At 66.3% G+C, this 220,341-nt stretch carries 207 protein-coding genes, 4 tRNA genes, 1 other RNA gene and 3 pseudogenes (2 of these 215 cut by a window edge); 105 read left to right on the top strand and 110 right to left on the bottom strand.

Annotation, left to right across the window (positions count from 1 at the left end; all coding sequences use genetic code 11):
* Positions 1 to 569, bottom strand: the 5' portion of a protein-coding gene (locus CHINAEXTREME_RS02830; protein ID WP_007140954.1) for a glycosyltransferase. It extends 400 nt beyond the left edge of the window; the window shows 569 of its 969 coding nt (coding positions 1-569); its start codon is at positions 567 to 569; its stop codon lies off the left edge, out of view.
* Positions 570 to 877: 308 nt separating this feature from the next.
* Between CHINAEXTREME_RS02830 and CHINAEXTREME_RS02825 the strand changes: the two genes are divergently transcribed.
* Both CHINAEXTREME_RS02825 and CHINAEXTREME_RS02820 read left to right on the top strand, forming a co-directional pair.
* Positions 878 to 2,053 carry an SDR family NAD(P)-dependent oxidoreductase gene (locus tag CHINAEXTREME_RS02825; RefSeq protein WP_007140953.1) on the top strand — a complete coding sequence of 392 codons (1,176 nt, stop codon included), beginning with the start codon at positions 878 to 880 and terminating at the stop codon, positions 2,051 to 2,053.
* A complete protein-coding gene (locus CHINAEXTREME_RS02820; RefSeq protein WP_238593386.1) occupies positions 2,046 to 3,077 on the top strand; it encodes an NAD-dependent epimerase/dehydratase family protein in 1,032 nt (343 codons plus the stop codon). The genes CHINAEXTREME_RS02825 and CHINAEXTREME_RS02820 overlap by 8 nt, the downstream gene beginning before the upstream one ends.
* Here the strand turns inward: CHINAEXTREME_RS02820 and CHINAEXTREME_RS02815 are convergent.
* Positions 3,039 to 3,111, bottom strand: a tRNA-Asn gene (locus CHINAEXTREME_RS02815). The two genes, CHINAEXTREME_RS02820 and CHINAEXTREME_RS02815, sit on opposite strands and share 39 nt — an antisense overlap.
* 150 nt (positions 3,112 to 3,261) lie before the next feature.
* On the opposite strand from CHINAEXTREME_RS02815, the gene cca reads away from it, so the two are divergent.
* A complete protein-coding gene (gene cca, locus CHINAEXTREME_RS02810) occupies positions 3,262 to 4,698 on the top strand; it encodes a CCA tRNA nucleotidyltransferase (protein ID WP_007140951.1) in 1,437 nt (478 codons plus the stop codon).
* A gap of 1 nt (position 4,699) precedes the next feature.
* Here cca and CHINAEXTREME_RS02805 read toward each other — a convergent pair whose 3' ends face one another.
* From CHINAEXTREME_RS02805 to CHINAEXTREME_RS02795, 3 genes are all read right to left on the bottom strand, one after another.
* On the bottom strand, positions 4,700 to 5,746 hold the full coding sequence (locus CHINAEXTREME_RS02805; RefSeq protein WP_007140950.1) for a histone deacetylase family protein: 1,047 nt from the start codon (positions 5,744 to 5,746) through the stop codon (positions 4,700 to 4,702).
* A gap of 1 nt (position 5,747) precedes the next feature.
* Complete coding sequence (locus CHINAEXTREME_RS02800) at positions 5,748 to 6,179, bottom strand: histone (RefSeq protein ID WP_007140949.1); 432 nt, start codon at positions 6,177 to 6,179, stop codon at positions 5,748 to 5,750.
* A 64-nt stretch (positions 6,180 to 6,243) separates the two neighbouring features.
* Positions 6,244 to 7,707, bottom strand: a complete 1,464-nt coding sequence (locus CHINAEXTREME_RS02795; protein ID WP_007140948.1) for a single-stranded DNA binding protein — start codon at positions 7,705 to 7,707, stop codon at positions 6,244 to 6,246.
* Positions 7,708 to 8,045: 338 nt separating this feature from the next.
* On the opposite strand from CHINAEXTREME_RS02795, the gene CHINAEXTREME_RS02790 reads away from it, so the two are divergent.
* Both CHINAEXTREME_RS02790 and CHINAEXTREME_RS02780 read left to right on the top strand, forming a co-directional pair.
* A tRNA-Arg gene (locus CHINAEXTREME_RS02790) sits at positions 8,046 to 8,118 on the top strand.
* Between the two features lie 411 nt (positions 8,119 to 8,529).
* Positions 8,530 to 9,516 (top strand): lipase family protein, encoded by a 987-nt coding sequence (locus tag CHINAEXTREME_RS02780; protein ID WP_007140946.1) that lies wholly within the window; start codon positions 8,530 to 8,532, stop codon positions 9,514 to 9,516.
* Between the two features lie 88 nt (positions 9,517 to 9,604).
* Here the strand turns inward: CHINAEXTREME_RS02780 and rnpB are convergent.
* Positions 9,605 to 10,071, bottom strand: an RNA gene (gene rnpB / locus CHINAEXTREME_RS02775) — RNase P RNA component.
* A 207-nt stretch (positions 10,072 to 10,278) separates the two neighbouring features.
* Between rnpB and CHINAEXTREME_RS02770 the strand changes: the two genes are divergently transcribed.
* On the top strand, positions 10,279 to 10,878 hold the full coding sequence (locus tag CHINAEXTREME_RS02770) for a TIGR00296 family protein (protein WP_007140945.1): 600 nt from the start codon (positions 10,279 to 10,281) through the stop codon (positions 10,876 to 10,878).
* A gap of 247 nt (positions 10,879 to 11,125) precedes the next feature.
* Here CHINAEXTREME_RS02770 and CHINAEXTREME_RS02765 read toward each other — a convergent pair whose 3' ends face one another.
* Both CHINAEXTREME_RS02765 and CHINAEXTREME_RS02760 read right to left on the bottom strand, forming a co-directional pair.
* Positions 11,126 to 12,283: a nicotinate phosphoribosyltransferase gene (locus CHINAEXTREME_RS02765; RefSeq protein WP_007140944.1), complete on the bottom strand. Its 1,158-nt coding sequence runs from the start codon at positions 12,281 to 12,283 to the stop codon at positions 11,126 to 11,128.
* A 59-nt stretch (positions 12,284 to 12,342) separates the two neighbouring features.
* A complete protein-coding gene (locus tag CHINAEXTREME_RS02760) occupies positions 12,343 to 14,223 on the bottom strand; it encodes an Hvo_1808 family surface protein (RefSeq protein ID WP_007140943.1) in 1,881 nt (626 codons plus the stop codon).
* A 108-nt stretch (positions 14,224 to 14,331) separates the two neighbouring features.
* Between CHINAEXTREME_RS02760 and CHINAEXTREME_RS02755 the strand changes: the two genes are divergently transcribed.
* Complete coding sequence (locus CHINAEXTREME_RS02755; protein WP_007140942.1) at positions 14,332 to 14,910, top strand: cysteine hydrolase family protein; 579 nt, start codon at positions 14,332 to 14,334, stop codon at positions 14,908 to 14,910.
* A 92-nt stretch (positions 14,911 to 15,002) separates the two neighbouring features.
* On the opposite strand, the gene CHINAEXTREME_RS02750 is transcribed toward CHINAEXTREME_RS02755, so the two are convergent.
* From CHINAEXTREME_RS02750 to CHINAEXTREME_RS02740, 3 genes are read right to left on the bottom strand one after another with little or no spacing between them, the layout of a single operon-like run.
* Positions 15,003 to 16,085 carry an ABC transporter ATP-binding protein gene (locus CHINAEXTREME_RS02750; protein ID WP_007140941.1) on the bottom strand — a complete coding sequence of 361 codons (1,083 nt, stop codon included), beginning with the start codon at positions 16,083 to 16,085 and terminating at the stop codon, positions 15,003 to 15,005.
* Positions 16,082 to 16,900, bottom strand: coding sequence for an ABC transporter permease (locus CHINAEXTREME_RS02745; RefSeq protein WP_007140940.1), 819 nt, complete (start codon positions 16,898 to 16,900; stop codon positions 16,082 to 16,084). The genes CHINAEXTREME_RS02750 and CHINAEXTREME_RS02745 overlap by 4 nt, the downstream gene beginning before the upstream one ends.
* Positions 16,897 to 17,850 carry an extracellular solute-binding protein gene (locus CHINAEXTREME_RS02740; protein WP_007140939.1) on the bottom strand — a complete coding sequence of 318 codons (954 nt, stop codon included), beginning with the start codon at positions 17,848 to 17,850 and terminating at the stop codon, positions 16,897 to 16,899. The genes CHINAEXTREME_RS02745 and CHINAEXTREME_RS02740 overlap by 4 nt, the downstream gene beginning before the upstream one ends.
* A gap of 396 nt (positions 17,851 to 18,246) precedes the next feature.
* On the opposite strand from CHINAEXTREME_RS02740, the gene CHINAEXTREME_RS02735 reads away from it, so the two are divergent.
* Complete coding sequence (locus CHINAEXTREME_RS02735; RefSeq protein ID WP_076738695.1) at positions 18,247 to 19,239, top strand: transposase; 993 nt, start codon at positions 18,247 to 18,249, stop codon at positions 19,237 to 19,239.
* A gap of 426 nt (positions 19,240 to 19,665) precedes the next feature.
* Here CHINAEXTREME_RS02735 and CHINAEXTREME_RS22000 read toward each other — a convergent pair whose 3' ends face one another.
* Positions 19,666 to 20,175, bottom strand: coding sequence for a hypothetical protein (locus tag CHINAEXTREME_RS22000; protein ID WP_193790377.1), 510 nt, complete (start codon positions 20,173 to 20,175; stop codon positions 19,666 to 19,668).
* An 86-nt stretch (positions 20,176 to 20,261) separates the two neighbouring features.
* A pseudogene (locus CHINAEXTREME_RS02725) lies at positions 20,262 to 20,865 on the bottom strand (IS5/IS1182 family transposase); the annotation flags it as partial.
* Positions 20,866 to 21,012: 147 nt separating this feature from the next.
* Between CHINAEXTREME_RS02725 and CHINAEXTREME_RS21355 the strand changes: the two are divergent.
* The 4 genes and pseudogenes from CHINAEXTREME_RS21355 (at position 21,013) to CHINAEXTREME_RS02710 (ending at position 24,213) form a co-directional block, all read left to right on the top strand.
* Entirely contained in the window at positions 21,013 to 22,344 is a 1,332-nt protein-coding gene (locus CHINAEXTREME_RS21355; protein ID WP_143095786.1) for a chymotrypsin family serine protease, read from the top strand.
* A 679-nt stretch (positions 22,345 to 23,023) separates the two neighbouring features.
* Positions 23,024 to 23,438 (top strand): annotated as a pseudogene (locus CHINAEXTREME_RS22120) (ISH3 family transposase); the annotation flags it as partial.
* A 340-nt stretch (positions 23,439 to 23,778) separates the two neighbouring features.
* Entirely contained in the window at positions 23,779 to 23,946 is a 168-nt protein-coding gene (locus tag CHINAEXTREME_RS21350) for a hypothetical protein (RefSeq protein WP_156875533.1), read from the top strand.
* A 69-nt stretch (positions 23,947 to 24,015) separates the two neighbouring features.
* Complete coding sequence (locus CHINAEXTREME_RS02710; protein WP_007142038.1) at positions 24,016 to 24,213, top strand: hypothetical protein; 198 nt, start codon at positions 24,016 to 24,018, stop codon at positions 24,211 to 24,213.
* 48 nt (positions 24,214 to 24,261) lie between these two features.
* Here the strand turns inward: CHINAEXTREME_RS02710 and CHINAEXTREME_RS02705 are convergent, their stop codons facing one another.
* From CHINAEXTREME_RS02705 to CHINAEXTREME_RS02675, 7 genes are all read right to left on the bottom strand, one after another.
* The gene (locus tag CHINAEXTREME_RS02705) at positions 24,262 to 24,846 is read right to left on the bottom strand and encodes a nitrous oxide reductase accessory protein NosL (protein WP_007142039.1); all 585 of its coding nucleotides are present in this window, start codon (positions 24,844 to 24,846) and stop codon (positions 24,262 to 24,264) included.
* Positions 24,843 to 25,790 carry an ABC transporter permease gene (locus tag CHINAEXTREME_RS02700; protein ID WP_007142040.1) on the bottom strand — a complete coding sequence of 316 codons (948 nt, stop codon included), beginning with the start codon at positions 25,788 to 25,790 and terminating at the stop codon, positions 24,843 to 24,845. Before CHINAEXTREME_RS02700 ends, CHINAEXTREME_RS02705 begins: the two co-directional genes overlap by 4 nt.
* Entirely contained in the window at positions 25,787 to 26,773 is a 987-nt protein-coding gene (locus CHINAEXTREME_RS02695; protein WP_007142041.1) for an ABC transporter ATP-binding protein, read from the bottom strand. Before CHINAEXTREME_RS02695 ends, CHINAEXTREME_RS02700 begins: the two co-directional genes overlap by 4 nt.
* Positions 26,754 to 28,133 carry a nitrous oxide reductase family maturation protein NosD gene (gene nosD, locus CHINAEXTREME_RS02690; RefSeq protein ID WP_007142042.1) on the bottom strand — a complete coding sequence of 460 codons (1,380 nt, stop codon included), beginning with the start codon at positions 28,131 to 28,133 and terminating at the stop codon, positions 26,754 to 26,756. Before nosD ends, CHINAEXTREME_RS02695 begins: the two co-directional genes overlap by 20 nt.
* Complete coding sequence (locus CHINAEXTREME_RS02685; protein ID WP_007142043.1) at positions 28,130 to 29,044, bottom strand: hypothetical protein; 915 nt, start codon at positions 29,042 to 29,044, stop codon at positions 28,130 to 28,132. The genes nosD and CHINAEXTREME_RS02685 overlap by 4 nt, the downstream gene beginning before the upstream one ends.
* A gap of 7 nt (positions 29,045 to 29,051) precedes the next feature.
* A complete protein-coding gene (gene nosZ / locus CHINAEXTREME_RS02680) occupies positions 29,052 to 30,977 on the bottom strand; it encodes a TAT-dependent nitrous-oxide reductase (protein ID WP_007142044.1) in 1,926 nt (641 codons plus the stop codon).
* Between the two features lie 224 nt (positions 30,978 to 31,201).
* On the bottom strand, positions 31,202 to 31,699 hold the full coding sequence (locus CHINAEXTREME_RS02675; RefSeq protein WP_007142045.1) for a PaaI family thioesterase: 498 nt from the start codon (positions 31,697 to 31,699) through the stop codon (positions 31,202 to 31,204).
* Between the two features lie 169 nt (positions 31,700 to 31,868).
* On the opposite strand from CHINAEXTREME_RS02675, the gene CHINAEXTREME_RS02670 reads away from it, so the two are divergent.
* On the top strand, positions 31,869 to 33,260 hold the full coding sequence (locus CHINAEXTREME_RS02670; RefSeq protein ID WP_007142046.1) for a cytochrome P450: 1,392 nt from the start codon (positions 31,869 to 31,871) through the stop codon (positions 33,258 to 33,260).
* A 158-nt stretch (positions 33,261 to 33,418) separates the two neighbouring features.
* Positions 33,419 to 34,870: a serpin family protein gene (locus CHINAEXTREME_RS02665; RefSeq protein WP_007142047.1), complete on the top strand. Its 1,452-nt coding sequence runs from the start codon at positions 33,419 to 33,421 to the stop codon at positions 34,868 to 34,870.
* A 9-nt stretch (positions 34,871 to 34,879) separates the two neighbouring features.
* On the opposite strand, the gene CHINAEXTREME_RS02660 is transcribed toward CHINAEXTREME_RS02665, so the two are convergent.
* Positions 34,880 to 35,788, bottom strand: coding sequence for a hypothetical protein (locus CHINAEXTREME_RS02660; protein WP_007142048.1), 909 nt, complete (start codon positions 35,786 to 35,788; stop codon positions 34,880 to 34,882).
* Between the two features lie 61 nt (positions 35,789 to 35,849).
* On the opposite strand from CHINAEXTREME_RS02660, the gene CHINAEXTREME_RS02655 reads away from it, so the two are divergent.
* Entirely contained in the window at positions 35,850 to 36,572 is a 723-nt protein-coding gene (locus tag CHINAEXTREME_RS02655) for a lipoate--protein ligase family protein (RefSeq protein WP_076738694.1), read from the top strand.
* Positions 36,573 to 36,679: 107 nt separating this feature from the next.
* Entirely contained in the window at positions 36,680 to 37,303 is a 624-nt protein-coding gene (locus CHINAEXTREME_RS02650; protein ID WP_007142050.1) for a DUF7529 family protein, read from the top strand.
* 63 nt (positions 37,304 to 37,366) lie between these two features.
* On the opposite strand, the gene CHINAEXTREME_RS02645 is transcribed toward CHINAEXTREME_RS02650, so the two are convergent.
* Positions 37,367 to 38,050: a DUF5806 family protein gene (locus CHINAEXTREME_RS02645; RefSeq protein ID WP_007142051.1), complete on the bottom strand. Its 684-nt coding sequence runs from the start codon at positions 38,048 to 38,050 to the stop codon at positions 37,367 to 37,369.
* A 75-nt stretch (positions 38,051 to 38,125) separates the two neighbouring features.
* Between CHINAEXTREME_RS02645 and CHINAEXTREME_RS21995 the strand changes: the two genes are divergently transcribed.
* Entirely contained in the window at positions 38,126 to 38,983 is an 858-nt protein-coding gene (locus tag CHINAEXTREME_RS21995; protein WP_193790375.1) for a hypothetical protein, read from the top strand.
* Positions 38,984 to 39,651: 668 nt separating this feature from the next.
* On the opposite strand, the pseudogene CHINAEXTREME_RS22115 reads toward CHINAEXTREME_RS21995, so the two are convergent.
* Together CHINAEXTREME_RS22115 and CHINAEXTREME_RS02635 are read right to left on the bottom strand one after the other, a co-directional pair.
* A pseudogene (locus CHINAEXTREME_RS22115) lies at positions 39,652 to 39,771 on the bottom strand (IS5/IS1182 family transposase); the annotation flags it as partial.
* 188 nt (positions 39,772 to 39,959) lie between these two features.
* Positions 39,960 to 41,909 carry a beta-propeller domain-containing protein gene (locus tag CHINAEXTREME_RS02635; RefSeq protein ID WP_007142053.1) on the bottom strand — a complete coding sequence of 650 codons (1,950 nt, stop codon included), beginning with the start codon at positions 41,907 to 41,909 and terminating at the stop codon, positions 39,960 to 39,962.
* Positions 41,910 to 42,059: 150 nt separating this feature from the next.
* Here CHINAEXTREME_RS02635 and CHINAEXTREME_RS02630 point away from each other — a divergent pair, with 150 nt between their 5' ends.
* From CHINAEXTREME_RS02630 to CHINAEXTREME_RS02620, 3 genes are all read left to right on the top strand, one after another.
* The gene (locus CHINAEXTREME_RS02630; RefSeq protein ID WP_007142054.1) at positions 42,060 to 43,196 is read left to right on the top strand and encodes a thiolase family protein; all 1,137 of its coding nucleotides are present in this window, start codon (positions 42,060 to 42,062) and stop codon (positions 43,194 to 43,196) included.
* Between the two features lie 230 nt (positions 43,197 to 43,426).
* The gene (locus CHINAEXTREME_RS02625; protein ID WP_007142055.1) at positions 43,427 to 43,822 is read left to right on the top strand and encodes a hypothetical protein; all 396 of its coding nucleotides are present in this window, start codon (positions 43,427 to 43,429) and stop codon (positions 43,820 to 43,822) included.
* A 487-nt stretch (positions 43,823 to 44,309) separates the two neighbouring features.
* Positions 44,310 to 45,197 (top strand): amidohydrolase family protein, encoded by an 888-nt coding sequence (locus tag CHINAEXTREME_RS02620; protein WP_029601450.1) that lies wholly within the window; start codon positions 44,310 to 44,312, stop codon positions 45,195 to 45,197.
* A gap of 63 nt (positions 45,198 to 45,260) precedes the next feature.
* On the opposite strand, the gene CHINAEXTREME_RS02615 is transcribed toward CHINAEXTREME_RS02620, so the two are convergent.
* Positions 45,261 to 46,028 carry an IclR family transcriptional regulator gene (locus tag CHINAEXTREME_RS02615; RefSeq protein ID WP_007142057.1) on the bottom strand — a complete coding sequence of 256 codons (768 nt, stop codon included), beginning with the start codon at positions 46,026 to 46,028 and terminating at the stop codon, positions 45,261 to 45,263.
* Positions 46,029 to 46,117: 89 nt separating this feature from the next.
* Positions 46,118 to 46,834, bottom strand: a complete 717-nt coding sequence (locus tag CHINAEXTREME_RS02610; RefSeq protein ID WP_007142058.1) for an EthD domain-containing protein — start codon at positions 46,832 to 46,834, stop codon at positions 46,118 to 46,120.
* Between the two features lie 80 nt (positions 46,835 to 46,914).
* On the opposite strand from CHINAEXTREME_RS02610, the gene CHINAEXTREME_RS02605 reads away from it, so the two are divergent.
* Positions 46,915 to 48,189 carry a M24 family metallopeptidase gene (locus CHINAEXTREME_RS02605; protein ID WP_007142059.1) on the top strand — a complete coding sequence of 425 codons (1,275 nt, stop codon included), beginning with the start codon at positions 46,915 to 46,917 and terminating at the stop codon, positions 48,187 to 48,189.
* A 43-nt stretch (positions 48,190 to 48,232) separates the two neighbouring features.
* Positions 48,233 to 49,237, top strand: coding sequence for an LLM class flavin-dependent oxidoreductase (locus CHINAEXTREME_RS02600; protein ID WP_007142060.1), 1,005 nt, complete (start codon positions 48,233 to 48,235; stop codon positions 49,235 to 49,237).
* Here the strand turns inward: CHINAEXTREME_RS02600 and CHINAEXTREME_RS02595 are convergent, their stop codons facing one another.
* From CHINAEXTREME_RS02595 to CHINAEXTREME_RS02585, 3 genes are read right to left on the bottom strand one after another with little or no spacing between them, the layout of a single operon-like run.
* The gene (locus CHINAEXTREME_RS02595) at positions 49,238 to 49,660 is read right to left on the bottom strand and encodes a PaaI family thioesterase (protein WP_007142061.1); all 423 of its coding nucleotides are present in this window, start codon (positions 49,658 to 49,660) and stop codon (positions 49,238 to 49,240) included. It lies immediately after the preceding gene.
* Between the two features lie 44 nt (positions 49,661 to 49,704).
* A complete protein-coding gene (locus tag CHINAEXTREME_RS02590; protein WP_007142062.1) occupies positions 49,705 to 50,541 on the bottom strand; it encodes an enoyl-CoA hydratase/isomerase family protein in 837 nt (278 codons plus the stop codon).
* Positions 50,534 to 51,430 carry a 3-hydroxyacyl-CoA dehydrogenase family protein gene (locus CHINAEXTREME_RS02585; RefSeq protein ID WP_029601451.1) on the bottom strand — a complete coding sequence of 299 codons (897 nt, stop codon included), beginning with the start codon at positions 51,428 to 51,430 and terminating at the stop codon, positions 50,534 to 50,536. The genes CHINAEXTREME_RS02590 and CHINAEXTREME_RS02585 overlap by 8 nt, the downstream gene beginning before the upstream one ends.
* A 104-nt stretch (positions 51,431 to 51,534) precedes the next feature.
* Here CHINAEXTREME_RS02585 and CHINAEXTREME_RS02580 point away from each other — a divergent pair, with 104 nt between their 5' ends.
* Positions 51,535 to 52,722: a thiolase domain-containing protein gene (locus CHINAEXTREME_RS02580; protein WP_007142064.1), complete on the top strand. Its 1,188-nt coding sequence runs from the start codon at positions 51,535 to 51,537 to the stop codon at positions 52,720 to 52,722.
* Positions 52,719 to 54,161 (top strand): zinc ribbon domain-containing protein, encoded by a 1,443-nt coding sequence (locus tag CHINAEXTREME_RS02575; protein ID WP_007142065.1) that lies wholly within the window; start codon positions 52,719 to 52,721, stop codon positions 54,159 to 54,161. The genes CHINAEXTREME_RS02580 and CHINAEXTREME_RS02575 overlap by 4 nt, the downstream gene beginning before the upstream one ends.
* Positions 54,162 to 54,518: 357 nt before the next feature.
* Here CHINAEXTREME_RS02575 and CHINAEXTREME_RS02570 read toward each other — a convergent pair whose 3' ends face one another.
* Positions 54,519 to 55,133: an HD domain-containing protein gene (locus CHINAEXTREME_RS02570; protein WP_007142066.1), complete on the bottom strand. Its 615-nt coding sequence runs from the start codon at positions 55,131 to 55,133 to the stop codon at positions 54,519 to 54,521.
* A 110-nt stretch (positions 55,134 to 55,243) separates the two neighbouring features.
* The gene (locus tag CHINAEXTREME_RS02565; protein WP_007142067.1) at positions 55,244 to 55,720 is read right to left on the bottom strand and encodes a VOC family protein; all 477 of its coding nucleotides are present in this window, start codon (positions 55,718 to 55,720) and stop codon (positions 55,244 to 55,246) included.
* Positions 55,721 to 55,837: 117 nt separating this feature from the next.
* On the opposite strand from CHINAEXTREME_RS02565, the gene CHINAEXTREME_RS02560 reads away from it, so the two are divergent.
* From CHINAEXTREME_RS02560 to CHINAEXTREME_RS02550, 3 genes are all read left to right on the top strand, one after another.
* Complete coding sequence (locus tag CHINAEXTREME_RS02560; RefSeq protein ID WP_007142068.1) at positions 55,838 to 56,176, top strand: EthD family reductase; 339 nt, start codon at positions 55,838 to 55,840, stop codon at positions 56,174 to 56,176.
* Positions 56,173 to 57,867, top strand: a complete 1,695-nt coding sequence (locus CHINAEXTREME_RS02555; protein ID WP_007142069.1) for a thiamine pyrophosphate-binding protein — start codon at positions 56,173 to 56,175, stop codon at positions 57,865 to 57,867. Before CHINAEXTREME_RS02560 ends, CHINAEXTREME_RS02555 begins: the two co-directional genes overlap by 4 nt.
* A gap of 67 nt (positions 57,868 to 57,934) precedes the next feature.
* On the top strand, positions 57,935 to 58,909 hold the full coding sequence (locus CHINAEXTREME_RS02550; RefSeq protein WP_007142070.1) for an NAD-dependent epimerase/dehydratase family protein: 975 nt from the start codon (positions 57,935 to 57,937) through the stop codon (positions 58,907 to 58,909).
* A 48-nt stretch (positions 58,910 to 58,957) separates the two neighbouring features.
* Here CHINAEXTREME_RS02550 and CHINAEXTREME_RS02545 read toward each other — a convergent pair whose 3' ends face one another.
* The 7 genes from CHINAEXTREME_RS02545 to paaA all read right to left on the bottom strand — a co-directional run bounded on the left by CHINAEXTREME_RS02545 (position 58,958) and on the right by paaA (position 63,360).
* Positions 58,958 to 59,161 carry a hypothetical protein gene (locus CHINAEXTREME_RS02545; RefSeq protein WP_007142071.1) on the bottom strand — a complete coding sequence of 68 codons (204 nt, stop codon included), beginning with the start codon at positions 59,159 to 59,161 and terminating at the stop codon, positions 58,958 to 58,960.
* Positions 59,162 to 59,225: 64 nt separating this feature from the next.
* Positions 59,226 to 60,509: a phenylacetate--CoA ligase PaaK gene (gene paaK / locus CHINAEXTREME_RS02540; RefSeq protein WP_007142072.1), complete on the bottom strand. Its 1,284-nt coding sequence runs from the start codon at positions 60,507 to 60,509 to the stop codon at positions 59,226 to 59,228.
* Positions 60,510 to 60,590: 81 nt separating this feature from the next.
* Positions 60,591 to 60,761 (bottom strand): 1,2-phenylacetyl-CoA epoxidase subunit PaaE, encoded by a 171-nt coding sequence (gene paaE / locus CHINAEXTREME_RS21745; RefSeq protein WP_007142073.1) that lies wholly within the window; start codon positions 60,759 to 60,761, stop codon positions 60,591 to 60,593.
* Positions 60,758 to 61,195 (bottom strand): 1,2-phenylacetyl-CoA epoxidase subunit PaaD, encoded by a 438-nt coding sequence (paaD, locus tag CHINAEXTREME_RS02535; RefSeq protein WP_007142074.1) that lies wholly within the window; start codon positions 61,193 to 61,195, stop codon positions 60,758 to 60,760. Before paaD ends, paaE begins: the two co-directional genes overlap by 4 nt.
* Positions 61,195 to 62,094, bottom strand: coding sequence for a 1,2-phenylacetyl-CoA epoxidase subunit PaaC (gene paaC / locus CHINAEXTREME_RS02530; protein WP_007142075.1), 900 nt, complete (start codon positions 62,092 to 62,094; stop codon positions 61,195 to 61,197). The genes paaD and paaC overlap by 1 nt, the downstream gene beginning before the upstream one ends.
* On the bottom strand, positions 62,094 to 62,411 hold the full coding sequence (gene paaB / locus CHINAEXTREME_RS02525) for a 1,2-phenylacetyl-CoA epoxidase subunit PaaB (protein WP_007142076.1): 318 nt from the start codon (positions 62,409 to 62,411) through the stop codon (positions 62,094 to 62,096). Before paaB ends, paaC begins: the two co-directional genes overlap by 1 nt.
* A gap of 7 nt (positions 62,412 to 62,418) precedes the next feature.
* On the bottom strand, positions 62,419 to 63,360 hold the full coding sequence (paaA, locus tag CHINAEXTREME_RS02520) for a 1,2-phenylacetyl-CoA epoxidase subunit PaaA (RefSeq protein ID WP_007142077.1): 942 nt from the start codon (positions 63,358 to 63,360) through the stop codon (positions 62,419 to 62,421).
* Between the two features lie 99 nt (positions 63,361 to 63,459).
* Here paaA and CHINAEXTREME_RS02515 point away from each other — a divergent pair, with 99 nt between their 5' ends.
* The gene (locus tag CHINAEXTREME_RS02515; protein ID WP_007142078.1) at positions 63,460 to 64,098 is read left to right on the top strand and encodes a helix-turn-helix domain-containing protein; all 639 of its coding nucleotides are present in this window, start codon (positions 63,460 to 63,462) and stop codon (positions 64,096 to 64,098) included.
* Positions 64,099 to 64,139: 41 nt separating this feature from the next.
* Positions 64,140 to 64,532, top strand: coding sequence for a hydroxyphenylacetyl-CoA thioesterase PaaI (paaI, locus tag CHINAEXTREME_RS02510; RefSeq protein ID WP_007142079.1), 393 nt, complete (start codon positions 64,140 to 64,142; stop codon positions 64,530 to 64,532).
* 4 nt (positions 64,533 to 64,536) lie between these two features.
* Here the strand turns inward: paaI and CHINAEXTREME_RS02505 are convergent, their stop codons facing one another.
* Genes CHINAEXTREME_RS02505 through CHINAEXTREME_RS02490 form a run of 4 tightly spaced genes read right to left on the bottom strand, consistent with a single transcriptional unit; the run spans position 64,537 to position 69,322 of the window.
* Positions 64,537 to 65,265: an ABC transporter ATP-binding protein gene (locus CHINAEXTREME_RS02505; protein WP_007142080.1), complete on the bottom strand. Its 729-nt coding sequence runs from the start codon at positions 65,263 to 65,265 to the stop codon at positions 64,537 to 64,539.
* Positions 65,262 to 66,068: an ABC transporter ATP-binding protein gene (locus tag CHINAEXTREME_RS02500; protein WP_007142081.1), complete on the bottom strand. Its 807-nt coding sequence runs from the start codon at positions 66,066 to 66,068 to the stop codon at positions 65,262 to 65,264. Before CHINAEXTREME_RS02500 ends, CHINAEXTREME_RS02505 begins: the two co-directional genes overlap by 4 nt.
* A complete protein-coding gene (locus tag CHINAEXTREME_RS02495; protein WP_007142082.1) occupies positions 66,068 to 68,047 on the bottom strand; it encodes an ABC transporter permease in 1,980 nt (659 codons plus the stop codon). Before CHINAEXTREME_RS02495 ends, CHINAEXTREME_RS02500 begins: the two co-directional genes overlap by 1 nt.
* 9 nt (positions 68,048 to 68,056) lie before the next feature.
* Positions 68,057 to 69,322 (bottom strand): ABC transporter substrate-binding protein, encoded by a 1,266-nt coding sequence (locus tag CHINAEXTREME_RS02490; RefSeq protein ID WP_029601453.1) that lies wholly within the window; start codon positions 69,320 to 69,322, stop codon positions 68,057 to 68,059.
* A 241-nt stretch (positions 69,323 to 69,563) separates the two neighbouring features.
* Here CHINAEXTREME_RS02490 and CHINAEXTREME_RS02485 point away from each other — a divergent pair, with 241 nt between their 5' ends.
* From CHINAEXTREME_RS02485 to CHINAEXTREME_RS02460, 6 genes are all read left to right on the top strand, one after another.
* Positions 69,564 to 69,959 carry a universal stress protein gene (locus CHINAEXTREME_RS02485; protein ID WP_029601454.1) on the top strand — a complete coding sequence of 132 codons (396 nt, stop codon included), beginning with the start codon at positions 69,564 to 69,566 and terminating at the stop codon, positions 69,957 to 69,959.
* A 99-nt stretch (positions 69,960 to 70,058) separates the two neighbouring features.
* Positions 70,059 to 70,655 (top strand): GNAT family N-acetyltransferase, encoded by a 597-nt coding sequence (locus CHINAEXTREME_RS02480; RefSeq protein ID WP_007142085.1) that lies wholly within the window; start codon positions 70,059 to 70,061, stop codon positions 70,653 to 70,655.
* A 48-nt stretch (positions 70,656 to 70,703) separates the two neighbouring features.
* Positions 70,704 to 71,849: a thiolase family protein gene (locus tag CHINAEXTREME_RS02475; protein ID WP_076738693.1), complete on the top strand. Its 1,146-nt coding sequence runs from the start codon at positions 70,704 to 70,706 to the stop codon at positions 71,847 to 71,849.
* Positions 71,850 to 71,931: 82 nt separating this feature from the next.
* The gene (gene paaK, locus CHINAEXTREME_RS02470; RefSeq protein ID WP_007142087.1) at positions 71,932 to 73,218 is read left to right on the top strand and encodes a phenylacetate--CoA ligase PaaK; all 1,287 of its coding nucleotides are present in this window, start codon (positions 71,932 to 71,934) and stop codon (positions 73,216 to 73,218) included.
* Between the two features lie 132 nt (positions 73,219 to 73,350).
* Positions 73,351 to 73,809, top strand: coding sequence for a MaoC family dehydratase (locus tag CHINAEXTREME_RS02465; RefSeq protein WP_007142088.1), 459 nt, complete (start codon positions 73,351 to 73,353; stop codon positions 73,807 to 73,809).
* Positions 73,810 to 73,818: 9 nt separating this feature from the next.
* On the top strand, positions 73,819 to 74,583 hold the full coding sequence (locus CHINAEXTREME_RS02460) for an enoyl-CoA hydratase/isomerase family protein (protein ID WP_007142089.1): 765 nt from the start codon (positions 73,819 to 73,821) through the stop codon (positions 74,581 to 74,583).
* 375 nt (positions 74,584 to 74,958) lie between these two features.
* On the opposite strand, the gene CHINAEXTREME_RS02455 is transcribed toward CHINAEXTREME_RS02460, so the two are convergent.
* The gene (locus CHINAEXTREME_RS02455; protein WP_007142090.1) at positions 74,959 to 76,149 is read right to left on the bottom strand and encodes a potassium channel family protein; all 1,191 of its coding nucleotides are present in this window, start codon (positions 76,147 to 76,149) and stop codon (positions 74,959 to 74,961) included.
* 115 nt (positions 76,150 to 76,264) lie between these two features.
* Between CHINAEXTREME_RS02455 and CHINAEXTREME_RS02450 the strand changes: the two genes are divergently transcribed.
* The 3 genes from CHINAEXTREME_RS02450 to CHINAEXTREME_RS02440 all read left to right on the top strand — a co-directional run bounded on the left by CHINAEXTREME_RS02450 (position 76,265) and on the right by CHINAEXTREME_RS02440 (position 78,176).
* A complete protein-coding gene (locus CHINAEXTREME_RS02450) occupies positions 76,265 to 76,837 on the top strand; it encodes a magnesium transporter (RefSeq protein ID WP_007142091.1) in 573 nt (190 codons plus the stop codon).
* Positions 76,834 to 77,436: a magnesium transporter gene (locus CHINAEXTREME_RS02445; protein WP_007142092.1), complete on the top strand. Its 603-nt coding sequence runs from the start codon at positions 76,834 to 76,836 to the stop codon at positions 77,434 to 77,436. The genes CHINAEXTREME_RS02450 and CHINAEXTREME_RS02445 overlap by 4 nt, the downstream gene beginning before the upstream one ends.
* 227 nt (positions 77,437 to 77,663) lie before the next feature.
* A complete protein-coding gene (locus tag CHINAEXTREME_RS02440; protein ID WP_238593336.1) occupies positions 77,664 to 78,176 on the top strand; it encodes a quercetin 2,3-dioxygenase in 513 nt (170 codons plus the stop codon).
* An 81-nt stretch (positions 78,177 to 78,257) separates the two neighbouring features.
* Here the strand turns inward: CHINAEXTREME_RS02440 and CHINAEXTREME_RS02435 are convergent, their stop codons facing one another.
* The 5 genes from CHINAEXTREME_RS02435 to CHINAEXTREME_RS02415 form a co-directional block, all read right to left on the bottom strand.
* Positions 78,258 to 79,058, bottom strand: a complete 801-nt coding sequence (locus CHINAEXTREME_RS02435) for an N-acyl homoserine lactonase family protein (RefSeq protein WP_029601455.1) — start codon at positions 79,056 to 79,058, stop codon at positions 78,258 to 78,260.
* A gap of 144 nt (positions 79,059 to 79,202) precedes the next feature.
* Positions 79,203 to 81,218 carry an AMP-dependent synthetase/ligase gene (locus tag CHINAEXTREME_RS02430; protein WP_007142095.1) on the bottom strand — a complete coding sequence of 672 codons (2,016 nt, stop codon included), beginning with the start codon at positions 81,216 to 81,218 and terminating at the stop codon, positions 79,203 to 79,205.
* A gap of 115 nt (positions 81,219 to 81,333) precedes the next feature.
* Entirely contained in the window at positions 81,334 to 83,277 is a 1,944-nt protein-coding gene (locus CHINAEXTREME_RS02425; protein ID WP_007142096.1) for an AMP-dependent synthetase/ligase, read from the bottom strand.
* 109 nt (positions 83,278 to 83,386) lie between these two features.
* A complete protein-coding gene (locus tag CHINAEXTREME_RS02420; RefSeq protein WP_007142097.1) occupies positions 83,387 to 84,310 on the bottom strand; it encodes an MBL fold metallo-hydrolase in 924 nt (307 codons plus the stop codon).
* Positions 84,311 to 84,360: 50 nt separating this feature from the next.
* A complete protein-coding gene (locus CHINAEXTREME_RS02415) occupies positions 84,361 to 85,326 on the bottom strand; it encodes a cation diffusion facilitator family transporter (RefSeq protein ID WP_007142098.1) in 966 nt (321 codons plus the stop codon).
* Positions 85,327 to 85,492: 166 nt separating this feature from the next.
* Between CHINAEXTREME_RS02415 and CHINAEXTREME_RS02410 the strand changes: the two genes are divergently transcribed.
* The 4 genes from CHINAEXTREME_RS02410 to CHINAEXTREME_RS02395 all read left to right on the top strand — a co-directional run bounded on the left by CHINAEXTREME_RS02410 (position 85,493) and on the right by CHINAEXTREME_RS02395 (position 87,637).
* Positions 85,493 to 85,909: a fluoride efflux transporter FluC gene (locus CHINAEXTREME_RS02410; protein WP_029601456.1), complete on the top strand. Its 417-nt coding sequence runs from the start codon at positions 85,493 to 85,495 to the stop codon at positions 85,907 to 85,909.
* Positions 85,906 to 86,331 carry a fluoride efflux transporter CrcB gene (crcB, locus tag CHINAEXTREME_RS02405; protein WP_007142100.1) on the top strand — a complete coding sequence of 142 codons (426 nt, stop codon included), beginning with the start codon at positions 85,906 to 85,908 and terminating at the stop codon, positions 86,329 to 86,331. Before CHINAEXTREME_RS02410 ends, crcB begins: the two co-directional genes overlap by 4 nt.
* A gap of 146 nt (positions 86,332 to 86,477) precedes the next feature.
* Positions 86,478 to 87,047: a magnesium transporter gene (locus CHINAEXTREME_RS02400; RefSeq protein WP_007142101.1), complete on the top strand. Its 570-nt coding sequence runs from the start codon at positions 86,478 to 86,480 to the stop codon at positions 87,045 to 87,047.
* The gene (locus tag CHINAEXTREME_RS02395) at positions 87,047 to 87,637 is read left to right on the top strand and encodes a magnesium transporter (RefSeq protein WP_007142102.1); all 591 of its coding nucleotides are present in this window, start codon (positions 87,047 to 87,049) and stop codon (positions 87,635 to 87,637) included. The genes CHINAEXTREME_RS02400 and CHINAEXTREME_RS02395 overlap by 1 nt, the downstream gene beginning before the upstream one ends.
* Before the next feature lie 99 nt (positions 87,638 to 87,736).
* On the opposite strand, the gene CHINAEXTREME_RS02390 is transcribed toward CHINAEXTREME_RS02395, so the two are convergent.
* Positions 87,737 to 88,135, bottom strand: coding sequence for a carboxymuconolactone decarboxylase family protein (locus CHINAEXTREME_RS02390; RefSeq protein WP_007142103.1), 399 nt, complete (start codon positions 88,133 to 88,135; stop codon positions 87,737 to 87,739).
* 473 nt (positions 88,136 to 88,608) lie between these two features.
* On the opposite strand from CHINAEXTREME_RS02390, the gene CHINAEXTREME_RS02385 reads away from it, so the two are divergent.
* Positions 88,609 to 88,839: a hypothetical protein gene (locus tag CHINAEXTREME_RS02385; protein WP_007142104.1), complete on the top strand. Its 231-nt coding sequence runs from the start codon at positions 88,609 to 88,611 to the stop codon at positions 88,837 to 88,839.
* Positions 88,840 to 88,880: 41 nt separating this feature from the next.
* Here the strand turns inward: CHINAEXTREME_RS02385 and CHINAEXTREME_RS02380 are convergent, their stop codons facing one another.
* Positions 88,881 to 90,089 carry a potassium channel family protein gene (locus tag CHINAEXTREME_RS02380; RefSeq protein WP_007142105.1) on the bottom strand — a complete coding sequence of 403 codons (1,209 nt, stop codon included), beginning with the start codon at positions 90,087 to 90,089 and terminating at the stop codon, positions 88,881 to 88,883.
* Positions 90,090 to 90,242: 153 nt separating this feature from the next.
* On the opposite strand from CHINAEXTREME_RS02380, the gene serS reads away from it, so the two are divergent.
* Positions 90,243 to 91,622: a serine--tRNA ligase gene (gene serS / locus CHINAEXTREME_RS02375; protein WP_007142106.1), complete on the top strand. Its 1,380-nt coding sequence runs from the start codon at positions 90,243 to 90,245 to the stop codon at positions 91,620 to 91,622.
* A 137-nt stretch (positions 91,623 to 91,759) separates the two neighbouring features.
* Positions 91,760 to 91,906 carry a hypothetical protein gene (locus CHINAEXTREME_RS21740; RefSeq protein ID WP_007142107.1) on the top strand — a complete coding sequence of 49 codons (147 nt, stop codon included), beginning with the start codon at positions 91,760 to 91,762 and terminating at the stop codon, positions 91,904 to 91,906.
* Between the two features lie 157 nt (positions 91,907 to 92,063).
* Here CHINAEXTREME_RS21740 and CHINAEXTREME_RS02370 read toward each other — a convergent pair whose 3' ends face one another.
* A complete protein-coding gene (locus CHINAEXTREME_RS02370; protein WP_007142108.1) occupies positions 92,064 to 94,250 on the bottom strand; it encodes an elongation factor EF-2 in 2,187 nt (728 codons plus the stop codon).
* A 295-nt stretch (positions 94,251 to 94,545) separates the two neighbouring features.
* Between CHINAEXTREME_RS02370 and CHINAEXTREME_RS02365 the strand changes: the two genes are divergently transcribed.
* The gene (locus CHINAEXTREME_RS02365) at positions 94,546 to 95,298 is read left to right on the top strand and encodes a DUF5781 family protein (protein WP_007142109.1); all 753 of its coding nucleotides are present in this window, start codon (positions 94,546 to 94,548) and stop codon (positions 95,296 to 95,298) included.
* A 107-nt stretch (positions 95,299 to 95,405) separates the two neighbouring features.
* Here the strand turns inward: CHINAEXTREME_RS02365 and CHINAEXTREME_RS02360 are convergent, their stop codons facing one another.
* From CHINAEXTREME_RS02360 to CHINAEXTREME_RS02350, 3 genes are all read right to left on the bottom strand, one after another.
* Positions 95,406 to 98,291, bottom strand: a complete 2,886-nt coding sequence (locus CHINAEXTREME_RS02360) for an FIST N-terminal domain-containing protein (RefSeq protein WP_007142110.1) — start codon at positions 98,289 to 98,291, stop codon at positions 95,406 to 95,408.
* 275 nt (positions 98,292 to 98,566) lie between these two features.
* Positions 98,567 to 99,175 (bottom strand): 30S ribosomal protein S7, encoded by a 609-nt coding sequence (locus CHINAEXTREME_RS02355; RefSeq protein WP_007142111.1) that lies wholly within the window; start codon positions 99,173 to 99,175, stop codon positions 98,567 to 98,569.
* 2 nt (positions 99,176 to 99,177) lie between these two features.
* Positions 99,178 to 99,606, bottom strand: a complete 429-nt coding sequence (locus CHINAEXTREME_RS02350) for a 30S ribosomal protein S12 (protein ID WP_006671958.1) — start codon at positions 99,604 to 99,606, stop codon at positions 99,178 to 99,180.
* 248 nt (positions 99,607 to 99,854) lie between these two features.
* Here CHINAEXTREME_RS02350 and CHINAEXTREME_RS02345 point away from each other — a divergent pair, with 248 nt between their 5' ends.
* The 4 genes from CHINAEXTREME_RS02345 to CHINAEXTREME_RS02330 all read left to right on the top strand — a co-directional run bounded on the left by CHINAEXTREME_RS02345 (position 99,855) and on the right by CHINAEXTREME_RS02330 (position 107,011).
* A complete protein-coding gene (locus tag CHINAEXTREME_RS02345; RefSeq protein ID WP_007142112.1) occupies positions 99,855 to 101,060 on the top strand; it encodes a P-loop NTPase in 1,206 nt (401 codons plus the stop codon).
* Between the two features lie 243 nt (positions 101,061 to 101,303).
* Positions 101,304 to 104,846, top strand: a complete 3,543-nt coding sequence (locus tag CHINAEXTREME_RS02340) for a molybdopterin-dependent oxidoreductase (protein ID WP_007142113.1) — start codon at positions 101,304 to 101,306, stop codon at positions 104,844 to 104,846.
* A 6-nt stretch (positions 104,847 to 104,852) separates the two neighbouring features.
* On the top strand, positions 104,853 to 106,058 hold the full coding sequence (locus CHINAEXTREME_RS02335; RefSeq protein WP_007142114.1) for a 4Fe-4S dicluster domain-containing protein: 1,206 nt from the start codon (positions 104,853 to 104,855) through the stop codon (positions 106,056 to 106,058).
* A 2-nt stretch (positions 106,059 to 106,060) separates the two neighbouring features.
* Positions 106,061 to 107,011: a TorD/DmsD family molecular chaperone gene (locus CHINAEXTREME_RS02330; RefSeq protein WP_007142115.1), complete on the top strand. Its 951-nt coding sequence runs from the start codon at positions 106,061 to 106,063 to the stop codon at positions 107,009 to 107,011.
* 69 nt (positions 107,012 to 107,080) lie between these two features.
* Here the strand turns inward: CHINAEXTREME_RS02330 and CHINAEXTREME_RS02325 are convergent, their stop codons facing one another.
* Positions 107,081 to 108,286: an alpha-hydroxy-acid oxidizing protein gene (locus CHINAEXTREME_RS02325; protein ID WP_007142116.1), complete on the bottom strand. Its 1,206-nt coding sequence runs from the start codon at positions 108,284 to 108,286 to the stop codon at positions 107,081 to 107,083.
* Positions 108,287 to 108,395: 109 nt separating this feature from the next.
* Between CHINAEXTREME_RS02325 and CHINAEXTREME_RS02320 the strand changes: the two genes are divergently transcribed.
* Positions 108,396 to 109,646: an MgtC/SapB family protein gene (locus CHINAEXTREME_RS02320; RefSeq protein WP_007142117.1), complete on the top strand. Its 1,251-nt coding sequence runs from the start codon at positions 108,396 to 108,398 to the stop codon at positions 109,644 to 109,646.
* A gap of 68 nt (positions 109,647 to 109,714) precedes the next feature.
* Here the strand turns inward: CHINAEXTREME_RS02320 and CHINAEXTREME_RS02315 are convergent, their stop codons facing one another.
* The 10 genes from CHINAEXTREME_RS02315 to CHINAEXTREME_RS21345 all read right to left on the bottom strand — a co-directional run bounded on the left by CHINAEXTREME_RS02315 (position 109,715) and on the right by CHINAEXTREME_RS21345 (position 122,419).
* Complete coding sequence (locus tag CHINAEXTREME_RS02315) at positions 109,715 to 110,221, bottom strand: NusA-like transcription termination signal-binding factor (protein ID WP_007142118.1); 507 nt, start codon at positions 110,219 to 110,221, stop codon at positions 109,715 to 109,717.
* Positions 110,222 to 110,224: 3 nt separating this feature from the next.
* On the bottom strand, positions 110,225 to 111,439 hold the full coding sequence (rpoA2, locus tag CHINAEXTREME_RS02310; RefSeq protein WP_007142119.1) for a DNA-directed RNA polymerase subunit A'': 1,215 nt from the start codon (positions 111,437 to 111,439) through the stop codon (positions 110,225 to 110,227).
* Positions 111,432 to 114,356 carry a DNA-directed RNA polymerase subunit A' gene (locus CHINAEXTREME_RS02305; protein WP_007142120.1) on the bottom strand — a complete coding sequence of 975 codons (2,925 nt, stop codon included), beginning with the start codon at positions 114,354 to 114,356 and terminating at the stop codon, positions 111,432 to 111,434. Before CHINAEXTREME_RS02305 ends, rpoA2 begins: the two co-directional genes overlap by 8 nt.
* 9 nt (positions 114,357 to 114,365) lie before the next feature.
* The gene (gene rpoB / locus CHINAEXTREME_RS02300) at positions 114,366 to 116,195 is read right to left on the bottom strand and encodes a DNA-directed RNA polymerase subunit B (RefSeq protein ID WP_007142121.1); all 1,830 of its coding nucleotides are present in this window, start codon (positions 116,193 to 116,195) and stop codon (positions 114,366 to 114,368) included.
* A gap of 3 nt (positions 116,196 to 116,198) precedes the next feature.
* Positions 116,199 to 117,776 carry a DNA-directed RNA polymerase subunit B'' gene (locus tag CHINAEXTREME_RS02295; protein ID WP_029601457.1) on the bottom strand — a complete coding sequence of 526 codons (1,578 nt, stop codon included), beginning with the start codon at positions 117,774 to 117,776 and terminating at the stop codon, positions 116,199 to 116,201.
* Positions 117,777 to 118,004, bottom strand: a complete 228-nt coding sequence (locus CHINAEXTREME_RS02290; RefSeq protein ID WP_007142123.1) for a DNA-directed RNA polymerase subunit H — start codon at positions 118,002 to 118,004, stop codon at positions 117,777 to 117,779.
* 250 nt (positions 118,005 to 118,254) lie between these two features.
* Complete coding sequence (locus tag CHINAEXTREME_RS02285) at positions 118,255 to 119,697, bottom strand: SAM domain-containing protein (protein WP_007142124.1); 1,443 nt, start codon at positions 119,695 to 119,697, stop codon at positions 118,255 to 118,257.
* 273 nt (positions 119,698 to 119,970) lie between these two features.
* Positions 119,971 to 120,405 carry a universal stress protein gene (locus CHINAEXTREME_RS02280; protein ID WP_007142125.1) on the bottom strand — a complete coding sequence of 145 codons (435 nt, stop codon included), beginning with the start codon at positions 120,403 to 120,405 and terminating at the stop codon, positions 119,971 to 119,973.
* A 201-nt stretch (positions 120,406 to 120,606) separates the two neighbouring features.
* Positions 120,607 to 120,870 (bottom strand): amphi-Trp domain-containing protein, encoded by a 264-nt coding sequence (locus tag CHINAEXTREME_RS02275; protein WP_007142126.1) that lies wholly within the window; start codon positions 120,868 to 120,870, stop codon positions 120,607 to 120,609.
* A 130-nt stretch (positions 120,871 to 121,000) separates the two neighbouring features.
* Positions 121,001 to 122,419, bottom strand: a complete 1,419-nt coding sequence (locus CHINAEXTREME_RS21345) for a KaiC domain-containing protein (protein ID WP_007142127.1) — start codon at positions 122,417 to 122,419, stop codon at positions 121,001 to 121,003.
* A gap of 309 nt (positions 122,420 to 122,728) precedes the next feature.
* On the opposite strand from CHINAEXTREME_RS21345, the gene CHINAEXTREME_RS02265 reads away from it, so the two are divergent.
* Entirely contained in the window at positions 122,729 to 123,580 is an 852-nt protein-coding gene (locus CHINAEXTREME_RS02265; protein WP_007142128.1) for an NAD(+)/NADH kinase, read from the top strand.
* Here CHINAEXTREME_RS02265 and CHINAEXTREME_RS02260 read toward each other — a convergent pair.
* Together CHINAEXTREME_RS02260 and CHINAEXTREME_RS02255 are read right to left on the bottom strand one after the other, a co-directional pair.
* A complete protein-coding gene (locus CHINAEXTREME_RS02260; RefSeq protein WP_007142129.1) occupies positions 123,577 to 124,212 on the bottom strand; it encodes a DsbA family oxidoreductase in 636 nt (211 codons plus the stop codon). The two genes, CHINAEXTREME_RS02265 and CHINAEXTREME_RS02260, sit on opposite strands and share 4 nt — an antisense overlap.
* A gap of 64 nt (positions 124,213 to 124,276) precedes the next feature.
* Positions 124,277 to 125,128, bottom strand: a complete 852-nt coding sequence (locus tag CHINAEXTREME_RS02255; protein WP_007142130.1) for a hypothetical protein — start codon at positions 125,126 to 125,128, stop codon at positions 124,277 to 124,279.
* Between the two features lie 391 nt (positions 125,129 to 125,519).
* On the opposite strand from CHINAEXTREME_RS02255, the gene CHINAEXTREME_RS02250 reads away from it, so the two are divergent.
* On the top strand, positions 125,520 to 126,566 hold the full coding sequence (locus CHINAEXTREME_RS02250; protein WP_007142131.1) for a DUF1611 domain-containing protein: 1,047 nt from the start codon (positions 125,520 to 125,522) through the stop codon (positions 126,564 to 126,566).
* Between the two features lie 3 nt (positions 126,567 to 126,569).
* Here the strand turns inward: CHINAEXTREME_RS02250 and CHINAEXTREME_RS02245 are convergent, their stop codons facing one another.
* Positions 126,570 to 127,565, bottom strand: a complete 996-nt coding sequence (locus CHINAEXTREME_RS02245; protein ID WP_394295310.1) for a nucleotidyltransferase domain-containing protein — start codon at positions 127,563 to 127,565, stop codon at positions 126,570 to 126,572.
* Between the two features lie 935 nt (positions 127,566 to 128,500).
* Here CHINAEXTREME_RS02245 and mptA point away from each other — a divergent pair.
* Positions 128,501 to 129,439: a GTP cyclohydrolase MptA gene (mptA, locus tag CHINAEXTREME_RS02240; protein WP_007142133.1), complete on the top strand. Its 939-nt coding sequence runs from the start codon at positions 128,501 to 128,503 to the stop codon at positions 129,437 to 129,439.
* Positions 129,440 to 129,465: 26 nt separating this feature from the next.
* Here mptA and CHINAEXTREME_RS02235 read toward each other — a convergent pair whose 3' ends face one another.
* Together CHINAEXTREME_RS02235 and CHINAEXTREME_RS02230 are read right to left on the bottom strand one after the other, a co-directional pair.
* Positions 129,466 to 130,269, bottom strand: coding sequence for a TrmB family transcriptional regulator (locus tag CHINAEXTREME_RS02235; protein WP_007142134.1), 804 nt, complete (start codon positions 130,267 to 130,269; stop codon positions 129,466 to 129,468).
* An 81-nt stretch (positions 130,270 to 130,350) separates the two neighbouring features.
* Positions 130,351 to 132,009, bottom strand: a complete 1,659-nt coding sequence (locus CHINAEXTREME_RS02230) for a DUF255 domain-containing protein (protein ID WP_007142135.1) — start codon at positions 132,007 to 132,009, stop codon at positions 130,351 to 130,353.
* A gap of 123 nt (positions 132,010 to 132,132) precedes the next feature.
* Here CHINAEXTREME_RS02230 and CHINAEXTREME_RS02225 point away from each other — a divergent pair, with 123 nt between their 5' ends.
* Complete coding sequence (locus tag CHINAEXTREME_RS02225; RefSeq protein ID WP_007142136.1) at positions 132,133 to 132,789, top strand: FxsA family protein; 657 nt, start codon at positions 132,133 to 132,135, stop codon at positions 132,787 to 132,789.
* A 75-nt stretch (positions 132,790 to 132,864) separates the two neighbouring features.
* Positions 132,865 to 132,938 (top strand) — tRNA-Ile (locus tag CHINAEXTREME_RS02220).
* A gap of 135 nt (positions 132,939 to 133,073) precedes the next feature.
* Here CHINAEXTREME_RS02220 and CHINAEXTREME_RS02215 read toward each other — a convergent pair.
* Positions 133,074 to 134,000 carry a Rossmann-like domain-containing protein gene (locus CHINAEXTREME_RS02215; protein ID WP_007142137.1) on the bottom strand — a complete coding sequence of 309 codons (927 nt, stop codon included), beginning with the start codon at positions 133,998 to 134,000 and terminating at the stop codon, positions 133,074 to 133,076.
* 165 nt (positions 134,001 to 134,165) lie between these two features.
* Here CHINAEXTREME_RS02215 and ahbB point away from each other — a divergent pair, with 165 nt between their 5' ends.
* The 3 genes from ahbB (at position 134,166) to rdfA (ending at position 137,986) form a co-directional block, all read left to right on the top strand.
* Positions 134,166 to 135,260, top strand: a complete 1,095-nt coding sequence (gene ahbB, locus CHINAEXTREME_RS02210; RefSeq protein ID WP_007142138.1) for a siroheme decarboxylase subunit beta — start codon at positions 134,166 to 134,168, stop codon at positions 135,258 to 135,260.
* A 615-nt stretch (positions 135,261 to 135,875) separates the two neighbouring features.
* Positions 135,876 to 137,039 (top strand): acyl-CoA dehydrogenase family protein, encoded by a 1,164-nt coding sequence (locus CHINAEXTREME_RS02205; protein ID WP_007142139.1) that lies wholly within the window; start codon positions 135,876 to 135,878, stop codon positions 137,037 to 137,039.
* 302 nt (positions 137,040 to 137,341) lie between these two features.
* Positions 137,342 to 137,986, top strand: coding sequence for a rod-determining factor RdfA (gene rdfA / locus CHINAEXTREME_RS02200; protein WP_007142140.1), 645 nt, complete (start codon positions 137,342 to 137,344; stop codon positions 137,984 to 137,986).
* Positions 137,987 to 138,034: 48 nt separating this feature from the next.
* On the opposite strand, the gene CHINAEXTREME_RS02195 is transcribed toward rdfA, so the two are convergent.
* Positions 138,035 to 140,041 carry an archaea-specific SMC-related protein gene (locus CHINAEXTREME_RS02195; protein WP_007142141.1) on the bottom strand — a complete coding sequence of 669 codons (2,007 nt, stop codon included), beginning with the start codon at positions 140,039 to 140,041 and terminating at the stop codon, positions 138,035 to 138,037.
* Between the two features lie 379 nt (positions 140,042 to 140,420).
* Here CHINAEXTREME_RS02195 and CHINAEXTREME_RS02190 point away from each other — a divergent pair, with 379 nt between their 5' ends.
* Entirely contained in the window at positions 140,421 to 140,771 is a 351-nt protein-coding gene (locus CHINAEXTREME_RS02190; protein WP_007142142.1) for a hypothetical protein, read from the top strand.
* Positions 140,772 to 140,925: 154 nt separating this feature from the next.
* Positions 140,926 to 141,687 carry an SDR family NAD(P)-dependent oxidoreductase gene (locus CHINAEXTREME_RS02185; RefSeq protein WP_007142143.1) on the top strand — a complete coding sequence of 254 codons (762 nt, stop codon included), beginning with the start codon at positions 140,926 to 140,928 and terminating at the stop codon, positions 141,685 to 141,687.
* A gap of 9 nt (positions 141,688 to 141,696) precedes the next feature.
* Here CHINAEXTREME_RS02185 and CHINAEXTREME_RS02180 read toward each other — a convergent pair whose 3' ends face one another.
* Positions 141,697 to 142,665: a succinylglutamate desuccinylase/aspartoacylase family protein gene (locus CHINAEXTREME_RS02180; protein ID WP_007142144.1), complete on the bottom strand. Its 969-nt coding sequence runs from the start codon at positions 142,663 to 142,665 to the stop codon at positions 141,697 to 141,699.
* A gap of 147 nt (positions 142,666 to 142,812) precedes the next feature.
* Here CHINAEXTREME_RS02180 and CHINAEXTREME_RS02175 point away from each other — a divergent pair, with 147 nt between their 5' ends.
* From CHINAEXTREME_RS02175 to CHINAEXTREME_RS02150, 6 genes are all read left to right on the top strand, one after another.
* Positions 142,813 to 143,331: a peptidylprolyl isomerase gene (locus CHINAEXTREME_RS02175; RefSeq protein WP_029601458.1), complete on the top strand. Its 519-nt coding sequence runs from the start codon at positions 142,813 to 142,815 to the stop codon at positions 143,329 to 143,331.
* A 264-nt stretch (positions 143,332 to 143,595) separates the two neighbouring features.
* On the top strand, positions 143,596 to 145,608 hold the full coding sequence (locus CHINAEXTREME_RS02170; RefSeq protein ID WP_007142146.1) for a bifunctional metallophosphatase/5'-nucleotidase: 2,013 nt from the start codon (positions 143,596 to 143,598) through the stop codon (positions 145,606 to 145,608).
* 119 nt (positions 145,609 to 145,727) lie between these two features.
* A complete protein-coding gene (locus CHINAEXTREME_RS02165; RefSeq protein WP_007142147.1) occupies positions 145,728 to 146,720 on the top strand; it encodes an oxidoreductase in 993 nt (330 codons plus the stop codon).
* A gap of 94 nt (positions 146,721 to 146,814) precedes the next feature.
* Positions 146,815 to 146,898: transfer RNA gene (locus CHINAEXTREME_RS02160), tRNA-Leu, on the top strand.
* Between the two features lie 195 nt (positions 146,899 to 147,093).
* A complete protein-coding gene (locus CHINAEXTREME_RS02155) occupies positions 147,094 to 147,765 on the top strand; it encodes a potassium channel family protein (RefSeq protein ID WP_007142148.1) in 672 nt (223 codons plus the stop codon).
* Positions 147,762 to 149,309: a TrkH family potassium uptake protein gene (locus CHINAEXTREME_RS02150; RefSeq protein WP_029601459.1), complete on the top strand. Its 1,548-nt coding sequence runs from the start codon at positions 147,762 to 147,764 to the stop codon at positions 149,307 to 149,309. The genes CHINAEXTREME_RS02155 and CHINAEXTREME_RS02150 overlap by 4 nt, the downstream gene beginning before the upstream one ends.
* 65 nt (positions 149,310 to 149,374) lie before the next feature.
* On the opposite strand, the gene CHINAEXTREME_RS02145 is transcribed toward CHINAEXTREME_RS02150, so the two are convergent.
* The 8 genes from CHINAEXTREME_RS02145 to CHINAEXTREME_RS02110 form a co-directional block, all read right to left on the bottom strand.
* A complete protein-coding gene (locus CHINAEXTREME_RS02145) occupies positions 149,375 to 149,809 on the bottom strand; it encodes a hypothetical protein (RefSeq protein WP_007142150.1) in 435 nt (144 codons plus the stop codon).
* Between the two features lie 64 nt (positions 149,810 to 149,873).
* A complete protein-coding gene (locus CHINAEXTREME_RS02140) occupies positions 149,874 to 150,575 on the bottom strand; it encodes an RNA 2'-phosphotransferase (protein ID WP_007142151.1) in 702 nt (233 codons plus the stop codon).
* Positions 150,576 to 150,616: 41 nt separating this feature from the next.
* Positions 150,617 to 152,029, bottom strand: a complete 1,413-nt coding sequence (locus tag CHINAEXTREME_RS02135) for an MFS transporter (RefSeq protein WP_007142152.1) — start codon at positions 152,027 to 152,029, stop codon at positions 150,617 to 150,619.
* Positions 152,030 to 152,106: 77 nt separating this feature from the next.
* The gene (locus CHINAEXTREME_RS02130; protein ID WP_007142153.1) at positions 152,107 to 153,036 is read right to left on the bottom strand and encodes a DUF7351 domain-containing protein; all 930 of its coding nucleotides are present in this window, start codon (positions 153,034 to 153,036) and stop codon (positions 152,107 to 152,109) included.
* A 47-nt stretch (positions 153,037 to 153,083) separates the two neighbouring features.
* The gene (gene nadC, locus CHINAEXTREME_RS02125; protein WP_007142154.1) at positions 153,084 to 153,902 is read right to left on the bottom strand and encodes a carboxylating nicotinate-nucleotide diphosphorylase; all 819 of its coding nucleotides are present in this window, start codon (positions 153,900 to 153,902) and stop codon (positions 153,084 to 153,086) included.
* The gene (locus tag CHINAEXTREME_RS02120) at positions 153,899 to 155,476 is read right to left on the bottom strand and encodes an L-aspartate oxidase (RefSeq protein ID WP_007142155.1); all 1,578 of its coding nucleotides are present in this window, start codon (positions 155,474 to 155,476) and stop codon (positions 153,899 to 153,901) included. The genes nadC and CHINAEXTREME_RS02120 overlap by 4 nt, the downstream gene beginning before the upstream one ends.
* Before the next feature lie 9 nt (positions 155,477 to 155,485).
* Positions 155,486 to 156,616 (bottom strand): quinolinate synthase NadA, encoded by a 1,131-nt coding sequence (nadA, locus tag CHINAEXTREME_RS02115; protein ID WP_007142156.1) that lies wholly within the window; start codon positions 156,614 to 156,616, stop codon positions 155,486 to 155,488.
* A 432-nt stretch (positions 156,617 to 157,048) separates the two neighbouring features.
* Positions 157,049 to 158,071 (bottom strand): AI-2E family transporter, encoded by a 1,023-nt coding sequence (locus CHINAEXTREME_RS02110; protein ID WP_007142157.1) that lies wholly within the window; start codon positions 158,069 to 158,071, stop codon positions 157,049 to 157,051.
* Between the two features lie 115 nt (positions 158,072 to 158,186).
* On the opposite strand from CHINAEXTREME_RS02110, the gene CHINAEXTREME_RS02105 reads away from it, so the two are divergent.
* Positions 158,187 to 159,008 (top strand): DUF547 domain-containing protein, encoded by an 822-nt coding sequence (locus tag CHINAEXTREME_RS02105; protein ID WP_007142158.1) that lies wholly within the window; start codon positions 158,187 to 158,189, stop codon positions 159,006 to 159,008.
* A 60-nt stretch (positions 159,009 to 159,068) separates the two neighbouring features.
* On the opposite strand, the gene CHINAEXTREME_RS02100 is transcribed toward CHINAEXTREME_RS02105, so the two are convergent.
* The gene (locus CHINAEXTREME_RS02100; protein ID WP_076738692.1) at positions 159,069 to 159,794 is read right to left on the bottom strand and encodes a DUF1508 domain-containing protein; all 726 of its coding nucleotides are present in this window, start codon (positions 159,792 to 159,794) and stop codon (positions 159,069 to 159,071) included.
* 105 nt (positions 159,795 to 159,899) lie between these two features.
* Between CHINAEXTREME_RS02100 and CHINAEXTREME_RS02095 the strand changes: the two genes are divergently transcribed.
* The 3 genes from CHINAEXTREME_RS02095 (at position 159,900) to CHINAEXTREME_RS02085 (ending at position 162,420) form a co-directional block, all read left to right on the top strand.
* On the top strand, positions 159,900 to 160,763 hold the full coding sequence (locus tag CHINAEXTREME_RS02095; protein ID WP_029601460.1) for an HNH endonuclease: 864 nt from the start codon (positions 159,900 to 159,902) through the stop codon (positions 160,761 to 160,763).
* 128 nt (positions 160,764 to 160,891) lie between these two features.
* Positions 160,892 to 162,079 (top strand): hypothetical protein, encoded by a 1,188-nt coding sequence (locus CHINAEXTREME_RS02090; protein WP_007142161.1) that lies wholly within the window; start codon positions 160,892 to 160,894, stop codon positions 162,077 to 162,079.
* Between the two features lie 86 nt (positions 162,080 to 162,165).
* Positions 162,166 to 162,420, top strand: a complete 255-nt coding sequence (locus CHINAEXTREME_RS02085) for a hypothetical protein (protein WP_007142162.1) — start codon at positions 162,166 to 162,168, stop codon at positions 162,418 to 162,420.
* A gap of 46 nt (positions 162,421 to 162,466) precedes the next feature.
* On the opposite strand, the gene CHINAEXTREME_RS02080 is transcribed toward CHINAEXTREME_RS02085, so the two are convergent.
* The 5 genes from CHINAEXTREME_RS02080 to CHINAEXTREME_RS02060 form a co-directional block, all read right to left on the bottom strand.
* Positions 162,467 to 163,195, bottom strand: a complete 729-nt coding sequence (locus CHINAEXTREME_RS02080; protein WP_007142163.1) for a nucleoside phosphorylase — start codon at positions 163,193 to 163,195, stop codon at positions 162,467 to 162,469.
* Between the two features lie 123 nt (positions 163,196 to 163,318).
* Positions 163,319 to 163,624, bottom strand: a complete 306-nt coding sequence (locus CHINAEXTREME_RS02075; protein ID WP_007142164.1) for a HalOD1 output domain-containing protein — start codon at positions 163,622 to 163,624, stop codon at positions 163,319 to 163,321.
* 112 nt (positions 163,625 to 163,736) lie between these two features.
* On the bottom strand, positions 163,737 to 164,639 hold the full coding sequence (locus tag CHINAEXTREME_RS02070; protein ID WP_007142165.1) for a carbohydrate kinase family protein: 903 nt from the start codon (positions 164,637 to 164,639) through the stop codon (positions 163,737 to 163,739).
* Positions 164,640 to 164,676: 37 nt separating this feature from the next.
* Positions 164,677 to 165,498, bottom strand: a complete 822-nt coding sequence (locus tag CHINAEXTREME_RS02065) for a DUF63 family protein (protein ID WP_007142166.1) — start codon at positions 165,496 to 165,498, stop codon at positions 164,677 to 164,679.
* 126 nt (positions 165,499 to 165,624) lie between these two features.
* On the bottom strand, positions 165,625 to 166,620 hold the full coding sequence (locus CHINAEXTREME_RS02060; protein WP_007142167.1) for a ribose 1,5-bisphosphate isomerase: 996 nt from the start codon (positions 166,618 to 166,620) through the stop codon (positions 165,625 to 165,627).
* A 71-nt stretch (positions 166,621 to 166,691) separates the two neighbouring features.
* Between CHINAEXTREME_RS02060 and deoC the strand changes: the two genes are divergently transcribed.
* On the top strand, positions 166,692 to 167,339 hold the full coding sequence (gene deoC / locus CHINAEXTREME_RS02055; protein WP_007142168.1) for a deoxyribose-phosphate aldolase: 648 nt from the start codon (positions 166,692 to 166,694) through the stop codon (positions 167,337 to 167,339).
* 179 nt (positions 167,340 to 167,518) lie between these two features.
* Positions 167,519 to 168,775, top strand: coding sequence for an RNA-guided endonuclease InsQ/TnpB family protein (locus CHINAEXTREME_RS02050; RefSeq protein WP_010546467.1), 1,257 nt, complete (start codon positions 167,519 to 167,521; stop codon positions 168,773 to 168,775).
* 605 nt (positions 168,776 to 169,380) lie between these two features.
* Here the strand turns inward: CHINAEXTREME_RS02050 and CHINAEXTREME_RS02040 are convergent.
* Positions 169,381 to 170,577, bottom strand: a complete 1,197-nt coding sequence (locus CHINAEXTREME_RS02040) for an NAD-binding protein (protein ID WP_029601461.1) — start codon at positions 170,575 to 170,577, stop codon at positions 169,381 to 169,383.
* Positions 170,578 to 170,682: 105 nt separating this feature from the next.
* Here CHINAEXTREME_RS02040 and CHINAEXTREME_RS02035 point away from each other — a divergent pair, with 105 nt between their 5' ends.
* Genes CHINAEXTREME_RS02035 through CHINAEXTREME_RS02025 form a run of 3 tightly spaced genes read left to right on the top strand, consistent with a single transcriptional unit; the run spans position 170,683 to position 173,481 of the window.
* The gene (locus CHINAEXTREME_RS02035) at positions 170,683 to 171,966 is read left to right on the top strand and encodes a TrkA C-terminal domain-containing protein (protein WP_007142171.1); all 1,284 of its coding nucleotides are present in this window, start codon (positions 170,683 to 170,685) and stop codon (positions 171,964 to 171,966) included.
* Positions 171,963 to 173,165 carry a TrkA C-terminal domain-containing protein gene (locus CHINAEXTREME_RS02030; RefSeq protein ID WP_007142172.1) on the top strand — a complete coding sequence of 401 codons (1,203 nt, stop codon included), beginning with the start codon at positions 171,963 to 171,965 and terminating at the stop codon, positions 173,163 to 173,165. The genes CHINAEXTREME_RS02035 and CHINAEXTREME_RS02030 overlap by 4 nt, the downstream gene beginning before the upstream one ends.
* Before the next feature lie 31 nt (positions 173,166 to 173,196).
* The gene (locus tag CHINAEXTREME_RS02025) at positions 173,197 to 173,481 is read left to right on the top strand and encodes a ubiquitin-like small modifier protein 1 (RefSeq protein ID WP_007142173.1); all 285 of its coding nucleotides are present in this window, start codon (positions 173,197 to 173,199) and stop codon (positions 173,479 to 173,481) included.
* An 11-nt stretch (positions 173,482 to 173,492) separates the two neighbouring features.
* Here CHINAEXTREME_RS02025 and CHINAEXTREME_RS02020 read toward each other — a convergent pair whose 3' ends face one another.
* The 4 genes from CHINAEXTREME_RS02020 to CHINAEXTREME_RS02005 form a co-directional block, all read right to left on the bottom strand.
* Positions 173,493 to 174,743: a sulfite oxidase gene (locus CHINAEXTREME_RS02020; protein ID WP_007142174.1), complete on the bottom strand. Its 1,251-nt coding sequence runs from the start codon at positions 174,741 to 174,743 to the stop codon at positions 173,493 to 173,495.
* A 125-nt stretch (positions 174,744 to 174,868) separates the two neighbouring features.
* The gene (locus tag CHINAEXTREME_RS02015; protein WP_007142175.1) at positions 174,869 to 175,843 is read right to left on the bottom strand and encodes a GNAT family N-acetyltransferase; all 975 of its coding nucleotides are present in this window, start codon (positions 175,841 to 175,843) and stop codon (positions 174,869 to 174,871) included.
* 7 nt (positions 175,844 to 175,850) lie between these two features.
* On the bottom strand, positions 175,851 to 177,095 hold the full coding sequence (gene gatD, locus CHINAEXTREME_RS02010) for a Glu-tRNA(Gln) amidotransferase subunit GatD (protein ID WP_007142176.1): 1,245 nt from the start codon (positions 177,093 to 177,095) through the stop codon (positions 175,851 to 175,853).
* A 60-nt stretch (positions 177,096 to 177,155) separates the two neighbouring features.
* The gene (locus CHINAEXTREME_RS02005; protein ID WP_007142177.1) at positions 177,156 to 177,353 is read right to left on the bottom strand and encodes a hypothetical protein; all 198 of its coding nucleotides are present in this window, start codon (positions 177,351 to 177,353) and stop codon (positions 177,156 to 177,158) included.
* Positions 177,354 to 177,493: 140 nt separating this feature from the next.
* Between CHINAEXTREME_RS02005 and CHINAEXTREME_RS02000 the strand changes: the two genes are divergently transcribed.
* Entirely contained in the window at positions 177,494 to 178,150 is a 657-nt protein-coding gene (locus CHINAEXTREME_RS02000; RefSeq protein WP_029601463.1) for a hypothetical protein, read from the top strand.
* 115 nt (positions 178,151 to 178,265) lie between these two features.
* On the opposite strand, the gene CHINAEXTREME_RS01995 is transcribed toward CHINAEXTREME_RS02000, so the two are convergent.
* Both CHINAEXTREME_RS01995 and CHINAEXTREME_RS01990 read right to left on the bottom strand, forming a co-directional pair.
* Positions 178,266 to 178,943, bottom strand: coding sequence for an ArsR/SmtB family transcription factor (locus CHINAEXTREME_RS01995; protein WP_007142179.1), 678 nt, complete (start codon positions 178,941 to 178,943; stop codon positions 178,266 to 178,268).
* A gap of 222 nt (positions 178,944 to 179,165) precedes the next feature.
* Positions 179,166 to 180,116 carry a DUF4200 domain-containing protein gene (locus CHINAEXTREME_RS01990; protein WP_076738689.1) on the bottom strand — a complete coding sequence of 317 codons (951 nt, stop codon included), beginning with the start codon at positions 180,114 to 180,116 and terminating at the stop codon, positions 179,166 to 179,168.
* A gap of 275 nt (positions 180,117 to 180,391) precedes the next feature.
* On the opposite strand from CHINAEXTREME_RS01990, the gene CHINAEXTREME_RS01985 reads away from it, so the two are divergent.
* From CHINAEXTREME_RS01985 to ric, 7 genes are all read left to right on the top strand, one after another.
* Positions 180,392 to 180,799 (top strand): DUF5802 family protein, encoded by a 408-nt coding sequence (locus CHINAEXTREME_RS01985; protein ID WP_007142181.1) that lies wholly within the window; start codon positions 180,392 to 180,394, stop codon positions 180,797 to 180,799.
* Between the two features lie 29 nt (positions 180,800 to 180,828).
* Entirely contained in the window at positions 180,829 to 181,791 is a 963-nt protein-coding gene (locus CHINAEXTREME_RS01980) for a Vms1/Ankzf1 family peptidyl-tRNA hydrolase (RefSeq protein ID WP_007142182.1), read from the top strand.
* A gap of 145 nt (positions 181,792 to 181,936) precedes the next feature.
* Positions 181,937 to 182,956 (top strand): DUF1611 domain-containing protein, encoded by a 1,020-nt coding sequence (locus tag CHINAEXTREME_RS01975; protein ID WP_007142183.1) that lies wholly within the window; start codon positions 181,937 to 181,939, stop codon positions 182,954 to 182,956.
* A complete protein-coding gene (locus CHINAEXTREME_RS01970) occupies positions 182,953 to 183,999 on the top strand; it encodes a dipeptide epimerase (protein WP_007142184.1) in 1,047 nt (348 codons plus the stop codon). Before CHINAEXTREME_RS01975 ends, CHINAEXTREME_RS01970 begins: the two co-directional genes overlap by 4 nt.
* A 120-nt stretch (positions 184,000 to 184,119) precedes the next feature.
* Positions 184,120 to 185,088, top strand: coding sequence for a hypothetical protein (locus CHINAEXTREME_RS01965; protein WP_007142185.1), 969 nt, complete (start codon positions 184,120 to 184,122; stop codon positions 185,086 to 185,088).
* A 38-nt stretch (positions 185,089 to 185,126) separates the two neighbouring features.
* Positions 185,127 to 185,480, top strand: a complete 354-nt coding sequence (locus tag CHINAEXTREME_RS01960; RefSeq protein ID WP_007142186.1) for a cupin domain-containing protein — start codon at positions 185,127 to 185,129, stop codon at positions 185,478 to 185,480.
* A gap of 341 nt (positions 185,481 to 185,821) precedes the next feature.
* Complete coding sequence (ric, locus tag CHINAEXTREME_RS01955) at positions 185,822 to 186,565, top strand: iron-sulfur cluster repair di-iron protein (RefSeq protein ID WP_007142187.1); 744 nt, start codon at positions 185,822 to 185,824, stop codon at positions 186,563 to 186,565.
* Positions 186,566 to 186,599: 34 nt separating this feature from the next.
* Here ric and CHINAEXTREME_RS01950 read toward each other — a convergent pair whose 3' ends face one another.
* Positions 186,600 to 187,637, bottom strand: a complete 1,038-nt coding sequence (locus CHINAEXTREME_RS01950) for a hypothetical protein (RefSeq protein ID WP_007142188.1) — start codon at positions 187,635 to 187,637, stop codon at positions 186,600 to 186,602.
* A gap of 88 nt (positions 187,638 to 187,725) precedes the next feature.
* Entirely contained in the window at positions 187,726 to 188,775 is a 1,050-nt protein-coding gene (locus CHINAEXTREME_RS01945; RefSeq protein WP_007142189.1) for a hypothetical protein, read from the bottom strand.
* A 159-nt stretch (positions 188,776 to 188,934) separates the two neighbouring features.
* Between CHINAEXTREME_RS01945 and CHINAEXTREME_RS01940 the strand changes: the two genes are divergently transcribed.
* On the top strand, positions 188,935 to 189,513 hold the full coding sequence (locus tag CHINAEXTREME_RS01940; protein WP_007142190.1) for a hypothetical protein: 579 nt from the start codon (positions 188,935 to 188,937) through the stop codon (positions 189,511 to 189,513).
* Between the two features lie 95 nt (positions 189,514 to 189,608).
* Here CHINAEXTREME_RS01940 and CHINAEXTREME_RS01935 read toward each other — a convergent pair whose 3' ends face one another.
* Complete coding sequence (locus tag CHINAEXTREME_RS01935) at positions 189,609 to 190,682, bottom strand: hypothetical protein (protein ID WP_007142191.1); 1,074 nt, start codon at positions 190,680 to 190,682, stop codon at positions 189,609 to 189,611.
* 217 nt (positions 190,683 to 190,899) lie between these two features.
* Between CHINAEXTREME_RS01935 and CHINAEXTREME_RS01930 the strand changes: the two genes are divergently transcribed.
* Positions 190,900 to 191,409 carry an FxLYD domain-containing protein gene (locus tag CHINAEXTREME_RS01930; protein ID WP_007142192.1) on the top strand — a complete coding sequence of 170 codons (510 nt, stop codon included), beginning with the start codon at positions 190,900 to 190,902 and terminating at the stop codon, positions 191,407 to 191,409.
* Positions 191,410 to 191,429: 20 nt separating this feature from the next.
* Here the strand turns inward: CHINAEXTREME_RS01930 and CHINAEXTREME_RS01925 are convergent, their stop codons facing one another.
* Both CHINAEXTREME_RS01925 and CHINAEXTREME_RS01920 read right to left on the bottom strand, forming a co-directional pair.
* Complete coding sequence (locus CHINAEXTREME_RS01925; protein ID WP_007142193.1) at positions 191,430 to 191,771, bottom strand: Cdc6/Cdc18 family protein; 342 nt, start codon at positions 191,769 to 191,771, stop codon at positions 191,430 to 191,432.
* 187 nt (positions 191,772 to 191,958) lie between these two features.
* The gene (locus CHINAEXTREME_RS01920) at positions 191,959 to 192,831 is read right to left on the bottom strand and encodes a PspA/IM30 family protein (RefSeq protein ID WP_007142194.1); all 873 of its coding nucleotides are present in this window, start codon (positions 192,829 to 192,831) and stop codon (positions 191,959 to 191,961) included.
* A gap of 190 nt (positions 192,832 to 193,021) precedes the next feature.
* On the opposite strand from CHINAEXTREME_RS01920, the gene CHINAEXTREME_RS01915 reads away from it, so the two are divergent.
* Entirely contained in the window at positions 193,022 to 193,663 is a 642-nt protein-coding gene (locus CHINAEXTREME_RS01915; RefSeq protein ID WP_007142195.1) for an alpha/beta hydrolase, read from the top strand.
* Between the two features lie 54 nt (positions 193,664 to 193,717).
* Positions 193,718 to 194,440 (top strand): class I SAM-dependent methyltransferase, encoded by a 723-nt coding sequence (locus CHINAEXTREME_RS01910; RefSeq protein ID WP_007142196.1) that lies wholly within the window; start codon positions 193,718 to 193,720, stop codon positions 194,438 to 194,440.
* A 9-nt stretch (positions 194,441 to 194,449) separates the two neighbouring features.
* Here the strand turns inward: CHINAEXTREME_RS01910 and CHINAEXTREME_RS01905 are convergent, their stop codons facing one another.
* From CHINAEXTREME_RS01905 to CHINAEXTREME_RS01890, 4 genes are all read right to left on the bottom strand, one after another.
* The gene (locus CHINAEXTREME_RS01905; protein ID WP_007142197.1) at positions 194,450 to 194,863 is read right to left on the bottom strand and encodes an ArsR/SmtB family transcription factor; all 414 of its coding nucleotides are present in this window, start codon (positions 194,861 to 194,863) and stop codon (positions 194,450 to 194,452) included.
* 100 nt (positions 194,864 to 194,963) lie between these two features.
* Complete coding sequence (locus tag CHINAEXTREME_RS01900) at positions 194,964 to 195,638, bottom strand: hypothetical protein (protein ID WP_007142198.1); 675 nt, start codon at positions 195,636 to 195,638, stop codon at positions 194,964 to 194,966.
* 68 nt (positions 195,639 to 195,706) lie between these two features.
* Complete coding sequence (locus CHINAEXTREME_RS01895; protein WP_007142199.1) at positions 195,707 to 197,659, bottom strand: ATP-binding protein; 1,953 nt, start codon at positions 197,657 to 197,659, stop codon at positions 195,707 to 195,709.
* Positions 197,660 to 197,889: 230 nt separating this feature from the next.
* Positions 197,890 to 198,537: a DUF7344 domain-containing protein gene (locus tag CHINAEXTREME_RS01890; RefSeq protein ID WP_007142200.1), complete on the bottom strand. Its 648-nt coding sequence runs from the start codon at positions 198,535 to 198,537 to the stop codon at positions 197,890 to 197,892.
* Between the two features lie 267 nt (positions 198,538 to 198,804).
* Here CHINAEXTREME_RS01890 and CHINAEXTREME_RS01885 point away from each other — a divergent pair, with 267 nt between their 5' ends.
* Positions 198,805 to 199,149, top strand: a complete 345-nt coding sequence (locus tag CHINAEXTREME_RS01885; protein ID WP_007142201.1) for a DUF7113 family protein — start codon at positions 198,805 to 198,807, stop codon at positions 199,147 to 199,149.
* 10 nt (positions 199,150 to 199,159) lie between these two features.
* Here CHINAEXTREME_RS01885 and CHINAEXTREME_RS01880 read toward each other — a convergent pair whose 3' ends face one another.
* Both CHINAEXTREME_RS01880 and CHINAEXTREME_RS01875 read right to left on the bottom strand, forming a co-directional pair.
* Positions 199,160 to 200,443, bottom strand: coding sequence for a DNA double-strand break repair nuclease NurA (locus CHINAEXTREME_RS01880; RefSeq protein ID WP_007142202.1), 1,284 nt, complete (start codon positions 200,441 to 200,443; stop codon positions 199,160 to 199,162).
* A 218-nt stretch (positions 200,444 to 200,661) separates the two neighbouring features.
* Entirely contained in the window at positions 200,662 to 201,114 is a 453-nt protein-coding gene (locus CHINAEXTREME_RS01875) for a thiol-disulfide oxidoreductase DCC family protein (RefSeq protein ID WP_007142203.1), read from the bottom strand.
* Positions 201,115 to 201,128: 14 nt separating this feature from the next.
* Here CHINAEXTREME_RS01875 and CHINAEXTREME_RS21340 point away from each other — a divergent pair, with 14 nt between their 5' ends.
* From CHINAEXTREME_RS21340 to CHINAEXTREME_RS01840, 8 genes are all read left to right on the top strand, one after another.
* Positions 201,129 to 201,311 (top strand): hypothetical protein, encoded by a 183-nt coding sequence (locus tag CHINAEXTREME_RS21340; RefSeq protein ID WP_010546473.1) that lies wholly within the window; start codon positions 201,129 to 201,131, stop codon positions 201,309 to 201,311.
* Between the two features lie 191 nt (positions 201,312 to 201,502).
* Entirely contained in the window at positions 201,503 to 203,026 is a 1,524-nt protein-coding gene (gene gpmI / locus CHINAEXTREME_RS01870; RefSeq protein ID WP_007142204.1) for a 2,3-bisphosphoglycerate-independent phosphoglycerate mutase, read from the top strand.
* A 406-nt stretch (positions 203,027 to 203,432) separates the two neighbouring features.
* The gene (locus tag CHINAEXTREME_RS01865; RefSeq protein ID WP_007142205.1) at positions 203,433 to 203,900 is read left to right on the top strand and encodes a hypothetical protein; all 468 of its coding nucleotides are present in this window, start codon (positions 203,433 to 203,435) and stop codon (positions 203,898 to 203,900) included.
* A 294-nt stretch (positions 203,901 to 204,194) separates the two neighbouring features.
* Entirely contained in the window at positions 204,195 to 206,831 is a 2,637-nt protein-coding gene (locus tag CHINAEXTREME_RS01860) for an alkaline phosphatase PhoX (RefSeq protein ID WP_029601464.1), read from the top strand.
* A gap of 38 nt (positions 206,832 to 206,869) precedes the next feature.
* Complete coding sequence (locus CHINAEXTREME_RS01855) at positions 206,870 to 207,589, top strand: hypothetical protein (RefSeq protein WP_007142207.1); 720 nt, start codon at positions 206,870 to 206,872, stop codon at positions 207,587 to 207,589.
* A 76-nt stretch (positions 207,590 to 207,665) separates the two neighbouring features.
* Complete coding sequence (locus tag CHINAEXTREME_RS01850; protein WP_029601465.1) at positions 207,666 to 207,845, top strand: hypothetical protein; 180 nt, start codon at positions 207,666 to 207,668, stop codon at positions 207,843 to 207,845.
* Between the two features lie 117 nt (positions 207,846 to 207,962).
* Positions 207,963 to 209,249 carry an O-acetylhomoserine aminocarboxypropyltransferase/cysteine synthase family protein gene (locus CHINAEXTREME_RS01845; RefSeq protein ID WP_007142209.1) on the top strand — a complete coding sequence of 429 codons (1,287 nt, stop codon included), beginning with the start codon at positions 207,963 to 207,965 and terminating at the stop codon, positions 209,247 to 209,249.
* A gap of 83 nt (positions 209,250 to 209,332) precedes the next feature.
* Positions 209,333 to 209,722: a DUF7522 family protein gene (locus CHINAEXTREME_RS01840; RefSeq protein WP_010546474.1), complete on the top strand. Its 390-nt coding sequence runs from the start codon at positions 209,333 to 209,335 to the stop codon at positions 209,720 to 209,722.
* A 120-nt stretch (positions 209,723 to 209,842) separates the two neighbouring features.
* On the opposite strand, the gene CHINAEXTREME_RS01835 is transcribed toward CHINAEXTREME_RS01840, so the two are convergent.
* Positions 209,843 to 210,079, bottom strand: a complete 237-nt coding sequence (locus CHINAEXTREME_RS01835) for a hypothetical protein (protein ID WP_007142211.1) — start codon at positions 210,077 to 210,079, stop codon at positions 209,843 to 209,845.
* 174 nt (positions 210,080 to 210,253) lie between these two features.
* Here CHINAEXTREME_RS01835 and CHINAEXTREME_RS01830 point away from each other — a divergent pair, with 174 nt between their 5' ends.
* Positions 210,254 to 210,793, top strand: a complete 540-nt coding sequence (locus CHINAEXTREME_RS01830; protein ID WP_007142212.1) for a DUF5813 family protein — start codon at positions 210,254 to 210,256, stop codon at positions 210,791 to 210,793.
* Positions 210,794 to 210,984: 191 nt separating this feature from the next.
* Here the strand turns inward: CHINAEXTREME_RS01830 and CHINAEXTREME_RS01825 are convergent, their stop codons facing one another.
* Positions 210,985 to 211,215 (bottom strand): Lrp/AsnC family transcriptional regulator, encoded by a 231-nt coding sequence (locus CHINAEXTREME_RS01825; protein ID WP_029601466.1) that lies wholly within the window; start codon positions 211,213 to 211,215, stop codon positions 210,985 to 210,987.
* Between the two features lie 103 nt (positions 211,216 to 211,318).
* On the opposite strand from CHINAEXTREME_RS01825, the gene CHINAEXTREME_RS01820 reads away from it, so the two are divergent.
* Complete coding sequence (locus CHINAEXTREME_RS01820; protein WP_007142214.1) at positions 211,319 to 212,026, top strand: potassium channel family protein; 708 nt, start codon at positions 211,319 to 211,321, stop codon at positions 212,024 to 212,026.
* Entirely contained in the window at positions 212,026 to 212,256 is a 231-nt protein-coding gene (locus tag CHINAEXTREME_RS01815; protein ID WP_007142215.1) for an Lrp/AsnC family transcriptional regulator, read from the top strand. Before CHINAEXTREME_RS01820 ends, CHINAEXTREME_RS01815 begins: the two co-directional genes overlap by 1 nt.
* Positions 212,257 to 212,258: 2 nt before the next feature.
* On the opposite strand, the gene tmk is transcribed toward CHINAEXTREME_RS01815, so the two are convergent.
* Entirely contained in the window at positions 212,259 to 212,864 is a 606-nt protein-coding gene (gene tmk / locus CHINAEXTREME_RS01810; protein WP_007142216.1) for a dTMP kinase, read from the bottom strand.
* 108 nt (positions 212,865 to 212,972) lie between these two features.
* Here tmk and CHINAEXTREME_RS01805 point away from each other — a divergent pair, with 108 nt between their 5' ends.
* From CHINAEXTREME_RS01805 to cofC, 3 genes are all read left to right on the top strand, one after another.
* Entirely contained in the window at positions 212,973 to 213,893 is a 921-nt protein-coding gene (locus CHINAEXTREME_RS01805) for a complex I NDUFA9 subunit family protein (RefSeq protein ID WP_007142217.1), read from the top strand.
* 328 nt (positions 213,894 to 214,221) lie between these two features.
* Entirely contained in the window at positions 214,222 to 215,397 is a 1,176-nt protein-coding gene (locus CHINAEXTREME_RS01800) for a tubulin/FtsZ family protein (protein WP_007142218.1), read from the top strand.
* Between the two features lie 326 nt (positions 215,398 to 215,723).
* On the top strand, positions 215,724 to 216,443 hold the full coding sequence (cofC, locus tag CHINAEXTREME_RS01795) for a 2-phospho-L-lactate guanylyltransferase (RefSeq protein WP_007142219.1): 720 nt from the start codon (positions 215,724 to 215,726) through the stop codon (positions 216,441 to 216,443).
* Positions 216,444 to 216,474: 31 nt separating this feature from the next.
* Here the strand turns inward: cofC and CHINAEXTREME_RS01790 are convergent, their stop codons facing one another.
* Both CHINAEXTREME_RS01790 and CHINAEXTREME_RS01785 read right to left on the bottom strand, forming a co-directional pair.
* On the bottom strand, positions 216,475 to 217,065 hold the full coding sequence (locus tag CHINAEXTREME_RS01790) for a hypothetical protein (RefSeq protein ID WP_007142220.1): 591 nt from the start codon (positions 217,063 to 217,065) through the stop codon (positions 216,475 to 216,477).
* Positions 217,066 to 217,182: 117 nt separating this feature from the next.
* Positions 217,183 to 217,992: a bacteriorhodopsin gene (locus CHINAEXTREME_RS01785; protein ID WP_007142221.1), complete on the bottom strand. Its 810-nt coding sequence runs from the start codon at positions 217,990 to 217,992 to the stop codon at positions 217,183 to 217,185.
* 251 nt (positions 217,993 to 218,243) lie between these two features.
* On the opposite strand from CHINAEXTREME_RS01785, the gene cofG reads away from it, so the two are divergent.
* Positions 218,244 to 219,401: a 7,8-didemethyl-8-hydroxy-5-deazariboflavin synthase subunit CofG gene (gene cofG / locus CHINAEXTREME_RS01780; RefSeq protein ID WP_007142222.1), complete on the top strand. Its 1,158-nt coding sequence runs from the start codon at positions 218,244 to 218,246 to the stop codon at positions 219,399 to 219,401.
* Between the two features lie 86 nt (positions 219,402 to 219,487).
* Positions 219,488 to 220,341: the 5' portion of a tRNA (N(6)-L-threonylcarbamoyladenosine(37)-C(2))-methylthiotransferase gene (locus CHINAEXTREME_RS01775; protein WP_007142223.1), read on the top strand. It continues 400 nt past the right edge of the window; 854 of the gene's 1,254 nt are visible here — the first part of the coding sequence; it begins with the start codon at positions 219,488 to 219,490; its stop codon lies off the right edge, out of view.

Raw genomic sequence — 220,341 nt, 5'->3', positions numbered from 1 at the left:
CGGTCGTCGACGGCTGCGGCGATCCGCTTCGCCCGCGGGTGGTTCTTGACGGTCCGCTCGGGCGAGTACGGGAAGAGAACGTGGTGCTCGTCCGGCGCCCAGCCGACCCGTTCCCGTGCCGCACTCGTCGATTCCGGGCTGAAGAGCTCGAGGTCGATACCGAACGGGAGCACCGTGCAGTCGGCGCCAAGCGCCCGGCGCATGTCCTCGGTCATGACGATCACCTCCTCGCAGTGGGGTGCACAGAGCTTGCTGATCGGGCGGCCGGGCCCCTCGAGGTCGGTTCCCCAGAGCGTGAGCACGACCGGGAGTTCCCGCTGGGCCAGTGCCATCGGCGCGGTCAGCCCGTAGTGGGCGTGAACGAGGTTGTAGTCGCCGCGTCGAACCTCGCGGCGAACTTCGGGGAAGTATCGGAGGTAGTCCGTCGCGCTTCGGGACTCGCCCGGGGAGACGTGGCCCGAGACCGGGAGGGTCCGAACGGAGACGCCGCGCTCCTCGAGCGCGTCTATCTGCTCGTTCATGAACGGCGACTCGTCGTAGGTCGTCAGCACGAGGACGTTCGCTGTCATCGGTCGAGTTGCTGGACCTGGACCGCTGACACACATTGTTAATTCGTTCGCTTCACGTGACGGTCACCGCGAGACACTCGTTAAGCGGGGTAAACAGCGTCGATCTGCGGCCCCGTGGCGAGCGACGCTTGAGGGCGAACCGCCCCGATCGCGTTCGAGGGGGTTCCCCTCGAGTTTCGCCGGAAGCGACGCGGTCGCGACCGAGCTGCGGGGCACTGCGACGCGAGAATCGCCGTAATGAGAGCTAACGAGGCTGGGGTTCGTGTAGCGTTCGAATTACAAAGGCCGCCCGGACGGAGGAGGGCTCCATGTCGAGTCCGATCGCGGGGAAGAACGTACTCGTTACCGGGGGCTGCGGCTCGATCGGCGCCGAAATCGTTTCGGAACTGCTGACCCGCGGTCCGAACCTCGTCCGGATCGTGGACAACAGCGAGCAGCGCCTCGCCTCTTTGGGGGGATCGTTCGGCGACGCGGCGTCGGCGATCGACTGTGTCCTCGCAAACATCCGCGACGAGGGCCAGCTTGCGGTGGCGATGCATGACGTGGACATCGTCTTCCACGCCGCGGCGATGAAACACGTCTCGGTGGCCGAGGACAACCCCTACGGCGCCGTCCGGACGAACGTCACCGGAACGCGGAACGTCGTCGAGGCGGCCGCGGACGCCGAGGTCGATCGCCTGCTCGGCGTCAGCACGGACAAGGCGGCGAACCCCACGTCGACGATGGGTTCGACGAAGCTCATCGCCGAGCGGTTCATCTCCTCGTTCGACGAGCATCGTCCCCCCGACGAACTCACGCTCGGGTCGGTCCGCTTCGGCAACGTCGTCGGGACGAAGGGATCGGTCGTGCCGCTCTTTTACGACCAGATCCGGTCCGGCGGACCGCTGACCGTCACGGACCCGAGCATGACCCGGTTCGTCATGCGTCCCGAGGAGGCCGCCCGGTTCGCCATCGACGCGTGTCTCGAGATGGACGGCGGCGAGGTGGTCGTCAAGAAGATGCCCGCCATGAGAGTCGGCGACCTCGCCGAGGCGATGCGCGACCACTACGCGCCCCGGTTGGGTCACGATCCCGGCGAGGTCGGGATCGACCACATCGGCCCGAAGCCGGGCGAACGGTACCACGAAAAGCTGGTCGCCGAGAACGAGGTCCGTTACGCCGACGAGCGCGAGGACAGGTACGTCCTCTATCCACAGGCCGAGACCCCCGACGTCTCGAACGACCTCGAGGGAGAGTACACCTCCGCGAACACGCGACACATGTCCAGAGACGAGATCATCGAAATGGTCCGCGGGACGGTCGGCGACGCCGACCGGGATCCGTCCCCGGACGCGGACGTCGATCCGGCGACCGCTACGGCCGCGAGCGAGGCTGGCGACGGGAGCGAAACGGAAACCGAGGCGGAACCGACTGATCTCGAGACGACCGCGGCCGAACCCGCGTCGTCGGGGACGGGCGCGGGCCCGCGTGGCGGCGATGAGTGAAACCGAACGCGAGACCGTCGGCGTTCTCGGCGCGACGGGGTACGTCGGACGCGCGGCGGTCGCGGCGCTGCGGGAACGTGGCTACGAGGTGATGCCGGCCGCCGGCTCCGACCACGAGGAGTTCCCCGCAGTCGACGTCCGAGATCGCGGGGCGGTCCGGACGTTCGTCGACGACGTCGACGCCCTGGTCAACGCCGCCGGTCTGGTCGGGATCGACGCCTGCGAGGCGAACCCGGCCGCAGCCCTCGAGATCAACGGGCTCGGCGCGGCGACCGTCGCGTGGGCGTGTGCCCGGGCCGAGGTCCCGATCGTCCACCTCTCGAGCGTCGCGACGGTGGGCGTTCCCGATCCCGACGAGGGGCCGATCACCGCCGCGACCGAGCGGCGGCCAGGGACCGCCTACGGCCGGACCAAGCTGCTCGGCGAGCGTGCGGTCCGGACCGTCACGAACGGGCGCGTCCCGTCGATCACCTACAGCGCGACGAACGTTTACGGCCGCCGCGAGCCGGGCGCTCCCGCCGGTAACTCCGTACTCGATTTCTACCTCGAGCGGGCGGTCGCCGACGAGACCCTGACCGTCCACCGGCCGGGAACGCAGGAACTGGATTTCGTCCACGTCCGGGACGTGGCCGCCGCGGTCGCGCGGGCCGTCGACGTGTTCTCGGGCGATCAGTACGAACCGGAGACCCGCTCGTACGTCCTCGGACGCGGACGGTCCTACAGCGTGCTCGAGGTGGCCGGCCTGGTCGCCGACGGCTACCGGCGGCGAACGGGTTCGCCGCTGGGTATCGAACTGCGGGCGCCGCCCTCGACCGACGAGCCGACCGTCGAGCGGTTCGACGTCGACCCCGAACCGCTTCGCTCGGAGCTAGGCGTCGACCCGGAACGGACCGTCAGCGAGTGGATCGGGACGGAACTGGAGCGGCGGCTCGGGGGGACAGGGACAGGGACAGGGACAGCGACCGCGAAAGAAGGGAACGGGGAGCGCCGAAGCCAGGACTCGAACCTGGGACAACCTCGTTAACAGCGAGGTGCTCTACCATCTGAGCTACTTCGGCTCACTCTCGAGTAGTCGACTGCATTTGATAGGGCTTTCGTTTTCGCTTCCGGCGGTTCGCCACTCCGTCACGCACTTACAGGCCGAATCCCCGTCGCTCGCCCGCAGCGGTTCGATACCCTTTCACTCGCCGCCCGCGTACCGTCGACCGATGAGCGAGGAGACTGCCGAGGGAGAGACCGACGATCGGCGCGACGGGAACGGGGACGGAACCGAGGGCGGGCCGGCCGACGACGAACGCGAGTATCGGCAGGTCCTCGAGGCCGTTCGCGACCGCGTCGATCCCGATCCCGACGAGCGCGAGCGACTCCGCGAGGTCGCCGACCGCCTCGCCGAGCGCGCCGAGTCGGCTGCGACCGACCGCTGTCCCGACGCCGACGTCGTCCAGGTCGGCTCGACTGCGCGAGATACCTGGATCAGCGGCGACCGCGACATCGACCTCTTCGTTCGCTTCCCGCCGGAACTCGACCGCGACACCCTCGAGGAGTACGGCCTCGCGGTCGGCCACGCCACTCTCCCGGAGGGCCACGAGGAGTACGCCGAACACCCCTACGTCAAGGGGACCGTCGAGGGGTTCGACGTCGACGTCGTCCCCTGTTTCCGCCTCGAGTCGGCGACTGACATCCGGTCGGCCGTCGACCGGACGCCGTTTCACAACAGCTACCTCGAGGCCCGCCTCGACGAGGACCTCGCCGCGGACGTCCGCGTCACCAAGCAGTTCCTCAAGGGGATCGGCGCATACGGCAGCGACCTGCGGACCCGCGGGTTCAGCGGCTTCCTCACCGAACTGCTGGTCTGTGAGTACGGCGGCTTCCGCCCGCTGCTCGAGGCTGCCCGCGACTGGCACCCGCAGGTCGAACTCGACCCCGAATCCCACGGGCAGGCATCGTTCGACGACCCGCTGGTTGCCATCGACCCGACGGACCCCGAGCGCAACGTCGCCGCGGTCTGCTCGGCCGCGAACGTCGCGCGCTTCCAGCACTACGCCCGCGAGTTCCTGGCCGAACCCGCCGTCGAGTACTTCGAGCCTGCGGCACCGGAACCGCTGTCGCCCGAGGCGTTCCGCGCCCACCTCGAGCGGCGGGGAACGACCCCCGTCGCGGTCCGGTTCGACGCGCCCGATCTGGTCGAGGACCAGCTCTACCCCCAGCTCCGAAAGTCGCTCGACGGGGTCACCACGGGGTTAGACGCCCGCGGGTTCGACGTCTTCCGGGCGACGGCGATGGCCGACGACGCGGGCGTGTTGCTCGTCGAACTCGCCGTCGACGAACGGCCCGCCGTCGAACGCCACGAGGGGCCGCCGGTCCACGTTCAGGGTCACGCGGCGGGGTTCTACGAGGCCTACGACGCCGACCCGGACGTCTACGGCCCGTTCATCGAGGGGGACCGCTACGTCACGGAGCGCGAACGCGAGTTCACCACGGCCCGGGAGTTCCTCGAGAGCGAGCGACTCTTCGACGTCGGCCTCGGCGCTCACGTCGAGACGGCACTCGAGGAGAGGTACGAGGTCCTCGTCGGTGCGGAACTGACGGGGCTGCTCGAGGAATTCGGAACCGAGTTGAGGGAGTACTTCGAGCCGACTCCGTAGTCTACTCGTCGCTTTCGTCGTCGCGATCGTACTCGAGGCCGTGCTCCTCGATCACGTCCTCGATCACCGTTCGCGCGCCGTCGCTGACCTCCTCGTCGTCGTCCGGTTCGATCGGCTCACGGCCGTCGAAGGTCTCGTGGACGATCGAGACGCTGTCGGCCAGCACGTCCAGGCTGTACCCGCCCTCGAGAACGAACGCGAACGCTGCCCCGACCCGGTCGGTCAGCCCGCGAAGCCTGTCCGTCAGCAACGCGTAGGCCTCCGTCGAGAGGCGGATCCGCGAGATCGGATCGTGGCGGTGGGCGTCGAAGCCGGCGCTGACGATCACCAGGTCGGGCCCGTACTCCTCGAGCGCGGTCCCGATCGGGCCGTCGAAAGCCGCGAGGTAGTCGACGTCGTCGGTCCCCGCCGGCATCGGCAGGTTCATCGTCGTCCCGTCGCCGTCGCCCTCGCCGCGCTCGTCGATCTCGCCCGTGCCGGGGTAGAGCCCCTTCTCGTGGATCGAGACGAAGAACACGTCCTCCCGGTCGTAGAAGATGTCCTGCGTTCCGTTGCCGTGGTGGACGTCCCAGTCGACGATCGCCACGCGGTCGACGTCGTAGTCCTCGCTCTCGAGGGCCCACTGTGCGGCCACGGCGACGTTGTTCACGAAGCAAAACCCCATCGCGTCGTCGACGACCGCGTGGTGTCCGGGTGGCCGACCGATCGAGAACGGCGTCTTTCGGCCGTCGTCCCCCTCGAGCGCGCGCTCGACGGCCCAGCGAGCCTGTCCGGCACTACACCGGATCGCGTCCCAGGTCTCCTCGACGGCGGTCGTATCCGGGTCCCAGTTGCCGCCGCCCTGGGCACAGAACTCCTCGATTTCTTCGACGTACGACCGGTCGTGAACCGACGCGATCTCGTCGACGTCGACGGGGTCGGCCTCGACGTACTCGACCCCGTGTTTCCGCTTCAGTCGCTCCCTGATCGCCCGCAGACGGTCCGGCGTTTCCGGGTGACGCGGCCCGGGATCGTGCGCGAGACAGACCTCGCTGTAGCCGAACTGCATCTCACTCGAACAGCGAGAAGTACGTCTCGATGTCGTCGTTCGTGATGGTCCGGCGGTCGGCGTGGCGGGCGAGGATCGCCGCGGCCCCGGCAACGTTGTCGGCGTAATCCTCGAGGATGTCCGCGAGCGCGACCCTGGCGTCCATCGAGACGCGGTATCGGTTGTCGATCTCCAGTCGGGCGATGCGATCGACCGGCGCGACCGGCAACTCGAGGTCGTCCTTGTCGACGACGGTTTCGACGCCGAAGTCCTCGGCCATCAGCGTCTTGCGCCCGTCTTCCGTCGCGCGTTCGGCGGCGTCGATCGCCAACTCGCTCCCGTGTTCCTGGATCCGCTTTGCAAGTTCCTTCGACGCGTCGGCGCTCACCCGAAGATCGCCCGCGTTCCGCCGGATGATCGTATCAACCGGGGCGAACGGGAGTTCGACGTTCATATCATGATACGCGGAACTAACCCCCTTAACGCTTTTCCTCGCCGCACGAGCGGGTTTCCTCCGCTCAGAACACGTCGTTCGCCTCGAGACGGCCGTCGCGGACGACCCCGCGTGCGGTGACCTCCTCGCCGAGACCGACGTCGACGTCGGTGGCGACGCTCATCGTCGTCTCGCCGTCGTCCAGGACGACGGGGTCGCCGGCCTGGACGACCACGCCGGTAAACTCGAGTTCCTCGCCGTCGCTGGGATCGCCCTCGCCGGACGCGTCGGAACCGTCATCATCAGCTTCCGTCCCTGCAGTGTCCGCAGACGGCTCGTCGCTCTCGTCGCTCTCGTCGCCGTCGTCCGCAAAGGCCGACAGACCGGCGTTGTTCTCGGTCCCCGCGTCGTCGGCCCCGCCGCTCGAGCCCGTTTCAGGGGCGGAGTCCGAGTCCAGAACCGTAATCGTCGACTGCCAGCCCGCGGAGGCCTCGAGGTCGTCCTGCCAGCCGTCCTGAATCTCGACGTCGCCCAGGGCGATCTCGTCGCCGGGTCCCACGTCGAGGTCGGCCTTCTCGCCCCACAGGGCGACGCGAATGTCGCCGGTCGCGTCCTGGATGCGGACGTTCCGGACCTGTCCCTCCGAGCCGTCGTCCCGATCGAAGGTCCGTTTCGGATCCGCGGAGCGGACGACCCCCGCGAGGTCGACCGTCTGTCCCATCTCCACGTCCTCGATCGGCGTGCTGTCGGGGACGTACTCGACCTCCTCGTCGACCTCCTCGATCGCGCCGCGGTTGCCGACGTGGAGTTCGAGATTGCCGTCGCGTTCGCGGACGTAGCCGTCGACGACCTCGACCGTCGTTCCGGCCTCGAGTTCCTCGGCCGTCTCGGCCTGTTCGTCCCACAGGGTCACGCGGATTCGTCCGGTCGAATCGCCCAGCGTGACGTTCGAGACCTTCCCCTCGGAGCCGTCGTCGCGGTCGAACGTCCGGACGCTGTCTGTGTCCAGCACGAGTCCGACGAGGTTGACGTTCGACAGCCCGAGCGAGAGGTCCTCGACGTCGTACGTGTCCGAGACCTGGACGTCGACCTCGGTGTCCTCGTCCGGTTCGGCCTCGTCGACGCTGACCTCGACGCCCGAAAAACCGTCCTTGGGCCGGCCCTTGATCCGCAACACGTCGCCCTCCTCGAGTTCTTCGGTCGCCGCTTCGGCGTGCTCGTCCCAGAAGGCGGCGCGCACGGAGCCGGTCTCGTCCGCCACTTCGACGTTGACGACGCGGCCGTCCTCGTCCTCCCCGTCGCGTTCGAACGTGCGAACGTCGCCGATGGAGATCACCTTCGCGACGAACTTCGCCTCCTCCATCCCGGGTTCGATGTCGGCGATGCCGCCGACCTCGCTCTCGCCGACCTCGTGAGCGACGAGCATCGCCGCCGTCTCCTCGTCCGCCAGTCCCCCCATCTGCTCGACTTTCGCCTCGACGGCCTCGCGAAACTCCTCGAGAGAGACGTCGGCCTCGAGATCCTCGTAAACACCCTCGATGTCGCTCATTCTATACTCGTGCATGCATAGGCCGCGCATAAGCGTTGTCCATTCGGCGTGTTCGCCGCGCCGTCTCTCGATCGGAACGCGCCCGCCGGTCCACGTTCCCGGCCGTCCTCGAGCGGTCCGGCGGCTACGCCCGGTGACCGGGCATCGAACACGATCGTCCTCGCAAGCATACCCGGCCTGGTCGCGTCCCGATACTTAAACTCGCGGTCCGCGGTCGAACGAGTGTTCGAGTTCCCGTCCGGGGCCGGGCTTCGTCCCGGGAACTGCTACGTGGACTCACACCAGGGAGCCGGTCGTTTCGAAAGTGCTTTAATAGTCCGCCGGCTACGAAGAGATGAGTCCTGATAGGGTAGTGGACTATCCTCTTGGCTTGCGGAGCCAGGGACCGGAGTTCAAATCTCCGTCAGGACGCTCACTTCTCGCGAGTGCTTCGCATTGCTCAGCACTCGCTCTCGCGTTCGGTCCTGACGTGCCCAACGCTCGCTGTCGCTCGCGTTGGACTCCGTCAGGACGTTTCTGCCGACACCAAACTGCGAGCGTAGCGAGCGGCTGGTGTCGGCGAAACTCTCCGTCAGGACGCTCACTTCTCGCGGGTGCTTCGTATTGCTCAGCACCCGCTCTCGCGTTCGGTCCTGACGTGCCCAACGCTCGCTGTCGCTCGCGTTGGACTCCGTCAGGACTCGAGTGGGTATCGCAGCCGGATTCGCCCTCTGTATGGGGAGAGTAGCGAAACGAATCCGGGTTTCCGACGATCCGTGCCGGAATCTGCCTGCACGTGGCGTACCCGTGTCTGGTGCGATACGTCACCCGAGCGAGACAGTTGTGACCGAACGACGCCAGCACACCGACAGCGAGACGCGAAGCGGCGACGAACCGACCACCGTCAGTCGACGGCGACTGCTCGGATCCGCGGCGGGTGTGACCGTCGGGGCCGGCGGGATCGGCGCCAGTTCCCGGTCGGCGTCCGCGACCGACTTCACCGGCTGTGACGACTGGCTGGACGCACCCGCGGAGTATCCGGAGGTCGATCTCAGGGGCGGGAATCCGACGGCATCGAACCTCGCGGACCTCGAGGGCGTGGAAGCGAACGACGACGATGACAGCGACGGGGGCGACGGCCGCTCGGAACTCGTCATCTACGTCCACGGGTGGCTCGGCCTCGAGACCAGCATCGATCAGGCCCACACCCTCGCGCAGGCGTTCGCGGACAACGACTACGATCGACCCGTCGTCGCGGCCTCGTGGAGCGCGAACACGCCGAACTACTGGCGAGCCGAGAGCATCGCGGAGACGGCCGGCCGGCGGCTCGCAGCGTGGCTCGAGTCCGATGCAGTTCCGGGTAAGGACGGCGACAATGACGACGACGAATCCGGCCCGACGATCCGCCTCGTCGGCCACTCGCTCGGCGGTCGGGTGTGTCTCGAGACGCTCCTGGCGTTGGCGACCGACGACGGAGACGATGGCGACGGTCCGCTCGAGTCGGTCGCCCTTCTCGGCACCGCCGTCGACGACGATTCGGTCTGTACCGACGGGCGGTACGCCTACGGTATCGACACCGCCGCGAACGAGGTGTTCAACTACCACTCCGAAAACGACGACAGCGTCTGCTACGGCTACGATCTCCAGTCGCTCTCGAGCGGCCTCGGCTGCGCCGGAGCCGACTGCGACGACGACTGGTTCGGGGACCACGACGGCGCGACGCCGAGCAACTACGCCGACGTGGACGTGACCGACGCGGTCGACGATCACTGCGCCTACGGGAAGCCCGACGTGGGCTGTGTGCCACGTATCGTGGCCGATTTCGAGTAGCGTGGGAACTCGAGTGGCGACGCTCGAGTCGTCGGCACCGGACTCCGAATCTCGAGCGTCGCCACTCACGTATGAAAACGGGCGAGAGGAGTAAGCCCCCTTCTGTTCGTCCCGGCATTCGGCTGAGCGTCCGCGCCGTCCCCGATCGCCGCGCCGTTCGCGGCGACCGAGGGACGTTCGGGCTACCACGGCACGGACTTGCACCGGTGAGGGTTCGCCGTTCCATCGATCCTCGGCCGTCGACGTGCGATCGATCGCGTCGATACCGTTCGACGGTCGTGCCGTCGAACCCCGTACGCGATCCGTGGATTCGAACCACGTCGTGTCGATCGCTCGCCGGCGGTTCTCGTACCGTTTGGCACTCGAATCGCCCCCTCTGCGGGTCAACTCCCCTTCCTCGCGGTCGGGTTCGCGCGCATCATCGGTCGGGCCGAGACGTGTCGTTTCTGTTCCAGAGCCAGCGGTCTCCCGCTCCGGACTTGCGCCCGGTCACCTGCCCGAACAGGTGGGGGGACTTTCCTCGCGGGCGTGACACATCCACGAGGGATGGATCACGTTGGCGCGTTGCCCGTCCGTCGGGACGCGCAACGGTCGGTGGTCGGGCCGTTGCCGGCGCGACCATCGCGGCAGCCGGGCTCTCTCTCCCACTCGACGTAGGGCCCTCGGCCGAATAAGTCCCGCGGTCGTTCGCTCGCGTTCGCCGCGACACCCCCTCGAACGGAATGGAAGCGTTTTAGGACGATCCTTCCCATGTACATCTGTATGTCCCAGGGACAGGGTGTCGACCTCTCCTACGAAGACGGGGCGCGCGCCGTCGAACTCGCGCGCGAAGCCGTCGAATCCTACGTACAACACGGTCAACGAGAACAACCGGGCAGTATGCGCGAGGCCTTCTACGAGCGCACCGGCGCGTTCGTCCGCCTCGAGTCCACGCGTGGCCGGGGGAGCCTGCGCGGCTGTGCCGGCGGCTACCGCTCGGACGACCAGCTCGGCCACGTGATCGTCGACGCGGCGATCGAAGCCGCGAGCGAGGATTCCTGCGGCTCGGAGGTAACTCCCTCCGAACTGCCGAACCTCACCGTCTCGATCTGTGCGGTCAACAACGTCGTCCTCACCGACGACCCGCTCGCCGACCTCGAGCTCGGCACGCACGGCGTCGCCATCGACGGCGGGGAGGGCGGCTGGCTCTACCCGACGGTGCCGGTCGAAAACGGGTGGAGCGCACACGAGTACCTCGATCGCACCTGCCGCAAGGCGAAGCTCGCCCCGGGTGCCTGGCAGGACGACGACGTCGTCGTCACGCTGTTCGAGGGGCAGGTGTTCCGCGAACGGGAGGCCGACGGGAGCATCGAGGAACTGTAACCCCCTCGAGCGCCGCGAGGATCGCGGCGATCACGAAGACCACACGGAACACGAAGGCACCGAAGGCCGCCCGTCGAGATCGGGGACGGCTCCGACTGCTTTCTCGGCGCGCCGCGTCCACAGAGTCGTCCGTCCGACCCCTGCCCAACCCCATCCCACTGTTCCATCCAGTCACTCAACACCCACCTTCGAGACCGAGACTCCCGGCTCGTCGGTCCGATCCTCGAGGAACGCCGCGGGTCGCGATTCAGTTCTCTGATTCCCGGAAGCCGACCGCCTCGGCGTCGGCCAGGCACCGCTCGCTCGCCTCCTCGAGGTCGAACTCCTGGACGATTTCGCCGTCACGGACGAGCGGCTCCAGCAGCGCCTCGCCGTCGGGACCGTCGCGGTCGGCCAGCGCGACGTGGTGCCCGCCTGCGGGAGTACGATAGACTTCTTTGACGCCGGAGAGCTTGCCTCGTTTGGAGACCGGCTCGCCCTCCATCTCGACGATGTCGAGGCTGAAGTCGACGCCCGGCGCGCTCGTGATGTGGCTCCCGACGCCGAAACCGTCGGCGACGTCCCGCAGGCTTTCGATCGCCTCGGGATCGAGCCCGCCGCTACAGAAGATGTCGACGTCCTCGTGGCCGTGTGCGTCGAGTTCCCACCGAACTTCGCGGATGATGTGCCGGAAGTCGCCCCGGCGGGAGCTCGTGGTGTCGATACGCACGCCGTCCAGACGGTCGCCGAGCGTCTCGGCCGCGAGCAGGCTCTCGCTGACCTCGTCCCAGAAGGTGTCGGTCAGCGCGATCCGCGGGACGTCCTCGGGGACGGCCGCGTCGAAGGCCTCCCAGGCCTCGTCCTGGTTCCCCTCGCCGAAGCAGAACATCAGCGCGTGGGGCATCGTGCCGCCGGGCTCTCGCCCGAGAATCTCTCCCGCAGCGACGTGGGAGAACCCGTCCAGCCCCGAAAGCAGTGAGGCACGTTCGACGACGGACGCGATCGTGGGGTGGACGTGGCGCGCGCCAAAGGAGAGAACGAGCGATTCGGGCGCCGCACGGCGGGCCTCGAGCGCGGCCGTCGCGAAGCCACTGGGCTGGGACAGAAAGCCCAGCAGCGACGTCTCGAGTTCGGCGAACTCGAGGTAGGGCCCCTCGATCCGCATGACGGGGCCGCCGTCGAACAGTTGCCCGTCCGGCAGGGCGTCGACGTCGACGGAGCGACCTTCGAACAGCGTTGCGACGTCCTCGACCCCGGTGAAGACGTCGAACTCGCCGGTCGGGAACTGGTCGGCCGTCACCTCGGCGACGACGTGGGGGTTCTTCCCGGCAGCCTCGAGCGTCGAACGGGTGCGCTCGAAGTAGGCGTCTGTGGCGTCCCCCTCGAGAATCGCCTCCGGAGGGACGGTTCCGAACGGATTTGACATATCGTCGAATTCCGTCGGGAAGCAAAAAAGCTACTCGTCTGCGGTCGATGCGGTCGATCTCACCGGGTGGTTTGGACGGTTCCGGTAGTCGCAGCGATCCCGACGGTCACGGCGGTCACGGCGGTCCCGGCGGTCACGGCGGTCCCGGCAGTCGCGGTGAGCCCCACGCTCGCCGTAGGAGCGACCGACTCCCCAATCGGGCCCGGGTTCCGCGCGCTCGAGAACCGCCGGTGGCCCGACGTTCTCACGGAGATGCCGCGCCGGACGATCACCAGCACCGCGCCGGTGGCGACGACTACGACCGCGGCGATCGCCATCGAGCCGCCGGTCGAGCCGGCGATGCCGCCGATCGCGTCGCTGTCGTCCGCGTCCGGGTCGGGTCCGTCCTCACCGACGCCGGCCCAGGCCTCGAGTTCGTCCGCTCCATGGGGTGCGGCACCCTCCTCGATCTCCGGCAGGTCCTCGACCGTGGGAGCGCGGACGACGGTCACGGTCTCGCCGTCCGGCCCGCGCTCGAGATAGTACGCGCCGGGATAGCCGTCCTCGTCGTCGACCACGTAGGTGTCTTTCCGGTCTTCGACCGGCTCCGCGCCGTAGAACTCGAGCAACTCCAGGTAGCCGTCGGCGAAGGCCGCCGCGTCGCGCTCGGAGAGCCACTCGGTCCGCCAGACGAAGCCGGTGTCCTCGAGGGCCTCCTCGGTACGGTCGGGGTCCTCGACGCTGGCGTCGGCGGCGACGTAGGTGACGAGTTCGTCGCCGGCCCACCCGTCCGTGTAGGGATGGTCGTAGTCGTAGCCGACCTCCGCCGCGAGGAACTCGTCGCGGTCGATCACTGCCGGCTGGCCGGACTCGAACGCGCCGGCCGCGAACATCGCGACCATGCCGGCCTCGCCGACGGTCTCGTCGGCGCGCTCGCTGTCGATCTCGAACTGGGTCCAGCCGTCGCCGGAACGGTCCGGCACTGCGACGTCGGCCGGTTCGCGCTCCTCGCCCGGTCGGATCACTTCCGAGGAACTGGCCGGCGGGTCGTCGTAGGCCTCGTCGACGGCCGCCCAGCCGTCCTGCTCGAGGAGGTAGTCGACGTAGTCGGGGCCGTCGTCGTAGGGCTGGTAGATGGTGAGGTACAGTCCCCAGTTCAGGTCGGTCGAGCCCGACTGGCTCCCGGCGGGGAGCACACAGTCCCACTCCTCGCCGCAGCGGTCGGCGTACTCGGTGTCGATCCAGACGGCGGCCCCCTCGACGAGGCCGTTCTTGGCGTTGTCCTGGTCGATCGTCTCCCGCTCGAGGCTGGTCAGGTCGAAGTGCTGGTCCTGCAGGGCGTGGTGGAGTTCGTGTCCGAGCACGACCTCGTCGAGTTCGGGCGTTTCGGGGGTGTCGGAGACGACGACGATCTGTCCCGTCCCGGGGTCGTAGTAGCCGTTGACCGAGCCGCCATAGAGGGTCTCGATCTCCGCGTTGGCGTCGGTCTCGCGGTCGACGAGGAACGTGGCCTCGTAGGTGACGCTCGCGTGAAGCTGTTCGTCGACGGAGAGGTTCACGAAGACGTCGTCGCGCTCGCGGTACTCCTCCCGACCGATCACCTCGACGTCGACCTCCTTCTCGAAGGGCCGCTCGCGGAGGGTCTCTACGCGGGCCATCGACCGGTAGACGACCGCCTCGAGTTCGTCGTCCTCGAGGGTGGCGTTGTCGCGGTCGTCGACGGGGAGGTCGTCGTCGTACCAGTAGCCCTCGACGTAGCCGACGGTGTCGGCGGTCGTGGGGTTCTCGGGGCGTTCTCCGTCATCGTATCCGGGTCCGTCTCCGTATTCGTAGTCGTCCCCGTCGGATGCGTCGTCACCGACGAACGGACCGGGAACGAGACCGGCGGCCGCAACGGCGAGAAGGGCGATCGTGGCGACCGCGAGAACGACGAGCAGGGACCGCGTTCGGGTCGATTCCATAGGGGGAGCGTTACCACTCGGTTAGCAAGCGAGTGTAAAAAGGACGACGGTCGGACCGTCTGTCGGGGTCGCGGGAACGTTTTTACGATCCGGTTCGAACGGTCACGTATGCCCATCGAACTCGATCCGAACCGGACGGCGCTGGTGGTCGTCGACATGCAAAACGGCTTCTGTCACCCCGACGGTTCACTGTACGCGCCCGGCAGCGAGGAGGCCATCGGGCCGGTCGCGGACCTCGTCGAGTGGGCCGACGAGGGTGGTGCGACGGTCGTCTACACGCGGGACGTCCATCCACCCGAGCAGTTCGAGGACGCCTACTACTACGACGAGTTCGACCAGTGGGGCGAACACGTCCTCGAGGGGTCCTGGGAGGCCGAAGTCGTCGAGGAACTGCCCGTCGAGGACGCGGACCACGTCGTCGAGAAACACACCTACGACGCCTTCCAGAAGACGGAGTTCGAGGGGTGGCTGAACGCCCGCGGGATCAGGGACCTCGTGTTCTGTGGCACGCTGGCGAACGTCTGTGTCCTTCACAGCGCGGGCAGCGCGGGGCTGCGGGACTTCCGGCCGATCCTCGTCGAGGACTGTATCGGCTACATCGAGGAGGACCACCGCGAGTACGCGCTCGATCACGCCGACTGGCTGTTCGGCGAGGTGGCGACCAGCGACGACCTCGAGTGGGCCTGACGCAGTTCGGGCGCTCCGAACGGAACCTCACGAGGCTCACGAGTCCCACGAGGCCAGTTGCGACAGCACCCACAGCCCCGATCCGGCCAGCGTCAAGAGAGACGCGACGAGTCGCTTTGCTCTCCGTCGAAAACGGTCACGCAGTCTCCGGGAACCGACACCGAAACGGACTCGTCCCGGGACGGTGGTCGGGACGATTCTTCCACGACGATTTCGTCCCCGGCCCGGGTCTCGAGCGTAACGTCGTATCGCCGGCCGAGGTCGACGATTCGCTTCACCTCTCCCGTCACCGAAACGGACGCCCCGTTCGTCTCGGCGGGGGCAAACGAGAGATCCTTCGGACGGACGTGACACAGCACGGGTTCCCCCTCCGAACGGCGCAGGTTCGTTCCGTCGAGGGACAGTTCCGCGCCCCCGAAGGCCACCGTTAACGGGTCCTGGTTCACGACCGTCGCCGAGAGCGTGTTCGAGCGGCCGAGAAACGAGGCCACGAACGGCGTCGGCGGGGAGTCGTAGAGCCGCCGTGGGTGGCCGCTCCCGGCGACTCGTCCGTCGTTCATCACGACCAATCGATCGGCCAGCGCCATCGCATCCTCCTGATCGTGGGTTACGAACAGCGTCGTCACGCCGGTCTCGCGCTGGATGCGAGCGATTTCGTCCCGTAGCCGCTCGCGAAGCGTCGGATCGAGCCCGGACAGCGGCTCGTCGAGTAACAACACGTCCGGCCGAGGAGCCAACGCCCGTGCGAGTTCGACGCGTCGCTGCTGACCGCCGCTCAGTTCCGCGGGATACGAATCGCGTTGCTCCTCGAGGTCGACCAGATCGAGATAGTCCCTCGTGCGGGCGTCGCGTTCTTCGCGGTCCATTCCCCGTGCCGCCAATCCGTACGCGACGTTTTCGCTGACGGTCATGTGTGGATACAGCGTCGGTCGTTGAAAGACGACGCTGACGTGTCGCCGCTCGGGGGGTGTGTCGGTAACGTCGTCACCGCGCAGCAGTATCCGACCGGCAGTCGGTCGCACGTGGCCGGCGATCGCCTGCACGAGCGTGGTTTTGCCACAGCCACTGGGGCCGAGGAGCCCGACCAGTTCGCCCGGCTCCGCCCCGAACGACACGTCGCTTACGGCCAGTTCGTCGCCGTATCGGTGGGAAACACTCTCGAGCTCGAGGGTCATCGATCGATCACCGTCGGGACGCGGGCGAGACGCTGGACGGCCGCCAGTACGACCAGCGTAATGGCGAGCAGCGTTAACGCGAGCGGTACGATGGCGTCGATCCCGCCGGCGATGAAATCAACCCAGATGCGAGTCGGCATCGTTCGTGGGTTGTAAGCGACCATCATCGTCGCGCCGAACTCGCCGATCGCTCGTGCGAACGTCAGGACGATGCCCGCAAGAATCGCGCCGTGAGCGAGCGGAAGCGAGACGTTCCGGAAGGTCGCAAGGGGGCCATAGCCCAGCGAACGCGACGCCTGTTCCAATCGCTCGTCGATCGCTCCGAACCCTGCTCTGGCAGTAATAATGACGAACGGTGCAGCGACGAACGTCTGTGCGAGCACGACGCCGAGCAGGCTGTCAGTAAGCGGGACGCCGACGGCGGCAGCAGCGGCACCGATGGGTGTGAAGCGTCCGACGGCGGTGATGATCATCGCTCCGCCGACGACGGGTGGCACGATGAGCGGAAGGACCACCAGCCCCTCGACGAGTCGTTTTCCGGGAAACGACCGTCGTGCGAGTACGTAGGCGAGGGGGACACCCAGCACGGTCGAAATCGCCGTCGCGATCGGTGCGGTGATCAGCGAGTTACGAATTGCGTGCTGTGTTTCGGGCGTCGAGAGTCCGGCAGTGATGTTCGCCGCCCCCGTTCGCGAGAGAAAGGCGACAAACGGGAGCGCAAAGTACGCGAGAATCAGTCCACCGAGGAGAGCCGGGACCAGTAACTCCACCGTTCGATTCGACCGGCGTATCGGAAGGGCGTCGGTACCACTCATAGCTCGATTCGTTCGGGAACGTTTCCAGCGGGACGCGGGAGTCGGTCTCCGACGGTCAACCCTGCCTCGACGAGCAGTTCCGGGTTGTCGACGAGAAACTGGATCAGTCGGTGCCCCCCATCCGCTTCGTCCGCCTCGTCGTTGACCGTCGCACTGTACAGCACCGGTCGGCCTTCTGCGGTGTACCCCTCTTCGTCCGTCGTGTACTCTGCGGCCGCGTACTGGGCTGCCATCCCGGGATCGGCGAAATTGTACTCCGGCGGGAACTCGTGGAAGGGGATATCGTGATCGACGGCCATATTCCGGTAGATGATGGCCGCCGCGCGCGATCCGCTTTCGACGCCCGCCAGTAGTTGCGGTTCTTCGGGTTCTTTGTAGACCAACCGGAGCATCTCCTCTCGAAACCCCTCGAGGTCGTGTACCGCTTCGGCCAGTTCGAACGCCTGCACGGCACGATAGCCGAGCGGATCGAGATCCGGATCGCCGATCGCGATGTCTCCCTCGTCAGTTTCCGGAGCGAGATCGTACCACGCCTCGTTCGCATCTAGCCCCTGCCCGAACTCGGTGTCCGGGTTGTACCCGATCCCGACACTGTTTGCTGCAAATTCGACGTCCCAGTCGGTGAACTCGTCGTATAACCGATCACGGAGCAGCCTCGAGTCGGCGCTGACGATCACATCGGGGTGTTTCGTTCGGTCTTCGACCATCCGCATTACGGCGTTCGTCCCGTAATATTCGCCGTGGAGGCTGATGCCCGTTTCTGCTTCGAACGCCGGGCCGACGTGATCCTCGAAGGTGGTGACGAGGCTCCCTGCCGACAGGACGGTTAGCGCGTCAGCGTCACTCCCGAGACAGCCGGCTAGACTACCCATGCTCGCGAGGCCGCCGACGGTCGCAAGGACGGCGCGACGACCCGGCTGTCCGTTTCCGGGCGCGTGGGGAGTGAGCATAGGATAACTCCCGTCTCTCCACTAATATAACCATCTCCGGTTCCAGGCACCTAAGAAAGCAACTGAAAACCATTGACTATCTGTGAGCGGCCGGCGTATTTCTTCGCTACGCCGGGGGATCGTAACCGTCCCTCGTTACTTCACATGGTGCCTCTGCTGCTATGCGATGGTTCGGCCACCAGTGGTACGACGGGAGAGTTTCCAGGGTGCCGTCTGGGTACGTGTACGGGCCGACTCGTTTCTACCGATTCGTAACGGGACACGTCCGACGGGCGTTGCTCCAGTGCACCTATCGCGACTCATAGGATATACTAGTAGTTGAGGCTGTCATAGAATAGTTCGAGGGTGTCATAGAACGATTACCACACCAAAGAGCAGGGTGAATGCTGAGATGGTATGGCCTCAGCGACCCTGCAAGATGATCCTTCGGTAGAGTCGTTCTTCAATGTCGCGGAGACCGAGACGCTAGCGTTGTTCGAGCACCTCTCCTTCGAGTTTCTCGAAGAGTTCGACGTGTTCGCCCCGGCGCAGACGGGGCGAACACGAGAGCATGAACCACCAGAGTTGATGCGTGGCTTCCTCCACTGCTACTACAAGGACATCTACGGGATTCGTCCGGTTGAGCGAGAGCTTCGGAACACGGTTGTTTGGCTCAGCTGTGGGTTCGATCGACCGCCGTCCAGAGACGCGGTCGATCGCTTTCTCACCGACCTCGAACACGTCGTTGACGAGGTCTTTGGCCGACTCGTCGAGCAGGCCGCCCGCCGCGGCCTGCTCGACTTGACTTACTGCATCGATTCAACTGACGTGAGGGCGATGCCTGCCGATCAAGACGCGTCGAAGTGCTACGATCCAACCGACGACGAGTACTACCACGGCTACGGCTGTACGATCGTCTCGACCGGACAAAAGATCCCGATTGCGGCGGAGTTCACAGAGAGTAAGCAAGCGCCAGAGGAGACGGCGATGCGCGTCACGCGTGACGCGCTCGCCGTCTCCACACCGATCTGGATGCTTGGAGACAGCGCCTACGACACGCTCGACTGGCACGACCACCTGCTGGCCGCAGGGGTCGTGCCAGTCGCTCCGTACAACGCGCGAAACACCGACGAGCCGAAAGATATCGAGTACAGAGTCGAAGACCGCATCGACGAACACAGCGAAGACGTTCAACTGAAGCAATCCACGTTGGATGAGACGTACAACCGCCGTACGGGGGTTGAACGAACCAACGAATCAGTCAAGGACTGCGGCCTCGGGCGAACGCACGCCCGAGGCCGCGTCCACGCACGAGCGCAGGTGTTCCTCGCACTCTGTCTGCGCCTCGTGGTCGCCATCACCAACTATGAACGCGGAGACAATCCGGGAAGCACCATCATCACGGTGTGAGAAGAGTTCTATGACACCCTCTAGTTCGCATACCCACCCACCCACCGATTGCTCGCCGAACGGTCAATACAGGGCAAGCAGTGATCGAAGTAGATACGATCTATCCGAACTATGGCAAAAGTCGTCTGCTGAACGCTCATGGGTAGAGAATTGTTGGTCAGCCCATAGCTGTAGCTAAAAGTCGTAGCGGGCAAGGGTGGCGCGTCCGCGCCACCCGACGAAAGCATGATTCCACTCAAGACATTCGTCTCGGAGCGTCGCGCCGCGAACCTGCTCGAACAGGTCCGCTGCGACCGATTCCGATCCAAACACATCGAGCGGAATCATGCCTAACGGACACCGCTAACACGGTGTCCTTGCTCTCTTCGATTCCACACCGGCAGCTGGACAGTATCAACAATCTCCTACAGAAGAGCGTTTCTATAATTAGTGCTCTTCTACGAGTTCAATCACATATACTTCATCCTCATATCGAACATATACTCCTGTAGGCATCTCTTCGCTATCATCATTTCGTGGCAAGTTATCATATTTATTCCTTATGTTGTCGTATTCGTTAGAGTTCTTGATTCGGACTACATGTATGTCACGGATCCAATAATCATGCTCATGGCTTTCATCATAGTATTCTTCAATGAACTCTTCTCTCTTTTTAGCAGCGGTAGACATTCCATTTTTTACGGTATTTAGATCAAACATCTCAGTCTCCTTTATGGATAGTATTGTAGCGTCATCTGGAACAGGAATGACTGCTTGAATGATAAAGACTGCTGCCCGAAAGTCATCTTCTTTCTTGTTTATTTCTTCATTTTTGTTTTTATTATTATCTTTATTGGTTTTTGTCTTATTATTGCTGTTACTAAGGCATCCTGTTACTGGAACTAGTAGATTCGGCGTAGATGCCAATAGTAATTTCCGGCGTTCCATATGGCCCATCTAAACTCCTGAAGAATCAATCTTTGGGTAGCCCAGAGGGGGTCGTGCTAGTCGAGCGTGTCGTAGGTTCTGTCACCGAGGATCTACACCGGCTTGGCGACGGCGAGCGCGTCACGTGTGACGCGCATCGCCGTCTCTTCTGGCGCTTATTTGTTCTCGGTGAACTCGGCTGCAATCGGGATCTTTTGTTCGGTCGAGATGATCGTACAGCCGTAGCTCTGGTAGTACTCATCAACTATGGGACCGTAGCATTTTGATGCATCTTGGTCGGCAGGCATCGCTCTCACATCGGTCGAATCGATGCAGTAGGTCAAGTCGAGCAGGCCGCGCGCCGCGGCCTGCTCGACGGGTCTGCCGAAGAGGTCGTCAACAACGTGTTCGAGATCGGTGAGAAACCGATCGACCGCGTCTCTCGACGGCGGTCGATCGAAGCCACAACTGAGCCAGACAACCGTATTGTGAATCTTTCGCTCAATGGGCCGAATCCCGTAGATGTCCTTGTAGTAGCAGTGAAGAAAGCCACGTATCAGATCTGGTGGTTCGTGGTCTCGTGTTCGCCCGTCTCCGCCGGGGCGAACACGTCGAACTCTCTGAGAGACACGAAGGAGAGATGTTCAAATAGCGTTAGTGTTTCTACCCATTGAAGAACGACTCTACCGAAGGATCATCTTGGAGGGTCGCTGAGCACATGCCACCTCAGCGTTCACCCTGCTCTTTGGTGTGATAATCTTTCTATGACCCCCTCTAGCCCATAGTATGTACCTACTGATCTATTTAAACCTAATTTTATAATAGACAAAAATATAAATGGCTGGATTGAGTAAATTTCCTTTGGATATGGTTAGTAGCGATAAACTGCAGAGAATGGGCCGTCGACGATTCACGAAAGTACTTGCCGGACTCGGTCTTTCAGGTGGAGTCGTCAGTACAATTTCACAAAATACTCTAGCTAAGCTCACTAATGATCCAACTAAGGAGGTGCCACGAGTAACCGGCTACGTTCGGGAAGATCACAACGAATTAGACCCTAATAAACCAGACCCGACTGATTCACCTCCAGAGCGGACGACAATTTATCATACGATATCACGAGACAAATGGGTTCGTATTGAAAGCGCCAACGATGCTCTTGATAAAGTAGCAGAGCGCCTCGAAAAAATAGGAGCCCATAATGTTGCAAGTCCAACAGTATCCTATAGAACAAACGGCCATCATCGTGAAAGAGTTATAAAAGTAACATATGACGAATGGATTGCAGAAAGAAGATCCGAGGAATTGCCTGATGAAGAAAATACTGTATTATCTGCATCGGAAGTATTTAATGAACTCCCTACTGCTGTTGACGGTACTGTTAGTTCTAGCGAATTGAATTTTGAGAGAGGCATCGAAAACATACCAGTGATTTATGAGTCAGAAAGAAGGAAACCAAACGCGTGTGATAGGTCGGGACATAGATGTGCTAAGCGGAGTTCTCGTGATCACTATAACGACATTTACCAAACCAATCCAGTCCCAGCAGGAACCTCTATTGCCAAAAAAGGAGACCCGCTTCATGCTAGTAATGCGTTCCGAATTTATGACCCTGGTTCATCCACAGATGATTGGGGATTCTTGACCTCTGCACATATTATGGCAACTGATGACCATGATGATTCTTCAGATATGGTAGGAGATCCAGTTTATCAACCGTCATATTCAAACTATGTTGGAGATGTCACAGATGCAGCATATTTCTCTATTGATGATGATTATGGATTCTATATAGACGTAGCTTCATTCTCAGTAGCACGGAGCGTAGGAACCGATTATCGCCTTGCGGATGGGGATGGAGGATACGACGAACCAGTCGTTGGTACAGTAGCCCTTGACCAATTAGAAGATATGGCCGAAGACGAAAAAGAAATCTGTCGACAAGGAACTCGCTCTGGAAGATGTTCAAGCACAATATATGACTTCAATACCCGAGTTGACGAAGAGCGGGCCTACTTTCAGACAGACGACCACATAACAGATAATGGTGATTCTGGTGGTCCATACTTTATTAATCATCCTGATAACGATGGACAAGTCCTTGCTGCTGGAATTCACTACGGACCTGAAGACAGCATTGATAGTATAGCGTATGCTGCTGCGGCTGCTGAGAAAGTGCTGAATGTCATGATCAGCTAATAACTCTGTCTAAAGATTTTCAAAATACTTATATATACCTATTACAATTGTGGTTATCCTCAAATCTAACACGTAGCCTGTACATATACAGGTTGCTTTCAATTGAACCGGAATCCGGGCTTGGAGTGTTACATCCGTGGCATTCGTGTCAGTTTTCCACAGAGCGGACATTCGAACGCGGCTTCCTCCGCGTACGGCGTTACCCCCTCCATATCGACGACTTCACCGCGAACGGAGAGGAGGTGCCCAAGTTGCCGTGTTCAGTACTTCCCGACGCGGGCGGTCTGGCGATCGGGGAGGTTGTAGATGCGGACGTTGACTCCGACGATCGACACCTCGTCAAGTCAATTCAACGCGGCCGCCGCAAACTGTCGCATTCGATCGGGCTTCCGGAGGAACTCATCGGCGACTGAGCCGTCCCATGCCTCGAGTTCATGCCAGTCGATCCGGAGTGATCGCTCGTCGGGATACTGTTCGTCACGCTCTTGTGTAGCACATTGTTGCTGAGAGCCTTCTTGCGATTCTCCCGTCTGACCGACAGTCCAAGACTCGACCCGTCTCCCCCTCTACGCGGTGATTGCTGTTCGCTCTCTGGGCGGAGTAACGTATCAACAATCTCCTACGGAAGAGCGATCAACAAAGTGCTACACAAGAGCGTAGGTCGATATTCAACAGAGCAGAATTTCCAGTAATAATTGGTTGTACTTACAAAAACGGGCGGTATAGTAAGCACTGGGTGGCGCGTCACGGCTACGCCGTTGACGCGCTGTTTGTCGATGAACCACGACAGGTCCGATCCCACTATAGCAAACGTTTCGGTATCGGGGCGAGCTACCGTCTCTCCGGGCGACTATCATCTCGAGGACGCAAGATCCCACGAGACATCTGTTGTTCGTCGTACACAGCCTGCTGATTCAGAACGTCTGAGGTCTGCACTGGGAGTATATGGCGACGCCTCGCCGAGGCGGACGTCGCCTCTGGTGGTGGCCGTTCGAAGAGTTGGTTGACATGGTGACTCGGCAGCGTGGACGGCCCTCGCGATGCGTCGGGCTGACCCCGCAAACCGGCCACCGAATGGTTGCTTTCCCCGGTGACCGAGGACGCCCCATCGACCAGTGGCAACACCGTCGCGTCGGCGGCTGATTGCCGACTGCGACAGCCTCTCGTCTCTTGTCGTCGGGTGGATCTACAGAGAGTAGAGTAGACTCTGATTTGTCGGTAAATCACGCTTCAGTGCCAGTTAGCTGAGGCTGATTTGTGAGGTACTGAGTTTTGACGGTCAAAGTCTACGCAGTCATGCGGTACACCAGAGCTAGTAAACCGTATCAGTCCACGACCGAACGAGGGATCGGAACGATCACCGGGGTGGAGTACTGAATCCGAATCCGAATCCGAGCAACGAGGGTTTTTACCTTCGCGTTCGAACCGTTCGGCATGAACTCGAGTTCTCGCCGGCTCCGTACCATGTACATCGTCGGCATCGCGTTGAACGCCGTCGCGCTGGTCGCCGCTGCCTCGAGCGGCGCGACGCTGTATGCGGGTACCTTCGGTCTGATCCTGGTGTATCTGGGGATCCGGTACTGGATGGTCACGACCGACTGACCCGGCCCCACTTCAGGCGTACAATCGTACAGCCGCGGGGCTATCGCCGTTCCGTCCGTGAACGCCCGTATGGCCCTGGAGTCGGTCCCCGCACACGTGGAAACGGTGATCTACCTCTACTTTCTCGTCGTCGCCGGGGTCGGGTGTTTCGTTCATGGACGGCTCTGGCTCGGCGCTCGTGGCGTATCGGCCGACCGCGACGAAGCGGTTCCGAACCCGAACCCTGACCCGGATCCGAACCCTGACCCGGACCCGGATTCGAGTTGAACGGCAAGCGCCCAGCGTCGAGTGTCGTCCCTCGAGAATCGTCGTCCGTCAGGCGTTCGGCGACGGCAATTCCTCCCACGACATGACGTCGCCACCGTGTTCCTCGGCGAACGCCGCCGCTTCGTCACTGTCGGAGAACGGCAGGTGATCCTCGCCCATCGCACCGAAGACGTCGCTGCCGACCACGTACTCGACGGCCGTGACCTCGGCGAACGCCTCGCGGGAAGCGTGACTCGAGATGTACGTCTCGCTTTCGCCCTCGCTGTCGCCCCCGTCGTCGCGCTCGAGCAGGTCGTAGTCGACCGTCGAGTAGTCGGTGACGAACCCCTCCCGAAGCTCCCAGCCGCGCTCTCTACGTCCCTCGTGGTAGGCGACCAGTTCGGTGACGCTGTCGAACCAGGCGGGGCCGTCGCGGTCGTCGGGCTTCCCGTCGGCGTAGAACAGTTGTCCAGCGGGGCCGTAGTGGTCTACGATCGTCATCCCGCAGACGTCACAGGCCTGGCCCTCGGTCAGATCGATCGGCTCCGCCGGCGGCTCCGCGTCGTCGCCGTCGTCGCCCAGACAGCCGGCGAAGGCTGCCGCGAGGGCGCCGCCGGCGAGGAACCGCCTGCGGGTCCAGCCGTCGCCCGTCATAGGCGCCGCCTCCTGATCGCGAGCGCCGCGATCCCGACCGGCAGGACGATCCAGGCGAGCAGTGCGGCCGCGAGCACGCCAGTCGAGAGCCCCGACTGGGCGAGAATGCTTGCGAACCCGGCGTCGCCGCTGGCCCCCAGCGAACCGAGCACGAGCGCCCGGAAGACGCCGGTCGGGTTGGCGAGCAACAGCGCCGACACTGCCGTTTCCGAGAGATCGAGCGCCGCGATCAGCCCCAGCCCGAGCAGGTCGTGGACGAGGACGAACCACGCCCAGACCAGAAGCGAGAGCCCGAGTGCGTGGGTTTTCTCACGGGCCAGCGTCGAGACCAGGACACCCACCGCGAGGAAGGCGAGCCCGAGTCCGACGCTTGCAAGCAGGAAGATCACGTACGCGTCCGCGCCGCCGAGCCCGTGCTCGCGTACGAGGAACCCGCCCGCGACGCCGAAGCCGATGATCGTCGCGCTCGCGAGGACCACGGCTCGCCCGAGTGCCGTTCCGACGACGAGCCAGGCGCGGTCGACCGGCAGGGCGAACAGCGTCTGGAGCCAGCCGCTCTCCTCGCGGCCCACGACGGCGTCGTAGCTGACCGCGAGCGCGACCAGCGGGACGAGATACACCGCGAGCACGGCCAGGCTGGCGACCGTCCGTTCGAACCCCTGCGGGCTGACGCTCGAGCCGCTGAACGTCGTCAGCCCGAGCGCGAAGGCCGCGAAGATAGCCGTCAGCGCGATCGCCCACCGGCCCCGGACCGCGAGCCGGTACTCGGTCTCCGCGACGACCAGCAGCTGTCGGTACCAGACGCCCGAACCCGTTTCCCGGCCCGTCTCGCTCTCGAGAGCGGCGGCGGGAGCCGTGCCGTAGCCGCCGTCGGGCTGGACCGCGTGGTCGGAATCGGAATCGAAATCGGAATCGAAATCGGAATCGAGGTTGCCGTCGGTCATCGCGCCGTCACCTCCGCGGTCGATCGGTCCTCGTCATCCGCGATGGCCCCGTTGCCCTCGCCCGCGATAGCGTCGTGGAACGCCGCCTCGAGACCCGGCTCCCGGACCTCGAACCGCTCGATCAGGTCGCCCTCGAGCGCCGAGAGGCGATCGAAGGCCGTCTCGCGGTCACAGACGACCTCGACGGGTTCGGTTTCCCCGGCGGTGCCGTTTGCAGCTACGGTGACTGTCGCGTCGGCCCACTCGCCGACCGCCTCGAGGAGTCTATCCTGTGCGCCCGCGGCCGGGTGGATGGAAACAGTGACGCCGTCGCCTGCATCGGCCCGCAACTCGTCGACCGGGCCGGCGGCCCGGAGTTGGCCGTCCTGGAGGATCGCGACCTCGTCACAGAGGCGTTCGACCTCCCCGAGCACGTGCGAGGAGAGGACGACGGTGGCGTCGGTCTCGCGGCCGATCCGCTCGATGATCTCGTGGAAGGTGGCGACGCCGCGGGGGTCGAGTCCGGCCGTCGGTTCGTCGAGCACGAGCACCGGCGGCTCCGGAAGCAGGGTTGCAGCGAGTCCGAGCCGACGTCCCATCCCGTTGGAGTAGCCCTCGACCGCGCGGTCGGCAGCGTCGGCCAGCCCGACGGTCTCGAGGGCCTCTTCGATCCGGCGCTCGCGGTCGTCGAGCCCGCGGATGCGGGCGTGGACCGCGAGCACCTCGCGGCCGGTCATCGCGTCGGGGAAGCCGGCGTGTTCCGGCAGGAACGCCACCCGTTCGCGCACCCGGTGGCCCGCTTCCTGGACGTCGAGGTCGCCGACCTCGATCGTGCCGTCGTCGGGCTCGTCGTGGCCGACCAGGAGCTCGAACAGGGTGGTCTTCCCCGCGCCGTTCGTTCCGAGGACGCCGAACGTCGACCCGGACGGGATCGCAAACGAGGGCCCGTCGAGGGCGACGACGTCGCCGTACCGCTTCCGTAGGTCAGTGATCGTGATCTTCATAGTAGTCCCTCCAGTTGTCGTGGGCCGGTTCGGCGAGCGGTCGTTGATCGACGATGCCGGGCGACTCGAGCACCGGGAACGAACTCTCGGCCATCCGCACCGCGTCGAAGGCCGGGCTCTCGGCGAAGGCGGCCGCCTGCGGGCGTTCGTGAACGAGCCGTTCGACGGTGCCGGCGGGGCGGTATCGGGTGTCGCCGATTCCGTCGCCGTCGACGTCGACCGGGCGCGCGTCGGCCCAGTAGTTGCCCCGGTCGGTATCGTTCCAGCTCGTCTGGGAGTTGGTCTCGGCGAAGGCCGCTTCGTCGTTGGCGATGAAGCTGTTGCCGGTCACCACCTCGCCGCTGCTACCGGCGGTGATGTGGACGCCCACGTCGTTCTCGAGCAGGAGGTTGTCGGCCAGGCGGTTGTCCTGGGCGTTGTAGACGTACAGCCCGTTACCGTTGCCGACGAGTTCGTTGCCGACGACCGTGCTGTCCTCGACGTCCTTGAGCAGGATGCCGTGGCCGCTCGTGCCGTCGTTGTTCGCCGCGACGTTGTCCCGCATCGTCAGTTCGTACGACACCATCAGCGCGTAGCCGACGTCGTTGTCGAAGGCGACGTTGTCCTCGAGGACGTTGTCGTTCGAGTACATGTAGTGGACGCCGTAGCGCATGTCCCACATCGCGTTGCCCTCGGCGTGGACGCCCTCGGCCCACTGGTAGTAGATGCCGTCGCGGACGGTCGTGATCGCGTTGTTCCGCAGTTCGGCGTCGGTCGTCTCCCAGAGGTGGATGCCGTTGCCCCGCTGTGAGGTCTCGACGTCCTCGCGGCCGGCGATGAGCGTGTCCTCGACGGTCGCGCCGTCGACGTCGCCGATCCAGACGCCGAAGGCGACGTCGGTCACTCGCAGCGCCGACAGCGTCGCGTCCGAGCCGTTGACGAGGACGCCGCTGTCGTCGACGTTCTTGTCGTAGCCGGAGTTGCGGATCCAGACGTTCTCGAGGGTCACGTCGTCGGCCCGAATCTCGACGACCGTTCCCTCCTCGCCGCCGTCGATCACCGCGCCGTCGCGTTCGGCCGCCTCGAGCGTGACGCCGGGGGTGTCGACGGTGACACGTTCCTCGAACTGCCCCTCGAGGACGACCGTATCGCCGGCTTCGGCGGCGTCGACGGCCGCCTGCGCGGAGTCGAACTCCTGGCCGTCGACCGTCGCGACGCCGTCGCCGGCGGGTTCCTCGACGTCGCGGACGTCGGGCACGTCCGGCCGCCAGTCGTCGACGGTCTCGTCGTCGGCCCCGTCGTCGCTTGCGGCGACGATGCCGCCGGCTACCGCGACGACGAGCACGACCGCGGCGACGAGGACGAAGTAGCGTTCGTTCACGGCGGATCACCGTCCGGTTTCGGCAGGGAGTCGCGCTCGTTCTCGGGGTCCTCGGCTGCGTTCGGTGGCGTGTTCGGTGGGGTTCGGTTCGGATCGGCGTCGACTCCGGATCCACGGCGCGAACCCCCGTCTGTCTCGAGGTGTGGGCGGTCGTCCGGATCGGGGTCGGGGTCGGGGTCGGGTCGGTTCCCGGAACCACCGTTACCGACGCCGGGAACTCGATCCCGGATCCGCCGCCAGCTACTGCGGACCAGCGCGGGCCCGTCGCCGACGGTCGCCCTCGAGTCCCGCAGCCGGAACGCGGCGGCAAGCAGGACGACTGCGGCGATCAGCAGGTACCCGCCCGGACCGAACCAGGCGTTCCCGCTGATGTTGGCGACCTCGTAGCTCCCCAGAAGCGGCGGTGTGAAGCCGGAGACGCCGTTGAGCGGCGCGTCCGGGTCGAGCGTGTGGCCGGCCTGGTAGAGCCGATACTGGATGATCGCTGCCATCGCCGCGAAGACCACGACCGTCCCGGTGAACAGGGCGGCCAACCCGCGCTGGATCTTCTCTTCCGGGAGCACGGAGACGACCGCAGCCACCACTGCCGTCCCGACGAACGCGACCGGGCCGAGGACCCACTCGGGGACCGCGATCGCTTTCTCGTGGACGTCGTAGTTGGGGTCGACGTACACCGGGTCGGGGTAGTAGAACCCGACGTACTTGTTCAGCGAGTGGACCTCCACGTAGTCGCCGCCGATCCGCGGGTAGGCGTAGAGTTCGACGACGAGCGTCTGTACGTACTGCGGTGCCTCGAACGTGATTCGCCACACCGGCATCGTCAGCGCGAGGACGAACAGCACCGCCGCTGTCAGCGTCAGGGCGCGCCGGAGTTCGGACAGCCGCCTGAGTGTGGGCCGGATCGTGGTCATGAATCGATCACTCCGCGGGTTCGACGATCAGTCGCGAGCGCATCTCGAGGTGGAGCGCGCTACAGAAGAACGCACAGTACATCCAGTAGACGCCGGGTTCGTCGGCAGTGAAGGTCACCTCGCGCGTCTCCTGTGGCGCGAGCTTGATGTTGACGTCGTGTTCCGGGATCGCCAGCGAGTGGAGCACGTCGGGCGTCTGCTCGATGTTCGTGACGGTGAAGGTCACCTCGTCGCCCTCCTGGACGGTCACCTCCTGGAAGCCGAACTCGTTGCGCTGGGAGTGCATCTTCACGTGGACGTGGCCGTCCTCGCGGATGATATCGGAGGCGTCCGGCTCGATGTACTCCTCGTCGTAGTCCTCGGGATCGTAGACCTTCGCGGGATCGAGTTTGTCCGCGCTCACGATCGAGGCGTCGTGGGGCTCGGCGTAGGACGGCGTGTCCTTGACGAGTTTCATCCCTTCCTCGTCGTCCCCGATGTAGATCAGCTGGTCGTTCTCGGGGTGCATCGGCCCGACCGGGAGGAACCGATCCTTCGAGAGCTTGTTCAGCGAGATCAGCCAGTCGCCCTGCGGGTCTGCCGTGTACGACTCGGCGGCGATCAGGTGCCCGGGGTTGTAGTGGACGTCGATCTTCTCGACGACGGCGGGCGACTCCTGGTCCCCGTCCTCGGGTTCGTCGTCGGGGTAGGCCTCGACGGCCTCCTCGATGTCCCACTTGACGACCTGCGAGTCGATGAACAGCGTCGTGTAGGCGTGGCCGCGGCCGTCGTAGGCAGTGTGCAGCGGCCCCATCCCGAGGCTCGGCCGGGCGACGATGGCGTCGTTGGGGTCGTCGACCTCCGCGAGTTGCTCGATGTCGATGACCGTCGCGGTCGGGTCGAGTTTGCCGCTTGCGATCGCGTACTGGTTGTCCGGCGTGACGCTGACGCCGTGTGGGCTCTTCGCGACGTCGACGTAGCGGACGATCGGTCGGTCCCCGGAGTTCAGAGGGCTGTCGCGAGTGCCGTCGACGACGGGGACGCCGTTGATCTCCTCGTACTCGCCGGCCTCGACGGCGTCTTCGATTGCAGGGACGTCGAAGGCCTTCACCCAGTCGGTGTCCGAGGCGGACATCCCGCTTTCGGTGGTGGCGCTCTCGCTGTTGTAGCCGGTTGCGAAGAACCACCGCCCCTGCTTGCTGCCGTCCCCGTTGTCCATGTTGCCGTCGACCAGCACTTCCCACTCGACGTTCATCGTCTCGGGGTTGATCGCGGCGATGGTCGACGTGTAGTTCTCCGGGTCGTCGAGGTCCTGCCCGTCGTTGGGCATCGGGACGCGGAACTCGCCGACGCCGAAGACGTACTTCGTGTCCGGCAGCAGGCAACACGCCCCGTGGGTTCCCTGCTGGTTCGGAATGTCGACGATGGCGTCGGTCTCGAAGTACTCGAGGTCGATACGGGCCATCCGGCCGTTGGCCTTGTCGTTGACGAACGCCCAGCGGCCGTCGTAGTCGTTGTCGGTCTGGCTGACGCGCGGGTGGTGGGTGTCACCCCACGAATAGCCGCCCGCGTCCTCTAACATCTCGCTGGTACGGTCGTCGTAGCCGTAGCCGCGGGCGCTCTCCCGGCCGAATACCGGGATACGCATCAACTGGCGCATCGACGGGATCCCGTAGACGCGAATCTCGCCGGAGTGGCCACCCGAGAGGAACGCGTAGTAGTCGTCGTGCTCGCCCGGCGGGACGTAGGAATCGACGTCGCCCGCTGCGGCGAGATCGTCGTCGTCGTCGCTCAACAGGCCGGTACAGCCGGCCAGCGATCCCATCGCCCCGGCGGCCGCACCCGCTTTCATGAAGTCCCGGCGGGGAATCCGCGAGAACAGCGGATCCCGCTTTTCGGCTGTCGTCTCGGAATCGATCGCGTCTCGGTCGTCGGTCGGCGTAGTATCGGACATCGTTGATATATTATGTGTCTGGATTTTGATTGCTGTGCGAGTCTCGGCTCGTTACACTCTCAGCTTGATAAGCCGTGATATTAGGGGCGTCTCGTATTCCTACTTTTCAGTAAGCCGACCGAATACGTTCGTCTCCCCGTTTATGTAGGGTTCGCGCAGGAGGTGGGGTCGGCGACCTCGGGCGGAAGCAGCGAAAAGAACGATCGGTCGAACGCGACGCTTCGCTACTCGCGGAAGATGCGGTACGCACCCTGTCCAGTCGCGACCTCGCGGGTCTCGCCGTCCGGCGTCGTGCTCCGGACGGTCACCTCGCTGACGCCGACGCTCGAGCCCGCGCGGATCACGTCCGCTCGCGCCACCAGGTCGCCCGTCGCGGGTCGCAGGTAGTTGACGTTGAGATTGATCGTCGCGACGCCGCCGGCGAACGGGTCCTCGAGTTCGGTCCGGAGCGCGAGCCCGCCGACGGTGTCGATCAGCGTCGCGGCGATGCCCCCGTGGATGTCCGGACGGCGGCCCTCGTCGCCGTTCGGGCGCGTGTTCGTCAATTTCTCGTCGTAGGGGACTGCGAGCGTCATCGTCCCGGCGCCGACGTCCTCGACCGTCGTCCCGATCCACGAGAGGAACTCCTGGTGTTCGTCGATGTAGTACTGGAGGAACTCCGCGACGTCTTCGGGGCCGGCGTCGGTTCCGCCGTCCATCGCCGCTTCCAGATCGTCCGTCATGCGCTCCCGTCCGACAGCGAGGGTCTTTATCGCTGCGCTTCTCGAGTAGCCGGTTGTCGAGCGTTTCCGGCCTCGTGGACCGTCCGAACGAACTCCTCGATCCGACGGTACTTCAAGAACCTCAACGGCTAGCTACAACGCCGAAGGGGGTTGCGGCCGTACCGTTCGTATGGTCGACCACTCTCGAGCCGAGGGAACGACGGGGGGAGAGCGCGCGCCTGTCCACGAAACGGAGCCACCGACGTACGAGGGGTTGCCCGTGATCGGCAACACCCACCAGCTGGTCCGCCAGCAGGACGGCCTGTTCGAGGCCGCCGCTCGCCGGGGTGACGTCGTCCGTCTGCGGCTCCTGGGGATCGGCGACTTCTACCAGGTGAACCGCCCGGATCTGGTCGAACAGGTCCTCGTCGAGGATCGGGACCGCTTCCGCAAGGCGACGATGAGCCAGGAGGACCTGGGCGACCTGCTCGGACAGGGGCTCGTCCTCAGCGAGGGCGACCTCTGGGAGCGACAGCGCAGCCGGATCCAGCCGGCGTTCTACATGGACCGGATCGCCGACTACGCCGACGCGATGACCGCCGCGGTCCGCGACGCCGCCGACGACTGGGCCGGTTCGCCGGTCGTCTCCGTCGAGGACGAGATGAAGGCGCTGACGCTCCGGATCCTCGCGGAGTCGATGTTCGGCTCGGAGATCGCGTACGAGGAGCGAGGGATCCCCGAAACGGTCCGGGACCTCCAGGAACCCGGCCAGCCGACCAAGCAGCCGGTCGCCAGGATGGTCCCGAAGTGGGTCCCGATCCCGATGTGGCGACGGTACAAACGCGGGATCCGCGAGATGGAGGCGCTCATCGAGGACCTCGTCGAACGCCGCCGGGCGCAGGGCCTCGAGGACCGCGACGACCTGCTCTCGCGGCTGCTGACCGGCACCGACGAGGACGGCGAGACGATGTCCGAACGGCTTCTGCGGGACGAACTGATGACGTTTCTCTTCGCCGGCCACGAGACGACGGCGACCGCGCTCACCTTCACCTGGCTGTTGCTCTCACAGCACCCGTCGGTCTTCGACCGGCTCACGGCGGAACTCGACGCCGTCCTCGAGGACGAGTACGCGACGTTCGCGGACCTGTCGGACCTCGAGTACACGGAGGCGGTGTTGCGCGAGTCGATGCGGCTCTACCCGCCGGTGCCTTCGATCCCGCGGGAGACCACCGAGGAGCTCACGCTCGGCTCGTACGCGCTGCCGGCCGGGGCGACCGTCGCGCCGATGCAGTGGACGATCCACCGCGACGAGCGGTTCTGGGACGAGCCGCGGTCGTTCGAGCCCGAACGGTTCGCCGGAGACGACGGGGACCGGCCGCAGTTCGCGTACTTCCCGTTCGGCGGCGGCCCGCGGCGGTGTATCGGCCAGCAGTTCGCTCTCGTGGAAGGAACGTTGATCCTCGCGACGCTCGCCCGCCAGTACCGGCCGGAACTCGTCTCGGATCCGGACGTCGACCTCTCGGTGAGCATCACCACCCGGCCGCTCGACCCGATCGAGATGCGAGTCAAGCCGCGGGACTGATACGGATCGCCGTCCCGGTTTCCCGGCGCGACCGCGATCTCCTTCGGTCGCGTCGGAACTGACGTACAGCAGTCCGTACGATGCGACGGGAACGGTCAAACGTCCGTTTCACCCTGGAGAAAGCATTTACAGGCGTCGACTGTCGGTTCACTCAACTGATGTCGACCGACATCCCCGCCCGCCGACGAACGTTCCTCGCGCTCACCGGTGCAGTGCTCTCCGCGGCCGCCGGCTGTACGAGCGACGACAGCGCTCGAGACGGCGGAGACGAGACCGAGAGCGGTACCGACCCGGAGAACGGCGGCTTCGACGGCTACGAGCCCCCCGAGTTCCCGCAACTCGAGCCGGTCACCGACCCCGAATCCGAGTACGACCTCGAGATGGACGCCCTCGCCGAGCAGGTGCGGGGGAACGTCGCCTTCTCGCTCGCGGCGCTCGACGAACTCCGGTCGGAGGAACCGGAGGCGAACCTCTTTTTCTCGCCGTACAGCATCTCGGTCGCGCTCGCGATGACCTACGCGAGCGCACGCGACGAGACCGCCGCGGAGATGGCGGAGACGCTGCGGTACGAACTCGCGGGAAGCGGGGACGACGACCGTGCGGACCTCCACGCCGCGTTCGGCGCGCTCGAGGACGAGTTCGAGCGCCGCAACGATGACGGGGCCGAGGTCGAGACCCCGGAGTGGGCCGAAGAGGACGAGGACGACGAAAACGACGGCGACCTCGGGTTCCAGCTCTCGAGCGCCAACGCCGTCTGGGCCGACGAGGGCTACCCCTTCGACGAGGCGTACTTCGACCTGCTCGAGACCTACTACGGCGCTGGCGAGCACGTCGTCGACTTCGCGGGGGATCCAGAGGGAGCCCGCGAGGAGATCAACGCGTGGGTCGAGGACCGGACGAACGATCGGATCGAGGACCTGCTCCCGGAGGACGCGGTGACCACGGCGACGCGGCTCGTGCTCACCAACGCCGTCTACTTCCTCGCGGCCTGGAAGCACGACTTCGATCCCGACGCGACCGAGCCCGGCCCCTTCACCGGGATCGACGGGACCGAGACGGAGGTCGAACTGATGTCCCAGAGCGCGGAACTGCGCTACGCCGAGATCGACGGCCACCAGCTCGTCGAACTCCCCTACGCCAACGGCGACACGAGCATGGTCGTCGTCCTCCCCGCCGAGGGCGAGTTCGAGTCGTTCGAGCGCTCGTTCACCGTCGACCGGCTCGCGACGCTGCTCGAGGAGACTTCCCGTTCCGAGGTCGACCTCACGATGCCGAAGTTCGGGATCGAATCGAAGTTCAGCCTCGTCGAGACGCTCGAGCGGTTGGGGATGAAACGCGCATTCACTTCCGAGGCGAATTTCGGCGGCATGGTCGAGGGCGACGGCGGACTGGCGATCGACGACATCCTCCACCAGAGTTTCGTCGACGTCGACGAGGAGGGGACCGAGGCCGCGGCCGCGACGGCCGTCCTCATGGCGGAGTCGGGCCCGCCGGTTCAGGCGGAGATGACCGTCGACCGGCCGTTCCTGTTCTACGTCCGGGACCGGCCGACCGAGACGCCGCTGTTCGTCGGCCGGGTAGTCGACGGCGAGACGTTGCAAGAGGGATAAGGCGGAATATCAGCGGTCGCTCGTCCCGCTCGAGCGAACCCGTACGGTGACCCGATCACCGACGTCGAACGACCGGTCGGGACAGATCAGTTTCGCGCCGAAGTCGCCGTCCCGAGCGCAAAACGTCGACAGCCCCGTGATCGGATCGCCGTTCGCGGTCACCGTGATCCCGTCCCAGGCGATCGTCCGCCCGTCGTCGCCGACCGTGCCAAGCCGGTCACCGTTCAGCGAGATCGATGCACCCTCGCCCCCGTTCCCGTTTCCGGCCCGGAGCAGCCCACCGCCGTCGTAGTGCGGGATGCCGCCGTCGAGGATCCCGGCGCTATCCGCCCGAACTCCCACGAACGCCTCGCCCGGCGCAGGGTGGGTCGGCGAATCGAGGACGACGTAGGTCTCCCCGGTCTCGACGACAGTTCCGGTGCCGTCCCACTCGAGCGCCCGCAGTTCGACGTCGTCCCCGATCTCGAGCGGGAGCGAGCCCGACGCCCGGTGAAGGTTCTGGTCGGGCCGGCGGAGACCGACGTGGAGGTGGTTGTCGACCCAGGGGGCGAAAAACCCCGCGCGGACGAGTTCGCCGAGCGATTCGCCGGCCTCGACGCGGTCGCCGGCCTCGACCGCGGGATCGACGTGTAACACGCGGGCCACGAGCCCCTCGAGCGCGGCTGGCCCCTCGCAGTCGATCAGGATCAGGTGGTCGTGTTCCGGGGCGTACGACTTCGGCGGCGCGCGGACGGTCTTCGTCTCGCGGACGGTCCCCGAGACGGGGCACGGCGCCTCGGTCGTCCGGCCGTCCCGGAGCGTGCCGGGGTAGAGGTCGATCGCGCGGCCGCCGTCGTGGGCTCGATACGGCGAATTGTACAGCGAGAACCGCGCGTACCAGGACAACACTTCCGCGGGGAGCGTGACGCCTGCGTCCATCTGCGTTCGCGTGCGACTCGGGGTCGGGAGCGTTTAGTCCCGTCGACCCCAACCCCCTCGCATGCGGGTATTTCGGGGCCGCGGGCCGACGATCGAGGCCGACCGCGAGGCGAGCGCGTGCCTGCTCGAGGTCGCGACCGGCGGCGAGCGCGCCGTCCGCGTCTGGACGCCGCACCGGCAACTGGCCTTCGGCAGGCGGGATCGCCGATGCAACGGCTACGACCGGGCTCGAGCGGCCGCGCGTGAGGCAGGGTTTCCGCCGGTGGAGCGCGACGTCGGCGGCCGGGCGGTCGCCTACGACGGTGAGACGACGATAGCGTTCGCCCGCGCCGAACCGATCGAGGACTTCCGACGGGGAACCGACGAGCGGTACGAACGGCTGACCGACGACCTCGAGCGCGCGCTGGCCGGCCTCCCGGGGCTCGATCGAGAGCGGCTGGCGCGGGACGAGCCCCCGGACGCGTTCTGTCCGGGATCACATTCGCTGTCGACGGCGAGCAGTGGGGGTGCCGACCCGACCGCGCTCGCGAAGGTCGCCGGCATCGCCCAGCGGGTCCGACAGGACGCCGCGATCGCGGCCGGCATGGCCGTCCTCGAGTCCGCCTACGGCGCGCTCGGGGTGCCGTTCGATCCCGACTCGGTCGGCTCGATCGCCGCGGCTGGCGGCCCCGCAGAGCCCGACGTCGTCCGGGCGGCGCTCGAGGAGGCGCTCGTCGGCGATCTCGAGCCGTCGGTCGAACCCGTCGCCGCGCTGCTCGACGCGGGCGAGACCGAGGGCTCGTAAGGACCAACGTTTTCGAGGGTCGCCGTGGTTAGCTCACACATGGACGCGAGCGAGGAGTCTGGCGACAGTCCCGTAGGAAGCGCCGCCGACCTGCTGGAGGGGGAGCGATGACGGACCGGAACGGCTCCGACGGCGGCCGGGCCGCGTCGGATCCGCGCTGGGACGAACTGCGGGCGGACGCCATCGGCATCGCCGACCGCTACCGCGAGAACGGCTGGGACGCGCTCGTCCTCGAACCGATCGCGGCGGACCCGGTGCCGAACGCGGAGGCGGAACCGCACCCCGCCGTCGACGGCGTCGAGGGAGGAACCGACTCCGCTCCGCGGGGCGAGTCCCAACCCGGCCTCGAGGCGCGGGTCTCGCGCGAGGAGTACGAGCCGCTCGAGGGACTGGTCGACGCCGACGACGTGACGTTCGGCGACGCGGAGGTGTACTACCGGCCGGCGGAGTCGACCGGGGGAGACGCGAGCGACGAAACCGACCTCGAGGACCGCCGGTTCGTCATCGTCGTCGAACGCGACGGCGAGAGCGAGACCGCGGTCTGTCTCCCGCTGGCCTACTCGATCGGCGAGGCGCGGCCGGTCCTCGAGCGTGCACTCGTCGACGAGGAACTGCTGCTCCGCGTCCGCGCGGATACGGACGAGGAAAACCGGTGGGTCACGTTCTCCCACGAGGATCCGTCGCTGTTCCTCGAGGAGGCGGACGTGCGACGCTGGCGAAACGAGGAGTGACGTCCTCTTTCGGGGCCGTTTCGCCCGAAATAGGATCGACTGGCGTCGACCGGTGGGCGACGGTTAGCTCTCCTCTTCTGTTTCTTCCTCCCGCAACTCCTCGCTCGCTTCACGGACCTCGCGCATCACGCTCGAGATGCGCTCTTCGGCCTCGAGTTCCTCCTCGACCGAGAGGTCGACGCCCTCGACCTCGAGCAGGAACTTCGCGACCTCGGTCGACTCGTACATGACGTCGTCGAGTTCCTCGGCGGTGAAGAAGTCACACATCGCGCCGTAGAGGAAGGTCGCGCCGGCCGTCCGGACTTTCTCCTCGAAGGAGGCCCGCGCCTGGTTGACCGCCTGCGGGGTGTAGGTGTCGGTCATGAAGGGGACGAGTTCGGGCAGGTTCTCGCCGATCTTGGTCATCTCGACGCCCGTCTCGGTCCGGAAGTCCGAGCAGAGGCGGGCGATGGCCCACTCACGGGCCGTGATGTACGTGCGGTCCCGGAGGAACTCGTTGACCCGGTCGTACTGTGCCCCGTCCATCTTCTTGAAGCGGGCGTACTTCTGAACGTCTTCCGGCACGTCGTCGTCCTGCGGTTCGGGGTCCGGTACGCCGGGCATCGAATCATTGCTGCTCTCGGTTGCCGATTCGGTCGCGTCCGGGTTCGTAGCTGCCGACTCATCGTCTACGTCGCCCGAGTCGTCGGCATCCACCGGTCCCGGGTTGTCGGCATTGGACCGATCCGTCGTCTCGTTCCCGTCCATGGAGGGCCATTGCCAAACGGACGGCAAAAGGATTCCCCTCCCCGGCGGGTGAAACTTGTGGGACCTTGTAACGGTTTGTCGATACGGCTAAGTGTATCACAGAACCCGTCATATGAATATTCTCTTCAATTTGAGAATGGGTATCCACGGGAGCGGAAGTTTAGGATTCCATCTAATGCATCAGAAGAGGCGCGACAGAGGTATATTCGGGATGCTCTAAGTGAACTTGAACAGAATATTGTAACGGTCGACAGTGGTGATGTCGTCGACGCAGATCCCGGTTGGGGAGATCCCCTTTTCTTCGCAGTCGATGAAGCTGATGTTGGATCTGGCGACGAAGATGAGGGCATTGCTTTCCCCTTTGACTACTATGGAAAGTTCAATGGTGAATTTGCCCTATATGGAGGAAGAGAGACAAACGAAGAAAACCAGGAATATGGCTGTACAATCGGCTGTACCCAGGTACCTGGATCCGACATGGATAACAGCAATTATGATGGTAGCAGCTACGAAACGGAATGCGAGATTTCACCTTACGGACCATCTGATCTTCCCACCATAACGGATTGGGGGCCAGACGAAGACAACACAACGTATATTGGTAATGTTAGTGTAGATGAGATTTCCTTTGGTGCAGACGCTGGAGGACCTTACGGAGAGGTCACTATCTCTCCTAGTTCAACAGATGTAAGTGCTCAGTACGACGAAACAAACTTCGCAGATGACGGCCCGATCAAGACCCTTTATGAGATCGAAGGAGCAGACGAAGACACGGTGCAAAAACTAGGGAACCCTGCTGTATTTATAACAGACCCTGACAATACTACTATCTGTGATGTATCTCTCACCTGTGCATTTTCTGAAGGAGCCGGTGACTGGCCTAATTCAGAGACGCTCTCGGAAAACATCCGCCGATGGGATCTAGATGAGTAAAAGATAGCATACACTTTCATTTGTTTTTCCCTCTTTGAAAACTCTATTCCCTTAATTCTCAGCAAAAATCCCAATTCTCGGTGATTATTTTAATCAGATTATTCGTCTCCAGAGTTGATTGCTGATTCAATACCTAAAAAGAATCCGTTAATGATAATGAAAAGTCCAGTTATAAGCAATATAGTGACAATCGATATCCCAGTAACACCCAGCGTACTATCTATAAATGAATATTTAGGGTAAGCAATTGAAAATCCTAAATATACAACTATAATTCCGAAAACTACCATCCCTGTAGGTTTCAAATAATTCATGTGTATTTGTTTCGTTTATAACCATTGTGGTTGGAGGGGTAAAAGGTCATCGGGAACTACGATTCGGTTTCGGGATCGGAACTTTCTCCCACAATAATCACATTCTCAGTACTATTAACTGAACAAATCGTTCGTAGCAGCTCTTCGCTACCGAGTTCATCCTTTCCGGGTGTCTCAGGGGTTATCATGCCTACAAGCATACCTTTGCACTAATCCCACCTTAAGCCATTTCTCGCACAACATTGTTCATGCTACAAAAACCATCACCAATTGATAATTTCAACATATCGTGAACAGATCGTCAAAGATTGAATTCTTTGTCTGTGGTGAATCGCCATATGGAGTTGGATTTGGCTAGCTCACGACACGCTTGATATTATAAACGGCAGATATTAGAACGATTTCACGGCACTCTCAGTACCAGCTTCGCGCACGTATCGCGTCGCCGAGCGTGCGCTTGATCCCGCTCACTACCGCTACAAATTGAATTGGATCTCGCACAGCATTTGCGCTGTGTATTCATTACTGCTCTACCGACACCCTCGATAGATGATATAAAACCCGTGTCAGTCCGCATCTCTACTGATCGTCGCTCGATGACGCATCAGGTCCAACCACGACCGCCCCGCAATTGCACCGGAAACGACGGATAGTCGTCCGTGTTAGAGCTCGAGCCGTCGGTGTTCCTCCCAGGTCCGTTCGTCGAGGACGACGACCTCGTCCTCGCCGAAGACGTAGAGGTAGTCGTCGACGTACATCGCCCGGGCCCCGTGGCCGCCGACGTCGACGCGGGCGACCTCCTCGAGTTCGCCGCCGTCGTAGCCGAACACGTAGCTGTCGTCGCTTCCCGGGACGAAGAAGACGTCGTGGGCCTCGTCCTGCAGGAAGGCGGTGTGCGTTCGACTCACGTCGCTGTAGCGTTCGTCCTCCAGAATCTCCGAGTCGAGTTCGACCGGATCTTCGCGGTCGCTGACGTCGAACAGCGTCACCTTCGGCTGGCGGTCCTCCTGGCCGACGCCGAGCACGAGGTCGTCGGAGAGCGGGTGGAGGTACTCCGAGAAGCCCGGCAGTTTGAGTTCACCCTCGACGACGGGATCGGTCGGATCCGAGAGATCGAGCGTGTAGAACGGGTCGATCTCTCGGAAAGTAACGACGTGGCCCTCGTCCCCCTCGAAGCGCACGGAGTAGATCCGCTCGTCGACGCCCAGACCGGTCACTTCGCCCGTGATCTCGAGATCCGAGTCGAGGACGTAGACGTCGTTCTCGGAGTCGACGCCGTGGCTGCGCGGGATAGTGGTCGCGATACGGACGTGGTCCTCGTGTTCGTCCATCGAGAACTGGTTCAGCGGCGTCCCCGGCACCTCGCCGTGTTCCTCGGCGCGCAGGTCGCCGTCGATCCCGATGCGGACGATGCCCGTCGTCGTCAGTTCCCGATGGTGGGCCTCGACGTGGGCTTCGAGGCCGTCGTCGAACTCGCGCTGGAGTTTCTCCCGTTCCGTCTCGTCCATCCGGTCGAACCAGTCGTCGATGATCTCGCGCATCTCGATCTCCTTCGCGCGCTCGGAGATGTCGAGGTCCTCGAGCGCGGCCGCCCGCTCCCGGGTCTCGGCGTCGACCAGCGCGGAGCCGTTCTCGCTCGTCACGTACGACTGCAGCAGTTCGTACTGGGAGGTCGTGCGGGTATAGGAGAGGTAGATCGCGTTCTCGGAGACGTAGGTCGCCGACAGCCCGCGGGAGCCGACGACGCTCTCCTGGCTCTCGAGGCTTCCCGTCTCGGGATCGACCCGGGCAGCGGTGTAGACCGCGTCGGCGTCAGCAGGCGCGTCGGGGCGAACGACGTCGGTACACTCGACGGCGCGGTCGCCGTAGGGTTCGATCGGACACGGATCGCTACCCGGACGATCGACGAGCACGAGGTAGAGGTCGCCGTCGTAGAGCCGCGCCGTCTCGATCTCCGCGCCGAGGTCTTCGCGCCACTCCTGTTCCGGGTCGGCCGGATCGCTCACGTCGTAGCCGGCGGCCGCGTCGTCGCCGAGAACGACGAGCGTATCCTCGACGAGCAGCAGTTCACCGGACAGCGGGATCGATGCGACCGGTTCGGGGTCGGCGGGATTGCTGACGTCGACGACGCTCGTCTCGCTCCAGCGCGAGGTGTACCGGTAGTCGGCGTAGTAGACCGACTGCCCGTCGGTCTTCAGGACGTCCGGTTCGTCGAGCGCTTCCTCCTGGACGTTCGTTTCGGAGTGGCGGCGGTCGTCTGTCGCCCCGTCGGTCCAGGTCGTGTACGCCTCGTCGGCGGCGTCGTCGGGCGCGCCACCGGCGGCCGCGTCCTCTTCGACTTCGACGTCGTCGGCTACGTCGTCGCTCCCGCGGACGACCGGCGGGCCGCCGAGCGTGACGGCCCGCGATCGGTCCTGCCGGAAGTACTCCTCGAACTCCGATTCGGACGCGAACGTCGTCAGTTCCGCCTCGCTCGAGTCGCCGAGCGGTCCGGCTGTCGTCGAGTCGGCGGCGTTCGCGTCGGCGGCCAGCCCCGCGAGGCCGGCACCGACGACCGACCCCACGAGCAGCGCCGCGAAGGCGATAGCGATCAGCGTCGTTCTGTCGCTCATATCTTCGTGGACGATACGTCGAACTAATACGGTAGCGCAAGGTGAAACGCGCGTTTCAGGCAACCCCAAGGCGTGGGGTTGGCCGTAAACTCTCGGCGCATCACCTCGAGTTCGACCGAATTTAAGTCCGTGAAGGATGTTCGGTAGTATATGACACAGACGCCAGTCGTCGCGAAGGCGGTTCGAACCCCACAGGGCAAAGAAGACGGCGCGTTCGCGGACGTCCGCAGCGAGGACCTTTCGGTGCCGCTGATCGACGAAATCCTCGCCGAGACCGGCCTCTCCGGTGAGGAAATCGACGACCTGATGTGGGGCTGTGCCCAGCAGCGCGGCGAGCAGGGCAACAACGTGGCGCGGGTCATTTCGCTCCTCTCGGAACTCGGCGAGAGCGTCCCCGCGACGACGATCAACCGCTGGTGTGCCTCCTCGATGCAGGCGGTCATCTCCGCGGCCGACGCCATCGCGGCCGGCAACCGCGACGCCATCATCGCCGGCGGCGTCGAGAACATGAGCCGCGTTTCGATGGGGGAGAACACCCACAACGTCCACCCCCGGATGGCCGAACTGTACAACATGGGCGAACTCCAGATGGGGATGACCGCCGAGAACGTCGCCGAGGAGTTCGACATCAGCCGCGAGCAGCAGGACGAGTACGCCGCCCGGAGCCAGCAACGCGCCACCGAAGCGACCGAGGAAGGACGCTTCGACGACGAGATCGTCCCGATCGAGACCGACGACGGCACCGTCTCCGAGGACGAGGGCATCCGCCCCGGCACGACCCCCGAGAAACTCGCCGAACTCCCGACCGTCTTCAAATCCGACGGCACCGTCACGCCCGGCAACGCCTCCCAGATCTCCGACGGCGCGTCCGCCCTGCTGGTCACCAGCGAGGCCTTCGCCGAGGAGCACGACCTCGAGATCCTCGCCGAGGTCGGCATGAACAACGTCGCCGGCGTCGACCCGACGATCATGGGGACCGGTCCGGTGCCCGCGACGCGTGGCCTGCTCGAGCGTAACGGTCGCGACATCGACGAGTACGACCTCGTCGAACTGAACGAGGCCTTCGCGAGCCAGTCGATCTACTCCCGTGACGAACTCGGTATCGATCCCGAAATCTTCAACGTCAACGGCGGTGCGATCGCGATCGGCCACCCGCTCGGCGCGTCCGGCGCGCGCCTCCCCGTCACGCTGATCCACGAGCTTCAGAAGCGCGGCGGCGGCCTCGGCCTGGCGACGCTGTGTGTCGGCTTCGGCCAGGGTGCGGCGATCGAGTTCGAAGTCAACTGAGGCGACCGTTCTGGGCTTTTTGGTCCAGGTTTTGCGAGGCCGCTCGCGAGCGAAGCGGCCGGAGTGAGCAGAGCGAGCGGATCGGCCGAGACAAAAGGTGGTCGCGTCAGGATGCGGCGATCGAGTTCGGGGCCAACTGAGACGGCCGTTCCGGGCCTGTCGATCCCGACTCGCGGTCCACCACCCGCAGTTTGGCCGGTCGTTTAGTACCCTCGAGCCGTAGCGGGCGTATGAGCAGGCTCCTGTTGGCCGTCATCGTCGGGATCCCGGCCGCCTGGCACCTCGGCCTGACGGCGTTCACCTACTACGACGCCGGGAGAGTCGGCCTCGAGCCGCAGGCGAAGTGGGCCGCGATCACCTTTCTGATCCCGCTGTTCGGCTTTTTCATTTACCTCTTCGAGCGCAGCGAGCTGTCCTACGATCCGGAGACCGATCCCTACCGGGGGAAGAACTTCAACATCCATCCCTCGCGAGCCGACGACGCCCCCCTTCGCTCCCGCGGAGACGATCGGTTGTCGCCGGAAGACGAGATGACGGAAGAGCGGGAGCAGGGACAGGACGGGGTCGACGCCCGCGGACGTGACCCTCGAGACGGGGAGAGGAGCGAGTCGACCGGCCGCAGATAGTACTTTTCGGCGCATTGGCGCTCCAGTGCTTTCGAGGTCGGTAGCTGGGGGCTCGAGCGTTTCGCACCAGTTCGACTGGTAGCATGTCGGATAGTCTCGGCGGACCGCTGTAGTAAGTATCGGATTCGAATACTACTATTCATTCAGGTACAAATCTACCGCAGCGGAGAAGCCATGATCCGATAAATACAATAAAACGATTTTGGTGGGGCTTAGATGCCGAATTTGGCCAATATGATATCAATCAGTGTTGTTCGAACCGTCGGAACAGAAAATGGCTCAATAGGCCACAGAAGGGCCGATATCCGGATTCACGAACCGATCATCATAGCGAATCTCAACTCCGGCCTCATAACTAGATTCCGTAATATACGAACAAAAGTTCGGACTTCGATACTTAGTAAGGTGGAAATCGACTTCATACTCCCGACTCCCAGTCCCGTGCGAGCAGTGAACATACATATATCAGCGTACCGTAACCCGGCCCATGGGTTCGCCTTCAGTGCTCGAGGAGCCGCGGGCCATCGACATGCACGCTCACCAGCCGACCAGCGAGTTCCTCCACGACGCCGGCGGGCAGATGATGCGCGACGCCGCCGACAGATTCGGCACGGAACTCGAGACCGACACCTACGAGAACATGCTCGAGGAGTACCGCGCCGCGGGGGTCGACCGGGCCGTCCTGCTCGGGTGGGACGCCGAGACGAACACCGGGAACCCGCCCGTCCCGAACGACTACGTCGCCGAGGTACGCGACGAGTACGACGACTTCTTCATCGGGTTCGGCTCCGTCGACCCGCTCAAGGACGACTGCGTCGAGGAGGCGATCCGCTGCGTCGAGGATCTGGACCTCTCCGGGTTCAAGTTCCAGCAGATCGCTCAGGGGTTCGACCCCTCCGATCCGGAACACGAGAACCTGTGGTCGACCATCGAGGATCTGGGCGTCCCCGTCGTCTTCCACGGCGGCAACTCGACGCTCGGGGCGTGTTCGCCCGGCGGTCGCGGCCTGAAGATCAAGTACGGCAACCCGATGCTGATCGACGACGTGGCGGCGAACCACCCCGAGTTGCGGATTCTCATCGCCCACCCCGCCTACCCCTGGGAGAAGGAACAACTCGCCATCTGCCAGCAGAAGGGCAACGTCTACATGGACCTATCGGGGTGGATGCCCCGCTACATCGACGATCAGGTGCTTCACTACGCGAAGACGCTGCTGTCGGACACGGTCATGTTCGGCACCGACTACCCGATGCTCGAGCCCGGACCATGGCTCGAGCAGTTCGCCGAACTCGACTTCGACGAGGAGGTTCAGCGGAAAATCCTCTGGGAGAACGCCCACGAGTTCTTCGCGGAATGCGGAATCTCGATCGACTGACGGTCGTTCGTCTCGTTCGAGACCCACCCCGACCCCGACCTCGACCCCGACCCCGACCTCGTCCTACGAGTGGGCGAGGTTGATCTCGATCTCGTTGGCCGCCCCGAGCAGGAGGTCCGGGAGTTCGTCGGTCAATAGTTCACCCCGCAGGCGGTTGGCGGGCCCGGCGACGCTGATCGCGCCGACCGCCGTCCCGTCCTCCTCCCTGACCGGCGCGCCGACCGCGTGAACGCCGGCGACCGACTCCTCGCGGTTGAACGCGTAGCCGCGCTCGCGGATCGCCTCGAGTTGCTCGAGCAGTTCGTCGCGGTCGGTGATCGTCCTGTGGGTCTGGCCCGCCAATCCGTGCTCGTCGAGGATCTCGGCGACGCGCTCCTCCCGGAGGAACGCCAGGATCGCCTTCCCGGCGGCGAACTGGTGCAACGGCGTCCGTCGACCGATCCGGGCGTGGGTCTTGACGGAGTGTTTCCCCTCCGCGCCGTAGACGTGGACGCCCAGCCCGTGCTCCTCGAGCACGAACCAGACCTTCTCGTTCGTCTCCGCGGCGAGTTCGTCCACCTTCGGTCTGGCGACCTCGACGACCGGCCGGCGGTTCCGAGCGTGCACGCCGTAATCCAGAAACCACGTACTGAGCCGGTAGTCGTCCCCCTCGCGGACGAGCAGCCCGCGCTCCTCGAGGGTCCGCAGGTGCCGGTGAACCGTGCTCTTGGCGAGCCCGAGTTCGTCGGCGAGCGCGGAGACGCCCGCGCCGTCGCGCTCCTTGAGCGCGTCGACGAGGTCGAACGCGGTCTCGACGGTTTCGACCGGCCGATGGGTCGATTCGTTTGCCATACGGTACCGATTATCTCGTCGTTACAAAAGCTTGTTCCCGCTATTCGAACGCCGTGCCGAGCAGCGATCCGTCCCGCGTGGCCGTTCGTTCACGTCTCGTCTTTCACGAGTCGCTCCCGTCCGATGAACCGCGGCCGTTCGTCGATCGCGAGGAAGTTGTCCACGTCCTCGCGGGCCTCCTTCGCCTTGCCTTTGTCGGGGTCGTAGTCGCGGGATCCCTCGCTGCCGAGCGCGTCGTAGAGCTTCTCCAGGTCCTCGAAGTACAGTTCGGCGACGCCGTCGAACTCGGCGTTCTCGGGGTCCGTCGGCAGGATCGTGTTGTACTTCACGACGCCCTCGATCTCGCGGGCGATGGGCGTGTGGTTCTCCTGCCAGTAGTCGACGAACTCCTCGTGGCTCATCCCCTCCTGACGGACGAGAAACGCCGAGTGTTTGTAGAGGCCGTCGGTATCGCCGTCGACCTCGTCTTTCTGCACGATCTCCTCGCCGATGAACCGCGGGCGCTCGTCGATCGCCAGGAAGTTGTCGACGTCCTCTCGTGCTCGAGCGGCGACCTCCTTCGTCGGGTCGTAGTCCCGCGATCCGGGGCTGCCCAGCGCGGCGTGGAGGTCCTCGAGGTCCTCGAAGTACAGCTCCGCGAGCCCGTCGAACTCGGCGTGTTCCGGCTCGGTGGGGAGCACCTGCTGGTAGCGAACGACGCCTTCGATCTCCCTCGCGATCGGCGTGTGTTCGGTCTGCCAGTAGTCGACGAACTCCCCGTGGGACATGCCGTCCTGGCGGACCAGGAGTGCGACGTGCTTGTACATTACAGGCGAATATCACGCACAGGACAATAAACGTCGGGGACCACAATTTATGATCGTCGGTTCGATTGGTACGAGTACGCATGACGTTTGACGACCGCTCGTTCATGGAGGGCACTCGCGGTACCCGGGCCGTCGACTGGGAACAGCGGATCGACACACAGCGGCTCCGCAGGGAGCGCAAGGAACGAGCCCTCGAGCGACTCCGGGACTCCGATCTGGGCGCGATGCTCCTGCTCTCGGACCCTAACATCCGGTACGTGACCGGGCTGGCGATGACCGGCGGCAGCGGGGCCGACCACTACACCCTGTTGACCGAGGCGGGCGACGTCGTCCACTGGGACACGGCCGACCACGCGAGCAACCAGCGGTTCAACTGCCCGTGGCTCCACGACATCCGGTACGCCTGTCCCGGACTCGGGAACGTCCCCCGCGCCTCCGGCCGCGACTCCGCGCGCCGGTTCCTGCTCGAGACGATGGCCGAGGGCGTCGCCGAGGCGGCGGCCGAGTACGGCGTCGCCGACGAGAAACTCGGCGTCGACGTCGGCAACCGCGGGTTGCTCGAGGCCCTCGAGGGAGAGGGGCTCGAGACGGACGTCGAGACCTGTACCGCGGTCATGGAGGACGCCCGCAAGGTCAAGACTGAGGACGAGATCGAGTGTCTCCGGCAGGTCGCCGCCATCTGCGAAGCCGGCTTCCAGCGGATCACAGAGGCCGCGAAGCCCGGGATGCGCGAGAACGAGGTGTGGGGCGACGCAGTCCAGGAACTGTGGCGCCACGGCGCGTTCGTCGGCGGCGGCTACCTCACGTCGGGGCCGAACACGTGGCCGAAACACCAGGCGAACACCACCGATCGGGCCATCCGGCCGGGCGATCTCGTCTACGCCGACTTCTACAACGTCGGCTACCTCGGTTACCGATCGTGTTACTACCGCACGTTCTCGATGGGCGAGCCAACCGAAGAACAGAAAGCGGCCTACGAGACCGCCCGGGACAATCTCTACGACGTCCTGGAGCGGATCGAACCCGGCGCGACCACCGACGAGATCGCGCAGGGGTTCCCGGACATGGCGGGCGAGCACGCCGACTACTACGACGCCGACGAGCACTGGCAGCTGACGACCAACCACTGGGCCCACGGGCTCGGCCTCCAGCTCTACGAGGTGCCACTGATCTGGCGGGGGCTCTCGCCCGATCACCCGATCGAGATCGAGGAGGGGATGACGATGGCCGTCGAGACCCAGGAGCCCGCGGGCCGTCAGGGGGTCCGCGTCGAGGAGATGGTCGTCGTCCGCGAAAACGGCGTGGAGATCCTGAGCCAGTGGCCGGTCGAGGAGATCACCGTGATCGACTACTGATCACTGGCCCGAACTATTTGGTCGCGGAGGACGAACGGCCACTATGCAACTCGGGACTGGCCTCTTTACCGCCCAGCAGCGACCGGACGACGACCGCGGGACGGCCGACCGCTACGACGAGATCATCGAGTTGACCCGCGAGATCGAGGCCGCGGGGCTCGACAGCGCGTGGGTCTCGGAGCACCACTTCGCCGAGGACGAGTACCTCTCGGGAACGATGCCGACCCTCGGCGCGATGGCCGTGGCTACCGACGACCTCGAGATCGGGAGCTGTGTCGCGCTCGGGCCGCTGTACGACCCGATCCGACTGGCGGAGGACGCCGCGACCGTCGACGGGCTCGCCGACGGGCGACTCACGCTCGGGCTCGCGATCGGCTCGAACCCCCGGGAATTCGACGTCTTCGGCGTCCCTCGCGAGGAGCGCGCCGAACGTCTCGCCGACCTCGTCCCGTTCCTGCGGGGGGCCTGGAGCGAGGGCAAACTCGGCTACGACTCCGAGTTCCACGACGTCCCGACCGACGTCCCGATCACGCCCGGCCCCGTCGACGGCGACGTGCCGATCATGCTCGGCGGCGCGGCCAAGCCCGCGGTCCGCCGCGCGGCACGGATCGGGGACGCCTGGTGTGCCCCCTCGTCACTGTCGGTCGAGGGTGTCCGCAAGCGCGTCGAGGACATCCGACGGGTCCGCGACGAAGAGGGGATCGACGGCGACTTCACGATCTACGTGCTCCAGCACGGCTGGGTCGGGGACTCCCGTGAGGAGGCCTGGGAGGCGATGCGGGACGGCTACTTCTACCTCCAGCGCCGCTACGCCGAGATCTTCTCCGGCGAGTCGGTCGACGAACTCGAGGCCGAGCGCAAGCGCGAACTGAAAGAGGGGGCGATCTTCGGCACGCCCGAGGGGGTCCGCGAGGAACTCGAGACCTATCGCGAGGCGCTCGGCGACGACGTCCACTTCGTCCTGCGGACCTACTACCCGGGCGTCGACACCGAGGCGACGGTCGACTGCGTCCACCGGCTGGGCGACGAGGTCGCGCCGGAGCTGTGATCAGCCCGTCTTGTAGACGCCGCGAGCGTCCGCGACCAGCGTCCCGACGGCGTCGCCGTCCCCACGGGGCCCCCCGTCACCGTCGTCGGCCGCGTAGACGTCCACGTCGACGACGCCGACGTCGCTTCCACAGCGGACGACGTCGCCCTCGGCGTAGAGGTCTCCCGTCCCGGCGCTCAAGTAGTCGATCCGCATGTCGACCGTCGGCACCGGCTGCTCGACCTCCGAGACCAGCGCCGCGCCGCCGACCGTGTCCGCGAGCGTGAACGTGACGCCGCCGTGGGCCATCAGTTCGTCCTCGTTCCAGGAGAGGTCCTCGGTCATCTCGAGGTGGCCCTCGGCGTGGCCGTCGGCGCACTCGGTGATCTCGATTCCCAGCAGGGACGCGAAGGGCATCCCCTCGAAGAAGGCCTCGATATCCATACCCACAGTCCTGCACAACGGACAATAAAAGTTCAGGCGCGTGGCTATCGTCCCTGCCACTCCGGCTCCCGGTCCTCGAAGAAGGCGTCGATCCCCTCGTTCTTGTCCTCGGTGGCGAACAGTTGTGCGAACAGTTCGGCCTCGTACTCGATCCCGCTTTCGAGGTCCATCCGCGAGCCCGCCTTCACGGCCTCCTTCGCGAACTCGAGGGCGACGGGGCTGTTCGCGGCCATGGATTCGGCCAGTCCGTACACTTCTTCGTCGAGGGCCTCGTCACTGTCGCAGACGATATCGACGAGGCCGATCTCGCGGGCCTCCTCGGCTCCGATCAGGTCGCCCGAGAGGATCAGCCGCATCGCCTGTCCTTCCCCCACGAGGCGGGGCAGGCGCTGGGTGCCGCCGCCCCCGGGCATGATCCCGAGGGTGATCTCGGGCTGGCCCAGTTTCGCCCGCTCGTGGGCGATCCGGACGTCGCACGCGGTCGCGAGTTCGCAGCCGCCGCCGAGCGCGTGGCCGTTGAGCCGGGCGATGACGGGCTGGCGGAGGTCGTCGACGACCTCGTACACCCGCGGGCGTTTCGAAGCCTCGCGCTGCTCTAGGGCGTCTCGCTCCCGCAACTCGCCGACGTCCGCGCCGGCGACGAAGGCCTTGGCATCGTCCGCGCCCGTCAGCACGACGACCCGGACGTCGCTGTCCTCGACCGCCTCGAGCACGGTCTTCAGTTCCTCGCGGAGTTGCCCGTTCAGCGCGTTGCGCGCGTCGGGACGGCGCATCGTCACCGTCGCGACGCCGGCGACGCGGTCGCCGACCGTCGCGCGGACCGTCCCGCAGTCGGCCGCGGCCGCCTCGACGGCCTCGGCACCGTCGACGCGATCACTCATTCCCGTCACCTCTCCCGCCGTCGCCGCTGACGCCGACGATCTCGCCGTCCTCCCAGACGTAGAACCCCTCGCCGGTCTTCTTCCCCAGTTTGCCCGCACGGACCTTTCGCTTGAGGACCTGCGGCGGCCTGAACCGCTCGCCCAGCTCCTCGCGGAGGTACTCGAGGATGTCCAACCGGACGTCCAGGCCGACCACGTCGCCGAGTTCGATCGGCCCCATCGGGTGGTTGTATCCCAGTTCCATCGCGGCGTCGATGTCGCGGGGGTCGGCGACGCCCTCCTCGACCATGCGCATCGCCTCGACGCCCAGCGCGACGCCCAGCCGCGAGGAGGCGAACCCCGGCGTGTCGGTCACTTCGACCGCCGTCTTGTCGATGTCCTCGACGAACTCGTGGGCCGCCGCGACGGTCCCGTCGTCCGTCCGTTCGGCGACGACGATCTCGACCAGGTCCATGATGTGGACCGGGTTGAAGAAGTGCAGGCCGATCACGCGGCCCTCCCGGTCGGCGGCACTCGCGATCTCCGTGACCGACAGCGACGACGTGTTGGTCGCGATGATCGCGTCGTCGTCGACCAGTTCCTCGACGTCCTCGAGGGTGTCCCGCTTCAATTCGAGGTCCTCCGGCACGGCCTCGATCACGAGGTCCGCGTCCTCGACGGCCGCCGCGAGGTGGGTCGTCCCCTCGATCCGCGACAGCGCCGCGTCGGCAGCCTCCCGGGAGACCTTGTCGCGTTCGATTCCGCCCTCGAGGTTCTCCTCGATCGATTCGATCCCTTCTTCGACGAACTCGGGTTCGACGTCCCGGATCACGACCTCGTGGTCGGCCATCGCCGTCACCTGCGCGATGCCGTGACCCATGGTACCGGCACCCAGTACTGCGACGTGCATACGCCACACAACCCGAACGAGCCCCAAAGACGTTACTGTTCGTTCGGCCCCCGTGGGTTGTGACGACGGCACAAATATATGGCTCCGGAGGATACGCGACGAGCATGCGAGACGTCTATCTGGTCGGTGCGGGCCAGTCCCCGTTCGGGGCCTTCCCGGACCGGAGTTACCGGGACCTGTTCGCGGAGGCGTACCGGGCCGCGTGCGACAGCGTCGACGGCGGCCTCGAGGCCGAGGACGTCGACGAGGCCGTCGTCGGCACCCTCGGCGTCGGCGGTCGCCAGCTAGGGTTGTCGGGGCCGGCCGTGACCGAACACGTCGGCCTCCACAACGTCCCCTGCTCGCGGGTAGAAAACGCCTGTGCGGCGGGCGGGTTCGCCGTCCGCAATGCCGTCCAGGCGATCAAGAGCGGTTTCGCCGACGTCGTCGTCGCCGGGGGGTACGAGGTGATGACCGACCTCTCGGACGACGTGACCAAGTACTGGCTCGGCGTCAGCGGCGAGACCGAGTGGGAACGACTGACGGGAACGACGTTCTCGGGCGTCTACGCCCAGATGGCGAGCGCCTACATGACCGAGTACGGGGCCACCGCCGAGGACCTCTCGCGGGTCGCCGTCAAGAACCACGGAAACGGCGCGAAGAACCCGAAGGCCCACCTCGACTTCGAGTGCTCGCTCGAGGACGCCGTCGACGCGCCGACCGTCGCGGACCCCCTCAATCTCTACCACTGCTGTCCGACCTCTGACGGGGCCGCGGTCGCCGTCCTCGCGAGCGAGGACGTCGTCGACGAGTACACCGACGAGCGGATCCGGGTCGCCGGCGTCGGCGCAGCCAGCGAGCGGGTCGGCCTGGCCCAGCGCGACAGGTACACCGGTATCTCGGCCTCGCAGGTCGCCGCCGAGACGGCCTACGAGCGCGCGGGCGTCGGCCCGGACGACCTCGACTTCGCGGAGGTCCACGACTGCTTCGCGATCGCGGAACTGATCGCCTACGAGGACCTGGGCTTTTGCGAGCCCGGAACCGCGCCCGAACTGCTCCGCGAGGGACGCACCGACCCGGACGGCGACCTCCCCGTCAACACCTCCGGCGGCCTCAAGTCGAAGGGCCACCCCATCGGCGCGACCGGGACGGGCCAGGTCGTCGAGGCCTTCGACCAGTTGACCGGCCGCGCCGGGGACCGACAACTCGAGGACCCCCGGCCCCGGTACGGGCTGACTCACAACGTCGGCGGCAGCGGCGGCGCGTCGGTCGTCCACGTCTTCGAGCGCGAACCCGAGGGGGTGGCACGATGACGATGATGACCCTCGAGGTCGCGAGCGTCGGCGCGTACGCCCCGCGCTACCGGCTCCCCGCCGACGCCGTCGAGGAGGCGTGGGGACGGTCCCACGGCGCGGGGATCTCCGAGACCGCGGTCCCGGCGGCCGACGAGGACGCCCTGACGATGGCCGCCGAGGCCGCGACGCTCGCCCTCTCGGAGGGTGATCTCGAGCCGGCGGAGGTCTCGCGACTGCTGCTGGCCACGACGACCCCGCCGCTCGAGGAGGGCGCGGTCGCTGCGCGGCTCGCGAGTTTCCTCGGCTGTGACGAGACCGTCGAAACGCGCACGTTCACCGCCGGCACGCGGGCCGGCGTGGACGCGCTGGCGACGGGGCTCGAGGGCGACGGGCCGACGCTGGTCGTCGCGAGCGATGCACCTCGCGGGGCGCCCGACGACGAGGTCGAACACGCGGGCGGCGCGGGCGCGGCCGCCGTTCTCCTGACCGCGGACGGCGGGGGCTCGATACGGGATCGTGCCGAACGGACGACGGCGACTCCCGGGACGCGGTTCCGACCCGCCGGATCGGACGAGACGACCGGGCTCGGGATCGCCCCCTACGACCGGTCGGCGTTCGTCGACGGGGTCGCGGCCGTCGCGGACGCCCTCGAGTACGACCCCGGAGACGCCGACGCCGTCGCGCTCCAGTCGCCGAACGGGAAGCTCCCCTACCGGGCCGCCGGCCCGCTCGGCGTCGAGACCGACGCGATCCGGGACGGAACGACCGTCCACGACCTCGGCGACACGGGCGCGGCCAGCCCCCTCCTCGGGTTCGCGAGCGCGCTCGAGGCCGGGCATGAGTCCGTCATCCTGATCGGCTACGGCAGCGACGGGGCGGCGGCGGTCGCGCTCGAGGTTGGGAACATCGCGGTCGCGACCCGCCTCGAGGGCGCGGAGACGCTGTCCTACGGGGAGTACCTGCGGACCCGCGGCGATATTACGCCGGGAGAGCCGGACGGGGGCGGCGCGTACGTCAGCGTCCCCAGCTGGACGCGGACGCTCCCCCAGCGCCACCGCCTCGTCGCGGGCCGGTGCCGGGAATGTGGCGACCTCGCGTTCCCGCCGGAGGGTGCCTGTCCCGGCTGTAGCGCGTTCGAGGCCTACGACGAGGTCACGCTGCCGGGAACGGGGACGGTCGAGGCGGCGACGGTCATCGGCCAGGGCGGCGCGCCGCCGGAGTTCGTCGAACAGCAGGCCAGGGAGGGCGCGTACGTCAGTGCGATCGTGGCACTCGATGGGCCCGCCGTCGAGGACGGCCGCGACGGGAGCGCCGCGACGGTCTCGACGCCCGCACAGGTCCGCACCGTCGGCGACGAGTCGGTCTCGCCGGGCGACCGCGTCGAGGCGACGATCCGCCGGATCTACACCCAGGAGGGCGTGACCCGGTACGGGTTCAAGATGCGGCTCCTCGAGTAGCGCCGGCCCGACTCGCGTTCGAATAACTCGAACGCAACGGCCGCTCGGGACTCCCCGTTCATAATTCGTCGTGGGGAGTACACGGGCTGAATTACAGCGGTACGTTTGTATACCGCTCGAGCGAGCACGTCGTTCACGGACCGGAGACGGTTTCGTTCGAGTGACTCGAACGGATTCCTAGAGGTCCGCGGTCGATTCCGTCCGGCGGACGGTAACGACGTCGATTTCGGATGCCTTGGGCACTATTGAGGGGGTTCGACTCGCTTCGGACTGGCCCCGAGCGCGATCGGTTGTGATTCCGTTCCCGCTATTCGAACGGATCGGGAATGTCGGGCGAGCGACGAGACCCTGTCCGGGTCACGAGGTCTGGGAGTACTCCTCGACCCACTCCTGGAGGGTGATCCCCATCGTCGCCTGCGTGATCGCGTTCGAGGAGGCGGAGTTGGCGCTCTTGACGAGTTCGGCCTCGAGGGTTCGGTCGGGGACCTCCCCGAGGAAGTGCGGGATCGCCCGCTGGACGGAGAGCGGACAGCCGACCTCGTGGGCCAGCGCGTACCCCGAGATGGAGTGGGGGATCGTCTCGCCGCCGTAGCGCGGATCGGGGTCGACGAGGTCGTCGTCGACGTGGTCGGTGTACTCGTAGCACTTCCCGACGTCGTGGAGCAGGCACGCGGCGGCGACCGTGTCCGTGTCGGGATCCGCGCCGTGGAACTCCCGCTGTTCGCGGGCGGCCTCGAGGGCGATGCGGGTGACGCCGCGGACGTGCTCGACGTTCGTGACCTCGTGGATGTTCCAGGCGTAGGGGACGTCCTCGACGTGTCGCCAGCCCCCTCGTCGGAGGCCGAGCGTCCACGCCTCGACGACGCGGTCGGCGAGGTCGGGGTCGTCGATGCGCTCGAGTTCGGGAAACGCGTCGCGTATCTGGGTCTCGTAGTCGCGGTCAGGGTCGGGGTCGGAGTCGGAGTTGGACATGATTCGAGTTCAGTGTGGAACGGTCGTCTCGTCGGCGGTACCTCGACGAGCCACCGGTTTCGCCTCGAGTGGCACGTTCGGACGCACGCACATCAATCGTATCCCGGCGATCACAGCGGCTCGCCGTCGACGAACAGCCGCTTCCCGGCCTCCCGTTCCGCGGCGTAGCCGTCGTAGTACTCCATCAGCTGGAACAGCGTGCCGGTCGGGTTCTCGGGCGAGACGAACGCCTCGCCCCAGCCGTCGAACTCGGCGCGGTCGATGACCGACACGCCGCGGTCGGACAGCGCCTCGACGGCCGCCTCGAGGTCCGCGACCTCGAGCGTGACGTGGTGGAGCCCGGGGCCGTGGTCCTCGAGGAAGGCGGTGAGAAACGACTCCGAGCCGTCCTCGGGGGCGACGAGTTCGAGCCGCGAGGCGTCGCCGAGGACGTACGTGGCCCACGTGAACGAGCCGTACTCGCTTCCTTCCTCGTGGATCTTCTCGCACCCGAGCGCGAACAGGATCGGCTCGGCGTCATCGATCGATTCCACCGCGATACCGACGTGATCGACTCGCATCGCTGGCATCGCTTCCTGTGCGGCCATGGCTCGAGTACCACGAGCGGCCCACATAGATCTTGGGTATCGTTTGCATTCGTCGAGGGGCGAGTGACCACACCGCACCGATAGAACGAAGTTCGGGGCCGTCGATGCCGGGAGTGTATGATCACGATGGTAGAGCTCCTCGTCCGCAAGGACGGGTACAGCCACGAGGAGTTCGTCGACCGGTGGCAGGGCGACCACGCCGAGATCGCTCGCGAACTGCCCGGCCTGCAGCGGTACAGCACGTCCGTCCCCACCGACCCCGAGGCGGTCGAGTACGACGGCGTCCTCGAACTCACTTTCGAGGACGAGGCGGCGCTGAACGAGGCGTTCGCCTCCGACGTGGGTCAGGAGGTGCAGGCGGACGCCGCGGAGTTCGTCGACGTCGGGGCCGGCCCGCGGCTGATCGTTGAGGAGACCGTCCACGTCGACGAGACCGCGACCGAGACGGGCCGATGACGACCACGGCCCACGAACTCGTCGCGACCCTCGAGGAGTTGGACGTCGAGTACGTCTTCGGCTACCCGGGCGGCCGCGCGATCGAGTTGTTCGAGCACCTCCCCGACTCCGACGTGACGGTCGTTCGGCCGCGCGACGAGCGCGAGGCGAGCGTCATGGCCGAGGCGTACGGCCGGCTCACCGGTCGACCGGCCGTCCTCACCGGCCAGGGTCCCTGGATCGGCAGCCTCGGCGCGATCGGCCAGATGGAAGCCCGGCTGGCGTCCTCGCCGATGGTCGTGCTCACCGAGGCCTCCGAACGCGGCGAGTACTCGACGCTCGCCCCCTACCAGCAGTCCCGCGGGGATTACGGCGGGCTCGGGCTGCCCGACATCCTCGAGGGGATTACCAAGGAGTGGTGGTTCCCGCGGACGCCCGTCGAGACGCTGCGGTCGGCGCAACTGGCGTTCAAACACGCCGTCGCCGGCCGACCGGGCCCTACCGCCGTGATCCTGGACGGGAACGCGATCACCGACGAGGTGCCCGACGATCCGACGCCACCGGCCTGGGACGCCCGCGAACAGGCGCGCACCTGGGACGCCGCGCCGACCGACGACGACGTGGCAGCGGCCGTCGACGCCCTCGAGGCCGCCGACCGCCCGGTCGTGATCGCGGGGAACGGCGTCCACGCTGCAAAGGCCTACGACGAACTCGCGGCCGTCGCCGACGCCTACGACTGCGCGGTGGTCACCTCCTACCTCGGGAAGTCGACCTACCCCGAGACCGAAGACCGCGCGGCGGGGGTCATCGGCTCGTTCGGCCACGAGGGGGCGAACCGGGTCGTCAGCGAAGCCGACACGCTGCTGGTCGTCGGCTGCCGGCTGAACCCGATGGACACCAACTGGCAGGCTCCCGAGTTCGTCCGACCGGACGAGCAGACGATCGTCCACGCCGACGTGGACGCCCGGAACGCGGGCTGGGTCTACCCCGCCGACGTGGGCCTCATCGGCGACGCGGCGGAGAGCCTCGCCGCGCTCGCGGAGGCTGGCAGTGGCGAAAACGGGTGGGCGCTCGAGCGTGCGGCCGAAGCCCGGGAGTGGTTCACGGCACCCGAGTGCCGGGACGACTCGAGCCCGATCAAACCCCAGCGCGCCGCCAAAGAGATCGAGCGAGTCGTCGACGAGGGGACGATCGTCACCGCCGACTCGGGGAACAACCGGTTCTGGCTGCTGTACTACCTGCAGACGCCCGCGGTCCGCACGTACTTCGGCAGCGGCGGTGTCGGCGGGATGGGCTGGGCCCAGCCGGCCGCGGTCTCGGCGGCGCTGACGACCGACAAGGACGTGATCTCGGTCGCCGGCGACGGCGGCTTTTCGATGACGATGAACAGCGTCGAGACGGCCGTCGAGTACGACGTCGCGCCGACGTTCGTCGTCCTGAACGACACCAGCCTCGGGATGGTCCGGCAGATGCAGGACGACGGGGAGATCGCCGGCGTCGAGTTCCACGACACCGACTTCGTGCAAGTCGCCGAAGCGTTCGGCGCAGTCGGCCGGCGGGTGACCGACCCCGACGACCTCGCCGACGCCCTCGAGGACGGGAAGGCGGCGGACACTCCGCACGTCGTCGACGTCCGCATCGACCGCGAGGAGGAGATGGCCGACCAACTGGCCTCGTCGTTCTACGAGTCGGTCGGGGGGCTCCACGAGTGACGAGCGACGAGAGACGAACGTGAACGAACACCAACCTATACGTGACCGATACACACAGTATCCCACTATGACGAACGAGACAGACGACGCGACAGTACTAGTGACCGGCGGCACCGGCTTCATCGGTTCCTACGTGGTACAGGACCTGCTCGAGCACGGCCACGACGTCGTGGCCTACGACCTCTCGACGGACACCGAGATCCTCGAGAACCTCGGCGTCGCGGACGATGTCGAGGTGCGGCGGGGCGACGTCTCCGAGGCGACCGACGTGATCCGTGCGGTGCGGGAGACGGGCGCGACCCACATCGTCCACCTCGCCGCGCTGCTGACGACGACGGCCCGGGAGAACCCCCGGAGCGCGGCGGACGTGAACATCATGGGGACGAACAACGTCTTCGAGGCGGCCCGGATCCTCGACGACCAGGTCGAACGGGTCGCCTGGGCCTCCTCGGCGGCGGCCTACGCGCCGCCGGAGAACTACGACGCCGAGTGGGTCGACGAGGACGAACTCGTCTATCCCGACACGCTCTACGGGGCGACCAAGGAGTACAACGAACACCAGGCGCGGGTCTACCGGGAGGACTACGGCCTGGACCACGTCGCCCTGCGCCCGACCGTGGCCTACGGCCCCTATCGGGAGACCGGCGGCTCCGCGTTCCTGGCGAACATCGTCGAGAAGCCCGCGCTCGGCGAGTCCTACAGCGTCGAGTACGGCGACCAGTACGTCGACTGGCAACACGTCGAGGACATCGCCCAGGCGTTCCGCAAGGCGGCGTTCACGCCCGAGGAGGCCCTCTCCCAGCGGGTCTACAATGTCCGGGGCGTCCTCGCGACGATCCGCGAGGCCGCAGAGACCGTCGAGTCGATCCTCCCCGACGCAGAGATCGACGTCTCCGACGACGGTGAACTCCCCTGGACGCAGAACCTGGACATGACCGCCGCACAGGCGGACCTGGGCTACGAGCCCGAGTACGACCTCGAGTCCGGCTTCCGGAAGTACATCAACGTCCTCCGGGAGGAAGCGGGGCTCGAGCCCGTGTAACGGCTCTCGACGGCGTGAGCGACGGTGGCCGACACGACGGGAACGGGGTCAATCGGTTTCTTCGACCGGCACGTCCTCGTCCTCGACGATCGCCCGGAGCTCGTCGGCCTCGAGCAGGTCGACCAGTTCAGCGTCGCCGTTCCGGTAGGTTTCGCGTTCGGACTCGCTGAGGTACTCCTCGAGGTGTGCCTCCTCCAGGTTGGTCTCGAGCGCGTCCTCGATATCTTCGGGATCGTATCCTGGTATTGGCATACGATACCGTACGACGTCTTTCGTCTTATAACGTGGTCGGGTCCCTCGAGCGGCCCCGACTCGCTCACCGGTGGTCGTACACCCGCTTGACCTTCCCCACTTCCGTGCGTTCGATCGTCCCGTAGTCGGCCAATTCGAGGACGTCGGGACTGAACGACAGCGCGTTCTGGAACCGCTCGGCCATCGCCTCGCGGAGCGCTCCCCGATCCCCCTCGAAGTCCTCGGTGAGTTCGACGGTCAGTTCGAGGCGGTCGAGGGTGTCCTCGCGGTAGAGGTCGATTCGGTAGTGAGGCGCGACGTCGTCGAACTCGAGGACGACGTCCTCGATCTGACTGGGGTAGAGGTTGACCCCGCGGACGATAATGAGGTCGTCCGCCCGCCCGGTAACGCCGTCCATGCGGACCGTCGTCCGGCCGCACTCGCACTCCTCGTCGGTGAGCGTCGTGAGATCGCCGGTGCGGTACCGAAGGACGGGAAGCGCCTCCTTCGAGAGCGACGTGAGGACGAGTTCGCCCTCCTCGCCCTCGGGCAGCGGTTCGCCCGTCGCCGGGTCGATCACCTCGGGGTAGAAGTGGTCCTCGTGGATGTGCATCCCGTCCTGTGCTTCGCGGCACTCGGCGGCGACGCCCGGGCCGATCAGTTCGGAGAGGCCGTAGTTCTCGATTCCCGTCGCACCCAGGCGTTCCTCGATCTCCTCGCGCATCGGTTCGGTGCAGGGCTCCGCGCCGTACAGCACGGTCGACAGCGGGAGTTCGCGGGGATCGACTCCCATCTCCTCGGCCGTCTCGGCGAAGTACAGCGCGTAGGAGGGGGTACAGCCGATCGCGTCGCTCCCGAGGTCGCGCGCGAGTTCGACCTGTCGCTGCGTGTTGCCGCTGCCGGACGGAACGACGGTCGCGCCGAGTTCCTCCGCGCCGCCGTGGAAGCCGAGCCCGCCCGTAAAGAGGCCGTAGCCGTAGGCGTTCTGGACCGTATCGCCGGCCTCGACCCCCGCGGCCGCCATCGAGCGGGCCATCACCTCGCGCCACAGCTCGAGGTCGTGCTCGGTGTAGGCGACGATCTTTGGCTTGCCGGTGGTGCCCGAGGAGGCGTGGATGCGCCGGATCTCGTCGTCGTCGACGGCGAAGAGGCCGTCGGGATACTCGTCGCGGAAGTCCGCTTTCGTGGTGAAGGGGAGCTTCTCGAGGTCGTCGACGCTCTCGACGTCGGCCGGCGAGACGCCGGCTTCCTCGAGGCGGTTCCGGTAGAGCGGAACGTGCTCGTAGGCCCGTTCGACCGTTTCCCGGAGTCGTCTGGACTGTAGCTCGCGTAGCTCCTCGCGCCCCCAGCGGTGAATGATCTCCGACATGCGTCTACCTGTCACTGATGGTATCGAGTACCAAAGTTCTTGAGTCGCGGCTTCCGGGCGGCGACGATCGGGAAAAGGCGCTCACTCGAACTTCTCGAAGGGCTGTTCGCAGTCGTTGCAGTAGTGCATCGACCGGCAGAGCGACGGCCCCTTCGGGTGTTCGCGAACGGTGTTCGTCGACTCGCAGTAGGGACACTCAGCGCCCGTCTCGTCGCCGCTGGTCTCGACGCTGGGGTCGCGGCTCCGTCTCATATGCTCAGTCCGAACTCTTTCAGGTCCGCTTTGCCCCGTTCGGTGACCATCTCGACGGTCCACTCCGGACTCCAGACGAGCCGAAGGTCGACCTCCTCGACGCCGTCGACGTCCGCGACCGCGTCCTCGACCTCTCCCAGGAGCATGTCCCGCGCCGGACAGCCCGAGTAGGTGAGCGTCATGTCGACGGTCGCGGTGCCGTCCTCGACCGTAACTCCGTAGATCAGCCCGAGGTCGACGATACTGACCGGCATCTCGGGGTCCTCGATTTCGTAGACGACGTCCCACACGTCGGCCTCGAGGCCGGCCGCGTCCTCGCCGGTTGCGGGGAGGTCCTCGGCGCCTTCACCCTCGCGGTAGTCGGTGTACGCACAGGGGGTCGCGTCGGAGTCGGGGTCGATGTCGGTGTCGGGGTCCGGCGTGTTGCTGCTCATTATTCGGGTTTGTCCATGATCTTGGTCGCTTCGCTACGCTCCAGTTCGCGGTAGGTGTGGGTAAACTCCTCCCGGAGGTCGTCCCAGGCGTCGGTGTGGCTACCGTCCCGGCCGACGGCGTCGGGGAGGACGTCCTCGGTCACGTCGAACTCGTACTCGTCGAAGTGGACGAGCTCCGAGGCCGGCGTCTCCAGCCCGAGGTCGTCCAGGAACGGGACGACGGTCGAGAGCCACTCCTCGCGCATCTCCTCGAGGGTTGCGTCCCGGAAGCCGGCGTCGACGATCGTTTCCTCGACGTCCGCGTCGCCGCTCGCGTCTCCCGCGCCGCTGGCCGGCGCGCACGGCTCGAACAGCGTCAGCGCGTGCGGGAACAGCCGGTCGACGGCCTCCTGCAGCCGTTCGGCCCCCTCGTCGCCGTCCGCGAGCCGTTCGACCCAGTTCCGGGCGTGCTCGAGGTGGTACTCCTCCTCGCTTCGGATCTTGCCGACGCGGTCGGCGATCTTCGCGTACGACGACCCCTCGAGCGCGTCGAGCCGGATGTCCTCGGCGACGTCGTAGAGGTAGTGACGCAGGACTGCGTCGGCCCAGTCGCCTTCGGCGAAGGGTTGCTCGACGAGCGTGCTGTGGCACCACTCGTCACCCTCGCGCTCGTAGACGAGTTCGTGCTCCTCGTAGCCCAGGTCCTCGAGGACGTCGTACCAGAGTCGGGCGTGGCCGAGTTCGTCCTGGGCGTTGTTCGCGAGCGCCAGGTCCGACTCGAGGGTCGGCGCCTTGACCTGCCACTCGGTGTAGCGCTCGGCGAGGACGTACTCGTCGTCGCCGAGTCGCTTGAGCAGCGTCTCGAGTGCCTCGCGCTCCTCGTCGTCGAGGTCCGCCGGGGACTCGAGCGTCGCCGACATCAGGCGTCACCCCGCTGTTTCTCGGCTTCGGCCTGCTGGCCCTCGGACTCGACGACCTCCTCGGCGTGGTCGACGTCCGGGTTGTAGGACGTCGCCCACCGGTAGCCCTTGTCGGTCGTGCCGCCGAAGGCGACGTCGTCGGCGTCGATCTCGCCGACTTCCTCTTTCGGGACGACCCAGAGGCTGTTGGTCGGTTTGCGCCGGCCGTGCTGGATCGCGGCGAACTGCTTTGCCATCTCGCGGTCCGGTGCGTGAACGTTGCCACAGTGGGTGTGGTAGTCACCCTGCTTCTCCTGTCGGAATACTTCCCAGATCATAGTTCGGTTAGTCGGCTGCCTGCGGGGGCTGGTTACCGGCGGACATGTCGTTGCCCTCGATCGTTTCGCGGACCCACTCGACGGCCTCCTGGGCCTTCTTTCGGCCGTCGATCTGGCCGACGCCCGGCTCGTACTCGTTTTTCGCGATCGTGAAGAACTCGTCCCAGTCTAAGTCGTCCTCGACGACCTCGTAGGTACCGTCGTCGCGCTCCCGAATGCGGGGTTCGTCGGGGATCTCGAGGCCGTACTTCCGCGCCTTCGGGATGTACTGGTCGAGGAAGGCCTGCCGGAGTTCGTCGTTGGACTGCTGTTTCAGCCCGACGGCGGACGCGAAGTCGTGGTGCGTGCTCTTGTCGTCGGTCGGCCCGAAGAACTGGATGATGCGGGGCCACCACGTCTCGAAGGCCTCCTGGGTCAGCTTCTGTTCCTTCCGCGATCCCGTCATCAGCGTCCGGAGGATGTCCTCGCCGTGTTTGACGTGGAACCCCTCCTCGAAGCAGACCTTGTCCATCGCGTGGGCGTAGGGCTCCCAGCTGGTCCGCCGCAGCGTCGCCTGTCGGCGCATCGCCGCGCCGTCGACGAAGAAGGCGATCATCGGCGTCTCGACCCAGCTCTCCATCGGGTAGTGGAAGCAGTTGAGGAACTTCCCGTCGCCGTTGGCCAGGTCGTCAAGCATCTCCTCGCGGGTCTTGACGCCCAGCGACTCCGCCGCGCGATAGAGCAACTGCCCGTGGCCGATCTCGTCTTGCACCTTCGCGGAGAAGGCCAGTTTGCGGTCGATGCTCGGCGCCTGCCGGATGAAGGGGCGCTCTAAGTACGCCCCCATGATCTCGCTGTTGGCGTGGAACTCGATCATCCGGGTCGCCGCCTCCCGGTACTCCTCGGGGAGGTCGTCCGCGGGGTCGAACTCCCGCGGACCGGCGCGTTCTTTCACGGTGTCCAGGTCCATGGTTTCACCCGAATGAACGATCGTGAGAGTCTTAGGGGTTGACCGCTACATGAGGGGGTTTTATATATTGGTGTCGTATAACACACCACATACGTCCCGATGATCGACGAATGCCTCGTGGTCGAATTCCGGGTGCAAAACGACGACTGTCCGCTGGCGGAGGCGACCGCCGCGGTCGGCGTCGAGGTCGAGGCTCAGCCGCCACAGCGGCGCAACGACGGGAACGACCTCCTGCAGTTCAGCGCGCCCAAAAGCGAACGGCTCACCGAGGCCCTCGACGCGGACGATCGGATCTCCTATCTCCACGTCTCGAAGAGCGACGGCCGCTACCGGTACCGCTGCCTGTCGAAACACCCCTGTATCGTCCACGAACTGATCGACAACGGGCTCATCGTCGAACGGCTGCGGTACCGCGAGGACGCGACCGTCATCTTCGGCGCGGTCGTCGGACGCGACGTCCTCAAAGGGGTCATGGAGGCCGCCGGCGACACCGTCGGCGTCACCCTCGAGCGGATCTACCCCCTCGAGTCCGAGGCGCGGGAGGACCCCAGCCGCCGGTGGGACCTCACGCCGGCCCAGGAGGAGTGCATCCGGGCGGCCCTCGAGCTAGGTTACTTCGAGATCCCGCGGGCCACCTCGACCGAGGAGGTCGCCGCGGAACTCGGCGTCAGCAAGTCGGCCTTCCTCGAGCGACTGCGGCGGGGCGAACGGGCGCTGTTCGGACAAATCTTCGACTAGCCGCCGATACCTTCTTGGTCTCCGACATGGCGTGGTATCGTATGACAGACAGTAGTCGTGTCAGGGATCGGATCGAGAGCGACGCCTACTGCGAGACGCTGGGGATCGAACTCGTCGGCCTCGAGCCCGGGTCGGCGACGACCCGACTCGAGGTGACCGAGGAACTGACGAACTTCCACGGGACGCCCCACGGCGGGGCGATCTACTCGCTTGCCGACGCCGCGTTCGCCGCCGCGTCGAACTCGCGGGGCGAGACGGCGGTCGCGCTCGAGACGAACGTCTCCTACCTCGAGGCCGTCGAGGTTGGGACGACGCTGACCGCGACGGCGACCGAGACCCACGACGCCGGCCGCACCGCGTCCTACGAGGTGATCGTCACGGACGAACAAGAGGAACGGGTGGCGACGTTCCGCGGGCGGGTGTACAAACCCTGACTGCTCAGGCCGTGACGCCGAGATACCGGTCGAGCACCTCGTCGTCCGCCTCTAGCTCCGCGGAGGTCCCCTCGTAGACGATCTCGCCCTGGTTGATGACGTAGTTCCGGTCGGCGAGCTCGAGGCAGACGTGGACGTTCTGCTCGACCAGCAGGACGGTGATCCCCCGGTCGTTGAGCCGCTCGACGATGTCCATCACGTCCTGGACGATGTAGGGGGCCAGCCCCTCGGTCGGCTCGTCCAGCAGAACGAGGTCGGCCCCGCCGACCAGCGCACGGGCGATCGCGAGCATCTGCTGTTCGCCGCCCGACAGCGAGGAGCCGGCGTTGCCCGCCCGCTCCCGGAGGTTCTCGAACATCTCGAGGGCCTCCCCGACCGACAGCGAGTCGGCCTCCGGCGCGCCGCCGTGGTCGGCCAGTTCCAGGTTTTCCTTGACGGTCAACTCCGGGAAGATCCGCCGTTCTTCGGGGACGAGCGCGATCCCGCGGGCGGCCGTCCGCGTCGCGTCGAGGCCGGAGACGTCGTCGCCGCGATAGACGACCCGGCCGCTCGTCGGCTCGAGGATGCCCATGATCGTCCGCAGCGTGGTGGTCTTGCCCGCGCCGTTGCGGCCGACGAGCGAGACGATCTCGCCCTCGTCGACCGACAGCGAGAGGTCGTGCAACACCGTCGTTTCGCCGTAGCCGGCGTGGACCGAGTCGACCGCGAGCAGCGGGTCGGCGCTCCCGTTCATTCGGTCATCCCCCCGAGGTAGGCGTCCTGTACGTCCTCGTTCGCGGCGATCTCCTCCGGCGTTCCCTCCGCGAGGATTTCGCCGCGGTTCAACACGGTGATGCGGTCGGATAGTTCCATGACGAGTTCGATGTCGTGTTCGATGAGCAACAGCGTCTGGTCGACCAGCACGTCCTCGATCAGATCGATCGTCTCCTGGGTCTCCTCGGCGCTCATGCCGGCGGTCGGCTCGTCGAACAGGACGAGGTCGGGGTCGGTCGCCAGCACGACGCCGATCTCGAGGCGGCGCTTGTCGCCGTAGGCGAGCGCGTCGGCCTGCTCCTCCGCGACGTCCGCGAGGCCGATCCGCTCGAGGACCGCGTCGGTGCGTTCGTTCATCCCGTCGTAGCGGTCGGTCGGCTTGAACAGCGCCTCGAGGGCGTTGTACTCGTCGCGGCCGATCGACTGGGCGGCAAGCCGGACGTTCTCGCGGACGGTCAGCCCGCCGAAGACGTTCGAGATCTGGAACGAGCGCCCCATCCCGCGCCGGACCCGCTCGGACGGCGACAGCCCGGTGATCTCCTCGCCGTCGAAGTAGATTTCGCCCTCGGTGACCGGGAGCGCGCCGGTGACGAGGTTGAACAGCGTGGTCTTGCCGGCCCCGTTCGGGCCGATGATGCTCCGGAACTCGCCGCGCTCGACGGTGAGGTCGATGCGGTCGGTCGCCACGAACTGGCCGAACTTCTTGACCAGGCCGTCGGTTCGGAGGATCTGTTCTTCCGCGGCGCGTCGATCCGTGTCGGGTTGGGTGGGTTCGGCAGCCATCAGTCGTCACCTCGCACGCTCGAGTCGTCGGGGGTCGGTTCCGGTTCGGGCTCCGGCTTGGGCCCCGGCCCCGAACCGCCGACGTACGGCTCGAGCTGGGCCGGCAGCGACACCAGCCCCTGGGGCAGGAAGATGACGAACAGGACGAAGACGGTCCCCAGCACCAGTCGCCATCGCTCGGTGAACTCGGTGAGTACCTCCTCGAGGCCGAAGAACACGCCGGAGCCGATGATCGGGCCGTACAGCGTCCCCATCCCGCCGAGGATGACCATCACGATCACCTCGCCGGAGTGGAGCCAGTAGGCGAACGACGGCGTGGCATAGCCCGCGTTGAGGGTGAACAGCCCGCCGGCCAGCCCGGCCAGCGCGCCGCTTATCACGAACGCGCGGCGCTTGTAGACCGTCGTCTCGTAGCCGACGAACGTGGCCCGCTGTTCGTTCTCGCGGATCGACTTCAGCACCGCTCCGAACGGCGACTCGAGCATCCGCCGCGTGAGCAGGAACGCGCCGACGAGCGTCGCCAGCGCGATGTAGTAGAACAGCGACTGGCCGGTCAGCGCGACGGGGCCGACGAAGATGGCGACCTCCTCGAGGCTGATCCCGACCCCGGCGAGCCCGTAGTACGCCGAGAGGCCGAACAGCCCCTCGGAGCCGCCGGTGATCTCGAGCCGGAACAGCAGGTTGTAGAACAGTTCGGCGAACGCCAGCGTGATCATCGCGAAGTAGACCCCGGAGACGCGGATCGAGAGGTAGCCGACGAACCAGGCGATCGCCGCCGAGAGGACGATCGCCAGCCCGATGGCGACGAACGCGGAGCCGCCGACGTGGGCCAGCGAGATCGCGACGGCGTAGGCCCCGAGCGCGTAGAACAGCGCGTGGCCGAGCGATACCAGCCCCGTATACCCCATCACGAAGTCGAGGCTGAGCGCGAACAGCCCCCAGATGAGGATCTCGACCATCAGCGTGACGGCGTAGGTCGAGTACAGCGTGCCCGCACCCAGGGGAACCAGCGCCAGGAGGCCGACCGCCGCGAGGCCGAGACGCCGCCGGGTATCGGGCGCGAGGACGCCGCCGGAGCCGGTCAGCAGGTCGCCGCCGCCCTCGCCCTCCGGCGCTTCCGAGCCGAACAGGCCGTGGGGGCGAACGAGCAGCACGGCGATCATCAGCAGGAAGATCACCATGCCCTCGAGGATCGGCGCGTACGTCCGCAGCAGCGTCTGGATGACCCCGACGGCCAGCCCACCGACGACGGCCCCCTTGAAACTCCCGAGGCCGCCCAGAACGACGATGACGAACGCGGGGATGATGACGGACATCCCCATCTCGGGACTCACCGTCTGGTAGCCGCCGAGGATGATCCCCGCGACGGCGGCCAGGGCCGCGCCGACGCCGAACACCAGCGAGTAGTAGCGGTCGATGTCGATGCCCAGGTTCCGGACCATCTGACGGTCCTGGGACCCTGCGCGGACGATCAGTCCGTACTTCGTGTACTCGAGCAGCGCCCAGACGGCAAGCGCCATCGCCGCGCCGAAGGCGATGATGAACAGGTTGTAGACGCTGGCGTTGAGGCCGAAGGCGGTGACCGTCCCCGAGAGGACGGCCGGAACGGCGAGGCTCACGTTCCCCGGTCCCCAGACGAGGTAGATGAGGTCGTTGATGACCAACACCAGCCCGAACGTCAGCAGGATGTGGTAGAGGGGGTTGCGCCCGTACAGCGGCTGGACCGTGTAGCGTTCGATGCCGACGCCGATGAGCCCGACCAGAAGCGGTGCGACGAGCAGGGCCGCGAAGAAGCCGTAGCCGCCGAACGGGCCGACCATGGCCAGCGCGAAGTACGCCCCGAGCGCGAACAACTCCCCGTGGGCGAAGTTGATCACGTGCATCACCCCGAAGATGACCGACAGCCCGGCTGCCAGCAGGACGTACACGACCCCGATGGTCAGGCCGTCGACCAGCGCCTGGAGGAGTCCTTCGACCATGGTCACCCCCTAGAGCTCACAGCCGGTCTCCTCACAGTCGGGGATGGCTCCCTCGCCGGACAGGTCCGTCAGGAGTTCGACGTCGGCGAGTTCGCCCTCGTCGGGTTCGACGCACTCGCCCATCCAGACCGGGTTGACCGCCTGTTGGTCGCACGCGCGGAACTCGTTGGGACCGAAGATGGTGTCGTGTTCCATCCCCGACAGCGTCTCCCTGACCGTCGTCGGATCGTTCGACCCCGCCTCGCGGATCCCGTTTGCGACCATTCGGATCGACTCGTAGCCGACCCGCGAGAAGTTGTCCGGCACGTCGTCGTACTCGTCCTGATAGGCGTCGACGAACGCCTCGTTGTCACCGGTCTCGATGCCCGGGATGTACCGGACGCCGCTGTAGACGTTGTACGCACCTTCCCCCGCGCCGGCCCGGACTGCCCGGAACGATGCGGTCGTCGTGACGATGGGGATCTCGTCCTGCAGGCCCCGTGCGCTGGCCTGCGAGAGGAAGATCGCCAGGTCCGCTCCCGTCATCCCGACGACGAGCGCATCGGCCTCGTCGCTCGCGTTGGAGATCTGGCTGATGAACGCCTCGAAGTCGGTCGACCCCGGGTCCGAGCGGGTGACGTCGACCCGTTCGTAGGAGTCGCTGATCGACTCCATGCGGGTCTCGACCTCCTCGAGCACCGAATCCCCGTAGGCGTAGTCCGCGATGTGGTAGAAGATCCTGTCCCCGAGTTCGTCGGCCGTCCACTGGGCCATCGCCTCCGCGATCTGTGCGGTGTTGGTCTCGAACCGGAAGACGTACTCGTTGCACTCCGATCCCGTGATCGAGACGTCCGCCGCCCCCGGCGTGTAGACGACCTCGTTCTCGAGGGCGAAGTCGTTGATCGCCAGCGCGGACGAACTCGAGATACAGCCGGTGATGAACTGTGCCCCGTCGGACTGGACGGCCTGCTCGGCCCGCTGGGTCGCCGTCGCCGGATCGAGTTGCGTGTCGTACTCCTCGTACTCGATCGTGAAGTCGTACTCGTCGCTCTCGTTGATCTGCTGGATCGCGAGTTCGGTTCCCTGGTGACGTTCCTCGGCGAGGTCGCTGAACTCCCCAGTGAACGGCTCGAGAACTCCGAACTGGACCGTGTCGAACTCGCCGTCGTCGTCGGCGCCTGCCTGTTCCGGATCCCCCACGCAGCCGGCGACCCCGACCAGCCCGCCGACGCTACCCGCGGTGATCGCCTTGAGAAGCCGTCGCCTGCTCCCCTGGCATGTGCCATCTCGAGACATACCTCCAGTAGATTACAATACATTATAAAAATCTACCCCGTTTTGTGGGGGTTTTATCAGGCGTCTCCGGCAGCATTTGTCGATTCCGCGCCGAATCGGGCGGAATCACCGCCGAGGGGTGTCGCTCGTCGGTGGCCGTCGAGCGGGGCGAACCAAGGCACCGGTCCAGCACGGCTCGAACCGATAAAACCCGGATACGTGGCGCACGACTGTTATGTCGCTCCGACACGAGGGTCGAGGCATGTACCGAATACTGGTCGGGCTGGACGCCGACCCCGAGCGGGCGGCCGCGCAGGCGTCGACGATCGAGTCCCTGCCGGCGGCCGACGAGGAGATCACGGCGATCCTCGCCCACGTCTTCGGCGAGAACCCGGAGGGGCGGTCGGTCCACGAACTCGAGGGGGTACGCCGCGTCGCGTCGACGTTCGACGACGCCGGGATCGATTACGAGTACTACGAGGCGAGCGGCGAACCGGCCCCGGAACTGATCGCGGCGGCCGAGGAACTCGACGTGGACATGATCTGCCTGTCGGGCCGCAAACGGACGCCGACCGGCAAGGTCATCTTCGGGAGCGTCACTCAGTCGGTCATCCTCGGAACGGATCTGCCCGTGGTGACGGTCAGCCCCGAGGAGTAGGTCGCCCTCGAGGACCGATCGCGCCGCCCCTCGAACTAAAAAACCCACGAATGAGCGGGACGGGAGTGATGGGGATGCGGGACATAGTCACACGCGACGATGACGACCGACACCTGCCCCGCCTGGGACCCGGCGGAATGCGAGGGGACGACGGGCTGTCCGCCGCGCTGCCCCCGTTTCATCGACAAACGCGGGGAGCCGATCCTGATCGAGCCCTACGACGGCGACCGCTTCGAGGGTCTCGTCTCCATGTACGTCGACTACCCCGAGGTCCACCGCTCGATGGGGGTGCCGCCGGTCACCCGCGAGCACATCGAGAGCTGGCTCGAGCGACTGATCGACCGCGGTTACAACGTCGTCGCCGCCCACGAGGGCGAGATCGTCGGCCACGCGGCCTACTCCCCCTGCTCGAGCCTCGAGCCCCAGTTCGTCGTGTTCGTCGACCCGGACTACCACGAACGCGGGATCGGGAGCGAACTCTGTCGGCACGTGATCGCCCGCGCGGCCGACAACGGTCACGAGGCGCTGGTCCTCGATGTCGACGGCGACAACGAGCGGGCGATCCACGTCTACCGCCGGATGGGGTTCGAGACGGTCGACCGCAGCGGCAACGACCTCCGGATGCGCCTGTCGTTCGACGAGCCGATCGTCGAGACGGTGCAGTTGCCGCCGGCCGAGCGGCCGGCGAACGCGTAGTCGGGAGCGACCGAACTTTTAACCCGAAATCGATCGACTGGACGGACGATGACCGAATCAGCGGCCGTTATCGTCGACGCGGTCCGGACGCCACAGGCACGGAAAGACGGCGGACTCGCCGACGCCTACCCCGAGGACCTCGTCGTCGCCGTCCTCGAGGCGCTGGTCGACCGAACGGCGGTTCCGGCGGAGGCGTGGGACGACTTCCGGCTCGGCTGTGCGAACCAGGAGGAAGAGCAGGGGCGCACCCCCCCCCGCCAGTCGCTGCTTGCCGGCGGGTTCCCGGAGTCCGTCCCGGGCGCGACGCTTTCCCGGCTCTGTGGCTCCTCGCTGACGGCGCTGGTCGACGCCGCGCGGGCGATCGAGGCCGGCGACGCCGCGGTCGTCCCCGTCGCGGGGGTCGAACACATGAGTCGCGTCCCCTTCTCCGACTGGCTCCACCCCGCCATCGAGGAGCGGTACGATCCCGACGCGCTGCCGATGGGGGCGACCGCCGAGCGGGTCGCCCGGGAGTACGGCGTCGGTCGGGAGGAACAGGACCGGTTCGCCCTCCGCTCGCACGAGCGTGCCGTCGACGCCTGGGAGTCGGGCCGGTTCGACGACGAGGTCGTCCCGGTCGAGACCGACGAGGGCCGCATAGAGCGGGACGAGGGGCCGCGACCCGACACCGACCTCGAGACGCTCGGCGAGTTGCCGACGGTCTTCGCCGACGACGAGGCGGCGACCGTCACGCCCGGCAACGCCTCGCCGCTGACCGACGGCGCCGCCGGGTTGCTCGTGACGAGCGCCGAGTTCGCCGCGGAACGCGGCCTCGAGCCGCTGGCCCGGGTGCGTTCACGGGCCGTGGCCGGCGTCGATCCCCGGGAGATGGGGATCGGACCGGTGCCGGCGACCCGCGACGCGCTCGTGGCCGCCGACCTCTCGGTGTCGGACCTGGGCCTCGTAGAACTCAACGAGGCCTTCGCCGCCCAGGCGCTGTACTGCAAGCGGGAACTCGGGCTCCCCGACGACCGACTGAACGTCAACGGCGGAGCGATCGCGCTGGGTCACCCCCTGGGCTGTTCCGGCGCGCGCATCGCGACGACGCTCTGTCACGAACTCGAGCGCCGGGACGGCCGGTACGGCCTCGCGACGATGTGCGTCGGGTTCGGACAGGGGGTCGCGACGGTGCTCGAGCGGCCGGACGCCCTATAGGTCGGCGGAGCGCCGCGCCGATCAGAAGAATGTCCACACACCACATGATTTTTGATGTGGGACGGAGGAGTGTCGAGTGAGGATGAGTTACAAGCAGCTAGAGACGGCACCCCGGGAAGAGATTCGGGAACGACAGAGCCAACGACTCCGGGAGACGGTCGAACGGGCCTACGAGAACGTCGAGTTCTACCGGGAGGCGTTCGACGAGGCCGGGATCGAACCGGACGACGTCGAGGGGATCGAAGACATCGAGAAGCTCCCCTTCACCACGAAAGAGGACTTCCGTGACGAGTACCCCGACGGCCTCTTCGCCGTCGACGACGACGAGATCCGGCGCATCCACGCCTCCTCCGGCACGACGGGGAAGCCCAAGATCGTCTCCTACACCGAGCACGACCTCGAGGTCTGGAGCGAGGTCGTCGCCCGCTGTCTCGAGGCCTCCGGCGTCGAGCCGGGCGACACCGTCCAGAACGGCTACGGCTACGGCCTCTTTACGGGCGGGCTCGGGCTCCACTACGGGGTCGAGGAACTCGGCGCGACGGTCATCCCGATCGGGGGCGGACAGACCCAGCGCCAGGTCGAACTGCTCGAGGACCTAGAGAGCGACGTGCTCACCTGCACGCCATCGTACTCGCTGTATCTCGCGGAGACCGCCGAAGAGATGGGCGTCGACGTCTCGGAACTGCCGGTGTCGACGGTGATCTTCGGCGCGGAGCCCTGTACGGACCCGATGCGCGAGGAGATCGAGGAACGCCTGGACGTCACTGGCATCGACATCTACGGGCTCTCGGAGATCATCGGCCCCGGGGTCTCCAACGAGTGTCACGAGGCCCAGGACGGGCTGCACATCTGGGAGGATCACTTCTATCCGGAGGTGATCGACCCACAGACTGGCGAGGTCCTGCCGGAAGGCGAGGAGGGCGAACTCGTGTTGACGACGCTGACGAAGGAAGCCCTGCCGGCGATCCGCTACCGGACGGGGGACCTCACGACGCTCACCTACGAGGAGTGCGAGTGCGGCCGGACGATGGTCCGGATGGACAACGTCACGGGGCGGGCCGACGACCTCATCATCGTCCGCGGGGTCAACCTCTACCCCAGCGAGATCGAGGACGTCGTCCTCGAGTTCGACGGGATCGCTCCTCATTATCGGATCGATCTCCACCGCGAGGACAACCTCGACCGCCTCGAGTTGACGCTCGAACGCGCCGAGGGCTTCGAGGGGGACGTCGAGACGCTCCGCGATCGGGTGCTCACCAGGCTGGAGAACGTCCTCTCGTTCACCCCGGACGAACTGCATCTCACCGATCCCGGCGGGATCGAACGGACGGAGGTGGGGAAGGTCAAGCGAGTCTACGATCACCGCTGATCGAACGCCGATACACGGAGCCGAGCCCGGTCGATGCGCCGTCTCGAGCGGTAGCTCCCATCAACGTTCGGTCCCGTTGCCGTTTCCCGTAAGCGAGGTAACTTATTTGTGCCGCGGTTGGGATGTCCACGTATGGCATATAGCTACGAGCCGCATCACTTCGAGGAGTTCGAGGTCGGACAGGAGTTCCAGAGCGTCGGTCGCACCGTCACCGAGGCGGACTTCGTCGTCCACTCGGCGCTGTCGGGCGACTGGACGGAACTGCACACGAACAAGGAGTACGCGGAGGACGGCCCGTTCGACGGCCGGATCGCCCACGGCCCGATGACGTTCGTCCACGCGACCGGGTTCGTCTACCGCACCGGCATCGTCGAGCGCACCGCCTACGCCTTCCTCGGGATGAACTACATGGACCTCCCCAACCCCGTCTACATCGGCGACACCCTCTCGCTCGAGATGGAGGTCACCGACAAGAAAGACGTCGACCACGAGGACGCGGGGATCGTCGTCCTCGATACGGAGATGACCAACCAGGACGACACCGTCGTCTTCCAGGGCGACATGAAGTTCCTGATCAAGCGCAAGGAGTGACGGCCGCCCATGCACGTACGCACCGACGACTCGGTCCGCTATCTCACGTTCGACCGTCCGGACGTCCACAACGCCGTCACCGCCGAGGTCGCCCGCGACCTCGCCGGCGAACTCGAGGCCCTCGACCCCGGAACGCTGGACGCGGTCGTCCTCGCCGGCGAGGGCGAGGCGTTCAGCGCCGGCGGCGACATCGAGGCGATGGCCGAACGCGAGGAGACGACCGCCGAAGCCTACGAGCGCGTCCGGGCGACCCTCGGTCGGGTCGCCGAGCGGATGCTGACCGCGCCCGTGCCGATCGTGGCGGCGGTGGACGGCGACGCCGTCGGCGCGGGGCTCTCGCTGGTCGCCGCCGCCGACTTCGCGTACGCGGCCGAGTCGGCCAGGTTCGGGGCCTCGTTCATCAACGTAGGGCTCGTCCCCGACGCCGGCGGCACCGTCACACTGCCCCGACTCGTCGGCCTGCGGACCGCGAAGGAACTCGCCTTTACCGGGCGACTGCTCGACGCCGCGGAGGCCGACGACCTCGACCTCGTCAACGAGACGGTCCCGGACGACGAACTCGAGGACCGTATCGACGACCTGCTCGAGACGCTCGCCGAGCGGCCGACGGAGAACGTCGGCCTGGCGAAGCGGGCCATCCACGACAACCTGGGGCGACCCTGGCGGGACGGCCTCGAGCGCGAGGCGTCGGTCCAGTCGCTGGCCTACGATACCGAGGCCCACCGCGAGGGCGTCGACGCCTTCCTGAACGATCGCCGACCGGACTTCGAGTGAGCGGTCGGCTGGCCCCGCCTTCCCGGAACAAATATCGGATCTAGATAATACTAAGGAGATTGGTTTTCGTCGACGAAATGGATCCAGTTCAGCCGAACTGACCTGGGCGGCCTCGAGACGGGACCAGTTCGAGACCGGAATACGGGACGGTGTGGCCGAAATAGCGCCGGAAGCGATCTCCTCGGTCACGGACGATGTTCTCCGTCGGCCGCTCGGCGAGCGATCCGGACGATCGACTCGAGTCGAATGATATGTGTCGGGGTAGGTTTCCAAAAGTATCGTATGAGTGTGACTTCGGACACTCCTTCGTCCCTGCGACCTCGAGCGACGACCCCACTCGACCCACGGGCGGTCTCGCGCTCGAGGCCGGTCCCCTCACTCGAGGCCGTCGGCGGACCCCGCGATCGAGCGGAGCCGGTCGATCCCGAGCGGCGGTCCGCGAACGAGGAGCGTGTCACCGCCCGAACAGGCGACGTCACCGGCCGGATCGAACGTCCAGTCGCCGTCAGTCCGGCGGATCGCGAGCACGACGACGCCGGTCTCGAGTTCGCCCTCCAGGTCCCCGACGGTCTGTCCGGCGACGTCGCCGTCCGGGCCGACGTGGACGGCCCCGATCCCCTCCTCGCTGTCCGACAGCGCCTCGCCGAACACCGGGGGGAGTTCCACGTTTCGTACCACGAGTTCGGCGATATCGACCGCCGCGTCACAGATCTCCTCGGAGGCCGTCGCCAGTCGGAGCAGCCCCCGGAGTTCGTCGGCGTCCCAGCCCTCGATGTCGACGACCCACGCCTCGAGGTCGTTGCGCCACTCGTCGGACCGATCCTCGACGGAGAACACCTCGCGGGCGAGTTCCTCGTCGTCGAACCGGGCCGCGCCGTAGCTCAGTCCGACCGCGAGTTCGGCCGCGTCCTTGAGTTCCACGACCGTCTCGGCCGCACGCTCGAGGGCGTCGCTCGACTCCGCAGGGGTCACTGGCGACGGGAAAGCATCGCCGGTCGCGCGCCGGTAGACGGCTTCGATCCCCGCCTGCGGTCCGCGACCGACGATCACGTCGCCGGCCTCGAGGCGGTCGTCCCCCTCCGGGGAGAACGCCCACTCCTCCTCGCGCCTGATCGCGATCAGCCTGACGCCGGTCTCGAGGTCGAGTCGGGACTCCCGGAGGTGACTTCCGGCGAGGTCCGACCCGGGATCGACGGTCGCCCGCACGAGCCGTTCGTCGGCCTCGGGAAAGGCCTGGTCGAACGCCTCGGGGACGCCACCGTCCTCGAGAACCAGTCGGGCGACGTCGGCTGCGGCCTCGGTGATCCGGACCGCGCTCGAGGCGATCTGGTGGAGGCCGACCAGCCGCTCGGCCTCGTCGGCGCGTTTCGCCGCCAACATTAGCGCGATCCGGACGTGGTACTGCAGGTAGTCGACGCGTGACTCGAGTTCGAGGACCTCGTCGGCCAACGCGAGGTCGTCGTAGCGCAGAGCGGAGTACGCGAGGTCGACCGCCAGTTCCGAGGAGTCCTTGAGTTCGACGAGCGTCTCCCGGACGTTCCGGGGCTCGTAGGAGATGTCGCGCATTACCCGTCCCGTGACGGCGACTGGTAATCAAGATTGGGTCGGGATCGACTTCGCGACCCCCGATACCGTGCGGTGAAACCAACCCTTAATGCGGCGGCCGCATACCTTTGGACAGATGTTCGGTCACGACTCCGCCCTCGATGTCTATCGGCAGGCGCTGCCGGTGATCCTCGTCAGCCTCGTCGCTGGGCTGTTCGCCGGCACGTTGCTCGGTACCGAAACGATGCGCCAGGGTATCGAGAGCGTTCCCGGAATCCTGCTGTTGCTCCCGGCCTTTCTCGCGACCCGCGGCGGCGTCTACGGCTCGCTCGGCGCGCGCCTCTCGAGCGGACTCCACCAGGGGCTGATCGACCCTCACTTCGAGTGGAACGGCCGACTCAAGAACGCGATCGTCGCGTCTTTCCTCAACGGGATGATCGTCTCCGTGTTCATCGCCGTCCTCGCCTGGGGGGTCCTGCTCGTTCTGGGCCGGGCAGGGAGCCTCATCGAGCTGGTAATCGTGCTAGTCGTCGCAGCCCTGTTGAGCGCGTTCGCGATGCTCGGCGTGTTACTTACCGTGATCTTCAAGGGGTATCGACGGGGGCTCGACCCCGACAACGTCATCGGGCCGGTCGTGACGACCGTCGGCGACGTCTTCGGCGTCGCCTTCCTGCTCGTCGGCATCGCCACCGCCGGGGTGGTGCTGTGAGCGCCGGCAGCGACGTCCTGGCCGGCGAGGACCTCGAGGACGACCTCGTCGGTAGCTGGACCGTCCGGAACATCGTCTCGACGCTCGTCCCGCTGTTGATCGCCCTGTCGGTGCTGCAGATGGTTTCGGGGACCGTCCTCGAGACCTTCGAGGACCAACTGCTCGAGAACCCATCCTTGCTCGTCCTCGTCCCCGTGATGATCGGGACTGCCGGCAACCTGGGGTCGATCATGTGCGCGCGGCTCTCGACCCAGTTGCACCTCGGCACGCTCGAGTTCTCGCCGGACAACCCCGATATTCGGGCGAACGTCGGCGCCGTCATCGGCCTCGCGGCGACGGTATTCGTCCTGCTCGGCATCGCCTCGTGGGCCATCGGGCGCGCGCTCGGGGGTTCGCTCGGGCTCGGGACGCTACTGGTGATCACGATCGTTAGCGGGTTGCTACTGGCTGTCTGGGTAGTCGTCGTCAGCACGGTCTCCGTCTATGCGTCCTACCGGCTGGGGTTCGATCCAGACGATACGACGATCCCGGTCGTCACCAACATCTGTGACATCACGGGCGTGTTGATTCTCTTCAGTGTCGTCTGGGTCGTCATCTGAGGCGGTCCGGCTCCTTCGATCGATCCGACTACCGCCGAACGCGGGGTCGCGTTCGATGGGAGGCGTGATCGCCCGATGGTTTAGTAGTTGTAAGATATATCTGGTTAGTTTGAATGGGTGAGAGGCGATAAAAACACCATTAGAGTGCCTTTCGAACCGTATTCTGATCAGGACAAACAGAATAGATATAGGAAATTTTTATTGTTTGTTCATGCCTATCATACCCGATGACTCGAACAGATTCAGTACGCAAAGAGCGCCCGGCCTCGCCGTTCGTTCGAGGACGAGACGAGGGCGACCGGTTCAACATGTTCGGCGGGCTCACCTTCATCAAGGCGACAGGGGAGGAAACCGGCGGTGCCTACGGGCTCATCGAGCAACGCGCCGACGCGGGGATGGCGACGCCGCTGCACGTCCACCACGCGGAGGACGAACTCTGGTTCGTGATCGACGGACGGATCTCGGTCCACGTCGACGGAGAGACCGTCACCGTCGGCTCCGGCGACGTTGCCTTCGGGCCGCGGGGTGTGCCCCACGCGTTCCGCGTCGACGAGGACGGAAGCCGATACCTCATCGTTCGCAACGCCGGCGGCGAATCGTTTTTCGAGGCCGTGGGCGACCCCGCACACGACCTGACGCTTCCCGACCCCCGTCCCACGGAGGCACAACTCGAGCGCCTCGAGGGGGTGCTCGAGACGTACGAACTCGACCTGCTCGGCCCGCCGCCGTTCGACGACTGACCGTCGCACTTGGCGGCCGGTCCTCTCGGAGGCTGCCAGGTTCTCTCGGCCGCGACGTGGCGGCTTCGGGTGCGCCGACGACTACTCGAGCGCGGCCGGCGGATCCGGCAGTTTCTTCTGTTCCTCCGGGTCGTGATGGACGATCACCGTCGCGTTCGTCGCTCGCGCCCGATCCCGCACCCGCTGGATCGACTCGAGGGAGTCCTCGAGCGACCAGGAAAACGACGGGACGCGCTCGCGCTCGTATCCCCCGCGGCTGTTGGCGACGTCGGCGGCGAGGACGACAGCACTGGACTCGAGTTCGACCGCAAGCGACTGGTGACCGGGCGTGTGTCCCGGCGTCGGGAACGCCACGACGCTGCCGTCGCCGAAGAGGTCGTATTCGCCCGTGACGGCGGTCACGTCGACTGATTCGTCCCGCAATGGGGAGAAGTCACCCTCGAGGTAGAACAGCCGCTGGACGCCGTCGGGCCAGAACGCGTACCGCAGTTCCGACTTCTGGACGACGATTTCGGCCTCCGGGAACGCGTCGACGTTGCCCGCGTGATCGACGTGGAGATGCGAGAGCACGACGTAGTCGACGTCCTCGGGTTCGTACCCCAGCGCGGCGAGGTGGTCGGTCGGCGACTGCCCGACCGAGAGGTCGAGCGTCTCGAGGAACGCCGTCATGTGGGCCGCCCCGTTCGGCCCGTACCCCTCGGGATCCGCCGCCATCTCGCGGCTAATCCCGGTGTCGAAAAGCACCAGCCCCTCGGGGTGCTCGAGGAGGTAACACGGACACCAGCCGGTGTAGGGTTCGCCGGGGTCCTCGAGTTGTACGGCCATGCTGTGATCGAAGGTCCATTCGGCGGTGTTGAGCCGGTAAAGACGACGAACTGTCATACGTCTATTCGGGGCCGATCTCCGATAGAAGGTTCGCCTAACCGAGGGGTTCGTCATCGCCGGTATCGGTATCGGTATCGCTATCGCTATCGCTATCGCTGTCGCCGTCACCGTCGTTCCTCCCTCGACCCCGTCGTCGTCCCATCAGGCGGCCTGTCGCTGCTCGGTTTCGTCTTCCGCGTAGATCGAGTCGACCTCGTCCTCGAACTCCTCGAGGATCGCCCGGCGCTTCTTCTTCATCGTCGGGGTCAGCAGGTCGTTGTCCTCGGTGAACTCGATCGGAACGATCCGGTACTCCTTGATCGTCTCGTGGGCTTCGAACCGTTCGTTGACCGCCTCGACTTCCTCGTCGATGCGCTCCCGGACCCACTCGTGGTCGGCGATTTCCTCGGCGCTGTCGGGCAGATCGACGCCCTCGTTCTCGGCGAGCCGGCGGAGCGCGTCGACGTTGGGGACGATGAGCGCGCCGACGAACTTCTCGCCGTCGCCGACGACCATGCACTGCTCGACGGGTTCCCGCGCCGCGAACGCGTCCTCGATCGGAGCCGGAGCGACGTTCTTCCCGGTCGAGAGGACCAGGAGTTGCTTCGCGCGCTCGTGGAAGACGACGTAGCCGTCGGGTCGGATCGTGACGATGTCGCCGGTCCGGAACCATCTTCCGGAAGACGAGTCTTCCGACTCCCCGCTCGCTGTGCTCGCGGGGACGTCTTCGGTGAACGCCCGATCGGTCGCTTCGGGTTTCTCCCAGTAACCCTCGGCGACGTTCGGCCCCTTCACGAGGAGCTCGCCGGTTTCGCCCGGGGTGTCGGCGGCTTCCCCGTCGGGGACGACGGTGTCGTCCACTTTCACCTCACAGCCCGGGACCGCCGGCCCGACGGTACCGATCTTGGGCTCCTCGGGCGGGTTCGTGGTGACGACGGGTGCGGTCTCGGTCAGCCCGTATCCCTCGAAAATGGGCAGCCCCATCCCGTGGTACAGCGTACAGAGATCGGGCGAGAGGGTGCCGCCCCCGCTGACGAGCATCTCGATGTTCCCGCCCAGCGCCTCCTTGACCTGGCTGAAGACCAGTTTGTCCGCGATCGAGAGCTTCGCCTCGAGGATCGGTCCCGGATCGTCCGTACGCTGGTACTCCTTGCCGACGTCGGTCGCCCAGTTGAAGATCCGCTCTTTGATCGGCGACTCGGTGGCCTGCTCGCGGATGGCGTCGTAGATCTTCTCGTAGACTCGCGGGACGCTCGTCGCGCCGGTCGGCTGGACGGCCCCGAAGTCCTCCTGGAGCGTCTCGGAGCTTTCGGCGTACGCGACGGTCGCGCCGGCGGCGAACGGCAGGAAGTGGCCGGCCGTCCGTTCGAAGACGTGTGCGAGCGGCAGGTACGAGACCATCTTGCTGTCGTCGTCGATCGTCGGCGTGTCCTCGCCCTTGTCCGGCCGTGGTCCGACGCGACGATAGACCTGGTTGACGTTCGCCCGGAAGTTCCGGTGGGTCAGTTTCACGCCCTTGGGCTGGCCGGTCGTTCCGCTCGTGTAGATGATGCTCGCCAGATCGTCCACGTCGGGTTCGTCGACCCACTCCTGGTAGGCCTCCTCGTCGAAGGCTTCCTCGCCCAGATCGTAGACGTCCGCGAGGGTGTAGACGTCGTCGCGGTCGTCTCTCGAGAGTTCGTCCATCGAGACGAGAAACTCGAGGTCCAGATCGTCTTCGACCTCGAGCACTCGCTCGAGCAGTTCCTCGTTCTCGACGACGACGCCGTCGGCGTCGGGATCGTCGAGCAGGTAGCGGACCTTTTCCGGCGAGGAGCTCTTGTAGACGGTCGTGACGACCGCGCCGGCCGACAGCAGGGCGAAGTCGGTCTGGGCCCACTCCATCCGCGTCTGGGCGAAGACGCCGACGCGATCCCCTTGCTCAACGCCGAGTTCTCGGAAGCCGGTCGCGAGGATGCGGACGATGTCGCGCATCTCCGCGTACGACAGGCCGGCGTACTCCCCCTGTGGTGCGGGCGGGAACGCCGTTCCGGCCATGCTCCGGTCGTAGATCCCACCGCGATACTGCTGGGCGAGCGAGTTGGCGTTTCGCTCGACCGACTTCTCGAACATCCGGCCGAGGGTCTCGGTCCCCAGCACCTCGCTCTCGAACTCCCGTTCTGCGGTTTGCCAGTCCATGATTTACCGTACCATGAATCCGTACCTACATGAAAGATGGGTATAGTACAGGGTTAATTGAACAAAATAAATCATCCTCGAAATAGCGTGACCGATGATGCCGTTGTACGGGAGATCAGTTTTCGTCGTAAATCTGCCCGACCCGGTCCTCGAACTCCTCGAGGATGACCCGTCGCTTCTTCTTCATCGTGGGGGTCATCATGTCGTTGTCCTCGGTAAACTCGATGGGAACGAGTTCGAACTGCTTGATCTGCTCGTAGGACTCGAAGTCCTCGTTGACCCGGTCGACTTCCTCCCCGACGTACTCCCGGACACGCTCGTCGTCGCACATGGCTTCAGGGTCGTCGGGGAGGTCGATCCCTTCTTCGTCGGCCCACTCGCGGATGTGGTCCGTGTTCGGGACGAGCAACGCGCCGACGAACTTCTCGTTGTCGCCGACGACCATCGCCTGTTCGACGACCTCGCTGGCGGCGAAGGCGTCCTCGATCGGGCCGGGGGCGACGTTCTTCCCCGTCGAGAGCACGAGGATCTGTTTGACCCGGTCGCGGAACTCGATGTAGCCGTCGGGCCGCAGGTGGACGATGTCACCGGTGCGGAACCAGCCGTCCTCGGTGAACGCCCGGTCGGTCGCGCTCGGCTTTTCCCAGTAGCCGTCGGTGACGTTCGGCCCCGTCACGACGAGTTCGCCGACCTCGCCAGGGTCGTCGAAGGCGTCCTGGTTGGCGACGGATTCGTCGACTCGTAACTCCACGTCCGGCAGCGCCGGGCCGATTGTCCCGATCTTGGGCTCCTCGGGCGGATTGACCGCCAGGACCGGCGCGGTTTCGGTCAGGCCGTACCCCTCGTAGATCGGCAGGCCCATCGCGTGATACAGCGTACACAGCTCCGGCGAGAGGCTTCCGCCGCCGCTGATCAGCATCTCGATCTCGCCGCCCAGCGCCTCTCGAACGGTCGAGAAGACGAGCCTGTCGGCGAGGGCCTGTTTCGCCGACAGCACCGGACCCGGATCGTCGGTTTCCTGATAGTCGACGCCGACGTCGGTCGCCCACTCGAAGATACGCTTCTTGACCGGGGATTCACTCGCCTGCTCCCGGATGGCGTCGTAGATCTTCTCGTAGACTCGCGGGACGCTCGTGGCCACGTTCGGCCCGACGGCACTGAAGTCCTCCTGGAGCGTGTCGGGATCCTCGGCGTAGGCCACACAGCCGCCGCTGGCGAAGATCAGGAAGTGGCCCGCGGTCCGCTCGAAGACGTGGGCAAGCGGCAGATACGAGACGGTCTGTGCGCTCTCGTCGATCGACGGCAGGTCGTCGGGCCTGTCCGGCCGCGGAGCCATCCGCTTTCTGAGTTGGTTGACGTTCGCCCGGAAGTTCCAGTGGGTCAGTTTCACTCCCTTGGGCTGGCCGGTCGTCCCGCTCGTGTAGATCAGACTCGCCAGGTCGTCCGTGTCGGGTTCGTCGATCCACCCCTGATACGTCTCCTCGTCGAACGCTTCCGCGCCCAGTTCGTAGACGTCCGCGAGGGTGTAGATATCCTCGCGGTCGTCGTGGGCCGAGAGCTCGTCGATCGAGACGATGAACTCGAGATCGAGATCGTCCTCGACCTCGAGCACTCGCTCGAGGGCGTCGCCGTTCTCGACGACGACGCCGTCGGCGTCGGGGTCGTCGAGCAGGTAGCGAACCTGGTCCGGCGAGGAGCTCTTGTAGACGGTCGTGACGACCGCGCCGGCCGACAGCAGGGCGAAGTCGGTTTGGGCCCACTCCATGCGGGTGTTCGAGAAGATCCCGACGCGGTCACCCGTCTCGATCCCGAGTTCGCGGAAGCCGGCGGCGAGGTTGCGGACGATGTCCCGCATCTCGGCGTAGGAGAGCGTCCGGAACTCGCCGGGTCGGGCCGCAGACACCACCGAATCAGTCAGCGACCGGTCGTAGATCCCACCTTTGTACTTCTGGGCCGGCCGATTGGCGTTCCGTTCCGCCGACTCCTCGAACATTCGTCCGAGCGTCGACTCCCCGATTACCTCGTCGTCGTACTCGCGTTCGGCGTCCCGCCAGTCCATACGTGTGTGAGGGAACCTCCCAAGCGATAAAACGTGATGAAACTTGTTTCACCTGTCGCTACGTTTATTCGACGCGCCGGGCGCCGAATACCGACGCGCTCGTACCGGCTTACTCCCCGTCGAGGTAGCCGAGTACGCCCCGGACGTTCATCGCGGCTTCCGCGCTGGCCTTGCGCTCGCCCCAGGTGTCGGCCCGCTCGCTGCCGACCGTCTCCGCGAAGTGGTCGACGACTGCCTCGTCGTCCTCGAGTTCCCGTCGCTTCGACTCGACGGCCTCGACCCACGTCGAGAGGACGTCACCGTACTCCGCCAGGGCGTCCTCGAGGTCGTCGCCGACCTTCCGCGGCCCGAAGTGGGTGTACAGTAAGACGCCGGGATCGATCTCGCCGATCGTCTCGAGGTCCTCGAGACACTGCTCGAGGTCGAAGTCCGACGGCGGCGAGGTCTCGACGATCTCCTCCGTTCCGGGGATCCAGATGCCGGCGGCGTCGCCGGTGAAGACGGCGTCGTTCTCGGGATCCTCGAAGACGACCTGGTGGAAGGCGTGGCCGGGCGCCTCGTGGACGCGCAGTTCGTGGTCGCCGAGATCGACGACGTCGCCGCCCTCGATCTCGCGGATCCGGTCCTCGGGAATCGGCTTCGGTTCCGTGTAGAACTCCCACTGGTCGCCGACGGCGGCTTTCGTCCCCGCGACCAGCCGTCCCGGATCGGCGAGCAGGCTCGCGCCCGCGGCGTGGACGCAGACGTCGGCGTTCGGACACGCCTCGGCGAGAAAGCCCGCGCCGCCGGCGTGGTCGAGGTGGATGTGGGTCACGGCGATGACCGCCAGTTCCTCGCGGGCGATGTCGAGTTCCGCAAGCGCCGCGAGGATCCGCTCGTGGTTGGTCCCGATGCCGGTCTCGACGACGGCGGGCTGCTCCGCGTCGAGCACGTAGGCGGCCCCGTAGCCGTCCGTATCGTACATGCCGGTGTCGAGGTAGTAGAGGTCCGAACAGTCGCCGGTCGTCACTTCGGTGAGTTCGCCGCGTTCCATGTCTCCCGAATCGAGCGGCCCCGAGGTAAAACTACACGTCTCGGTCCGCGTTACCGGGAACCAGCCTCGCCGCGGCCGTTCGCCGACTGCTCGCCCGATCGGCGCTCGTCCCGCCAGCGACCCTCCGGCCGATCCTTCCACTCCCCGATGCCGGAGGGATCGAGATGGACGTGAGCGTCGCCGACGTCCTCGAGGCCCCGCAGGCGCTCGACGAGTTCCGACTCGATGTCGTGGGCCTGCCGGAACGGCATGTCGCCGTCGACCTCGACGTGGACCTCGACCTCGAGAAGGGTCCCATCGTAGAAGACCGTCAGGTCGTGGACGCCCTCCACGTCGGGGTGGTCCCGCAGCGCCCGGGTGATCGCGGCCCGTTTCTCCGAACCCGGTGCGGCCCCGACGAGGTAGTCGACGTTCTCGCGGGCGATCTCGACGCCCTGGTAGACGACCAGCAGGCTGACCAGTCCACCGGCGATCGGGTCGAGCAGGGACTGGCCGAGCAACACGCCGACGATCCCGACGAGCGCGGCGAACGTGGTGTAGATGTCGTTCAGGCAGTCGATCGCCAGCGCCTCGAGCGCGGCCGAGCCGAGGGCGGCGTTGACGCGTTCGGTGTAGCGGTAGACGAGGTACATGTCGACGATCGCGAACGCGAGCACGCCCAGCAGGATCGGACTGGGGTCCGGCGGGTCCGGGACGAGGAGTCCCTGCAGGGAGTCGTACAGCAGCGACAGCCCGAGCAGGGCGAGGACCGCACCCACGAACAGCGCCGTCAGCGGTTCGATCCGGGCGTGGCCGTGAGGATGGGTGTCGTCCGGTTCGTCGAATGCGCTGCGCCCCCAGACGAGGACGACGACGCTCGAGACGAGGTCCGCGACCGAGTGGGCCGCGTCCGCGACCAGGGCGACGCTGCCGAAAGCGATCCCCGCAGCGCCCTCGGCGAGGATCTTTACCGTATTCCCGAGGACGTTGACCCACGATGCCTTCGCGAACGCACGTCGCCCGTCCTCGTCGGTCATGTCTCGGTTTAGACCCAGTCTAAACTTGAGCCTTTTCCTTCTCGAGCGCGGACGTGACGGACCGACGGTTTCGCAACGCTCATGCGGTTTCTGTGAGAAGCGCGCCGTAACGAATGGACGACTCGAGAAGATGCGAGCAGCCGACGACTCGGTCCGAACAGTGACGATGACAGCCGACCACTCCCTCGTTCGACTCGAGACGTTGGCACTCGTCGCCATCGGCGGGTTCGCCGGTTCGAACCTCCGGTTTTTAGCGACGGACCTGCTCGCGGACGTGCCGGGGATCCTGCTGGTCAACGCCGTCGGCAGCGCCGCGCTCGCCTTTCTCGTCTACGAGGCGGAGTACGCTGGCCTGGTCGGCCGACGGTCGCGGGTCGTCTTCACGACGGGATTTCTCTCCTCGCTGACGACCTACTCGACGTTCGCGGTCCAGACCGCGCTCGCCGGCGATCCGCTGCTCGTCGTGGGGATCGTCGCCGGGAACTACGGGCTCGGATTCGCGGGCGTCGTGGCCGGTCGTTCGCTCGCGCGTCGGGTCGCCAACGGGACGGGATCGGCCGTCGGAGGGGGTGAGACGGCGTGACGCTCCCGCTCGAGGCGCTCGCAGACGTTCTGACGGCACCCCCAACTGTCTCGTTCGCGTTCGACCCCCAGCCCGCCCACCTGGTCGGTACGGGCGGCGCAATCGGCGCCGTCCTCCGTCACTGGGTCTACCTGCAGTTCTCGAGCGAACGGTTTCCCTGGCCGACGCTCGCGGTGAACGCGATCGGCAGTTTCGTCCTCGGGTTCGTGGTCTTCGCCGGCGTCGGCGAGTCGACGGCCCAGTTGGTGGGAATCGGCGTCTGCGGCTCGTTCACGACGTTCTCCTCGTTTTCGGTCGAAACCGTGCAACTGTACGAGCGCGGGGATCGGCTGCGGGCGGTCGCCAACGCGGCGGGGAACCTCCTGCTCTCGCTCGCGGCGATCGGTCTCGCGTGGGGGGTCGTCTCCGGAGCGCCGGCCTGACGGCGTAACTGGTCCGATTCGTGAGGTGTGTGGGCATACACCACTCCTGTGCGGCAGCGGTCCCGCAGCCGTCACCGACCGCGACGGACCGCGGAAACCGGTCGCGACCCCGATACGTTTAACAGGTAACTGAGTGATGCACTGATATGAGCGTTCGGGGCGACTTCTGGTCGATCTATCGCGAGGCGCTCCCGATCCTGCTGGTCGCGCTCGGCGGGGGCCTGTTCGCCGGACTCGTGCTCGAGGACATCCTCGAGAGCGTCGAGCGGTTTCCGGGGTTGCTCGTGATGGTGCCGGTCTTTCTCGCGACGCGGGGGAACGTCTACGGGGCGCTCGGCGGGCGCATCTCGAGCGGCCTCCACCAGGGGCTGCTAGACCCGCAGTTCGAACGGAACGATCGGCTCGTCAACGCCGTGCTCGCCTCGCTCGTCAACGGGATCGGGATCTCGATCGTCATCGGCGTCATCACCTGGGCTGCACTCCTGGTACTGGGATGGGAGGTCGCCGCGCTGTCCGAACTGGTCGGGATCATGCTCGTCGCGGGCACCCTGACGTCGGTCGTCATGATCGTCGGCCTGCTCGGGCTGATCTTTGCCGGGTACAACCGCGGCTACGACCCGGACAACCTCGTCGGACCCATCGTCACGACGCTCGGTGACATCTTCGGGATGCTGTTTATGCTGTTCTCGATCGGCTTCGTGGAGGTGCTCGCCTGATGGTCTCCCAGCCCCAGCACGGGCAGGGGTCGCTCGGCTCCTGGAACTGGACCTCGATCGTCGGCAACATGTTTCCGCTGCTCGTGGCGCTGTCGATCATCGTCCTCTGGGCCGGCATCACCCTCGAGGGGGCCGAGGAGATGCTCGAGGAGTACGCGATCCTCGCGGTGATGGTACCGACGATGATCGACATGGGTGGCAACCTCGGCGCGATCCTCTCCTCGCGGCTCTCGACGCGGTTTCACCTGGGGACGACCGAACTCGATCCGACCGATCGCGTGCTGTGGTCGAACGTGGGTGCGATCCTGGCCCTGGCCGCGACGATCTTCACGGCGCTTGCGTTCGGCGCGTACGCACTCGGCGTGCTCGTCGGGTCGCCGCTTCCACTGTCGACGCTGCTCACCATCTCGCTGCTCAGCGGGATGTCCGTCGCCGTCATCGCGATCGTTTTCAGCTTCGCGGCGACGTACGGCTCCTATCGGCTCGGGATCGACCCCGACGACACGACGATCCCGATCGTCACCAACGTCGTCGACGTCTTCGGGATGCTCATCTTCATCGGCGTTTCGGGGCTGGTGCTGGGGTTCTGACTGCCGTGGCAGGCGAGCGGTCTCGAAGTCGAGTCCGAGTCCGAGTTCGAGTTCGAGGCCACTGCGCCGCCTGCGGATCGCCCCGAGCGACTCGTGATCTCAATCGTCCGCCGCCACCTCCCCCTGCTCGAGGTAGTCGACCATCTCGTCGGTCTCCGATTCGAACTCCTCGAGATCGATCTCGTTGCCGTGCAGTATCGTCGAGAAGTACCTGGTCGAACTCGCAAGGTTGACCGCCTCCTCGAGTTCGGCCTCGCCGACGTCCGCCAGCCGTGCCTCCTCCTTGTGGAAGTAGGTGCAGTACGGGCAGCCGATCGCGGCCGCAACGCCAACGCCGATGAGCCCTTTCTCCCGGGCCGAGAGTTCGTTCTCGCCGAACGTGAGGTCCCGGAACAGTCCCCAACTGTGCTCGATCGCGGGATCAGCGATCGTCTCCATCCAACTCGGTACCTGTCCGAGCGTTTCCTCGATCTCCTGTCGTGTGTCTTCCGATGCCATGGTTCTGCCCCGCGGGTACGGTACTCGATCCAGCAGTACCTAGCTACCGAGTGACGTTTCGGCAGTCGGTGCCGTCACTGCATCCCGTGCGGACGAGTCGAGGGCTGCATTGCCCTCTTCCCGCGTCTGAAGACGCTGGAATCCCGCCACGGATATCATCTCGGCCCCCGACGGGTCGACGGCCACGCTCGACACCCTCCTGTGGTCTCGCGGCGCACGAGGATAGCGACGGTCCCGGACCCCGAAGTGGACCGCCCCTTTTCGGGATTCAGACCGCAAATCCCGTTCGCCCGTAACGCCGTCTGACCGCCGTCTGCTGGGCGTCTGACGCCGTCTCAGCGACCGATTGTCTGACTGAGATTCAAGTGGCGGGCTGTTGCCGTCGTCGGTATGCCAGTCGACGCACCAACCCCCGACAGCGACCGACCGTCCCGCACGTTCCCCTCCCCCGATCGAGAGGGGGTGATCGACCGATGACGGCGACCATGACGATCGCCGTCTCGGTCGCACTGACGCTGCTCGAGGTGGTTCGAGCGTTCCCGCGTCCGAGTTCGGCCCGCGATCGGTTTCGTCTCCGGCCCCGGTTCCAGTACGGCGAACGGGCTCGAACGCTCGCGTCGCTCGTCCTCGCGCTGGCGGTCGTGGCCGTCGGCACGGCGGTGTACCTCGAACTCGTCGGCGTACTGGTGGCGTCGCTCGAGTGAGTGTGCGATCGACCGCCCAGGAGCGCGACGAACGCTCCCGATCAGGGCTCGGACATCTCGTCGAACGCCGCGGCCGCCGTCCGGGTCCCCTTCGAGATGAGCACGTCGCCGCCGCGGATTTCGGCGTTCGCGTCGCCGACGAGCAACCATCCTTCGTCGGGCCGCCGGACGGCGATCACCGACATCGTCGTCTCCGTATCCGGGACGCCGGCGACGATCTCCTTGCCGTCGAGTTCGCTGCCCGGTTCGACCTCGACGCGGGTGATGATCTCGTCGCTCTCCTCGACGGCCAACTGGACGACCGGATGGACGTCGATCTCCCGGAGCACGCCCTCGCTGATGTCGATCGCCGCGTCGCTGATCACCTCGGTCGCGCTGCCCAGGTGGATCAGGCCCCGCAGGGCGACGGGGTCGGGCGCGTCCCCGGCCGCCCGGAGCGTCCAGGCCTCGAACCGCGACTCGAGGGCGTCGACCTCGACCTCGAGGTTCCGAACCTCCTCGGCCAGGGCCTCGCTGTCGAAGAGGACGGCGCTGTAGGCCAGGTCGACGGCCAGTTCCGAGAGGTTCTTCATGTGGACGATCGTGTCGACCGCCCGCTCGAGGTCCTCGACGTCGGGGGTGTCTGCGGTCGGCGGCTCGTAGCCCGTGCCGGTCATCGTCTCGCAGACGTCGCCGATGGCGATCTCGGGACCGCGCAGGAGTGCGACGTCGTCGCCCCTGATCGTCGTCGTCGGACCGGGGTTGAGCAGCCACTCGTCCCCGCGTCGGAGCGCGATCACTCGGACGCCGGTCTCGGACTCGAGGTCGATGTCCTGGAGCGTGCGGTCGGCGTACACCGAATCGGGGGCTACCACTCCGCGGACCAGCGTCTCGACGGCCTCCGGCAGGGCGGTCCGCATCGCCTCCGGCAGGCCGATGTCCTCGAGGACGACCTTTGCGATGTCGCCGGCAGCGTCGCTGATGTCGTCGGCGGCGGTGACGATCCCCAGAACGGGCGCGAGCTGTTCGGCGTCTTTCGGCTTGCGGACGGCCATCATCAGCCCCATCCGCGCGCGCATCTCGAGGACGTCCATCCGTTCCTCGAGTCGAAGCACCTCCCGGGCAATCTCCTCGCTCGAGTGAAGCACCGCGGAGTAGGCGAGGTCGATCAGCAACTCCGCCGTGTCCTTCATCTCGACGAGTACGTCCTTGACGTTGACGGGCTCGTACTCGATCGGTGCCGACGACGTCTCGCCCTCGAGCGGATCCATACTGTAACCAATCCTGCCGGTCCAAAAAACGTTTTCCGCCCCGGGTTCCCGGCTGGCGTCGCTCGGTTTTCCCCCAGCGATCGACCCCAGGCGGTTCCGACGCCACGCGATCTTCCGATACGGTTTTGGACGGCCGTCCTGAATTCACGGGTAATGCTTGACCGGACGTACGTACGCGAGAATCCCGACGAGGTTCGGGACGCACTCGACAACCGGGGTGCCGACGTCGACCTCGACGAGATTCTCGACCTCGACGAGCGGTGGCGGGAACTGAAAGCTCGCGGCGACGAACTCCGCCACGAGCGCAACCAGATCACCGAGCAGATCGGCCAACTGGTCGCGGAGGGGAAACAGGAGGAGAAAGACGAGGCCATCGAGCAGTCCAAGGAACTGAAAGCCGAGATCGAGGACGTCGAGGCCGAAGCCGACGACCTCCAGGAGGAACTCCGGGACCGAATACTCGAGGTCCCCCAGGTGCCCCACGAGAGCGTCCCGCTGGGCGTCGACGAGCGACACAACGTCGAGGACCGCCGCTGGGGGTTCGACGACCTGCGGGACGTGCCCGAGGACGTGACACCCCACTACGAACTCGGCGAGGAGATGGACATCATCGACGAGGACCGCGGTGCCAAGACCACCGGTTCCGGCTTCTACTTCCTCAAGGGTGACGGCGCCCGTTTGGAGCACGCGCTCATCCAGTTCATGATGGACGTCCACCGTGAGCAGGGGTACGTCGACCTCTTCCCGCCGGTGCCGGTCAAGAGCGCGGCGATGCGCGGAACCGGCCAGCTCCCCAAGTTCGCCGACGACGCCTACCGCATCGGCGGCAGCAACGACGAGGAGTACGAGGAGGAGGACCTCTGGCTCTGCCCCACGGCGGAGGTCCCGGTCACCAACATGTACGCCGGCGACATCCTCCTGCAGGACGACCTCCCGCTGAAACACCAGGCCTACACGCCGAACTTCCGGCGCGAGGCCGGCGAACACGGGACCGAAACCCGCGGGATCGTCCGCGTCCACCAGTTCAACAAGGTCGAACTGGTCAACTTCGTCGAACCCGAGAACAGCTACGACCGCCTCGAGGAACTGCTCGACGAGGCGGAGGAGGTGCTCCGACGGCTCGAGCTTCCGTACCGCATCCTCGAACTCTGTACCGGTGACCTCACCTTCGCGAGCGCGAAGACCTACGACATCGAGGTCTGGGCCCCCGCTGACGACATGGACGACGGCCCCGACCGCGGCGGCCGCTGGCTCGAGGTCTCGTCGGCGTCGAACTTCGAGGACTTCCAGGCCCGCCGTGCCGGACTGCGCTACCGACCCGAACGCCACGAGTCGGCCGAATACCTGCACACGCTGAACGCCTCTGGCCTCGCGATCCCGCGCGTGATGGTGGCCATCCTCGAGTACTACCAGAACGAGGACGGAACGGTCACGGTTCCGGAGGCACTGCGGCCGTACATGGACGGCCAGGAGGTCATCGAGGGCCACGAGAAGGTCGGCGAAGCCGCGCTGGGTGCGGGCGAACGCGAGTAATCGGATCGCACGAATCGTCGGTTCCGCTGCGACTTCGTTTTCGATTCCCGATGGCCGGCCCGTGGCGGCCTCGAGCCGAATCGACGACAACGAATTTCTCTCGTAACAAATATAGTCTTCAACTATGTCTTCCCGCTATGCATATTAGCCTCCGGCAGAAGGCGATCGTTGCGACCGTCGGTGTCCTGTTCGCGCTCGGTGCTGTGGTGGTATTTCCCTGGGCGCTGACCATCATCGCCTTCGCCGTGATGATCCCGTTCTTTTACACCGTGCTTACGGCTTGAACCGTCGGCCTCGGTACCTGCGGTGGCTCGAATCGCGACGTCGATCGAGGGCACACGCTACTCACACCCGTGTCTCTGTGCTCCGATAAACGGCGTCCCGAAGAGAAAACGAAGCGGCGAACGGACCGCGACAGCGCCGGTCCGGGCTGTGGATGCCTTAGATGTAGTCGATCTGCTCGGGCAGTTCGAGCTTCATGCCCTTGCGCTCGCGGATCTCCATGATCTTCTCGCGCTGGAGCGAGTCGGACATGACCTCGAAGCCGGCGTTCTCCGTGTTCCAGGACGCGCGACCCTCGGTCGCGGAGCGGATGTCGGAAGCGAACCCGATCATCTCGCCGACGGGCGCGATGCCCTCGACGACCATCAGATCGCCTTCCTGGTACATGTCGTCGACGCGGCCACGACGGCCCTGGATCTCGCCCGAAGCGGCGCCCATGTGGTCGTTGGGCACGTCGATGCGGACGTCCTGCATCGGCTCGAGCATCTTGATCTTGCCGTCGATCAGGGCGTTGTGGACCGCTTCACGGACCGCAGGGATGACCTGGGCCGGACCGCGGTGGATGGTGTCCTCGTGGAGTCGGGCGTCGTGCAGGCGGATGAGCGTCCCCTGAACCGGCTCGTTGGCGAGCGGACCGTTGTCCAGGGCCTCCTCGAGCCCCTCGACGACGAGTTCCATCGTCTCGTTCAGGTGCTGGATACCCTTCGTATCGTCGATGAGGACGTTCGTCCCGTGGATGGTCTCGACGTTCTGGGACGTGTCCTTGTCCATGCCGGCTTCCTGCAGGGCCTCGCGGCGTTCCTGCTCGGGCATGTCCATCGACGCCTCGCCGAGCTTGATCGTGTCGACGAGTTCGTCCGTCATCGGCTCGATGGAGATGTAGAAGCGGTTGTGGCGGTTCGGCGAGATCCCCTCGACCTCGGCGCTGGGTTCCTGGGGCTGTTCGCGGAAGACGACGATCGGCTCACCGGTGTTGACCGGGATGCCCTGATTCTTCTCGATACGCTGGGTGATGACCTCGAGGTGGAGTTCACCCTGCCCGGAGATCAGGTGCTCGCCGGTGTCCTCGTTGATGTCGATCTGGATCGTCGGGTCCTCCTTGGAGACCTGGCGCAGCGTCTCGATCAGCTTCGGCAGGTCGTCCATGTTCTGGGCCTCGACGGACTTCGTGATGACCGGCTCGGAGATGTGTTCGATCGACTCGAACGGCGTCATCTCCGTGCTCGAGACGGTCGAGCCGGCGATGGCGTCTTTCAGCCCCGTCACCGCAGCGATGTTCCCCGCGGGAACCTCGTCGACTTCCTCGCGTTCGCCACCCATGAAGACGCCGACGGACTGAATGCGGTTCTTGCCCGCCGTCCCGGAGACGTACAGCTCCTGGCCCTTCTCGAGGCTACCCGAGAAGACGCGACCGGAGGCGATCTCGCCGGCGTGGGGGTCCATCGAGATGTCGGTGACCATGAAGACGACCTCGCCGTCCTCGTCGACCAGGCGCATGTTCTCGGCGAGTTCGGTGTCGTCGTCGCCACGCCAGATACGCGGGATACGTCGGGGCTGGGCGTCGACGGGGTTGGGGAAGTGCTCACAGACCATGTCGAGCACGACGTCCGACAGCGGGGTCTTCTCGTGGAGTTCCTGGCGCTTGTCGGCGCGCTCGAGTTCCATGATCTCGGCGAAGTCCATCCCGGTACGCTGCATCGACGGCATAGAGACGCCCCACTTGTACAGCGCGGAACCGAAGCCGACGGTGCCGTCCTCGACGGAGACGGTCCAGTCGTCGACGTCGTCCATGTCCTCGGTCATCCCGCGGATGAGTTCGTTGACGTCGCGGATGACCGAGAGGAGTCGCTCCTGCATCTCCTCGGGGCCTTCCTGCAGTTCGGAGATCAGGCGGTCGACCTTGTTGATGAACAGGGTCGGCTTGACGCCCTCGCGCAGTGCCTGGCGCAGGACGGTCTCGGTCTGGGGCATCGCCCCTTCGACGGCGTCGACGACGACGAGCGCACCGTCGACGGCGCGCATCGCACGGGTGACGTCGCCACCGAAGTCGACGTGGCCCGGCGTGTCGATGAGGTTGATGAGGTGGTTGGTACCCTCGTACTCGTGGGTCATCGAGACGTTCGCCGCGTCGATGGTGATCCCACGTTCCTGCTCGTCTTCCTCCGTGTCCATCGCGAGCTGTTCGCCGGCAGTCTCGTCGGAGATCATGCCCGCACCAGCCAGCAGGTTGTCGGAGAGAGTCGTTTTCCCGTGGTCGACGTGAGCGGCGATGGCGATGTTCCGGATGTTCTCCGGTTCGTCCATCAGCCGTTCACACTCTTGGACGATCTTCTTGCGTCGGCCCATATACCCCCCATTACCGGTAGCGGGGTCAAAAGGGTAGTGTTTCGTCGTCGGGAGAATCCGACGCGTCTCCCGCTCGGGCGCGTGAAATATCCACTTTACGTGAGGTAACAACACGCACGAATTGTCCCGGGGGCGAACGATCGGCACCACCCATCGCGTCTCGAGCCCGTATCGGATACTCGAGCCCGCAGCCGTCGTCCCCGGTCTCGGGCGCTCTCGCTCGCCGACCGTCGTCTCGCGGCCTGCGCAACCGGGCGTAAGAGACATGGTTGGACGGCTATTGGTATAGGTACGCATGGACCTCCGCGTTCAGGGGCCGGGCCCGACTTCACCGTTTCTCAGCGCCCGCGACCTCTTCGAGACCGAACACGATCTCTCGCTCCCCGTTCACGTCCACCTCCGGGACGACCCCGACGAACGAACGTGGGCGGGCCACTACGAGGACCGCCACGTCCTCAACATCTCGAGACAGGCTGCCTCGAGTGCGATGGCTCGGGAACTCGCGTTACACGAGTTCGCACACATGGCCAGATACGAGCAGGAACACCCCTCCCACACCCAGTCGATCGAGGAGGTACTCTTCCTCGCGCTGGCTGGAAAGAGCGTCGAACGGCGGAAACTCGCCCACTGCCGCCAGATCGCCAACCACATGAAAGACATCTACGCCGACGACATCACGCTCTCGGTCGGCCCCGGCGAGAAACTGCTCGCCTTCCTCGAGTCCAGCCTCGCGACGGCCGTCGCGGACCGACCGGACACGCCCTCCAGACAGGGGCTTCGGCTCTCGGCGAGCGCCGACCCGGAGATTACAGCCGTGAACGCAGCATTCGCGCTGGCGCTCGCGGAACGACACGATCTCGTCGACGAGAACCACCGACTGTACGACCTCGCGCGCGTCGCGGCGATGGACGCACCGGGAGTCAACTTCGAGGGGTTCAAGCGGCGGTTCCGGGAACTCGCGCGCGACCCCGACTCGAGCGGGTACCGGCAGGAACTCGTCGACGCGACCAGGGACTACGTCGGGGGCGAACGCCTCGCGGCGGACTGACACCCCGATTTTCCCTCCCGTACGGTTTCCTGTAAGTCGTTTCCGGCGCAACCGCGACTAGGGCGGCAGTTGCGCCGGTACATCGGGACAGCAATCCGTATCAGCCATCACTCCGGCAGCAACATGACGACCGACGTCGTGTTGTGGAAACCGCTCAACTGTCCGCGCTCCATACAGAGTTCGCCGTAGGTTTCGATTCCGGTGAAGGGTACCTCGAGTTCGTCGGCCATCGCGTCGACGGCCTCGCCGAACTCGTCCTCGAGGATGATCGATCGGCAGGCACAGTCGTAGACGAATCCGCCGGCGATCCCGCTCGAGCTGGCCACGGCGTTCTCGACGGCTTCGCGGGCGGTGTCTCGAGCGGATTCGATCTGTTCGGGTTTGGGGCTGTGCATCACTCGCAACTCGGTTCCCTCTGGGACGCCGACGGGAAAGTCGAGGTGCCCCGCCGTCGTCAGGGACAGCCCCGGCCAGCGGATCTTGTAGCCGTCGTCGCTGGCTCCCCGGCCCTCCTCGATGCCGAACTCGAACTCGGTCAACAGCCCGAGCAACTCGAGGCTGCCGTCCTCGAGGCCCTCGACATCGATCTCGCGGCCGCGCTCGGCGAGGTACGGTTCGACGGCCTCGCGCCAGGCCTCGAAGGCCGGTTTCCCGTCGAGCTCGAGGACGCGCCCGCCCTCCGAGTTCGTCACTGTCATCGGCTCGGAGATCGGCGAGTGGCCGTGATCGACGCTGATCGTCACCGGCTCCGTCGACGCCAGCATGCCGACGACGACCGCGTCGGAGGCAACCGTGTCGTTCCGGAAGACGTGGGTCGCCTCCATCGCCAGGTCGTCCCCGGCCGAGCCGCCGACGAAGCTCACGTCGTGGCCCAGGTTGCGCTGGGTCGCGACCGCGACCTGGTCGCCGACGCCCGCCAGCCCGTCGTGGAGGACGATCGCCGACCGGTGGGGGTATCCCTCGACTGCGGCCGGCAGCCCGTCGACGGCCTCGTTGACCGCGGCCGCGACGCCCGCCGAGAGGTCGGTCCCGATCCCGCTGAAAAACCGGATCGAGTCGCTGGCCACGAGCGCGACGGTCACGCTCCCCTCGGTACTGGTTTCCTCGGTGAACTCACCCGACGACGAGGAGCCGATCAGCTCGACGTCGTCTCCGACGACCGACCGGATCCCGGAAAGCACCGCGTCGTAGTCGTACTCCGGCGAACAGAACACCTGCCCGAAGTCGACGCGACCGTCGGTCTCGAGGCCTTCGGCCGCCCGTGTCGCGGCTTCCTTCCCGACCGCGAACCCGTCGTCGCCGACGGCGACGCCGCTGGCGAACTGGGTCGACAGGCCGTCGTCGTCGACGTCGGTGAACTCGAACGCCGTTTCGTCGGCCGCGTCGGCGTTCCCCGACCGAGCGGCCGGTTCTCCGTCACCCTCGAGTTCGTTACCGGCGGTCGACGTCGCCGTGGCCACGTCCGCATCCGCGGCTGCGACCGCGACGTCGCCGCCCTCGGACTCCGGAAGCGTCCGCTCGTGGCCCGGCACCTCCGCGCGCGCTTTGTACATGTCGAGCGTATCCCGGAGCCACGCCGCGTTCTCCGCGAGTTCGGCCGCGCCGTCCGAGACGCTCGAGAGCGCGGACGTCTGTTCTTCGGCCGAGGCGGCGACGTTCGCGGCCAGCCCCGACGTCCGTTCGCTGATCGTCGCCGTCTCGTCGACCAGTGCGACGACCTGCTGGGTCGACTCGGCCTGCTGGTCGGCGGCCGCGTGGATCTCCTGGACCCCGTCGTTGGTCCCCTCGGCGTACTCGGCGATCTCCTCGAGTGCGGCCAGCGCGTGCTCGACCGAGTCGGTGTGGTCCGCGATCATCGCCTCGGTCTCGGTGACCGTCTGCGTCGCCGATGCGGTCCGTTCCTGGATCCGCTCGAGGCGAGTCTCGATCCGTTCGGCGGCCGACTGGACCTCGCTCGCGAGGTCCTTGACCTCCGAGGCGACGACCGCGAACCCTTCGCCGTCGTCCCCGCCACTCCCGCGGGAGGCCTCGATGTTGGCGTTCAACGCCAGCATGTTCGTCTGGTGGGCGATGTCGGCGATCAGTTCGACGAGTTCGTCGATCGCCTCGACGTCCTCGTGGAGCGTCTCGATCGCTTCGACGGCCTCGGTCGACCCCGTCTCGATCTCCTCGAGGCCGTCGATTGCCGTCCGCGCTGCTTCCCGTCCCTCCCGGCCGGTCTCGACGGTCTCGGCCGAGAGCGATGCGACGCGTTCCGAGCGGCTCGCGATCTCCTCGATGTTCGACGAGAGGACGTCCATCTCGGCGTTGACTGCCTCGAGGCGCTCGGACTGGACCGAGGAGCCGTCGGCGATCTCCTGGATGTCGTCGCTGATCTCCGTACTCGCCGTGGTCACTTCGTCCGTGCCGGCCAGCAGTTCGTCGCTCGAGGTGACAACGAGCGCCACGAAGTCCTTGAGCTGGCGGATCGTTCCCTCGAGTTCGTCCATCATCGCGTTGAACTCCTCGGCAACGTCAAGTGGGGCGTCCTCGTCGGGTTCGATCCGGTGGGCGAGCCGCCCGGCCGCACACAGCCCCATCGCTTCCTCGAGATCGGCTGCCTGTGCCTCGATCCGTTCGTTTCGAGCCTCGAGACGGTCGGTTTCGTCCTTGAGCTCGGTCGTTCGTTCGCGGAGTCTGCGGTTCTCCTTGAGCGTCGCCTCGACGGCGTCGCCCAGGTCCGCGGTGTCGCTCATCGCGTCGAACTCGTAGCCGACGGCCTCGGCGTCACCGGGCCTCGCTTCGGTCTCGATCCGCTCGATCGTGCCGTCGATGCGACTGCTCGACCAGTGACCCAGTACCGTTCCGACGACGACGATCAGCGCGCCGCCGCCCAGCAGGCCCGGCAACCCGGCCAGGAACCCGGCACCGACGACCGCGGCTGCGATGCCGACCGATAGTACTCCGAACCGGAACGCGGACGCTGCTGACGACGAACTGAATACCCACTCCATGCGACCACCATGATATCGACCGTACAAGAATACCGGTGATAAAAACTCGAGTTGCGTTCACTCGACCGGTCGACGAGGTGGAGACGTCGGGAAGCAACGCTTTCGGGGTTGGAACTTTCCCCCACTTTTGCGATGCTCGAGTTGCTGCCGCGGTTACGAGATGCGAGACACGGCGGGCCGGGAGGAGAATCAGAGCGGGCGCTACGGATACGGGGACAGAAAAAACGAAAGACAGCGATCGACCGCACGACGGTCGGCCGTCGGTGTGACCGTCGTTAGCGGGCAGCCGCCGCGACGCGCTCTTTCTCTTCTTTCTGGCTGACTGCGTAGGTCTGGACGTCGTAGTTGGCCGCGCCGATGAGCTGGCTGGCGATGGCCTCCTCGACGGGCGTCGTCGTCTTGAACGAGTCGCTGTGGACGCCTTCGGCCAGGAACTTCAGGGCCTGGTCGACCCGGCGCTGCGGGGCGACGTCGACGGCCTTCGGGACCGAAATACCGCCGTACTTCAGGCGGACGGTCTCTTCCCGGGGAGCGGCGTTCTCGACGGCGGTCACGAGCACCTGCACCGGGTTCTCCTCGGTACGCTCGTGGATGATGTCGAACGCGTCACGGACGTAGTTGAGCGTCTTCTGCTTCTTGCCCGTGTTCTCCTCCGTCTGCATCAGCCGGTTGATGAACCGCTCGACGATGGAGATCTGGGACTTCTTGAACTGCTTGCTGGCGTGACGGCCGGCCGTGTGAGCGACGGGCGTCACCGTGATGTAGCGCTCGGTCGAGGGGTCACCGTACTCGATCTCGCCGATCTCCCACTCGCCGAACAGTTTCGCCGACACGTCCGCGCCGCCCGCGGGGGCGTCCGGATCGGGTTGGTCTTCCGCCGACATGGTTATCGCACCGGTTTCTCCGCGTTTCCGCGAACGAGTTCCTTCAGCGCGACGCCGTTGACCTTGTCGACCTTGTAGTTGACACCGGAGAGGTCGCCCATCGCACGACCCTTCGCCCCACCGATACCGGCGATGGTGACTTCGTCGTGTTCGTCGATGAACGAGATCGCACCGTCACCGGGACAGAACGCGGTGACCTGTTTCCCGTTCTTGATCAGCTGGACCCGGACGCACTTTCGGATCGCCGAGTTGGGCTGTTTGGCTTCGATGCCGACCTTTTCCAGTACGATACCTCGACCCTGCGGAGCGCCCTCGAGGGGGTCGGACTTCTCGCGAAGCCCACGGGCGCGGCGCGCGTAGTCGGAGTCGGACCACCGCTGCTCCTGGCGGTCCTTCTTGAGCTTGCGCGCGGCGTACTTGCCGTTTGCCATGCGCGTCGATATCCGATGGAGGCACTTAAGCAACCCGTTTCGAATCGACGTTACGCCTCGAGAGCGCGCGAGGTACCCCGCTCGCGGGATCTGACGGCGTTTCGTCCTCGCGAGTTACCGACGGAGCGTGCCGTAGCGCGCCTCGGCCGCCGAGAGGTTCCCGAACGAGTACGGCGATATCGGCCGGTGTTTTCACCGGGCGGGAACCGCATACGGCTTTTACCCCTTCCGTGTGCTACGGTTGGGCAATGACAGGGAGCTCAGACGCCGTCGACCCGTTCCGGTCCATCGAGCTACCCGACGGGAGCGATCCCGTTTCGAAGGGGATCGTTCGCCGGATACGGGCAAACGACGGCACGGTGACGGTCGAGGTCGCGATCGACGGACTCGGCGACGACCTCGCGGAACGGATCGTCGAGCAGATCCGTGGAGCGGCGCTTGCGATGCCGGAGGCCGATCACGTCCGGATCCAGCCGCTCCGGGATCCCGACACGGACATCGATCTGCCGACGGTCGATCACGTCCTCGCGGTCGCGAGCGCGAAAGGCGGCGTCGGCAAGACGACGGTCGCGGTCGCCCTCGCACGGACGCTTTCGGCCAGGGGACTCGACGTCGGGCTCTTCGACGCGGACATCTACGGGCCGAACGTCCCGCACCTGCTCGAGGACGTCGAGGGGCCGGTGTTGACCAACGAGAACGGCCAGCCGGTGCCTCTCGAGACCGACGACGGCCTGCAGATGCTCAGCCCGGGCGTGGTCGGCGGCGACGCGCCGACCGCTCGCCGTGGCGCGATCGCCTACGGCGCGGTCGAGAACCTGCTGGGCCAGGGGGCCTGGGACGAGCGAGACGTACTTATTCTCGATATGCCCGCGGGCACGGACGACGTCGTCGGCGCGGCCCTGGAACACGTCCCGGTCGACGGCGCGGTCTTCGTGACGACGCCGTTCGACGCCAGCGTCGACGACACTCATCGGACCGTCGACCTGTTCGAGGAGAACGGGGTCGCACCGGTCGCCGCTGTCGTGAACATGAACGGGTTCGACTGTGAGTGCTGCGGGGAGCGCAACCGGCTGTTCGAGGACCCCGTCGACCTGGCGGTGCCGGCGGTTCACGAACTCCCGTTCGACCGCGACCTCCAGTCGAACCCCGGCGGCGAGGACGCCCCCGAGGCCGTCGTGGACCTCGCGGAGAGCGTCGAGTCGTTCGTCGACGACGTGCTCGAAGCGGTCCCCGAGGGGGCGCTCGACCTCCGGGGGCTACCGCCGGCCAGCCAGGCACGGCAGTTGAGCGACGAACTGGCGGCTGCCGAGGACGGCGGTACCGTCAGCGCGGTCGTCGAGGACCCGACGGCGGTGGGCGAGACGATCCGCTCGGACGCCCCGGACCTGCTCGCCGGGACGGAACGGAAGGGGCTGAGTACCACTGGTGGGCTGCTCGAACTGACTCGAGCGTAGCGGGCGAGCAGCAACTCGAGCGTCTTCTTTGGCTGTCGTTCGTGCCGGGCCGACACTTAAACGACCGAGCGAACATCTTCGCTATCTTCTCACACGGCAGGAACTATCTACCGTGACTTATGATCTCGCTGTGCTGGAGTCACGTATGCCGCTCGAACAGAAGCGGTGGCACTGGCCATCGGCCATCGAGCGCGAGCGTCGTTTCGAAACCGATGCGAGCGCAGCGGCGGAGGTGGTGCCAGCATGACTGACAGCGAGCACGAGCACGACCGTCGATCGCTCGACGAGGTTCGAACGGACGGTGGAGCATCGATCTCACGTCGGGAACTCCTGGGTGGTGCCGGTGCAGCCGGTATCGCCGGCTTCGCGGGCTGTTCTCGACTGTTCGACGACGGGCAGGCTGACCAAGAGCCCGGAGACGGAGAGACGGCCTTTTCCAACCCGCTCGCGGAGTATCCGAATCGCGAGTGGGAAGACCACTACCGCGACGTCTGGGACGTCGACGACACCTATTACCTGGCGTGTCGCCCCAACGACACCCACAACTGCTACCTCGAGGCGAACGTCAAGAACGGCGTCGTCACCCGGCTCGGCCCGTCGATGAACTACGGCGATGCCGAGGACCTGTACGGCAACGAGGCCTCGGATCGCTGGGATCCGCGGGTCTGTCAGAAGGGCCTGTCGATGGTCGAGCGGTTCTACGGCGAGCGCCGCGTGACCTCGCCGATGATCCGGCAGGGGTTCAAAGACTGGGTCGACGAGGGCTTCCCGCGCGACGAGGACGGCTCCATGCCCGAGGAGTACGCCCAGCGCGGCGAGGATAGCTGGTACGAGGCGTCCTGGGACGAAGCCTACGAGTACGCCGCGGCGGCGTTCGTCGAGATCGCCGACCACTACTCCGGCGACGAGGCCCAGGAGATGCTCTTGGAGCAGGGGTACGACGAACGCGTCGTCGAAGAGATGCAGGGTGTGGGCACGCGCACGATGAAGTTCCGCGGCGGGATGCCGATGCTGAGCACGCTCGGTCTCTTCGGCGAGTACCGGTTCGCCAACTCGATGGCGCTGCTGGACCACCACGTCCGGGGCGTCAGCGAGGACGACGCGCTGGGTGCCGTCGGCGGGGACAACTACTCGTTCCACACCGACCTGCCGCCGGGCCATCCGATGGTGACCGGCCAGCAGACGGTCGACTTCGACCTGGCGAACGTCGAGTACGCCGACCACATCGTGATGGCCGGGATGAACTGGATCTGCACGAAGATGGCCGACTCCCACTGGCTGACCGAGGCCAAGATGCGCGGGGCCAAGGTCACGGGCATCTACACCGACTACAACGCCACGGCCTCGAAGTGCGACGAACTGGTCATCATCCGCCCGGCGACCGACACGGCGCTGTTCCTCGGCGTTTCCCAGCAGATCATCGCAAACGGCGACTACGACGAGGAGTTCGTCCGGTCGAACACGGACCTCCCCCTGCTGGTCCGCATGGACACCGGCGATCACCTCCGGGCCAGCGACGTCTTCGAGGATTACGACCCCGCGGACCTCGAGAAGACGCGGGTCGCCCCGGCCGACGAACACCCGGCCCCGACGACCGTCGACACCGACGAGCAGTGGATCACGCCCGAACAGCGCGAGGACTGGGACGACTTCGTGGTCTACGATACCGAGGCCGGCGGCGTCACCCCGGTCGACCGCGAGGAGGTCGGCGACGAGTTCGACGTCGAGGCCGCCCTCGAGGGTAGCTGGGAACTCGAACTCGCCGACGGCGAGACCGTCGAGGTCCGTCCCGTCTTCGATCTGATCTCCGAGTACCTCGAGGAGACCTGGGACGCCGAGTCGACGGCCGACGTCACGGGAACCGAACCCGAGGCCGTCGAGAACCTCGCCGAGGAGTTCGCCGACAACAAAGAGGAGACGCTCATCCTCACCGGGATGGGGCCCAACCAGTACTTCAACGGCGACCTGAAGGACCGCGCCGCATTCCTGCTGGCTTCGCTGACCAGCAACATCGGGACCCACAGCGGCAACCTCGGTAGCTACGCGGGGAACTACCGCGCGGCCATGCTCAACGGGATTCCCCACTACCACCTCGAGGATCCGTTCGACCCCGAACTCGATCCCGAGGCCGACTCCACCGTCGACGGCCGCATCACGATGGAGTCGATGCACTTCTACTCGAACCTCGACAAGCCGCTGAAGATCGACGGGGAGTACCACATGGGCGACTCCCACATGAACACCCCCTCGAAATCGTTCTGGGTCGCCGGGTCGAACTCCATCCTCGGCAACGCCAAGGGCTCGTACAAGATCATCGAGGATATGCTCCGAGAGGGGCAGATCGAGGCGTTCTTCTGCAACGAGTGGTGGTGGACGATGACCTGCGAGTACAGCGACATCGTCTTCCCCGTCGACTCGTGGGCCGAACAGAAGGTCCACGACGTCACCGCTTCGGTCACGAACCCGTTCCTGATGGTGTTCCCCGAGGCCGACCTCGATCGCATCTACGACACCCGCCACGACTGTCAGGTCTACAAGGGCGTCGCCGAGAAGCTGGCCGAGGAGTTCGACGAACCCCGCTTCGAACAGATGTGGGAGTTCATCGACGAGGACGAGTACCAGGCCAAACCGTACCTCCAGCGCATCCTCGACAACTCCAACATGACGAAGGGGTACGACGTCGAGGATCTGCTCGAGCGCGCCCGACGCGGCGAGCCGCGGCTGATGATGGGGACGACCTATCCGTCGAAGGTCGGCACCCGCCAGGTCGAGGACGACGAGCCGTGGTACACGCGCACGGGTCGCCTCGAGTTCTTCCGCGAGGAGGAGACCTGGACCGAGGTCGGCGAGAACCTCCCGGTCCACCGGGAGGCCATCGACGGGACGGTCTACAGGCCGAACGTCATCGTCGACGACAGCGACCACCCGCTGATCGACCCCGAGACGCCCGCGGACCTGGGCTGGGACGACGACAAGGTCGACGACCCCGACGCCCGCCAGGTCCGCAACGAGGTGTTGAGCACCGACGAACTGCTCGAGTCGAACCACCCCTTACAGGACGTCGACCCGGGCTTCAAGTACTCCTACATGACGCCGAAGTACCGCCACGGGGCGCACACGTTCTGTAACGCCCTGCCGAACATCGCGGTCTGGTGGGGCCCCTTCGGGGACCGTGACCGCGAGGACGAGCGCAAGCCGTACTTCGGCGAGGGGTTCGTCGAGATGAACCCCGAGGACGCCCGGGAGGAGGGCTTCGAGGACGGCGACTACGTCTGGGTCGACCCCGACCCGAGCGACCGTCCCTACCCCAGCGCGGACGGCGACCCCGAGGAGTACACGCGCGCGCTGATGCGCGTGCGGTACCAGCCGGCGATGCCCCGCAACGTGACCCGTAGCTGGTTCAACCTCAACCAGACCAGTCACGCCACGGCGGAGGCGACGCCGGACCGCGAGGGGATGGCGAAAAACGAGGAGACCGACTACGTCTCGCTGTATCGACGCGGCGGCCACCAGAGCATGACCCGCTCGTGGCTCCGGCCGACCATCCTGACCGACGAGATGAACCGCAAGGGGCTGATGGGCCAGTCCATCGGGAAGGGGTTCGCCCCGGACGTCCACTGTGCCAACGGTGCGCCCCGCGAATCGTTCGTCAAGTTCGAGAAGGAAGGCGATGCCGGGGAGGACGGCGAAGGCCTCTGGCGACCCGCCGAAATGGGGCTGCGCCCCGGCTACGAGAACGAGACGATGGAGCAGTATCTCGACGGCGAATTCACATCAACGGAGTGATAACAGATGCCGAAAGTAGAAAACTGGCAGCTCGGCCGCGAAGTGGAGTACCCCTACGAGGGGGCGCGTCCCGACGACCAGTGGGCGGCCATCTTCGACCTGAACAAGTGTATCGAGTGCCAGACGTGTACGCTCGCCTGCAAGACCACGTGGACCCACGAGGAAGGCCAGGAGCACATGTTCTGGAACAACGTCGAGACCAAACCCTACGGCTCCCATCCGGTTGGGTGGGACCAGCGCACCCTCGAGGACATGGGTGCCGGGGAGTGGGGAGACGACGGCACCTACGAGGGGGACACGATCTTCGAGGCCGAGGACGTCGACTGGGACGACCCCGAGAACCACCCCCAGGAGACCATGCAGGCGCGCGACGACGTCGCCGGGTTCCTGCCCGACGCCGACGACATGCGGTACCCGAACCTCGGCGAGGACGAGATCGCGGGCGACACGATGGAGTCGATCAGCCACTTCGACGAGGAGACCCACCCCGTGTGGTTCTTCTACCTCCCGCGGATCTGTAACCACTGTACGTACGCCGCCTGTGCCGGCTCCTGTCCCGTCCCGGCGATCTACAAACGCGAGGAGGACGGCGTGGTCCTCATCGACGAGGAGTCCTGCCAGGCGTTCCAGCAGTGTAACGAGGCCTGCCCCTACAAGAAGGCGATCTACAACCCCGCCGAGAGCATCTCCCAGAAGTGTATCGGCTGCTACACCAAGACGGAGCAAGGGAAGGCCCCGCAGTGCTTCGAGAACTGCCTGGGGAAGATCCGCCTGCACGGCTACATCAACCCGCCCGAGGAGGCCGACGACTCCGACCCGGCCGAGGAGCCGACGAACCCGCTCGACTTCGTCGTCCACCAGAAGGAACTGGCGAAGCCGCTGTACCCGCAGTTCGGCCTCGAGCCGAACGTCTACTACGTGCCGCCGATCACGGCCCCGACGGACTATCTCACCCAGATGTTCGGGCCTGGCGTCGACGACGCCATCGACACCTATCGTGCGATGCGCGACGGCGACGAACCCGAACTCGAGGGGCTGTTCAAGCTGATGGGGTCGACCGAGTGGTCGATCACCGCTTTCGAGATCGACGGCGATGAGGCGGTCGGCTACTACGAGGGCGACGAGGTCGGCCGCGTGCCGATCACCGAGCCCACCGCCGAACGGGACCGCTACGACGAGGACGAAGAGGTCTACCGACTGGACATCACGTAACCATGACCGAGAACACCATCCTCGGCGGTCCGCCGAGCGCGGCCGGCGAGACCGAGGAGCCGACGCCGGAGCCCGAACCGGAGCCGATCGACCCGCCCGGCGACCTCGAGACCGCGGTCCACCGCAGCCGGCTGTATTCGCTGTGCTCGCTGGGATTCGACCGCCCCGGCGACGACTTCGCGGCCGCCCGCGAGGACGGGGCCTACCGTAAGGACCTGCAGGAGTCGGCCGCGGCGATCGACGAAGACGTCGCGGACGCGGCGGCGGCCGTCGCCGACGCGCTCGAGGGAGCCGACCACCGCGAACTCCACGACCAGTGGGCGTCGCTGTTCGGGGTCGAGGAGGGCGTGACCGTCTCCCCCTACGAACTGACCTACCTGCCGGGGCCGCTGATGACCAACGTCCGCCGGCTCGCCGACATCAGCGGTTTCTACGAGGCGTTCGGCCTGTCGATCGCCGAGGGACAGACCGACCGCGGCGACCACGTCTGCTTCCTGACGGAGTTTTTGAGCCACCTCAGCCACCGCGAGGCGGCGCTCCGGATGGACGGCGACGACGACGGCGTCGAGGTCGTCGTCGACGCGCGCCGATCCTTCCTCGAGGACCACCTCGGCCGGTGGTACTGGCGGTTCGCGGACGAGGTCGGCGACCACGACGACAGCGAGTCCGGGTTCTACGCCGCGCTCGCGGAACTGCTCGCGGCGCTGGTCGAACTCGAGGTCGAGCGGCTCGACCTCGACCCCGACTGGGTGCCCGACGACCCCGAGGTCACGGAGTGGAACGAGGACGTCTTCGGCGACACGGGCCGTGGCTGTGGCGGTTGCGGTGTCGACGCCGGCGGGCCGAGCGACGTCGAACCCGGTCGCGTGCCGGGCGTCGATCCCGCGGCGGACGCCGACCCTGACCCCAACCCTGACCCCGACCACGACTCCGACGTCGGCGGAGACAGCTAGCTCGGCGGGGACTCCTTCCGGTCGTTTTTCCGTCGCCCGTTCTTCACTCGCCGCGAACTCGAGTCTCGGTCACCGCTCGACCAGCAGCGACCGGTCCAGTTCCGCGATCGCCTCGCGTCCCGAAAGCCCCATCGTCAGATCGAGGTCCCCGAGGAAGTTCCGACAGACCTCCGCGACGCCGTCCTCCCCGTCGATCGCGAGCCCGTAGGCGTAGGGCCGGCCGAGAAACACCATCTCGGCGCCCAGCGCGAGCGCGACGACCGCGTCCGCGCCCCGACGGATCCCGCTGTCGAACAGGACCGGCGCGTCGCCGTACCCTTCCCGCTCGAGGTGATCGACCACCCGTGGCAGCGCCTCGATCGCCGGGAGCGCGTTGTCGACCTGGCGGCCGCCGTGGTTCGAGACGATCACGCCGTCCGCGCCCGACTCGAGCGCCAGGACGGCGTCTTCGTGGTGGACGATCCCCTTCACGAGGATCGGCAGGTCGGTCAGGCCGGCGAGCCACTCGAGGTCGTCCCACGTCAGCGAGGCGTCGCCGAAGACGTCGACGAACTGCATGACGGCGGCGTCCTCGTTCTCCGCTGGGTCGCCGCCGACCAGGTCCTCGAAGACGGGATCGGTGAAGTAGTTGCCGACCCCCTCCGCGTCGAGGAAGGGGAGGTACGCCTGCTCGACGTCGCGTTCCCGCCAGCTGATCACGGGCGTGTCGACGGTGACGACCAGGGCCCCGTACCCCGCCGCCTCGGCGCGCTCGACGAAACTCCGGGTCAGGTCGCGATTCGAACTCCAGTATAGCTGGAACCAGGCCGGCCCGTCGCCGACGGCGTCGGCTACTTCCTCCATCGGCTCCGTCGCGGCCGAACTCGCGACGAACGGGAGCCCGAGGTCGGCGGCCGCCCGCGCCGACGCGAGTTCGCCCGCCTCGTGGAGGATCGACTGGACGCCGATCGGCGCGAGCCCGACCGGCGCGGGGTAGCGCTCGCCGAACAACTCGACCGAGAGATCCCGATCCGCGACGTCCCGCAGCATTCGCGGGACGATCCGCCACCGCGAAAACGCCTCGCGGTTCTCCCGTTCGGTGCGTTCCGCGCCCGCGCTCCCCGCGACGTACGCGAACGCCTCGGGCTCGAGGGCGTCTTCGGCTGCGGCCTCGAGGTCCTCGAAGCGCGGCGGCAGCGCGGGCCGTCGGTCGGCGAGCATCCCCTGGGTGTAGACGTCTACCAGCCGCTCACGCCCGTACGACGGGGAGCGACCGGACTCGTTCTCGTCGGACATATAGGCGGGGTTCGAAACCCGCCGGAAAATAGGTTCGGGGCCGTGATCCCTCTCAAACGACGACTCCCCACCGAAACTTGACAACCGGGTCGAACGAATCTCGAACGGAATGGTCGAGCCAGCCACCCACTCGCTCCTGACGCTCTCGTTTCGCGTCTTCATCGCGTTTGCCATCGGTGCACTCATCGGTCTCGAGCGGGAGCAGGCCGAATCCGGTGGTACGTTCGCAGGCAGTCGTACGTTCCCCCTGTTCGCGATCGTTGGTGCGCTCGTTTACGCGTTCTTCCCCGCGCTACTGCCCGTTGCAGTGGGTGCCCTCGCAGTGCCGTTGACCGTCGCATACGCCGGAAAAATCTGGATGGAACGGGATCTCGGCCTGACGACCCTGACGGCTGCAATTCTCACTGTCATACTCGGGGCGTTGACGATGCACTCGGAACGGGGAGCAGAACTGGCAGTCATCGTCGGTGGAGCCGTCACCATTCTTCTCTCGGCCAAGGGTGAGATACACGATTTCGTCGACCGAATCGGTGAGGACGAACGCCGTGCAACGATCAAGTTCGTTCTGGTGGTGGTGGTCGTCTTGCCCCTCTTGCCGGACCGCGAACTCGACGTACTGGCCGGACTCAATCCCCGGTTCGTCTGGCTCATGGTCGTCTTTGTCACCGGTTTGAGTTTCGCGGCCTATCTCTTGAGCCGGATCGTTGGTCCAAAGCGGGGGACTGCGCTGACCGGGATCGTAGGGGGATTCGTCTCGTCGACGGCGACCACGGTGTCGATGGCCGAGCGGACGGCGGACGCACCGCCGCTTTATCCCGTCTCGACCTTTTCGATAGTCGTTGCTTCCACGATCATGTTTCCCCGGGCGTTGGTCGAAGTTGCGGTCGTCAATCCGGCGCTTCTGCCGCGGGTGATCGTTCCCCTGGGAGCGATGACCGTCACCGGTGCGCTCGTTGCTGCCCTCGTGTACCGGGGGGCGACTGACGAGACCATCGTCGAAACGGAGATCACGAACCCGTTTAGACTCCGGACCGCACTGTTCTTCGGCGTGATCTTCGCAATCGTCCTTCTCGTCTCCGAGTCGGCTCATACCTGGTTCGGCGTGTCGGGCGTGTACGCAACTGCGTTTCTCTCGGGGCTCGCCGACGTCGATGCGATAACGATTACGCTGAGTACGCTCGCAGCGGAAGGGTCGATCTCTGCTACGGCTGCAACGACGGGCATCGTTATCGGCGCTATCGCGAACACGATCGTGAAAGTCGCGCTCGTGTGGGTTCTCGGAACGCGCCAACTCGGCAAACTCGTCACGGGTCTGCTCGGCGTGGTTTCAGCCGTCGGTATCGTACTGGTGGTCGTCTAGTAAGTAATATCGGGATTGTGATGACGGTCGCGACCTCGACCGCGACCGCGATCAAAGCGGCCCCGTTCTTACAGCAACTGGACGTCGTCGATCCCGAAGTGACGGTCCGCGAGCCGACGGGCCGCCTCGATCGTTCGACCGTGCGAACCGATCGCGACGCCTCGATCCTCCTGTGCAACCTCGACGTATGCGACCGTGTCCTGATTCTTGCTGATCGTCACGTTGTAGACGGCCGCGGGCGCGAGCGCGTTCGCGACGAACGTCTCGGGGTCGTCGGCCCCTTCGACGAGCCGAACCGGCATTCCGACCCGGTCCTCGAACCGCCGGATCGTGCGGCCGTCCGGGCCGATCGCCTCGCCCATGCGGCCGGTCGCGACGACGATCAGGAGGCGTTTCTCGAGGTCGCGGTCGGGGTCGGAACCGCCAGCACTCGAGCCGCCGTACCCGCGCGTGCGGCCACGGCCGCGGTCGGGGTCGTCGCCGCCGGTGACGATGCAGTCCCGACCGTCGACGCCGGTTTCGTCCTCGAACGCGGCGAGGTACTGCCGGGCGTCGTCGTCGAGGGTGACGCCCATCGATCAGTCGGCCTGGCTCCCGCTTCCGCTTCCGGAGGAGCCGGAGCCGATCGATCCCATCCGGAGGTCGACGTCGCCGGTGCCGAGCTTGATCGGTTTCCCGACGATGACGTTCTCCGTGACGCCGTCCAGATCGTCGATCTCGCCGTGGATCGCGGCGTTGAGCAGGTGGTTGACCGTGACCTCGAACGCGGCGCGGGCCAGCACGGACTCCTTCGAGCCCGAGATGCCGTGGCGACCGATCGACTCGATCTCGCCACGGTTGGTCATGATGTCCGCGACCAGCATCAGGTGGCGAACGTTGACGTCGTCCAGCCCCTGCTCGGCCAGCGTGTTGTTCGTCTCCTCGATGATGGCCTCGCGGGCGGCCTCGATGCCGAGGTTGCGACGGATCTCGTGGATGTTGTTACACGTGGTGCGAGAGGCGTCGACGCCCTCGATCTCGAGGACGTCGCCGAAGGCCGACCCTTCGGTGTAGAGGACGAACTCCTCGCTGCCGTCGTCCATCTCCTCGCGCCGGATGACGACCCGGGAGATGTCCTCGATTCCCTTGAACGTGATGTCGCGCAGTTCCTCGACGAGCTGGAGGAGGTCCCGGTACGACGGTTCCTCGGGCCCGAACTGGATCTCGGTGCCCTGCTGGACCGTCTGTACACCGAGGTTGTCCTCGATGATCTCGGCGACCTCCTCGGGCGTGATCATCCGCTCCTCTAGGGTGTCGCGGTTCAGCGAGATCTGGACCCGCATGTCCGCGACGTTCGTCGAGACGTCACCCAGCGCGAGGATCTTCGTCGCCTCGATGTTCCAGACGACCTCGTGGGCCCGCTCGCGTTCGGTGGCGTACTCGTCCTCGAGGTGGACGGTCATCATCGGCGTGTCCGGGGTCTTCCGGGCGTCGACCAGTTCGATCAGCCGCGGCAGCCCCTGGGTCACGTCGATCTCCGCGACCCCCGCGTAGTGGAACGTGTTCATCGTCAGCTGGGTTCCGGGTTCGCCGATCGACTGGGCCGAGACGGTCCCGACCGGGTCGAGCGGATCGACGCGGGTGTCGACGTACCGGGTCTCGACGGCCTTCGCGAGCTCGTCGGCGTCCTCGACGGTCGCGTCCGGGCGACCCTCGAGTTCCTCGTAGACGTCGTCCTTGAGCCGTCGCGGGAGATTGGTGTCCTCGACGACCGCGATCGTGTCGTCGGAGACGTCGTAATCGACTTCAGTCATCGGAGCTCACCTCCGTACTCTCGACGGAGAGACGATCGTCCGCGTGCTCGGAGAGGTTCGTCGGCCGCGGGCGACGGCCGAGGAACTCCTGTTTCTCCTGTTCGGACTCGAACTCGGAGTCGAGGACCCGATCCGCGATGTTGGCGACGTCGATCTCGTTCTCGTCGCCCGAGGAGACCTTGACCGGCGAGGTACCGTCCTCGCCGAACTCGAACTGGACGATGGTGTCCGAGGTGTCCCGGACCGTGCCGTCGTACTGGGTCTCGAGTTCCGACAGTGCGTTGATCAGGCGGCGCTGCAGGTACCCGGACTTCGACGTTCGGACTGCGGTGTCGACCAGGCCCTCGCGGCCACCCATCGCGTGGAAGAAGAACTCCCGCGGGGTCAGCCCGCTGGTGTAGGAGTTCTCGACGAAGCCGTGGGCCTCGGCGGAGAGGTCGTTCTCCGCGTAGTGGCTCAGCGTCCGGTTCTCGTACCCGCGGTTGATGCGTTCGCCCCGGACCGCCTGCTGGCCGACACAGCCGGCCATCTGGGTCAGGTTCAGCATCGACCCACGGGCCCCGGACTCGGCCATGACGACCGCCGGGTTCTCGCTGGTGAAGTGCTCGTCCGCGATGTTCCCGGCGTTGTCACGGGCCCGCGAGAGCGTCTGCATGATCTTCATCTCGAGGGTCTCGTCGATCGTTCGGCCGGGCAGGGACTCGAGTTCGCCCCGTTCGTAGGCCTCGATGAGTTCCTCGACGCGATCGTAGGCGTCGTCGATCGTCTCGTCGATGCGTGCCTGGGCCTCCTCCGGAATCGTCTCGTCGTCGATCCCGATCGAGAACCCGAAGTGCATGATCGACCGCATCGCAAGCGACGCGACCTCGTTGATGAAGATCCGGGCGCGGGTCTTGCCGTAGATCTTCGTGATCGTGTCGACGATCTCGCCGCCGAACTCGCCGACCTCGTCCTCGGCGATCGTCCCCTCGAGGAGCTGGCCGTCCTCGATGACGACCTTCTCGCCGACGGTGCCGGTGAACTCGAGGTTCAGGTCGTCGGGCAGCAGTTCGGAGAAGACGTCGTACCCGGTCCAGAACGGTTCGCCCTCGTCGTCGATGCCGCTGGGTTCCGGCAGTTCGTCGATCCGGGTCGCACGCAGGAGGTCGAGCGCCTGCGTTTCGTTGAACCGCGGGTTGTTGTGGGTCAGCAGGTAGGTGCCCGAGATGTGGTCCTGGATGGCCCCGATGATGTTCTCGCCGAACCGCGGCGAGAGGATCTGTTCCTGCACGCGCATGAGGACGCGGGCCTCGGCGCGGGCCTCCTCGTTTTGCAGCGCGTGCATGTTCATCTCGTCGCCGTCGAAGTCGGCGTTGTACGGCGGACAGACGACGGTGTTGAGCCGGAAGGTCTTGTACGGCATGACCACGACCTCGTGGGCCATGATCGACATCCGGTGCAGCGACGGCTGGCGGTTGAAGATGACGATGTCGCCGTCGATGAGGTGACGGTTGACCTCCCAGCCGGCCTCGACCTTCTCCGCGAGCTGTTCGCAGTTCTTCTCGGTCACCTTCAGTCGGCGACCGTCGGGGCGACGGACGTAGTTCGCGCCCGGATGTCCCTCGGGGCCGTTGGAGACGAACCGGCGGGCCTTCTCTAAGTTGCGCTCGGTGACGTTCATCGTCTGGGTCATCTCCTTGGCGACGCGGTCCGGGACGCCGACCTCGTTCAGCGAGAGGGTCGGGTCCGGGGAGATGACGGTACGAGCCGAGAAGTTCACGCGCTTCCCGGACAGCGAGCCACGGAAGCGACCCTCCTTGCCCTTGAGTCGCTGGGAGAGGGTCTTCAGCGGCCGACCGGAGCGGTGTCGAGCCGGCGGCGTCCCCGAGATCTCGTTGTCCATGAACGTCGTCACGTGGTACTGCAGCAGTTCCCAGAGGTCCTCGATGATGAGTTGCGGGGCACCGGCCTCGCGGTTCTCCATGAACCGCTGGTTGATCCGGATGATGTCGACCAGCTTGTGGGTGAGGTCGTCCTCGCTACGCTGGCCGTTGTCCAGCGTAATCGACGGCCGCGCGGTGACCGGCGGGACCGGGAGGACGGTGAGGATCATCCACTCCGGACGCGAGCGGTCGGGGTCGATGCCCAGCACCTCGATGTCCTCGTCCGGGATCGCCTCGAACCAGTCCCGGATGTCGGAGGGCATCAGCTTGTTCGTGTCCTCCTCGGTGAGGTCGACGTCCAGGGCCTTCTCGATGGCCTTGCGCTGGCTCTCGCGGGGCCGGAACGATCCCGAGAGGATCTCGTTGATCCGGCTGAGTTCGATGTCGGTCTCCTCGGCGAGTTCGTCGGGGGACATCCGCTCGCCGTCCTCGCCACCCTGCATCGCGCCGGCGATGCGCTGGGAGTACTCGCTGGTGAGGACCTGCTGGACCTCGTAGTACGTGGTGGGCTTCTCGTGGTCGATGTCGTACTGGATCTCGCCACAGTGGGGACAGCGATCCTTTTTTCGTGCCTGGCGGATCGCGGCCTTCGTGACGTCGTTCAGGTCGCGACCGAGCTTTCGAGATTCGTCGATCTGGCCGCGGAACTCGTCGCGCTCGTCCTCGGTAAGCAGGAGCTTGGAGCACTCCCGACAGGTGCCACGCAGGAGCCGTCGAATGAGCTTCGTGAAGCCGACGTGAATGACCGGCGCAGCCAGTTCGATGTGGCCGAAGTGGCCGTTACACGACCCCGAGTGCTTCCCGCAGGTCTTGCACTCGAGTCCGGGGTCGATGACGCCCAGCCGCGGGTCCATCAGCCCCATGTCGATGGGGAAGCCGTCGTCGTCGTACGTGTCGGCAGTGATGATCTTCGTCGCGCTCATCTCCCGGTACTCCTCGGGCTCCATGAGCCCGAAGTTGATCGATCCGATGTTTTTGGGTGTACTGTTTCGCATGATTGTGACTTAGACGGCGTCCTCCAGTTCCAGTCGCGGTGCGATGCCCAGGGCCTTCATCTCGTCCAAGAGGAGCTTGAACGCGTAGCTCATCTCGATCTCGTGGATGTCCGTCTCCTCGTCACAGTTCGGACAGTAGACGCGGCGCTGTTCGACGTTCTCGACCGCGCTCATCCCACATTGTGCACAGATGGGGATGTACTCGCGGTCGGACTCGTCGAGCAGTCGTTCCTTCAGCGTCATGGCCGCGCCGTGACCGATGAACACGTCCCGTTCCATCTCCCCGATACGGAGACCGCCCTCGCGGGCGCGTCCCTCGGTGGGCTGGCGGGTGAGCACTTGCACGGGACCACGCGAGCGAGCGTGCAGCTTGTTCGAGACCATGTGGTAGAGCTTCTGGTAGAAGATCACGCCCACGAAGATCTCGGCCTCGATCTTCTCGCCCGTAATTCCCGAGTACATCGTCTCCTTGCCCGAGGACTCGAAGCCGGCCTCCTCGAGTCCTTCGCGGAGTTCCGACTCGTCCTCGCCGAGGAACGGCGTCCCGTCGACGCGCCGACCCTCGAGCGAGCCGAGTTTGCCGCCGATCATCTCGAGGATGTGCCCGACGGTCATCCGCGAGGGCAAGGCGTGGGGGTTCAAGACGAGGTCCGGGACGACGCCGTCCTCGGTAAAGGGCATGTCCTCCTGGGGCGCGAGGTGGCCGACGACCCCCTTCTGGCCGTGTCGCGATGCGAACTTGTCCCCGAGTTCGGGGATCCGTTCGTCGCGCACGGAGACCTTCGAGAGCTTCGAGCCGTCCTCGCCCTCCATCAGCGTGACGGTGTCGACGACCCCGGACTCGCCGGAGCGCATCGTCACGCTCGTTTCACGGCGCTTCTGGGGCGAGAGGCCGCCCATGTCGTCCGGCTCCTCCAAAAAGCGCGGCGGGGAGGTCTTCCCGAGCAGGACGGAGTTCTCGTCGACCGTCGTCTCGGGGTTGACGAGGCCGTCCTCGTCCAGGTGCGCGTAGGCTTCCTCGCCGCGGGCACCACGGACGTCCTGGGAGGGGATCTCGAAGCGGTCCTCCTGGCCGCCCGGGTAGCGCCGCTCCTCGCCCTCGTAGGTCCGGAAGAAGTGCGAACGGGCGAGCGCGCGTTCGACGCTGGCCTTGTTCATGACCAGCGCGTCCTCGATGTTGAACCCTTCGTAGCTCATCACGGCAACGACGAAGTTCTGGGCTGCAGGGCGGTCGTCGAAGCCGATCTGCTCGGTCGTCTGGGTCTTGACCATCGACAGCTGCGGGTAGTGCAGCAGGTGCTGGCGCGTGTCCGGCCGGATTCGGTAGTTGGCCGACGGCAGCCCCAGCGACTGCTTGATCATCCCCGCACCCATCGTAATGCGCGGGCTAGCGTTGTGCTCGGGGTAGGGGATCATCCCCGCACCGATCCCGAAGATCAGCTGCGGGTCGATCTCGAGGTGGGTGTGGTCCGCGGTGAGGTCGTCCTCGTCGACGGCGACGAGGATGTCTTCTTCCTCCTCGGCGTCGATGAACTCGACGTAGCCGTGGTCGACGAGGTCCTCGAACTCGAGGTCACCGTTCCGGAGCGCTTCGATCTCCTCGTCGGAGATGCGCGGTTCGCCGTCCTCGACGACCAGCAGGGGGCGTCGGGCGCGGCCGGCGTCGGCGTTGATGATGACTTCCCGCGTGCGCTCCTTGACGGAGACGTTGACCATCTCGCTGACGTCGCCGATGCGGCGCGCTTCGCGGATCTGTTCGGCTAGCTCGTGGGGGTTCGGGTGGGTGCCCACCAGCGACCCGTTCACGTAGACTTTGGCTTCGCGTTGTTGGCTGCTCATGGATTAGTCGTCTGCTGTCGTCGATCGTTCGATGCTCTCGATACCCGGAATCCCCTCGACGCCCATCGAGGCGAGTTCGCGCTTGAGCGCCTGTTCGTCTTCGATGTTCTGGGAGAGCTCCATCGCCTGGGCGAAGTTCTTCACCAGGCCACAGTTCGGTCCCTCCGGCGTCTCGGAGGGACAGATGCGACCCCACTGGGTCGCGTGCAGGTCCCGCGCCTCGAAGTGGGGCTGGGACCGCGAGAGCGGCGAGCGCAGTCGCCGCAGGTGCGAGAGAACACCCATGAAGTCGGTCCGGTCGACCAGCTGGGAGACGCCCGAGCGGCCGCCGACCCAGTTGCCCGTCGCGATCGGGTGCTCGAGTCGCTCCGTGAGGACGTCCGAGCGGACGACCGTCGAGACCGAGAGGTTCCGGTTGCGCATGTTGGCGCGCTCGAGCTGGTACTTGACGTCCCGGGCGAGCTTGTTCAGCGCGGTCCGGAACAGGTCCTTCATCAGGTCGCCGGAGACCTTCAGCCGCTTGTTGGCGTAGTGGTCCTTGTCGTCGGACTCGCGGCGACCGAGCGCGAGTTCGAAACAGGCCTCGGCCATCCGACAGAGGTAGTGGGCCTTGTTGATGCGGACGTCCTCCTCGTCGACGCCGTCCTCGTGGAGATGGGGCAGGAGATACCGGTCGATGACGTAGTTGGCTCGCTTGAGCTGGTAGTTCTTGCCCTGGCCGGAGGCGACGCGTTTCCCGAGCATCTCGATGGCCTCCTCCTCGGTCTGGACCTCCGCTTCCTCCAGGTTCTCGAGCATGTACTTGACGACCTCGGGGTCGTTCGAGACCTTGTGGACGATCTCCTCGTCGCTCTCGAGGCCAAGCGCACGCACGAGGGTGACGAAGTTGATAGAGCCGGAGACCGACGGGAACGAGACCTCGAGCAGGCCGTCCCGCGTTCGCTCACACAGCACCAGCGCCCGATACCCGCGACGCTGCGAGAAGGTCTTGGCGACCTGGATCTCGTCGCCGTACTTCGTGTCGTACTCGGCGAGGATCTTGTTCGGCGCGAGGTCCTCGCTTGTCATCAGCACCCGCTCGGAGCCGTTGACGATGAAGTAGCCGCCGGGGTCGGCGGGGTCCTCGCCGATCTCGATCAGTTCGTCGTCGCTAAACCCGGCGATGTTACACTTGTCGGAGCCGACCATGATCGGCATCCGACCGATCTTCGTCTCGGTGGAGTCGACGACACGCTCGTCGCCCTCCTCGCCCTTGACGATGGACATCTCCATGAAGACGGGCGCGGAGTAGGTGATGTTCCGGAGGCGGGCCTCCTGCGGGTAGAGCAGTTCTTCCGAGCCGTCGGCCTCCCGAACGCGGGGCGTGACGACGCGAACGTCACCGAGTTCGACGTGGACGGGCTCCTCGCCTTCCTTGTCGCCGATGTCCGTGTCGATCGTCTCTTTCTCGTCGACGACCTCCTGCATCCCCCGGTTGAGGAAGGCGTTGAAGGAGCGGAAGTGGTGTTCTGCGAGCCGTTCCCTCGAGAAATATTCGCGCGAGATGTCCCGTCGTTTTTCGCGGTTGAGTTCCATTGCCATTTATTCCACCACGAGTCGGTATACGACTGCCTGATCGGTTGTTCGTGAGTCCCGAACGATCTTGATGACGTCTCCGACCTCCGCCTCGTCAGGGAGCGCGGGGTCGTTGCGCTTGATCTTCGGTAAGTCTGTACGGTCGATGTCGTACTCGGCGAGCACCTCCTCGAGTTCGTCGTCCTCGAGGACGGTGTGCTCCGGCACGAGTTCGTGTTGGCTTACGTCTACCATGTTGAGTGGGTGTTCGTGTGCGTGTGCGCTATCGGGAGAGAAGCGGCTGTCACGAGATACTACAGCCAGGTAGCGCCGGGAGGCATTTAACGGTTACTAACTCGGACCAGAAGCACGGCTAACCGGCCGGGCGAACCTGACCGGAGGGAACGATCACACGCGACAGTAGCCGGTTGTCGGTTAAATTCCTTGGGGTGGTCTACAGTTCGTGCCGGAAAACGGGGCCGATAGCCGGTAACACCGGCGATCGTTACAGGTAGCCCAGCAGCGTGCCGGCGAGTACGAGAACCCACGCGAGGGTGCCGGCCAGCAGGAAGTTGTTGAATCGCGTCTCCCGGGTCGCCCGTCGGGCCGCGCCGGCGGCGATCAGGCCGAGTGCGACGACGACCAGCATCCGCTGGACCACGACGTCGAGGGGCAACACGTCGACCCCCAGCAACGAGTAGTCGAGCCAGATCGCGACCGCGAGCGATCCCGAGGCGGTGACGGCAGCGTCGAGGCGGTGCTCGAGGCCGCTCGCGATCGCGTACGTCGAGATCGGTACCCCGGCCGCGATGAAGGGGTACAGCAGGGAAGCGATCGCGTGTGCCGAGAGGGCGTCGATCGTCCGGTCGAGGGCGATGCCGCCGATCCGAACGCCCAGGACGATCGTCAGGATCGTCGCCGCGAGGATCAGGTGTCGCGCTTCGATGCGGTCGGCGGAGGCCGAGAGCCGTTCGCGATCGGCGTCGGTCAGCCGCTCGTCGATCGCTCGGCGGACCGACTCGAGCGGCCCGTCCGTCCCGTCGTCGGAGCCGCGCCCTCGCGTCCGCCCCGCCGCCAGCGCGAGGACCGCGGCCGTCGCTGCCGCGGTCAGGTCGACCTGCGTCGCCCAGCCGTCGGCGTCGGAGGGGCCGCTGTTGGCCAGGTAGATCCGCTGGACGTCCTCCTGGACGTCGACCCTCGGGATCGCCATCAGATCGTTCTCGAGCCGAAGTTGGGCGGCCTCGACCCCGTCGACGCGGTGACGGAGGGTGAACCAGTCGAAGTGCTCCGAGTGGGTCTGCATCGCGATCCACCGGTCGTCGGGGTTGGGACTCTCGTAGGCGCGGATGTGATAGCGGTACCCGTAGTACTCGCCGTCCTCGTACTGGACGGTCTCGGTGGTCCAGTAGGCGTCCTCGCCGGGGCCGGGGTCGACGTACGCGTAGCGGGTCGCGCCGTCGGCCTGTGACCAGGGGATCTCGGTCGGGGGGATCGGCCGGATTCCGTCTTCGATCTCCGTGCCGACGCCGTCCGCGCCGGCGGTCGCGTTCTCGTTCTCGCTTTCGTTTTCGAACGCCTCGCTGCCGTTCGCCTCCGTCGCGTCGGTTTCGTTGCCGTCCAGGCCGACGAATTCGTCCGCGTCGAAGTGATCGTGCTCGGGTTCTTCCCAGTCGCCCTCGCCGTGTTCGGCCAGCAGCCGCAGCGTCCGGTCGGCGTCACCGCGAACGACGACGTTTACCGGGCTTCGCTTTTCGTGGGTCCGGCGCTGGTTGAGGTACGGCCAGAAACCGCTATCACTATCCTCGAAGGAGACGATCTCCGGTTCGGGCTCGTCCGCCTCCTCGGGAGCGACCCGATCGGTCGACGGCGAGAAAAGCAGCGATGGCCCGCCCACGAGGAGGAACGCGGTTGCGAGGACGGCCAGCGTGATCACGGTCGAGCGGCGCATACTCGAACGGGTACCTCCTGTCGACGGATAGATCTGATGATAGGTCCCGTGCCGACGGATAGATCTACTGATCGGTCGGTGGATGTACCGCCCACCCGCGGTGCTCGCTTACGGCCGGGCCGACGGGGCCGACAGAGATGAAGGGGTGTCAGGGCGGTCCGCTCGAGAGCGACATACGGGCCGACGATCGATCGTCATACGGACCGCTGTAAGCCAGTTCCGGTGCGACCGCAGGACGACGGTCGCGCCGAGAACTCGTTCCAGCACTCCGTTTCAGTTCTCGACGTCGGGACCGATCGTCAACACGGGGACGGGCGACTGCCGGACGACGCGCTGGGAGACGCTGCCGACGACGTTGTTCTCGTAGTCGTCGCCGCTGGTCCCCATCACGATCAGATCGACGTCGTTCGCGTCCGCGTAGTCGACGATGCACTCGGCGGGGTGACCGGTGTCGACGGCGGTCTCGACCTCGAGGCCGTGATCGGCGGCGGCCGTCGCCGCCGCGTCGGTCGCTTCGCGTGCGTTCTCCTCGAGGTCTTTGCGGACCTGTTCGACGCGCTCGTCGTCTAACACGAGAAACGAGCGGTCGTCGACGACTGACAGAACGTGTACCGTCGCGTCTCGCGTCGTCGCGACGTCGAGCGCGTGCTCGGCCACTGTCTCGGCGTGATCGCTCCCGTCGGTGGGAAAGAGGATCGTCTCGTACATCTAGTCGGACCACTGGTGCGGGAGGAAAAAGACCTTCTCAATTCCCGGTCGCCCCGTGTGAACGGCTCGCGCGTTTGATCCGGAGTGCCGCCTGACGCCCCGTCCAGCCTGTCACGACCGATTCGCGCCGCAGGGTTCTGCTCGACGAGCCGGCTCGCGGTGCCGGCCCCGATTCGCTCCGACCGCCCCGGGTCCCCGCTGTCAGTCGGACCGGGACGGCCTCCAGGTCACTTCGATCTCGATCGTTTCTCGCGTGCCGCGAAGCATTGGGGAGCGCTCGACGACGTCGACCGAGAGGTCGACGGTCTCCGGGGGATTGAGCTGCACCGTCTTGTTGCCGACCTGAATTTGCACGCTTTGCTCGTCCAGCTCGCCGTTCTCGGCGAACTCAGTGCCGAGGTGTTCGAAGAACGCCGCGAGTTCGTCCCGCGTGAGCGTTTCGTCGGCCGAGGTCCGGTCCGCCATGAGGACACGTCGCAACGCCGTCAGCAAAAGTATGGGTTGGCAACGCGCCCCTAATTTCCGTTTACCGTAACGAAACGGTTCGAAGGGAGTCCTTACTCCCATTGGATGACTCGAGGCTCGAGACCAACGACTAAAACAGGTTCGCCTGCTGGTACACCGAGATCCCGTCGTCGGTGATCTCGTACGGCTTCTTCTCCCGGGAGTGGTTCGCGTCCCTGATCTTCTGGATCTCGATCGCGAGCCGCGTCTCCCGGAAGTCGTCCGGCCGGACGTACTGCATGACGAAGACGGCGTCCGTGAGGTACTCGACGATTCCGTGCCGGGACGCGTAGGGGTTCTCCTCCGCGGCCTCGCTCGTCAACAGCGCCGTTACGCCCGCCTCCTTCAGCCCCTTCGTGAAGTCGTAGACCTCGTTGCGGCGCTTGGCACGGTTCTCGTACATCATCTCGAGCAGCGAAACCGAGTCGAGCACCAGCCGGGTGGCCCCGAACTCCTCGACGAGTTGCGGGAGTTCGTTGCGGATCGAGGCAAGGCTGTTCGCCATCTCGACCGGGTCGAGGTCGACGATCGCGAGACTCCCTTCGTCGACGTACCGATCGAACGGCATCCCCTTCTCGGTCGCGCTGTCGATCACTCGCTGGCGGCTCTCCTCGAGGGTGATGTACACTGCGCGTTCGCCGTCGGCGAGCCCCCGGTCGAGGAACTGGAGTCCGAGGGTCGTCTTCCCGGTGCCGGCGCTGCCGATCGCGACCATCAGCGACCGTTCGGGGACGCCGCCCCGGATCATCCGGTCGAGTCCCTCGACGCCGAGTTCGGTCCGCGGGAGGTCGCTGTCGGGCTCGTCGTCGAAATCATCACTGCCCGGGCCGCCGAACCCGAAGTCGACGGCGGCGCCGGTGCCGGTGTCGGCGCCGGAACCGGGCTCCTGCATCCCGCCAGCCATCTGACTCGCCCCGTCGGATTCGTCGCCGACGTCCGGGACTGCGGCGTTCTCGAGGGCGTCGCCGAAACTCTGATCGAAGAGGGGGCTATCGTCGTCGCCCTCGTCGCCCTCGTCGGACTCGGACGGCGGATCGGGCTCGAGATCGGGGTCCGCTTGGTTGGGTTCGAGATCGGGTTCTACTTGGGCGGGGTCGAAGGTCGGCTCCGCGTTCACGTTTGCGTTCGAGTTCAGGTTCGGATCCGGGTCCGGGTCCGCTATCGGCTCGAGCGATTCGTCGCCGATCGCGTCCCCGTCGGACGAATCCGAATCGCTCCGTTTGCCCGCGCCCTCACCCTCGCCCTCGCCGACCGCCTCGTCGACGATGTGGGGTTCCGGTTCGAACGGGCCTTCCGACGGCGGCGACGGATCGGGTGGACTCGAGTTCGGGTCCGAATCCGGAGCCGCCTCGGCCTCGTCGTCCCACTCCTCTTCGAACAGGTCGGAGTCGTCGGGGTCGTCGGGGTCGTCGCCCTCGTCCACTTCCGCCAGCGCCCGCTCGAACCAGTCGTCGTGGTCATCGCGGCCGTCGTGGTCGTCGTGGTCGTCGAAATCGTCAGTCACGAGCACCACCGCCGGGAATCGACGACAACGGGGACGTCACGAGCGTGGGTCGGCGGAGCGGCCGCCGGTGTCCTCCCGGGAACGGCCACATGCGAACCCGAGCGCAACGGCTCGCAGTCGGTATCGAGGCCGTCGCCATCGTCGGTCGAAGAGAGAGGGAGTACGTCATAGATCTGCGACGGATCGGCGCGCTCGGTCGAGACCGCTCTCCGCGCGTTCACCTATTCCGAGTGGACCCACTCGCATTAATGTTGTTGCCCGCTGGAGCGTCGACCGGGGGTGACTTTTTCATCGCGGGGCCGGTATCCGCTGACGATGTCGGGAGCCGCCGCGGTCGGAATCGTCGCCCAGCGGAACAACGAGCGCGCCCACGAACTCGCCGCGGCGCTGACCGAGAGCCTCGAGCGCGAGTTCGACGTTGCGGTCGCGGTCGACGAACTCACCGGCGACGCGATCGACGTCGCTGGGATTCCGGTCGCCGAGATGGCCGACCGCGACTTCGTGGTGAGCATCGGCGGAGACGGAACCCTGCTGTTCGTCGCCCGCGAAGTCGGCTCGACGCCGATCGTCGGCGTCAACCTCGGCGAGGTCGGCTTTCTCAACGCCGTCCCGCCCGGCGATGCTCCCGACGTTATTACCGATCTCGCCGCCCGCCTGCAAGAGACCGGCTCGCTCGAGGCCGAGGCCCGGGAACTCGCCCGACTGCGAGCGACCGGCCGTGGGAGCGACTGGACGCTCGAGCCCGCGCTCAACGAGATCAGCGTTCACGGCCCGCGACGCGGTCCGGGCGGCGGGGCGACGATCGAGGTCCGGATCGACGGGAAGCGGTACGTCGAGAGCCACGCCGACGGCGTCCTCGTCGCGACCCCGACTGGCTCGACCGCCTACAACCTGAGCGAGGGCGGGCCGTTGCTCCGGCCCGACACGGACTCGCTGGTCGTCACCCAGATGGCCGCCGCCGACGCGATGCCGTCGCTGGTCGTTGACGCCGACAGCGAGGTGACGCTGTCGATCTCGGAAGCCGACATCGCCTACGCGATCAGCGATGGCCGCAACCGGCAGCACCTCGAACCGCCCGCGACGGTTTCGGTCTCGCTCGCGGACGACCCGGTTCGACTCGTCGGCCCGGAGGCGGACTTCTTCGGCGGGCTGGAGAAACTGGACTAACTCTCCCCCTCGATCAGTCGCTCGAGCTGCTCCGGCGGCACCGCGCCGCGGGCGGCGTGGCCCTCGTAGACGAACGTCGGAACGCCGGTCACGCCGCGCTTTCGTGCGTCGTCGAACCGATCCTCGAGAGTCGCGCGCAGGTCGTCGTCCGCGAGCGCCTCGGTAACCGCGTCGGCGGGGAGGTCGACGTCGGTCGCGAGATCGATCAGCACGTCCTCGTCGCCGATGTCGCGGCCGTCCTGCCACAGCGCCTCGTAGATCGCGTCGTCGAAGGCGGTCCACCGCTCGGGAGACTCCCGCTTGACGTGCCAGGAGACGAGTTGCGCCTCGAGGGAGTCGACGTCGGCGGCGATCTCCTGGGCCATCTCCACGTCGTAGCGCTCCTGGAGGCGGCGGACGTTTGCTTTCGCTTGCTCGAAGTACTCCTCGTCTTTCCCGTCGTCGACGTCGTGGTCGATCGAGCCGTCGGGGTTGCGCTTCCCCCGCCGCAGGTCGTAGGGATGCCACTCGATCTCGAGGGGGTCGTCTCGGCGCTCGCGGTACCGTGCGAGCGACTGTCTGCCCAGATAACAGAAGGGGCAGACGTAGTCGGCGTACACCTCGAGGCGGTCGGGCGCGTCGTCTACGGACATTGACGACGGTAGCGGTTCCGGATGGAAAAGTCGTCGGCTACCGACGGGTAACCGGGTGACGGAGTTACGGTTCGTCGTTCGCCCCGTCGTCCCTGTCCCCGTCTTCGGCCGCCTCGGCCGTCGGAACGTCGTCCTCCGTACCGGCGCTCTCCGGCAGGTTCGGATCCCGGTACGGGTTCCGCCCGTAGGCGGGGAGGTCGTCCTCGAGTTGCGATTTCAGCACGCGCCGGAGCCGGTTCAGGCTCGTCGTGTCGAGGCCGTACTTCGCCGCCAGTTCCTTGAACGTCGGCTCGTCGGCGATGTCGTGGGCACGGTACTGCCCGAACAGCTCCTCCATGCGGTCGGGTGACAGTTCCTGGGCGTCGACATCGTCCAGCCCGAAGTACGAGCGACGGTCGACGTCGACGACGTGGCGGATGACCACGAGCGCCACCTTCGGGATGGCCCGCTGGCTGCCGAACTCCGTGAGGTCGATCTCGTCCATGACGCCCAGCGCCAGGTCCCGCTGCCACGGGGTCAGCTCGAGGGCGTTACACAGCGCCTGGGTCGTCCGGAGCCGGTCGAGCCGGTGGGCGCGCTCGCTGTAGCCCGGCGTCGCCGCGTGCTGTTCGTCGTGAAGCCGGCGCACGCTCTCGGAAACGTCCGAGTCGGGCGACTCCGGGCGGCCGATGACCGTCGCGCTCGGGGTGACGATACCCCAGCGCCGGACGGTCGAATCCCGTTGGACGTCCGCGCGGGAGAGAGCACCCGAACCGGGGCGGGTCTCGAGGCGACGATCGGAGTGGGGGTCGGGAGCCGGGTGAGGGCGGCCGCGTCGGTACTCGAGACCACCCTCGCGCTGGCCCGAACCGTCGGAGCCGTCCGCGACCGGCGTCGGTCCGTCTCGCGAGCGGGGGTCGGCACCGTCGTCTCTCATCTCGTGTGTCGGTGAGTGAGGGAAACGGAAAAAGGCTCGCACCCGTCGCACTGTCGGATATCGTAACTCCTAGCGGTTCTGACTGGTCCGCGGGGGTTCGACGGCGGGGCTCGACCTGTGCTGTAACTGGCGCACATCTCGCTCGAGTCCGATCCTGCTACTGCCGGACCAATGCATATACCGATCGCACTCGAGACGCGATCGGGTTTTACCGACTGTCGTCCAGTAGTACGAGCAGCCACGCCGTTCCCACCGATACCCGCGACTCGGCGGCGAATCGTTCCGCGAAAATCCCTTCGTATCTCTACCTTGTGACCAGAGACACTTAAAGAACGGAGCGACGCGGCCCGCGAGGGATAGCACTTTGCGACCTGCTATCAAACGTCGGGACATGAATCTCCGCAGCAGGTTCGGGGAACCGGACCCGACGCCCGCCGTCGTCCTCGCGGAGGGCGAGTTCGGCGAGCCCGGGGGGAAGACCGCACACGGCGTCGTGATGCACAGCGAACTGTTCGAGGCCGCGGTCGTCGTCGACTCCGGGACGGCCGGGACGACCGCCGACGAGGTCCTCGAGAACCCGTCGGTCGACCCGATTCCGGTCGTCGCTTCGGTAGCGGACGCGCTCGAGCGAGCGCCCGAGGCCGAGGCACTGGTGATCGGGGTCGCGCCGGCGGGCGGCGACCTCCCGGAGTCGTGGATCGATGGAATCCGCGCAGCGATGCGGGCCGGTTGCGACGTCGTCTCGGGGCTGCACGTCTTTCTCTCCGAGCGCGAGGAGTGGGCCGCGTTCGCCGCGGAGACCGGCGTCGACCTCTACGACGTCCGAAAGCCGCCCGCCGAGGACGACCTTCGCGTTGCGGACGGGAGCGTCGACGACGTCGACGCGGACGTCGTGCTGACGACGGGGACCGACTGTGCGGTCGGGAAGCGGACGACGGCGTTCGAACTCTACCGGGCAGCCCGCCGGGTCGGCCGCGACGCCGCCTGGGTCGCGACCGGCCAGACCGGGATCATGGTCGGTGCCCACCGCGGCGTCGTGATCGACCGCGTACCCGCGGACTTCGCGGCCGGGGTGGTCGAGGACCTCGTCACCGACGTCGCGGCCGACCACGAAATCGTCTTCGTCGAGGGACAGGCATCGCTCGCCCACCGCGCGTACTCGGGCGTCACGCTGTCGATCCTGCACGGCTGCTGGCCCGACGCCGTCGTGGTGGCGGACGACCCCGCCCGGAGCGAGCGAACCCACTACGAACAGTGGCCCGTGGCCGGCCTCGAGCGGGAGATCGATCTGATCGAACGCCTCTCGGACGCGACGGTCGCCGCCGTCTCGACGTGGGGCGATCCAGACGAGGCGAGCGCCCGCGACCTCCCGGCGGCGAACGTCTACCGTGACGGCGGGCCGGAGCGGCTGCTCGAGGCCGTCACGGATGCGCTTTAAGCGTTATCGACCGCGACCGTCTCCCCGGCGCGCCCGTGCGGCGTCGATCATTCCGTCGACGAACGCGTCCAGTCGCGCCGGCTCCGGTCCCGGGCGCACGTGGACGTTCGGATCGATCTCCCGTGGCGGATACGCGAACTCGCGGCCGACCCTGTCGCCGACCTTCGCGTCGCCGTCGCCCGCCCGTTTGCGCTCGAGGAGGGCTCGAGCGCGCTCGATCCGTTCCGGGTCGAAGACGGCCGGGGCTTGCTCGCGGAGGAAGGTTTCGAAGGAAAGTGCGGGTAGGTCGTGGTCGGGGTCGTGATCGTGATCGTGGTCGTGGTCGTCCTCGGCGCACTCGCCGGTCGCCCGGAGGTACCGTGCGTACATCGCCGCACGACAGATCGTGAGGTTGCGCTTGACCGTCGGTCGGGTCGCCGTCTCGGCGTAGCGGTCGTCGTCGGCCGAAATCGTCCGTTGCTCGTCGCCGTCTCGAACGACGTAGGTCGTCGGTCCGTCCTCCGGCCCGCGCACCTCCTCGATCGGGTAGGTCTCGCCGTCGCGGACCAGGTGCTCGGAGAGGTACTTGCGGTAGTTGCTCGCCGCGATCGAGCGCCAGTCGTGGTAGAGATCGATCGGGTTGTACGTCCGCTCGAGGTACGCCCGCAGGTCGGCCGGATCGAACGCGTCGCGGTACCGGATCGGGCTCCGACAGAGCGCGAGCGCGCTTTCGTTCGAGTCGGCGAGCAGTTCGGCGAACCGCCGGACCTCGAGCCCCTGGAGTTCGATCTCGTCGCGTTCGGCGACGATCGTTTCCTCGGGTCCCTCGAGGTGAGCGTACCGCCGGAGGTCGGTCGGCACGAAGACGAACCCGACGTCGTAGTCGCTGTCGGGACCGGCCCCGTCCCAGGCGTGGCTGCCGCGGGCGACCGCCAGCGGGACGGCGACCTCGCGGCGTTTCACCAGGTCCTCGAGAGCTTCGTCGACGGCCATACGAACGCGTGACGGAACGGGAGGCACGGCTAACCGAACGGAGGTCCACGCGAAAAGCCCTTCGTAGCTTCACCTTGTGACCAGAGGTACTTAAAGAACGCTCGGGTCCCGTTTCCGGCCGCACCGCTCGAGGGTCGGTATCGGCAGAGAATTTCCCGTCGTAGCTTCATCTTGTGACCAGAGGTACTTAAACGACGACGAGGTCGATCGAGTCTCTACTCGGGGGTATGCACTCGGAGGCCAGCCCAGAGTGACGGCCGTTCCCGAAGGCCGTCGCTATCGGGGAACGTGAGACCGGAGAACGACGTCTTCCCGTCGTATCTCCACCTTATGACCAGAAGCACTTAAAGGACGATCGGCAACTGTGCTCGAGCGGAGTTCAGTGATCGAGGCGGTTGCGCCGCTCGAGGGTGAGTCCAGCCGAAGTAATCCGCCGACGACTTCCCGTCGTAGCTTCACCTTGTAACCAGAGACACTTAAAGCACGATCGCAGCGTGTCCTCGTTCCGCTCGAGCAGGAGGGTCGCGACTACCGGATCACGATCTTCGGAGGATTTCCCGTCGTATCTCCTCCCTGTGACCAGAAGTACTTAAACGGAGACGAGGTCCGGGTCAGTCGGGAAACTCACTCGAGAACGGACGCAGTCCACGAAGGACGGACGCGTCTCTGGAGAACATGAACAGCCCGAGTAATCGGCCGACCTCCCGTCGTATCTCCACCTTGTGACCAGAGATACTTAAACCGCCGTCGCGGTGCGTCCCCCGATTCCGTTCGAACGGGAGCGTCGTGACTGTCGGATGGCGTTCTTCGGAGAATTTCCCATCGTATCTCCACCTTGTGACTAGAGACACTTAAAGAACGACGTCCGCTCGAGCGCCCTCCACGTTTTCTCTCCTCGAGCGGTGGGCGCGGAGAGTTCGTCTTCCGAAAGGTCTAATCGCACCCTTCCCTGAATGCGGCCAATGAGTCACCAACTCCCCGACGTACAGGCGACGTCTCCGGACGTCACCGTCGGCCTGAGCCAGGTCGGCGTTACGGGCGTGGAGAAACTCGTCAAAATCGCCCGCGAGGAGGACCGGCCCATCGTACTCACCGCCGAGTTCGAGGTCTTCGTCGACCTCCCGGCGTGGCGCAAGGGCGCCGACATGAGTCGCAACATGGAGGTCATCGACGAAATCCTCGAGGACGCCACCCGCGAGGAGGCCTACCGCGTCGAGGAGGTCTGTGGCGAGGCCGCCGAACGACTCCTCGAGAAACACGACTACACCTCCCGCGCCGAGGTGTCGATGGAAGCGGAGTTCATGCGCCGCGAACGGACGCCAGCCAGCGATCGCGAGACCCAACATACCGTCGACATCATCGCCTCCGCGACGGCGACCGACGAGGGCACGCGCGAGGAAATCGGCGCCGAAGTGACGGGGATGACGGTCTGTCCCTGCTCGCAGGGGATGTCAGCGGCGCGCGCGAAACAGACCCTCGAGGACCTGGGCGTCGACCAGAAGACGATCACCGAGTTCCTGAACGAGGTCCCACAGCCGGGCCACTCCCAGCGCGGGCACGCGACGCTGACCGTCGAGGCCGGCGGGGATCCTGACGTCGACCTGAACGACGTGATCGATATCGCGCGTGACTCGATGAGCGCGCGGATCTACAACCTCGCGAAACGCCCCGACGAGGACCACATGACCTACGAGGCCCACGCGGACGCCAAGTTCGTCGAGGACTGCGTGCGTTCGATGGCCGAGGGCGTGGTCGAGGAGTTCGATCACCTCCCGGACAACGCGGTGATCACGATGAAACAGTCGAACGACGAGTCGATCCACCAGCACAACGCCCACGCCGAGCGCATCGTCGAGATGAAGCGATTGCGCGAGGAAGTAAACGGGACCGCCGACGATTAGCCGTCGAATCCCCACCGAATAGACACTTAAAAGGTCAGCGGCTCCGCCTCCTCCCACCGCGGTACGAACTCGTCCTGAACGTTCGCCGCGAACTCGGGATCTTTCAGGTCGATCATTCCGAAGGGATCGCCCGACGCGAGCGGGTTCGGAATCTGGATGCAGACCTCGACCCCGTCGATGACGTTGAACGAGCCCGTCACGTTGTCGTTCGTCCGGACGTCGAAGTCCTCCCGTTCCTGCAGGGACGTTCGGTACCGCCGGCCCACGTTCTCCGACAGTGCACCGACCAGATCGCGGCTCATCAACACGTTGACCGAGACGCCACGATCCAGCGCGTTCTCGAGTTCCGCGAGGACGTCCTCCCCCGCAGTCTGCATGTCCCGTTGCGGAACCGGGTTCGCGGCGATCATCACGATGTCCCGGTCGGCGGCCGCCAGCCGCTCGAGCAGCAGGTCCTTGGTCTCGTCGGGGCCGACCGCGGCCGTCCAGAACTTCTCCTCGACGGGTTCGGCCGCGTCGAGTTCGTCCGAGAGCTCGTCGACGATCGACTCGTACTGGTCGGCCTTCTCGTCGAGTTCGCGTTTCTTGTCCTCGAGCAGGCGGTCGAGCGCGGTCGAAGGTTCGACCGCGACGTACTTCTTCGGGCGGCTCGCGGTCTGGCTACGGACGAGGTTGTACTGTTCGATGCTGTTGAGCACGTCGTAGATCCGCCCCATCGGGACGTCGCTCGCACGCGACAACTCCTTGGCGGTTGTGGGGCCGGTGTTCAGCAGCGATCGGTACGCTCGAGCCTCGTACTCCGAGAGCCCGAGATCCCTGAGACTGGCCATGTTCGAATCCAACCGGCCGAAGAAACATAAACACTGTGGTAGTTTGACGAGTGTGCTATTCGCCCGCCACAGACCGCGAGCCTACTCGAGAACGGCTCCGACGCGCTCGCTCAACTCGTCCGGAGTTTCGGCCGGCGCTGATGCCTCGTCCCCGCGTTCGACCCGGGCGGTTCCCGGCGTTAGGACGTCGTCCGCGCCGGGGACGACGACCTTCTCGTGGTCGGCCATCCGAAGCGCGGCGCGGTGGAGGTCCGAGCCGGGGTCGTCCGCGACCCGAATGACAAGAGGACCCTCGAGCAGCCGGGAGACCGCCGTCGCGTAGCGGGCGACCTGGACGCCGATTCGGTCGCTCGCGCCGGCGAAATCCGCGAGGGTCTCTCGCGCGCAGGCGCGGTACCCGTCGTCGCCGGTGAGGGCTGCGAGGTCGATCAAAGCGTCGGCGACGGCGACGTTCGAATCGAGGGGCCGAAGCGGTCGCTCGACCAGCCCGACACCCTCCGCGGGGCCGTCGTGGAACGAGTCCCCGTCCCGAAGCCGTTCGATCGCCGCGTCCGCGACCTCGCTGGCGTCCTCGAGGACCCCGTCGACGTCGAGCGTGGCAGCCGCGGTCGTCAGGGCCGCGAGGGCGCGAGCCTGGGTCGAGAGCAACGGCGCTGGGGCTTCGGGATCGGTTACTTCCGGGAGAGTGGCCGCGAGGCCGTGGGCGACCACGCCGTCCTCGAGCAACTCCTCGCGAAGCGTTGCGAGCGTCCGCTCGGCGTACCGGCGGGCGCGCTCGTCGTCCGTGTAGGCGTAGTAGGTACACAGCGCCTCGACCGCCAGGGCGTTCGGCCCGGCGAAGACGCCCTCGTCAACCGGCGGTTCGCCCGCGGCCGCGCGGTCGGTCGCGTCGATGCTGTGCGAGTCGGCGTCGCCGGGCGCCTGGCTGTTGGCGAAGGCGTCGACGTCACCGTTCCACAGCGTCGTCGTCAGGTACTCGATCGTTCGCTCGGCGGGTTCCCGGTACTCGTCGCTGCCCGTGTGGAGGTAGGCGTTCGCGAACGCGCGCACGAGTGCGGCGTTCGAGTCCAGCAACTTCTCGCGCTGGAGCCCCGACCAGTCGCGTTCGCTCGCGAAGCGGTGGAAGCCGCCGTCGTACTCGTCGAGCAGGTTCGCGCTGACGGCGTCGAACGAGCGAAGTGCCATCTCGCGGTCGCGTTTGAGGGCGAACTCGAGGGCGTCGGGCAGCGGGAACTTCGGGCTCTCGCCCCAGCCGCCGGCGACCTCGTCGTAGGTGTCGGTGAGGTGTCCGAGCATCCCGGACTCGATGTCGTCTGTGAGCTCGCCCGCGGGCGGTTCGTCCTCCCGCAGCGAACGGGGAACGCGGGCCGCGCCGCTGCCTTTCGTCTGCCACATTGTGCGGACGCTGTCGAGCACCTGGCGCATCCCGTCGGGTCCCAGGTAGCCCGCGCCCGTGAGGACCTTCCCGTCGGGGGCGAGGAACACGGTCGAGGGGAACCCGCCCATGTTGTACCGGTCGCGTACCCTGGGTCGGCGATCGACGTCGACCCGCACGGGAACGAAACTGTCGTTGACGTTCGCCGCGATGCGCGGTTCCGCGTAGGTCTCCGCGTCCATCTCGTGACAGTGATCACACCACGTCGCGGTCAGCGAGAGCAGTACCGGAACGTCGGCCTCCGCAGCCTCGTCGAAGGCCGCCTGGCCCCACTCGCGCCACTCGACGCGCGTCGTATCGTCCATACTCGAGCCTGGGCGGTCGCGGGGGTAAGCCCTTCGTTCGCTCTCGTTTCCGGTCTCTCCGGCTCGTCTCCCGGGACGACTCGAGCGTAAAGCGTTTTCACCCTCGGTCGGCTATATCGTGCCATGCTCCGGTGGATCTTCGCGCTGTTGCTCATCCCGTTTCTCGACGCCGTACTGCTGGCGGTCGTCGTCAGCCAGACATCCTACATCGGGTGGGTCGGGATGGTGCTGCTCGTCGTCCTGACCGGGCTGGTCGGGATGCTTCTCGTCCGCGCGGAAGGCCGGCGGACGATCCGGAAGATGCAACGCACGCTGGCCCAGGGCCAGCCGCCGACGAACGAACTGCTCGACGGCGGGCTGTTGATCGCGTCCGGAGCGTTCCTGCTCACGCCGGGGCTGGTGACCGACCTCATCGGCTTCCTGCTCGTGGTCCCCCCGACCCGGATCCCGATTCGTGCGGGCCTCAAGCGGTTCGTGATCGTCCCCTACGCGGACAAGAAGACCGGGGGGTTCGCCAGCGGCGGGGTCTGGACCTACGGCTTCTCGAGCGACGACGCGCCCGGCGGCGGGTTCGGTGGCGGCTCGAGTTCGGGGGCCGACGGTTCCGGTGCGGGCACCTACGACCTCGGCAGCGACTCCTACACGGTTAACACGGGCTCGAGCGCCAGTACGGACGCCGACGCCCGCGACGCGGACGGCATCGACGGGTACTCGATCGACTTCGAGGACGCCGACGACTCGAGCGGATCGGACGGAGGCGACGACCCGACCGCTCGGTAGCGGTTCGCACAGCTTCCTCGGAAAGAAACGTTTAAACATACGACCCGGCAACTACTGAGTGCAGAGGAAAAGCGCGGGCCGGTAGCTCAATTAGGTTGAGCGCCACTCTGATAAGGTGGAGGTTCTCGGTTCAAATCCGAGCCGGCCCACTTCTCTCCGCGAACGACCTCGTAAGTTACGGATATCGGGCATTTCGGCGGTCGTTCTTTCGGTTCCGCTCTCTCGTCTTCGAGCCCGACGACCGTCCGTCGTTTTTCACACTCGAGAGCCCGCGCCTGCATCGGTCAGCCGCCGTCCGCCCGTTCGGCGTCGCTCGAGTCGTCGAGTCGGAGGCCCGCCGGTGACTCCCTCCCCCGCACGACGTATCCCTTTCGGAGGCCCGCGTCGTGGAGGTGGTTTCCGCACGCGCCCGCCTTCACCGCCCGCCGGACCCGATCCGGCTCGGCGACGCTCGCGCCGGCGACGACGTCCACGCCGGCCTCGAACAGCGGTTCCGGGCGAAACGATGCCGTCGCGCCGATGACGACGGCGGCCGCCGACCGCGGGATCGCCCGGAGGTACCGGTCCGCGCCTCCGTAGACGAACGCCGATCCGGTGACGAAGACGACGTCCGCCCCCTCCATCGCCACCGCCGTCTCGTCGGGAGTGTACGTCGAGAGACGGACGTCCGCGGGCGTGGGGACGTCGTCCGGATCGAGGTCGACCGAGGCACGCTCGAGGACGCGAACTTCGACGTCCGAAAACCGCCGGAAGGCGGGTCGGAACAGCCCGACGGTGACGATGCGCTCGACCGACGGCTCGAGCAGCCCCATCGGATCGCCCCGGTCCCAGTCGATCGCGGGGGCCGAGAGCGCGTTCAGGGTCGCGATGGCCACCGCCCGATCGAGGCGGGGATCGGTTTCGTCTCCAGCGGGAGTCGCGTCGCTATCGCGGCCCGAAATCGGGGCCAACAGCGCCTCGAGGTCGCGGTCGGCCGCCGGTGGCCGGGGCGACCCCCGTGGACGGTGGGCGACGCCCGCGAGATGTCCCGCGTTCGCGTGGGTCGCGTCGGCTCCCACTGCCCCGTCCGCGCCGTCCGCTCCCTCGGCCTCGAGTTCCACCAGCAGCGTCCGGTCGTTGGCCGTGATCCGGCGTGGGCTCGCGGCCTCGAGCGTTTTCGGGCTCTCGTCGCGGAGGCGTGCGTAGGCGTTCCGGAGGATTGGGCTCGTCATTCGTGCTCGGGATCGCTGAAGCGGCGTGGCGAAGCGACCGTGACCGCGGCAGTGGACACGTGATTCGGGGAACGGCGGGCCACGACATATACGTTCGGCCGGTCCACCGCCCCGAACCGTTGCCGACCCGAAAGCGATAGTTGCCGCCGCGACCAACGTTCGACGATGAACTCCGCCACCGGGGGCGACTGGCGCGAGGCCGTCGACGACATCGACGCGGCGCTCATCGACGGCTACCAGAGTGGGCTCCCCCTCGAAGAGCGCCCCCTCCGACCGATCGGCGATCGACTCGGAATCGACGAACGTGAGGTCGTGGATCGGATCGAGCGGCTCCTCGAACTCGGTGTGTTCCGCCGGTTCGGGGCCGTCCTCAATCCGCCGGTGATCGGCTCGTCGACCCTCGCTGCGATCCGCGCACCCGAGGACGAGGGGGCGTTCGACGAGGTCGCCGAACTCGTCAACGGCTACCGGCAGGTCAACCACAACTACGCCCGCGACCACGAGTGGAACATGTGGTTCGTCGTCACCGCGGCCTCCCGGGCCGAACGCGACGACGTCCTCGACGAGATCGAGCGCCGGACTGGCTGCGAGATGCTCGACTTACCGATGGTCACCGACTACTACGTCGACCTCGAGTTCCCGGTGGTCAACGCCGACCGGTTCGCCCGGGAGTCGGCGACCGGCGGCGTCGATGCCTCGGCAACCCGGATCAGCGAGACGGCCGTCGGCGACCTCTCGCGGTTCGAGGCCGACCTGTTGCTCGCCGTCCAGGACGGGTTGCCGGTCTCGACGACGCCGTACCGCGATCTGGCGGCGGGACTCGAGCGCGAGCGTGCCAACCGCGAGGTCGACGCGGTCGACGTCGTCGACGCGCTCGGAGGGTTACGCTCCCGGGGCTGTATCAAGCGGGTCGGCTGTGTCGTCAATCACGTCGTCACCGGCTTCGACGCCAACTGCATGGTCGTCTGGGACGTCCCGGACGCCGAGCGCGACGAACGCGGCGAAGCCGTCGGCGAGTTGCCGTCCGTAACGCTCTGCTATCACCGGCCGCGTCGCCCAGAGCACGGGTGGCCGTACAACCTGTTTACGATGATCCACGGCCGGGACTCCGAGGCGGTCGACGCCAAGATCGACGACCTGGCCGACGAACACCTCCCGTTCGAGCACGAACGGCTGTACTCGACCGAGACGCTGAAACAGACCGGTGCGCGCTACGAGGACCTGCTCACGTCGCCGGACGCCGAAGGTCGGCAGTCGTGAGCAGGCTTTCCCACCCCAGTCGTCCGCCGTGCTCCGGGACCCGTTCCACTATACGGATTTCTCGCCGCCGACTGCCGTAGCGGGCTCTCGAGAACGTCGTTCGACCGGTACCAAAATGGCCCCGTCGTTGTTACACGCGCCCCTGGGGCCGCCGCCTCTGGTTGGCGGCAACCGTGACTACGACCGGAGGTATCACGAAATCACTTCCTAACTGGTTTGGCTATCGGACCATACTAGTAAATAGAAATACAAATATATTAGATATATATTTGCTATTGGCTGTTTAGCTGGAAAGGCGATCCGAACCAGTAAGACCCTGTAACTATACTTCGATATCGGACGTAAAAGCCCCTGAATACCGCGTCGGTAGTTCGAACGTGAGAGATACCGATCAAACTCACTTATTATTGAAGTGGATATAACAATAACTTCCTTGATTTCTTTTGTATATCGGATGGGTATTATAAGGCGAGGACTCATGAAGTAACCCGTGTTCCGTCCGCTTCTCGAGCGAGGGCGGACCGTACCGGAATCACGGCCCCACCCTCCCCCGTCGCCCCGCCGATTGGGAACGCGTACCGCAATACCTATTGTGGCGTTCCCGTAGTATCACGTATGCTGGATATCGTTCAGCTCGAGCAGGATCTGGACCAGGAAGAGCGGATGATCCGGGATACGGCCCGTGAGTTCGTCGAGGAACACGTCAAGCCGGACATCGCCGAGCACTTCGAGGAGGGGACCTTCCCGACGGAACTGATCCCCAAGATGGGCGAGCTCGGCTTCTATGCCCCCAACCTCGAGGGGTACGGCTCGCCGAACGTCTCCGAGACCGCCTATGGGCTCTTGATGCAGGAACTCGAGGCGGGCGACTCGGGGCTGCGCTCGATGGCGTCGGTCCAGGGGGCACTGGTGATGTATCCGATCCACGCCTACGGCAGCGAGGAGCAGAAAGAGGAGTGGTTGCCGAAACTGGGCCAGGGAGAGGCGGTCGGCTGTTTCGGCCTGACCGAACCCGAACACGGCTCCAATCCGTCGGGGATGGAGACCTACGCCGAGCGCGACAGCGACGGGTACGTGCTCAACGGATCGAAGACCTGGATCACGAACTCGCCGATCGCGGACGTGGCAGTGGTCTGGGCGCGGGACCGCTCCGCAGAGGACGAACCGGTCCGCGGGTTCCTCGTCGAGACGGACCGCGACGGCGTCACGACCAACAAGATCACCGAGAAGCTCTCGCTGCGCGCGTCGATCACCGGCGAGATCGGTCTCAACGACGTCCGCGTTCCCGAGGAGAACGTTCTGCCGGGGGTCTCCGGGATGAAGGGGCCGCTATCCTGTCTCACGCAGGCCCGGTACGGGATCGCCTGGGGAGCGGTCGGGGCGGCCCGGGACAGCTTCGAGGAGGCGCGCCAGTACGCCCAGGACCGCGAGCAGTTCGGCGGCCCGATCGGCCGGTTCCAGCTACAACAGCAGAAACTCGCCGAGATGGCGACCCAGATCACGCTGGCCCAGTTGCTCGCCTACCGCGTGGCCGAACTGAAAGAGCGTGGCGACCTCCGGCCCGCCCACATCTCGCTGGCCAAGCGCAACAACGTCCGCATGGCCCGTGACCAGTCCCGCGTCGCCCGCGAGATGCTCGGGGGCAACGGGATCACGACCGACTACTCGCCGATGCGCCACATGGCCAACATGGAGACGGTCTACACCTACGAGGGCACCCACGATATCCACACGCTGGTCCTCGGCGAGGAGCTGACCGGCATCCCGGCCTACGAGTGACGGGATAGCGGCGGCGGCCGCGTGGCGGTCGCAGCTGACCCTCTCCGTTTTCGCCGTTCGTCCGTTCTCTCGGGCCATCCTGCTGCTTTTCGTCTCTGCTCTCCCGTGAGCCTTTTTGCTTGGCGATCGCTTTCGCCATTGGCGAAACGGTGACTTCCAGCGTCCGTGGTCTTATTGGAGCTAACTGACCGAATGCACTCCCTCAGTCGCCCTCGAGACTCTTCCTCATCATCGAAACACTGGACCCAACCCCGGTGGGGTCACCGAAATCACTTTGCACGCCCCGTCGGAACTACGACCGGATGGCCGACTCGAACGCGAACGGGAGTCCCGGACCGAAACCCAAGGTCGCCCGCCTCATCGAGAAGTACAGCCTCGAGGGCGTCGGCACCGACCTCGAGGCGCGGTGGACCCGTGACGAGAACCGGGAGAGCCTGCGGTCGCTCGCCGACTGGTTCAACGAGCGGCTGGTTCGTGCGGCGCTTTCCGACGCCGGGATCGATACGATCGCCGAGGACACGTCCCACCTCTACGACCTCCTGTGTGGCGAGACTGGCAGCAGGGGAGAACGAACGCAAGTCGAACGGCGACTCGAGCGAGCGGGCGTCGACGTCGAGACGCTGACCGACGAGTTCGTCTCCTATGGCGCGATCCGGAGCTATCTCACCGGCTACAGGGACGCGTCGCCGCCCGCGGCCGACGACGGCGACGCCGATGGCGATCGGGAAACCGTCGCCCGAACTATCGAGGGGCTCCGCCAGCGAACCGTCTCGGTCACCGAGAGCAATCTCGAGCGACTCCGGGAGACCGACCGGCTCGAGATCGGCCCCCACCGCGTGCTCGTGGACGTACAGGTCCTCTGTGAGGCGTGTGGCAAACAGTACGACGTCGCCGACTTGCTCGAGTCGGGGGCCTGCGACTGTTTCGCCTCCTCTTCGGGGGAGTGACCCCAAAGGTATAACAGAATTACGTCTGTTACGGGTTTTCGGGGCCGATCAGATCTCCGTGATGCGTTCGTGGGAGTCGTCGATGGCTTCGGCGTCCTCGGGGAGCAAGGCGACGACGAGGAAGTCGGTGTACTCCCGGAAGTACTCGACCAGCGCGGCGATCCGGTTCGAGTCCAGTGCCTCGAGCGAGTCGAGCAGCATGAACGGGACGTCGTCGTAGACCTCGTGGACGAGATAGCCCGCGAGCGCGAAGATCAGCCCGGTGACCTCGCGTTCGCTCTCGCTCAGGTGGTCGATCGTGTCCTCGTAGGTCTGGCCGTCCTCGGTGCTGCGGACGATGTGGAGGTCGAACGCCGTCCGCTCGACCGTACGGCGGCCCTCCCGGACCGTCTCGCCGACGCGTTCGATCCAGATGCGATCGATATTGTCGTACTCGAGGACCTCGAGCACGGCGTCCATGTGCTCGTTGAACGACTCGACGGCCTCGCGTTCGATCCGGTCGATCCGGGTGCGCAGTTCCTCGAGGTCCTCGCGGATCTCCTCGCGGCGCTCCTCTAGGCGCTCGCGTTCCTCGAGTGCCGACTCGATCTCCTCGATCTCATCGGTCGTCGTCTCCAGATCGCGCTCCAGTCGCCCGAGCGAGAACTCGAGTTCGTTCGCGCGCCGGTTGAGTTCCAGCAGGCTTCCGTCGTCCGTCTCCTCCGTCTCGTCGTCGGACTCGGACTCGGACCCGGACTCGGACTGGTCCTCGAGGTCGGCGGCTTCGGACTCGAGCTCGTCGATCTCGGACTCGAGCTCGTCGCGACGGTCGGTCAACTCCTCGAGGCGACGCTCGCGGCGATCGATCTCGTCGGTGACGTCCTCGAGGCGGTCCTCGATCCGTTCGCGTTTCCGACGTGCCTGATCGATCTCGCGGCGGTCGGACCGGAGCGACTGGATCCGCTCCTCAAGTTCGTCGCGCTCGGAGAGTTTCTCCTCCTGGAGCGAGCGCAGCCGATCGATTGTCGACTCGATCTCGGACCGCCGGACTTCGCTGCCGCAAGTCCAGCACTGCACCGTCTCCTCGTCCTCGAGGAGCTGTTCGGTCACTGCCTCGGCGCTCTCTCCGTCGGTTTCGTCGGCGAGCAGCTCGCGGATCTCGGGGTGGGATCCCTCGAGCATCTCCTCGTTGAACTGGACGATGCTCTGGAGCTGGCTGACGACGCCGTCGATCTCCTGGGACTGGCGCTGGAGCCGGTCGATCTCTTCGTCGATGGCCTCGCGGTCGAGCGATTCTACGTCCGGCAGGTCTTCGCGATCGGCCTCGAGTTCCTCGCGTTCGTCACGCAGGGCGGCCAGGCTCTCCCGTTCCGTCTCGAGATCGAAGCGGACGTCCTCGAGATCGGAGCGTCGCTCGCGGAGTTCGCTCAGTTTCTCCTCGAGTTCGTTCTGGTCGTCCTGTCGGCGCTCGATCTCGGATTCGGCGTTCTCGATGGCCTCCTTGACCTCCTCGAGTTCGGCTCGCTTCTCCTCGATCCGGTCCTGCAGGGTCGTCCGCTGGCGTTCCAGTTCCGGGAGGTCGGTCTGGATCGTCTCGAGACGCTCGAGTTCGTCGTTGATCTGGTCCTTTTCGGCGGTCAGCCGCGTGATCTCGGCCTCGATCTCGTCGGTGTCGACGGGCCGCAGGATGATCTCCCGGAGGTCGTCGCCGGTCGTCACCGCCCGGCGGGCCGGATTGGATTCGAGGAGAAACGCGAACAGATCCGCGAGTTCGGCGTCCTCGAGGTAGGGTTCGCCGCCCATGACGGTCGTGCCGCCGCTGCGACGCAGGGTCCGCCGGTAGGTCTCGTCGTCGAGTTCGAGGACGGCTTCCCCTTCGTCGGCGTCGGCCTTCAGCGAGGCATACTCGCCGCCGAGCGCCGCCATGAACGCCTGCAACAGCGACGTTCGGTTCGTCGCGTTGCGGCCGGCCAGGACGGTGACGCCCGACTCGAGTTCGACCGTAGTTTCGTCGATACCCCCGATATTACGGGCCCGCAACGTCGCCTGTCGAGTGATACGCTCCTGTGTCGCCATTGTTTGCATAACCTCCCAGACGAGTGATAAGCTTTTGGTGTCGGTACACACGAAGCCGTCGATCAGCCAGTTGTCGATCGTTTATCGAGTACTCGAGTCCGTAATAGTATTTTTATATTGTTTAAATATTTCTGGTAGGTGATCAGACGCTGGAATCCGTACTGACGGCACTAATCCTATAGCTCTCTCGGAGGGCTTCTCGTGGCTGATTACCGGTTTATCAACTGCGACCTCGTAACACGAGACAACAGCACAAACATACGTAGTATGACTTTATCGGGTAAATATATGATGTAATACAAGTCGGATTCGTGGGCCGGTTTTCCGCTCCGTTCGCGTCGTCCTGTCCTTTATAAACTGTGGCGCGGCCAGCGGCGGTATGTCGGAACGGACGCCGGCGCTGCGCCGGACTGTGCTGTATGCGATCGGTACGATCCCGACTGCTACCGCTGCGGCAGTCGCGCTCGGGAACTCGAGACTGCCGGACGACGATACCGGGGCCAACGGGGTCGACTACCCCTCGAGCGCACGAACCGCTATCGCCACCGTCGATCGTATCGTGGACGGGGACCACGTCGTCCTCCTCCTCGAGGACGGCGGCGAGGTCGTCGATCAGGTGGTCGTCCCGGTCGAGGAGTTCGGAAGCGCCGAGGAGGGTGATATCGCGATCGTCGTCGTGGAAGGTGGGGACCTGCTCGCCCACCTGCTCGTCCCGGAGCGGCCCTGTTGAGGATGTAAGCGGACCGATACCCCGAGATACCGATCCCCTCGGGCCGGCCGCTGGTTACCGATGTTCACTCTATCTCGGTCGAAGGAAAACAGACTATGTCATACGTGTGTGAATAATGAACGAATTTATGTAATATACCGACGATGGAGCAAGCATGCGACTCGAGGATCGGACGGTCGTGATCACGGGTGCAGCGTCGGGAATCGGTCGAGCAACCGCCGAGCGGTGCGCCGAGGAGGGCGCCCGCGTCGTCGTAACGGACATCGACTCGGACGGGGGCGAGGCGGTCGCCGACGCGATCGAAGCCGACGGCGGCGAAGCGGTCTTCTACGACCTCGACGTGACCGACGCCGACCAGTTCCACGCGGTCGTCGAGGAGGTCGCCGAGAGCTACGGACTCGACGTGCTGGTCAACAACGCCGGCACGGGCCATCCAGGGGCCAGCCTCGAGAACGTCGACGACTCGATCCGCGACTTCGTCATCGACGTGAACGTCAAGGGCGTCTGGAACGGCTGTCACGCGGCCTTACCGCGAATGAAGGAGCAGGGCCACGGATCGATCGTCAACGTCGGTTCGCTGGCGAGCATCCTCGGACTCCCGAAACAGGCGGCCTACTCGATGACCAAGGGAGCGGTGTTGAACCTGACCCGTGCCGTCGCCGCCGAGGCAGGCCCCTACGGCGTCCGCGCGAACACGGTCTGTCCGGGCTTTACCGACACGCAACTGCTCGAGCAGTACCTCGCCCAGCGGGACGACCCCGAGAAAGCCCGCGAGGAGATGGCCGAGGAGTATCCGCTGAAGCGACTCGCCGACCCCGAGGAGATCGCGAACGCGATCCTGTTCCTGGCGAGCGAGGAGGCGTCGTTCGTCAGCGGTCACGGACTGGTCGTCGACGGCGGCTTCTCGACGTGTTGAGGTGACTCCCTACTCTTCCAGAATCAGCCCGACGTTCGCCAGTTTGTCGCCTGCGACGACGGTCGCCTCCTGGGTGAGCGCGTACAGGACCCCGTCGCGGTCGGCGGCGGCCTCCTGGATCGGTTCGAACGTCGCCGGATCGTACAGCGTGCCGATCCGGTCGCCCGACTCGACGTCCATGCCCACCTCGAGCGACGGCGCCGGCCGGAAGAGTCCGGAGTCCTCGGCGGTGACCTGCCCGAGGTGGTTCCGGGCGACGGGCGGCGTCTCCGCGGGCGGATCGCCCGGCAGCATCTCGAGGTGACGCAGGACGTTCAACAATCCCTCGACGCCGAGTTCGACGACGTCCTCGAGGATCTGCTTGTTGTGAGCCAGTTCGGGCGTGATCGACGGGATTCCCTCGTCGGCGGCCGCGACGCGGAGTTTGCCAGCGAAGCCGCGGCGGTGCCACTCCTCGGAGGCGTCCTCGTCGGCTCGTTCGGAGAGCAGGAGGTCGGTACCGTAGGCCGCGGCGAGCTCGCGGGACCGTTCGTCGCCCTCGCGGAAGACCACGTGCGGGAGCATGTCCGGGCTGCCCGTGTGGAGGTCGACAATCGCGTCGGCCTCGCCCGCGTATTCCCAGAGCGAGGCGGCCATCCGCTGGTGGAGGGTCCCCTCGGCGTCGCCTGGCCAGACCCGGTTCATGTTCGGGTTGACGCTGTCGAGTATCTCCGGCGTCGTGTACGAGACCCGATCGAAGGTCAGCGGGTTGGCGACGGGGACGGCGACGACGGTTCCCGACAGCGACTCGAGCGGCAGTCGCTCGTGGAAGCGCCGCAGGACTTCCGTCCCGTTGATCTCGCGGCCGTGCTGGGCAGCCTGCACGTAGAGGGTGGGGCCGTTCTGGTCGCCGCGGTAGACGTGCACGGTCGTCTCGAGTTCGACGCCCGAGGGGAGTCGCGCGAGGGTCACGGTTTCGGCCGTGTGGGTCCCGTCCATACCCGTTCGTTTTTGCTCCGGCCGCTTGTACCTGCGGGGGCGACGTGCCGGGTTCCGATGATCTCACCCCTCGGGGCCCGTGACCTCGACCGAACGGGTCGTGCGGAGACCACCACGGTTTTCACCCACGCTAGCGTCGCGGAGGGTATGGGAGACCTTACTGCAACCCTGCACACGAGCAAGGGCGACATCGACGTCGAACTCTACGACGAGCGCGCCCCCCGGACCGTCGAGAACTTCGTCGGCCTCGCGACGGGCGAGAAATCCTGGACCGACCCCGAGACGGGCGAGGAAGTCGACGGCGAACCGCTGTACGACGACGTCCTCTTCCACCGCATCATCGAGGACTTCATGATCCAGACCGGCGACCCGACGGGCACGGGCCGTGGCGGCCCCGGCTACCAGTTCGACGACGAGTTCCACGACGAACTCCGTCACGACGACGCGGGCATCCTCTCGATGGCCAACTCCGGTCCCGACACCAACGGCTCGCAGTTCTTCATCACGCTGGACGCCCAGCCCCACCTCGACGGCCGCCACGCCGTCTTCGGGAAGGTCACCGACGGGATGGACGTCGTCCGCGAGATCGGTTCGGTCGACACCGACGCCAACGACCGCCCGTCCGAGGACGTGTTGCTCGAGTCGGTGACGGTCCACGACGAGTAACTGAGCGGTTCTCGCCTTCGTTCGGACGTTTCGTTCCCGGAGCCCTCCAGCGGCGTGACCGCCGAATGCCACCGATCGGCGGCCGGTGATCGGTTCTCGGTTCTGTACGTCCTGCTCGATTCTGTTAGATATATCTACTAGCAACACTTTTGGTAAATGCCGTCGATCGTGACACTCATGTCTCGTGACCAGTCCGACTGTGGGCGGCGGACGGGAGTTCGATCACGATCTAGACGCGGCGAACCGGCGGTTGAGCGAAGCCACGTGTACGCGGTCGAGGCGGACGGTGATCTGCGACCGAAGCGTCCGGACGAGATCGACCGGGAGTGTGGCTGTGGATGCGCCCACACCCGCCGCGAGTTCATGGTGGGGGTGACCGCGGCCGGCATCGCCGGAGTGGGACTCGCGTCCGGTACTGGGACGGTCGGCGCGTCCGACTCCGCCCTCGAGGGGGCGTCGGACGACACGGTCACTATCGTCCACGACCTCCACAGCCACAGCGAGATCGGCGAACCCGACGGGCCGAACATCGCCCGTTACCGGCGCGTCGTCCAGGAGCAACTCGGCGACCGCGACGACGCCCTCTTCCTCGCGAACGGCGACGAACTCGGCTCCTCGACGATCTCGTTTTTCACCGAGGGCGCACACAAGGTCGAGTTCATGAACGACATGGACCTCGCCGCCGCCGGCGTCGGAAACCACGACTTCGACTACGGGGTCGACGTCGCCGAGCAGCGGTTCCGGGACAGCGAATTCCCCTGGCTGAACTCGGCGCTGTACACCGACGAGGGCGACCTCCTTCCGGGTACCCAGCGGTACACGACCTTCGAGGTCGGGGACCTCACGGTCGGCGTCTTCAACGTCGTCCTGCGTGGGTTCCACGGCATCACGGACTATCCCGACGAGTACGAGCAGCGGGACCCGGTCGAGACCGCCCGCGAGATGACGACGCTGCTCCGGGACCGAGAGGACGCGGACGTCGTCGTCTGCTCGTCACACACCCCTCACGAGACCCACTTCGAACTCGCCGAGAAGGTCGACGGGCTCGACGCGATCTTCGGCTCGCACTCCCACTACACGATGGACGCCGCGGAGATCCACGAGGGTACCGTCATCAGCGAGATCGGGTACGCGTACTTCCACCTCGGCGTGATGACGTTGGACGAGAACGGCGACCTCGTCAGTTGGGAGCGGATCGACCTCGACGGCGGCGTCGATCCCGACCCCGAGTTCCAGCGCCGTATCGAGGCCCAGTACGAGGAACTCGAGGACGAACTCGAGCGGTCGGTCGGGGAGACCGCGGTCGAACTCGACACGTCCGGCTCCGTTACGTACGGCCGCGAGGCCCGGATCGGGAACCTCATCACGGACGTCATGCTCGACGCACACGACGACGCCGAAGTCGCTTTCCAGAACGGGGGCGGGATCCGGACGAATACGACCTACGGGCCGGGCGAACTCACCGCAGGCGACGTCCTGAGCATCCTCCCGTTCGGCAACGAGATCGTCGTCTTCGAGGCTACCGGTTCGGAGATCGAACGAGTACTCGAGAACCGGATCGGCGTCCTCCCCGACAACGCGTTCGGTGCCCAGCAGGGCCAGCAGGTCGCCGGCCTCCAGTACGAGTGGACCGGCCACGAGGAACCCGAGATCGGCGACGTCTACGTCGACGGCGATCCGCTCGAGCCCGACGAGACCTACGTCGTCTCGACGACCGACTATCTGAAGGACATCGCGGGCGCGTACGAGCCGTTCCGCGATGCGCCGGTCATCTGGGAGTCAGGCACCGCCCTCGGGCCGGCCGTCATGGAGTACCTCGAGGAACACAGCCCCGTCGAGCCGAAACTCGAGGACCGCATCCTTCGGGTCGACGAGGACCTCGGCACCCAGGGGGCGGTCTCCCGCCGCCGCGGGGAGACGCGACTCCGGTTCGACGTTCCGGAGGGAGCGAGCGACGTCGCGGACGCGTCGGCGTTCGTTGGACTGGCACGGGGCGACGACGTGACCGACGGCGAGTTCGACCTCGATCCGACGAGCGTCGAGGTAGACGGCGACGACCTCTGGATCGGCTACGATACCGGCGCTCTCCAGCGGTTCGTCGCCCGGACCGACCTCGAGGAGATCCGGGTCTTCGGCGCGTTCGATCCCGATCCGGAGCACTACGGGTACACCGACCCCGACGGCTCCCTCCTCGAGTTGCCCGTCGCGGCGGCGTACGACCGGTTCAGGCTGAAAGCGACCGTCGATATCTCGTCGCCCTCGCTGCGGCCGAACTGAGCGGTTCCGCCGGTCCCGGGAGTCGCTCGCCGCTGACTCGACGTTCGTCGCGCTCGAGAGAGGGGCTCTCCGGCGTGGTTTGGGCTGTTCTTTACCAGTCGTCGCTGTGTACGGTGTGTATGGGTTGGACCGCCGACGACATCCCCGACCAGACCGAACGCACCGCCGTCGTCACTGGTGCGAACAGCGGTATCGGCCTCGAGACGGCCCGCGAACTCGCACGTAACGGCGCGACCGTCGTCATGGCCTGCCGCAGCGAAGGACGCGGCCGGGAGGCAGTCCGGGATATTCACGACGACGTGCCCGATGCCGACCTTCGGCTCGAGGCCTGTGACCTCGCAGACCTCGAGTCGGTCCGCGCGTTCGTCGGCCGGATCGCCGACGAGCGGATCGACGCCCTGATCAACAACGCGGGGACGATGGCCATCCCTCGTTCCGAGACCGAGGACGGGTTCGAGACGCAGTTCGGCGTCAACCACCTCGGACACTTCGCGCTCACCGGACTGCTCCTCGAGTCGCTGGCGACGGACGCCGGGGACCCGGCGCGAGTCGTCACCGTTTCGAGCGGCCTCCACGAACGCGGCGAGATCGACTTCGACGACCTCCACGGCGAGCGGTCGTACGACCCCTGGGACGCCTACGGGCAGTCGAAACTCGCCAACGTTCTCTTCGCCTACGAACTCGAGCGGCGGTTCCGGACGGCCGACACGAACGCGATCAGCGTTGCCGTCCATCCGGGCTATGCCGACACGAAACTGCAGTACCGCGGGATCGAACGCGAAGAGGGACTGGGACGGTGGCTCCGCCTGGCGGGCAGACGGGTGTCGAACGCCGTGCTCGCCCAGTCGGCCGAGAAGGGAGCGTTGCCGACGCTGTACGCCGCGACCGCGCCCGACGTCGAGGGGGGCGCGTACTACGGCCCGGGCGGTCTCATGAACATGCGCGGCGCACCCGAGCGACAGTCCTCCGCCGAAGCGTCGTACGATCGTAAAACGGCCCGTCGTCTGTGGCGCGTCTCCGCCGAACTGACCGGGGTGCGCTACGATCTCCCCCGCCCGGCCGCAGTCGAAATCGAGGAACCGACCGATGTGGAAGCGGATCTTCGAGGGTGAGACGCTCGAGTCGACCGCCCGACGGCGCGGTAGCTCGTCGGCCGACACCGAAACGCACATCCCAACCGGGGGACAACTGGCGTGTGCCTTCTGTGCGAGGGTAGCCAAGCAGGCCAACGGCGGTGGGCTTAAGACCCGCTCCCGTAGGGGTCCGAGGGTTCAAATCCCTTCCCTCGCATCCGCACGATTGAACCCGAGAGTGCCAAGTATGAACGGAGGTGGTTCGAACGACGCGAGACGGGGCGTGAAGGAAGCGACCGTCTCGAGACGAGTGGTGCCGCGAGTACGGCCGAATCAACCCGCCTCGTCCCGAGCGGCTTACGAGTGCCGATTCTGGTATCTTTTTCTCGAGGGGATACGAAAGGGAGACAGAATGTACCTGATCGTCGTCGGCGCGGGTGACACCGGTTCGTATCTGGTCGAACGCGCGGTAAACGACGGAAACGATGTCGTCGTCATCGAACAGAACGAAGCGAGGGCCAACGCCGCATCCGCCGAGTACGACTGTCTCGTGTTGCACGACGACGCCAGAAATCACTCGACGCTCAGGGACGCGGGGATCGACCGGGCCGACGCCGTGATCTCCACGACGGACGTCGACTCGACCAACATCATGGTGATGTTGCTCGCGGAGGAACACGACGTACCGAACCTCGTCAGCGTCGTCCACGATCCGGAGAACCTCCCGGTCTTCGAGAAGATCGGTGCCACCCTGATCGAGAACCCCCAGCACCTGATCGCCGACACGCTTTACCACTCTGTGCGATATCCGACCGTCAGTGACTTCATCGAACTCGACGAGGAGACCGAACTGGTCGAACTCACTGTCACCGACGATGCGCCGATGGCCGGCCAGCGGCTCGACGCAGCGATCGACTCGGGGTCGCTCCCTGAAGGGAGTCTCGTCGTCGCCCTCGAGCGGGACGGCGAGATCCGCGCGCCGAAGGGTAATACCCGGATACAGGCGGGCGACCAGGTGACGGTGTTCACCGACGACGCCTCGCTGACAGACGCCGTCGCGGCGTTTACCGACGATCGGGCATGAGAATGCAGTATCGAACGGTCGGGCGCGACCTCGGCCGTATCCTGCAGATCGTCTCGCTCATGTTGCTCGTCTCCGTCCTGATCGCCGCGATCAACGGCGAGCTCTACGCGATCCCGGCGTTCGTCGCCTCCGCCATAGTGGTCGGCGGGCTCGGCCTGGGGCTTGCACGCCGTTATCGATCAGCCCCGGAACCCGGGAAACTCGAGGCGATGGTGACGGCGGCCACCGCCTGGGGGGCCGTCGGCCTGCTGGGCAGTCTCCCTTTCCTCTTCGTCGCCTGGACGATCGCGCTCGATCCCTACCCCGCGTGGGCGAATACACCAGCCATGACCGACACGGTCGCCGTCTTCCTCCGGCCGGTACACGGCGTCTTCGAGAGCATTAGTGGGTTCACCAGCACCGGACTGACGATGGCGGTCGTCGAGGAGGAGCTTCCCCGCTCGATCCACTGGTGGCGGTCGTTCACCGAGTGGATCGGCGGCGTCGGCGTCATCGTGTTGACCGTCGCGATCCTCGCCCGTCCCGGCAGTGGTTCGCTCACGCTGTTCGAGAGCGAGGCCCGCTCCGAGAAGATCCACCCGAGCATCGTCTCGACGGTCACGGAAATCTGGAAGATCTACCTCGGGTTCACGCTCGCCGGGATCGTCCTCTTTCTCGTCGCCGGCATGCCGCCGTGGGACGCGCTCAACCACGCGATGACCGGCATCTCCACGGGCGGGTTCTCCGTTCATGCGGATTCGATCGGCCACTACGGTAGCCCGGCCATCGAGTACGCGGTCATCCCGGTGATGGTCGCCGGCAGCATCGCGTTTCCGATCCACTACCTGATCCTCAAAGGCGAAGTCTCGAACTTCTATCGGGACATCCAGACACGCTGGGTGTTCGTCTGGTTTACTGCCGGCTCGCTCCTGCTAACGGGGCTTCTCGCCGTCAACGGTCAGTACGACACGCTCGAAGAGACGTTCCGGATCGGCCTGTTCCAGTTCGTCTCGGCGACGTCGAACGCCGGGTTCGGCACGGCGACGCTCGGCGGTGGGACCGAACGGGTCTGGACCGCCGGGCCGACGTTCCTGCTCTGTCTCGGGATGCTCACCGGCGCGGCAGCGGGATCGACCGTCGGCGGCCTCAAACTCGTTCGGGTCCTCGTCCTGCTCAAGGGGACCGTCTGGCAGATCAGGAGCGTCTTCGTCCCCGAGACTGCGGTTCGACACCTCCGCCTGGGGGCGCGCTCGCTCGACAAAACCCAGGTCGAACGAGAGTACACTGAGGCGGCGGTCGTGTTCGTCCTCTGGATCCTCTTTCTCATGCTGGGGGTCGCCGTCTTCCTGTGGACCCTGCCACCGTCCTACCCGGCCGAGTACGTGATCTTCGACGTGATGAGTGCACAGAGTACCGTCGGGCTCGACACCGGGATCACCGGGCCCGACATGCCCGAGGCGGCGAAGGTGGTACTGATCTTCAACATGTGGGTCGGCCGTCTCGAGATCATCCCAGTGGCGGTGCTGCTGGGGACGGTTCTCGAGCGGTTGAACCTCTATCGATGAGACTTCGGTCGGAATTTGGTCCTCTCGTTCGCTTCGGGTAGGGCCCACCGACCCTACCGACCCGATCAGCGCTTAAGTTGCGCGTTCGGCAACGCGAATCCAGCGCCCAGGTAGACGACGCTGCCGGCCAGGAGTGCCGCCGGCAGGGCGGTGAGGGGTGCCAGTTCGGCGAATCCCGTCGCGAACAGTACTAACCCCGCGGCAGAGAACGCGAACCCGCCGGCGAGTCGGTGAAACGCCCGCAGCGGTGCGCCGTCGTCCGCTGCCAGGTCCTCGAGGTCGTCGTCCTCCCCGACGCTCACGAAAAGCGGAAGGAAGAGGAAGACCCCGATTCCGATCAGGAGGCCGGCGACGGCCCCGATCGCTACGTTCTCTAGAGTCAGATAGCCGACCGCCGCGAAGACGACGACGTCCATCACGCCCGCGGCTGCGCCGAGTCGGGTCGGCGTTATCGGTCGGTCTTCGAACGCTGTCGTGTCACGTTCCCGTGTCTGTTCCATGTCTTACTCTTAGTCCGTACGACTGTCATAAATACCGATGTTTCCGTAACGAAATCATCGGGCGCTAGTCGCTCGAGCGCGAGAGGTACTGTGCCGGAACGCGATCGGTCGTGTACGTCTCAGCGCCCCGCTTCGCGATCCGGTGGCCGTCCGCGAGCATCGCCGCGGCGTCGACGACGAGGACGACGGGCTCCGCGGCGTGTCGGCGGCCGACTCGCCGTGCGGCCTCGCGGCTTCCCGAGAGGTGGACCTGCTGGCGGGCCATCGGCAACAGCCCCTCCTCGCGGATCGACGACAGGTTGTCGGGCGCGGTGCCGTGGTAGAGCCGATCCGGGACGGGGGCGTCGGTCGGCTCGAGCGAGACGTCGATGGAGTGGCCGTAGGCCGCACGGACGAGGTGGCGGTCGGCGGACGACTCGAGGTCGTCGCCGGTACTGGTACCGGTATCGGTACCGGTACTGGCGGTTCGCTCGAACCGTCCTTTCGGGTCCGTCGCGATCACCGCGTCGACCCGGCGCTCGTCGGCCCAGTCGTACTTCCGACGGGCCGCCGCGACCAGGTCCTCGTCGGGCACCCAGCCACGGCCGTCGGGCTCGAGGCCGACGTCGTCCGGGAAGTGCCGGAGCGCGCCGCTGAGGAACGTCGAGAGCCGGCGGCGTCGCGAGCCCGAGACCACCTGGTCACCGCGTGCGCCGCAGACGGGACAGCGTCCGTCGTCCGTCGCGAACGGCCCGTGGTCCTCGCAGTCGCGGATCGGTTCCGTCACGTTCCCAGGTCGTCGCTCGAGCGAGAAAACTCGCTCGCCGGCTAGGGATCGCTCGCGCCGACGGCGTCGGTCGGTGGGGCGTCGCTGTCGGGGTCTTTGTCGACGGCGGGACCGGTCTCGTCCCCAAGTCGCAACATCGCGGCGGAAATCTCGGATGCGGGCGGCAGCGTTCGGAGCGCCGGACGCGCGGTGACGTAGAGCCCGAAAAAGAGGTTACCCACGGCCCAGCCGAACATGACGAATCGGCTGCCGACGACGCCGGCGACTGCGCCGCCGACGGCAGAGCCGACCGGGATCGCGACCGTCGCGGCGCTCGTGACCAGCGAGGAGACTCGGCCGAGGAGGTCGTCGTCGACCGCGGACTGGAGCATCGTCCAGAAGAGGACGTTGAACGCCCCGACGGGGACGAACGTCAGGAAAAACAGCCCGACGGTGAGGGGGAACCACGAGAGGACGAGCGCCGCTGCCAGCAACGTTCCGGAGAGGACGTTGCCGGCCGCCGCGAACCGACCGAGCGGGAGGTCCTCGAGGCGCGACGCCAGCACGGTCCCGGCGAACGAGCCGCCTGCGTAGGCCGCCATCAGGATCCCGAAGGCGTCCGGGCCGCCGACGGTATCGGCGAACGCCGGCAGTACGCCGAGCATCGCGCCCGCGGTGAAGTTCGCCACCACGACCCCGATCAGGAGGACGATCAACAGCGAGCCGCGGACGTAGCCGATTCCGGCCGCGAGTTCCGACCGATAGTTCGCTATCGGGCCCGGGGCGTCCGGTTCGCGGTCGGGATCGGTATCGGGGTCGGGGTCGGGGTTGGTGTCAACGTCCTCGGCGTCGTTCTCCGCAGGGTCGGGCACCGACGCAACCGAGACCCCGGCAAAGAGGAGCAACGCGACGCCGAACGTGATCGAGTCGACCACGAACAACGTCACCGCGCCGACGAGCGCGATGAGGACGCCGCTGGCCGCGTTGAACACCATGTCCGCGCCCTGGTAGGCCGCGGACAAAAGCGAGTTCGCCTTCGCGAGATCGTCGTCGTCGACGATCCGCGGGAGCGCGGCGTTCTGTGCGGGGTAGACGAACTGGTTGACGAACGTCACGACCGGCAATAGCGCGAGGACGACCCACACCGAGAGCCGGCCGGTCCAGGCAGCGACGGGCACCGCGAGCACCAGCAGCCCGTTTATCAACTGCGTGCCGACGAGGACGCGCCGGAGCGACCACCGGTCGACGAGCGGCCCGGTGAGAACGGAGAGGGCGGACGGTGCGCGCACGAAGAATCCGGCGAGCCCGGTGTACAACGGCGAGCCGGTCAGTTCGAAGACGAGCCACATCGCGGCGATATAATAGAGGCTGTCGCCGGCGTTCGTCACCAGTCGACCGGCGAGCAGTCGGAGAAACGACCGGTTCGAGCGCAACTCCCCAAGTACCGTCGGCAGCCGCGAGCGCACGCGTTCCATAGAACGACACCGGACCGGCTGCCCAGTAAGTGTTTGTAGAAATATATTTCTGTAACTCCGACAGTAGAAACGGATTTCTATCCGTTCGCCGAGGGGTCGTCCGCTCGAGTTCGTCGTTCGTCGACCAGCGAAAACTCGGCGTCGAACGACACCACGAGCGTTTCGTCCCCGAGCGTCACGGGAACCGAGACGAACAGGGGGTCGATCGATTCGACGCTCGTCACGCCCATCTCGAGCCACTCGAGGTCGGGAAGCGGCGTCTCGCGGACGTCGATCCCGTGTTCGTGGTGGAACCCGACGACTGCCGGTTCGAGGACCGCGACCGCCGCCACGAGGGCGTGACGTTCGACGTCACAGCGGACACAGCGGTGCCGAAGGACGGCGTCTACCGGCAACGACGAGAGCCAGTCGGGGACGCCCCCCTCCCAGTCGTCGTCGACCGCGCGGAGCACCCGCTGGCTGATGGGGCCGTCACAGCGGTGACAGAACCCGTACTGGACGGCGGTGAGCCGGCGTTTCACCCACCGATCTACGACCCCGTGGACGTCCTCGAGGTCGCGGGTCTCGAGTACCCCGGGCGGGATGTCGACCCTGTTGAACCGCGTCCCGCAATCCCGACAGGAAACGGAGACCGCACCGTCCTCGAAGTGGGTCTCGAGGGGCCCACCACACCGCAGGCAGTCGGCGTCGGCGGGGACGGTCTCGCCGGTCAGGTCGCTCGTGTATCCGCCCGAGAGGATGGCGCCGACGACGCGCCGGCCGGCCGGCGTGAGGTCGTAGCCGTCGTCGCCGTCGCGAACGAACTGTCCCTCGAGTTTCTGCAGGTGGTAGTTGAACTGTCCGGGGTCGTCGACGCCGACGCGCTCTCGGAGGGTGCCGTGGGAGAGCGGTCCCGCCTCGTCGAGAACGCGGATCGTTCGGAGCCTGATCCCGTGGGCCAACCGTTCGAACGACTCCTCTGGCGTGAGCCGCTCGACGACGACCTCCGTTCCGTCGTCTGCGGTCATGCAGGGTCGTACGGAAACGCCCGGTATAATTCGCCCGGCGTTCGGGGTCAGTCGCCGGTCCGAAAGGAGAGATCCAGCGACGGTGCCGAGTGGGTCAGCGACCCCATCGAGACCACGTCGACGCCGGTCGCCGCGTACGCGGCCACGTCCTCGAGTTCGATGCCGCCGCTGGCCTCGGTCAGCGCGTCGGTACTCGCCTCGTCGAGTCGATCGACGGCCGCCGCGGTTTCGTCGGGGGCCATGTTGTCCAGCAGGACGATATCGGCGCCGGCCTCGGCCGCTCGCGGCGCGTCCTCGACCGTCTCGACCTCGACCTCGATCTTCGTCGCGAACGACGTGCGCTCGCGGAAGTGCGCGACGGCGTCCTCGAGGCCCAGCTCGGCGACGTGGTTGTCCTTGACCATCACCATGTGCGAGAGGTCGAGCCGGTGGGTGTCGCCCCCGCCCGCGACGACGGCCCGCTTCTCGAGGCCGCGCAGGCCGGGTGTCGTCTTGCGGGTGGCGGCGATCCGGACGTCGTCGGACTCGGTTCGCGCTTCGTCGACGGCGCGACGAGTTTGGGTGGCGATCCCCGAGGCGTGGCCGGCGAGGTTTACGGCGACGCGTTCGCCCCGGAGCACCTCGCGAGCCGGCCCCTCGACGCGAAGCGCCACGTCGCCGGGATCGACGGCCGTTCCCTCCTCGAGTCGGTCGACGACGTCGACGCCGAGGTAGTCGAAGACGGCTTCGGCAGCCTCGAGACCGGCGGCGATGCCCGCTTCCTTGGCGACGAGGCGGCCGGTCGTCTCGCCGGGGACCTGGTTCGTCACGTCGTGGTGGCCCACGTCCTCGCGGAGCCAGCGTTCGACCTGTGCGTCGGTGATCATGGTCGATCGGCGGTCGCCGGTTCGGGGTCGGTCGTTTCCTCCTCCGCCTCGTCGACGACGTAGTGACACCCCGTCGACTCCTCGTTCTCGCTCGCGGCCCGGGCGATCAACAGCGCGACGACGCTTGCGTTCCGCAGTTCGTAGAGGTCTCGGGCCGTCCGGGTCCGGACGTAGGCGTCGACCTCGCCCTTGAGCCGCCGGAGGACGGCGCTCGCGCGGGCGACCTCGTCGGGATCGCGCTCGAGGCCGAGGTACTCGTCCATCGTCCGCCGGAGTCGGGTGAACTTCTCTGCGGCGAAGCGCTCGGGCAGGTCCGGGTCGCTGTCGCGGAGTTCGGGGGCCTCCACCCGCTCGGGGGTCGCGTCCGTGGCCGCCGCGTCCTCGCCCGCCCGCAGGCCCCAGACGAGCCCCTCGAGCAGGCTGGTGCTCGCCAGCCGGTTCGCGCCGTGGACGCCCGTGCGGGCACACTCGCCGACGGCGTACAGGCGCTCGAGCGAGGTCCGTCCGCGGTCGTCCACGTCGATTCCGCCACACAGGAAGTGCTCGCAGGGGGCGACGGGGATCTCCGACCCCTCGATCCCGCGGTCGCGGCACTTCTCGGCGATCCCGGGGTACTCGGATTCGAACTCGAGGGGGCTCACGTCGAGGACGACCTCGCCGGTCGCCTCGCGCTCGGCCGCGACGGCGCGGGCGACGACGTCCCGGGGCGCGAGTTCGGCGTCGGGGTGGTAGTCCTCCATGAACCGCTCGCCGTTCCCGTTCAGCAATACTGCGCCCTCGCCGCGCAGCGCTTCCGAGAGGAGGAACGTGTCCCGCTCCGCGGCTTCGCCGCTCCGTTTCGAGCCCCGTTGCGCCTCGCTGCCCGCGTAGGCCGTCGGGTGGAACTGGACGTACTCGAGGTCGTCGACCGTCGCGCCGGCGAGCGCGGCCATCGCGATCCCGTCGCCGGTCGCGCCCTCGGGGTTCGTCGAACGCCCGTAGAGCGCGCCGATCCCGCCGGTTGCGAGGATAGTCGTCCCGGCGTAGATCGGGTGACCCGTCGCGGACTCGTCGGTCACGACGCCGTGGACCCGACCCTCGTCGGCGATCAACTCGAGGGCGGCGGTGTCCTGTCGGACCTCGATCCGGTCGTGGTCGTCCACGTGGGCCAGGAACGGCCGCAGGATGTGGCTCCCCGTCGCGGCGTCGACGTGGAGGATCCGATGTTCGGAGTGGGCCGCCTCCCGCGTGTAGTCGAACTCGCCGTCGTCGGTTTCGTCGAACGGAATCTCGAGGGTGTCGACGAGGACGTCCTCGACGGCGTCGTCAGCGTTCTCGACGAGGACGTCGACCGCCGCGGGGTCGGCGGTGCCGTCGCTGGCCTCGAGGACGTCCTCCTTCAGGCTCTCGGGATCCCCGCGCGTCGTCGAGATGCCGCCCTGTGCCCAGTCGGTGCTGGCGTCGTCGGGGCGTTCGGCCTTGGTCAGGAGCAGTACGTCCGAGCCCTCGCGCGCGGCGGCAAGCGCGGCCGCACAGCCGGCGATGCCGCTGCCGACGACGAGGACGTCCGCGGTCTCGTGGGTGGTGTCGGTCATCGGTTCGAGTTAGATCTCGAGCATTCGGTCGAGCGCGACCGCCGCGAGTTCTTTCTCCTCCGGTGCGACCTCGATCACGTTGCGTTCGCGGCCCTCGGCGAGTTCCTCGAGGACCCACGCGAGGTAGTTGGGGTCGATCTGGCGCATGGCGTTGCAGTCCATGCAGGCCTCGCCACAGAGCGGGAGCACCTCGACCTCGGGATGCCACCGCTGGAGGTGGTTCGTGAGGTGGATCTCGGTGCCGATGGCCCACGTCTCGCCGGGGTCGGCGTTCTCGACGGTTTCACAGATCGTGCTCGTCGAGCCGACGACGTCCGCGGCCTCGACGACCTCGCGGCGACACTCGGGGTGGACGACGACGTTTGCACCGGGGTTCGCTTCGCGAACCCGATCGATGTGGTCGGCCCGGAACCGCTCGTGGACCTGGCAGTAGCCGTCCCAGAGGATGATGTCGCTTTCGGCGACCTCGGCGGCATCCTTGCCTTCGGGATCCCAGGGGTCCCACTCGGCGATCTCGTCCTCCATCTCGAGCCGGTGGGCCGTGTTCTCACCGAGGTGCTTGTCGGGCAGGAACAGGACCTTGTCGCCGCGCTCGAAGGCCCACTCGAAGGCCCTGTGGGCGTTCGAGGAGGTACAGACGAGCCCGCCCTGGCTCGCACAGAAGGCCTTCAGGTCCGCGTAGGAGTTCATGTAGGTGATCGGGATAATGTCGGCGTCCGGCGTGGCCGCCGTGATCTCGGCCCAGGCGCTGTCGACCTGCAGGGCCTCGGCCATCCCCGCCATCGGGCAGGACGCCTCCATCGACGGGAGGATCACCGTCTGGTCGTCGGTGATGATGTCCGCGCTCTCGGCCATGAACGTCACGCCGCCGAAGACGACGTACTCCGCGTCGGCTTCGGCCGCCTCCTTCGAGAGCTGGTAGGAGTCGCCGACGAAGTCGGCGTGCTCGACGATCTCCCGCCGCTGGTAATTGTGCCCGAGGACGACGACGTCGTCGCCGAGTTCCTCGAGCGCCGCCTCGATGCGTGCCGTTCGTTCGGACTCCTCGAGCTCCCGGTACTGGGGCGGCAACTGCTCGAGGTTGTCGTATTTGAACAAACTGAGATCAGTCTCTAGCTCCGCGGTTTCCATCTTGACCATTTCACGGCACCTGTGATTGATCGCACATCACACGTGACTATTGAATAATTTTTTCCTTCGAAACGACATACCGGGGAGATACCACTCGTGGATACAACGCTCGAAAACGAATCGTCGGTTGTTCGCCGTCACTGACCTGTCTCCGCGGAGAACGGTCCGTGGCGATTACCCGACGGTTGTCGGCGAGTTGCCCTCGTGGAAAAATCTCGGAGTCAAGGACGGGTCACGCGGTATGGTGGCTCGGATCCCCGTCTGGCGCTCGTTCCTGGGGATGCGTGACCCGGTTCGTCGCGCTCGGTTCGCACGCGGTGCGCCGCCCTGACGACGGACTTGCTATCGCCCGTCGACGTGCGTCCGTCCACCGTCCACCGCTATAAATTGTGGGGTGAGTTAACACGCTGAACAGTCAGCGGGCTCGTAGGGTGACGACGGTCAGTACTCGGTACCGGTTTTGCCCTCGAGTCGGTCGTAGTGCTCGTCGACGACCCGGAGGACGGCAATCAGCGCGCCGACGACGACGGGCCCGAAGAACAGACCCATGATCCCGAACGCGTAGATCCCACCGAGGACGCCGAGGATGATGACTGCCGGACTGATCTTGGCGTACCGGTCGACGACGATCGGGCGGAGGTAGTCGTCCGTAGCGCCGACGATGATGGTGCTGTAGACCGCCAGCCCAACGGCCAGCACTGGTGCGCCGGTAATCAGGAGGTAGCCGACGGCAGGGGCCCAGACCAGGAACGATCCGATCAGCGGTATCAGCGACAACACGATCATGACGAACGTCCAGAACGCGGCGTTGGGGATTCCCGTCGCGAACAGGCCAAGCCCCGCGATCGTACCCTGTACGACTGCGATCAGGACGTGGCCGGCCAGAACCGCCCACGTCACACGCTCGAGTTCGTCGTAGAGGTCGCTCTGGACGTCGTCCGGCAATGGCGTCCGTTCGTGGAGCCACACGAGCAGACGGTCGCCGTCCCTGAGCAGGTAGTAGATCAGGAACAGTGCCAGTCCAATGCCGATCATGGCGTGGGTGAACACGCTGAACCACGCCGCGGTCCGCTCGACCAGGATCGTCCCGATCTGCTCGGCGGAGTCGGCCACCGTCCCGGCGATGTCGACCGTGATGCCGAGTTCCTCCTCGATGCGACTCTCGATCTCGCTCGTCCCGAGGTTCTCCGGGTCGACCTGCTGGAACATGTCGGCCGCGTCGCCCGCCACGACGGCGACGACGACGACGAACGGAACGACGAGCACCACGAGTGCGAACACAACGAGGGCAAACGCCGCGACAGCGTCCGAAATCCGCTGTTCGAGGCGCCGCTGCAGCGGCGACAGCATGAACGCGACCAGGATGGCCGCGAGGACGTACTGGAGGAAGGGAGTTACCAGTTGCCAGGAGAGATACGCGAAGACCAAGACGAGCGCGATAAGATAGCCTCGGCTGAGGTTCACACCCCTCGTAACGGCGTTCTGTCGGATAAAACTGAGCCAGACGTGTTCGACGGAGAGACTGTCGTATTCAACCGTCCCACGCCTTCAAGAGTGTGGTACGCTAACGTACAAACGGATGTCCACCCAGCTCGATCCCCTCTCGCTGGCCGGTGATCTGCTCTATGCGGTCAAGACGGAGGGCGAACCCGAAGGCGGCCTCGGAACGGCCACGGGCGCCGACACCAGACCGGGAGGCGCCGCCGAGGCCCGGTACGAGGGCGACGTCGCTCATCTCCGGGAGCGGCTCGCGACCCTCGGGCGCTCTCGACTGACTCGAGAACTCTCCACACGCGAACGCAAACTCTCGTTCTGGCTCAACTGTTACAACGCCTACGCACAACTCCGACTCGAGGAGGAACCCGACGTGCTCGAGGGCGGATTGCTCGAGCGATGGAAGTTCTTCTGCCGGGACCGTGTGCCGGTCGCCGGTGCCTGGTTGAGTCTCAACGACATCGAACACGGGCTCTTGCGCAGTTCGAAACACCCGTGGGGGCTCGGTTACCTCCCGCGTCCGTTCCCGTCGTCGTTCGAGCGGGAGTTTCGCCTCGAGCAGTGCGACCCGCGGATCCACTTCGCGCTGTGTCGAGGCGCGGAGAACAGCCCGCCGATCGCGATCTACTCGCCGGACGACGTCGACGAGCACTTGGACATCGCGATCGAGTGGTTCTTGGAGGAAAACGCCGAGTACGATCCCGACGCCAACAGGGTGACGATCCCCCGGTTCTTCCGGCGCTACCGCGGCGATTTCGGCGGCAAGCGGGGCATCGTCGAATTCCTCCGGCGTTACAACGCGATCCCGGGGGATGCGACCCCGTCGATCGAGTGTGAGGCGTCGGCCCGCGCCCCGGATTTCGACATCGAGGTCGACCGGGACGAGTTACACGAGTTGCGCCGATAGGTCCGGGACCGCGGGACCGCACCTCGAGTCGCCGTTCCCGAGTTCCGTACGGCCGATCCCTTATTCCGCGTCGTCGGCGACCCGGACCGTGTTCGCGGCCGGGGCGATCCGTTTTACGCTCCGGACGGCCCGCTCGGCGTTGCTCCGCGAGGCGTAGCCCTCGCCGCTGTCGGCGACGATGTTCCCGTTCCAGTGGACCAACCGCCAGCGCCACTCCCTCCCCCCGCCGGCGTCGGTCGGTTCGTCCGGCTGGTCCTCGGCCGCGTCGCCGGCAGCCCGCGGGGTACGGTCGGATCGGTCGGCACCACCCGTCGAGTCGGCCGTCCAGCCGCTCGCGTCGCGGTCGCGGACGACCCCCTCCGGCGGCATCGTTGCCATTGCCGAATCCTCCGAGGCGTCGTCCGACGGTCGCTCCGGCGACAGAACGACGTCGGTGGGTCGGCCGTTGGGGTCGGTTCCCTCGCCGTTATCCTCGCCCTCCCGGGACGTCGCCCGTACGCTCGAGCCGTCCGGATCGTCCCACTCGAGGTCGATCGTGAGCCCCGCTGTCGACGGGTCGCTGTCGCCGTCGGCTTCGCCGGATACTCCCTCGACGTCGCGGGCGACGCCCGCTTCGAGGGTGACCCGCTGCCCCACTGCCGCGCTGACGCTCCCCTTTTCGTCGGCGATCCGGACGGGAACGCCGTCCTCGAGTGCACCCGCGAACGAGCGGAAGGCCCGCGCGAGATCGGCTCGGTCGATCGCACGCTCGACTGTTCGGTCGGCGTCGGTTCGTGAATCGGTCACAGTGATCCCGGTGGATGTACGAGGGCCGGCCTGTAGAGGTTACCGTCGGGTTCGGCCCGACGGCGGGCCGGTGCGTTTTTGTCGCCGCGCTGTCTTCGCTCGCTCGTGCCTTCCCCGGATCCGGAGCCACGCGGCGACCGAGCCGCCGTGTTCGATCGAGACGACCGTACCTGCAGGCGCTGTGGCGCGAGCGACGACGCCGACGGGCTTTGCCTTTACCCCGTCGGCGACGTTCCCCTCGAGGGAACCGTCCACGAGAGCGCGCTCGTCACCGTCTGTAACTCCTGTTTCGCCGGGCTGGAGCGGACGCCGACGCCCGACTCGCTCCGGCTCGAGGCCGACGACCTCTTCGACCTCGTCCGCGAGACGACCCAGCGACAGGGCGTGACGGTGTCGGCCGTCGCCTCCTTCGCGTCGCTCGCGACGTCGCTGCCGGCCGAACTCGATGCCGAGTCGACCGATTCCGACCCGGCGGCCGAGTACGTGCAGGCCCGCCGCGAGGTGCTGCTCGCGATGGACTCCGTACCGTCCCGGCTCGAGCGCCTCTCGGCCGTCGAGACGGGGCACCTCGAGGCCGACGTCGCCAGCGACCGTGCCGACAACGAACCCCCGCTCGCGGAACCGCTCGAGGGCCTCACCGACGCGGCGACGCGGCTCCAGTCGGAACTGCGGGACCTGATCGCACTCGCCGAAGCGGTCGCGGTCGGCCTCGATCGCTGTCAGGGGTGTCTCGAGCCGTTCGACGTCCCCGACTCGGATACCGAAGAGCCCCGTCAGTGTCCGACCTGCGGCCTCGAGCCCTGCGACGCCGGCCGGTGGCGAGGGGCCGACGGCGCGGTGGTCTTCGACCGCCTCTACGACGAGATCAACGCCGAGCTCCAGAACGCGTCGGACACCACGGAGGAACTAACCGAGGGCGCGGCCGCCGTCGCCGAACGGCTCGCGGTCGAGTCCGACCCCGGGAACTGACTCGCGTCCCGCGACGATCGTTTTCACCGTCTCCGGATCGGTTCGCCGTCGAGACCGTCGTCGAACCCAGAGGGTTCGGAATACGCAACTCGAACGCATATACGGCGTCCCGTCGTACTCTGTCTGACGTGGCGACCGATGACCGACCGGACGCGGAGGACGCGTCGACCGGCGACGACTCGAGCACCGAGCGATCGAGAATCGACCGCCGCCAGCTGCTCCGTGCCGGGGTCAACACCGGCGTCGCCGCGACGCTCGTTTGGGGCGTCGGCGCGGCGAACTACGTTTCATCGGAAGACCTCGGCTCGATCACCTACGCCCTCGCCCGCCCGAGTCCCGACGCCGACGGGACCGACCTCGAGCCCCGCACGAAGGACGTACCGATCCCATGGCAGGAGAGCCTTCGACTGGCGTTCGACGCCCAGGACGCCATCCACGATCTGGGGCTCTCCCCGCTCATCTCGTCGTTCGTCGTCCCCGGGAGCTACGATCGGCCCGAGGCATCGGTCTCGGTCAACGCCACCGACGAGGGGGTCCTCGAGCAGATCGAGGACGTCACCTCGAGCGTCCCGATCGACCTGACCGTCGTCGACGAGATTCCGCCGCCGCCGGAGCAGGAAGCCGACGAATCGGACGCCTACCGGGTGCAGGACCTGGACCCCGAACGGGTTCCCGGCGGCGTCGTCTGTCACAGCGAACGGGCCTCGGGGACCCTGACGCCCGCGCTGTTCGACGCCGAGGACGGGTCGCGGTACTTCGCGACCTCGAACCACGTCTACGGCGAGCAGGGAACCAAGGAGGAGGAACACAGCGGCGAACCGCTCGAGCTCCGGTCCGACGAGGACGACGAGCGCCACCGGATCGGTGAGGTCGTCCGCGGCTATCCCGCGGCCGACACCGTCCAGATCGACCCCGTCGACGAGTTCCGGCCGGCGACCGAGATCGAGCGGGCCGAACCCTCGACGGTGATCGGCCAGTTCACGCGGGACGGGCTAGCGGATCTGATGGCCCGTGAAGCCACGCTCGAGAAGATCGGGGCCTTCTCCGATCACACGGTCGGCGAGGTCCAGGGCGTCAACGCCGTCACCTGTTATGCCGGCGAGATCTGTAAACCCGGACAGCTCGTCTGGGGCAACGAGGAGGACCTCACTGACGGGGACAGCGGCTCGGTCAATTTCCGTGCCGATCCCGAGAACCCCGACGACTACGTGCTCGTCGGCGGGATCAACAACGCCCGGACGTGGTGGCCCGGGGGCGACTTCACCTGGGGGACGGCGGCCCACCACCTGCTCGAGAAGCACGGCCTCCACTTCTGATCGTCACCCCTGCCCCCGCCCCGGTCCGGCTCACCCGGCCTACGCCGGCGCGGACATTTACTAGCGTCGGCATCGTTGGTCCCGGTATGGCCGGACAAGGGTTGCGACCCTCCGACGAGCGGGTCGCCGATCTGCTCGTCGACGTCGCGGTCGTCGTCGTCTGGATTATCGTGGCGACGCTCGTGTTCAGGGCGCTCGAGTTGCCCGTGACGGCGTACTACCTCGTCGTCTTCGCCGGGGTGGTCTCGTACTCGCTAGCGACCGATCCCCGCGAGTGGCGGCTCCGCTCGACGTTCGATGGGGAAGGTACGAGGACCGGATCCGAACGGGAAGGGAACTGAGTGAACTCGGACGGGGGCTCCGAAATCAGTCCCAAACGGGGCCCCGTTACAGGTCGGTTGTTGCCTCGAGGGAGATATCGATCGCGCGGCCGACGTTGTTCTTGGCTTTCTCGGGGAGTTCGTCGTCCTCGGTGTCGGTCCCCTTCTGGGTGCCTTCGACGAGGTTGCCGTCGACGGTACAGATCGCGCCGGCGCGCAGCCCCTTGCGGCGGGCCAGCGAGAAGACGGCCGCGGCCTCCATCTCGACCGCGAGCAGGCCGGCGTCCTCCCAGTCGTGGACGTGTTCGTCGGTCTCGGCGTAGTAGGCGTCGTCGGAGGCGATCGGGCCGACGTGAACGTCTTCATCGTTCGCTTCCGCAGAGTCGACCAACGCCGACAGCACGTCGTAATCCGGGACGGCGGGGAACTCGACGGACTCGTACCGTTTCGTGGTCCCCTCGTTTTTCGCCGCGCCGGTCGCGACGATCATGTCGCCGATCTCGATCTCCGACTGGAGCGCGCCGGTCGTCCCGACGCGGATGAACGTCTCGACGCCGACGTTTGCCATCTCCTCGATGGCGATCGCCGCGGAGGGACAGCCGATCCCTGTCGAACAGATCGTCAGCTCCCGCCCCTCGTAGGTGGCGTTGACGACCTTGTACTCGCGGTTCCTGGCGATCGTCTCGCTCTCGTCGCAGTGGTCCGCGATTCGATCGACGCGGCCGGGGTCGCCCGGGATCAGCGCGACGTCGTTCAGGTCGCCCTCCTCGACTAGCAGGTGCGGTTGCGTTGCCATACCGTCGCTTTCCCCCGGTGACGAGAAAAAAGGTTCGAGAGCGGACCCGCGGGCGGTCGGGCTGGCGAGACCGACCGCTGTGACGAATCGACTGGCCCACGATCGCTCGTCAGCGCGGGACCATCAGTTCGGCGGCGACACCTCGACCCGGTCGGGCCACACGCGGACGGTCGCCCCGTCCACGTCGAACGAGACGAGCGACACAGCCCGGTCGCGCTCGAGGTCGTCGTCGGTCCGGAACAGCGCGTCGAGCGCCTCCGGATCGACGTAGTCGTAGAGCCGAGTGTTGGTGCTGGTTACGTCTTCGTCGCGAAAGCGTGCCAACGCCGTCGCCGTCGCGACGCTCGGCGGTTCCCCCTCCGTTCGCTCGTAGCGGACGCACCGACGGTACTGTCGGCCGCCGGACTCGCGTATCCTTCCTTCCGTCATGTCTCTCCGTCACGTCGCCGTGACTTCTACTGGATACCCCAACGTCACCGGGTATATAGTTTCCGTCAGACGACATTTCTTGAGAAGGCGACGGTCACGGCAAGCGACTCGTTCAGTAACGGGTCGCGAAGAAGTCGGACACTTCCGCCGCAGTCGGTGCGCTACGGGCTCCCTCCCGACTCGCCGTGATCGCGCCGCAGGCGTTTGCGTACTCGAGCGCGCGTTCGACGTCGCCTCGGCCGTCCTCCTCGAGCAGGACGGCCAGGAATCCGGCGGCGAAGGCGTCGCCCGCGCCGGCCGTGTCGACCGGGTCGACGTCGAACCCCGGGTGTTCGTAAGTCGCCTCGGGCGTGTGGACCTTCGCCCCGTCGCCGCCGTATTTGACGACGACGATCCGGTCGTCGAACGCCGAGCCGACGTACTCGTACTCGTCCTCCAGCAGGGCGGCGATCTCCCGGTCGTTCGCGAAGAGGACGTCCGCTGTCGCGAGCGCATCGCGGTACTCGCGCCTGCGGTCCTCGAGTCGTCGGCCGGGATCGAAACTGACCGTCGCGCCGCCTTCGCGCGCCGTCGTCGCGATCGCCGCTGCGGTATCGGGTCGCTGGCTGGTCAGATGGACGTGGTCGGCCGCCCGGATCCGGTCGCGATCGAGGTCGTCCGGGCCGACGGCCTCGTTGACGCCGTCGTTGCCAAGCACCGCCACCTCGCCGTCGTCGTCGACCAGCAGGTACTTGACGGCCGTCTCCGCGTCCTCGACCACGCGCACCCCCTCGAGGGAGACGCCCGCGTCTTCGAGGTCGCGGCGGGCGAGGACGCCGTTTTCGTCGTCGCCGACGCTGCCGATGAGACCGGCCTCGACCTCGAGACCGGAGAGCGCGGCGGCGACGTTGGCGGCGCTGCCGCCGCCGGACTGGCGCTGAGAGCGGATCGCAGCTTCGCCGTCAGGGCGGGGAAAATCGTCGATACGGAGCGTCACGTCCCAGTTGACGTGACCGGCAGTAAGGACCTTGACCATAGTAGACGGTAGAACGTCGGTGCCCGCGGGGAAAAGTCTAGGCGACGAGGAACAGCAAGACGTTGTGGGTGCCCGGGCCGAGACCGACGGCAGCGACCAGCGCGAGGATCGTCCGCGCCTCTCCGGGACGTTCCTCGACGTACTCCGTGAACAGGCCCAGGATCGCCAGCGCGAGGGCGGCCTTCACCACGACGAACACCCACCCGCCGCCGACGTACTCGGCGGTCGGGAGCGCCTCGCCCGCCTCGAGCAGCAGTTGCGAGAGGGGAACGTTCTCGCCCGCGCCGAGGACGTCGTAGCCGACCGCAGTGGAGACGCCGTCCAGCACGTGCCCGAAGACGACGACGACGCCGGTCATGCCGGTGATCGCCGCGACGTCGGTAAACCAGATCCCGAGCGCGAGCCACGCGAGCGCGGTGACGATCCCCGAGAGGACGACGGCGATGACGGGCCAGAACGGCTCGAAGGTGCCGGCAGCCCACCCCAACTGGAGCGCGAACATCGCGAAGACGACGAAGAAGCCGGTCCCCGTGACGCCGACGAATCGCTCGATCGACCGCTGGAGTCCCGCTGCCTCGAGGAAAATCCCGAGGATCCACACGAGGCCCCCGACGATCGCCGTCACCAGGTAGACGCCGGGCGAGGTAAACAGCACCGCGATGCTGTCCGGATAGGCGCCCAGTTGGTGCAACACGTGCAGGGCCGACCCGAACATCATCCAGGGAACGAACGCGACCACCGTCCGGTCGGTTACCGGCGGCTCGAGCGCCCACAGCATCGCCAGCACGCCGCCGAGGACCACCAGGATCGCCACGAGGAAGTACCACGGCGGGAGCACGAACCCCTCTGGTAACACCATATGCGTACTGGTACGTACCAGTCACAAACACTTTCCGATCGAACCCGCCGGGAACCCGGCCGTTGGGCGTCCGTATGTAGTGTTCGTCTGCCGTGCGTCAGACGTTCGAGGCCCCGAACGACCGGCTCAGACTTCCCAGGGCTCGCCGGTCGTTTCGCCGAACAACTCCCGCATTAGCGTGACGATGCTCTCCGGCGGGAACTGGCCGCGCTCGGTGACGATCGCATCGACGTGTCGGGGCGGGGTGACGTCGAACGCCGGGTTCTCGACGGAGAGTCCGTCGTCGTTCGGCGCGTCGGCGACGATGTCAGCGCGCTCCTCCGGGGGCAACACCTCCTCTTCGGCGCGCATTTCGATCTCGACCGTCTGGCCGGTCATCGTGTCCGGGTGGAGCTTGATCGTCTGGGCCGCGACCATCACCGGCACGCCCCGTTCCCGGGCGTTGACCGCGAGGCCGCTCGTGCCGATCTTGTTGATGACGCTCCCGTCGGCAGCGATGCTGTCCGCGCCCACCAGCACGTGGTCGGCCTCGTCGAGGTAGCGCCGCGCCGCGTTGTCGACGACCAGGGTCACCGGGACGCCCCACTCGCGGAGTTGACGGGCCGTGATGTGGCCCTGCTTTCGCGGCCGGGTCTCCTTGACGATCGCCTCGATCTCCTTCCCGTCCTCGAGCGCGGCCTCGATACAGGACAGGGCGTCCGTCGAGTGGCAGTGGGTCATCACCACGTCGCCGTCCCGGAGCCGGTTCGCGCCGATCTCGCCGAGTGTCACCTGGGCCTGCTCGAGGTCGGTACGGAACTCCTCGGCGCGGGCGGTCGTCGTCTCCCGCAGGTCGGCGACGGTTTCGCCCTCCATCCCCCGGAGGACGTACCGGAGCGCGTTCGGGAGACTGACTGCGGTCGGCCGCGTCTCGTAGAGGGTCTTCGCGGCGGTCCGGAGCTGTCGCTGGAACGCCGCGGGAGAGTCGGCGTCGCTGCGCTCGGCTTGGATCGCGAGCGCCTCGGCGGCCGCGTCCGCGATGGTCGCGGCCCCGCGGATCCGCATCTCGGCGATGTCGTCCGCGGTATCGACGACCGCGGCGTCGACGTCTACGGTCCCGTCGGAGGGGTGGTTCTCGTTCATGGGGAGCGGTTGGTGCCCCCGAACCAAAAGGGATCGGACGGCTTTTTCACGATCCGGCGAATCGGTCCGCTATGGACCGCAGCGAACTCGCGCCCCTGATCGATCACACGGTACTCGGTCCCGAAACGACCCTCGAGGACGTTCGCTCGCTCCTCGACGAGGCCGCGGAACACGGGATGAACGCCTGTATCCCGCCCTACGCGGTCGAGGAGGCGGCCGACTACGCCCCCGACGTGACGCTCGCAACCGTCATCGGCTTCCCTCACGGCCAGCACGCCCCGGAGATCAAGCGACGCGAAGGGGTCGCGGCCTGGAAGGCCGGCGCGGACGAACTCGACGTGGTGATCAACGTCGGCCGCCTCAAGGCGGGCGACACCGACGCCGTCAGGGACGAACTCGCCGAACTCGTCGCCGCCGTCCCGATCCCGGTCAAGGTCATTATCGAGACTGCGCTGCTGACCGACGAGGAGAAACACCTGGCCTGCGAGGCCGCCGAGGAAGCGGACGCCACGATGGTCAAGACCGCCACGGGCTTCGCCGACGGCGGCGCGACCGTCCCGGACGTCGAACTCATGAGCGAGTACCTCCCCGTCAAGGCAAGCGGCGGCGTCGGCAGCTACGACGAGGCGATGGCCATGATTGACGCCGGCGCCGAACGCATCGGGGCCTCGAGCGGGGTCGCGATCCTCGAGGGTGCGCCCGCGCTGGACGAGGAGTAACAGTAGTTGGAAATGCGGTTTCGTTATACGCTGAACAGGCGCAATACCACAGCCTTCAGGCCGTGGATACGCGCCGTCACTCCGTGTTACGCGCCATAAACTCCGATAGAGTTGGATATTCCACGCCGAACATAGATTTTAATACTCTATATTTCATAACTGATTATGGACACGGTACGATGTTGGAGACAACCCGCACCTACGTCGCACGCATCACGAACCACAGTCAGGTTCGTGACGATCTCGACCAGTGTGGGTTCGCAGCATCCAAACTGTGGAACGTCGGACGTTACTACATCCAAGACCGGTGGGACGAAGACGGTGAGATTCCCGGCGAAGCCGAGTTGAAATCGGAGTTGAAAGGCCACGAACGCTACAGTGATCTGCATTCTCAGTCAAGTCAGCGAGTTCTCGAAGAACTTGCTGAGGCGTTCAATGGTTGGTTCAACTCCGACGACGGCAACAACCCACCCGGTTATCGGAAACGTGGCGACCGACACCCGCGCTCCACCGTAACGTGGAAACAGAAAGGTATCAAGCACGACGACAAGCACGGCCAGCTTCGCCTCTCGAAAGGTTGGAACCTGAAAGACGGACGATCTGACTTCATCCTCGCGGAGTACGAAACTCGACCCGACGTAGAAGTGGAGAACATTCAGCAGGTGCGTGCCGTCTGGAACGGCGACCGCTGGGAACTCCACCTCGTCTGCAAGAAAGAGATTCCGGTTGAAGATGCTCCCGGAGATAAGACGGCGGGCATCGACCTCGGGATCAGCAACTATCTCGCCATCGACTACGAGGGCAGCTCGAAGGAGCTGTATCCGGGGAACGTGCTGAAAGAGGACAAGCACTACTTCTCCCGTGAGGAGTATCAGACGGAAGGCGAGAACGGGCCGTCAAAGCGTGCGCGGAAAGCCCGCAGGAAGCTCTCCCGGCGCAAAGACCACTTCCTCCACACCCTTTCAAAACACCTCGTGCAACGGTGTGTTGAGGAAGACGTTGGGAGGATCGCGGTCGGCGACCTCAGCGACATCCGCGAAGACGACAGCGGCGACTCGCGGGACTGGGGAGCGTCGGGGAACAAGAAACTCCACGGCTGGGAGTTCGACCGGTTCACGAATCTGCTCGAATACAAGGCTGAGGAACACGGCATCCTCGTTGATCGCGTAGACGAGGAGAACACCTCAAAGACGTGCTCGTGCTGTGGGCAGATTCAGGAGAGTAACCGTGTGGAGCGGGGGTTGTACGTCTGTGAGTCGTGTGGAACGGCGATGAATGCAGACGTGAACGGTGCGGTGAATATTCGACGAAAGATAACTCAGAGTCCCCCAACGGGGGATATGAGTAACGGCTGGTTGGCACAGCCCGGAGTCTTCCTGTTCGACCGCGAGAGCGGACGGTTCACACCGAGAGAGCAGGGAGTCTGCAAACCCTAATATCCCAACGCTGAGCAAATCGGAGATTTGCGATGTACGCGAATCTTCGATTCGCTTGACTCGGGATTCCTCCGCCTTCAGGCGGAGGAGGATGTCAATCGGAGTGAGTCGTGAAAATCGCGGTAAGTATAGATTCCGTATCGTACTTGTTTCCAGTAGCTGTAGTTCAGTGTATGCGCCCTGCCCTCCGATACACCATTGCAGTAGGTGTTGGACTGATAGTCACAGTTCTGGCCGCGGAATTCGCCACAACTGACCTTCTGATCACGCTTTCACTGTTTCCGCTCTACAGTGCTCTCACATCGATGATTTTAGCGCATAAGGAACAGTTGCTGTCACTTTCTCGTGGAAGTCCTACCCGGTCTGCACGGAAGCGAGGGGCTATTATCGGTGGTATTGGAGCATTTACTGGGTCACTGCTTCTTCAAGCGTCACTTCCCGCCGGGGTTGCAGGGTACGGACTGATGCTTCTGGGCATGGTCGGATCTATCGCTGGGATCAACGATTCATAAGCACCTGTACTGACCGAACGGCCCGAGTCAGTTGCGAATCGAACTCTGAATACAGAAATCGTGCTACTATCTACTGGTAACGGTCGGGCGCAACTACTTCTTTTCCCCCTCGAGGATCCGCTCGATCAGTTCCGAGTCGTGGTCGCCGAGCGCCGAACGGATCAACAGGTGGCCCCCCAGGACCGACGGACTGATCACGGTGTCCGCGCCGGCGTGCTCGAGTTTCTTCGTGTTCTCCCGGTCGGTCGCGGCCGCGACGATCCGTGCGTTCGGCGCGAGTTGCCGGGCCGTCAGGATCGCCAGCGCGTCCCGGGCGTCTTCCTCCGTCGCGACCACGATCCCCGACGCGCGGGCGATCTTCGCACGCTCGAGCGGTCCTTCGTCGCTCGGATCGCCCGTGACCACCGATACATTGCGGTCGCCGAGTTCGTCCGCCGCGTCCTGATCGTTCGTTACGACGACGAACCCCCGACCGCTCTCGGCGAGTTCGTCGACGATCGGTTCCGTCAGTTTGCTATAGCCCAGCACGAGGAGGTGATCCTCGAGCAGTTCGAGTTCGGAGTCGGTCATCTTTCCCAGTGTCTTCGTGATTCTCGCCTGGATCGCGGGGCCGACGAGCGCCCCGATCGCGATACCGAAACTGGCCACCCCCAGTACCAGCACCGACATCGTAAACAGCATCGCCGCCGTCGAGCCCGGATTCGGCGTTACGTCGCCATATCCGACCGTGCTCGAGGTGATCAGCGTGAAGTAGAAGGCATCGAGGACGGTATCGATGGCGTCGAAGTGGTCCCGCAGGGCGTAGCCGCCGATGGTACCGTAGAACTGGACGCCGACCAGCGCGGCCCCGGCGGCGATCTGGGTCGTCGACAGCGACAGCGAGGCGGTAAACCGGCTTCGGGTGACCAGCAGGACGGGGATCGAGACCAGCGACAGGACCACGAGCGGGAGCGAGTACGGGCTGGCCTGGAGCAGCCCCTGGGCCGCGGTCAGGGGCAACAACAGCAGCGTCGCCCACCAGCCGGCCCGCAGCCCGCGCCGGAGCGCGAGCGCGCTCCCGACCATCAGGAAGCCGGTGAGCGCGCCGGTAAAGCCCGCGGCGTTCCGGACGGCGTCCGGCAGGAGCGGGGCGAGCGGCCCGTAGACGGCGTCGGTCCCGATGTTGACGATGGCCGTCGCGACCGAGAGCAAGGCGACCGTCATCGCGAGCAGCACGGCTGCACGTGCCGAGAGGATCCGTCGGGGGAGCCCCGCTCTCGCTGGAGGTCGAGGCGACCGGGAATCGGCCATACTCTCCGCTCCGCCTCGTTATTATAAACGTCTTCGTTCTCCGTCGGTTCCCGCTCGAACCCACTTTCCGGTACACGTTTACCCATCCCGTACGACCCGTCCACAATGGCGCTTCCGGTCGAAGTACTGCTCGGGCTCTATCTCGGCCTGCTCACCGGTATCGTTCCGGCGTTCGTCTCCGGATCGCTCGGGTTTCTGGTCCGATATTTCACCGGGGTGACCCTCCCCGGGTTCGGCGTCGTCGTGCTCGCGCTGTCGATCGCCAGCATCCAGGGCGGCCTCCTCGGACTCGTGGAACCGACGATCGCGCAGTCGCCGCGGTTGCTGGTCGCGGTTCTGGTCGTGCTCATGCTCGCGCTCTACGCCCACAACCAGGGCGACAAACTCGGCGCGGAACTCCCCCACCGGGTCTCGCTGACCGCGCTCCGCCAGCGGACGCTTTCGGCTGACGTCGTCGAACTCGTCGGATCGATGGGGCAAGTAACCGTTCGACCGACCGGCGAGATCCGGGACATGGAAGGCTACCCGCCGTTGTCGCCCGAACTTCGGCGCTCGCTCGAGAACGGCTTCTGGCGGCTTCCGGCCGACCTTCCGCTGTCGGAACTCGAGGTTCGACTCGAGGAGCGGTTGCGGACCGAGTACGACCTCACGGACGTCGAGGTGACGATCGACGAACGGGCCGGGGCGACGATCGCCGCGGCTCCGCCCACGGGAACCCTCTCGCGGCGGGTCCCGGAGCGAGCGCAAGCGGTCTCGCTGACGACGCTCGTCCCGACCGGCCTGGCTCGCGGCGACTCGGTTGCGATCCGCCTCGACGGTCGGTCGATCACGGGGACCGTTCTGAGCGTTCGAAGCGAAAGGGACGCGGATGGGTCGGAGGCGGTCGGAACGGGGGACGCAATCGAGCCGACCGCGACCGACGATGACGATGCGGCAACGACTGAAACGGGTGAGATCGGGCCGGCCACGAAGCCGAACCGGTCGACTGGAGCCGTCGGCGGTCCCGGACGGGTGGCCGTCGCCGTCCCTCGCTGGGACGTCAGGCCCCTCCTCGAGGCGGATCGACCGCACCTGATCGTTCGTTCGCGGGGCACGAGCCGAGAGTTCGAGGCCCTCGCGCTGGTCAAGCGGGCCGGGTACGCGATCCGCCGGCTCACCGTCGACACGGCCGGCGGAATCACAGGGACGACTGCGGACGAAACCGTCGAGTCCACCCCGACCGACGTGACGATCCTCGCGGTTCGTCGCCAGACCGTCACTGCCGACGGTCACAGGAGCGGGTTGACGTTCGCCCCCGACCTCGAGTCCGGGCTCGATCCCGGGGACGAGGTCTTCGTCACGGGGCCGTCGGACTCGATAGCGGCGCTCGAGGAGGCGACGAAGCCATGATCGCCGTGCAGGCCGCGTCGATACCGGGACAGGTCCCTTCGGAAGTGCTGTTCGATGCGCTCGTCAGACTGCTCTCGTTTACGCTGCTGGCCAGCGGAACGGCGACTTGTGCGGCGGCCGCGTTCCGATGGTACAGCGCGGATTCGGTCCCGGAGGGCGTGGCGATCCTGGTCGGCATCGCGCCGGTGGCGATCTGGCTGAACACCCAGAGCGCGTTGCAGGACGCGATCATCGGGTCGACGTCGCTGCTCGACGCCGAGACTGCCGTCTTCACCATCGTCGCGTTCGTCGCCAGCGCGATCGCCGCCGACGGCGGCCGCCGACTGGGCGACCATATCGCCCGGGACGTCCGCTGGATGGCCGGCTCGCGAACGATCGACGACGTCGGACAACTCCTCCGGACGGCGGGACGCGTCGTCGCCGTCGAACTCCCGGCCGAGATCGACGACGTCGACGGCTACGACCCTGTCGACCCCGCCACGGCGGACGAACTGGCCGGGCAGACGTTTCTGCTCCCGCGCCGTCTCTCGACCGAGCAGTTGCGCGAACGCCTGATCGCCCGTCTCGAGCACGATTACGGGGTCGGCCACGTCGAGGTCGAGATCGGCGACGACGGCACCGTCGAGTCGCTGGCGGTCGGCGGCCGGCCGACCGGAATCGGGCCGACGCTCGGCCCGGAGACGGTCGCGGTCGCGCTTCGCGCTGACCCCGCACCCGACGCGAGTCCCGGCGACGCCGTCGGAATCTGGCTACAGGACGGCGAGTCGACACGGCCGCTCGCCGAAGGGGAACTCAGGGGAGTCGCGGGCGACACCGCGACCGTCGCCCTCGACGCGGAGGACGCCGCCGCCCTCGAGGCCGACGCCGACTATCGACTCGTGACGCTTCCCGGTACTCCCGGCGGCGAGCGGGAACTCGTTTCGCTGCTCCGGGCGGCCGATGAGACGGTAACGACCCGCACCGTCGACGCGGCCGACCCCCTCGAGGGGACGACCGTCGGCTCCCTGCCAGGGTTCGTACTGGTCCTCCAGCGGAGCGACGAAGCAACGAACGAAGGCGAAACCGAATCGGGGGGGATCGTCCCGGTGCCGTCCGACGAAACCCGGCTCCAGGTCGGCGATACGGTCTACGTGTTGGGTCGACCCGAAACGCTGCGGCAACTCGGGGACGCGAACGGAGCGACCCGCCGGGAGCGGTAGCTACTTGCCTCCGGCACGGATACCGCCACGCATGGCCACGGAGTGGAAACTGTTCGCCGACCTCGCCGAACGCGCAGGGGAGAAACGCGTCACCGTCGAGGCCGCCGCCGGCGACACCGTCGGCGACGCCCTCGAGGAACTGCTCGCGGACCGGTCCGACCTCGAGGACCGCGTGCTGGACGAGGAGGGCGAGCTTCGCTCCCAGATCAACGTGCTCCGCAACGGGACGAACGTCCTGATCGAGGAGGAGGGGCTGGAGACGGAACTCGAGGGCGGCGACGAACTGGCGCTGTTCCCGCCGGTCAGCGGCGGCTGATCGTCTCTCGCTCACTCCTCGGGGGCGACGACCTCGACCGTCAGGCCGTTCGGCTCGTACGCGTTCGCGGCGTACCCGCCCTCGTTCCACGGGAAGGCGTCGTCCTCGAGCGCGTCGCGCCAGGCGTCCGGTTCGGAGATGCGAGCCGGCTGTCGCCGCCCCTCCGCGTCGGTCGCCCGCGACAGCAGCGCGTGAGTACCGGGTTCGGCCACCCAGTCGTACCGGAACAGTCGCCACGCGCCGGCGTAGTCGGGACCGAACAGCTCCGCGTCGCCCCACGTCCCGCCGCCGTCGGTCGACAGCTCGACCCGTTCGACGGCGTCGTCGCCGGCCCAGGCGACGCCCCTAATCTCGACCTGCCCGTCCGGATCCGGCGCCACCGCTGACCGTCCGTCCGGCGCGCCGATCACCGACATCACGTTCGCGTCGAAGGTGTAGGGATGGTCGACCGCGCCCTCGAGTTGCTCCCACGTGTCGGTCGCGGGTACCGTCTCGCACTCCTCCGGTTCGGCCCCTGCGGGGTGGATGCGGTAGGATTCCTGCTGCCAGACGGCGTGATCGCCCGGGCGGTCGAGCGCACCGTCGACGACCATCCCGTCCGCGACTCGCAGCTCTTCGACCCACTTGACGTTGTTGACGCCGTACCAGCCGGGGACGATCAGCCGGAGCGGATAGCCGTGCTCCCGCGGCAGCGCCTCGCCGTTCATCCCGTAGGCGAGGACGGCGTCCTCGAGTGCCTTCTCGAGCGGAATCGACCGGGCGAACACGTCGTCGCCGTCGGACCGGTCGCCGCCGACCGCAGTCAGCCAGCGGCCCTCGGCGTCGTCGACCCCGAAATCCCGGAGGATCGCACGGACCGGCGCGCCGGTCCAGACTGCGGTCGCCGCCGCGTCGAATCCCCACTGGACGCTGCCCGTTTCGGGCTCGTGCTGGCCGCGCCCGTTGCCAGCACACTCCATCGTATGGGCGACCGCGACGGTCGGGTACTCCTCGCGGACGGCCGACGGGGAGAGGCTCCCCTCGAGTTGACCGGTGAGCGAGACGGTCCACGCAGCCTCGTCGGCGTCCGGGATATCGTTCCGGTGGCAGACGAAGTGCTCCTCGATCGGTGTCAGCCAGTCCGCGAACGTGCTCCGGTCGGCGGCGCCGACGACGGTGTACTTGTCCGCCTCGTCGCGAACCGGACTGACGCCGCCGGCTTTCGCCTCCACGATCGCGTCGATCTCTTCGTGTCGGGTTTCTCGTGGGTTCTCGGCGACCATACCCGCTCCACCACGGCCAGCGACAAGTACCGTTGCCTGCCGACGGCAGCAGACGAAGCGAGACGGAACGTTGGGAGGAGGAGAACCGTTCGCTCGAGGCGTCGACGGCCCGAAACCCGGAGACGCTAGCAGGCCGTCAGGTCGACCCCGAGCACGAAGTCCGGCTCCTCCGCCAGACCGGCCCCGGCGAAGGCGGCGTCCGTGACGAACCGAGTCGTCTCGGGGATCAACACGCGGGTCTCGTCGGCGCCGACCGCCGCAGCGTCGCGGGAAATCGCCGCGAACAGCGGCCGGGCCGCGTCGGCGTCCTCCCAGCCGGCGACGCCGTACTCGGCCCACGTCGTCTCGGTTCCGTCGTCGTTCTCGCGGTCGTAGGTCCGGGTCCGGTAGGCTGTCGCGGCGAGCCCCTCCTCGCGTTCGACGGCGAAGACGGCAGTTTCGTCCGCGAGTCGTTCGAAGTCGGCCCGCGTCAGTTCCCGCAGCGCCCACGTCTCCTCGGGTGCCATCCCGAGGCCCTCGAGGCGTTCGCGGGCGTCGCTGTGGGTCCAGTAACGCCACGCGGCGTGGGGGTCGCTCGTGACCCGTGCCGGCCCCGCGGCGGGGTCGACGCCGGCGTCCGGATCGGGGTCTGGTTCGGCGAAGCGGAACTGGGTGACCGGCTCGAACCCGCTCGAGCGGGCCGCCGCGAAGGAGGCGGTGTTCCAGGAGTGGATCAGGATCCGCCCGACCGTCGCCCCGCGCTCGCGGGCCCACTCGAAGCAGGCCTCGTTGAGCCGGCGGCTGATCCCTCGTCCGCGGTAGTCGGCCGCCACGCGGATCCCCTGGAACCAGGCCTCGTCGGGCGAGAGCAACACGGCCTGGACGATGCCGACCGGCGTCTCCTCGACGGTCGCGAGGAACGTCTTCTTCCGGTCGCGTTCGTCCTCGTCCTCGAGCCAGTCGTGGTAGATCTCGGGGATGTAGTCGCCGCCGCGGTCGTCCCAGATGTCCTCGGTGAACGCGCGGACGCCCTCGTAGTCGTCGTGGGTCGCTCGCCGGATCCGAATTTCGTCGTCGCTATCCGTCACGCTATCCGCTTCGATCGAAGGGTTCGGACTCATCGATCGCTCACTCCCAGGGGACGGATCGCTCCTGCAGTTCGCCGGCCAGGGACGTGCTCATCGCCTCCTCGACGTCGTCGGCGTTCTCGAGCGCCCACATGAGTTTGACTTTCGCCGTCCCGGGCAGGGTGTCGCCGGCCTCGATGACGCCGGCCTCGAGCAGGTCCCGGCCCGTGTCGTAGACGCGGTCACAGACCCGGCCCTCGAGACACTGGCTGGTCATCACGACGGTCGTCCCGTCGTCGACGAGTTCCTCGATCCGCGGGATGAGGTCGGTGTGGACGTGACCGAGGCCGGTCCCCTCGAGGACCAGCCCGTCGGCCCCCTCGACGACGTCGAGGAACGCGGGGTCCATCCCGGGTGTGAACTTGAGCAGTTCGACGTCCTCCGCGAGGTCGGCCTCGAGCGCGAGGTCGCCGTCGTCTCGGGTTCGGTATTCCCGGTAGAACGTGACGTCCTCGGACTCGTAGTCGACCTCGCCGAGCGGTTCCGCGCCGATCGTCTCGAAGGCGTCGCGTCGCGAGGTGTGGTTCTTCCGGACGCGGGTGCCCCGGTGGAGCGCACAGCGGTCGTCGCTCTCGGAGGCGTGCATGCAGACGAGCACCTCCGCACAGTCGCTCTTCGCGGCCTCGACGGCACAGACGGCGTTCATCACGTTGTCCGAGGAGGGGCGATCGGCCGAGCGCTGGGACCCGGTAAAGACGATCGGGACCGGCGTCTCGAGCATGAACGCGAGCGCGGATGCGGAGTACTGCATCGTGTCGGTGCCGTGCATGACGACGACGCCGTCCGCGCCCGCTTCGATCTCCTCGCGGACCGCCTCCGCGAGGTCCTGCCAGATCGGCGGCTCCATGTTCTCCGAGAGGATGTTCGCGACGACGCGGCCGCGGTAGTTCGCCCGGCCCGCGAGATCCGGGACCGCACGCAGGACGTCCTCGGCGTCGAACTGGGCCGTCACCGCGCCGGTCCGGTAGTCGACCGTCGAGGCGATCGTGCCGCCCGTCGAGATCAGCGAGATCGTCGGCAGGTCGTCGTCGAACTCGATCTCCGAGGCACCGTCGTCGCCGCTCGCGCCGTCGATCTCGTAGACGTCCTCCTCGAGTACCGTCGCGTCGGCCTCGTCGCGATCGATGCCGACGTTGTAGCCTCCCTCGAGTTTGACCACGAGGTGATCGTCCGAACTCGAGGGCAGCAAGACGCCTTCGTACGTGCGATCGTCCCGGTCGACGCGAACGCGATCGCCTGGTTGCATGCGCGAGGGTTGCGCGCCATCGGACTTGAAGGCACGCTTTCGCCGCCGTCCGCCGGGCGGCTACGTCGCGAAGCCGACGACGATGAGACCGAGGCCGGTCAGGAGCAGTAATCCCGCGATCAGCGCCGTCAGCAGCCGGATGGACGTGAGCGATTCCTCGTGGAGATCGAGTCGGGAGTAGAGGTGTCGTGCGCCGGTGAGTATTCCGATGGCGATGGCGCTCACGATGGCCCCCAACACGATCAGTTCCGTACTCACTGTCGGTCGTACCAGCCCACCGGGCATAAAACGCCGGTCGCGTCGTCACGACGCGAAGGAGGGTAGCGTCGCGGCGGCTACGGCCCGTGCGCTGGCTCCCCGGGGAAAGGCCCATGATCCCGGCGGGCGTCCGTTCGACCATGAGCGATCGCTCGGACGAACTGACCGAGAGCCGCGAGCGGGAGTCCGGGACCCCCCGCTCGACGGACGACCTCCTCGAGGAAACGGAGCGATTGCTCGAGGAGACGGGGACGGGAGGGGAGACGAAATCGGGCGGCGCGAGCGGCGTCGACGACTCCTCGAGTGCCGGGCTCGGATCGGCTTCCGAAACTGGGTCCGAACCCGAACTCGATCCCGGACCGTCGGCCGCGGAGCCGGCCACCGACTCCGATAGTTCGTCCGTCCTCTCCCGTTTCGTCCCGAGTCTCCCCCGTCCCGGACCGATCTCGCGCGGTGACCTCTTCTCGCCCAAAGCGTTCCTCGCTCTGGTCCTCCTGATCGGGACCGGTCTCCTCGCCGGCGGCACGGTTATCCCCGTCGCTGGCCGGCTGATCGGGATGTTCGCCGTCGCGTTCCTCGTCGGCCTCCTGGCGTCGAAGCGACGCTACCTCGAGATGGCCGCCGCCGGCGTCCTCTCGAGCGGGCTGGTAACGCTCGTGACCGACCCGTTGCTCGCGGTGGCTGGCAACACGCAAATCCTCCTCGCGGTCGGCGCGACGGCCGGTCTGGCGACGACCGTCATCGGCTACTACTTCGGGCGGGACCTGCGGGCAGGACTCTCCCGTGACGTGGACTGAAGCCTCGAGAACGGAGTGACCGGGCTGATGACGGCGAATCCGACTGGACCGGACCCGACGTGACCCGACCCGGCTTGATCCGACCTGACTCGACCTGGCCCGACTCGATCCAGACCTACGACTGCTGGGACCGCGTCCCCTCTCGCGTCAGCTCCCAGCCTCGCTCGGTCCGCCGAACGACGCCGTTGTCGGCCATCACCTCGAGCAGTTCCGCGACGACCTCGCGGGGCGCATCGATGTCCTCGCTCAGCTCGCCGACCGATTTGGGCTCCGAGCGAACGCTCGTCAGCAGGTCCGCGTAGATTCGGCTCTCCGGACCGGCGTCGACCGCCTCGGAGATCCGGTCGAGGACGTCACAGAGCCGCCCCTGAACCCACCGCTGGGCGAGCGAGAGTTCGTTCTCGAGCTGTTCGAGGTCGTCGAGCACCTCGAGCAACTCGTCGAGGTCGTCGGTCTGCTCGAGGGAAACGTCCAGCGAGAGGTGCCGACAGGTCGTGATGTCGAAGCTACTGTTCGCCGGATAGGCACTCTTGCTCGCGAATCCGTACGGGGAGACGGTGACCTCGAGCCGGACGTTGCGCGCGATGTGGAAGTACTTCCGTCGCTGGTCGTCGATCCGGCTCTCGATCAGGCCCGCCTCCTCGAGTTTCCGCAGGTGTTCGATGACCGCCTTGGGACTCACGCCGAGGTAGTCGGAAATCTCGGTAACGTAACAGGGCTTCCGGGCGAGCAGTCGAAGGATCCGTCGCCGGTTCTCGTTTCCCAACAAGTCCAGCAACGCGGCGGAGTCCATCGACAGCGGGTATGGTATCGGCGCTGAAAAGGGTGTCTGCTCGTCCCGGGTATCGATTAAAACGGCCCGCCCGATGCAGCCGGGTCCGTGGTCACCTCGCGGTGGTTCCCGGCAACCGTCGGCTCGTCTACCGTCGCGTTCGAGAATCAGGATCGATCGTACAGCACGGTCGCGGTCGACCCGGTCGGGTCGGTATCGACGTCGTGCGAGCGAGCGGAGCGGTTATTGTCCGGGAGTACTGCCGTCTCCGCCGTCGTTCTGTCCCGGAGCAGAATCGGACTGGTCGCTGTCGTTTCCGTCGTCGCTCTGTCCCGGAGCAGAATCGGACTGGTCGCTGCCGTCTCCGTCGTCGCTCTGTCCCGGCGGAGCGGGCTGGCCGTTTTCGTTGCCATCATCGCCCTCGTTCTGATCGTTCTGATCGGTTCCTCCGGCTGCGTTCTGGCCCGGTGTATCGCCGGATTGACCCGGCGTCGAGCCGTCGTCCGTCCCGTTCTGTGGGCCGCCAGGACCCGCGCCAGGCGTCGAGTTATCGGCCTGACCCGGTGGCGTTCCGTTCCCTTCGCCCGGGGTCCCGGACGGTCCCCCACCCGGTGTATCGCCGGACGCTCCCAGACCGAGGCTCCGTGCCGTCGCGTTGACCTCGGGATCGGCGAGTCCCGAAGCGTTCTTCTCGAGGGTCTCGAGACGGTCACTTCCCAGGCCGGCCGCCTCGGCTCGTGGTTTCGTCCGATCGATCTCCCGCTCGAGCGCCGCGATTTCCGCCGTCAGTTCCCCCAGCCGGGCCTGATACTCGCCTGTCGAGCGGTTCTCGTCGCTCCCGTTTCGCAGTTCGGCCCGCTCGGCCTCGAGCTGGGCGAGGCGGTCCTCGAGGTCGTCGGTACGGTTGGCGATCAGTTCGGTCCGCTCCTCGTCGTCGGAGCGTTCGTACTCGGCGTCGAACATCTCGGCCTCGACCGACCGCTGCGTGTCGGCGGCGCTCGACTGCATGAACGTCGCAACTGTCGTATTGGCGGCCTGGTCGGTATCGGAATCCGTCGACGCCAGCGCCGCATCTGCCCCCGTTTCGGTCTCGACGTCGGCGAACGCCCCCGCGACCGCACCGGCTGCAACCGGGGCGATCGAGAGGCCGACGACGGTGACCGCGAGAAGGACGACCGTCCGAGTCGGGATCATCACGTGGCCTTTCGCCCGAACCCACTAAAAATGCGAATATTCGTTCGCACAGTTCACTCCGGTCCGTTACGGTATGAGATCCGTTCCGAGCGTTTAACCCTCCCTCACAATCGCCCGCTGTTCGTCCAGGTTCGGTTCGAGGGTCGGTCGTGAGTTCCCGTCGCCGATGACCGCGAAACTCGAGTGCGAGGGCGTCGCGGGACGACGCTGAATGCAATACGGCTTAAATCTGTTCGCAAATAGTTATCCCGCTCGAGGCCATGTGTATAGTTACCATGTTCGAGGTATTCTCGCGTAGCTACTATCTCGGACGCCTCTACGTGACACCGACCGACGAGGACCGTGCGTTCATGCACAGCGACCAGCACGAACGCATCAACGAGCACGTGTACGCCACCGGCGACGGGCTCGAGCGACTCGATTCGCCGCTGGTGATGAAACTCGAGTCCCGGCACTTCCCGGTCCACGGCGACGAGAGCGTCCCCGCGAACACGCTCGCCGTCCCCGAGTCGATGCTCGAGGAGACGGACGTGCGGAATCCGCCCTCCCTCCGCGAAGTCTTCCTCGCGCGTCGCGAGCGGGCACAGCAACTGCTCTCGTTCGCCGGCGGCTGGCAGCCGCCGGGCGTGGAATCGGCGGACGACCCGTCGGGCGGCGACGACTTTCCGAACGCCGGTACCTAGAAGTAGTCACGCTTCGCCTTTTCGTCCGAATGCTCGACCTCGACGAGTTGCTCGGACGCGCGTCGTTGAAGGAGCGGATCGACGAACTCGAGGCGGAGAACGAACGGTTGCAGGCCCAGTACGAGGCCGAATCCGACCGACGCGCCGAGGCGGCGACCGCCAGACAGGAGGCCGAACAGCGGGTCAACCGGCTCGAGGACCGGATCGCCCAGCTCGAAGGCGAACTCGAGCGCCTGGAGAGCGACGGCGACGGCTCCGGGCTCGAGGTTCGACGGCGGGAACGGCTCCGGGGGACTCGGCTCGCGGAGGTACTCGATCGCCTGGGTTCGTTCCGGACCGCCTCCGAGGGTGCCCTGACAGCTGTCGTCGGGGCCGACGACGGCCCCGGTATCGCGGATCTGGTGGCTATCGACGGCGACCTCGAGGACGTGCTCGGTCGCGAACGGCTGGCGCTGGTCGACGACGCCGCGCCGTGCCTGCTCTGTGTCGACGACGCCGGACTCGTCTCCGTCACGCTCGATCCGCCCGTATTGCCCGACCGGGAACCCGTCTGGGACGACCGGTTCGACCTCGAGCGGGAGTGGTTCCGCCCGACGGGTCGTCACGCGCTCGCGCTCGTCCGCACCGATCTGTTCGCGGTCGGGATCTACGAGGACGACGAGCGACTCGAGACCCACGGGTTCGAGAGCGACGTGAAGGGGAGCCACTCCAAGGGCGGCTTCTCCCAGGCCCGGTTCGAGCGCATCCGCGACGAGCAGATCGACGACCACCTCGAGCGGTGCCGCGAGGCGCTCCGGGAGCAGGTTGGCGATGGAGCCGTCGACCGGCTCTATCTCGCCGGTCAGCGCGGCGTCGTCGAGACCCTCGCCGAGGAAACGACAGTCGACCCCGCGCCCGCGGCGACCGCCGCGGTCGATGCGACCGGCGATCCGGAGTCGGCACTCGAGGACGCCTACCGGTCGTTCTGGACGACGGAACTGCGGGTGCTGTAGCCGTCAATTCGGTCGCCGTTCGCCCCTCTCGTCGGCGCCTCGTCGCGGTGCCGTCGCGCCTCTCGTCGAACGTTCATCACGACGCCGTCGGGTCTTTCGATCCGCGGACGGCGCTGTTAAGTACCCCCTGATCCATGTGGCCACCATGCGCATCGCGATACTCGCTCACGAGAAGTTCCCCGACCGGGCCAAGACGGCCCTCGGCGTGCTCCGGTACGCCGACGACGACGTCGTCGCGGTTCTCGACCGGGACGCCGCCGGCGACCGCGTTGCCGACCACGTCGGCGACGTCCAGGACGCCCCGATCGTCGAGGGGATGGACGACCTCGAGGCCGACGCCGTCGACGCCCTGCTGATCGGTATCGCACCGATCGGCGGCGGCTTCGACGAGAGCTGGCGCGACGACGTCCGAACGGCACTCGAGAACGGCTGTGACGTCATCTCCGGTCTCCACTACTTCCTCTCGGAAGACGAGGAGTTCGTCGAACTGGCCGACGAGTACGGCTGTGAACTCCGGGACGTCCGCAAGCCCGACGACGACCTGACGGTCGCCGAGGGCGTGGCGGGCGACGTCGACGCGGAGATCGTTCTGACCGTCGGCACCGACTGCTCGGTCGGCAAGATGACGACGACGATGGAACTGGCCCGCGACGCCCGGGAAGCGGGCTACGACGTCGGCGTCATCCCGACGGGGCAGACCGGCATCATGATCGAGGGCTGGGGGAACCCGATCGACCGCGTCGTCAGCGACTTCACGGCCGGCGCGGTCGAGGAGATGATCCTCGAGAAAGGCGACGAGCACGACTATCTGCTCGTCGAGGGACAGGGAAGCATTATCCACCCCGCATATTCGGCGGTCACCTGCGGCATCCTGCACGGCTCGATGGCCGACCGGCTGTTGCTCTGTCACGACGCGGGCCGCGAGGTCGTCCACGGCTACGAGTCGTTCGACCTCCCGTCGATCCCGACATACGTCGACCTCTACGAGAGCCTCGCCGCGCCGATCAGCGACGCCGAGGTCGTCGCCGGCGCGCTCAACACGTCCGATCTCGACGAGGAAGCCGCCGAGAACGCCGTCGACGAGTTCGCCGCGGAACTCGACGCCCCGGCGACGGACGTCATCCGGTACGACACCGACGAGGTGCTCGAGGTGCTGTTCGAATGAGCCTCGAGACGTCGTTTACCCGCCGGCGGCTCCCACTGGAGTTTCCCTTCACGATCTCTCGGGGGACGACCACGGAGACGGAGGTCGTGACCGTCCGGATCGAGGACGAGAACGGGACGGTCGGCGTCGGCGGAGCCGGTCCTTCCGCACACTACGGGGAAACCGCGGCCACCGTCGAGGCCGTCCTCCCGGACCTGCTCGCGGTCGTCGAGGAGGTCGGCGACCCCCACCGGCTCGACCGCATCGAGCGCCGACTGCGCGAGGCTGTCGAACGAAACCCGGCCGCCCGGTGTGCCGTCAGCATCGCCCTCCACGACCTCGTCGCGAAGCGACTCGAGGTGCCGCTGTACGAGTACTGGGGGCTCGATCCCGCCGACACCGTCGAATCGTCCTACACCATCGGGATCGACGACACCGAGACGATGCGGGAGAAGACCGAAACGGCCCTCGAGCGCGGTCACTCCACGCTGAAGGTCAAACTCGGCACGGACCGCGACCTCGAGATCGTCGAGACGATCCGGGATGTCGCGCCGGCCGACGAGGTCCGCCTGTACGTCGACGCCAACGAAGCCTGGACTCCGCGGGAAGCGGTCCGCAAGATCGACGCCCTCGCGGCCTACGATCTCGAGTTCGTCGAACAACCGGTTCCGGCCGAGGATCCGGAGGGGCTGAAGTTCGTCTACGAGCGCGCTGCGCTGCCGATCGCGGCCGACGAGTCCTGTATCACGGTCGAGGACGTGCCACGGATTGCGGACCGCTGTGACATTGCGAACCTGAAACTGATGAAATGCGGTGGTCTCCGGGAGGCCAGACGGATCGTCCACACCGCCCGCGCCCACGGCCTGCAGGTGATGTGTGGCTGTATGAACGAGTCGAACGCCTCGATCGCGGCGGCCTGTCACCTCGCGCCGCTGCTGGATTACGCCGACCTGGACGGCTCCCTGCTGCTCGCCGACGATCCCTACGACGGGGTCCCGATGCCGGGCGGCCGGATCGACCTCGAGTCGCTCGACCGGACGGGTACCGGGGCCGTCCTCGAGTGAGGACGGCGGCAGCGGAACTCGCGGGCTCGCCTTTCGATTTGCGTCAAGCGTCGGTCTCGAACACTGTCACGTCGACCGCAAACATGGTTTACAACGGTGGTCGGTGGAGACGCCCCCGGCATGAGCGATTCAGGCGAAATCGACGAGTCGAGGCTGTCGCGCCGAACGGTGCTACGGGCCGTGTCCGGCACGGTCGCGCTGTCCGTCGCGGGCAGCGGTCGGGTCAGCGCGTCCGGATCCGGATCCGGATCCGGGTCCCGGGGGGACCTGCGGTCGCTGTTCGACGGACGCTGTCCCGACGCGACGCTGCAACCGAGTATGGGGTACTGTGCGGACTCGAGTACGGCGGGCTGTACTGACGACCACCCGGAGACCGTGGAACTGCAGCGAGCGGTCCGCACGTCGCTCGAGACCCAGTATCCGGACGTCGGCGCGTTGGTCGACGCGGGATTCAGGCCCTACTTCGACGTGTTCGGCGGGGGTGAAGGGTGGTCCCACTGGTTGAGCCCGGCGCACATCGGCGACGAGGGGGTGGTCGACCCCGAGCGGCCCGAAGCGGTGCTCGTGGACAACGATTCGTGGCGCTCGATCGGCGTGATGTTCATCGCGACCCGGGACGGCGAGCGGGTCGAACCGCCGACGATCTACGACGCGGACGGCGCGGTCGGCGGCGATGATCACGGCGACGCCTCCGGACACGGCAAAGGACACGAGGAGCCCCCCGCGAACGATCCGTCCCGCTGTGCCCCCTGGCACTACCACGCCGGGCTTCCGGGCCGGTTCGCGTGGTGGTTCTATCAGCAGGTCTACGCACGCGAGGCTGGCGGCGACGTCACCGCCGACACCGACGTCGCGTTCCCCTGTCGGACCCCCTGCATGATGCACGTCTGGATCGTCGACCACCCCGAGGGCGTCTACGCCCACGACGGGCCGCCGCCGGAGTACCGACAGCGTCCGCCGGCCGAGGACCCCGGGTTCGAGACCGACGCGACGCCCGGCGAGGACGAACTCGGCTGGGACGTCCTCCCCGACGAGGTCGTTCCCGATCGCAAGCCGAAGTCGTTCGCCGCGTTTCCGTTCGACCGGTAGCCTACCCTATTTATAGGGGAAACCGGAAACGATTGTGTATGGGATACGATACCGCAGCCAAAACCGACCCGGAATCGGTCGTCCCCGACGAGTTCGGCGGCATGTGGTTCCTCAAGGAGGAACTCGACGCCGACCACGTCGGCGTCACGGTACTCGAGCTCGCCCCCGGCGGCGAGGGGAAGCCCCACGACGAGTCAGAGACGGGCCAGGAGGAGGTGTACTACGTGGTCGAGGGCGAGGTAGCGGTCGACCTCTTCGACGACGGCGAGGTCGACGAGACGGTGTCCCTCGAGGTCGACGAGGCGATCCGGCTCGATTCCGAGCAGCGCCGTCAGATCCGCAACGGTGGGGACGAACGCGCGAAACTGCTGCTGGTCGGCGCGCCGCTGTAGGCGCTCGACGATCGGTCGTCGACGATCGGATCCATCGCCTGGCTCCGTCGTGCGTCGTGCGTCGTGCGTCGTGCGTCGTGCGTCGGCCAGGACGGAATCGATTGTTTCGGTCGAACGTACTCGAGTCGGACCGACCGATCACGACTGGCATTCTCGGAGGGCGCTCCGCCGCTGAGCGCCGGTGACCGAACGATTTCCCGCTATCTCGCGACGGGATGATGTTCGGGACAGGAGCTTACTCTCATCCGACAGTAGCCCCTGCTACGCGTTTAGGCTGGCCTAAATACCCCGCGTCGGTCGCCGACTCGAGGAGGCTGGCCGAGATCCCAGAGGTGACAACAATGACGAACGTCTCCATCGACCCGGACGCATCGCTCGGCGATCTCGTCGAATCGAACCCCGAATTCGCTCCCGTCTTCGAATCGCTCGGCATCGACTACTGCTGTGGCGGCTCCCAGTCCCTCTCGGCGGCCTGCGAGGCAAACGACCTCGAGATCGAGGCGGTCCGTGATCGCCTCGAGGGGGCGCTGACGGACGACGACGCGAACGACACCGCGCCCGAGTGGAACTCGCTGACCCAGCTGACGAACGTCATCGTCTGGGAACATCACCGGCCCCTGCGTACTGACCTCCCGGATCTCGAGGCCCTCGTCGAGAAAGTCGCCCGGGTACACGGCGACTCCCACCCGGAACTCCGGGAGGCCGAGGCCGAGTTCCGCGAGTTGAAAGCCGACATCCTCGAGCACGTCGACGATGAGGAACTGATTGCCTTCCCGATCGTCAAGAAGCTCGATACCGGCACTGAACTCGCCGCCGACGAGCGCGAGGACCTGCTCGCGGAGATCGAGAGCCTCGAGGATGACCACGACGAGACGGCCGCCCGACTCGAGCGGCTGCACGAACTCACCGACGGCTACCAGCCCCCGGAGGACGCCTGCATGAGCTACCGCGAGATGCTCCGCCGCCTCGAGGAACTCGAGCGGGACACCCACATGCACGTCCACCGGGAAAACAACGTGTTGTTCCCGAAGGCGGCGACGAAACTCGAGGAGGCGTACGGCGTTCGGCCGTCGCCGTCGGGCTGACTTCGGCTCCGGCCCCAGCACCGGCACCCCTCCCTCACTCCCAGTCGATCTCCTCCCCGCGGCTCGACTCCCGGAGAATGAAGGGGCCGATGGCCAGCGTCCGCTTCGCCATCGTCGCGATCCGGAGGAGGAACGCGATCAACAGCAGGAACGGGGTGACGGCGACCGTCGCGGCGGCCGCGACGATCCACACCAGGACGTCGACTCCCAGGACGGTCCCCGTTACTACGTCGGCGTCGAAAAACAGCAGCATCGACATCGTCACTACGAGCGCGGGGACCGCGACGTACATCATCGCCCGCGAGAGGTTGATCAGTTCCCACTGGAAGTACAGCGTCTTGAAGTGCTCGCGGGCGAGTCCGAACAGCTTCAGCGACTCGAGCAGTTCGTCGTACGCTGCCTCGGCCTCGTCGGTGAACGAATCGGCGTGGGCGTTTTTGATCCGGCGCGCCCGGAAGATCTTCCAGGAGTAGTTGTAATCGAGCGCGGCTTTGAGGACCTCGTACGTGCCGAACTGGGCGTCCTCGAGATCGTCGCGGATCGAGTCGGCGTGCGCGGTGAGGTTGTCGACGAAGTCGTCGACCCGATCGATCAGTTCCTCGTCCCGGCTGTCGGAGACGGCCTCGCGGAAGTCGGTCGCGCGCTTGTCCGACGCCGCGATGATCGCCCGGACGAACGAGGACGGCTCCGGCGGGCTGATCGGTGCGTCGATCGCCCGCTCGATGTCCTCGCGAAAGTCGAGTGCCCCCTCGAGGCGCTTGCGCTGATCCTCGACGGCCCCCAACTCCTGGGAGAGGACCAGCGAGTTGATCGTAACCACGAGCGTGACGCCGGTGATTAGCGCGGTCGAAAGGGCTTGAAAGAGGGTCTCGACTGGGTCGCCCGTCCCTATGAGCGCCCTGAGCGAGACCGGGCTGAGTCGAGCGACGACCAGCAGGCCGACGAAGACGAAGACGACGAGAAGGCCGGTGACGAGCCACCGGTTCGCGTTCAGCAGGAGCCAGTGGACCCAGGTCGGGGACTCGCTGCGTCGGGCCATCGTGTCGCCGGGCTGGGAACCGTCGCCGCTCATCGCTCGAGGATGGTGGTACCACGGTAGTTCGGAAATAAGTACGGCAGGCGACGCGCGGGATGAACTCGGTCCGTCCGTGGGCAGCGAGTCAGCCCAGATCCTCGTCCCGCTCGGATTCCCGGAGGATGAACGGGCCCATCGCCAGCGTTCGTTTCGCGACCGTCGCAATCCGGAGGATGTAGGTGATGAAGACCACGAACGGCGAGATCCCGATCACGAATCCCACGCTCGTGACCCACACGAGGTTGTCGATACCGAGGAAAGTGCCGGGCAACGCCTGGCCGTCGACGTACATGAGCATGATCGCCACCACAGTCAGTGCCGGCACCGAAATGTAGAGCAACGCCCGCGAGAGGTTGATCAACTCCCACTGGAAGTACAGCGTCTTGAAGTGCTCGCGGGCCGGCCCGAACAGTTTCAGCGTCTCGATCGTTCGGTCGAGTTTCTCTTCGGCGTCCGCCGAGAGCGCGTCGGCGTGATCCGCACGAATCTGTCGGGCATCGTAAATTTTCCGCGAGTAATTGAAGTTGAGCGCGTGCCAGATCACCCCGAAGGTACCGAACTGGGCGTCTTCGAGGCCGCTCTTGACGCTCCGGGCGTTTCCGGTCACGTCCTCGACGTAGTCGCCGATCTTCGCCCGCAACTCCTCGTCGCGTTCGGTCTCTACTTCCGCCTCGAGTTCCCTCGCCCGTTTCTGGACGCCCTCGACGAGTTCGAAGAGGAAGGCGGCGGGTTCGGGCGGGCTCGCGTCCTCGGCGATCGTGTCTTCGACGCTCTGCCGGAACTCCATCGCCTCGGTCATGCGCTCGCGCTGTTTACCGACCGCGCCCAGTTCCTGCGAGAGGACGAGTTGGTTGATCGTCACGACGATCGACGTACCCGTGATGATCGCTCCGATGAACGCCGAGAAGAGGTACTCGAGGCCGTTCTGCTCCTCGATGATCAGCCGGAGCGGCGTGAGTCCGAGCCGGCTGGCCGCGACGAGGACGAGGAACACGACGGTCAGGACTGCGCCGGTGAACACCCACCGGTTCACCTGGAGCAACACCCAGTACCGCGGTCCGCCGAGCCGATCGCCGGTGCCGGTTCCGTCGGTGCGTCCCCCCTCGTTCGACTCCGAGTCGCCCGAGTCGTTCATCGGCTATCGGATCCGACGACGGCGGCGAGTAAAAGACCGGGCCCGGGAGGTGACGGCCCCGAAAGCCAATACGGGCGATCGCGTCGGCCGAAACGACGGTCTCGGGAGCGTGACTGTCAACGCGGCCTTTTGGCGGCGGTCCTCGTAGTCCCGCACGACATGAGCGCTGAGAGTGCTCCCGGGTCCGACGGGATCGGCACCGGAAACTGGCTGTTCGGCGGGGCGATCGGCGGCGCGGTCGGATCGTTGCTGTTCGGCCTGGTGCTCTGGCTCGTCGATCCGACAATCGTTACCGAGGCGATTCCGGCGATATACGGGATCGAACCGACCGGTACCGCCGGGTGGACCTTCCATCTGGCCCACGGGCTCGTCCTCGGCGTCGTCTTCGGCGCGCTCATCAGTCGTGGCCCGATCCTCGGGACGGTGACGGCCGACGTCGAGACCGGGTTCCTCGCATCGATGGGGAACGGCCTCCGCTTCGCGCTGGCGGGCATGGTCTACGGGCTCGCGATCTGGGCGATACTCCCCCTGATCGTGGTGCCGGCCTGGGCCGGGATCGGAGGAATCGAGGAGCCAGGGTTCCCGGTGTTGGCCTTCGAGAGTCTTCTCGGTCACCTTCTCTACGGGCTGTTGCTCGGCGGGTTGTTCTCGGCGGTCGCCGATACGGCCCCGAAAGCGAGGGATGCCGAGGCCCCCTTCGAGGAGGCGTCGGACTCGCCGCGCTCGTCCCGGGAGTGACTCCCGTCGCTCGCCGAGAGGGTCGGAACTCGTTCACCACTCACCGGCCACAGCCGCGTATTCGAGCCTGGACGTACTCCCCAACGCCGGCCGACTCAGTCCCCCGTCCCCGATTCGGTCTCGCCGTACGACACCGAGAACGGGCCGGCTTCCGGATCCTTCTGGGGAAGCATCGGCCCGACCGACGCCGTTCGACGGGTGACCGTCGCGGTCCGCAGGATGTACGACACGAGCAACGCCAGCGGGGTGACGACGACCGCCACGACCCCGCTCACGAGAAACGGGAGGGAGGCCGCGCTCACCGTTGGACCGCCGAAGTCGGCGTAGACGAACCCGAGGAACATCGCCGACAGGATCGCGGGGACGCCGGTGTAGACCGTCAGCTGCGAGAACCGCGTAAGCTCCCGCTGGAGGTACGTCGTCTTGAAGTGTTCCTGCGCGACCGAGAACTGCTCCAGGGCGTCGATCAGGTCGTCGAACGCCTCCGCGGCGTCGTCCGACAGCGAATCGGCCCGCCGGTTCCGCAGGTTCCTGGCGACGTACAGCTGCCAGGCGGAGTCGTACGCAACGGCCGCCGACACCGTCTCGAAGGTGCCGAACTTCGTCTTCTCCAGGACGTCGTCGATCGAGTCCGTGCTCTCCTCGATGCGGTTCGTATACGCGTCGACCAGTTGCGAGAACTCGTCGTCGGCGCCGACGACGAGTTCCTCCTGAAGGATACGGGCGTTGTGGCGGATCGATTCGACGATCAGATCGAGCAGTTTCGCCGGGGACGCCGGCGACGCCGGCACCTTCGCCGTGTCCGCGACCTTGTTTCGAAACTCCATCACCCCATCGAGTTGTGTCCGTGCATCCTCCGCGGACGCGAACTCCTGTGAGAGGATCAGCTGGTTGATCGAGACGACGAGCGTGACGAGCGAGAACGTGCCCGCGATCATCCCGCCGGCCAGACGGGTGATCGAGCTGTCGTTGACGAACGCGACGATCCCGACTCGGTTCAGCACCAGCAGGAGGAGGAACACGGCCGCGGCGATGCCGACCGCGACGAGTAGCCGATTCCCCTCGACCAGCACCCACTCGCGGAACCGGGCCACAGGTCCCCCTCGCTCCTCGACCCCGATCTCGGCGCCGTAGGACTCGAGCGTCTCGTCGCTCTCGGACGACCCCATGCGGATGCGTTCGCCGTAGCCGATAATAAGGCCCCTCGTTGCACATGGAGCCGGAACTCCAGTGTTCTGTCGGGAGGCCACCGGCGAGGGAGCTGGGGCCTCCCCAGTCGGTCAGTTCAGGGTCCACACTGAAATGGATCCGCGCTGTCGACATCATCATGATCGGTTCGGACAACCGCGACGGTCGGGGTCGGTCTCGCGGACGGAGGGGAGGACGATGACGCGCGGACCGTCGTTCGAGCGCCGTCGAGCCCTCGCCGCGCTCGGGTCCGGCGTCGCAACCGCCATCGCCGGCTGTCTCGGCGACGGCGGCCTGGCGATCAGCGGCGATCCACGGTACGAGGAAGGGACCGTCGACGTCGGGGACGACGCGGAGAACCGTTCGGCCCAGGAAATGACCGCGGCGGAGGCACTCGCCCAACAGGAAGTCAACGACAGCGTGACGAGGATCGACGTCCTCGAACTCGTCGAACACGAGTTCGTCCTCGAGGACGACTATCGCGGTTCGACCGTCCAGGGAACCGTCGAAAACACGGGCAGCGATCGGATCGAACTCGCCGAAGTGCGAGTTCGCGTCTACGACGACGACGGCGCACAACTCGGCCGCTATCTCGCGACCGTCGGCGACCTCGAGGGCGGCGCTCGCTGGTCGTTCCAGGTCATCGTCCTGCAGTCGCCCGGAGATATCGCTCGCTACGACGTGACGGCGCTCGGTACCCCGACGTAGTTCCCGGTCGGGGTAGCGCGTCAGTCGTCGAGTAGCGCCTCGTCGACCGCCTCGTACACCGCGTCCGGATCGACGGCGAGTTCGTACGCCGGCCGCCCCTTCCCCGTCGGCGACGTCCGGTTCGCGTCGATCTCCTCGACGAGATCCTCGTCCTCGAGTCGGTACAGCGATCGGATCACGTCCGCCTCGCGGATCGTCCCGAGACGGTCGGAGCCCTCCGCGATCTCCTTCCGGCAGGTGCGTCCGATCTCGTGGGTGTCGACGGGCGTTTCGTCCGCCTCGTGCAGTTTCGCGACGCCGAGCAGGACGGCCTGCTCGAGCTGGGAGATGGCGTCGATCCCGGCTGCTGGCTCGGTGGCCATACGCGCCGCTTCCACGTCGGGGTTGGTAATCGTTACCCCTATTCCCACCGTCGGGCTGTCGCTGTCGCGTCGACGTTCGCCAGCCGGTCGGCCGCGAGGGGAGGAAGTGTCTGGGCAGCCACTCGGGGGAACGTGCTAGACGGCTCGAAAACGCGTGGATCTCCGTGAAACCCGATTTAGGAGGAGTTCAGTCCCGCTCCTCGTCCTGGAGTTCCGCGAGTTCCGCCTCGATCTCCTCGTCGTCGACGTCGGCTTCGAGGTCCTCGAGTTCGGATTCGTCGACTTCGGGCGCGTCGCTCGCCTCGGGAGTCGGTTCGGGTTCGGGTTCGGGTTCGGTCTCCGCCGTCTCGCGTTCGGCCTCTCCCTCGCCGACCTCGGACTTGAGCGTCTCGAGTTCCGCCTCGACGCCGCTGTCTGCGGTCATCTCCTCGAGTTCGCGGTCGATGCTGTCCTTGTCGGACATGACGTCGTCGAACGCGCCGGATTCGTGGAGTTCGTCGAGCGCGGCCGCTCGTGCCTCCATGTCCTCGGTCTGTTCCTCGGCGCGTTCGATCGCCCGGCCGACGTCCTCGAACTCCTCGCCCGTGGCGGTCATCGCCTCCGAGACCGTCGAACTCGCCTTGGCAGCCTCGTGGCGGGCCTTCATCGTCTCCTTCTTCGTGCGGAACTCCTCGATGCGGGTCTGGAGGTCGTTCTTCTGTTCGATCAGGCTGTCCTGCTGGCTCTGTAGTTCCGAAATCTGGCGCTCGAGATCCTCGATCTGGTTCATCTTCGTCTTCTTCTTCTCGAGGGCGCGCCGCGCCAGATCCTCACGGCCCTGCTGGACGGCAGTCCGGGCCTGTTCGTTGTGTTTCTCGACGTTGTCCTCGAGGCGACGTTTCTGCATCTCGAGGCGCTTTTTCTGTGTTGTGAGGTCGGCGATGCCACGTTTGACCTCCTGGAGCTGGTCGCGCATCTGCTCGTAGGAGTAGTCCAGCGTTTCGGTCGGGTCCTCCGCCCGGTTGAGCAGCGAGTTGATCTTCGACCGGATGACGTAGGAGGTCCGAGAGAGGATGCCCATACTCCTACGTATCGCTCGGCATCCTTAAAAACATCACTTCGACGACAGTCGCCGCCGGAATCGACGCCGTGAGCCGGTTTCGGACGAAATATCCCGGGCTCGAGGGTCGGTTCCGACCGTCCCGTGGCAGGGTCCGGGAGACCGCCGCTCCTCCGCAACGCCTGTTACCGGCCTCCCCCAACGGACGCGCATGACCGATATTCTGGTGCCCGGCGCACGCGACGTCCGCGGCACGCTCGAGGAACCCGAGGGTGAGACGGACGCGATCGTCGTCGCCTGTCCGCCCCACCCTCAACACGGCGGCTCGCGCAGCAACGGTCGGCTCGTCGCCGTCGCGGACGCACTGACCGATCTCGGATCGAGATCCGACGCCGATCCGCCGGTCGAGTCGGGGATCGCCTGCCTCCGCTTCGACTACGGCGACTGGGACGAAGGCGACGGCGAGCGGATCGACGTGCGCAACGCCGTCCGCTGGGCCGCTGAGCGGTACGATCGCGTCGGCCTCTTCGGCTACAGCTTCGGCGCGACGCTCTCGCTGGTGGTCGCAAGCGAACTCGAGGCGGTCGACGCCGTCGCCGCTCTGGCACCGACCGCTCGACTGGCCGAGGACCTCGACGCCGTGGCCGCGCTGGACGCGCTGTCGCCGTCCCGGCCGGTCCAGGTGCTGTACGGCGAGCGCGACGAGACCGTCGACTGGGAACCGGTCGTCGAGCGGGCGACCGACCGCGGCGACGACGTGGTCTCGATCCCCGCGGACCACTTCTTCGTCGGGCAGGACCGGAAAATAGCCGACGGTGTCTCCGGGTTCTTCGCCTCGGCGTTGGTCGAGTGACCGCTCGAGGCGCGTACCGAAACGTATTGGATGGGCGACACGAGAGGGGGTCGTATGGAAGTCCCGAGTACGGTCGAGCGAGCGCTCGCGGACCGGACGATCGACGGCCGACGCTGCCTCGAGGCCGGCGCGGGCGTCGGCAACACGACAGCCGGACTGCTCGAGGCCGGCGCACGGGAGGTCCACGCCGTCACGAACGATCCGGACCACGCGGCGGCGGTCCGCGACCGGCTCGCCGACCGTGGCGACGGTGACCGCGCGACGGTCCACCTGGCGGACCTGCGTTCGGTCCCGCTTCCGGACGACTCCGTCGAGGTCGTCACCGCCCACGCGCTGTGCAACGTCCTCGCGCCGGCACAACTCGAGGTGATCGCCGGGGAACTGACCCGGGTCGCCGCCCCCGGCGCGACGCTCGTCGTCGACGACTACGCGCCGATCCCCGATTCGCCGGTCCGCGAACTGTTCGCCGTCGAGAACGCGGTCGCGGAACTGGCGGACGCCGACCCCGCACTGACGTTCTACCCTGCCACGGGTCTGCGACGGCTGTTTACCGGCCACGGCTGGAGCCACGACCGGACCGAGACGATCCTCGAGCCCGTGCCGTGGACGGCGGACCTCCTCGAGGCCCACGTCGACGTCGTGCGGGACCGCGCGGCGGGCCTGCCCGACGACCTCGCCGGGCCGCTTCTGGAACGGGCCGAACGGCTCGCGGCCGATATCGGCGACGCGGCGGTCGGCGAGATGTACAGCCTCGCGATGCGGTATCCCGAGGCGTAGCCGTCGACCTCAGCCCCGGTCGGGCCCGAACCAGGGCGTCCGCAGGTGGACGTGAATGAGCTTCTCGCAGTTCTCCTCGCCGCAGACCGGACAGCCGTCGTTCGACTCGGCGGCCGGTTCCGTCCCGTCCGTGCCCTCCGCGCCGGCCATCGCTGCGTCCGTCGTTGCCGCGTCCGCCGTCGCGATGAGTCGCGTCCCGGCGTGGCCGAGTTCGTAGCCGTCGGTCCGCTCGCGGACGAAGTACTCACAGAGCCGGGAGAGGTGATAGTTGAACCGCCCCGAGTCCCGGACGCCGACGCGGTCCCGGAGCTCCGAGAACGGGAGCGGTTCGTCGGCCTCCGCCAGCGTCCGCAGGATCGCCAGACGCGTCTCGTCGCCGAGCGCCTCGAGCGCGTCGGTCGGGTCGTCCAGTTCCTCGCTCATCCGTTAGTCGGTGTTCGCCCGAGTACTATGGCGTTTGGGTGCTCCCGTCGTGGTGTCGGCGAGCCGTCCGGGTCGAACGCGAACGCAGTTGACCCCATCGTCAAGTCGGCTCCGTTCCGGACTCGAGGTCGTCCGCTATCTCCTCAAGGTCGTCGACGACTTCCCGCAGGGCGTCTAGCGCCCGCTCGCTCCCACCGTAGTGCGAGAGCGACCGACAGCGGTTGCGGATCGCCTTGGAAGCGGCGTCGATCTCGTCGTACCAGTCGTAGCCGTTCTGCAACATCACGTAGTGGACGACGACCCAGACGCCGATCGGCGTCGGGTTGGCCTCCGATTCGCGTCCGACGGGCGGGACGCGTTCACCCTCGAAAGCCTGGGCCATCTCGAGCGCGAACCGACTCGTCAGCGGCTTCAGCCGGTAGTCGAGTTCGCCCCCGACCTCGCCTTTCGCGTCGCGCTGCTGGGCCAGCAGGCTCTCGAACTCCGGCTCGTATCGCTCGAGCGTCCACGACTCGAGGATTCTGTCCTCCTGCAGCGTGGCCCACCGCCCCCGTTCGGCCTCGAGGAGTTCGTCGGGGTTTCCTTCCAGAACTAGCTCGACCGACGGCCCGTAGTCGACGTCGTACTCGTCGAACTGGCCGTACCGCCAGAACCAGCCGGTGTCGAACCAGTCGGCGCTCTCGAAGCGATCCCACGCGTCGGCGAGGTAGGCGACGAGGAACTCCGCCTCGCGTTCGCGGTCGTCGAACTCGAACTGTAGGGTCGCGCCTGCCATACGCCCCACGACCGGGGCGAGGGCCTTGAGCGTTCGGCGAACGCGGTTTCAGTAACGAAGTCGACAGGTCAGTCCCGTCCGTGCCGGGTCAGACACTTCGGGAGGCCGATCAACTCGACGGGTTCGGAGTTGTCCGGCGAGTAGACGACCATCTGCCCTTTCTCCATGTAGGGGACCTTGGACTCGAGGTTCGAGGGGATGTTGACGCTCTTGATGGCGTCCTCGTCGCCGAGGTTGAGGACGACGGTAGTGTTGATCTGCTTGAAGACGGCGTCGTCGATGTCCTGGGGGTCCTGCGTGATGAGGAAAAGGCCGAGTCGCTCCTTGCGGCCCTGCTTTGCGGCCTCGGTGAACTTCGTGATGACCTTGCCCGCCTGCACGCTGTCGGCGTCGGTGAGGAAGTTGTGGGCTTCGTCCATCCCCAGGACTAGGGGCGTCTCCTTGATCCGGTCGTAGGTCGGGTCGTTCGAGAGCTTCTGGTCGATCAGCAGCGAAGAGAGCGCGAGAACGACCGTCTCGGCGGCCCGAGTGTCGGTGATGTGGTAGGTCGGCACCACCGAGAGCCCGCCCGGCCGGACGAACTCGTGAACGAGGTCGGTGATCGGCCGCGCGTCCTGGTCGAAGACGTGATCGAAGCCGAGCACGCGCCGGCGGACCGCGTCGAACGTCGCCTCGTGAACGCGGCCGGACTCGTCGAGTTCCTCCCGCAGCGCCGGGTCGTCGAGGAACGAAGTAAACTCCTCGTAGGTCGCCTCGGGGCCGTACTCCTTTCGGAACCGCGGCAGGAGGACGCTCACCAGCGCGCCGTACTGGTTGTCGTTCAGGCCGCTGCCCGCGACCAGCCAGGGGTTGTCGTGGACCATCGAGAACGGGATGGTGAACTCGACCTGCTCCGCGCGGTGGTGGCCCGCCGAGTACGACGCCGACCCGACTTTCGGGACGAACGCCGTCGTGTCATCGACCCCGCCGTAGGCGACGCCCTCGCGCTCGAGGCGGCGGGCGAACTCGCCGTCGAGGTCCGGGTTGTCGTCGTGCATCTGGGCGTACTCGTCCTGGGGGTCGAACTGGACGACCGCGGGCTGGACGGATCGGCCGTCCTCCATCGGGTAGGTTCGTTCTTCGGCGAGGTACTGGCGCAGGATGTTCTTCGCGCCGTGGGTCTTCCCCGACCCCGTGCCGCCGGCGATCAGTGTGTGACGGAAGACGAGAGGGTCGCCGGAGTCGTAGTCGTCTTTCAGCCGGTAGTCGATCGTCGGCGGCGAGGCCGCGGTCTTCACCTTCTCGCCGCCGACCGAGAGGTGACCAAGGAAGACGCCGTCCTCGGGTATCTTCAGGCCCGTCTTGATCTGCTCGGAGTCGGTCGCCTGCCGGACGACGGTCTGGGGTTTCGGCACGCGGTCGGTCATCCGGCGTTTGAGTTCGCCTCCCTCTCGCGGGCTCCGGCCGCTCGAGTCCTCCGCGGAGCGTGGCTCCGCGCTGTCCTCGTAGAGGATCGCGACCGGCTCGAGTTCTGCGACGAACTTGTAGTCCGCCTCCTCGACCTCGTCGGTGCGCATCGCCCGGCGGGCGTGGATCTCCGTCGCGTCGTCGGCGTGGTACTGCTGGGCGTACTCGAGGGCGGTGATGCGACAGAACAGCGTCTCGCCGGACGCGCTCCCGCCGGCGGCAGCCCCTCCGTCGGGGTAGGGGGCGACGAGGTAGCTCCCGATCCGGATCTCGGAGCGGTTATCGCGGGTGATGTACGCCCGGAGCGTGGTTTCGTCGCCGTCCTCGGCGATGCGCAAGCCCTGTGAGACACAGATCGCGCCGATACCGACGTCCTCGCCGTGGGGTTCGACGTCGGCAGTTTCGAACCCGTCGTCCTGGTCGGTCGTGTCGGTCGCCGAGACCGAGGTCGAGGCCGTCGTCCCGCTTTCGGTCGTCCCTTCGTGACTCCCGTCGGGGGGTGTCGACCCCTGCGAGTCGCCGTCGCTCGCCTCGGAGTCGGCGTCGAACTCGCCGAAATCGCCCAGATCGGTCATGTTCACTACATCCGACCGGTTCCTAAAACGCGTTTCCCTCTGCCGGGCGTCAACAGCCTGGGGGTCAAGCCCCGTGGCATCCGCCTTGAAGTTCTGTGAAGACGGGTGGACGCAGGATCCGGTCGCCGAAGACCGGAGGGCGGAGAGCGGAGAGCGGAGCGCGGAGCGTGGAGAGCGACGGTGATAGAGAAGAAAACGGGACAGCTATCGCCGAACGGACTGAACCGTCGCTACCCGAACAGCGTCGGGACGTCGTCCGCGAGCGATACCAGACCCGACTCGAGGTCGTACTCGAGGACGCCGGCCTCCTCGAGGGCGGGCAGGTGGGAGTGGTGCAGGGCGATCTTCGCACGGTCCATGCCGACGGTACCGTCCTGGGAGACGAGGGTAGCGGCGAGTTGCTCGACCGACAGCGGCTGGCTGCTATCGGCGAGGTCGTCGACCAGCCGGAGCCGGATCGGGTCGGTCACACGCTCGAGAACGGCTGCCTCGTCCTCGGCGGTCTCGACCAGCGCCGACAGTGACGCCGACGGCAGCGGGGTCTCTTCGTGGAGGTCGACGGCGTTCCGGTCGCGGTCCCAGCCGACGATCCCGTGATCGGCGAGCCGCGGCAGGTGGTCGTGGACGAGCGAGATGCGAAGGTCTCGCCGTCGCTCGTCGACGGGTTCGTCGGATTCGTCGGACTCGTCAGTCTCGCGCTCGAGCAGCGCCGCCGCGAGTTCCGTCGGCGAGGGCGTCGCTCCCGCCTCCGACCGCTCCTCGAGAACCTCGAGGAGGCGAACCCGCCGTGGATCCCGAAGAAGCTCGTAGTGTTCCGTCGGAACGTCGTCCAGCGGGTGGTGCCCCGTCGCGCCGCCGCGGTGAGCGTCCGAACTCATTACTGAGATACACCCCTGCTAGGGGGATAAGCCCGTTTCCAAAACGATTTGGGTCAAGAATATGGGCATTACTCCCGTAATCACCGAATAACTCAGCGAGCGGCCGACAGACGGCCGGAAGAGGGATACTCACGGCTCCGTGACGGTCGGATAAACCGAATCGTTTCCGGTAACGGACACGTACTGGCCGACCGGCTGCGTCGGGGAAGGAACCCGTCTCATCTCGTCTCCACGCCCTTTTTGGCCTCAGGGCGCATATCTTCACCAATGCTTCTGGTACGCGGCAGCGCCGGTGGGACGGAACTCACCGGCACGCTGTACGAACGCGGTGAACGCCCGCCCTCCTTCAGCGGTGCACCCGACGGGAACGCCGCGTACGTCTGGGTCTGCGACGAGTTCTACGAGGTCGACAGCGGCGGAACGGTCCAGCGGATCGACGACCGGGAGGTCCACGTCGCCTTCGAGTCGCCGATGCCGCGGGGGTTCGACACCCGACAGCAGGCCGTTGAGGGGGCCAAGGAACACGTCCGCACGCAGTTCGCCCGGATCGGGGTCGATCCGGAGGCCGTCGAACTCGAGGTCGAGAAAGTCGAACGATCGGATCAAACCTGAACCACAGCGTTCAGTAGCTCGCCGGCTCGTCCCAGCGGTGATCGTCGTAGGTCCTGTCCTGGCTCGTCTCGAACTCCTCCTCGAAGGATTCGCGCAGCGATCGCTTCTCCGAGCGGTCGATCCGGGCTAACTCGTCGGCTTTCTCGACGATCGTCGGCGGGCCGTGCGCCACTGCGACGTCCTGGAGCACCTGCATCGTCAGCCGCTCGCGACGGTCGGGATCCCTGGTGAACGCGTAGGGGGCCTCGACCCGGTAGACCAGGTCGTCCCGCGGGTCGTAGACGACGAAGAAAGTCACCTCGTAGTTCTCGAGCGGGAGGTTTCGGTCGACGCCGAGCGCGTCGCCGTCGGCCGACAGGGGCGCGTCGACGCCCCCGCGGGAGCGGAACCAGTTCGTGTAAGAGAGCGCCGACGTGTCCCGTTTCCACCGCGTCCCGTCGACGTCGTCGACGTACTCGCCGCGCTCGAGGAGCCGCGTGAAAAGCGCCGCGTCGTCGTTCCACGGCGTGCTGACCTCGACGTCCCGGTCGCCTTTTAGCGTTCGCGTGATGGCCCGTGTCGCCGGGTTCTTGACGAAGCCCACGAGCGGCCGGTCCCGGTCGACGAACTCCTCGACCAGTCGGACGTAGTTCTCTAAGACCGTCGTCGGCCGGGGGTCCTCGAGCAGGAAGTCCGCGAGGTCGGGGTGCTGGTCGGCCCACCGGAGCAGTCCGCGGGGATAGATCGGGCCGTCCAGCACCAGCAGGTCCTCGACGTCCTCGGCGTGGGTGCGGGCGTGGGTGCTCTCGGCGAGGTACAGCGCCAGCGCGTGGACGACGCCCTCGGCGAACCGCGGCAGGGGCGGGACCTTCACGACGCGACTGCGGCTGAACCCCTCGTCGAACTTCCGCCAGGCGTCGTCGACTGTCATCGTCTCGTCGTTCGAGTGGACCGTCGCGACGACGGTCCGCGAGCGGTGCAGGTCGAGGTCGCTCGGCGTCGCGCTCATCGCGGCCTGGGCGATGTCGACGACGAGGCCGTTCTTGAACGTCGTCGGGTTGATCGTCCCCGCGTCGAGTCCGTGTTCGGTCGGGAACTCTCGCTCCCGCAGCGCGACGGCCTCGCAGTCGACGAGGCGACGCGCTTGCTCGTCGATCGGCTCGAGGACGGCCCGCCCGTCCTTCCCCCGCAAGGGGTCGAGGAACTCCTCCCAGACGGTTTCGGCGAACGCACGGCGGTCGCGCTCGTCGGCCCCGTGGTCGATCCGCCGCGCGAGCCGCGCGATGCCGTCGAAGTGGACCGGATCGAGCGTCATGACAGTTGGCTTCCGGTCTACCCGCAAAAGTCTAGTGGTCGGCGATTTTCGTCGTCGCTGACTGTTTCTCGACCCGTAATGGGTCGCTTCACTCGCCCTCGAGACCGTAGTCACCGACTAGCCGTCGTTTACTCGGTTCCGCCCGCAGCGACCACCGGGACGGACGGCGTCTCGGGCGATGCAGCGTGACCTTCGACCACGACGCTTGACCGGCGGACTCACCCGAGAAACCGCTCCCGTACGTCGCCGGTCGGCACCATGCACTGCTCTTTCTTGCCGAACCAGTCGTAGCGGTTGGCCGCGACGAAATCGTAGAGCCGGTCCCGGAGTCGTCGCGGGACGAGGCGGCCGACCGCCGCGAGCGTGTAGATCCCACCCAGGTGGCGGGCGACCCGAATGACGGCGTCGGATTTGACGTAACAGTCGTCGCCCTCGACGAGGACGACCGACTCGAGGTCGTCGGCGGAGGGCTCGTGATCGGCGAGCAGCGCCGTCGCCGCGTCCGACTGGAGCGAGGCGAAGTAGAGCACGCCCTCGGTGTCCCTCGGAACGAGAAACTGGACGAACCCGTTACAGAGGTTGCAGACGCCGTCGAAGAGCACGACCGGCGCGTCCTCGGGAAGGTCCTCGAGGGTGGGCTCCGGATCGGGGTCGCCGTCGGAGTCGCTCATTAGGGTCGATTGGGATGCAACGGTGTTCAGGGTTGCGCTCGCCGGCGTTCGCGGTCGCGTTCACGGTTGCGGACCTCGAGGGGAGAGACGAGCGTCGGCCGGACTCGGTTCGACTCTGTCACGTGCAAGAGGCTTCCGCGATGTCGTACTCGCTCGTCGAGGCCTCGTCCTCGAGTTCGATCGGGTGGTGGGTGTAGGTGACGTCGATCCGCTCGACGTCGGCATCGGGCCCGAAGCGGGACCGTTCGGCGAACTCGAGCCCGATTTTTTCAACAATATATGATTTTTCACAAATAATTTATGTATCGTAGATAGGTTACCGGATCGCCACAACGCAAACGTCGGGAACAACGACAGCTAGTTACGCGAGGGTGGACATCCGTCGCACATGGACGCTGCGTTGATCGTACTCGACGGCTGGGGTCTCGGAACCGACGAGGGGCGCGACGCCGTCGCCGCCGCCGAGACGCCGACGTTCGATCGACTCGCCGAGAGCGGCGCGTACGGCACCCTCGAGGTCTCCGGGCGACGGGTCGGCCTCCCGGAGGGCCAGATGGGCAACAGCGAGGTCGGCCACCTGAACATCGGCGCGGGACGGGTCGTCTACCAGGAGTACACGCGCATCTCCGATTCGATCGAGGACGGCTCTTTCCGGGAAAACGACGCGATCAACGCGGCGTTCGACAACGCCCTCGCAAACGATGGCAAGATCCACTTCGTCGGTCTCGTCAGCGACGGTGGCGTCCACTCCGACCACGAGCACCTGCACGCGCTGATCGAACTGGCCGGCGACCGGGACGTGGAGGCAGTCACCCACGCGATCACCGACGGCCGGGACACCTCGCCGACCGGCGGCCGGGAGTACCTCGCGACCCTCGAGGACGTGATCGACGAGCACGGGACGGGCCACGTCGCGACGGTCTCGGGCCGCTACTACGCGATGGACCGCGACCAGAACTGGGAGCGGACGAAGCGGGCCTACGACGCCATCGTGAACCGTCGGGCCGAGCACGAGGCCGAGTCGGCCCTCGAGGCGGTCGAGGAGTCCTACGAGCGGGACGTGACCGACGAGTTCGTCGAACCGACGCTCGTGTCCGACCGTCCGGCGCTCGAGGACGGCGATTCGGTCGTCTGGTTCAACTTCCGCTCGGACCGCGCCCGCCAGTTGACGCGGATGCTCGCCGACATCCGGCCCGAGGACTGGGCCGGCGAGGTCGCGACCAGTCCGCCGGACGCCGAGGTCGTCATGATGACCCAGTACGACAAGACGTTCGACCTACCCGTCGCGTACCCGCCGTCCCAGCCGGAGAACGTGCTGGGCGAGGTGCTCGCCGACGCGGGCCGGACGCAACTGCGGATCGCCGAGTCCGAGAAGTACGCCCACGTCACCTACTTCCTGAACGGTGGCCGCGAGGTCGAGTTCGACGGCGAGATCCGCGAGATCGTCGAGAGCCCCGACGTGCCGACCTACGACGAACAGCCCGAGATGAGCGCGCCCGAGGTGACAGACACCGCCGTCGACGTCATCGAGTCCGAGGATCCGGACACGCTCGTGCTCAACTACGCCAACCCCGACATGGTCGGCCACACGGGCGACTACGAGGCCGCGATCGAGGCCGTCGAGGCCGTCGACGAACAGCTCGGGCGGCTGGTGGCGACCCTCGAGGAGTACGGCGCCCACGTCCTGATCACGGCGGATCACGGCAACGCCGATAACATGGGGACCGAGGACGACCCCCACACGGCACACACGTACAACGACGTCCCGCTGATCTACCTCGCACCGGACGGGACCGACGCCGGCAGAACGGTCCGCGACGGCGGCACGCTCGCCGACATCGCGCCGACGCTGCTCGAGTTGATCGACCTGGAGCGGCCGCCGGAGATGACCGGCGAACCGCTGTTGGAGTAGGGGCGTCGCTCTCTGTCCGCCGTCCGAGTAGGGACGGCGTCTTTTCGTTCGGCTCCACGGCTGCCTCCCTCGAGTCGCGGGGGACACGTCGACGGAGACCGGTTCCTGATCCGTGTCGCCGACGCTTCCGGTCGAGGCCGAGGCAGTCCTCGAGATGACGACCGGCAGCGGTGGCGACACCGCCACGGAGCAGGGATCGGGTGCCGATGGCGGCGGAACCACTGACAGATAGCGAGCGAAAGCCCACCCCTTCAGGGGTGGGAGGATGTCAAGGCCGGTTCGTAGCGAGGGCGTCATCGCTCGCGTGTCGATGTCGACGTAGCGTTCCGGGTCGTTCACGAGCGGAATATAGTCCTCATATATACGTTCAATACCGTGACGAGTTCGGGTACTGATAGGACCGGTCATGTCAACCTCCGATGCTTCCCCCGAACCCGCCGACGCAGTCGTCGAGGAGTACATCCTCGGCGTTCGAATCGTCGAAACCGAAGCCGAATCCGCCGACGCCGACGCCGACGCCGACGCCGATGCCGATGCCGATGCCGACGCCGAACCGCGCTACCGGTTCGAGGCACCCGATCACGCCGAAACCGCGTTCGATTCCCTCGAGGATGCCCGGCTCTACGCCGACGTCTACTTCGACGTGAACGGCTTCGTCGAGGAAGGGACCGGCGACCGCGGGATTCCGCCGGAGGTCGTCCAAGGGGGGAAGGATACGCTCGCTGCGTACCTCGTCGCCTGCCCCTGGGGCGACGTGAACTGGGTCGGCTCCTTCTACGGCGCGGATCCGTCCGAAATCGAGCGGTATCTCTCGTGGGTCCGGCGCCGCGCCGACGAGATTCGAAGCGAGGCGGCGGATCAGGGCCTCGAGTAGCGAGCGACCGCAGAACCGCTGACCGACTCCTTTTTCGCTGACAGCCGTCGTGGCGCCGGCCAGTCGGGGCCGCGACGGTGCGTTCAAACTCCGGTCCCACTTCACGAGACGCGACTGCGGGCGTAGGGATCGCTATATAGGACTCGAGATCGGAACGAGGCGGCTAGCAACGCACATAACTCTATCGGCCGTCCTGGCGGAATATATAATTCTATCGGCCAAAAGGTCATCTATTCATTCGTATAGGCCCATATTATAAAGCGCTATTTGATAATTTCAGCATTCTCCGGCTGCATGGTCGAATTTACCAGGCGAAACCTGATGGCCTCGTCCGTCGCCGCCGCGGTCGGCGTCAGCGCGGTCGGGAGCGCAAGTGCACAGGAGCGGCCGGACGAACACGATACGCCTGCAGCACCGTACGTCGAGGGGTCGATGAAGCGACTCTCGACGACGGCGTTCGGCGCGGAGGTCACCGGCCCGTTCGTCTTCGAGACCGGCGAAATGGTGTACAGCCTCCAGGCCCCGAGCACCGACAACCCGGAGCCGTGGAACGAGGGTGGCGTCGGCGTCATCGACGACTTCCAGTTCACGTTCAACGGGAAAAACGATGAGTTCGAGGAGATGGAACCCCCGCGAACCGAAGAAGAGCAGCGGAAAGTCAAGACCGCAACGGGCGAGTATCGGTTGCTCGCCCGGGCTGGTGACGAGATCAACGGCGGGACCGAACGCTGGGGGCACCAGGAGACGCCCGACGGCGAAGACGTCGCGGACCTCGTCGACGAGAGCTACGTCGGCGTCGGCGACGTCACCGACATGAACTTCTTCGTGTCGACGACCGAGGACGGCACGGAGGGCTATCTCTTCACGAACCACGAGACGCGCCCCGGTGGCATCTCCCGGACGCCGCTATACCGCGACGAGGACGGGTACTGGCAAGCCGATCTGGAGCGGGCGCTGCAGGTCGAGAACACCGACGCCTTCCGCGCACTCGGCGGGACGAAAATCAACTGTTACGGCGACCTGACCCCCTGGGAGACCCCGGTCTCCGCCGAGGAAGAGTACGGCCATCCGAGGGTCAGCGGCACCCACACGGTCAGCGATATCACCGAGGAAGGTAGCGGCGTCGGTATCCGCGGCGGCAGCGAGTTCTGGAACCGACCGAACGCACCGAACGTGACCGACGCTCTCGAGGAGCACTTCGGCGACGACGCCTGGTACCCATCGGGGGCCTGGGCGCTCTCCGGCAACGAGAAACTCGCGTACTATCTAGGGGCCGAACCGGTCGACCGCGAGGAAGGGGAGAACACGAGGCGGCCCATCGGGGATGTCTTCCCCAACCGGTACCGCTACGGGTACTTCGTCGAGATCACCAATCCCACGGCTGACGATCCCGAGAACCAGCAGCCAGTGAAACACTGGGTTATGGGCCGTGCAGCCTGGGAGTGTCCGGAGTTCATGCCCGACGAGAAGACGGTCTACGGCGCCTCCGACGGCGGTGCGAAGGGCATCTACAAGTTCGTGGCCGACGAGCCGATCACCGAGTACGACGATCCGATGGACGTCCGCGGAACCCTGTACGCCATCGCAGCGACCGAGGTCGGCACGGGAACCGTCGGTGAGGTCGACCTCGACGTCGAGTGGCTGCCGCTGGGAACCGCCAGCAACGCCGAGGTCGAGTCCTGGATCGCCGAGTACGACGACGTCACGCAGGTCGACTACCTCGAGACCCACGCCGAAACCGACTGGGCGGAAGACCTCGAGCAGGCGCTTCTCGAGGCCGACGAGGAAGTCGCGATCAACGGCAACCAGGACTACATCACCGACGAGGAGATCGTCGAGTGGGCCCGGCAGTACGAGGAGTACGGCCCCGACGGCGTCGACGAGGAACTTCGTCGCGTCCCCTTCCTCGAGACTCGCGCGGCCGCGAAGGAGATCGGCGCTACCGTCGAGTTCAACAAGGCCGAAGGGATCGACGCCCACGACGAGGCCGAACCCGGCGACTTCATCTACTTCGCTATCTCCTCGCTGGGCGGTTCGATGACCGACGAGCAGGGTGACCTTCGGTTCGACGAGGTCGACACCGGCCTCCTCTACCGGGGTGAACTCGACGAGCACTACGACGTCTCCCGGCTCGAGCCGGTCATCGTCGGCCCGAATCCCAGCGATCCCGAATCGCTGCAGGACGTCTCGCTCATCAACCTCGACAACGTGATGGTGATGGACGACGGCCGCGTTCTCCTCTGTGAGGACAAGGGTCGCTTCGGCCGCTCGTATCCCAACGACGCGCTGTGGGTGTACGAGCCACCGACGACGATCACCGTCGACTCGCTCGCCGTCAGCCACGGCGCGACGGGCGAGGTCGATCTCACGGTTTCGTCGGTGCCGGACGGCATCGCGGGCGGTCGGGTTACGGTGTCCGTCGAACACCCAGCGGTTGCCGAAATCGTCGACGCCAGCTACCACGACGGGCTCGAACTCACCAGCGGTCCGACCGTCGGAGACGGCTCGAGCGTCGAGTTCCGCTTCGCTGACCTCGAGGACGAGATCGGCTCCGGGCGGCAGGTCACGCTGGCGACGCTCGAACTCGAGGGAACCGGACCGGGAACGACCGATCTGACGATCGACGTCCACGCTCTGGACGACGATGATGCCGCCTCAATCGACCCGCAGTCCCGGCCGAGCGTCGTCGTGACCGGCCCGCCGCCGATCGGCGGTGGCGGATCGGGGCCGACCGACGCGCCGACCGATCCCGACGGCGACGGCAGGTTCGAGGACGTCAACGGCAACGGCCGGCTCGACTACGACGACGTCGTCGTCCTGTTCGAGCACCTCGAGGACGACGCCGTGCAGCTAAACGACGAGGCGTTCGACTTCAACGAGAACGGCCGCATCGACTACGACGACGTCGTCGCGCTGTACGACGAACTGTGACCGGGACACCGTCGATCCGAACCTGCCGGCGTGCAGTCGTGTCGCGATTCCGGCGGCCGTCGATCGGGAGCGTTCTCGTCGGGCTCGGCATGGCCGGGGCCTGCCTCGCGCTCGTGGCGACGCTCGCGGTCGGACCCGCGGCGAGCGCGACCGAGGGCCCCGAAATCGTCGTCTCGGACGCGACGGTCGGCGATCCCGCCGATGGGGAGCCAGGCATTCACCGCGTCGCGCTGACCGACGCGCCGAACGGGCTCGCGGGCTTTACGCTCGAACTCGAACTCGAGTCGGCCGGGGTCGCGACGGTTTCGGACGCGAGCTACCCGGAGCAGTTCGGGATCACCACCGATCCGGTCGTGAGCGCGGACGAGCGGTCGGTCACCCTCGAGGCCGTCGACCTCGACGACGCGGTTACGGACGGCGCGGCGAACGTCACGCTGGCACGAGTCGCCGTCACCGGCGTTGCCCCCGGGGAAACGGAGTTACGGGTGTCGAACGCGCAGGTCGACGCTGACGGCGGCAGCGCAGTCGATCCGACGCTCGGTGCGGGGACGGTAACGGTCGGCGAGCCCGCAACCGATTCGGATGCGACCGATCCCGGTTCCGAAGGGACACCGGCCAACAGTTCGGGAGCAGGGTCGGAGTCCGGCGACACCGACTCGGAACCGGTGCCCGGATTCACGGGCCTGCTCGCGCTCGCAGTGGCGCTCGGGGTTGTGGTCGCGGTCGTCGCGCTCGTTCCGGGGACGCGTCGACGGTGAGCGTCCGCCGGTCGTTTTCGCGTCCGGGACGGTCTCGAGAGGTAGAATTATGTCCGTGGCGGAACGACTGCCGTCAATGAGCCACGGAGAATCCGACGGGTTGACCGGCGGCGAACGGAAAGCGGAGGTCAAGCGGATGCTGTTCATCATGATCGTCTGGACGGCCGCGGCGGTCGGCGCGGGGCTGTTGCTCGTCCTGCTCCGGGACCCGCTCGCGTCGATCTTCGCGCTGACCGCGCCGTTCCCGTTCCTCTGACCGCGTCACGGTCCGACGAGTTCTCGACAGTCGCGCTCAGCGGCCGTCGTCCTCGACGTCGGCGTCTTTTGCGACAACTCGCGGTTTTAGGTTCCCCGGATGCGAGTGTCGGCACGTATGAGCGAGGACACCGACGATCGCCGGTTCGCCACTGACAGCATCCACGCCGGGTACGAGCCCGACCCGACGACGGGAGCGCGAGCGCCGCCGCTGTACCAGACCACTTCTTACGAATTCGAGGACACCGAGCACGCCGCCGACCTGTTCGGACTCGAGCAGTTCGGCAACATCTACTCGCGGATCATGAACCCGACGAACGCCGCCCTCGAGGAGCGTATCGCGACGCTCGAGGGCGGCGTCGGGGCGCTCGCGACCTCCTCGGGGATGGCCGCGTTCGACCTCGCGACGTTCATCCTCGCCGAGGCGGGCGACAACATCGTCTCCTCGTCGTCGCTGTACGGCGGGACCTACACCTACCTCACCCACACCGTCGAGAAACGCGGCGTCGAGACGAAGTTCGTCGACACGCTCGACTACGAGGCCTACGAGGAGGCCATCGACGACGACACCGCGTTCGTCCACCTCGAGACGATCGGCAACCCCGCGCTGGTGACGCCGGACATCGAACGGATCGCGGACATCGCCCACGACCACGACGTCCCGCTGTTCGTCGACAACACGTTCGCGACGCCGTACCTCTGCCGGCCGCTCGAGCACGGCGCCGACCTCGTCTGGAACTCGACGACGAAGTGGATCCACGGCGCGGGCTCGACCGTCGGCGGGGTCCTCGTCGACGGCGGTTCGTTCCCCTGGGACGAGGGCGACTACCCCGAGATCGCCGAGCCGAACCCCGCCTACCACGGCGTCAACTTCTACGAGACGTTCGGCGAGCAGGCGTTCGCCATCGCCGCACGCACCCGCGGGTTGCGCGACCTGGGCAACCAGCAGGCACCGTTCGACGCCTGGGTCACGCTGCAGAAACTCGAGAGCCTGCCGCTGCGCATGGAGAAACACTGCGAGAACGCCCAGGCGGTCGCGGAGTATCTGGAGGACCACCCCGAGGTCGAGTGGGTCAACTACCCCGGCCTCGAGAGCCACGAGACCCACGAGAACGCGACGAAGTACCTCGAGGGCGGCTACGGCGGCATGATCACCTTCGGCCTCGAGGGCGGCTACGACGCGGCCGAGACGGTCTGTAACGAGGTCGACCTCGCGAGCCTGCTCGCGAACGTCGGCGACGCGAAGACGCTGATCATCCACCCGGCGAGCACGACCCACCAGCAGCTCACGGAGGAGGAGAAACTCGCGAGCGGCGTCACCGACGACCTCGTGCGCCTCTCGGTCGGCATCGAGGACGTCGAGGACGTCATCGCGGACCTGGATCGCGCGATCGACGCGGCCTGAGCCTGAGCCGCGGCGTCGGTTGTCCGTTCAACTGGTTGAGAACTTCCCCCGGGAGTTACGGTGGCGCGGTCCGACCGGCCGACATGGCAACAGGGTTGCTCACCCCGGAGGCGGCGGACCGGATCGTAACCACCTGCCGGACGGCGATCGGCGACAGCCTCCGGTCGGTGACCTACTTCACCCGCGACGACTACGAACAGGTCTACCTGCGGGAGGACCTCGAGCGCGACGCCGACCTCTCGACGTTCATCGGCCACGAGTGGCGCGGGTTCAAGACGGCCCAGACGGCCTACGAGAGTTCCGAACTCGGCGAGTACAACTACACGATCCGCGTCTTCGACAACGGGTTCCTGATCAGGGTAACGACCGAAAGCGAAGGCGTTTTCGCGACGACCGACGGCCTCACGGTCAAGGACTTCGAGGAAGTCGCGACGGCGCTCAACTCGTTCCTCGAGGAGCGAACGGTCTCCTGACGGTCCCGAGGGAAGCGATCGTGTCGACGTCGGTTCGCGCCGACTCATTCGCTCCGGGAGCGTCGCGTCCCGTATCCACGCTCGAGCGCCCCGGAGTGTTCACTCCTCACTCTTCACTCCTCACTCCGCGCTCGAGTTACTCGTGCCGCGCGAGCGGGCGGTGTCTTCGTCCGCACGTACCGATCCGTGTCGATGCTCGTCCTCTCCCCCGCGTTTCGCGTCGCCGCCCGTGTCGGATCGCGGCTCCGACCCTTGCCCGGAGTCTTCGCCGATCGGGAGCCCGCACCCGGCCTCTCCGTCGGTTCCGAGGAGGCGAGCGAAGCGGCGACGTTCGGCGGCGTGTCTGTCGAGAGTCATGCCGACGGAAAACGGCGATATCGGTTGTAGTTATGCGGGGCGTGCCCGCGGGAAACGAGCGACTTCGATCGTGAAACGATCCCGGCGCCGACACTCGATTTCGGGGCGAAACGGTTCGATTGCCGAGAGGAGACAACGTAACATCCTTCTCCGTCACCCCCGTTTACGGCGATAATGACCGAGATCCCCGACGCCGCAGCGAGCGCCCTCGAGGCCCACGACGCGTTCGAGGCGACCGACGACAGCGCGGCCTACCGACTCGAGACGACGGTCTTCGACGCCGTCGTCACCGCCACGAACGCCGAGGGAAAGCGCGACGCCCGGTTCTCGATCACCGTCACGCTGCCGACGCTCGACGAGGCAGTCGAGGGCGAGACGGTCGCCCCGGTCGTCGAGGACGGCTGGTACGAGACCCTCGAGCGGCGACTCGAGGACGCGTTCACCGTCGCCCACACGAGCACCCACCAGGAACCGGCGGTCGAACGCGGCCCCCGCGAGGTGACCGTCGACCTCGAGTACGTCGCCTGGAACGCGACGGAGGGGGTCGAGGACGCAAAGGCGCTCATCGAGTTCGTCGAAGGGACCTTCGCCCAGGGGATCATCCCCGGCTACGACTACCGCGGCCCGGCCGCGACGCTCCTCGAGAGCGCCCAGCAGAACGCGGAGGGCGCGGTTGACGAGGGACCAGGAGAAGGTGGCGGCATGCCGATGTGATCTTCCGGACGGAACGCCGTCGATCGTCGCGCCGATCGTCGATCGCTGTCGAACGGAACGGGACGAGACCGGGCAACGAGTCCGACTTCGAAGGTCGGCGCTCGCCGCTAGTGGCGGTCCAAGCCTGAACTGATGGGTCGAATCCGCTCGTGCGGGCCGGTTCGACCCATCAGTCGACGGTTGGAACGGTACTAGTCCATCGCGATGTACGTTTTCGTATCCGTCACGCCGTCGAGGGCCTGCATGCTCGAGGAGACGGTTTCCAGGATGTCGTAGACCTCGGGCGCGTTGACCTCCGCGATGATGTCGTAATTCCCAGCGACGATGTGGGCCTCGGCGACGTTCTCGAGGCCCCTGATGTCGGCGAGCAGACCCTCGGACTTCCCGGCGGCCGTCTTCACCATAATGAACGCGTGTACCATCTCGAGGGTGTGGTACTCTCTGACATGACTAAAGGCTTTGCCCGATCCTGTGGTGTGGTACACTGGGGCAAACTTATTGGAGGGCGGGAGCGTATCCCTCGCCATGCGGTTCGTGATTATCGGCGCCGGTCGGGTCGGGCTGCGAACGGCGCGCGTTCTCCGCGACGAAGGCCACGAGGTGACGCTCGTCGAACGCGACGAGCCACGCGTCCAGCGGGCCCGAAACGAGGCGTTTACCGTCGTCGAGGGTGACGGCTCCCGGGAGCACTTCCTCGAGGAGGCCGGCATTGCGGAGGCCGACGCCCTCGGTGCGCTGACCGGCGACCTCAACGTCAACTTTACGGCCTGTATGATCGCGAAACACTACGGCTGCCGGACCGTCATGCGCATCGACGAGGCCTACCGCGAGGAGATCTACCGGAAGTACGCCGACGAGGTCGACGAGGTCATCTACCCCGAACGGCTCGGCGCGATCGGCGCGAAAAACGCCCTGCTTGGCGGGACGATCCGTGCGATCGCGGACATCGAACAGCACCTGCAGGTCGTCGAACTGACGATTACCGACGCCGCGCCGGTCAACGGCTACACGATCAGCGAACTCGAGTTGCCCGCGGATTCGCGGGTGCTGGCCTTCGGCAAGCACGACGGTGAACTCGAGTTACCCGGCGAGGACGAATCGCTCGAGGTAGGCGATCGGGTAGTCGTGCTGGCCGACTTCGAGGTACTGAGCGACATCCGGCAGCTGCTAGTCGGGGAATCCGCGTCCCAGGCGGTCGCCAACGCCGGCTCGGGATCGGGAGGTGTCAACTAATGGTTACAGCATTCGTCATGGTCAAAGCGAACACGGGCGAGGCGGATCGACTACGAACGGAGATGGAAGCCATCGAGGGCGTCCGATCGGCCCACATCGTCGCGGGCGATGTAGACATCATCGCGAAGGCTCAGGTCGACACGCCCGCGGCGGTCAAGGAGATCGCGGCGACCAAGATTCAGGGTATCGACGGCGTCGAGGGGACCCAGACGTACATCGCGATGGATTGAGCCTAGTACCCGTCCCCGACCGCGTCAGTCAACGCGTCCTCCACGTCTTCGAGCACCGCTTCGGGCGACCGGTTCGCGTCCACGCGGACGAACCGGTCCGGGTGGCGCTCGACCAGCCGTTCGTAGTTCTTCCGGACGGTCTCGAGGTAGTCGACGCGCTCGAACTTGTTCGTCGCGCCCGCACGGTCGGCGGCCGTGTCGGGGTCGACGTCGAGGTAGATCGTCAGGTCGGGGTCGATCGTGAACGGCGCGTGGACGGCGACGACGTACTCGAGGGGGTCGGGAACCTCGAGCCGGTCGTAGTCCTCCAGAGTCGCCCCCTGGTAAGCAAAACGGGAGTCGGAGTACCGATCGGACACGACGAGGTCGCCGCGCTCGAGGGCCGGTTCGATCTTCCGGGTGAGGTGGTCGGCGTGGTCGGCGGTATAGAGGAAGAGTTCGGCCAGCGAGTCGGCGTCGTCGTCCTCGATCGATCGGTAGACCGCGTCGCCGTACCAGGAGTCGTTCGTCGGTTCGCGGGTGAAGACTGCATCGGGGTAGGCGTCCTGGAGGGCCTCCCAGACCGTCGTCTTGCCGCTGCCGTCCAGCCCCTCGAGCGTGACGAGCATGCTCGCACGTCGCTGGGGGAGGTACAAGGACCTGTCGCCCCGCCGCCGTGGCCGAACACAACAGCGTAGCCGACTAGCTATTTATCGCCTCGCGTGTACGTTTCGACTATGAAGATCCTCGTTGCGGGCGGCACCGGCTTCATCGGGCGGAATCTCTGTACGGAACTGCACGACCGGGGTCACGACGTGACGGCGCTGTCCCGCAGCCCCGACGACCGCGGGCTTCCGGACGGGGTCGAGGTGGCGATGGGCGACGTGAGCGCCGCCGACTCGATTCGAGACGCGGTCGCGGGCCACGACGCTGTGGTCAACCTGGTCGCGCTCTCGCCGCTGTTCCAGCCCAGGGGCACCGATCACGAGACGGTCCACCTCCGCGGGACCGAGAACCTCGTCGATCTCGCGGAGACGGAAGGCGTCGATCGGTTCGTCCAGCTGAGTGCGCTCGGGGCCGATCCCCAGGGCGACACCGACTACATCCGCGCCAAGGGGAAGGCCGAGGGGGTCGTCCGGGAGTCGGACCTCGAGTGGACGATCTTCCGGCCCTCGGTCGTCTTCGGCGATGGCGGCGAGTTCGTCGAGTTCACGAAGGAACTGACGACGCCGTACGTCACGGGACTACCCGGCGGCGGGAAGACGCGGTTCCAGCCGATCTGGGTCGGCGACCTCGTGCCCATGCTGGCCGACGCCCTCGAGGACGAGACCCACGTCGGCGAGACCTACGAGGTCGCCGGCCCGGAGGTACTGACGCTGGCCGAGGTGACGGAACTGGCTTACGAGGCAGAGGGGAAATCGGTCACCGTCCTGCCGATCCCGATGCCGCTGGCGAAACTCGGCCTGACGGCGGCGGACCCGCTGCCGTTCGTCCCCTTCGGCCCCGACCAGGCGCGGTCGCTCGAGATGGACAACACCGTTACCGGCAACGATATGACCGCGTTCGGCGTGGACGTCGACGACCTCACGACGCTCGGGGCGTACCTCGGACTGGAACCACAGCCGATTAGTTCCGGGACACCTCGAGAGTCGGTCTGATACGGACTGCTGTAAGTCGTTCCCGGCGGTACCGCGAGCCGTCCTGCGGTCGCGCCGGTAAATCACAGCAATCCGTACGAATCGTGGGTCGGGGGTCGTTTACTGTCCGCCTGGGAGCGGCTGGTGGGACCGATAGCGGCCAACAAATATAATATAAACAACGTGACCGACCCTCGTTTGACGTTTCGTCCATAGTGATTGTTTCGTTCGGAGAACGGTCTCTTCTCCCTGTTTTCTCGGCAGTGAATTTAGACAGTAACTTTCCTCATCAAAAGACTTATGTCCTCAATACCTCTCTTACCTACCCAACGGAGCCCCCTGACAAACAATGAAGCTGGCGATGATCGGATTCGGACAGGCCGGTGGTAAAATCGTAGACCGCTTTCTCGAGTACGACGAGCGGACGAACAGTGGGATCGTCCGTGCTGCGGTCGCCGTCAACTCGGCGAAAGCGGACCTGATGGGTCTCGAGCGGATCCCGCAGGAAAACCGCGTACTGATCGGCCAGGCCCGGGTCAAGGGCCACGGTGTCGGAGCGGACAACGAACTCGGCGCGGAAATCGCCGAAGAGGACATCGACGAGGTCCAGAACGCGATCGACGCGATCCCGACCCACGAGGTCGACGCGTTTCTCGTCGTCGCCGGGATGGGCGGCGGGACCGGTTCGGGCGGTGCGCCCGTCCTCGCGAAGCACCTCAAGCGGATCTACACCATCCCCGTCTACGGGCTGGGCGTCCTGCCGGGCACGGACGAGGGTGGCATCTACACGCTCAACGCGGCCCGCTCGTTCCAGACGTTCGTCCGCGAGGTCGACAACCTGCTCGTCTTCGACAACGACTCCTGGCGACAGACCGGCGAGTCCGTCGAGGGGGGCTACGAGAAGATCAACGAGGAAATCGTCCGTCGGTTCGGCGTCCTCTTCGGCGCCGGCGAGGTCGGCGACGGCGAGGAGGTCGCCGAGAGCGTCGTCGACTCCTCCGAGATCATCAACACGCTCTCGGGCGGCGGCGTCTCGACGGTCGGCTACGCCAGCGAGGAGGTCGAACTGAACACGGGCGGCGGCCTCCTCTCCCGGTTTACCGGGGACGACGCGGGTGACGATCTGGACGCCGCGAACACGACCAACCGCATCACGAGCCTCGTCCGCAAGGCCGCGCTCGGCCGGCTCACGCTCCCGTGTGAGATCGAGGGTGCCGAACGCGCGCTGCTGGTCCTCTCCGGTCCCTCGGAGTATCTCAACCGGAAAGGCATCGAACGCGGCCGCAAGTGGCTCGAAGAAGAAACGGGCAGCATGGAAGTTCGCGGTGGCGACTTCCCGCGCGAGGAGCCCGAAGTCTCGGCCGCAATCTTGCTCTCGGGGGTCACCGACGTTCCGCGCATCAAGCGCCTCCAGCAGGTCGCGATCGAGGCCCAGGACAACATCGAGGATATCCAGTCTGAAAGCGAGGAGAACCTCGAGGAACTCGTCGAGGACGACGAGGACGAACTCGAGCCGCTGTTCTGAGCGGGACTGCCGGCGAGGCGGCCGAGGCGGCTTCTCGCCGGGCAATACCGTTTCGGCACACCGGCTCGAATCACGGACGTGAATCGATGACGGTGATCGCGGTCGTTTCCGGACGACCGTGGGATCCGAACTCGAATCCGAACCCGAACCCGGAGACAGCACAGGTCGACGAACCGCGCTCGACGGTCGCTCGCGTGTCGGGGGGCACGTACCGAACGCGACCCGGTGTGGTCGAACCGCGCCACCGCCGTCGGCGGTCGCCCCGGAGAACGCCTTTTTCATCGACTCCGACGTGCTTTTGAACGCGTACGAGAGAGGATCGACAGATGCAGGTCGTCGTTCCGTTCGCCGCGACGTCGCCGAAAACACGCCTCGAGGGCGTTCTCTCTTCCGAAGAGCGATCGACGATCGCACGAGCGATGCTCGCGGACGTGCTCGGGGCGCTCGAGGAGACCGACCGGGAGTGTGAGCCGACGGTAGTGTCGACGGCGCCGCTTTCGCTGTCGTCGGCGCTGGCGTTCGACTTCGACTTCGATTTCGATTTCGATTCTGATTCCGACTTCGACTCCGGCAACCCCACGGCCAACGTCGCCGACGTGACCGTCGAGGTCGACGACCGACCGCTCACCGACGCGGTCAACGCCCGCCTCGAGTCGGTTGGAGACGGGAGCGACGCCGTCGCCGTCGTCATGGCCGATCTCGCGCTCGCGACGCCGGCCGCGCTCGAGCGACTTTTCGAACCCGATGCGGACGTCGTCGTCGCCCCGGGTCGTGGCGGCGGGACGAACGCACTGGTGGTTCGCCATCCCGAGTTCCGGGTCGACTACCACGGCGCGTCGTACCTCGATCACCGCGAGATCGCCGCCGGGATCGGTGCCACGCTCGAGTCGGTGGACTCCCACCGGCTCGCGACGGACATCGACGAACCGTCCGACCTCGTGGAGGTGCTCGTCCACCGGTCGGGCGGCTCCACGCGGGCCTGTCTGCGCGAGTTCGGGTTCGAACTGGAAACGAGCGACGGGCGGGTGACGGTCGCTCGCGAGTAAAACGGAACGGGGAGGCGTTCTCGAGGCCCGGCTACTCAAACGACTCGGTGAACGTCCCGAGAACGAAGACCGTGATCGCACAGCAGAACGCGATGCCGCTCGCCGCCGCGACGGTCACCGCGATCCGTGGGCCGGCCCGGTAGGGACGAACTCCGGAGGCGACGAGCGCGTCGATCGTCTCCACGCCGGCGTGGCCGATGGCCGCGAGCGCGAGCGTCGCCACGACGCCCAATAGCCCCGTCACGAGCCCGAGGCCGGAGAAGAGGTCCTCGATCCCGACGAGCGACCAGGCCTGGCGCTCGGAGATGTCGTCCAGCCGATCCCGGTAGCCGGCGAGGATGGCGAGGCCGACGCTCGAGCCGACGAGACACCCGACGCTGAGCAGAGTAAGCACAGTAAAGCCGACCCGAGTAGCCGCGATGTCGACGCCGAGGTACCGCTCCTGGACTGCCCCGGGAAGCGAGAACATGATGGGGAACATGGCCGAGGCGGCAAACAGGAGGAAGCTACATCCCCGAATCTTCTGGGGGATGGACCACCTGCTGAACATCCCCCGGCGCGCCCGGAGCAACTCGTACTCGGAACCCTCGAGAACGAGCCGCGTGTACTTGTCCTCGTCCATCCGTCGACCGCCGAAAAGCCGGTTCTCAGTATCAACCTTTCGGAACCCGATACCCCGACGAGTGCACGGATCTGTCTCCGCCGGTGGGTCTCGAAAAAGCGCGTCGGCGACGGTTGGTCAGTCTTCCGCCGGGGTTCCGGTCCCGGGTTCGGGTTCCACGCCGGTACCGATACCGGCGGGCTGCTGGGCGATGACGCGCTCGTTGGTGGCGATCCAGTTCAGTAGCAGGTACGCGAAGATGTACTTCGCGCCGATGTCGAGGATGCTGTAGGCCCACGACGTGATCGCGACGTCGAGGACGGCGAGCCCCTCGGCGCCGAGCGCCCAGAAGATCGGGTACCCGAGCCACAGCACGACGGTGAGGTTACGCAGGAGACCGAAAATCTCGTCGGTCCCCGCCGCTTCGGCGTCGCGCGGCCACTCCGCCAGCAGGACGTACAGCACGACGAGGAAGAACGTGCAACTGATGAAGTACCAGAACCACCGCAGCGCGTACGACGAGGTCGTCATCGCGGCGGCGAGCCCGGTCACACACATCGCGATGTCCGCGGTGATCGCGGTGAACAGTTTCGTCAGGTTCGTCCCGGCGAGCATCCCCAGCGCGAGCAGGATCATCGGCGTCGAGAACGTCCACGTCAGATACCGACCCCACATCGTCAACACTTCGTCACCCGCGAGCGCGTGTCCGGCCGGCATCTCGAGGAAACTCACCGTGAGTCCGGACGCGAGCCCGGTATAACTCGAGATGGAGACGAGCGGCACCATCAGGGTGGCGACCCAGATCAACTTGGCCCGCGGGTCCTCGAGATTGCGCCCCATGTAGACGAAAAGCAGCGTCACCAGGCCAGCCAGGGCGATGTTGACCCAGAAGGACGCGTTCAACGCCTGGTCGTTCTGGATCGATTCGTAAACCTCCGGCTGGGTCATCTGGAGCGGCGAGGTGATGGGGGAGTGTAGCTGTGCGACCGCTGCGATGTCTACAGTGGCAGCTTCAATCATGACACGTAGTAACCATGGATCGTCAACGAATAAACACGATCACAAACTGGTTAGGGCCGATCCCAGTAATCCGAGCGTACTTGCCGGGAGGCCCCGGGATACGATCGATCGAACCGACGATGTCTATCGATCGTCCGAACTACAAGCCCTTATATAGCGGGCGACGACACACCGAGACGATGATCCCCGGGGCCAGCGAGTACGGCGTCGACGTGACGGTCGACGACGCCGCGGTCGACGAACTGCTCGAGGTCGCACCCGGCGACGTCGATGGGGCGTCGTCGCTGACCTTCGCTCGCAACGTCTTCGTCCCGCTGACGACGGCGTGTCGGTACACCTGTACGTACTGTACGTACTTCGATCCGCCGGGGGAGGCCTCGCTGCTCTCGCTCGAGGAGGTCCGCGAGATCTGCCAGCGGGGTGCCGACGCGGGCTGTACGGAGGCGCTTTTCACGTTCGGCGACGACCCCGACGACCGCTACGACGGGATCCACGATCAACTCGCCGAGTGGGGCCACGACTCGATCCACACCTATCTCCGAGAGGCCTGCGAGGTCGCCCTCGAGGAGGGGCTGCTCCCCCACGCGAACCCGGGCGACCAGACCCGTGACCAGATGGCGGAGGTTGCAGACGTCAACGCCAGCATGGGCGTGATGCTCGAGACGACGGCGGACGTCGACGCCCACGCGGGCCCGCGCCGGAAGGAACCGGGCCAGCGGCTCCGGACGATCCGAACGGCGGGGGAACTCGACGTTGCCTTCACCACCGGGATCCTCGTCGGGATCGGCGAGGACTGGCGGGACCGCGCCGAGAGCCTGCTGGCGATCCGGGAGTTACACGAGCGGTACGACCACGTCCAGGAAGTGATCGTCCAGCCCGTTCGTGAGAACGACCGCTGGTCCGGCGACACGCCCGACCTCGAGACGATGCGACGGGTGACGGCGATGGCCCGTGCCGCGCTTCCGGAGGAGGTGTCGGTCCAGGTTCCGCCAAACCTCACCGACGCGCGCGAACTGATCGACTGTGGCGTCGACGACCTCGGCGGCGTTTCGCCGGTCACCGACGACCACGTCAACCCCGACTACGAGTGGCCCGCCCTCCGGGAACTCGAGGCGATCGCCGAGGACGCGGGGCTGCCGCTCCGGGAGCGGCTACCGGTCTACGAGCGGTTCCTGCCGCCGGACCTCCGTTCGCCAGCGTTCGACGGCGTTCCGGCCGAGGATGCCGGGCGAGACGCGGACCGGAAGTGGATCTCACCGACGATCCACGCGGCGCTGACGGCCGAGGACGAGGCCGGGCGACGGTATCGGTCGGTGCTCGGGACGGTCGATCGCTGACGGCCCTCCCGTCCGCGCCTCCGGCGCTCCGATCCGTCGCGCTTTTGCCCGCCCGGGCCCGACGGGGAGATACACGAACGGAAAGAATGGCCCGGTACCACATCGAAACCTACGGCTGTACGTCTAACCGCGGGGAGAGCCGCGAGATCGAGCGGCGGCTCCGCGACGCCGGCCACTACCGGGTCGACGGCCCCGAGGAGGCCGACGTCGCCATCCTCAACACCTGCACCGTCGTCGAGAAGACCGAGCGCAACATGCTCCGGCGGGCCGAAGAACTCTCCGACGAGACCGCCGACCTCTACATCACGGGCTGTATGGCCCTCGCTCAGGGTGAGGAGTTCGCCGAGGCCGACGTCGACGGTCGGGTGCTCCACTGGGACGAGGTCCCCGAGGCAGTCACCAACGGCGAGTGTCCGACGACGACCCCCGACGTCGAACCGATCCTCGACGGCGTCGTCGGCATCCTCCCGATCGCCCGGGGCTGTATGTCCGACTGTTCCTACTGCATCACGAAGAAGGCCACCGGCAAGATCGACTCTCCGTCGATCGAGGAGAACGTCGAGAAGGCCCGCGCCCTTGTCCACGCCGGCGCGAAGGAAATCCGCATCACGGGCCAGGACACCGGCGTCTACGGTTGGGACGAGGGCGAGCGCAAGCTCCACCGCCTGCTCGAGCGCATCTGCGAGATCGACGGAGACTTCCGCGTCCGCGTGGGGATGGCCAACCCGAAGGGCGTCCACGGCATCCGGGAGGAACTCGCCGCGGTCTTCGCGGACAACGAGGAGCTGTACGACTTCCTGCACGCGCCCGTCCAGTCCGGTTCGAACGACGTGCTCGGCGACATGCGCCGCCAGCACCAGGTCGGGGAGTACCTCGAGGTCGTCGAAACCTTCGACGACCGTCTCGACTACTGGACGCTCTCGACGGACTTCATCGTCGG

This window comes from Halobiforma lacisalsi AJ5 (assembly GCF_000226975.2).
GTDB classification, from domain to species: domain Archaea; phylum Halobacteriota; class Halobacteria; order Halobacteriales; family Natrialbaceae; genus Natronobacterium; species Natronobacterium lacisalsi.
This window is presented reverse-complemented; position numbering and strand designations above follow the sequence as displayed.

What these genes read in the sequence shown, in the direction of transcription:
- CHINAEXTREME_RS01815 (WP_007142215.1), top strand. Translation starts at nt 212,026, where the DNA reads ATGGTTACAGCATTCGTCATGGTCAAAGCGAACACGGGCGAGGCGGAT.
- nadA (WP_007142156.1), bottom strand. Translation starts at nt 156,616, where the DNA reads ATGGTCAAGATGGAAACCGCGGAGCTAGAGACTGATCTCAGTTTGTTC.
- CHINAEXTREME_RS02545 (WP_007142071.1), bottom strand. Translation starts at nt 59,161, where the DNA reads ATGCCAATACCAGGATACGATCCCGAAGATATCGAGGACGCGCTCGAG.
- CHINAEXTREME_RS02575 (WP_007142065.1), top strand. Translation starts at nt 52,719, where the DNA reads ATGACGATGATGACCCTCGAGGTCGCGAGCGTCGGCGCGTACGCCCCG.
- CHINAEXTREME_RS02710 (WP_007142038.1), top strand. Translation starts at nt 24,016, where the DNA reads ATGGCCCTGGAGTCGGTCCCCGCACACGTGGAAACGGTGATCTACCTC.
- CHINAEXTREME_RS02040 (WP_029601461.1), bottom strand. Translation starts at nt 170,577, where the DNA reads ATGGCCGATTCCCGGTCGCCTCGACCTCCAGCGAGAGCGGGGCTCCCC.
- CHINAEXTREME_RS02215 (WP_007142137.1), bottom strand. Translation starts at nt 134,000, where the DNA reads ATGACGAGCCCAATCCTCCGGAACGCCTACGCACGCCTCCGCGACGAG.
- paaA (WP_007142077.1), bottom strand. Translation starts at nt 63,360, where the DNA reads ATGGACCTGGACACCGTGAAAGAACGCGCCGGTCCGCGGGAGTTCGAC.
- CHINAEXTREME_RS02455 (WP_007142090.1), bottom strand. Translation starts at nt 76,149, where the DNA reads ATGCGCGACATCTCCTACGAGCCCCGGAACGTCCGGGAGACGCTCGTC.
- CHINAEXTREME_RS02800 (WP_007140949.1), bottom strand. Translation starts at nt 6,179, where the DNA reads ATGAACGTCGAACTCCCGTTCGCCCCGGTTGATACGATCATCCGGCGG.
- CHINAEXTREME_RS02645 (WP_007142051.1), bottom strand. Translation starts at nt 38,050, where the DNA reads ATGGACGGGAACGAGACGACGGATCGGTCCAATGCCGACAACCCGGGA.
- CHINAEXTREME_RS02150 (WP_029601459.1), top strand. Translation starts at nt 147,762, where the DNA reads ATGAGAATGCAGTATCGAACGGTCGGGCGCGACCTCGGCCGTATCCTG.
- gpmI (WP_007142204.1), top strand. Translation starts at nt 201,503, where the DNA reads ATGGACGCTGCGTTGATCGTACTCGACGGCTGGGGTCTCGGAACCGAC.
- CHINAEXTREME_RS02285 (WP_007142124.1), bottom strand. Translation starts at nt 119,697, where the DNA reads ATGCGCCGCTCGACCGTGATCACGCTGGCCGTCCTCGCAACCGCGTTC.
- CHINAEXTREME_RS01880 (WP_007142202.1), bottom strand. Translation starts at nt 200,443, where the DNA reads ATGACGCTCGATCCGGTCCACTTCGACGGCATCGCGCGGCTCGCGCGG.
- CHINAEXTREME_RS02350 (WP_006671958.1), bottom strand. Translation starts at nt 99,606, where the DNA reads ATGGCAAACGGCAAGTACGCCGCGCGCAAGCTCAAGAAGGACCGCCAG.
- CHINAEXTREME_RS02235 (WP_007142134.1), bottom strand. Translation starts at nt 130,269, where the DNA reads ATGGCCAGTCTCAGGGATCTCGGGCTCTCGGAGTACGAGGCTCGAGCG.
- CHINAEXTREME_RS02250 (WP_007142131.1), top strand. Translation starts at nt 125,520, where the DNA reads ATGAATCTCCGCAGCAGGTTCGGGGAACCGGACCCGACGCCCGCCGTC.
- mptA (WP_007142133.1), top strand. Translation starts at nt 128,501, where the DNA reads ATGAGTCACCAACTCCCCGACGTACAGGCGACGTCTCCGGACGTCACC.
- CHINAEXTREME_RS02560 (WP_007142068.1), top strand. Translation starts at nt 55,838, where the DNA reads ATGATCACGATGGTAGAGCTCCTCGTCCGCAAGGACGGGTACAGCCAC.
- paaK (WP_007142087.1), top strand. Translation starts at nt 71,932, where the DNA reads ATGAGTTACAAGCAGCTAGAGACGGCACCCCGGGAAGAGATTCGGGAA.
- CHINAEXTREME_RS01890 (WP_007142200.1), bottom strand. Translation starts at nt 198,537, where the DNA reads ATGAGTTCGGACGCTCACCGCGGCGGCGCGACGGGGCACCACCCGCTG.
- nadC (WP_007142154.1), bottom strand. Translation starts at nt 153,902, where the DNA reads ATGATCACCGACGCACAGGTCGAACGCTGGCTCCGCGAGGACGTGGGC.
- CHINAEXTREME_RS02490 (WP_029601453.1), bottom strand. Translation starts at nt 69,322, where the DNA reads ATGTCTCGAGATGGCACATGCCAGGGGAGCAGGCGACGGCTTCTCAAG.
- CHINAEXTREME_RS01965 (WP_007142185.1), top strand. Translation starts at nt 184,120, where the DNA reads ATGAGCGATTCAGGCGAAATCGACGAGTCGAGGCTGTCGCGCCGAACG.
- paaB (WP_007142076.1), bottom strand. Translation starts at nt 62,411, where the DNA reads ATGATCTGGGAAGTATTCCGACAGGAGAAGCAGGGTGACTACCACACC.
- cca (WP_007140951.1), top strand. Translation starts at nt 3,262, where the DNA reads ATGAGCGAGGAGACTGCCGAGGGAGAGACCGACGATCGGCGCGACGGG.
- CHINAEXTREME_RS01985 (WP_007142181.1), top strand. Translation starts at nt 180,392, where the DNA reads ATGTTCGAGGTATTCTCGCGTAGCTACTATCTCGGACGCCTCTACGTG.
- CHINAEXTREME_RS02825 (WP_007140953.1), top strand. Translation starts at nt 878, where the DNA reads ATGTCGAGTCCGATCGCGGGGAAGAACGTACTCGTTACCGGGGGCTGC.
- CHINAEXTREME_RS02390 (WP_007142103.1), bottom strand. Translation starts at nt 88,135, where the DNA reads ATGGCATCGGAAGACACACGACAGGAGATCGAGGAAACGCTCGGACAG.
- CHINAEXTREME_RS02120 (WP_007142155.1), bottom strand. Translation starts at nt 155,476, where the DNA reads ATGACCGACACCACCCACGAGACCGCGGACGTCCTCGTCGTCGGCAGC.
- CHINAEXTREME_RS02440 (WP_238593336.1), top strand. Translation starts at nt 77,664, where the DNA reads ATGACTCGAACAGATTCAGTACGCAAAGAGCGCCCGGCCTCGCCGTTC.
- CHINAEXTREME_RS02610 (WP_007142058.1), bottom strand. Translation starts at nt 46,834, where the DNA reads ATGTACAAGCACGTCGCACTCCTGGTCCGCCAGGACGGCATGTCCCAC.
- CHINAEXTREME_RS01940 (WP_007142190.1), top strand. Translation starts at nt 188,935, where the DNA reads ATGAGCGCTGAGAGTGCTCCCGGGTCCGACGGGATCGGCACCGGAAAC.
- CHINAEXTREME_RS02335 (WP_007142114.1), top strand. Translation starts at nt 104,853, where the DNA reads ATGCCGAAAGTAGAAAACTGGCAGCTCGGCCGCGAAGTGGAGTACCCC.
- CHINAEXTREME_RS02260 (WP_007142129.1), bottom strand. Translation starts at nt 124,212, where the DNA reads ATGTCCGTAGACGACGCGCCCGACCGCCTCGAGGTGTACGCCGACTAC.
- CHINAEXTREME_RS02230 (WP_007142135.1), bottom strand. Translation starts at nt 132,009, where the DNA reads ATGGACGATACGACGCGCGTCGAGTGGCGCGAGTGGGGCCAGGCGGCC.
- CHINAEXTREME_RS02460 (WP_007142089.1), top strand. Translation starts at nt 73,819, where the DNA reads ATGCACGTACGCACCGACGACTCGGTCCGCTATCTCACGTTCGACCGT.
- CHINAEXTREME_RS02185 (WP_007142143.1), top strand. Translation starts at nt 140,926, where the DNA reads ATGCGACTCGAGGATCGGACGGTCGTGATCACGGGTGCAGCGTCGGGA.
- CHINAEXTREME_RS02395 (WP_007142102.1), top strand. Translation starts at nt 87,047, where the DNA reads ATGGTCTCCCAGCCCCAGCACGGGCAGGGGTCGCTCGGCTCCTGGAAC.
- CHINAEXTREME_RS02465 (WP_007142088.1), top strand. Translation starts at nt 73,351, where the DNA reads ATGGCATATAGCTACGAGCCGCATCACTTCGAGGAGTTCGAGGTCGGA.
- CHINAEXTREME_RS02385 (WP_007142104.1), top strand. Translation starts at nt 88,609, where the DNA reads ATGACGGCGACCATGACGATCGCCGTCTCGGTCGCACTGACGCTGCTC.
- tmk (WP_007142216.1), bottom strand. Translation starts at nt 212,864, where the DNA reads ATGCTCGTCACGCTCGAGGGGCTGGACGGCAGCGGCAAGACGACGGTC.
- CHINAEXTREME_RS02630 (WP_007142054.1), top strand. Translation starts at nt 42,060, where the DNA reads ATGACACAGACGCCAGTCGTCGCGAAGGCGGTTCGAACCCCACAGGGC.
- CHINAEXTREME_RS01840 (WP_010546474.1), top strand. Translation starts at nt 209,333, where the DNA reads ATGGCAACAGGGTTGCTCACCCCGGAGGCGGCGGACCGGATCGTAACC.
- CHINAEXTREME_RS01800 (WP_007142218.1), top strand. Translation starts at nt 214,222, where the DNA reads ATGAAGCTGGCGATGATCGGATTCGGACAGGCCGGTGGTAAAATCGTA.
- CHINAEXTREME_RS02180 (WP_007142144.1), bottom strand. Translation starts at nt 142,665, where the DNA reads ATGGACGGGACCCACACGGCCGAAACCGTGACCCTCGCGCGACTCCCC.
- CHINAEXTREME_RS01905 (WP_007142197.1), bottom strand. Translation starts at nt 194,863, where the DNA reads ATGAGCGAGGAACTGGACGACCCGACCGACGCGCTCGAGGCGCTCGGC.
- CHINAEXTREME_RS02070 (WP_007142165.1), bottom strand. Translation starts at nt 164,639, where the DNA reads ATGGTCAAGGTCCTTACTGCCGGTCACGTCAACTGGGACGTGACGCTC.
- CHINAEXTREME_RS02135 (WP_007142152.1), bottom strand. Translation starts at nt 152,029, where the DNA reads ATGGAACGCGTGCGCTCGCGGCTGCCGACGGTACTTGGGGAGTTGCGC.
- CHINAEXTREME_RS02625 (WP_007142055.1), top strand. Translation starts at nt 43,427, where the DNA reads ATGAGCAGGCTCCTGTTGGCCGTCATCGTCGGGATCCCGGCCGCCTGG.
- CHINAEXTREME_RS02495 (WP_007142082.1), bottom strand. Translation starts at nt 68,047, where the DNA reads ATGGTCGAAGGACTCCTCCAGGCGCTGGTCGACGGCCTGACCATCGGG.
- CHINAEXTREME_RS02600 (WP_007142060.1), top strand. Translation starts at nt 48,233, where the DNA reads ATGCAACTCGGGACTGGCCTCTTTACCGCCCAGCAGCGACCGGACGAC.
- CHINAEXTREME_RS02760 (WP_007140943.1), bottom strand. Translation starts at nt 14,223, where the DNA reads ATGGAATCGACCCGAACGCGGTCCCTGCTCGTCGTTCTCGCGGTCGCC.
- CHINAEXTREME_RS02370 (WP_007142108.1), bottom strand. Translation starts at nt 94,250, where the DNA reads ATGGGCCGACGCAAGAAGATCGTCCAAGAGTGTGAACGGCTGATGGAC.
- CHINAEXTREME_RS02145 (WP_007142150.1), bottom strand. Translation starts at nt 149,809, where the DNA reads ATGGAACAGACACGGGAACGTGACACGACAGCGTTCGAAGACCGACCG.
- CHINAEXTREME_RS01850 (WP_029601465.1), top strand. Translation starts at nt 207,666, where the DNA reads ATGAGCCACGGAGAATCCGACGGGTTGACCGGCGGCGAACGGAAAGCG.
- CHINAEXTREME_RS02050 (WP_010546467.1), top strand. Translation starts at nt 167,519, where the DNA reads ATGTTGGAGACAACCCGCACCTACGTCGCACGCATCACGAACCACAGT.
- CHINAEXTREME_RS02695 (WP_007142041.1), bottom strand. Translation starts at nt 26,773, where the DNA reads ATGAAGATCACGATCACTGACCTACGGAAGCGGTACGGCGACGTCGTC.
- CHINAEXTREME_RS01900 (WP_007142198.1), bottom strand. Translation starts at nt 195,638, where the DNA reads ATGGCAGGCGCGACCCTACAGTTCGAGTTCGACGACCGCGAACGCGAG.
- CHINAEXTREME_RS02025 (WP_007142173.1), top strand. Translation starts at nt 173,197, where the DNA reads ATGGCCACGGAGTGGAAACTGTTCGCCGACCTCGCCGAACGCGCAGGG.
- CHINAEXTREME_RS02035 (WP_007142171.1), top strand. Translation starts at nt 170,683, where the DNA reads ATGGCGCTTCCGGTCGAAGTACTGCTCGGGCTCTATCTCGGCCTGCTC.
- CHINAEXTREME_RS02430 (WP_007142095.1), bottom strand. Translation starts at nt 81,218, where the DNA reads ATGGACTGGCAAACCGCAGAACGGGAGTTCGAGAGCGAGGTGCTGGGG.
- ric (WP_007142187.1), top strand. Translation starts at nt 185,822, where the DNA reads ATGACGAACGTCTCCATCGACCCGGACGCATCGCTCGGCGATCTCGTC.
- CHINAEXTREME_RS02620 (WP_029601450.1), top strand. Translation starts at nt 44,310, where the DNA reads ATGGGTTCGCCTTCAGTGCTCGAGGAGCCGCGGGCCATCGACATGCAC.
- CHINAEXTREME_RS02195 (WP_007142141.1), bottom strand. Translation starts at nt 140,041, where the DNA reads ATGGCGACACAGGAGCGTATCACTCGACAGGCGACGTTGCGGGCCCGT.
- CHINAEXTREME_RS02655 (WP_076738694.1), top strand. Translation starts at nt 35,850, where the DNA reads ATGCGGGTATTTCGGGGCCGCGGGCCGACGATCGAGGCCGACCGCGAG.
- CHINAEXTREME_RS01945 (WP_007142189.1), bottom strand. Translation starts at nt 188,775, where the DNA reads ATGAACGACTCGGGCGACTCGGAGTCGAACGAGGGGGGACGCACCGAC.
- serS (WP_007142106.1), top strand. Translation starts at nt 90,243, where the DNA reads ATGCTTGACCGGACGTACGTACGCGAGAATCCCGACGAGGTTCGGGAC.
- CHINAEXTREME_RS21355 (WP_143095786.1), top strand. Translation starts at nt 21,013, where the DNA reads ATGGTTAGTAGCGATAAACTGCAGAGAATGGGCCGTCGACGATTCACG.
- CHINAEXTREME_RS01835 (WP_007142211.1), bottom strand. Translation starts at nt 210,079, where the DNA reads ATGACTCTCGACAGACACGCCGCCGAACGTCGCCGCTTCGCTCGCCTC.
- CHINAEXTREME_RS01920 (WP_007142194.1), bottom strand. Translation starts at nt 192,831, where the DNA reads ATGGGCATCCTCTCTCGGACCTCCTACGTCATCCGGTCGAAGATCAAC.
- CHINAEXTREME_RS02590 (WP_007142062.1), bottom strand. Translation starts at nt 50,541, where the DNA reads ATGAGTGATCGCGTCGACGGTGCCGAGGCCGTCGAGGCGGCCGCGGCC.
- CHINAEXTREME_RS01845 (WP_007142209.1), top strand. Translation starts at nt 207,963, where the DNA reads ATGAGCGAGGACACCGACGATCGCCGGTTCGCCACTGACAGCATCCAC.
- CHINAEXTREME_RS02325 (WP_007142116.1), bottom strand. Translation starts at nt 108,286, where the DNA reads ATGTCCGACGAGAACGAGTCCGGTCGCTCCCCGTCGTACGGGCGTGAG.
- CHINAEXTREME_RS01960 (WP_007142186.1), top strand. Translation starts at nt 185,127, where the DNA reads ATGGGATACGATACCGCAGCCAAAACCGACCCGGAATCGGTCGTCCCC.
- CHINAEXTREME_RS01785 (WP_007142221.1), bottom strand. Translation starts at nt 217,992, where the DNA reads ATGACCCAGCCGGAGGTTTACGAATCGATCCAGAACGACCAGGCGTTG.
- CHINAEXTREME_RS02500 (WP_007142081.1), bottom strand. Translation starts at nt 66,068, where the DNA reads ATGGCTGCCGAACCCACCCAACCCGACACGGATCGACGCGCCGCGGAA.
- CHINAEXTREME_RS01805 (WP_007142217.1), top strand. Translation starts at nt 212,973, where the DNA reads ATGAAGATCCTCGTTGCGGGCGGCACCGGCTTCATCGGGCGGAATCTC.
- CHINAEXTREME_RS01910 (WP_007142196.1), top strand. Translation starts at nt 193,718, where the DNA reads ATGGAAGTCCCGAGTACGGTCGAGCGAGCGCTCGCGGACCGGACGATC.
- CHINAEXTREME_RS02570 (WP_007142066.1), bottom strand. Translation starts at nt 55,133, where the DNA reads ATGTCCAACTCCGACTCCGACCCCGACCCTGACCGCGACTACGAGACC.
- CHINAEXTREME_RS01860 (WP_029601464.1), top strand. Translation starts at nt 204,195, where the DNA reads ATGGTCGAATTTACCAGGCGAAACCTGATGGCCTCGTCCGTCGCCGCC.
- CHINAEXTREME_RS02765 (WP_007140944.1), bottom strand. Translation starts at nt 12,283, where the DNA reads ATGTCAAATCCGTTCGGAACCGTCCCTCCGGAGGCGATTCTCGAGGGG.
- CHINAEXTREME_RS02660 (WP_007142048.1), bottom strand. Translation starts at nt 35,788, where the DNA reads ATGGACGCAGGCGTCACGCTCCCCGCGGAAGTGTTGTCCTGGTACGCG.
- nosZ (WP_007142044.1), bottom strand. Translation starts at nt 30,977, where the DNA reads ATGTCCGATACTACGCCGACCGACGACCGAGACGCGATCGATTCCGAG.
- CHINAEXTREME_RS02740 (WP_007140939.1), bottom strand. Translation starts at nt 17,850, where the DNA reads ATGCTCACTCCCCACGCGCCCGGAAACGGACAGCCGGGTCGTCGCGCC.
- CHINAEXTREME_RS02225 (WP_007142136.1), top strand. Translation starts at nt 132,133, where the DNA reads ATGCTCCGGTGGATCTTCGCGCTGTTGCTCATCCCGTTTCTCGACGCC.
- CHINAEXTREME_RS02615 (WP_007142057.1), bottom strand. Translation starts at nt 46,028, where the DNA reads ATGGCAAACGAATCGACCCATCGGCCGGTCGAAACCGTCGAGACCGCG.
- paaE (WP_007142073.1), bottom strand. Translation starts at nt 60,761, where the DNA reads ATGAGACGGAGCCGCGACCCCAGCGTCGAGACCAGCGGCGACGAGACG.
- cofC (WP_007142219.1), top strand. Translation starts at nt 215,724, where the DNA reads ATGCAGGTCGTCGTTCCGTTCGCCGCGACGTCGCCGAAAACACGCCTC.
- CHINAEXTREME_RS02275 (WP_007142126.1), bottom strand. Translation starts at nt 120,870, where the DNA reads ATGGCGGACCGGACCTCGGCCGACGAAACGCTCACGCGGGACGAACTC.
- CHINAEXTREME_RS02475 (WP_076738693.1), top strand. Translation starts at nt 70,704, where the DNA reads ATGACCGAATCAGCGGCCGTTATCGTCGACGCGGTCCGGACGCCACAG.
- cofG (WP_007142222.1), top strand. Translation starts at nt 218,244, where the DNA reads ATGATCCCCGGGGCCAGCGAGTACGGCGTCGACGTGACGGTCGACGAC.
- CHINAEXTREME_RS02165 (WP_007142147.1), top strand. Translation starts at nt 145,728, where the DNA reads ATGGGTTGGACCGCCGACGACATCCCCGACCAGACCGAACGCACCGCC.
- CHINAEXTREME_RS02555 (WP_007142069.1), top strand. Translation starts at nt 56,173, where the DNA reads ATGACGACCACGGCCCACGAACTCGTCGCGACCCTCGAGGAGTTGGAC.
- CHINAEXTREME_RS02415 (WP_007142098.1), bottom strand. Translation starts at nt 85,326, where the DNA reads ATGACCGACGAGGACGGGCGACGTGCGTTCGCGAAGGCATCGTGGGTC.
- CHINAEXTREME_RS02105 (WP_007142158.1), top strand. Translation starts at nt 158,187, where the DNA reads ATGTCCACCCAGCTCGATCCCCTCTCGCTGGCCGGTGATCTGCTCTAT.
- CHINAEXTREME_RS01865 (WP_007142205.1), top strand. Translation starts at nt 203,433, where the DNA reads ATGTCAACCTCCGATGCTTCCCCCGAACCCGCCGACGCAGTCGTCGAG.
- CHINAEXTREME_RS02380 (WP_007142105.1), bottom strand. Translation starts at nt 90,089, where the DNA reads ATGGATCCGCTCGAGGGCGAGACGTCGTCGGCACCGATCGAGTACGAG.
- CHINAEXTREME_RS21340 (WP_010546473.1), top strand. Translation starts at nt 201,129, where the DNA reads ATGCAACGGTGTTCAGGGTTGCGCTCGCCGGCGTTCGCGGTCGCGTTC.
- CHINAEXTREME_RS02280 (WP_007142125.1), bottom strand. Translation starts at nt 120,405, where the DNA reads ATGTACGAGACGATCCTCTTTCCCACCGACGGGAGCGATCACGCCGAG.
- CHINAEXTREME_RS02675 (WP_007142045.1), bottom strand. Translation starts at nt 31,699, where the DNA reads ATGACGGACGATCTGGAAGCGGCGATGGACGGCGGAACCGACGCCGGC.
- CHINAEXTREME_RS02685 (WP_007142043.1), bottom strand. Translation starts at nt 29,044, where the DNA reads ATGACCACGATCCGGCCCACACTCAGGCGGCTGTCCGAACTCCGGCGC.
- CHINAEXTREME_RS02030 (WP_007142172.1), top strand. Translation starts at nt 171,963, where the DNA reads ATGATCGCCGTGCAGGCCGCGTCGATACCGGGACAGGTCCCTTCGGAA.
- CHINAEXTREME_RS01970 (WP_007142184.1), top strand. Translation starts at nt 182,953, where the DNA reads ATGAGCCTCGAGACGTCGTTTACCCGCCGGCGGCTCCCACTGGAGTTT.
- CHINAEXTREME_RS02085 (WP_007142162.1), top strand. Translation starts at nt 162,166, where the DNA reads ATGGCCGGACAAGGGTTGCGACCCTCCGACGAGCGGGTCGCCGATCTG.
- CHINAEXTREME_RS02700 (WP_007142040.1), bottom strand. Translation starts at nt 25,790, where the DNA reads ATGACCGACGGCAACCTCGATTCCGATTTCGATTCCGATTTCGATTCC.
- CHINAEXTREME_RS01975 (WP_007142183.1), top strand. Translation starts at nt 181,937, where the DNA reads ATGCGCATCGCGATACTCGCTCACGAGAAGTTCCCCGACCGGGCCAAG.
- CHINAEXTREME_RS02425 (WP_007142096.1), bottom strand. Translation starts at nt 83,277, where the DNA reads ATGGACTGGCGGGACGCCGAACGCGAGTACGACGACGAGGTAATCGGG.
- CHINAEXTREME_RS02265 (WP_007142128.1), top strand. Translation starts at nt 122,729, where the DNA reads ATGTCGGGAGCCGCCGCGGTCGGAATCGTCGCCCAGCGGAACAACGAG.
- CHINAEXTREME_RS02080 (WP_007142163.1), bottom strand. Translation starts at nt 163,195, where the DNA reads ATGGCAACGCAACCGCACCTGCTAGTCGAGGAGGGCGACCTGAACGAC.
- CHINAEXTREME_RS02565 (WP_007142067.1), bottom strand. Translation starts at nt 55,720, where the DNA reads ATGGCCGCACAGGAAGCGATGCCAGCGATGCGAGTCGATCACGTCGGT.
- ahbB (WP_007142138.1), top strand. Translation starts at nt 134,166, where the DNA reads ATGAACTCCGCCACCGGGGGCGACTGGCGCGAGGCCGTCGACGACATC.
- CHINAEXTREME_RS02345 (WP_007142112.1), top strand. Translation starts at nt 99,855, where the DNA reads ATGACAGGGAGCTCAGACGCCGTCGACCCGTTCCGGTCCATCGAGCTA.
- CHINAEXTREME_RS01830 (WP_007142212.1), top strand. Translation starts at nt 210,254, where the DNA reads ATGACCGAGATCCCCGACGCCGCAGCGAGCGCCCTCGAGGCCCACGAC.
- CHINAEXTREME_RS02665 (WP_007142047.1), top strand. Translation starts at nt 33,419, where the DNA reads ATGTCGACCGACATCCCCGCCCGCCGACGAACGTTCCTCGCGCTCACC.
- CHINAEXTREME_RS01885 (WP_007142201.1), top strand. Translation starts at nt 198,805, where the DNA reads ATGCTTCTGGTACGCGGCAGCGCCGGTGGGACGGAACTCACCGGCACG.
- CHINAEXTREME_RS02355 (WP_007142111.1), bottom strand. Translation starts at nt 99,175, where the DNA reads ATGTCGGCGGAAGACCAACCCGATCCGGACGCCCCCGCGGGCGGCGCG.
- CHINAEXTREME_RS02205 (WP_007142139.1), top strand. Translation starts at nt 135,876, where the DNA reads ATGCTGGATATCGTTCAGCTCGAGCAGGATCTGGACCAGGAAGAGCGG.
- CHINAEXTREME_RS02000 (WP_029601463.1), top strand. Translation starts at nt 177,494, where the DNA reads ATGAGCGATCGCTCGGACGAACTGACCGAGAGCCGCGAGCGGGAGTCC.
- CHINAEXTREME_RS02365 (WP_007142109.1), top strand. Translation starts at nt 94,546, where the DNA reads ATGGACCTCCGCGTTCAGGGGCCGGGCCCGACTTCACCGTTTCTCAGC.
- CHINAEXTREME_RS02515 (WP_007142078.1), top strand. Translation starts at nt 63,460, where the DNA reads ATGATCGACGAATGCCTCGTGGTCGAATTCCGGGTGCAAAACGACGAC.
- CHINAEXTREME_RS02770 (WP_007140945.1), top strand. Translation starts at nt 10,279, where the DNA reads ATGTCCCAGGGACAGGGTGTCGACCTCTCCTACGAAGACGGGGCGCGC.
- CHINAEXTREME_RS02585 (WP_029601451.1), bottom strand. Translation starts at nt 51,430, where the DNA reads ATGCACGTCGCAGTACTGGGTGCCGGTACCATGGGTCACGGCATCGCG.
- CHINAEXTREME_RS01925 (WP_007142193.1), bottom strand. Translation starts at nt 191,771, where the DNA reads ATGGCCACCGAGCCAGCAGCCGGGATCGACGCCATCTCCCAGCTCGAG.
- CHINAEXTREME_RS01825 (WP_029601466.1), bottom strand. Translation starts at nt 211,215, where the DNA reads ATGGTACACGCGTTCATTATGGTGAAGACGGCCGCCGGGAAGTCCGAG.
- CHINAEXTREME_RS02315 (WP_007142118.1), bottom strand. Translation starts at nt 110,221, where the DNA reads ATGGGCGTCACCCTCGACGACGACGCCCGGCAGTACCTCGCCGCGTTC.
- CHINAEXTREME_RS02400 (WP_007142101.1), top strand. Translation starts at nt 86,478, where the DNA reads ATGAGCGTTCGGGGCGACTTCTGGTCGATCTATCGCGAGGCGCTCCCG.
- CHINAEXTREME_RS02650 (WP_007142050.1), top strand. Translation starts at nt 36,680, where the DNA reads ATGACGGACCGGAACGGCTCCGACGGCGGCCGGGCCGCGTCGGATCCG.
- CHINAEXTREME_RS02060 (WP_007142167.1), bottom strand. Translation starts at nt 166,620, where the DNA reads ATGAACGAGAACCACCCCTCCGACGGGACCGTAGACGTCGACGCCGCG.
- CHINAEXTREME_RS02075 (WP_007142164.1), bottom strand. Translation starts at nt 163,624, where the DNA reads ATGACGGAAGGAAGGATACGCGAGTCCGGCGGCCGACAGTACCGTCGG.
- CHINAEXTREME_RS02635 (WP_007142053.1), bottom strand. Translation starts at nt 41,909, where the DNA reads ATGAGCGACAGAACGACGCTGATCGCTATCGCCTTCGCGGCGCTGCTC.
- CHINAEXTREME_RS01980 (WP_007142182.1), top strand. Translation starts at nt 180,829, where the DNA reads ATGCTCGACCTCGACGAGTTGCTCGGACGCGCGTCGTTGAAGGAGCGG.
- paaI (WP_007142079.1), top strand. Translation starts at nt 64,140, where the DNA reads ATGACAGACAGTAGTCGTGTCAGGGATCGGATCGAGAGCGACGCCTAC.
- CHINAEXTREME_RS02450 (WP_007142091.1), top strand. Translation starts at nt 76,265, where the DNA reads ATGTTCGGTCACGACTCCGCCCTCGATGTCTATCGGCAGGCGCTGCCG.
- CHINAEXTREME_RS02130 (WP_007142153.1), bottom strand. Translation starts at nt 153,036, where the DNA reads ATGACCGCAGACGACGGAACGGAGGTCGTCGTCGAGCGGCTCACGCCA.
- paaK (WP_007142072.1), bottom strand. Translation starts at nt 60,509, where the DNA reads ATGTCGGAGATCATTCACCGCTGGGGGCGCGAGGAGCTACGCGAGCTA.
- CHINAEXTREME_RS21740 (WP_007142107.1), top strand. Translation starts at nt 91,760, where the DNA reads ATGCATATTAGCCTCCGGCAGAAGGCGATCGTTGCGACCGTCGGTGTC.
- CHINAEXTREME_RS02820 (WP_238593386.1), top strand. Translation starts at nt 2,046, where the DNA reads ATGAGTGAAACCGAACGCGAGACCGTCGGCGTTCTCGGCGCGACGGGG.
- CHINAEXTREME_RS01790 (WP_007142220.1), bottom strand. Translation starts at nt 217,065, where the DNA reads ATGGACGAGGACAAGTACACGCGGCTCGTTCTCGAGGGTTCCGAGTAC.
- CHINAEXTREME_RS02295 (WP_029601457.1), bottom strand. Translation starts at nt 117,776, where the DNA reads ATGGCAATGGAACTCAACCGCGAAAAACGACGGGACATCTCGCGCGAA.
- CHINAEXTREME_RS02750 (WP_007140941.1), bottom strand. Translation starts at nt 16,085, where the DNA reads ATGACCCTCGAGCTCGAGAGTGTTTCCCACCGATACGGCGACGAACTG.
- CHINAEXTREME_RS01930 (WP_007142192.1), top strand. Translation starts at nt 190,900, where the DNA reads ATGACGCGCGGACCGTCGTTCGAGCGCCGTCGAGCCCTCGCCGCGCTC.
- CHINAEXTREME_RS01990 (WP_076738689.1), bottom strand. Translation starts at nt 180,116, where the DNA reads ATGATCCCGACTCGGACGGTCGTCCTTCTCGCGGTCACCGTCGTCGGC.
- CHINAEXTREME_RS02485 (WP_029601454.1), top strand. Translation starts at nt 69,564, where the DNA reads ATGTACCGAATACTGGTCGGGCTGGACGCCGACCCCGAGCGGGCGGCC.
- rdfA (WP_007142140.1), top strand. Translation starts at nt 137,342, where the DNA reads ATGGCCGACTCGAACGCGAACGGGAGTCCCGGACCGAAACCCAAGGTC.
- CHINAEXTREME_RS01875 (WP_007142203.1), bottom strand. Translation starts at nt 201,114, where the DNA reads ATGAGCGACTCCGACGGCGACCCCGATCCGGAGCCCACCCTCGAGGAC.
- rpoB (WP_007142121.1), bottom strand. Translation starts at nt 116,195, where the DNA reads ATGAGCAGCCAACAACGCGAAGCCAAAGTCTACGTGAACGGGTCGCTG.
- CHINAEXTREME_RS02320 (WP_007142117.1), top strand. Translation starts at nt 108,396, where the DNA reads ATGGTCGAGCCAGCCACCCACTCGCTCCTGACGCTCTCGTTTCGCGTC.
- CHINAEXTREME_RS22000 (WP_193790377.1), bottom strand. Translation starts at nt 20,175, where the DNA reads ATGGGCCATATGGAACGCCGGAAATTACTATTGGCATCTACGCCGAAT.
- deoC (WP_007142168.1), top strand. Translation starts at nt 166,692, where the DNA reads ATGGACCGCAGCGAACTCGCGCCCCTGATCGATCACACGGTACTCGGT.
- rpoA2 (WP_007142119.1), bottom strand. Translation starts at nt 111,439, where the DNA reads ATGACTGAAGTCGATTACGACGTCTCCGACGACACGATCGCGGTCGTC.
- CHINAEXTREME_RS02255 (WP_007142130.1), bottom strand. Translation starts at nt 125,128, where the DNA reads ATGAGAGACGACGGTGCCGACCCCCGCTCGCGAGACGGACCGACGCCG.
- CHINAEXTREME_RS02410 (WP_029601456.1), top strand. Translation starts at nt 85,493, where the DNA reads ATGACAGCCGACCACTCCCTCGTTCGACTCGAGACGTTGGCACTCGTC.
- CHINAEXTREME_RS02735 (WP_076738695.1), top strand. Translation starts at nt 18,247, where the DNA reads ATGGCCTCAGCGACCCTGCAAGATGATCCTTCGGTAGAGTCGTTCTTC.
- CHINAEXTREME_RS02305 (WP_007142120.1), bottom strand. Translation starts at nt 114,356, where the DNA reads ATGCGAAACAGTACACCCAAAAACATCGGATCGATCAACTTCGGGCTC.
- CHINAEXTREME_RS02795 (WP_007140948.1), bottom strand. Translation starts at nt 7,707, where the DNA reads ATGAGCGACATCGAGGGTGTTTACGAGGATCTCGAGGCCGACGTCTCT.
- CHINAEXTREME_RS02330 (WP_007142115.1), top strand. Translation starts at nt 106,061, where the DNA reads ATGACCGAGAACACCATCCTCGGCGGTCCGCCGAGCGCGGCCGGCGAG.
- CHINAEXTREME_RS02020 (WP_007142174.1), bottom strand. Translation starts at nt 174,743, where the DNA reads ATGGTCGCCGAGAACCCACGAGAAACCCGACACGAAGAGATCGACGCG.
- CHINAEXTREME_RS02155 (WP_007142148.1), top strand. Translation starts at nt 147,094, where the DNA reads ATGTACCTGATCGTCGTCGGCGCGGGTGACACCGGTTCGTATCTGGTC.
- CHINAEXTREME_RS02505 (WP_007142080.1), bottom strand. Translation starts at nt 65,265, where the DNA reads ATGAACGGGAGCGCCGACCCGCTGCTCGCGGTCGACTCGGTCCACGCC.
- CHINAEXTREME_RS02705 (WP_007142039.1), bottom strand. Translation starts at nt 24,846, where the DNA reads ATGACGGGCGACGGCTGGACCCGCAGGCGGTTCCTCGCCGGCGGCGCC.
- CHINAEXTREME_RS01820 (WP_007142214.1), top strand. Translation starts at nt 211,319, where the DNA reads ATGCGGTTCGTGATTATCGGCGCCGGTCGGGTCGGGCTGCGAACGGCG.
- CHINAEXTREME_RS02435 (WP_029601455.1), bottom strand. Translation starts at nt 79,058, where the DNA reads ATGACAGTTCGTCGTCTTTACCGGCTCAACACCGCCGAATGGACCTTC.
- CHINAEXTREME_RS02190 (WP_007142142.1), top strand. Translation starts at nt 140,421, where the DNA reads ATGTCGGAACGGACGCCGGCGCTGCGCCGGACTGTGCTGTATGCGATC.
- CHINAEXTREME_RS02065 (WP_007142166.1), bottom strand. Translation starts at nt 165,498, where the DNA reads ATGGTGTTACCAGAGGGGTTCGTGCTCCCGCCGTGGTACTTCCTCGTG.
- CHINAEXTREME_RS02360 (WP_007142110.1), bottom strand. Translation starts at nt 98,291, where the DNA reads ATGGAGTGGGTATTCAGTTCGTCGTCAGCAGCGTCCGCGTTCCGGTTC.
- gatD (WP_007142176.1), bottom strand. Translation starts at nt 177,095, where the DNA reads ATGCAACCAGGCGATCGCGTTCGCGTCGACCGGGACGATCGCACGTAC.
- CHINAEXTREME_RS21350 (WP_156875533.1), top strand. Translation starts at nt 23,779, where the DNA reads ATGAACTCGAGTTCTCGCCGGCTCCGTACCATGTACATCGTCGGCATC.
- CHINAEXTREME_RS02480 (WP_007142085.1), top strand. Translation starts at nt 70,059, where the DNA reads ATGACGACCGACACCTGCCCCGCCTGGGACCCGGCGGAATGCGAGGGG.
- CHINAEXTREME_RS02595 (WP_007142061.1), bottom strand. Translation starts at nt 49,660, where the DNA reads ATGGATATCGAGGCCTTCTTCGAGGGGATGCCCTTCGCGTCCCTGCTG.
- CHINAEXTREME_RS01915 (WP_007142195.1), top strand. Translation starts at nt 193,022, where the DNA reads ATGACCGATATTCTGGTGCCCGGCGCACGCGACGTCCGCGGCACGCTC.
- paaC (WP_007142075.1), bottom strand. Translation starts at nt 62,094, where the DNA reads ATGTCGGCGACGCTCGAGTCCCCGGCGGACCTCGACGACGAGGAGCGC.
- CHINAEXTREME_RS02755 (WP_007140942.1), top strand. Translation starts at nt 14,332, where the DNA reads ATGCCCATCGAACTCGATCCGAACCGGACGGCGCTGGTGGTCGTCGAC.
- CHINAEXTREME_RS02420 (WP_007142097.1), bottom strand. Translation starts at nt 84,310, where the DNA reads ATGGAACGCGGCGAACTCACCGAAGTGACGACCGGCGACTGTTCGGAC.
- CHINAEXTREME_RS02175 (WP_029601458.1), top strand. Translation starts at nt 142,813, where the DNA reads ATGGGAGACCTTACTGCAACCCTGCACACGAGCAAGGGCGACATCGAC.
- CHINAEXTREME_RS02290 (WP_007142123.1), bottom strand. Translation starts at nt 118,004, where the DNA reads ATGGTAGACGTAAGCCAACACGAACTCGTGCCGGAGCACACCGTCCTC.
- CHINAEXTREME_RS02805 (WP_007140950.1), bottom strand. Translation starts at nt 5,746, where the DNA reads ATGCAGTTCGGCTACAGCGAGGTCTGTCTCGCGCACGATCCCGGGCCG.
- CHINAEXTREME_RS02580 (WP_007142064.1), top strand. Translation starts at nt 51,535, where the DNA reads ATGCGAGACGTCTATCTGGTCGGTGCGGGCCAGTCCCCGTTCGGGGCC.
- CHINAEXTREME_RS02605 (WP_007142059.1), top strand. Translation starts at nt 46,915, where the DNA reads ATGACGTTTGACGACCGCTCGTTCATGGAGGGCACTCGCGGTACCCGG.
- paaD (WP_007142074.1), bottom strand. Translation starts at nt 61,195, where the DNA reads ATGAGCAGCAACACGCCGGACCCCGACACCGACATCGACCCCGACTCC.
- CHINAEXTREME_RS01935 (WP_007142191.1), bottom strand. Translation starts at nt 190,682, where the DNA reads ATGGGGTCGTCCGAGAGCGACGAGACGCTCGAGTCCTACGGCGCCGAG.
- CHINAEXTREME_RS02550 (WP_007142070.1), top strand. Translation starts at nt 57,935, where the DNA reads ATGACGAACGAGACAGACGACGCGACAGTACTAGTGACCGGCGGCACC.
- CHINAEXTREME_RS01950 (WP_007142188.1), bottom strand. Translation starts at nt 187,637, where the DNA reads ATGAGCGGCGACGGTTCCCAGCCCGGCGACACGATGGCCCGACGCAGC.
- CHINAEXTREME_RS02340 (WP_007142113.1), top strand. Translation starts at nt 101,304, where the DNA reads ATGACTGACAGCGAGCACGAGCACGACCGTCGATCGCTCGACGAGGTT.
- CHINAEXTREME_RS02670 (WP_007142046.1), top strand. Translation starts at nt 31,869, where the DNA reads ATGGTCGACCACTCTCGAGCCGAGGGAACGACGGGGGGAGAGCGCGCG.
- CHINAEXTREME_RS01895 (WP_007142199.1), bottom strand. Translation starts at nt 197,659, where the DNA reads ATGACCGATCTGGGCGATTTCGGCGAGTTCGACGCCGACTCCGAGGCG.
- CHINAEXTREME_RS02015 (WP_007142175.1), bottom strand. Translation starts at nt 175,843, where the DNA reads ATGAGTCCGAACCCTTCGATCGAAGCGGATAGCGTGACGGATAGCGAC.
- CHINAEXTREME_RS02745 (WP_007140940.1), bottom strand. Translation starts at nt 16,900, where the DNA reads ATGAGTGGTACCGACGCCCTTCCGATACGCCGGTCGAATCGAACGGTG.
- CHINAEXTREME_RS01995 (WP_007142179.1), bottom strand. Translation starts at nt 178,943, where the DNA reads ATGGACTCCGCCGCGTTGCTGGACTTGTTGGGAAACGAGAACCGGCGA.